Source organism: Nocardioides daphniae (assembly GCF_004777465.1).
Classification (GTDB): domain Bacteria; phylum Actinomycetota; class Actinomycetes; order Propionibacteriales; family Nocardioidaceae; genus Nocardioides; species Nocardioides daphniae.
Genome location: NZ_CP038462.1, coordinates 1,566,538 through 1,794,664 on the forward strand (window position 1 = coordinate 1,566,538; position 228,127 = coordinate 1,794,664).

General features: G+C 70.5%; 205 protein-coding genes, 1 tRNA gene, 3 rRNA genes, 40 pseudogenes and 1 riboswitch (2 of these 250 running past the window's edge). Of the genes and pseudogenes, 191 read left to right on the top strand and 58 right to left on the bottom strand.

All coding sequences use genetic code 11. The features are described 5' to 3' along the window. On the bottom strand, positions 1 to 707 hold the 5' portion of the coding sequence (locus tag E2C04_RS07685; protein ID WP_229721534.1) for an acetyl-CoA hydrolase/transferase family protein. It extends 508 nt beyond the left edge of the window; the window shows 707 of its 1,215 coding nt (coding positions 1-707); its start codon is at positions 705 to 707; its stop codon lies beyond the left edge, outside the window. Between the two features lie 207 nt (positions 708 to 914). Between E2C04_RS07685 and carA the strand changes: the two are divergent. The 27 genes and pseudogenes from carA to E2C04_RS07815 all read left to right on the top strand — a co-directional run bounded on the left by carA (position 915) and on the right by E2C04_RS07815 (position 26,291). Then, a pseudogene (carA, locus tag E2C04_RS07690) lies at positions 915 to 2,052 on the top strand (glutamine-hydrolyzing carbamoyl-phosphate synthase small subunit). A gap of 3 nt (positions 2,053 to 2,055) precedes the next feature. Then, positions 2,056 to 5,370, top strand: coding sequence for a carbamoyl-phosphate synthase large subunit (gene carB / locus E2C04_RS07695; RefSeq protein ID WP_135832170.1), 3,315 nt, complete (start codon positions 2,056 to 2,058; stop codon positions 5,368 to 5,370). Then, positions 5,334 to 6,455, top strand: coding sequence for a quinone-dependent dihydroorotate dehydrogenase (locus tag E2C04_RS07700; protein WP_229721507.1), 1,122 nt, complete (start codon positions 5,334 to 5,336; stop codon positions 6,453 to 6,455). Before carB ends, E2C04_RS07700 begins: the two co-directional genes overlap by 37 nt. Then, positions 6,452 to 6,883, top strand: a complete 432-nt coding sequence (locus E2C04_RS07705; RefSeq protein WP_135832171.1) for a ferredoxin reductase domain-containing protein — start codon at positions 6,452 to 6,454, stop codon at positions 6,881 to 6,883. Before E2C04_RS07700 ends, E2C04_RS07705 begins: the two co-directional genes overlap by 4 nt. Further along, positions 6,811 to 7,278 (top strand): iron-sulfur cluster-binding protein, encoded by a 468-nt coding sequence (locus E2C04_RS07710; RefSeq protein WP_135832172.1) that lies wholly within the window; start codon positions 6,811 to 6,813, stop codon positions 7,276 to 7,278. The genes E2C04_RS07705 and E2C04_RS07710 overlap by 73 nt, the downstream gene beginning before the upstream one ends. After that, positions 7,275 to 8,105 carry a tRNA-dihydrouridine synthase gene (locus E2C04_RS07715; protein ID WP_135832173.1) on the top strand — a complete coding sequence of 277 codons (831 nt, stop codon included), beginning with the start codon at positions 7,275 to 7,277 and terminating at the stop codon, positions 8,103 to 8,105. The genes E2C04_RS07710 and E2C04_RS07715 overlap by 4 nt, the downstream gene beginning before the upstream one ends. Continuing rightward, positions 8,102 to 8,950: an orotidine-5'-phosphate decarboxylase gene (gene pyrF, locus E2C04_RS07720; RefSeq protein WP_135832174.1), complete on the top strand. Its 849-nt coding sequence runs from the start codon at positions 8,102 to 8,104 to the stop codon at positions 8,948 to 8,950. The genes E2C04_RS07715 and pyrF overlap by 4 nt, the downstream gene beginning before the upstream one ends. Before the next feature lie 225 nt (positions 8,951 to 9,175). Further along, a pseudogene (gene mihF, locus E2C04_RS21345) lies at positions 9,176 to 9,414 on the top strand (integration host factor, actinobacterial type). Positions 9,415 to 9,419: 5 nt separating this feature from the next. Further along, a complete protein-coding gene (gene gmk, locus E2C04_RS07725) occupies positions 9,420 to 9,992 on the top strand; it encodes a guanylate kinase (protein ID WP_135832175.1) in 573 nt (190 codons plus the stop codon). Positions 9,993 to 10,068: 76 nt separating this feature from the next. Next, positions 10,069 to 10,398: a DNA-directed RNA polymerase subunit omega gene (gene rpoZ / locus E2C04_RS07730; protein ID WP_135832176.1), complete on the top strand. Its 330-nt coding sequence runs from the start codon at positions 10,069 to 10,071 to the stop codon at positions 10,396 to 10,398. Between the two features lie 19 nt (positions 10,399 to 10,417). After that, a pseudogene (gene coaBC, locus E2C04_RS07735) lies at positions 10,418 to 11,666 on the top strand (bifunctional phosphopantothenoylcysteine decarboxylase/phosphopantothenate--cysteine ligase CoaBC). A gap of 69 nt (positions 11,667 to 11,735) precedes the next feature. Beyond that, on the top strand, positions 11,736 to 12,929 hold the full coding sequence (gene metK / locus E2C04_RS07740; RefSeq protein ID WP_135832177.1) for a methionine adenosyltransferase: 1,194 nt from the start codon (positions 11,736 to 11,738) through the stop codon (positions 12,927 to 12,929). Positions 12,930 to 12,989: 60 nt separating this feature from the next. Then, complete coding sequence (locus tag E2C04_RS07745) at positions 12,990 to 15,047, top strand: primosomal protein N' (RefSeq protein WP_135832178.1); 2,058 nt, start codon at positions 12,990 to 12,992, stop codon at positions 15,045 to 15,047. Between the two features lie 106 nt (positions 15,048 to 15,153). Then, positions 15,154 to 15,699, top strand: a complete 546-nt coding sequence (gene def, locus E2C04_RS07750; protein ID WP_135832179.1) for a peptide deformylase — start codon at positions 15,154 to 15,156, stop codon at positions 15,697 to 15,699. Next, positions 15,699 to 16,631, top strand: coding sequence for a methionyl-tRNA formyltransferase (gene fmt / locus E2C04_RS07755; protein WP_135832180.1), 933 nt, complete (start codon positions 15,699 to 15,701; stop codon positions 16,629 to 16,631). The genes def and fmt overlap by 1 nt, the downstream gene beginning before the upstream one ends. 33 nt (positions 16,632 to 16,664) lie before the next feature. Continuing rightward, positions 16,665 to 17,081 carry an MmcQ/YjbR family DNA-binding protein gene (locus tag E2C04_RS07760; protein ID WP_135832181.1) on the top strand — a complete coding sequence of 139 codons (417 nt, stop codon included), beginning with the start codon at positions 16,665 to 16,667 and terminating at the stop codon, positions 17,079 to 17,081. Then, the gene (locus E2C04_RS07765; protein ID WP_135832182.1) at positions 17,074 to 18,456 is read left to right on the top strand and encodes an RsmB/NOP family class I SAM-dependent RNA methyltransferase; all 1,383 of its coding nucleotides are present in this window, start codon (positions 17,074 to 17,076) and stop codon (positions 18,454 to 18,456) included. Before E2C04_RS07760 ends, E2C04_RS07765 begins: the two co-directional genes overlap by 8 nt. A 64-nt stretch (positions 18,457 to 18,520) precedes the next feature. Further along, entirely contained in the window at positions 18,521 to 19,534 is a 1,014-nt protein-coding gene (ligD, locus tag E2C04_RS07770) for a non-homologous end-joining DNA ligase (protein ID WP_135832183.1), read from the top strand. A gap of 9 nt (positions 19,535 to 19,543) precedes the next feature. Further along, positions 19,544 to 20,210 (top strand): annotated as a pseudogene (gene rpe, locus E2C04_RS07775) (ribulose-phosphate 3-epimerase). 93 nt (positions 20,211 to 20,303) lie between these two features. Then, positions 20,304 to 20,430: riboswitch (FMN riboswitch) on the top strand. Positions 20,431 to 20,513: 83 nt separating this feature from the next. Then, complete coding sequence (gene ribD, locus E2C04_RS07780) at positions 20,514 to 21,602, top strand: bifunctional diaminohydroxyphosphoribosylaminopyrimidine deaminase/5-amino-6-(5-phosphoribosylamino)uracil reductase RibD (protein ID WP_238694477.1); 1,089 nt, start codon at positions 20,514 to 20,516, stop codon at positions 21,600 to 21,602. 1 nt (position 21,603) lies between these two features. After that, positions 21,604 to 22,250: pseudogene (locus E2C04_RS07785) on the top strand (riboflavin synthase). Continuing rightward, the gene (locus E2C04_RS07790; RefSeq protein WP_135832184.1) at positions 22,247 to 22,972 is read left to right on the top strand and encodes a nicotinamide mononucleotide transporter family protein; all 726 of its coding nucleotides are present in this window, start codon (positions 22,247 to 22,249) and stop codon (positions 22,970 to 22,972) included. The pseudogene E2C04_RS07785 and the gene E2C04_RS07790 overlap by 4 nt, the downstream one beginning before the upstream one ends. Beyond that, a complete protein-coding gene (locus E2C04_RS07795) occupies positions 22,969 to 24,195 on the top strand; it encodes a bifunctional 3,4-dihydroxy-2-butanone-4-phosphate synthase/GTP cyclohydrolase II (RefSeq protein ID WP_135832185.1) in 1,227 nt (408 codons plus the stop codon). The genes E2C04_RS07790 and E2C04_RS07795 overlap by 4 nt, the downstream gene beginning before the upstream one ends. Continuing rightward, a complete protein-coding gene (gene ribH / locus E2C04_RS07800) occupies positions 24,192 to 24,671 on the top strand; it encodes a 6,7-dimethyl-8-ribityllumazine synthase (protein WP_135832186.1) in 480 nt (159 codons plus the stop codon). The genes E2C04_RS07795 and ribH overlap by 4 nt, the downstream gene beginning before the upstream one ends. A gap of 48 nt (positions 24,672 to 24,719) precedes the next feature. Then, complete coding sequence (locus E2C04_RS07805; protein WP_135832187.1) at positions 24,720 to 24,983, top strand: phosphoribosyl-ATP diphosphatase; 264 nt, start codon at positions 24,720 to 24,722, stop codon at positions 24,981 to 24,983. A gap of 11 nt (positions 24,984 to 24,994) precedes the next feature. Continuing rightward, positions 24,995 to 25,864 carry an ATP phosphoribosyltransferase gene (gene hisG / locus E2C04_RS07810; RefSeq protein ID WP_135832188.1) on the top strand — a complete coding sequence of 290 codons (870 nt, stop codon included), beginning with the start codon at positions 24,995 to 24,997 and terminating at the stop codon, positions 25,862 to 25,864. A gap of 10 nt (positions 25,865 to 25,874) precedes the next feature. Beyond that, entirely contained in the window at positions 25,875 to 26,291 is a 417-nt protein-coding gene (locus E2C04_RS07815; protein WP_158630632.1) for a PH domain-containing protein, read from the top strand. Here the strand turns inward: E2C04_RS07815 and E2C04_RS07820 are convergent. Genes E2C04_RS07820 through E2C04_RS07840 form a run of 5 tightly spaced genes read right to left on the bottom strand, consistent with a single transcriptional unit; the run spans position 26,226 to position 31,403 of the window. Further along, positions 26,226 to 27,650 carry a DUF1501 domain-containing protein gene (locus E2C04_RS07820; RefSeq protein WP_135832190.1) on the bottom strand — a complete coding sequence of 475 codons (1,425 nt, stop codon included), beginning with the start codon at positions 27,648 to 27,650 and terminating at the stop codon, positions 26,226 to 26,228. The genes E2C04_RS07815 and E2C04_RS07820 overlap by 66 nt on opposite strands. Positions 27,651 to 27,655: 5 nt before the next feature. Beyond that, the gene (locus tag E2C04_RS07825) at positions 27,656 to 29,134 is read right to left on the bottom strand and encodes a DUF1800 domain-containing protein (RefSeq protein WP_135832191.1); all 1,479 of its coding nucleotides are present in this window, start codon (positions 29,132 to 29,134) and stop codon (positions 27,656 to 27,658) included. 42 nt (positions 29,135 to 29,176) lie between these two features. Then, positions 29,177 to 29,740 carry a hypothetical protein gene (locus E2C04_RS07830; RefSeq protein ID WP_188421559.1) on the bottom strand — a complete coding sequence of 188 codons (564 nt, stop codon included), beginning with the start codon at positions 29,738 to 29,740 and terminating at the stop codon, positions 29,177 to 29,179. Positions 29,741 to 29,742: 2 nt separating this feature from the next. Beyond that, positions 29,743 to 30,960, bottom strand: coding sequence for an amino acid deaminase/aldolase (locus E2C04_RS07835; protein ID WP_135832192.1), 1,218 nt, complete (start codon positions 30,958 to 30,960; stop codon positions 29,743 to 29,745). Further along, complete coding sequence (locus E2C04_RS07840; RefSeq protein ID WP_135832193.1) at positions 30,957 to 31,403, bottom strand: cellulose synthase; 447 nt, start codon at positions 31,401 to 31,403, stop codon at positions 30,957 to 30,959. Before E2C04_RS07840 ends, E2C04_RS07835 begins: the two co-directional genes overlap by 4 nt. A 41-nt stretch (positions 31,404 to 31,444) precedes the next feature. Here E2C04_RS07840 and E2C04_RS07845 point away from each other — a divergent pair, with 41 nt between their 5' ends. The 6 genes from E2C04_RS07845 (at position 31,445) to E2C04_RS07870 (ending at position 34,829) form a co-directional block, all read left to right on the top strand. Continuing rightward, complete coding sequence (locus E2C04_RS07845; RefSeq protein ID WP_135832194.1) at positions 31,445 to 31,963, top strand: SseB family protein; 519 nt, start codon at positions 31,445 to 31,447, stop codon at positions 31,961 to 31,963. 240 nt (positions 31,964 to 32,203) lie between these two features. After that, positions 32,204 to 32,965 carry a translation initiation factor IF-3 gene (gene infC, locus E2C04_RS07850; protein WP_170213496.1) on the top strand — a complete coding sequence of 254 codons (762 nt, stop codon included), beginning with the start codon at positions 32,204 to 32,206 and terminating at the stop codon, positions 32,963 to 32,965. Between the two features lie 67 nt (positions 32,966 to 33,032). Then, positions 33,033 to 33,227, top strand: a complete 195-nt coding sequence (rpmI, locus tag E2C04_RS07855; protein WP_135832196.1) for a 50S ribosomal protein L35 — start codon at positions 33,033 to 33,035, stop codon at positions 33,225 to 33,227. 82 nt (positions 33,228 to 33,309) lie between these two features. Further along, positions 33,310 to 33,693, top strand: coding sequence for a 50S ribosomal protein L20 (gene rplT / locus E2C04_RS07860; protein ID WP_135832197.1), 384 nt, complete (start codon positions 33,310 to 33,312; stop codon positions 33,691 to 33,693). Positions 33,694 to 33,702: 9 nt separating this feature from the next. Then, positions 33,703 to 34,482 (top strand): TrmH family RNA methyltransferase, encoded by a 780-nt coding sequence (locus E2C04_RS07865; RefSeq protein WP_188421561.1) that lies wholly within the window; start codon positions 33,703 to 33,705, stop codon positions 34,480 to 34,482. 83 nt (positions 34,483 to 34,565) lie between these two features. Further along, positions 34,566 to 34,829: a DUF4031 domain-containing protein gene (locus E2C04_RS07870; protein WP_135832198.1), complete on the top strand. Its 264-nt coding sequence runs from the start codon at positions 34,566 to 34,568 to the stop codon at positions 34,827 to 34,829. Here the strand turns inward: E2C04_RS07870 and E2C04_RS07875 are convergent. Further along, positions 34,777 to 35,454, bottom strand: coding sequence for an HD domain-containing protein (locus E2C04_RS07875; RefSeq protein WP_229721510.1), 678 nt, complete (start codon positions 35,452 to 35,454; stop codon positions 34,777 to 34,779). The genes E2C04_RS07870 and E2C04_RS07875 overlap by 53 nt on opposite strands. Before the next feature lie 29 nt (positions 35,455 to 35,483). Between E2C04_RS07875 and E2C04_RS07880 the strand changes: the two genes are divergently transcribed. From E2C04_RS07880 to rrf, 20 genes and pseudogenes are all read left to right on the top strand, one after another. Further along, positions 35,484 to 36,527: a sensor histidine kinase gene (locus E2C04_RS07880; RefSeq protein ID WP_238694478.1), complete on the top strand. Its 1,044-nt coding sequence runs from the start codon at positions 35,484 to 35,486 to the stop codon at positions 36,525 to 36,527. Positions 36,528 to 36,618: 91 nt separating this feature from the next. Then, positions 36,619 to 37,359 carry a response regulator transcription factor gene (locus E2C04_RS07885; protein ID WP_135832199.1) on the top strand — a complete coding sequence of 247 codons (741 nt, stop codon included), beginning with the start codon at positions 36,619 to 36,621 and terminating at the stop codon, positions 37,357 to 37,359. Next, a complete protein-coding gene (locus tag E2C04_RS18230) occupies positions 37,356 to 37,706 on the top strand; it encodes a HAMP domain-containing protein (protein ID WP_135832200.1) in 351 nt (116 codons plus the stop codon). The genes E2C04_RS07885 and E2C04_RS18230 overlap by 4 nt, the downstream gene beginning before the upstream one ends. Before the next feature lie 32 nt (positions 37,707 to 37,738). Beyond that, complete coding sequence (locus tag E2C04_RS18235; RefSeq protein ID WP_135832201.1) at positions 37,739 to 39,964, top strand: DUF4153 domain-containing protein; 2,226 nt, start codon at positions 37,739 to 37,741, stop codon at positions 39,962 to 39,964. A 210-nt stretch (positions 39,965 to 40,174) separates the two neighbouring features. Continuing rightward, a pseudogene (gene pheS, locus E2C04_RS07900) lies at positions 40,175 to 41,271 on the top strand (phenylalanine--tRNA ligase subunit alpha). Between the two features lie 10 nt (positions 41,272 to 41,281). Then, a complete protein-coding gene (gene pheT / locus E2C04_RS07905; RefSeq protein WP_135832202.1) occupies positions 41,282 to 43,774 on the top strand; it encodes a phenylalanine--tRNA ligase subunit beta in 2,493 nt (830 codons plus the stop codon). A gap of 91 nt (positions 43,775 to 43,865) precedes the next feature. Continuing rightward, entirely contained in the window at positions 43,866 to 45,212 is a 1,347-nt protein-coding gene (locus E2C04_RS07910; protein WP_158630633.1) for a GDSL-type esterase/lipase family protein, read from the top strand. Positions 45,213 to 45,275: 63 nt separating this feature from the next. Next, positions 45,276 to 46,316 (top strand): N-acetyl-gamma-glutamyl-phosphate reductase, encoded by a 1,041-nt coding sequence (argC, locus tag E2C04_RS07915; RefSeq protein WP_135832204.1) that lies wholly within the window; start codon positions 45,276 to 45,278, stop codon positions 46,314 to 46,316. Next, positions 46,313 to 46,543, top strand: a complete 231-nt coding sequence (locus E2C04_RS07920) for a hypothetical protein (RefSeq protein WP_135832205.1) — start codon at positions 46,313 to 46,315, stop codon at positions 46,541 to 46,543. The genes argC and E2C04_RS07920 overlap by 4 nt, the downstream gene beginning before the upstream one ends. After that, entirely contained in the window at positions 46,540 to 46,713 is a 174-nt protein-coding gene (locus E2C04_RS07925; RefSeq protein ID WP_135832206.1) for an ACT domain-containing protein, read from the top strand. Before E2C04_RS07920 ends, E2C04_RS07925 begins: the two co-directional genes overlap by 4 nt. Before the next feature lie 22 nt (positions 46,714 to 46,735). Then, on the top strand, positions 46,736 to 47,887 hold the full coding sequence (argJ, locus tag E2C04_RS07930) for a bifunctional glutamate N-acetyltransferase/amino-acid acetyltransferase ArgJ (RefSeq protein ID WP_135832207.1): 1,152 nt from the start codon (positions 46,736 to 46,738) through the stop codon (positions 47,885 to 47,887). Further along, complete coding sequence (argB, locus tag E2C04_RS07935; protein WP_202977933.1) at positions 47,884 to 48,819, top strand: acetylglutamate kinase; 936 nt, start codon at positions 47,884 to 47,886, stop codon at positions 48,817 to 48,819. Before argJ ends, argB begins: the two co-directional genes overlap by 4 nt. Continuing rightward, positions 48,816 to 50,006: an acetylornithine transaminase gene (locus tag E2C04_RS07940; RefSeq protein WP_229721512.1), complete on the top strand. Its 1,191-nt coding sequence runs from the start codon at positions 48,816 to 48,818 to the stop codon at positions 50,004 to 50,006. Before argB ends, E2C04_RS07940 begins: the two co-directional genes overlap by 4 nt. Beyond that, entirely contained in the window at positions 50,003 to 50,926 is a 924-nt protein-coding gene (gene argF, locus E2C04_RS07945) for an ornithine carbamoyltransferase (RefSeq protein WP_135832208.1), read from the top strand. The genes E2C04_RS07940 and argF overlap by 4 nt, the downstream gene beginning before the upstream one ends. Beyond that, a complete protein-coding gene (locus E2C04_RS07950; protein ID WP_135832209.1) occupies positions 50,923 to 51,501 on the top strand; it encodes an arginine repressor in 579 nt (192 codons plus the stop codon). The genes argF and E2C04_RS07950 overlap by 4 nt, the downstream gene beginning before the upstream one ends. Next, positions 51,498 to 52,931, top strand: a pseudogene (gene argG / locus E2C04_RS07955) (argininosuccinate synthase). Before E2C04_RS07950 ends, argG begins: the two are co-directional and overlap by 4 nt. 39 nt (positions 52,932 to 52,970) lie before the next feature. Next, positions 52,971 to 54,394, top strand: a pseudogene (argH, locus tag E2C04_RS07960) (argininosuccinate lyase). A 527-nt stretch (positions 54,395 to 54,921) separates the two neighbouring features. After that, a 16S ribosomal RNA gene (locus tag E2C04_RS07965) occupies positions 54,922 to 56,436 on the top strand. A gap of 478 nt (positions 56,437 to 56,914) precedes the next feature. Beyond that, positions 56,915 to 60,022 (top strand): 23S ribosomal RNA (locus tag E2C04_RS07970). 174 nt (positions 60,023 to 60,196) lie between these two features. Beyond that, positions 60,197 to 60,313: ribosomal RNA gene (rrf, locus tag E2C04_RS07975) — 5S ribosomal RNA — on the top strand. The 16S, 23S and 5S rRNA genes sit together here, the layout of an rRNA operon. Positions 60,314 to 60,449: 136 nt before the next feature. On the opposite strand, the gene E2C04_RS07980 is transcribed toward rrf, so the two are convergent. Beyond that, on the bottom strand, positions 60,450 to 60,716 hold the full coding sequence (locus tag E2C04_RS07980) for a DUF1015 family protein (protein ID WP_158630634.1): 267 nt from the start codon (positions 60,714 to 60,716) through the stop codon (positions 60,450 to 60,452). Positions 60,717 to 60,721: 5 nt separating this feature from the next. Then, entirely contained in the window at positions 60,722 to 61,432 is a 711-nt protein-coding gene (locus E2C04_RS07985) for a DUF1015 family protein (protein ID WP_135832211.1), read from the bottom strand. A gap of 224 nt (positions 61,433 to 61,656) precedes the next feature. Between E2C04_RS07985 and E2C04_RS07990 the strand changes: the two genes are divergently transcribed. From E2C04_RS07990 to E2C04_RS21365, 14 genes and pseudogenes are all read left to right on the top strand, one after another. After that, on the top strand, positions 61,657 to 62,688 hold the full coding sequence (locus E2C04_RS07990; protein WP_229721642.1) for an HAD-IIA family hydrolase: 1,032 nt from the start codon (positions 61,657 to 61,659) through the stop codon (positions 62,686 to 62,688). Positions 62,689 to 62,719: 31 nt separating this feature from the next. Then, on the top strand, positions 62,720 to 62,962 hold the full coding sequence (locus tag E2C04_RS07995; RefSeq protein WP_135832212.1) for a hypothetical protein: 243 nt from the start codon (positions 62,720 to 62,722) through the stop codon (positions 62,960 to 62,962). Positions 62,963 to 62,964: 2 nt separating this feature from the next. Next, a pseudogene (locus tag E2C04_RS08000) lies at positions 62,965 to 63,803 on the top strand (TlyA family RNA methyltransferase). 104 nt (positions 63,804 to 63,907) lie between these two features. Next, positions 63,908 to 64,063: pseudogene (gene ppnK, locus E2C04_RS21350) on the top strand (NAD kinase); the annotation flags it as partial. Positions 64,064 to 64,161: 98 nt separating this feature from the next. Further along, positions 64,162 to 64,785 (top strand): NAD kinase, encoded by a 624-nt coding sequence (locus E2C04_RS21355; RefSeq protein ID WP_338088835.1) that lies wholly within the window; start codon positions 64,162 to 64,164, stop codon positions 64,783 to 64,785. Continuing rightward, positions 64,778 to 66,523, top strand: a complete 1,746-nt coding sequence (gene recN, locus E2C04_RS08010) for a DNA repair protein RecN (protein WP_135832213.1) — start codon at positions 64,778 to 64,780, stop codon at positions 66,521 to 66,523. The genes E2C04_RS21355 and recN overlap by 8 nt, the downstream gene beginning before the upstream one ends. Positions 66,524 to 66,575: 52 nt before the next feature. Next, positions 66,576 to 67,874: a putative cytokinetic ring protein SteA gene (gene steA / locus E2C04_RS08015; protein ID WP_135832214.1), complete on the top strand. Its 1,299-nt coding sequence runs from the start codon at positions 66,576 to 66,578 to the stop codon at positions 67,872 to 67,874. Continuing rightward, positions 67,798 to 68,651 (top strand): annotated as a pseudogene (locus E2C04_RS08020) (copper transporter). The gene steA and the pseudogene E2C04_RS08020 overlap by 77 nt, the downstream one beginning before the upstream one ends. 11 nt (positions 68,652 to 68,662) lie before the next feature. Continuing rightward, a complete protein-coding gene (locus E2C04_RS08030) occupies positions 68,663 to 70,327 on the top strand; it encodes a CTP synthase (RefSeq protein ID WP_135832217.1) in 1,665 nt (554 codons plus the stop codon). A 34-nt stretch (positions 70,328 to 70,361) separates the two neighbouring features. After that, a complete protein-coding gene (locus E2C04_RS19555; protein WP_238694479.1) occupies positions 70,362 to 70,667 on the top strand; it encodes an NUDIX hydrolase in 306 nt (101 codons plus the stop codon). Positions 70,668 to 70,794: 127 nt separating this feature from the next. Continuing rightward, a complete protein-coding gene (locus tag E2C04_RS20815; protein ID WP_275106572.1) occupies positions 70,795 to 70,920 on the top strand; it encodes a hypothetical protein in 126 nt (41 codons plus the stop codon). Beyond that, complete coding sequence (gene xerD / locus E2C04_RS08040; protein WP_135832218.1) at positions 70,917 to 71,843, top strand: site-specific tyrosine recombinase XerD; 927 nt, start codon at positions 70,917 to 70,919, stop codon at positions 71,841 to 71,843. The genes E2C04_RS20815 and xerD overlap by 4 nt, the downstream gene beginning before the upstream one ends. After that, positions 71,843 to 72,100: a hypothetical protein gene (locus tag E2C04_RS21360; protein ID WP_338088825.1), complete on the top strand. Its 258-nt coding sequence runs from the start codon at positions 71,843 to 71,845 to the stop codon at positions 72,098 to 72,100. The genes xerD and E2C04_RS21360 overlap by 1 nt, the downstream gene beginning before the upstream one ends. Next, positions 72,028 to 72,318 (top strand): annotated as a pseudogene (locus E2C04_RS21365) (DUF3516 domain-containing protein); the annotation flags it as partial. The gene E2C04_RS21360 and the pseudogene E2C04_RS21365, both read left to right, overlap by 73 nt. A 206-nt stretch (positions 72,319 to 72,524) precedes the next feature. Here the strand turns inward: E2C04_RS21365 and E2C04_RS21370 are convergent. Then, positions 72,525 to 72,710 (bottom strand): hypothetical protein, encoded by a 186-nt coding sequence (locus E2C04_RS21370; protein ID WP_338088826.1) that lies wholly within the window; start codon positions 72,708 to 72,710, stop codon positions 72,525 to 72,527. A gap of 236 nt (positions 72,711 to 72,946) precedes the next feature. Between E2C04_RS21370 and E2C04_RS21375 the strand changes: the two are divergent. The 11 genes and pseudogenes from E2C04_RS21375 (at position 72,947) to E2C04_RS08095 (ending at position 82,464) form a co-directional block, all read left to right on the top strand. Next, a pseudogene (locus E2C04_RS21375) lies at positions 72,947 to 74,429 on the top strand (DUF3516 domain-containing protein). A 370-nt stretch (positions 74,430 to 74,799) separates the two neighbouring features. Then, a complete protein-coding gene (locus E2C04_RS08050) occupies positions 74,800 to 75,642 on the top strand; it encodes a ParA family protein (RefSeq protein WP_229721656.1) in 843 nt (280 codons plus the stop codon). Further along, complete coding sequence (locus E2C04_RS08055) at positions 75,627 to 76,007, top strand: hypothetical protein (protein WP_135832219.1); 381 nt, start codon at positions 75,627 to 75,629, stop codon at positions 76,005 to 76,007. The genes E2C04_RS08050 and E2C04_RS08055 overlap by 16 nt, the downstream gene beginning before the upstream one ends. Positions 76,008 to 76,014: 7 nt before the next feature. Further along, positions 76,015 to 76,890, top strand: a complete 876-nt coding sequence (locus E2C04_RS08060; RefSeq protein WP_135832220.1) for a segregation and condensation protein A — start codon at positions 76,015 to 76,017, stop codon at positions 76,888 to 76,890. Continuing rightward, positions 76,887 to 77,561: an SMC-Scp complex subunit ScpB gene (gene scpB, locus E2C04_RS08065; RefSeq protein ID WP_135832221.1), complete on the top strand. Its 675-nt coding sequence runs from the start codon at positions 76,887 to 76,889 to the stop codon at positions 77,559 to 77,561. The genes E2C04_RS08060 and scpB overlap by 4 nt, the downstream gene beginning before the upstream one ends. After that, positions 77,561 to 78,339, top strand: a pseudogene (locus E2C04_RS08070) (pseudouridine synthase). The gene scpB and the pseudogene E2C04_RS08070 overlap by 1 nt, the downstream one beginning before the upstream one ends. Beyond that, the gene (locus E2C04_RS08075; protein WP_135832222.1) at positions 78,336 to 79,439 is read left to right on the top strand and encodes a prephenate dehydrogenase; all 1,104 of its coding nucleotides are present in this window, start codon (positions 78,336 to 78,338) and stop codon (positions 79,437 to 79,439) included. The pseudogene E2C04_RS08070 and the gene E2C04_RS08075 overlap by 4 nt, the downstream one beginning before the upstream one ends. Before the next feature lie 11 nt (positions 79,440 to 79,450). Beyond that, positions 79,451 to 80,140 (top strand): (d)CMP kinase, encoded by a 690-nt coding sequence (gene cmk, locus E2C04_RS08080; protein WP_135832223.1) that lies wholly within the window; start codon positions 79,451 to 79,453, stop codon positions 80,138 to 80,140. Further along, positions 80,137 to 80,880 (top strand): lysophospholipid acyltransferase family protein, encoded by a 744-nt coding sequence (locus E2C04_RS08085; protein ID WP_135832224.1) that lies wholly within the window; start codon positions 80,137 to 80,139, stop codon positions 80,878 to 80,880. The genes cmk and E2C04_RS08085 overlap by 4 nt, the downstream gene beginning before the upstream one ends. A gap of 16 nt (positions 80,881 to 80,896) precedes the next feature. Further along, positions 80,897 to 82,228, top strand: a pseudogene (gene der, locus E2C04_RS08090) (ribosome biogenesis GTPase Der); the annotation flags it as partial. Between the two features lie 162 nt (positions 82,229 to 82,390). Beyond that, positions 82,391 to 82,464: transfer RNA gene (locus tag E2C04_RS08095), tRNA-Pro, on the top strand. 77 nt (positions 82,465 to 82,541) lie between these two features. On the opposite strand, the gene E2C04_RS19560 is transcribed toward E2C04_RS08095, so the two are convergent. From E2C04_RS19560 to E2C04_RS20820, 6 genes are all read right to left on the bottom strand, one after another. Continuing rightward, entirely contained in the window at positions 82,542 to 82,889 is a 348-nt protein-coding gene (locus E2C04_RS19560; protein WP_135832226.1) for a tyrosine-type recombinase/integrase, read from the bottom strand. Between the two features lie 745 nt (positions 82,890 to 83,634). Continuing rightward, positions 83,635 to 83,919 carry a helix-turn-helix transcriptional regulator gene (locus tag E2C04_RS08115; RefSeq protein WP_135832228.1) on the bottom strand — a complete coding sequence of 95 codons (285 nt, stop codon included), beginning with the start codon at positions 83,917 to 83,919 and terminating at the stop codon, positions 83,635 to 83,637. 190 nt (positions 83,920 to 84,109) lie between these two features. Then, a complete protein-coding gene (locus tag E2C04_RS17705; RefSeq protein ID WP_158630637.1) occupies positions 84,110 to 84,262 on the bottom strand; it encodes a hypothetical protein in 153 nt (50 codons plus the stop codon). Between the two features lie 8 nt (positions 84,263 to 84,270). Continuing rightward, positions 84,271 to 84,939, bottom strand: a complete 669-nt coding sequence (locus E2C04_RS08120; protein WP_158630638.1) for a DUF4192 family protein — start codon at positions 84,937 to 84,939, stop codon at positions 84,271 to 84,273. A gap of 156 nt (positions 84,940 to 85,095) precedes the next feature. After that, positions 85,096 to 85,269 carry a DUF4192 family protein gene (locus E2C04_RS21900; RefSeq protein ID WP_135832229.1) on the bottom strand — a complete coding sequence of 58 codons (174 nt, stop codon included), beginning with the start codon at positions 85,267 to 85,269 and terminating at the stop codon, positions 85,096 to 85,098. Positions 85,270 to 85,330: 61 nt separating this feature from the next. Beyond that, positions 85,331 to 85,522, bottom strand: a complete 192-nt coding sequence (locus E2C04_RS20820; protein ID WP_275106573.1) for a winged helix-turn-helix transcriptional regulator — start codon at positions 85,520 to 85,522, stop codon at positions 85,331 to 85,333. A gap of 381 nt (positions 85,523 to 85,903) precedes the next feature. Between E2C04_RS20820 and E2C04_RS18600 the strand changes: the two genes are divergently transcribed. The 3 genes from E2C04_RS18600 to E2C04_RS08140 all read left to right on the top strand — a co-directional run bounded on the left by E2C04_RS18600 (position 85,904) and on the right by E2C04_RS08140 (position 87,350). Next, entirely contained in the window at positions 85,904 to 86,149 is a 246-nt protein-coding gene (locus E2C04_RS18600) for an NAD(P)H-binding protein (RefSeq protein ID WP_202977934.1), read from the top strand. Next, complete coding sequence (locus E2C04_RS18605; RefSeq protein WP_202977935.1) at positions 86,146 to 86,679, top strand: Rossmann-fold NAD(P)-binding domain-containing protein; 534 nt, start codon at positions 86,146 to 86,148, stop codon at positions 86,677 to 86,679. Before E2C04_RS18600 ends, E2C04_RS18605 begins: the two co-directional genes overlap by 4 nt. A 194-nt stretch (positions 86,680 to 86,873) precedes the next feature. Then, on the top strand, positions 86,874 to 87,350 hold the full coding sequence (locus E2C04_RS08140) for a hypothetical protein (RefSeq protein WP_135832230.1): 477 nt from the start codon (positions 86,874 to 86,876) through the stop codon (positions 87,348 to 87,350). Between the two features lie 30 nt (positions 87,351 to 87,380). Here E2C04_RS08140 and E2C04_RS08145 read toward each other — a convergent pair whose 3' ends face one another. Continuing rightward, positions 87,381 to 88,256 carry an HpcH/HpaI aldolase/citrate lyase family protein gene (locus E2C04_RS08145; protein WP_238694480.1) on the bottom strand — a complete coding sequence of 292 codons (876 nt, stop codon included), beginning with the start codon at positions 88,254 to 88,256 and terminating at the stop codon, positions 87,381 to 87,383. 157 nt (positions 88,257 to 88,413) lie between these two features. Here E2C04_RS08145 and E2C04_RS18610 point away from each other — a divergent pair, with 157 nt between their 5' ends. The 7 genes and pseudogenes from E2C04_RS18610 to E2C04_RS21380 all read left to right on the top strand — a co-directional run bounded on the left by E2C04_RS18610 (position 88,414) and on the right by E2C04_RS21380 (position 91,326). After that, on the top strand, positions 88,414 to 88,704 hold the full coding sequence (locus E2C04_RS18610) for a hypothetical protein (protein ID WP_202978016.1): 291 nt from the start codon (positions 88,414 to 88,416) through the stop codon (positions 88,702 to 88,704). A gap of 72 nt (positions 88,705 to 88,776) precedes the next feature. Continuing rightward, positions 88,777 to 88,989 (top strand): hypothetical protein, encoded by a 213-nt coding sequence (locus E2C04_RS18615; protein WP_202977936.1) that lies wholly within the window; start codon positions 88,777 to 88,779, stop codon positions 88,987 to 88,989. 185 nt (positions 88,990 to 89,174) lie between these two features. After that, complete coding sequence (locus tag E2C04_RS20825) at positions 89,175 to 89,300, top strand: hypothetical protein (RefSeq protein WP_268234039.1); 126 nt, start codon at positions 89,175 to 89,177, stop codon at positions 89,298 to 89,300. Positions 89,301 to 89,378: 78 nt separating this feature from the next. After that, positions 89,379 to 89,912 (top strand): metallopeptidase domain-containing protein, encoded by a 534-nt coding sequence (locus tag E2C04_RS18620; RefSeq protein WP_202977937.1) that lies wholly within the window; start codon positions 89,379 to 89,381, stop codon positions 89,910 to 89,912. After that, positions 89,900 to 90,286 carry a proprotein convertase P-domain-containing protein gene (locus tag E2C04_RS17710; protein ID WP_158630639.1) on the top strand — a complete coding sequence of 129 codons (387 nt, stop codon included), beginning with the start codon at positions 89,900 to 89,902 and terminating at the stop codon, positions 90,284 to 90,286. Before E2C04_RS18620 ends, E2C04_RS17710 begins: the two co-directional genes overlap by 13 nt. Positions 90,287 to 90,527: 241 nt before the next feature. Beyond that, a pseudogene (locus tag E2C04_RS08160) lies at positions 90,528 to 91,210 on the top strand (CorA family divalent cation transporter). Further along, positions 91,207 to 91,326 (top strand): CorA family divalent cation transporter, encoded by a 120-nt coding sequence (locus E2C04_RS21380; RefSeq protein WP_308632347.1) that lies wholly within the window; start codon positions 91,207 to 91,209, stop codon positions 91,324 to 91,326. Before E2C04_RS08160 ends, E2C04_RS21380 begins: the two are co-directional and overlap by 4 nt. 29 nt (positions 91,327 to 91,355) lie before the next feature. Here the strand turns inward: E2C04_RS21380 and E2C04_RS08165 are convergent, their stop codons facing one another. Then, the gene (locus E2C04_RS08165; RefSeq protein WP_158630640.1) at positions 91,356 to 92,216 is read right to left on the bottom strand and encodes a DICT sensory domain-containing protein; all 861 of its coding nucleotides are present in this window, start codon (positions 92,214 to 92,216) and stop codon (positions 91,356 to 91,358) included. 115 nt (positions 92,217 to 92,331) lie between these two features. On the opposite strand from E2C04_RS08165, the gene E2C04_RS08170 reads away from it, so the two are divergent. Further along, a complete protein-coding gene (locus E2C04_RS08170) occupies positions 92,332 to 92,526 on the top strand; it encodes a hypothetical protein (protein ID WP_135832234.1) in 195 nt (64 codons plus the stop codon). Between the two features lie 23 nt (positions 92,527 to 92,549). On the opposite strand, the gene E2C04_RS20830 is transcribed toward E2C04_RS08170, so the two are convergent. Continuing rightward, positions 92,550 to 93,152 carry an IclR family transcriptional regulator domain-containing protein gene (locus tag E2C04_RS20830; protein ID WP_135832235.1) on the bottom strand — a complete coding sequence of 201 codons (603 nt, stop codon included), beginning with the start codon at positions 93,150 to 93,152 and terminating at the stop codon, positions 92,550 to 92,552. Between the two features lie 385 nt (positions 93,153 to 93,537). Here E2C04_RS20830 and E2C04_RS08180 point away from each other — a divergent pair, with 385 nt between their 5' ends. Next, entirely contained in the window at positions 93,538 to 95,169 is a 1,632-nt protein-coding gene (locus E2C04_RS08180; RefSeq protein ID WP_135832236.1) for a glycoside hydrolase family 16 protein, read from the top strand. A gap of 128 nt (positions 95,170 to 95,297) precedes the next feature. After that, a complete protein-coding gene (locus E2C04_RS08185; protein WP_135832237.1) occupies positions 95,298 to 96,125 on the top strand; it encodes a phosphatase PAP2 family protein in 828 nt (275 codons plus the stop codon). 56 nt (positions 96,126 to 96,181) lie between these two features. On the opposite strand, the gene dps is transcribed toward E2C04_RS08185, so the two are convergent. Further along, positions 96,182 to 96,706: a DNA starvation/stationary phase protection protein Dps gene (gene dps, locus E2C04_RS08190; RefSeq protein ID WP_135832238.1), complete on the bottom strand. Its 525-nt coding sequence runs from the start codon at positions 96,704 to 96,706 to the stop codon at positions 96,182 to 96,184. Positions 96,707 to 96,849: 143 nt separating this feature from the next. Here dps and E2C04_RS08195 point away from each other — a divergent pair, with 143 nt between their 5' ends. Further along, positions 96,850 to 98,199, top strand: a complete 1,350-nt coding sequence (locus E2C04_RS08195; RefSeq protein ID WP_229721655.1) for an acyltransferase family protein — start codon at positions 96,850 to 96,852, stop codon at positions 98,197 to 98,199. Here the strand turns inward: E2C04_RS08195 and E2C04_RS19570 are convergent. From E2C04_RS19570 to E2C04_RS21910, 3 genes and pseudogenes are all read right to left on the bottom strand, one after another. After that, positions 98,177 to 98,581, bottom strand: a complete 405-nt coding sequence (locus E2C04_RS19570; protein ID WP_238694481.1) for a zinc-binding dehydrogenase — start codon at positions 98,579 to 98,581, stop codon at positions 98,177 to 98,179. The two genes, E2C04_RS08195 and E2C04_RS19570, sit on opposite strands and share 23 nt — an antisense overlap. After that, positions 98,497 to 99,039, bottom strand: a complete 543-nt coding sequence (locus tag E2C04_RS21905) for an MDR/zinc-dependent alcohol dehydrogenase-like family protein (RefSeq protein ID WP_420873101.1) — start codon at positions 99,037 to 99,039, stop codon at positions 98,497 to 98,499. Before E2C04_RS21905 ends, E2C04_RS19570 begins: the two co-directional genes overlap by 85 nt. Next, positions 98,934 to 99,209 (bottom strand): annotated as a pseudogene (locus E2C04_RS21910) (hypothetical protein); the annotation flags it as partial. The gene E2C04_RS21905 and the pseudogene E2C04_RS21910, both read right to left, overlap by 106 nt. 428 nt (positions 99,210 to 99,637) lie before the next feature. On the opposite strand from E2C04_RS21910, the gene E2C04_RS18060 reads away from it, so the two are divergent. Then, on the top strand, positions 99,638 to 99,814 hold the full coding sequence (locus E2C04_RS18060) for a hypothetical protein (protein ID WP_170213498.1): 177 nt from the start codon (positions 99,638 to 99,640) through the stop codon (positions 99,812 to 99,814). A 491-nt stretch (positions 99,815 to 100,305) separates the two neighbouring features. Here E2C04_RS18060 and E2C04_RS17715 read toward each other — a convergent pair whose 3' ends face one another. Continuing rightward, a complete protein-coding gene (locus E2C04_RS17715; RefSeq protein WP_158630641.1) occupies positions 100,306 to 100,563 on the bottom strand; it encodes a hypothetical protein in 258 nt (85 codons plus the stop codon). A gap of 162 nt (positions 100,564 to 100,725) precedes the next feature. Here E2C04_RS17715 and E2C04_RS08210 point away from each other — a divergent pair, with 162 nt between their 5' ends. The 4 genes from E2C04_RS08210 (at position 100,726) to E2C04_RS08225 (ending at position 105,044) form a co-directional block, all read left to right on the top strand. After that, complete coding sequence (locus E2C04_RS08210; protein WP_135832240.1) at positions 100,726 to 101,592, top strand: universal stress protein; 867 nt, start codon at positions 100,726 to 100,728, stop codon at positions 101,590 to 101,592. A gap of 134 nt (positions 101,593 to 101,726) precedes the next feature. Then, complete coding sequence (locus tag E2C04_RS08215) at positions 101,727 to 103,451, top strand: sensor histidine kinase (protein ID WP_135832241.1); 1,725 nt, start codon at positions 101,727 to 101,729, stop codon at positions 103,449 to 103,451. Further along, a complete protein-coding gene (locus E2C04_RS08220; RefSeq protein ID WP_135832242.1) occupies positions 103,451 to 104,107 on the top strand; it encodes a response regulator in 657 nt (218 codons plus the stop codon). The genes E2C04_RS08215 and E2C04_RS08220 overlap by 1 nt, the downstream gene beginning before the upstream one ends. Positions 104,108 to 104,195: 88 nt before the next feature. Continuing rightward, positions 104,196 to 105,044, top strand: coding sequence for an alpha/beta fold hydrolase (locus tag E2C04_RS08225; protein WP_202977938.1), 849 nt, complete (start codon positions 104,196 to 104,198; stop codon positions 105,042 to 105,044). 29 nt (positions 105,045 to 105,073) lie between these two features. Here E2C04_RS08225 and E2C04_RS08230 read toward each other — a convergent pair whose 3' ends face one another. Beyond that, on the bottom strand, positions 105,074 to 105,355 hold the full coding sequence (locus E2C04_RS08230) for an excalibur calcium-binding domain-containing protein (RefSeq protein WP_170213499.1): 282 nt from the start codon (positions 105,353 to 105,355) through the stop codon (positions 105,074 to 105,076). A gap of 301 nt (positions 105,356 to 105,656) precedes the next feature. On the opposite strand from E2C04_RS08230, the pseudogene E2C04_RS08235 reads away from it, so the two are divergent. After that, a pseudogene (locus tag E2C04_RS08235) lies at positions 105,657 to 106,699 on the top strand (AMP-binding protein); the annotation flags it as partial. A 171-nt stretch (positions 106,700 to 106,870) separates the two neighbouring features. Beyond that, positions 106,871 to 107,188 carry an AMP-binding enzyme gene (locus tag E2C04_RS19580; protein WP_238694501.1) on the top strand — a complete coding sequence of 106 codons (318 nt, stop codon included), beginning with the start codon at positions 106,871 to 106,873 and terminating at the stop codon, positions 107,186 to 107,188. Here the strand turns inward: E2C04_RS19580 and E2C04_RS08240 are convergent. After that, complete coding sequence (locus tag E2C04_RS08240; protein ID WP_275106576.1) at positions 107,092 to 108,123, bottom strand: AMP-binding protein; 1,032 nt, start codon at positions 108,121 to 108,123, stop codon at positions 107,092 to 107,094. The two genes, E2C04_RS19580 and E2C04_RS08240, sit on opposite strands and share 97 nt — an antisense overlap. Here E2C04_RS08240 and E2C04_RS19585 point away from each other — a divergent pair. The 19 genes and pseudogenes from E2C04_RS19585 (at position 108,004) to pgsA (ending at position 128,606) form a co-directional block, all read left to right on the top strand. After that, positions 108,004 to 108,321: an acyl-CoA dehydrogenase family protein gene (locus tag E2C04_RS19585; RefSeq protein ID WP_275106577.1), complete on the top strand. Its 318-nt coding sequence runs from the start codon at positions 108,004 to 108,006 to the stop codon at positions 108,319 to 108,321. The two genes, E2C04_RS08240 and E2C04_RS19585, sit on opposite strands and share 120 nt — an antisense overlap. Before the next feature lie 460 nt (positions 108,322 to 108,781). After that, the gene (locus tag E2C04_RS08255) at positions 108,782 to 109,060 is read left to right on the top strand and encodes a DUF7218 family protein (protein ID WP_135832243.1); all 279 of its coding nucleotides are present in this window, start codon (positions 108,782 to 108,784) and stop codon (positions 109,058 to 109,060) included. Positions 109,061 to 109,132: 72 nt separating this feature from the next. Next, entirely contained in the window at positions 109,133 to 109,966 is an 834-nt protein-coding gene (locus E2C04_RS08260) for a tryptophan-rich sensory protein (RefSeq protein ID WP_135832244.1), read from the top strand. A 65-nt stretch (positions 109,967 to 110,031) separates the two neighbouring features. Then, positions 110,032 to 110,991: a TIGR03557 family F420-dependent LLM class oxidoreductase gene (locus E2C04_RS08265; RefSeq protein WP_135832245.1), complete on the top strand. Its 960-nt coding sequence runs from the start codon at positions 110,032 to 110,034 to the stop codon at positions 110,989 to 110,991. A 304-nt stretch (positions 110,992 to 111,295) separates the two neighbouring features. Beyond that, entirely contained in the window at positions 111,296 to 111,487 is a 192-nt protein-coding gene (locus E2C04_RS08270) for a CsbD family protein (protein WP_135832246.1), read from the top strand. A 29-nt stretch (positions 111,488 to 111,516) separates the two neighbouring features. Continuing rightward, positions 111,517 to 112,155, top strand: coding sequence for a trimeric intracellular cation channel family protein (locus tag E2C04_RS08275; protein WP_135832247.1), 639 nt, complete (start codon positions 111,517 to 111,519; stop codon positions 112,153 to 112,155). Positions 112,156 to 112,224: 69 nt separating this feature from the next. Then, positions 112,225 to 113,382: an exonuclease SbcCD subunit D gene (locus E2C04_RS08280; RefSeq protein WP_135832248.1), complete on the top strand. Its 1,158-nt coding sequence runs from the start codon at positions 112,225 to 112,227 to the stop codon at positions 113,380 to 113,382. Between the two features lie 75 nt (positions 113,383 to 113,457). Next, a pseudogene (locus E2C04_RS20835) lies at positions 113,458 to 113,934 on the top strand (AAA family ATPase); the annotation flags it as partial. A 473-nt stretch (positions 113,935 to 114,407) separates the two neighbouring features. Then, the gene (locus E2C04_RS20840; protein ID WP_135832250.1) at positions 114,408 to 116,267 is read left to right on the top strand and encodes an SbcC/MukB-like Walker B domain-containing protein; all 1,860 of its coding nucleotides are present in this window, start codon (positions 114,408 to 114,410) and stop codon (positions 116,265 to 116,267) included. A 262-nt stretch (positions 116,268 to 116,529) separates the two neighbouring features. Next, entirely contained in the window at positions 116,530 to 118,368 is a 1,839-nt protein-coding gene (locus E2C04_RS18630; protein ID WP_202977939.1) for a DUF8189 domain-containing protein, read from the top strand. Positions 118,369 to 118,544: 176 nt separating this feature from the next. Then, the gene (locus E2C04_RS08300; RefSeq protein WP_135832251.1) at positions 118,545 to 121,205 is read left to right on the top strand and encodes an ExeM/NucH family extracellular endonuclease; all 2,661 of its coding nucleotides are present in this window, start codon (positions 118,545 to 118,547) and stop codon (positions 121,203 to 121,205) included. Continuing rightward, positions 121,202 to 121,396 carry a hypothetical protein gene (locus E2C04_RS08305; protein ID WP_135832252.1) on the top strand — a complete coding sequence of 65 codons (195 nt, stop codon included), beginning with the start codon at positions 121,202 to 121,204 and terminating at the stop codon, positions 121,394 to 121,396. Before E2C04_RS08300 ends, E2C04_RS08305 begins: the two co-directional genes overlap by 4 nt. Positions 121,397 to 121,459: 63 nt before the next feature. Continuing rightward, positions 121,460 to 121,876 (top strand): Fur family transcriptional regulator, encoded by a 417-nt coding sequence (locus E2C04_RS08310; protein WP_229721635.1) that lies wholly within the window; start codon positions 121,460 to 121,462, stop codon positions 121,874 to 121,876. Positions 121,877 to 121,988: 112 nt separating this feature from the next. After that, a pseudogene (gene katG / locus E2C04_RS08315) lies at positions 121,989 to 124,117 on the top strand (catalase/peroxidase HPI). 182 nt (positions 124,118 to 124,299) lie between these two features. Continuing rightward, positions 124,300 to 124,512: a hotdog family protein gene (locus E2C04_RS18635; protein WP_202977940.1), complete on the top strand. Its 213-nt coding sequence runs from the start codon at positions 124,300 to 124,302 to the stop codon at positions 124,510 to 124,512. Between the two features lie 180 nt (positions 124,513 to 124,692). Continuing rightward, positions 124,693 to 126,672: a threonine--tRNA ligase gene (gene thrS / locus E2C04_RS08325; protein WP_135832253.1), complete on the top strand. Its 1,980-nt coding sequence runs from the start codon at positions 124,693 to 124,695 to the stop codon at positions 126,670 to 126,672. A 3-nt stretch (positions 126,673 to 126,675) separates the two neighbouring features. Next, complete coding sequence (locus E2C04_RS08330; RefSeq protein ID WP_229721633.1) at positions 126,676 to 127,200, top strand: HIT family protein; 525 nt, start codon at positions 126,676 to 126,678, stop codon at positions 127,198 to 127,200. Beyond that, complete coding sequence (locus E2C04_RS08335) at positions 127,197 to 127,979, top strand: inositol monophosphatase family protein (protein ID WP_135832254.1); 783 nt, start codon at positions 127,197 to 127,199, stop codon at positions 127,977 to 127,979. Before E2C04_RS08330 ends, E2C04_RS08335 begins: the two co-directional genes overlap by 4 nt. Before the next feature lie 9 nt (positions 127,980 to 127,988). Next, entirely contained in the window at positions 127,989 to 128,606 is a 618-nt protein-coding gene (gene pgsA / locus E2C04_RS08340) for a phosphatidylinositol phosphate synthase (protein ID WP_135832255.1), read from the top strand. 18 nt (positions 128,607 to 128,624) lie between these two features. Here the strand turns inward: pgsA and E2C04_RS08345 are convergent, their stop codons facing one another. Further along, positions 128,625 to 129,965: an aminotransferase class I/II-fold pyridoxal phosphate-dependent enzyme gene (locus tag E2C04_RS08345; RefSeq protein WP_135832256.1), complete on the bottom strand. Its 1,341-nt coding sequence runs from the start codon at positions 129,963 to 129,965 to the stop codon at positions 128,625 to 128,627. Positions 129,966 to 130,074: 109 nt separating this feature from the next. Between E2C04_RS08345 and pdxS the strand changes: the two genes are divergently transcribed. Then, positions 130,075 to 130,977 (top strand): pyridoxal 5'-phosphate synthase lyase subunit PdxS, encoded by a 903-nt coding sequence (pdxS, locus tag E2C04_RS08350; RefSeq protein WP_135832257.1) that lies wholly within the window; start codon positions 130,075 to 130,077, stop codon positions 130,975 to 130,977. Positions 130,978 to 131,002: 25 nt separating this feature from the next. Beyond that, positions 131,003 to 131,581 (top strand): DUF6891 domain-containing protein, encoded by a 579-nt coding sequence (locus E2C04_RS21920; protein ID WP_420873103.1) that lies wholly within the window; start codon positions 131,003 to 131,005, stop codon positions 131,579 to 131,581. Positions 131,582 to 131,777: 196 nt separating this feature from the next. On the opposite strand, the gene E2C04_RS08360 is transcribed toward E2C04_RS21920, so the two are convergent. Further along, positions 131,778 to 132,209 (bottom strand): NADPH-dependent FMN reductase, encoded by a 432-nt coding sequence (locus tag E2C04_RS08360; RefSeq protein ID WP_202977942.1) that lies wholly within the window; start codon positions 132,207 to 132,209, stop codon positions 131,778 to 131,780. 174 nt (positions 132,210 to 132,383) lie between these two features. Between E2C04_RS08360 and pdxT the strand changes: the two genes are divergently transcribed. Further along, the gene (pdxT, locus tag E2C04_RS08365) at positions 132,384 to 132,980 is read left to right on the top strand and encodes a pyridoxal 5'-phosphate synthase glutaminase subunit PdxT (RefSeq protein WP_135832259.1); all 597 of its coding nucleotides are present in this window, start codon (positions 132,384 to 132,386) and stop codon (positions 132,978 to 132,980) included. Positions 132,981 to 133,015: 35 nt separating this feature from the next. After that, positions 133,016 to 133,780 carry a YebC/PmpR family DNA-binding transcriptional regulator gene (locus tag E2C04_RS08370; RefSeq protein ID WP_135832260.1) on the top strand — a complete coding sequence of 255 codons (765 nt, stop codon included), beginning with the start codon at positions 133,016 to 133,018 and terminating at the stop codon, positions 133,778 to 133,780. A 62-nt stretch (positions 133,781 to 133,842) separates the two neighbouring features. Here E2C04_RS08370 and E2C04_RS19600 read toward each other — a convergent pair. Both E2C04_RS19600 and E2C04_RS21385 read right to left on the bottom strand, forming a co-directional pair. Continuing rightward, positions 133,843 to 134,835 (bottom strand): annotated as a pseudogene (locus tag E2C04_RS19600) (PhoX family protein); the annotation flags it as partial. A gap of 127 nt (positions 134,836 to 134,962) precedes the next feature. Continuing rightward, positions 134,963 to 136,258 (bottom strand): annotated as a pseudogene (locus E2C04_RS21385) (PhoX family protein); the annotation flags it as partial. Here E2C04_RS21385 and ruvC point away from each other — a divergent pair. From ruvC to E2C04_RS08405, 6 genes and pseudogenes are all read left to right on the top strand, one after another. After that, positions 136,167 to 136,738: pseudogene (gene ruvC, locus E2C04_RS08380) on the top strand (crossover junction endodeoxyribonuclease RuvC). The pseudogenes E2C04_RS21385 and ruvC overlap by 92 nt on opposite strands. After that, on the top strand, positions 136,735 to 137,331 hold the full coding sequence (gene ruvA / locus E2C04_RS08385; protein WP_135832261.1) for a Holliday junction branch migration protein RuvA: 597 nt from the start codon (positions 136,735 to 136,737) through the stop codon (positions 137,329 to 137,331). The pseudogene ruvC and the gene ruvA overlap by 4 nt, the downstream one beginning before the upstream one ends. Then, on the top strand, positions 137,331 to 138,422 hold the full coding sequence (ruvB, locus tag E2C04_RS08390; protein ID WP_135832262.1) for a Holliday junction branch migration DNA helicase RuvB: 1,092 nt from the start codon (positions 137,331 to 137,333) through the stop codon (positions 138,420 to 138,422). Before ruvA ends, ruvB begins: the two co-directional genes overlap by 1 nt. 51 nt (positions 138,423 to 138,473) lie before the next feature. Then, on the top strand, positions 138,474 to 138,770 hold the full coding sequence (yajC, locus tag E2C04_RS08395; protein WP_158630642.1) for a preprotein translocase subunit YajC: 297 nt from the start codon (positions 138,474 to 138,476) through the stop codon (positions 138,768 to 138,770). Positions 138,771 to 138,808: 38 nt separating this feature from the next. Beyond that, positions 138,809 to 139,326 (top strand): annotated as a pseudogene (locus E2C04_RS08400) (adenine phosphoribosyltransferase). A gap of 87 nt (positions 139,327 to 139,413) precedes the next feature. Continuing rightward, positions 139,414 to 141,644 (top strand): annotated as a pseudogene (locus E2C04_RS08405) (RelA/SpoT family protein). A gap of 82 nt (positions 141,645 to 141,726) precedes the next feature. Here the strand turns inward: E2C04_RS08405 and E2C04_RS08410 are convergent. Next, positions 141,727 to 142,965: a DUF349 domain-containing protein gene (locus E2C04_RS08410; RefSeq protein ID WP_135832264.1), complete on the bottom strand. Its 1,239-nt coding sequence runs from the start codon at positions 142,963 to 142,965 to the stop codon at positions 141,727 to 141,729. Between the two features lie 107 nt (positions 142,966 to 143,072). Between E2C04_RS08410 and E2C04_RS08415 the strand changes: the two genes are divergently transcribed. From E2C04_RS08415 to nusB, 23 genes and pseudogenes are all read left to right on the top strand, one after another. After that, positions 143,073 to 143,795, top strand: coding sequence for an MBL fold metallo-hydrolase (locus E2C04_RS08415; protein ID WP_135832265.1), 723 nt, complete (start codon positions 143,073 to 143,075; stop codon positions 143,793 to 143,795). Further along, positions 143,795 to 145,150 carry a histidine--tRNA ligase gene (gene hisS / locus E2C04_RS08420; RefSeq protein WP_135832266.1) on the top strand — a complete coding sequence of 452 codons (1,356 nt, stop codon included), beginning with the start codon at positions 143,795 to 143,797 and terminating at the stop codon, positions 145,148 to 145,150. The genes E2C04_RS08415 and hisS overlap by 1 nt, the downstream gene beginning before the upstream one ends. Next, positions 145,147 to 146,938, top strand: a pseudogene (gene aspS / locus E2C04_RS08425) (aspartate--tRNA ligase). Before hisS ends, aspS begins: the two are co-directional and overlap by 4 nt. A 232-nt stretch (positions 146,939 to 147,170) precedes the next feature. Then, the gene (locus E2C04_RS08430) at positions 147,171 to 148,100 is read left to right on the top strand and encodes an ABC transporter permease (RefSeq protein ID WP_229721629.1); all 930 of its coding nucleotides are present in this window, start codon (positions 147,171 to 147,173) and stop codon (positions 148,098 to 148,100) included. 77 nt (positions 148,101 to 148,177) lie between these two features. Then, positions 148,178 to 149,896 (top strand): ABC transporter substrate-binding protein, encoded by a 1,719-nt coding sequence (locus tag E2C04_RS08435; RefSeq protein WP_135832268.1) that lies wholly within the window; start codon positions 148,178 to 148,180, stop codon positions 149,894 to 149,896. A gap of 140 nt (positions 149,897 to 150,036) precedes the next feature. Further along, positions 150,037 to 151,053: an ABC transporter permease gene (locus E2C04_RS08440; protein WP_135832269.1), complete on the top strand. Its 1,017-nt coding sequence runs from the start codon at positions 150,037 to 150,039 to the stop codon at positions 151,051 to 151,053. An 11-nt stretch (positions 151,054 to 151,064) separates the two neighbouring features. Continuing rightward, complete coding sequence (locus E2C04_RS08445; protein WP_135832270.1) at positions 151,065 to 152,042, top strand: ABC transporter ATP-binding protein; 978 nt, start codon at positions 151,065 to 151,067, stop codon at positions 152,040 to 152,042. Between the two features lie 69 nt (positions 152,043 to 152,111). Then, a pseudogene (locus E2C04_RS08450) lies at positions 152,112 to 153,166 on the top strand (ABC transporter ATP-binding protein); the annotation flags it as partial. 42 nt (positions 153,167 to 153,208) lie between these two features. Further along, complete coding sequence (locus tag E2C04_RS20845) at positions 153,209 to 153,334, top strand: hypothetical protein (RefSeq protein WP_275106597.1); 126 nt, start codon at positions 153,209 to 153,211, stop codon at positions 153,332 to 153,334. A 12-nt stretch (positions 153,335 to 153,346) separates the two neighbouring features. Continuing rightward, complete coding sequence (locus E2C04_RS08455) at positions 153,347 to 154,726, top strand: replication-associated recombination protein A (RefSeq protein WP_229721627.1); 1,380 nt, start codon at positions 153,347 to 153,349, stop codon at positions 154,724 to 154,726. Positions 154,727 to 154,736: 10 nt separating this feature from the next. Next, positions 154,737 to 155,243 (top strand): hypothetical protein, encoded by a 507-nt coding sequence (locus E2C04_RS08460; RefSeq protein WP_135832271.1) that lies wholly within the window; start codon positions 154,737 to 154,739, stop codon positions 155,241 to 155,243. Beyond that, positions 155,240 to 155,557: a DUF6167 family protein gene (locus E2C04_RS08465; RefSeq protein WP_135832272.1), complete on the top strand. Its 318-nt coding sequence runs from the start codon at positions 155,240 to 155,242 to the stop codon at positions 155,555 to 155,557. Before E2C04_RS08460 ends, E2C04_RS08465 begins: the two co-directional genes overlap by 4 nt. After that, complete coding sequence (alaS, locus tag E2C04_RS08470) at positions 155,557 to 158,271, top strand: alanine--tRNA ligase (protein WP_135832273.1); 2,715 nt, start codon at positions 155,557 to 155,559, stop codon at positions 158,269 to 158,271. Before E2C04_RS08465 ends, alaS begins: the two co-directional genes overlap by 1 nt. Position 158,272: 1 nt before the next feature. Further along, positions 158,273 to 158,734 (top strand): Holliday junction resolvase RuvX, encoded by a 462-nt coding sequence (gene ruvX / locus E2C04_RS08475; RefSeq protein WP_135832274.1) that lies wholly within the window; start codon positions 158,273 to 158,275, stop codon positions 158,732 to 158,734. After that, positions 158,727 to 159,881 carry an endolytic transglycosylase MltG gene (gene mltG / locus E2C04_RS08480; RefSeq protein ID WP_158630644.1) on the top strand — a complete coding sequence of 385 codons (1,155 nt, stop codon included), beginning with the start codon at positions 158,727 to 158,729 and terminating at the stop codon, positions 159,879 to 159,881. The genes ruvX and mltG overlap by 8 nt, the downstream gene beginning before the upstream one ends. A gap of 3 nt (positions 159,882 to 159,884) precedes the next feature. Beyond that, positions 159,885 to 160,730, top strand: coding sequence for a shikimate dehydrogenase (locus E2C04_RS08485; protein ID WP_135832276.1), 846 nt, complete (start codon positions 159,885 to 159,887; stop codon positions 160,728 to 160,730). Continuing rightward, positions 160,727 to 161,566, top strand: a complete 840-nt coding sequence (locus E2C04_RS08490) for a prepilin peptidase (protein WP_135832277.1) — start codon at positions 160,727 to 160,729, stop codon at positions 161,564 to 161,566. Before E2C04_RS08485 ends, E2C04_RS08490 begins: the two co-directional genes overlap by 4 nt. Beyond that, complete coding sequence (gene aroC / locus E2C04_RS08495; protein ID WP_229721626.1) at positions 161,541 to 162,719, top strand: chorismate synthase; 1,179 nt, start codon at positions 161,541 to 161,543, stop codon at positions 162,717 to 162,719. Before E2C04_RS08490 ends, aroC begins: the two co-directional genes overlap by 26 nt. A 29-nt stretch (positions 162,720 to 162,748) precedes the next feature. After that, positions 162,749 to 163,219: a shikimate kinase gene (locus tag E2C04_RS08500; protein WP_135832279.1), complete on the top strand. Its 471-nt coding sequence runs from the start codon at positions 162,749 to 162,751 to the stop codon at positions 163,217 to 163,219. After that, positions 163,216 to 164,331, top strand: coding sequence for a 3-dehydroquinate synthase (gene aroB / locus E2C04_RS08505; RefSeq protein WP_135832280.1), 1,116 nt, complete (start codon positions 163,216 to 163,218; stop codon positions 164,329 to 164,331). The genes E2C04_RS08500 and aroB overlap by 4 nt, the downstream gene beginning before the upstream one ends. Further along, entirely contained in the window at positions 164,328 to 164,804 is a 477-nt protein-coding gene (locus E2C04_RS08510) for a type II 3-dehydroquinate dehydratase (protein WP_202977943.1), read from the top strand. The genes aroB and E2C04_RS08510 overlap by 4 nt, the downstream gene beginning before the upstream one ends. A gap of 92 nt (positions 164,805 to 164,896) precedes the next feature. Further along, positions 164,897 to 165,460 carry an elongation factor P gene (gene efp, locus E2C04_RS08515; protein ID WP_135832281.1) on the top strand — a complete coding sequence of 188 codons (564 nt, stop codon included), beginning with the start codon at positions 164,897 to 164,899 and terminating at the stop codon, positions 165,458 to 165,460. Positions 165,461 to 165,483: 23 nt separating this feature from the next. Continuing rightward, positions 165,484 to 165,891 carry a transcription antitermination factor NusB gene (gene nusB / locus E2C04_RS08520; protein WP_135832282.1) on the top strand — a complete coding sequence of 136 codons (408 nt, stop codon included), beginning with the start codon at positions 165,484 to 165,486 and terminating at the stop codon, positions 165,889 to 165,891. A gap of 63 nt (positions 165,892 to 165,954) precedes the next feature. Here nusB and E2C04_RS08525 read toward each other — a convergent pair whose 3' ends face one another. Beyond that, positions 165,955 to 166,671 carry a TetR/AcrR family transcriptional regulator gene (locus tag E2C04_RS08525; RefSeq protein WP_135832283.1) on the bottom strand — a complete coding sequence of 239 codons (717 nt, stop codon included), beginning with the start codon at positions 166,669 to 166,671 and terminating at the stop codon, positions 165,955 to 165,957. Between the two features lie 71 nt (positions 166,672 to 166,742). Here E2C04_RS08525 and E2C04_RS08530 point away from each other — a divergent pair, with 71 nt between their 5' ends. After that, positions 166,743 to 167,672, top strand: a complete 930-nt coding sequence (locus tag E2C04_RS08530; protein WP_229721624.1) for a DNA-3-methyladenine glycosylase family protein — start codon at positions 166,743 to 166,745, stop codon at positions 167,670 to 167,672. A 16-nt stretch (positions 167,673 to 167,688) separates the two neighbouring features. On the opposite strand, the gene E2C04_RS08535 is transcribed toward E2C04_RS08530, so the two are convergent. The 6 genes from E2C04_RS08535 to E2C04_RS08560 all read right to left on the bottom strand — a co-directional run bounded on the left by E2C04_RS08535 (position 167,689) and on the right by E2C04_RS08560 (position 174,103). Beyond that, entirely contained in the window at positions 167,689 to 168,942 is a 1,254-nt protein-coding gene (locus E2C04_RS08535; protein ID WP_229721623.1) for a phospholipase D-like domain-containing protein, read from the bottom strand. A 73-nt stretch (positions 168,943 to 169,015) separates the two neighbouring features. Beyond that, positions 169,016 to 169,393 (bottom strand): DUF742 domain-containing protein, encoded by a 378-nt coding sequence (locus tag E2C04_RS08540; protein ID WP_135832284.1) that lies wholly within the window; start codon positions 169,391 to 169,393, stop codon positions 169,016 to 169,018. A 147-nt stretch (positions 169,394 to 169,540) separates the two neighbouring features. Further along, a complete protein-coding gene (locus E2C04_RS22290) occupies positions 169,541 to 169,846 on the bottom strand; it encodes a GTP-binding protein (protein WP_238694483.1) in 306 nt (101 codons plus the stop codon). Between the two features lie 260 nt (positions 169,847 to 170,106). After that, a complete protein-coding gene (locus E2C04_RS08550) occupies positions 170,107 to 170,472 on the bottom strand; it encodes a DUF742 domain-containing protein (RefSeq protein ID WP_135832285.1) in 366 nt (121 codons plus the stop codon). Between the two features lie 11 nt (positions 170,473 to 170,483). Next, positions 170,484 to 170,903, bottom strand: a complete 420-nt coding sequence (locus tag E2C04_RS08555) for a roadblock/LC7 domain-containing protein (protein WP_135832286.1) — start codon at positions 170,901 to 170,903, stop codon at positions 170,484 to 170,486. Continuing rightward, positions 170,900 to 174,103, bottom strand: a complete 3,204-nt coding sequence (locus tag E2C04_RS08560) for an ATP-binding protein (protein ID WP_135832287.1) — start codon at positions 174,101 to 174,103, stop codon at positions 170,900 to 170,902. Before E2C04_RS08560 ends, E2C04_RS08555 begins: the two co-directional genes overlap by 4 nt. Positions 174,104 to 174,329: 226 nt before the next feature. On the opposite strand from E2C04_RS08560, the pseudogene uvrB reads away from it, so the two are divergent. From uvrB to E2C04_RS08585, 5 genes and pseudogenes are all read left to right on the top strand, one after another. Next, a pseudogene (gene uvrB / locus E2C04_RS08565) lies at positions 174,330 to 176,455 on the top strand (excinuclease ABC subunit UvrB). After that, positions 176,452 to 176,898, top strand: a complete 447-nt coding sequence (locus E2C04_RS08570) for a VOC family protein (RefSeq protein ID WP_135832288.1) — start codon at positions 176,452 to 176,454, stop codon at positions 176,896 to 176,898. The pseudogene uvrB and the gene E2C04_RS08570 overlap by 4 nt, the downstream one beginning before the upstream one ends. Before the next feature lie 81 nt (positions 176,899 to 176,979). Further along, positions 176,980 to 177,951, top strand: a complete 972-nt coding sequence (locus E2C04_RS08575) for an NAD(P)/FAD-dependent oxidoreductase (RefSeq protein ID WP_135832289.1) — start codon at positions 176,980 to 176,982, stop codon at positions 177,949 to 177,951. 129 nt (positions 177,952 to 178,080) lie between these two features. Next, positions 178,081 to 180,051: a glycosyltransferase gene (locus E2C04_RS19615; RefSeq protein ID WP_158630645.1), complete on the top strand. Its 1,971-nt coding sequence runs from the start codon at positions 178,081 to 178,083 to the stop codon at positions 180,049 to 180,051. After that, positions 180,051 to 181,151, top strand: a complete 1,101-nt coding sequence (locus E2C04_RS08585) for a prenyltransferase/squalene oxidase repeat-containing protein (RefSeq protein WP_135832290.1) — start codon at positions 180,051 to 180,053, stop codon at positions 181,149 to 181,151. Before E2C04_RS19615 ends, E2C04_RS08585 begins: the two co-directional genes overlap by 1 nt. Here E2C04_RS08585 and E2C04_RS08590 read toward each other — a convergent pair. From E2C04_RS08590 to trxA, 5 genes and pseudogenes are all read right to left on the bottom strand, one after another. Then, complete coding sequence (locus E2C04_RS08590) at positions 181,116 to 181,778, bottom strand: class I SAM-dependent methyltransferase (RefSeq protein ID WP_229721622.1); 663 nt, start codon at positions 181,776 to 181,778, stop codon at positions 181,116 to 181,118. The two genes, E2C04_RS08585 and E2C04_RS08590, sit on opposite strands and share 36 nt — an antisense overlap. Positions 181,779 to 181,848: 70 nt before the next feature. Then, positions 181,849 to 182,588 (bottom strand): annotated as a pseudogene (locus E2C04_RS19620) (alpha/beta hydrolase fold domain-containing protein). Further along, positions 182,474 to 183,019: a hypothetical protein gene (locus E2C04_RS19625; RefSeq protein ID WP_238694484.1), complete on the bottom strand. Its 546-nt coding sequence runs from the start codon at positions 183,017 to 183,019 to the stop codon at positions 182,474 to 182,476. Before E2C04_RS19625 ends, E2C04_RS19620 begins: the two are co-directional and overlap by 115 nt. A 33-nt stretch (positions 183,020 to 183,052) precedes the next feature. Continuing rightward, positions 183,053 to 183,310 carry a rhodanese-like domain-containing protein gene (locus tag E2C04_RS19630; RefSeq protein ID WP_229721651.1) on the bottom strand — a complete coding sequence of 86 codons (258 nt, stop codon included), beginning with the start codon at positions 183,308 to 183,310 and terminating at the stop codon, positions 183,053 to 183,055. Positions 183,311 to 183,349: 39 nt separating this feature from the next. Beyond that, a pseudogene (gene trxA / locus E2C04_RS19635) lies at positions 183,350 to 183,709 on the bottom strand (thioredoxin); the annotation flags it as partial. 300 nt (positions 183,710 to 184,009) lie between these two features. On the opposite strand from trxA, the gene E2C04_RS08605 reads away from it, so the two are divergent. Then, on the top strand, positions 184,010 to 184,846 hold the full coding sequence (locus E2C04_RS08605; protein ID WP_135832292.1) for a hypothetical protein: 837 nt from the start codon (positions 184,010 to 184,012) through the stop codon (positions 184,844 to 184,846). 3 nt (positions 184,847 to 184,849) lie between these two features. Here E2C04_RS08605 and E2C04_RS08610 read toward each other — a convergent pair whose 3' ends face one another. Further along, entirely contained in the window at positions 184,850 to 185,524 is a 675-nt protein-coding gene (locus tag E2C04_RS08610; protein WP_135832293.1) for an MBL fold metallo-hydrolase, read from the bottom strand. 135 nt (positions 185,525 to 185,659) lie between these two features. Here E2C04_RS08610 and uvrA point away from each other — a divergent pair. The 14 genes and pseudogenes from uvrA to E2C04_RS08670 form a co-directional block, all read left to right on the top strand. Continuing rightward, positions 185,660 to 188,476, top strand: a pseudogene (gene uvrA, locus E2C04_RS08615) (excinuclease ABC subunit UvrA); the annotation flags it as partial. Between the two features lie 93 nt (positions 188,477 to 188,569). Beyond that, positions 188,570 to 189,001, top strand: a complete 432-nt coding sequence (locus tag E2C04_RS08620; RefSeq protein WP_135833729.1) for a Rieske (2Fe-2S) protein — start codon at positions 188,570 to 188,572, stop codon at positions 188,999 to 189,001. Positions 189,002 to 189,073: 72 nt separating this feature from the next. Beyond that, the gene (locus E2C04_RS08625) at positions 189,074 to 189,490 is read left to right on the top strand and encodes a Rieske (2Fe-2S) protein (RefSeq protein WP_135832294.1); all 417 of its coding nucleotides are present in this window, start codon (positions 189,074 to 189,076) and stop codon (positions 189,488 to 189,490) included. 50 nt (positions 189,491 to 189,540) lie between these two features. Next, entirely contained in the window at positions 189,541 to 191,508 is a 1,968-nt protein-coding gene (uvrC, locus tag E2C04_RS08630; protein WP_135832295.1) for an excinuclease ABC subunit UvrC, read from the top strand. 38 nt (positions 191,509 to 191,546) lie between these two features. Further along, positions 191,547 to 191,759: pseudogene (locus tag E2C04_RS21390) on the top strand (RNase adapter RapZ); the annotation flags it as partial. A gap of 80 nt (positions 191,760 to 191,839) precedes the next feature. Further along, positions 191,840 to 191,926: pseudogene (locus E2C04_RS21930) on the top strand (RNase adapter RapZ); the annotation flags it as partial. Positions 191,927 to 192,007: 81 nt separating this feature from the next. Further along, entirely contained in the window at positions 192,008 to 192,373 is a 366-nt protein-coding gene (locus tag E2C04_RS21395; RefSeq protein ID WP_420873104.1) for a RapZ C-terminal domain-containing protein, read from the top strand. Between the two features lies 1 nt (position 192,374). Further along, positions 192,375 to 193,360: pseudogene (locus E2C04_RS08640) on the top strand (gluconeogenesis factor YvcK family protein). Between the two features lie 61 nt (positions 193,361 to 193,421). Continuing rightward, the gene (gene whiA, locus E2C04_RS08645) at positions 193,422 to 194,408 is read left to right on the top strand and encodes a DNA-binding protein WhiA (RefSeq protein WP_135832296.1); all 987 of its coding nucleotides are present in this window, start codon (positions 193,422 to 193,424) and stop codon (positions 194,406 to 194,408) included. Positions 194,409 to 194,512: 104 nt separating this feature from the next. Beyond that, positions 194,513 to 195,508: a type I glyceraldehyde-3-phosphate dehydrogenase gene (gene gap / locus E2C04_RS08650; protein ID WP_135832297.1), complete on the top strand. Its 996-nt coding sequence runs from the start codon at positions 194,513 to 194,515 to the stop codon at positions 195,506 to 195,508. A gap of 29 nt (positions 195,509 to 195,537) precedes the next feature. Further along, on the top strand, positions 195,538 to 196,737 hold the full coding sequence (locus tag E2C04_RS08655; protein WP_135832298.1) for a phosphoglycerate kinase: 1,200 nt from the start codon (positions 195,538 to 195,540) through the stop codon (positions 196,735 to 196,737). Between the two features lie 38 nt (positions 196,738 to 196,775). Then, entirely contained in the window at positions 196,776 to 197,567 is a 792-nt protein-coding gene (gene tpiA, locus E2C04_RS08660; protein WP_135832299.1) for a triose-phosphate isomerase, read from the top strand. Positions 197,568 to 197,596: 29 nt separating this feature from the next. Next, a complete protein-coding gene (gene secG / locus E2C04_RS08665) occupies positions 197,597 to 197,830 on the top strand; it encodes a preprotein translocase subunit SecG (RefSeq protein WP_202977944.1) in 234 nt (77 codons plus the stop codon). A gap of 37 nt (positions 197,831 to 197,867) precedes the next feature. Further along, the gene (locus E2C04_RS08670) at positions 197,868 to 198,227 is read left to right on the top strand and encodes an RNA polymerase-binding protein RbpA (RefSeq protein ID WP_135832301.1); all 360 of its coding nucleotides are present in this window, start codon (positions 197,868 to 197,870) and stop codon (positions 198,225 to 198,227) included. 70 nt (positions 198,228 to 198,297) lie between these two features. Here the strand turns inward: E2C04_RS08670 and pgl are convergent, their stop codons facing one another. The 7 genes and pseudogenes from pgl to tkt form a co-directional block, all read right to left on the bottom strand. Further along, complete coding sequence (gene pgl, locus E2C04_RS08675; RefSeq protein WP_135832302.1) at positions 198,298 to 199,017, bottom strand: 6-phosphogluconolactonase; 720 nt, start codon at positions 199,015 to 199,017, stop codon at positions 198,298 to 198,300. After that, positions 199,014 to 199,376: an OpcA/G6PD domain-containing protein gene (locus E2C04_RS19640; RefSeq protein WP_338088829.1), complete on the bottom strand. Its 363-nt coding sequence runs from the start codon at positions 199,374 to 199,376 to the stop codon at positions 199,014 to 199,016. The genes pgl and E2C04_RS19640 overlap by 4 nt, the downstream gene beginning before the upstream one ends. Beyond that, positions 199,334 to 199,927: a glucose-6-phosphate dehydrogenase assembly protein OpcA gene (locus E2C04_RS19645; RefSeq protein ID WP_338088830.1), complete on the bottom strand. Its 594-nt coding sequence runs from the start codon at positions 199,925 to 199,927 to the stop codon at positions 199,334 to 199,336. The genes E2C04_RS19640 and E2C04_RS19645 overlap by 43 nt, the downstream gene beginning before the upstream one ends. Continuing rightward, positions 199,924 to 201,463 (bottom strand): annotated as a pseudogene (gene zwf, locus E2C04_RS08685) (glucose-6-phosphate dehydrogenase). The gene E2C04_RS19645 and the pseudogene zwf overlap by 4 nt, the downstream one beginning before the upstream one ends. Continuing rightward, the gene (locus E2C04_RS08690) at positions 201,460 to 203,073 is read right to left on the bottom strand and encodes a glucose-6-phosphate isomerase (protein WP_135832303.1); all 1,614 of its coding nucleotides are present in this window, start codon (positions 203,071 to 203,073) and stop codon (positions 201,460 to 201,462) included. Before E2C04_RS08690 ends, zwf begins: the two are co-directional and overlap by 4 nt. Beyond that, positions 203,070 to 204,194 (bottom strand): transaldolase, encoded by a 1,125-nt coding sequence (tal, locus tag E2C04_RS08695; RefSeq protein ID WP_135832304.1) that lies wholly within the window; start codon positions 204,192 to 204,194, stop codon positions 203,070 to 203,072. The genes E2C04_RS08690 and tal overlap by 4 nt, the downstream gene beginning before the upstream one ends. A 59-nt stretch (positions 204,195 to 204,253) precedes the next feature. Next, positions 204,254 to 206,373: pseudogene (gene tkt, locus E2C04_RS08700) on the bottom strand (transketolase). Between the two features lie 106 nt (positions 206,374 to 206,479). Here tkt and E2C04_RS08705 point away from each other — a divergent pair. Further along, a complete protein-coding gene (locus tag E2C04_RS08705) occupies positions 206,480 to 207,442 on the top strand; it encodes a heme o synthase (protein ID WP_135832305.1) in 963 nt (320 codons plus the stop codon). A gap of 25 nt (positions 207,443 to 207,467) precedes the next feature. Here E2C04_RS08705 and E2C04_RS19650 read toward each other — a convergent pair whose 3' ends face one another. The 4 genes from E2C04_RS19650 to E2C04_RS08725 all read right to left on the bottom strand — a co-directional run bounded on the left by E2C04_RS19650 (position 207,468) and on the right by E2C04_RS08725 (position 211,345). After that, positions 207,468 to 208,652 (bottom strand): L,D-transpeptidase family protein, encoded by a 1,185-nt coding sequence (locus E2C04_RS19650; RefSeq protein WP_229721618.1) that lies wholly within the window; start codon positions 208,650 to 208,652, stop codon positions 207,468 to 207,470. Between the two features lie 74 nt (positions 208,653 to 208,726). Then, entirely contained in the window at positions 208,727 to 209,650 is a 924-nt protein-coding gene (locus tag E2C04_RS08715) for a COX15/CtaA family protein (RefSeq protein ID WP_135832306.1), read from the bottom strand. A 2-nt stretch (positions 209,651 to 209,652) separates the two neighbouring features. Next, positions 209,653 to 210,348 carry an ABC transporter permease gene (locus tag E2C04_RS08720; RefSeq protein WP_238694485.1) on the bottom strand — a complete coding sequence of 232 codons (696 nt, stop codon included), beginning with the start codon at positions 210,346 to 210,348 and terminating at the stop codon, positions 209,653 to 209,655. Beyond that, entirely contained in the window at positions 210,317 to 211,345 is a 1,029-nt protein-coding gene (locus E2C04_RS08725; RefSeq protein ID WP_238694486.1) for an ABC transporter ATP-binding protein, read from the bottom strand. Before E2C04_RS08725 ends, E2C04_RS08720 begins: the two co-directional genes overlap by 32 nt. Before the next feature lie 195 nt (positions 211,346 to 211,540). Between E2C04_RS08725 and E2C04_RS21400 the strand changes: the two are divergent. The 12 genes and pseudogenes from E2C04_RS21400 to E2C04_RS08775 form a co-directional block, all read left to right on the top strand. Further along, positions 211,541 to 211,612: pseudogene (locus E2C04_RS21400) on the top strand (transcriptional regulator); the annotation flags it as partial. Positions 211,613 to 211,822: 210 nt separating this feature from the next. Beyond that, positions 211,823 to 213,586, top strand: a complete 1,764-nt coding sequence (gene sufB, locus E2C04_RS08735) for a Fe-S cluster assembly protein SufB (protein ID WP_420873105.1) — start codon at positions 211,823 to 211,825, stop codon at positions 213,584 to 213,586. Between the two features lie 66 nt (positions 213,587 to 213,652). Next, entirely contained in the window at positions 213,653 to 214,849 is a 1,197-nt protein-coding gene (sufD, locus tag E2C04_RS08740; protein ID WP_135832308.1) for a Fe-S cluster assembly protein SufD, read from the top strand. After that, positions 214,849 to 215,184: a non-heme iron oxygenase ferredoxin subunit gene (locus E2C04_RS08745; RefSeq protein WP_135832309.1), complete on the top strand. Its 336-nt coding sequence runs from the start codon at positions 214,849 to 214,851 to the stop codon at positions 215,182 to 215,184. Before sufD ends, E2C04_RS08745 begins: the two co-directional genes overlap by 1 nt. Before the next feature lie 35 nt (positions 215,185 to 215,219). Then, on the top strand, positions 215,220 to 215,981 hold the full coding sequence (gene sufC, locus E2C04_RS08750; protein WP_135832310.1) for a Fe-S cluster assembly ATPase SufC: 762 nt from the start codon (positions 215,220 to 215,222) through the stop codon (positions 215,979 to 215,981). Between the two features lie 57 nt (positions 215,982 to 216,038). Further along, positions 216,039 to 216,590 (top strand): annotated as a pseudogene (locus E2C04_RS21935) (aminotransferase class V-fold PLP-dependent enzyme); the annotation flags it as partial. Positions 216,591 to 216,786: 196 nt separating this feature from the next. After that, positions 216,787 to 216,834: pseudogene (locus E2C04_RS22295) on the top strand (hypothetical protein); the annotation flags it as partial. A 65-nt stretch (positions 216,835 to 216,899) separates the two neighbouring features. After that, positions 216,900 to 217,292 carry an aminotransferase class V-fold PLP-dependent enzyme gene (locus E2C04_RS21945; RefSeq protein ID WP_477529302.1) on the top strand — a complete coding sequence of 131 codons (393 nt, stop codon included), beginning with the start codon at positions 216,900 to 216,902 and terminating at the stop codon, positions 217,290 to 217,292. A gap of 99 nt (positions 217,293 to 217,391) precedes the next feature. Further along, positions 217,392 to 217,760: a Fe-S cluster assembly sulfur transfer protein SufU gene (gene sufU / locus E2C04_RS08760; RefSeq protein ID WP_477529284.1), complete on the top strand. Its 369-nt coding sequence runs from the start codon at positions 217,392 to 217,394 to the stop codon at positions 217,758 to 217,760. A gap of 188 nt (positions 217,761 to 217,948) precedes the next feature. Next, positions 217,949 to 218,284, top strand: coding sequence for a metal-sulfur cluster assembly factor (locus E2C04_RS19655; RefSeq protein ID WP_135833731.1), 336 nt, complete (start codon positions 217,949 to 217,951; stop codon positions 218,282 to 218,284). A gap of 9 nt (positions 218,285 to 218,293) precedes the next feature. Further along, complete coding sequence (locus E2C04_RS08770; protein WP_202977719.1) at positions 218,294 to 218,854, top strand: NYN domain-containing protein; 561 nt, start codon at positions 218,294 to 218,296, stop codon at positions 218,852 to 218,854. Between the two features lie 14 nt (positions 218,855 to 218,868). Next, entirely contained in the window at positions 218,869 to 219,465 is a 597-nt protein-coding gene (locus tag E2C04_RS08775; RefSeq protein WP_229721615.1) for an acVLRF1 family peptidyl-tRNA hydrolase, read from the top strand. Positions 219,466 to 219,486: 21 nt separating this feature from the next. On the opposite strand, the gene E2C04_RS08780 is transcribed toward E2C04_RS08775, so the two are convergent. Beyond that, positions 219,487 to 220,125, bottom strand: coding sequence for a GNAT family N-acetyltransferase (locus tag E2C04_RS08780; RefSeq protein ID WP_158630646.1), 639 nt, complete (start codon positions 220,123 to 220,125; stop codon positions 219,487 to 219,489). A gap of 81 nt (positions 220,126 to 220,206) precedes the next feature. Here E2C04_RS08780 and E2C04_RS08785 point away from each other — a divergent pair, with 81 nt between their 5' ends. Further along, positions 220,207 to 221,121: a phosphotransferase gene (locus tag E2C04_RS08785; protein ID WP_135832312.1), complete on the top strand. Its 915-nt coding sequence runs from the start codon at positions 220,207 to 220,209 to the stop codon at positions 221,119 to 221,121. Positions 221,122 to 221,146: 25 nt separating this feature from the next. Here E2C04_RS08785 and ypfJ read toward each other — a convergent pair whose 3' ends face one another. Next, positions 221,147 to 222,079 (bottom strand): KPN_02809 family neutral zinc metallopeptidase, encoded by a 933-nt coding sequence (gene ypfJ / locus E2C04_RS22300; RefSeq protein WP_135832313.1) that lies wholly within the window; start codon positions 222,077 to 222,079, stop codon positions 221,147 to 221,149. A gap of 67 nt (positions 222,080 to 222,146) precedes the next feature. Between ypfJ and E2C04_RS08795 the strand changes: the two are divergent. The 4 genes and pseudogenes from E2C04_RS08795 (at position 222,147) to E2C04_RS08810 (ending at position 227,302) form a co-directional block, all read left to right on the top strand. Next, positions 222,147 to 223,744 (top strand): annotated as a pseudogene (locus tag E2C04_RS08795) (ABC-F family ATP-binding cassette domain-containing protein). A 44-nt stretch (positions 223,745 to 223,788) separates the two neighbouring features. Beyond that, on the top strand, positions 223,789 to 224,577 hold the full coding sequence (locus tag E2C04_RS08800; RefSeq protein WP_135832314.1) for an enoyl-CoA hydratase/isomerase family protein: 789 nt from the start codon (positions 223,789 to 223,791) through the stop codon (positions 224,575 to 224,577). A gap of 12 nt (positions 224,578 to 224,589) precedes the next feature. Continuing rightward, a complete protein-coding gene (locus E2C04_RS08805) occupies positions 224,590 to 226,491 on the top strand; it encodes an ABC transporter ATP-binding protein (RefSeq protein WP_308632344.1) in 1,902 nt (633 codons plus the stop codon). Between the two features lie 52 nt (positions 226,492 to 226,543). Next, positions 226,544 to 227,302: an SDR family oxidoreductase gene (locus tag E2C04_RS08810; RefSeq protein WP_135832315.1), complete on the top strand. Its 759-nt coding sequence runs from the start codon at positions 226,544 to 226,546 to the stop codon at positions 227,300 to 227,302. On the opposite strand, the gene E2C04_RS08815 is transcribed toward E2C04_RS08810, so the two are convergent. Further along, complete coding sequence (locus E2C04_RS08815) at positions 227,246 to 228,034, bottom strand: SURF1 family cytochrome oxidase biogenesis protein (RefSeq protein WP_135832316.1); 789 nt, start codon at positions 228,032 to 228,034, stop codon at positions 227,246 to 227,248. The two genes, E2C04_RS08810 and E2C04_RS08815, sit on opposite strands and share 57 nt — an antisense overlap. Positions 228,035 to 228,089: 55 nt before the next feature. On the opposite strand from E2C04_RS08815, the gene moaA reads away from it, so the two are divergent. Beyond that, positions 228,090 to 228,127: the 5' portion of a GTP 3',8-cyclase MoaA gene (gene moaA, locus E2C04_RS08820; RefSeq protein WP_135832317.1), read on the top strand. It continues 949 nt past the right edge of the window; 38 of the gene's 987 nt are visible here — the first part of the coding sequence; the start codon lies at positions 228,090 to 228,092; the stop codon falls past the right edge of the window.

The following is a 228,127-nucleotide window of genomic DNA, read 5'->3' on the forward strand; positions in this document are numbered from 1 at the left end:
TCGAGCACGCCGCGGCGCTCCAGCGCCAGCACGCCGTCGGAGAACATCTCCGTCCAGATCCGCAGGTCCCGGCGGTCGGTCAGCCGGGCCACCGTCGCGTCGGGCACCTCGCCGATCCCGGCCTGCAACGTCGAGCCGTCGCGCACCTCGTGCGCCACCCGGGCGCCGATCTCGGCCGCGTCCTCGCCGGGCTCCGCCGCCGCGTGCGAGGCGAGCGGCTCGTCCACCTCGACGCCGAGGTCGACGGCGTCGAGGTCGATCTCGGCGTCGCCGAAGGTCCACGGCATGCGCGGGTTCATCTGGGCGACCACCAGGGCACCCCGGGCCCGTGCCGCCTCGATGGCGGCCGGCAGCACGTTGACCTCCAGGCCCAGGGACACCTTCCCGTCACGCGGCAGCGTGGTGTGCACGACCACCACGTCGGGCGCGAGGGAGGAGGAGTAGAGCGTCGGCACCGTCGAGAGCCGGGCCGGCACGTAGACCAGCCGCGGGTGACGTCGTACGCCCGGACCCACGAAGCAGGTCTCTGGCATGACGCCGTCGTGGAGGTCGAGCCCGGGCTGCAGGTTGAGGCCGTGGAGCCGGACCCGTTCGAGGGCGCCGAGCACCGGGGCGAGGACGGTGTGCGGCGTGGCGAAGTTGCCGCTGCACACGACCCGGACCTCCTCGGAGCCCAGCGGCGCGACGTGACGGGTGAGCTCCTCCAGCGTGACGGTCAGCACGGGTCCACCTTGGCACGTCGGGCCGCTCGCCGCTGGCGCTTCGCGACGCGCGAGGTGTGGTCGAGCCCACGCGCCGGCACCGCGGTCCACCCGCGGTGGCGGCGTCGGGGGAGCGGCCCGGCGCTGGTAGGGTTCGAGGCGCTCACACATCCTTTAACGATCCGTCCTGTGAGGCGGAGAAGGAGGTCAGGCGTGCCGCTGCATGCCCCCAAGCCCGCGCTCCTCGTGCTCGAGGACGGACGCGTCTTCCACGGTGAGTCCTTCGGTGCCGAAGGTGAGACCTTCGGCGAAGCAGTCTTCTCGACCGGCATGACCGGCTACCAGGAGACCCTGACGGACCCGTCCTACCACCGCCAGGTCGTCGTCATGACGGCCCCGCACGTCGGCAACACCGGCATGAACGACGAGGACCCGGAGTCCTCGCGCATCTGGGTGGCCGGCTACGTCGTCCGCGACCCTGCCCGCGTGCCCTCCAACTGGCGCTCCCGGCGCACCCTCGACGACGAGCTGCGCGCGCAGGGCGTCGTCGGCATCTCCGGCGTCGACACCCGCGCCCTCACCCGCCACCTGCGTGAGCGTGGCGCGATGCGCGTCGGCATCTCCACCGTCGAGAGCGACCCCGAGGCGCTGCTGGCCAAGGTGACCGCGGCCGCCGAGATGACCGGCGCCAACCTCTCCGCGGCCGTCTCGACCTCCGAGGCGTACGTCGTCCCGGCCGTCGGCGACAAGAAGTTCACCGTCGCCGCCGTCGACCTGGGCCTCAAGGCCAACACCCGCGGATGATGGCCGAGCGCGGCATCGAGGTGCACGTGCTGCCGCCACCGCGACGATCGAGGAGGTGGAGGCGGTCGAGCCCGACGGCCTCTTCTTCTCCAACGGACCGGGTGACCGGCGGCGCCACACCGCGCAGGTCGAGCTGCTCAAGAGCGCCCTGGCCGACGGCATCCCCTACTTCGGGATCTGCTTCGGCAACCAGCTCTTCGGCCGCGCGCTCGGCTTCGGCACCTACAAGCTGAAGTACGGCCACCGCGGCATCAATCAGCCGGTGATGGACCGCACCACCGGCAAGGTCGAGGTCACCGCGCACAACCACGGATTCGCCGTCGACGCCCCGCTGGAGGGCTCCACCGAGACACCGTTCGGCACCGCGACCGTCTCCCACGTCTGCCTCAACGACGACGTGGTCGAGGGCCTCGAGCTGCGCGACGCGGAGGGCAACCTCACGTCGTTCTCCGTCCAGTACCACCCCGAGGCCGCGGCCGGGCCGCACGACGCCGCATACCTGTTCGACCGTTTCTGCCAGCTGATGGCCAGCAACAAGGAGGCCTGAGAAGTGCCGAAGCGTGAAGACATCAAGTCCGTCCTGGTGATCGGCTCCGGCCCGATCGTCATCGGCCAGGCCTGCGAGTTCGACTACTCCGGGACCCAGGCCTGCCGCATCCTCAAGGAGGAGGGCCTCCGCGTCATCCTCGTGAACTCCAACCCGGCCACGATCATGACCGACCCGGAGTTCGCCGACGCCACCTACGTCGAGCCGATCACCCCCGAGTTCGTCGAGAAGGTCATCGCGAAGGAGCGCCCCGACGCGATCCTGCCGACGCTGGGTGGCCAGACCGCGCTCAACACCGCGACCGCGCTCCACGACAACGGCGTCCTGGAGAAGTACGGCGTCGAGATGATCGGCGCCTCCTTCGAGGCGATCCACCGTGGCGAGAACCGCGAGCTGTTCAACGACATCGTCCGCAAGGTCGGCGGCGAGGTCTGCCGCTCCTTCGTGTGCCACTCGATGGACGAGGTCGAGAAGGCGACCGAGGAGCTCGGCTTCCCGGTCGTCATCCGCCCCTCCTTCACCATGGGCGGCCTCGGGTCGGGCATCGCGTTCAACGCCGAGGACCTGCACCGCATCGCCGGCGCCGGCCTCTCTGCCTCGCCCACCACCGAGGTCCTGATCGAGGAGTCGATCCTCGGGTGGAAGGAGTACGAGCTGGAGGTGATGCGCGACAAGAACGACAACGTCGTCATCATCTGCTCGATCGAGAACTTCGACCCGGTCGGCGTGCACACCGGCGACTCGATCACCGTCGCCCCGGCGATGACCCTCACCGACCGCGAGTACCAGCACCTGCGCAACCTGGCGATCGGCGTCATCCGCGAGGTCGGCGTCGACACCGGCGGCTGCAACATCCAGTACGCGGTCAACCCGGAGAACGGCCGCGTCATCGTCATCGAGATGAACCCGCGCGTCTCCCGGTCCTCGGCGCTCGCGTCGAAGGCCACCGGCTACCCGATCGCCAAGATCGCCGCCAAGGTCGCCATCGGCTACACGCTGGACGAGATCGAGAACGACATCACGTCGGGCCCGCAGGGCTCCACCGCCGCCTCGTTCGAGCCGACCCTCGACTACGTCGTGGTCAAGGTGCCCCGCTTCGCGTTCGAGAAGTTCCCGACCGCCGACTCCACCCTCACCACCCACATGAAGTCGGTCGGCGAGGCGATGGCGATCGGTCGCAACTTCTCCGAGGCGCTCAACAAGGCGCTGCGTTCGATGGAGTCGAAGGGGTCGCAGTTCACCTGGACCGGTGAGGTCGGCGACAAGAAGGAGATCCTCGCCGACGTCGCCCGTCCGCACGACGGCCGCATCCAGAAGCTGATGCTGGCCATCCGCGCCGGCGCCACGCCGGAGGAGATCTTCGACGCCACCAAGATCGACCCCTGGTACGTCGACCAGCTCTTCCTGGTCAACGAGGTCGCCGAGGCCGTCGCCGGCGCCGCCGACCTCGACGCCGCCACGCTCCGCCTGGCCAAGCGTCACGGCTTCTCGGACGTCCAGGTCGCCGGGCTGCGCGGCCTCACCGAGGCCGAGGTGCGCGCGGCGCGCCACGACCTGGGGATCCGCCCGGTCTACAAGACGGTCGACACCTGTGCGGCCGAGTTCGAGGCCCGTACGCCGTACTACTACTCCTCGTACGACGAGGAGACCGAGGTCGTGCCGCGCGAGCGCGAGGCCGTGATCATCCTGGGCTCCGGCCCGAACCGGATCGGCCAGGGCATCGAGTTCGACTACTCCTGCGTGCACGCCGCGCAGGAGCTGTCGAAGGCCGGCTACGAGACGATCATGGTCAACTGCAACCCCGAGACCGTCTCCACCGACTACGACACCTCCGACCGGCTCTACTTCGAGCCGCTCACGCTGGAGGACGTGCTGGAGATCGTCGAGGCCGAGCGCGCTGCCGGCCCGATCGCCGGCGTGGTCGCCACCCTCGGTGGCCAGACCCCGCTCGGCCTGGCCCAGGGTCTGCAGGACGCCGGTGTCCCGATCGTCGGCACCAGCCCCGAGGCCATCGACCTGGCCGAGGAGCGCGGCGCCTTCGGCCGCATCCTCGCCGAGGCCGGACTGACCTCGCCGAAGCACGGCACCGCGGTCTCCTTCGAGGACGCGCGCGCCATCGCCCACGAGATCGGCTACCCGGTGCTCGTGCGCCCGTCGTACGTCCTGGGTGGCCGCGGCATGCAGATCGTCTACTCCGACGACACGCTGGAGACCTACCTCGAGGCCGCGACCGAGCTGATCAGCGCCGAGCGCCCGGTCCTCATCGACCGGTTCATCGACGACGCGGTCGAGATCGACGTCGACGCCCTGTACGACGGCCACGAGCTCTTCCTGGGCGGCGTCATGGAGCACATCGAGGAGGCCGGCATCCACTCCGGTGACTCCTCCTGCGCGCTCCCGCCGATCACCCTGGGCCGCAGCGAGATCGAGCGGATCCGCACCGCCACCGAGGCGATCGCCTCCGGCGTGGGCGTCCGCGGCCTGATCAACATCCAGTTCGCCATCGGTGCCGACGTGCTCTACGTCATCGAGGCCAACCCGCGCGCCTCGCGCACGGTGCCCTTCGTCTCGAAGGCCACCGGTACGTCGCTGGCCAAGGCGGCCTCCCGGGTGATGCTCGGCGCCACGATCGCCGAGCTGCGCGCCGAGGGCCTGCTGCCGGCGACCGGTGACGGTGGCCTGCTGCCGGCCGACGCGCCGATCGCGGTCAAGGAGGCAGTGCTGCCGTTCAACCGCTTCCGCACCCACGAGGGTCAGTTCGTCGACACCGTGCTCGGCCCGGAGATGAAGTCGACCGGCGAGGTCATGGGCTTCGACGCCGACTTCGGCAAGGCCTTCGCGAAGGCCCAGGCCGGCTCGTTCGGCCCGCTGCCGGTCGGCGGCAAGGTCTTCATCTCGATCGCCAACCGCGACAAGCGCACGATGATCTTCCCGGCGCGCGTCCTGGCCGACTACGGCTTCGAGCTGCTCGCCACCGAGGGCACCGCCGAGGTGCTGCGGCGCAACGGCATCCCGTCGACCGTGGTGCGCAAGCACTCGTCCGGCACGGGGCCCAACGGCGAGCCGACCATCGTGGGGATGATCCAGGCCGGGGAGGTCGACCTGATCGTCAACACCCCGAACGGCTCGGCCTCGGGGGCGCGCTACGACGGCTACGACATCCGTGCCGCGGCCGTCCTGACGGGCACGCCGTGCATCACCACCGTGCAGGGTGCCGCTGCGGCGGTCCAGGGCATCGCCGCCCTGCGCTCCGGCGGGATCGGCGTACGTTCGCTGCAGGAGTGGGCAGCCCTCACCAGCGCCGCCACGGCTCGATGAGCTCCACCGGGAGTCTCGCGGGGCTGGGGCAGAAGGCGTACGACCAGCTCTTCAAGCAGGTCCTGACCCGCACCGACCCCGAGTGGATCCACCACCGGGCCTTCTCGGCAATCCGTGCCGCCCGCCCGCTCACCGAGCGGGTGGTCGGCGCGGGTGCTGCGCGCGTCGGCCAGCCGGTCGAGGCGATGGGGATCCGCTTCCCGCACGCGCTCGGCCTGGCGGCAGGCTTCGACAAGAACGCGGTCGGCATCGACGCGTTGGCCGGCCTCGGCTTCGGCCACGTGGAGATCGGCACCGTCACGGGGGAGCCGCAGCCCGGCAACCCCACGCCCCGGCTCTTCCGGCTGCCCGAGGACCGGGCGATCGTCAACCGGATGGGGTTCAACAACGACGGCGCCGAGGCAGTCGCCCGTCGGCTCGCCGCGCGCGCCGCCTCAGGCCGGGCCTCCGACGTGGTGCTCGGCGTCAACATCGGCAAGACGAAGGTCGTTCCGGAGTCCGAGGCGGTCGCCGACTACGAGAAGTCGACCGGCCTGCTCGCCCCGCACGCCGACTACCTGGTCGTCAACGTCTCCTCGCCCAACACCCCGGGCCTGCGTGACCTCCAGGCCGTGGAGAAGCTCGAGCCGCTGCTGCGCGCCGTACGTCGTCGTGCTGACGAGGTCACCGAGCCGCTCGGGCGCAGTCGCGTCCCGCTGCTGGTCAAGATCGCCCCCGACCTCAGTGACGAGGACGTCCTGGCGGTGGCCGACATGGCCATGGCCGTGGGGCTCGACGGGATCATCGCGACCAACACGACGATCAACCGCGAAGGGCTGCGCTCCGACGCCGCCAGGGTGGCCGAGATCGGTGCGGGCGGTCTGTCCGGGTGTCCGCTCACCGAGCGGTCGACGGCCGTCATGCGGCTGCTGCGCGACCGGGTCGGCCCCGACATGACCCTGGTCGGCGTCGGCGGCATCACCACCGTGGCCGACGCCCTCGACCGGATCGACGCCGGCGCCACCCTGCTCCAGGGCTACACCGCGTTCATCTACGAGGGTCCGCTGTGGCCCCGCCGGATCGTGAGCGGTCTGGCCCGCGGGTGACGACGACCACCAGCTCCGCCCCGGGCCCCCTGCGTGTCCGGGGCGAGGTGCTGGCCGTCCGTCGCGCGGGGGCGTTCCGCGTCCTCACCCTGTCGGCGCCCGGTGTCCCGGCGGCGTTCCGTCCGGGCACGTTCGTGGTCGTCTCGCCCGGTGACGACCGGTTGACGGCCCGTGCCTGGTGGATCCACCGGGTGGAGGCTGCCGGCGCCTTCGGGCCGACCATCGAGGTGGTCATCGACCCGGCCACGGCGTCGGGTGCCTGGTTCGCGGGCCTGCCCGTCGGCACCCGCCTGGGCCTCACCGGGCCGTTGGGCCGCCCCTTCACCCTGCCCGGCAGCCGGTCTCCGCGCTGCTGGTGGGGGAGGGCCACGCGGTCGCGCCTCTGCTGGCGCTCGCCGAGCGGCTCCGCTCCCGCGAGTGCCGGGTGACGCTGCTGGTGGGGGCGCCCGACGAGCAGCACCTGCTGGCCGTGCGCGAGGCCCGTCGCCTGGTGCGCCAGGTCGTGGTGGTGACCGAGGACGGCTCCGTCGGTCAGCGCGGCGTGGTCACCGACCACCTGCCCGGGCTGCTCAGGTCGTCGGAGGCCGCGGTGGTCTACACCGCCGGCCGCCCCGACGCGGTGCGCCTCGTGGCGCAGGCGGCCGACGACGCCGGCGTGCCCAGCCAGGTCGGCCTCGAGTCGCCGATGCCCTGCGGCACCGGCCTCTGCCACGGGTGCGTCGTCCCGGTGGTCGGTGACGACGCGGTGCCGCGCCAGGTACGTGCCTGCGTCGAGGGTCCCGTCCTGCCCGGCCACCGCGTCGACTGGGAGGCCTTGGCATGAGCGACGTCCTGGCCGGCCTCCGGCTCGCCCACCCGGTGATGGTGGCATCAGGCTGCGGCGGCACCGGTCGCGAGCTGGCGCCGTACGTCGACCTCGACGGCCTCGCCTTCGTCACCCGCACCCTGACCCGCGAGCCGCACCCCGGGTCGGCGATGCCGCGGGTGCTGGAGTCGCCGAGCGGGCTGCTGCACGCCGTCGGCCTGCACAACCCCGGCATCGAGGTCTTCCTCTCCGACGAGCTGCCGTGGCTGGTCCGGGCCGGCGCCAGGGTGCTGGTCTCCTTCTGCGCCACCTCGCTGGGGGAGTACGCCGAGCTCACCCGCCTGCTCGCCGGCGCGCCCGGGCTCGGTGGGGTGGAGGTCAACCTGGCCTCGCCCGACGCCGACGCCGTGGGTGCCTTCGACGCGCGCGAACCCTTCCACGCCGCCTCCGCCGTGGCGGCCGTACGCCGCGAGCTCCCCGCCGACCTGGCCCTGCTCGTGAAGGTGCGGCCCGACCCGGTCCGGGTCGTCGAGACGGCCCGGGCGGTGCGCGACGCAGGCGCCGGCGCCGTGGTCGTCGGGGGAGCCCTGGCGGCTGCGATGCCCGACGGGCGTCCGGCTGGCCTGAGCGGACCCGCGATCCGTCCCGTCACGCTGGCCGCGACCCGCGCCGTACGCCGCGCTGCCCCCGAGGTCCCGGTCGTCGCCTGCGGCGGCGTCACCGCGCCGGAGCACGTGCGCGCCTACCTGGACGCGGGTGCGGTGGCGGTCCAGGTCGGCACCGGCCTGCTGCACGACCCGACGTTGATCACCCGACTCGCCCACGACCTTGAGGAGACCCCGTGACCACACCTGACTCCACCCTCGCGCCCTTCGGCGCCCGGCTCCATCGCGCCATCGGCGAGCGGGGCCGGCTCTGCGTCGGCATCGACCCGCACGCCTCGCTGCTCAAGGCCTGGGGCCTCGACGACGACGTCGCCGGACTCGAGCGCTTCGCCCTGACCGTCGCCGAGGCGCTGGCGCCCGAGGTCTCGGTGCTCAAGCCGCAGAGCGCGTTCTACGAGCGGTTCGGCAGCCGCGGGGTCGCCGTGCTGGAGCGCGTGGTCGAGATCTCCCGCCAGGCCGGCGCGCTGGTCTGCATGGACGTGAAGCGCGGCGACATCGGGTCGACGACCCAGGCCTACGCCGACGCCTACCTCGACCCGCGCTCGCCGCTCTTCTCCGACGCCGTCACCGCCAGCCCGTTCCTCGGCTTCGGCTCGCTCACGCCGATGGTCGAGACCGCGCGTCGTCACGGCGCCGGTCTCTTCGTCCTCGCCCTGACCTCCAACCCCGAGGGCCACGAGGTGCAGCGCGCCCGGGCCGCCGACGGTCGTACGGTCGCCGCCACCGTCCTGGACTCGCTGCGCGAGCTGAACGCCGGCGCCACGCCCCTGGGCAGCTTCGGCCCGGTCGTCGGCGCCACCGTCTCCGACCCGGAGACCGAGCTCGACGTCAACGGCCCGATCCTGGTGCCCGGCTACGGTGCGCAGGGCGGCACCGTCGAGGACATGCGCCGCATCTTCGGGGCCGCGGCCCACGCGGTCCTGCCCAGCACCAGCCGCGGGGTCCTGGCCGCCGGCCCGGACCCGGCCGCCCTGGTCGCCGCCGCCCGTCGGGCCAACGAGGACGTGGCCGCTCTCGACGCCTGATCGGGCGTGGCCCACAATGGGGAGCTGACCGGGAAGTCGCGTGCGCCCCTGACTCGGGGGTGCGCACACGGCAACCAGGACGGGTGACTAGATTGACCCAGCCGCCCAGCGCGGACCCACCGACGAAATGACGAGGAACACCGACGTGGCACTGCCCCAGCTCACCCCGAACAGCGCCAGGCGGCGCTCGACAAGGCGGCGGCGTCCCGTCGGGAGCGTGCCGAGGTGAAGAACCGCCTCAAGAACTCGGGGGCCTCGATCATCGACGTGATCCACGAGGGCCAGGAGAACGAGGTCATCGGCAAGATGCGGGTCATCGACCTGCTGCAGTCGATGCCGGGCTGGGCAAGGTGCGTGCCACCGCGCTCATGGAGCGTCTCGCGATCGCCGAGAGCCGTCGGGTGCGTGGTCTGGGCGTCAAGCAGATCGCCGCGCTCGAGCGCGAGTTCTCCACCGGCGCGTGAACGGCGTGAGCGAAGCTCCGAAGCCGTCGCGACTCGTCGTGCTGGCCGGTCCGACCGCCGTCGGCAAGGGCACGGTCGCCGCGCAGATGCGCGCGGCCAACCCTGACGTCTGGATCTCCGTCAGCGCCACCACCCGGCCGCCGCGCCCCGGCGAGGTCGACGGCGTGCACTACCTCTTCGTCTCCGACGAGGAGTTCGACCGCATGGTCGAGCAGGCCGAGCTGCTGGAGTGGGCCGTGGTCCACAAGGCCGCCCGCTACGGCACGCCGCGCCGCCCCGTCGAGGAGGCGCTGGCCGCCGGGCGGCCCGCGATGCTTGAGATCGACCTGCAGGGCGCCCGCCAGGTGCGTCGCACCATGCCCGAGGCGCTCTTCGTCTTCCTGGCGCCCCCGTCGTTCGAGGAGCTGGAGCGCCGACTCGTCGGCCGCGGCACCGAGACCGAGGAGGAGCGCACCCGTCGGCTGGAGACGGCGCGCGAGGAGCTGGCCGCCGAGAGCGAGTTCGACGTCACCATCGTCAACCACGAAGTTCCCGCCGCCGTGGATGAATTGGTAACCTTGATCAGGTCCGGGTCCTGAGACCCGCCCGACGACGTGCACGACCGCCGTACGCCGCACCGCGTACGGCCCACTACGAACACCTGCGAGGCCACGCGTGTCTGCTCCCCTGATCGCCGCCGAGGGCGTCACCAACCCCTCGATCGACGACCTGCTCACCAAGACCGACAGCAAGTACAAGCTGGTCCTGTACAGCGCCAAGCGCGCCCGCCAGATCAATGCCTACTACTCGCAGCTCGGCGAGGGCCTGCTCGAGTACGTCGGCCCCCTCGTGGACACCCACGTCCAGGAGAAGCCCCTCAGCATCGCGCTGCGCGAGATCAACGACGACCTGCTGACCTGTGAGGACGTCGACCCGGCCGAGCTCGCTGCCGAGGCTGCGGCCCAGGCTGCCGCTCAGGCTGAGGCCGTCTCCGACTCCGAGTGACCTCCGCGTGACCTCACCGGTGTCCAGCACCGCGCCGGCCGCGTCCCCCTCCGGGACGCGGCCGCGTGTCGTCCTCGGGGTCAGTGGCGGCATTGCCGCCTACAAGGCCTGCGAGCTGCTCCGTCGCTTCACCGAGTCGGGTCACGACGTCACCGTCGTCCCGACCGCCTCGGCGCTGGAGTTCGTCGGCGCGCCCACGTGGGCGGCCCTGTCGGGCAAGCCCGTCGCCGCCGACGTCTGGAGCGGCGTCCACGAGGTGCCGCACGTGCGGATCGGCCAGCAGGCCGACCTGGTCGTGGTGGCCCCGGCGACCGCCGACGTGATGGCCAAGGCCGCCCACGGCCTGGCCGACGACCTGCTCACCAACACCCTGCTCACCGCGCGCTGCCCCGTGGTCTTCGCCCCGGCGATGCACACCGAGATGTGGGAGCACCCCGCCACCCGCGCCAACGTGGCCACGCTGCGTGAACGCGGCGCCGTCGTCATCGAGCCCGCGGAGGGGCGCCTGACCGGCAAGGACACCGGCAAGGGCCGCCTGCCCGAGCCCGGCGAGATCTTCGAGACTGCGCTCCAGGTGATGACCCGTGGCGCGGGCGCCCTGGACCTGGTTGGCCGCCACGTCGTGGTCTCGGCCGGCGGCACGCGCGAGTACCTCGACCCCGTGCGCTTCCTCGGCAACCGGTCCTCCGGCCTGCAGGGGTACGCCCTCGCCCGGTCCGCCGCCGCCCGGCGCGCACGTGACGCTGGTCGCCGCCAACGTGACGCTGCCCGACCCGGCCGGTGTCACCGTCGTACGCGTGGAGACGACCAGTGAGCTGCGTGAGGCCATGCTGGCGGCTGCCGGCGAGGCCGACGCCGTCGTGATGGCGGCCGCGCCGGCCGACTTCCGCCCCACCTCGACCAGCGAGGCCAAGATCAAGAAGGCGGCCGACGGCTCGGCGCCGGCGGTCCACCTCGAGCAGAACCCCGACATCCTGGCCGAGCTCTCTCGCGAGCGTCGCCGCGCGAAGCAGGTCGTGGTCGGCTTCGCCGCCGAGACCGGTGACGAGACCGGCAGCGTCCTGGAGCTCGGCCGCGCCAAGCTGGCCCGCAAGGGTTGCGACCTGCTGGTGGTCAACGACGTCAGCGGGGGAGCGGTCTTCGGGGCCGCGGACAACGCGGTCGTGATCCTGTCGACCGACGGCGAGGCCACCGAGGTGGCGCGGGCGTCCAAGTCGGACGTCTCGCACGCGATCTGGGACCAGGTGGCCCGTCGATTCGTGATGTGAGACGCCTTTCTTGCATGCTGACACCCCTTTAGGCTTGAACATCCACCTATCACCTGGGGAGAGTCAGCTGTGGCAGGACGCCTTTTCACCTCCGAGTCCGTGACCGAGGGTCACCCGGACAAGATCGCTGACCAGATCAGCGACACCATCCTCGACTACCTGCTCGAGCACGACCCGCGCAGCCGCGTCGCGGTCGAGACCCTCCTGACCACCGGTCTGGTGGTCGTCGCGGGCGAGGTGACCACGGAGGCCTACGCCCCCGTCGCGCAGCTCGTGCGCGACAAGATCCTCGAGATCGGCTACGACTCCTCCGAAAAGGGCTTCGACGGCAGCTCCTGCGGCGTCAGCGTCGCCATCGGTGCGCAGTCGCCCGACATCGCGCAGGGCGTCGACGACGCCTACGAGGAGCGTGTCGAGACCTCCGACGACGAGCTCGACAAGCAGGGTGCCGGCGACCAGGGCCTGATGTTCGGCTACGCCTGCGACGACACCCCCGAGCTCATGCCGCTGCCGATCACGATCGCCCAGCGTCTCTCGCAGCGTCTCTCCGAGGTGCGCAAGGACGGCACCATGCCGAACCTGCGTCCCGACGGCAAGACCCAAGTCACCATCGAGTACGACGCCGACAACCGTCCCGTCCGCGTCGACACGGTCGTCCTCTCCACGCAGCACTCCGAGGAGACCGACCTGGAGAAGCTCGAGGTCGAGATCAAGCAGCACGTGATCGACCCCGTGCTCGCCGGCTTCGACATCCCCGCCGAGGGCTACCGCCTGCTGGTCAACCCGACCGGTCGCTTCGTCGTGGGCGGTCCCATGGGTGACGCCGGCCTGACCGGCCGCAAGATCATCATCGACACCTACGGCGGCATGGCCCGTCACGGCGGAGGCGCCTTCTCCGGCAAGGACCCGTCGAAGGTCGACCGTTCGGCTGCGTACGCCATGCGCTGGGTCGCCAAGAACGTCGTCGCAGCGGGCCTCGCGCGTCGCTGCGAGGCCCAGGTCGCCTACGCGATCGGGAAGGCCGCTCCCGTCGGCGTCTTCATCGAGACCTTCGGCACCGGTGTCGTCGCGGACGAGAAGATCCAGGAGGCCGTGCTCGAGGTCTTCGACCTGCGTCCGGCCGCGATCATCCGCGACCTCGACCTGCTGAAGCCCAAGTACGCCCAGACCGCGGCGTACGGGCACTTCGGTCGCGAGCTCCCGGGCTTCACTTGGGAGGTCACCGACCGCGCCGACGCACTGCGGGCGGCCGCCGGCATCTGACCCACGGGTCACCTTGCGCCGACGGTCGAGGTGTCGGCGCGGGCTGGTATCAATGCGCACATGAGTGAGACGCACGAGGCCGGGCAGCTGGACATGCTGCCCGGCCTCCGTGCGTCCGTGGCCGGTGGCCGCGCCCGCCGTGGCGAGGCCGAGATGCGCCGCCGCCACGAGGAGGAGCCGGCCGAGGTCGACCCGGTGGCCCGGGTGCTGGTCGACGTGCCGCTGGCCCACCTGGACCGGCCCTTCGACTACCTGGTGCCCCAGAGCATGGACGACGCCGTGCAGCCCGGGATCCGCGTCAAGGTGCGCTTCGCCGGGCAGGACGTCGACGGCTACGTCGTCGAGCGCGCCCCCGGCACCGACCACGACGGCCGCCTCACGCCGTTGCGGCGCGTGGTCAGCCCCGAGCGCGTCCTCACCCCGGAGGTGGAGCAGCTGACCGCCGCGGTGGCGGCCCGGTACGCCGGTGCCCGCGCCGACGTCCTGCGCCTTGCCGTCCCGCCCCGGCACGCGACCACCGAGAAGGCGGACCGCGAGCCGCGACCGGCTGGCCTCACCAGCACGCTGGCCCAGGCGCAGGCGGCGTGGAGCGGGCACCCGGCTGCCGACTCCTTCCTCGCGCGTCTGGAGGAGGGCGCCGCGCCGCGTGCGGTGTGGCAGGCCCTGCCCGGCGCCGACTGGACGGTGCTCGTGGCGCACGCCGTCGCCCGGACCCGCGCTGCCGGCAAGGGGGCGCTGGTCTGCGTGCCCGACCACCGTGACGTGACCCGGATGGCCGCGGCGCTCGACCAGGTCCTGGGGGAGGGGCAGCACGCGGTGCTGACCGCCGACCAGGGGCCGGCCAAGCGGTACGCCGCCTTTCTCGCGGCGCTGCGCGGGGACGTCCACGTCGTCATCGGCACCCGCTCGGCGACCTTCGCGCCGGTGCGGGACCTCGGCCTGGTGGTGATGTGGGACGACGGCGACGACCTGCACAGCGAGCCCCGCGCGCCCTACCCCCACGCCCGGGAGGTGCTGCTCACCCGCGCCGACCAGCAGGGGTGCGCGGTCCTGCTCGGCGGGGTGACGCGCACCGTGGAGGCGGAGTACCTGGTCCGGACCGGCTGGGCCCACCCGATCGCCCCGTCCCGGACGGTGCTGCGTGAGCGGGTCCGGGTCGACGTGGTGGCCAACGACGAGCGCAACCGGGGGGCGCGGGTGCCCGGCCCGGCGATGGGTCTGGTGCGTCGGGCGCTGGCCGAAGGGCCGGTGCTGGTCCAGACACCGCGGTCGGGCTACGTGCCGCACCTGGCCTGCGAGCGATGCCGTACACCCGCCCGGTGCGGTGCCTGCCGGGGACCACTGCGGCTGACCGACCCTGCCTCGCCGCCCTCGTGCGGCTGGTGCGGCGTCGTCGACCACCGGTGGCGCTGCGGCACCTGCGGCGCCCAGGGGCTGCGCGCCCCGGTCCTGGGGCGCGACCGGACGGCCGAGGAGATGGGGCGGATGTTCCCCGGCCACGCCGTCCGCAGCTCGGGCGGTGACCGGGTGATCGCCGCGGTGGGGGAGGATGCCGACGTCGTCGTCGCCACTCCGGGTGCCGAGCCCCCGGCAGCGCGTGGCTACGCGGCCGTCCTCCTGCTCGACACCTGGCTCGGGCTCGGTCGCCCCGACCTGCGCAGCGACGAGGAGGCCGTACGCCGCTGGTTCAACGCCGCCGCCCTCGTACGCCCCCAGGGGCGCGTCGTGGTGGTCGGCGACCCCGGGTCCCCGCTGCTCCAGTCACTCGTGCGGTGGGACCCGGCCGGCTTCGCCGAGCGGGAGCTGGAGGAGCGGCTCTCCGCCCACCTCCCGCCCGCCGTCCGGATGGCGACCGTGACCGGGGAGCCGGAGGCGGTCGAGGAGGCGCTGGCGCTGGTCACCCTTCCTGACGTCGTCGAGGTGCTGGGGCCGGTCCCGGTCGAGCGGCGCCAGGACCGGCCCGAGGCGGCTACCGAGGTCGAGGAGATTCGCATGGTGCTGCGGGTGCCGCGCAGCCAGGGCACGGCCCTGAGCGAGGCGCTCCTGGCGATGCAGCGGCTGCGCTCGGCCCGGCGGCTGGCAGCGGTGCGCGTGCAGGTGGATCCGCACACGCTGTGACGGGCCGTCTGGCCGGCCGACGTCGGTCCTGGCCGTGGCGGTCTCGGCCTCCCCGCACGGCTCCGTAGACTGAGCGGTTGCACCGACCTGACGAGGAGCCTCCCGCGTGGCAGTCCAGCCCATCCGCCTGTTCGGCGACCCGATCCTGCGCAAGCCCGCGCTCGAGGTCGTCACGTTCGACAAGGAACTGCGCACCCTCGTGCAGGACCTCACCGACACGATGCTCGAGGCGTCAGGTGCCGGTCTCGCGGCGCCCCAGGTCGGGGTCGGCCTGCGTGTCTTCACCTGGAACATCGACGGGGAGCTCGGCCACCTCGTCAACCCTGTGCTCGACCTCTCCGACGAGATCCAGGACGGCCCCGAGGGGTGCCTCTCGCTGCCGCACCTGACCTACGACTGCCAGCGCGCGCTGCGGGTGGTCGCCAAGGGCTTCTCCATGCACGGTGAGCCGGTGACCATCGAGGGCTCCGACCTGCTCGCCCGCTGCATCCAGCACGAGACCGACCACCTCAACGGCGTGCTCTTCATCGACCGCCTCGACGCCGAGGCGCGGCGCGCCGCCATGCGTGAGATCCGCGAGTCGGAGTGGTTCGGGCTGGAGAAGCCCGTCGTCAAGGTCTCGCCCCACGCCACCAACGGATTCGGATTCTGATGCGCATCGTCTTCGCCGGCACCCCCGAGGTCGCCGTCCCGTCCCTCAACGCCTTCATCGACTCCGACCACGAGGTCGTCGCCGTCGTGACGCGTCCCGACGCCCCCTCCGGCCGCGGCCGCAAGCTCGTGGCGAGCCCGGTGGCGCAGCGCGCCGAGGAGCTGGGCATCCCGGTGCTGAAGCCGGAGCACCCGCGCGACGAGGAGTTCCAGGCGCAGCTGCGCGAGCTGGCCCCGGACGCCTGCCCGGTGGTCGCCTACGGCGCGCTGCTGCCGCAGTCCGCCCTCGACATCCCCACCCACGGCTGGATCAACCTGCACTTCTCGCTGCTCCCCGCCTGGCGTGGCGCTGCCCCCGTGCAGCACTCCGTATGGGCCGGCGACGAGTTCACCGGTGCCACCACCTTCCGGATCGTCAAGGCGCTCGACGCCGGTCCGACCTTCGGCGTGATGACGGAGCGGATCCGGCCCGACGACACCTCCGGTGACCTGCTGGGCCGCCTGGCCGAGGCCGGCGCCCACCTGCTGGTGCAAACGATCTCCGGCATCGAGTCCGGCCAGATCGAGGCGCGCGAGCAGCCCGCGGACGGGATCTCGATCGCACCCAAGATCCTGGTCGAGCACGCCAAGATCGACTGGAGCGCCCCCGCAGTCGCCGTCGACCGCCAGATCCGGGCCTGCACCCCCGCGCCGGGCGCCTGGAGCACCCACGAGGGCGAGCGGATCAAGATCGGTCCGGTCACCCTGGCCGAGCGCGAGCCGCTCGAGCCCGGCGTCCTCGAGGTCACCAAGAACGCGGTGTTCATCGGCACCGGCACGGTGCCCGTGCAGCTCGGTGAGGTCAAGGCGTTCGGCAAGAAGCAGATGCAGGCGGCCGACTGGGCCCGCGGCGTGCGCCTTGAGTCGGGCGTCCGGTTCGGCGCCGAGGACTGACGTACGTCCTTGCGCGTGCGTACGCTCGCAGGCATGAGCCGTGCCGCACGCCCCGACGACGTGGACGCCATCTGTGCCGCGCTGCCCCAGACCGAGCTCGACACCACGTGGGGTGACGTCCCCACGTGGAAGGTGCCGCGCGGCGACAAGGGGCGGGGCTTCCTGCTCTACCGCCACCCCCACTCGTCGGCGATCAACCCCGAGACGGGCGACCTCTACGACGACCTGCTCGTCATCGTGACCGTAGGCCCGGCGGAGAAGGCCGAGCTGGTCGACGACCCGGACACCCCGTTCTTCACGATCGACCACTTCCGTCACACCAACGCCGTGCTCGTCCAGCAGTCCCGCCTCGGGGAGCTCACCGAGGACGAGCTGCGCGAGATCATCACCGACGCCTGGGCCGCCCGGGCCCCCAAGAGACTGGTCAAGGAGTTCTTCGCCCATGGGTGAGCCCACGCGACGCCGCCACGGCGCCCGCCGCCAGAGTCGTCCCGGCCCCGGCACCGCCCCGCCGTCGCGCCCCCGTGTGGACCCGTCCCGCCGGGCCGCGTGGGAGGTGCTGAAGGCGGTCCGCGTCGACGACGCCTACGCCAACCTGGTGCTGCCCCAGGTCCTGGAGAAGTACCGGCTGACCGGTCGCGACGCCGCCTTCACGACCGAGCTCGCCGCGGGCGCGATCCGCGGCCAGGGCACGTACGACGCGATCATCGACGTCTGCCTCACCAAGCCGAAGCTGGAGGGCAAGGTCCGCGACGTGCTGCGCCTCGGCGCCCACCAGCTGCTGGCGATGCGGGTGCCCGACCACGCCGCGATCGCGACCAGCGTCGAGCTGACCCGCGACCGCGTCGGCCAGGGGCCCACCGGACTCGTCAACGCGGTGCTCCGCAAGGTGGCCGCCCAGGACCTGGCTGCGTGGGTCGACCAGGTGGCGCCCGGCGCGCCCGGCTCCACCGCGCGCCTGGCCGTCGCCACCTCCCACCCGGCCTGGGTGGTCGACGCGCTCGCCGAGGCACTCGACGGCCACGGCCGTGACGTCTCCGAGCTTCCGGCGCTCCTCGAGGCCGACAACGCTGCCCCGCAGGTCACCCTCGTCGCCCGCCCCGGGCTGGTGGACGACGACGAGATGCGGGCCGCCGGCGCCGAGCCCACCGGCCGGTCGCCGTACGCCTGGACCTGGGGTGGCGGCGACCTGACCGCCGTCCCTGCGATCGTGCAGGGGCGCGCCGGCGTCCAGGACGAGGGCTCCCAGCGGGTGGCCCTGGCGCTGGCCGACGCGACGGTCGAGGGCCGTGACGAGCGCTGGCTCGACCTGTGCGCGGGCCCGGGTGGCAAGAGCGCCCTGCTCGCCGCCCTGGCCGCGCAGCGGGGGGGCAAGGTGCTGGCCAACGAGGCGCAGCACCACCGTGCCCAGCTCGTGTCGCGCGGCGTGCGCTCGGTGCAGGACGGGATGCTCGGGGTGGTCACCGGCGACGGCACCCGTCCCGCCTGGCGCCCCGACACCTTCGACCGGGCGCTCGTCGACGCCCCGTGCTCGGGCCTCGGCGCGCTGCGCCGACGCCCTGAGTCGCGCTGGCGACGCAGGCCCAGCGACGTCGACACCCTGGTGCGGCTGCAGCGAGCCCTCCTGGTCACCGCCCTGGACGCCGTACGTCCCGGCGGCGTCGTCGTCTACGCGACCTGCTCACCGGTGGTCGCGGAGACCGTCGGTGTGGTGTCGGCGGTGCTCCGGGCCCGCGACGACGCCCACCTGGAGACGTCGTGGCAGCTGTGGCCGCACCTGGACGGCTGCGACGCGATGTACGCCGCCACCCTGCGCCGCACCTGACGACCCGTGCCGGTCGAGCCCCGGTGGCAGCGCCGGCGACCGTCCATCCCCTAGGTTGGCAGCCATGGGGAGCTCACCGTTCGTCGAGATCGAGGTCGAGGACCGCGTCGTCAAGGTGACCAACCCCGAACGGGTCTACTTCCCGGAGATCGGGGCCACCAAGCTCGACCTGCTGGAGTACTACCTCAGCGTCGGCGACGGCATCGTCAACGCGCTCTTCGAGCGCCCGTGCATGCTGCACCGCTTCCCGAAGGGGCTGGCGGGGGAGAAGGTGCACCAGAAGCGGATCCCGAAGGGCGCCCCCGACTGGGTGGAGACCGTCGAGCTCTACTTCCCGCGCTACGGCCGCACCGCCGACGAGCTCTGCGTGACCTCGCTGGCCAGCGTCGCCTGGGCGGTGCAGATGTCGACCGTCGAGTTCCACCCGTGGAACAGCCGACGCGCCGACACCGAGAAGCCCGACGAGTGGCGGATCGACCTCGACCCCGGTCCCGAGTGTGACTGGGCGCGGGTGCAGCGTGTCGCCGGGGTGGTCCACGAGGTGCTCGACGAGCTCGGCGCCGTGGGCTTCCCCAAGACCAGCGGTGGCAGCGGGCTGCACGTCTACGTGCGGATCCCGCCCGACCACGGCTTCGCCGACGTACGCCGTGCGGCCCACGCCTTCGCCCGCGAGGTCGAGCGCCGCGCCCCCGACGACGTGACGACCGCCTGGTGGCGCAAGGACCGCGACCCCGCGCAGCTCTTCGTCGACTACAACCAGAACACCCGCGACCACACGATCGCCTCGGCCTACTCCGTACGCGGCGTGCCCAACGCCCAGGTCAGCGCCCCGGTCGCGTGGGACGAGGTCGACGACTGCGAGCCAGCCGACTTCACGATCGCCACGGTGCCCGCGCGCTACGCCCGACTCGGCGACCTGCACGCCGAGATCGACGACCATCCCTTCGACATCGGCCCGCTGCTGGAGTGGGCGCAGCGGGACGAGGCGCAGTCGGACGACGAGCAGGGGGACGAGGAGCAGGGGGACGAGGAGCAGGGGGACGGACCGGCGGACGAGGACGCCGCTCCCGGCGCCTAGAATCGCTGCGTGGGTATCCAGATCACGCCGTCCATCCTCAACACCGACTTCTCCCGCCTGGGCGAGGAGATCAGCCGCATCTCCAGCGCCGACATGGTGCACGTGGACGTCATGGACAACCACTTCGTGCCGAACCTGACCTTCGGGCCGTCGATGGTCGAGGCGCTCAGCCGGGCCACCGACATCCCGCTCGACGCGCACCTGATGATCGAGGACGCCGACCGCAACGCCCCGGCGTACGCGGAGGCCGGCGCGAGCAGCGTGACCTTCCACGTCGAGGCCGCCAAGGCTCCGATCCGCCTGGCCCGCGAGATCCGCGCCCTGGGCGCCCGCGCCTCGATGGCGCTGAAGCCCGCGACGCCGATCGAGCCCTACGAAGACCTCCTGCCGGAGCTCGACATGCTCCTGGTCATGACGGTCGAGCCCGGCTTCGGCGGCCAGAAGTTCCTCGACCTGTGCCTGCCCAAGATCCGCCGCGCCCGCGCCCTGATGGAGAAGCACGGCGTCGAGACCTGGCTCCAGGTCGACGGGGGTCAGCCTCGAGACCATCGAGCGGTGCGCCGAGGCCGGCGCCGACGTCTTCGTGGCCGGTTCCGCGGTCTACTCGGCCGCCGACCCCGACGCGATGGTCCGCCAGCTCAAGGCCACCGCCGAGGCGGCCAGCCCGCTGGTCTGAGGCCCCTGCGGGGGCAGCGTGGTCTCACTCACTGCGACGACCGTTCCGGTCCGACCGGGGGTGGGTTATGGTTCAACCACGAGTTGACAAGCTCGCGTGCTCTGGGGCGGTGAAATTCCGCACCGGCGGTGAAAGTCCGCGACCCGACCACCACCAGTGGCCGGTTGAGCAGGTGAAATTCCTGCACCGACGGTTAAAGTCCGGATGAGAAGCGCACGCAGGTGAGTCCGTGCAGCCGTGCTGTCTGCCCAGACCACCCAGCCACCCTCCAGGTCCCGCGAGAGCGGACAGGAGAGCGTGGCCATGACGGACAGCACCGCCGAGCGGGCAGCCATGCAGCGCGCCCTCGCGCTGGCTGCCACCGCTGGCGTGCCACTGGGCCCGAACCCGCGCGTCGGCTGCGTCCTGCTCACCCCCGGCGACGTGGTCGCCGAGGGCTTCCACCGGGGAGCCGGTACGCCGCACGCCGAGGCCGACGCCCTGGCCCGCGCCGGCACCGCCGCCCGCGGCACGACCGCCGTGGTCACTCTCGAGCCGTGCAACCACACCGGGCGGACCGGTCCCTGCGCCCAGGCGCTGCTCGCCGCCGGCGTGGCCCGCGTCGTCTTCGCCCAGGCAGACCCCACCCCGGTCGCGGCCGGGGGAGCCGACACCCTGCGCGCCGCCGGCGTCGACGTGAAGGGCGGCCTGCTGGCCGAGGAGTCCGCCCACCTCAACCGGGCCTGGACCTTCGGCGTGGCCCACGACCGCCCGCTCGTCACCTGGAAGTTCGCGACCACGCTCGACGGCCGTAGCGCCGCCGCCGACGGCACCAGCCGGTGGGTCAGCGGTCCCGCCTCGCGCCTCGACACCCACCGCCTGCGCGGCGAGTGCGACACGATGCTGGTCGGCACGAGCACCGCCGTGATCGACGACCCGCAGCTCACCGTCCGCGGCGCCGACGACCAGCCGCTCGCACACCAGCCGCTGCGCGCCGTGATGGGCCTGCGTGACCTGCCGGCCGACCTGCGCGTGCTCGACGACAGCGCACCGTCGCTGCGGCTGCTCACCCGCGACCCCGCCGCCGCGCTGGCCGAGCTCTTCGCCCTCGGGCGGCGCCACGTCTTCCTGGAGGGCGGACCGCGCCTGGCCGCCGCCTTCCTGCGCGCCGGCCTCGTCGACGAGGTCGTCACCTACGTCGCCCCGATGCTCCTGGGGGCGGGCCGCTCGTCGGTCGCCGACCTCGGCATCACCACCATCGCCGGCGCCCTCCACCTGGAGCCCACCGACGTCACCGTGCTCGGCAGCGGCGCCGAGACCAACGTACGCCTGACCATGACCCCGCGGTACGACGCCGTCGTCACCGCGCACCCCGGAGACGCCGCGCGCGTCGCCCTGCGAGAGGACCACTGAGATGTTCACCGGCATCGTCGAGGAGCTGGGCACCGTCCACGCCGTGGAGGACCAGTCCGACGCCATCCGCCTCACCGTCCGGGCCGAGACCGTGCTCGACGACGTCCACCTGGGCGACTCGATCGCGGTCAACGGCTGCTGCCTCACCGTGAGCGCCGTCGGCGCGAGCGCTGACGGGGGAGCGGTCGACCTGTGGACCGCCGACCTCATGCAGGAGACGTTGGACCGCACCAGCCTGGCCGGGGTGAAGCCCGGCGACCGGGTCAACCTGGAGCGCGCCGTCACCGCCGACAAGCGGCTCGGAGGCCACATCGTCCAGGGCCACGTCGACGGCGTCGGCGAGGTGGTGCGTCGTCTCCCCAGCGAGCACTGGGAGGTCGTCGAGCTCACGCTCCCGGCCGAGCTCGCCCCCTACCTGGTGGAGAGGGCTCCATCACCGTCGACGGGGTCAGCCTGACCGTCGTCGACGTCACCGACACGACCTTCACGGTCAGCCTGATCCCCGAGACGCTCGCCCGCACCACGCTGGGCTTCCGCGAGGTCGGCGACCGGGTCAACCTGGAGACGGACGTGATCGCCAAGCACGTCGCCAAGCTGGTCAAGGCCTACCTGCCGTCCGGCACGCAGCACGAGGAGAAGAACGCATGAGCATCCTGCAGTGGCTCTTCGACGGGACCATCCCCGTCGGGAACAGCTTCCTGAGCGTGCCGGAGGTGCTGGGCAACGTCTTCGGGCTCGCCAGCGCCATCCTCGGCATGAAGCGCTGGATGCTCGCCTGGCCGATCGGCCTGGTCGGCAACGTCCTGCTCTTCTTCGTCTTCACCACCGGCTCGATCGCCGAGATCGGCGACCAGCCGCTGTGGGGCCAGGCCGGCCGGCAGATCTTCTTCGCCGCCGTCAGCCTCTACGGCTGGTGGCGCTGGAGCCAGGAGAAGCGCAACGGTGCGGGGGCGGGTGCCGCGGCGATCACGCCGCGCTGGGCCACCTGGTCCGAGCGCGGGGTCCTGGTCGGGGCCGGCCTGGTCGTCTGGCTCGCCACCTGGGCCGTCTTCACCCAGATCGGTTCCTGGAACCCGCCCACCGAGGCATGGATCGTCGCCGGCTCCATGCTCGCGACCTGGGGCATGGCGCGTGGCTGGGTCGAGTTCTGGCTGGTGTGGATCGCGGTCGACGTGGTCGGCGTCTGGAGCCTCGCCACCTCCCACTACCCGGCGCACGCCACGATCGGCATGTACCTCTTCTACGCCTTTTTCGTGGTGCTCGGCTTCTTCACCTGGTGGCGTGCCGCGAGCGAGGACGACGGTGAGCCGCCACTGGTGCACGACTGGGGCACCGGTGAGGCTGCGGAGACCGGGCAGGTGACGGCATGAGCACGCTGCGGCTTGACCCCGTGGAGCAGGCGATCGCCGACATCGCCGCCGGCAAGGCCGTCGTGGTCGTCGACGACGAGGACCGCGAGAACGAGGGCGACATCATCTTCGCCGCCGAGAAGGCGACCACCGAGCTGATGGCCTTCACCATCCGGCACTCCAGCGGCGTGATCTGCGTGCCGATGCCGGCCGCCGAGCTCGCCCACCTCGACATCGGGCTGATGACCCCGCACAACCAGGACCCCCTCAGGACGGCCTACACGGTGTCGGTCGACGCCCGCGACGGCGTCTCCACCGGCATCTCGGCGGCCGACCGGGCCCGCACCGCGCGGCTGCTCGCCGACCCCGAGACGCAGCCCTTCGAGCTCACCCGCCCGGGCCACGTCTTCCCGCTGCGCTACCGCGAGGGCGGGGTGCTCGTACGCCGTGGGCACACCGAGGCGGCCGTCGACCTGGCCCGGCTCGCCGGTCTGGCCCCGGTCGGCGTCCTGGTCGAGATCGTCAACGACGACGGCACCATGAAGCGGGCCCCCGAGCTGCGGGAGTTCGCCGACGAGCACGGCCTGTCGATGATTTCCATCGAGGACTTGGTGCGCTTCCGTCGCCGCCACGAGATCAACGTCGAGCGGGCCGCCGTCACGGCGCTCCCCACCCCCTACGGGACCTTCACGGCCTACGGCTACCGCAACCCCGTGGAGGACTCCGAGCACGTGGCGCTGGTGCTCGGCGACGTCGGCACCGACGAACCGGTGCTGGCGCGGGTGCACTCGGAGTGCCTCACCGGTGACGTCTTCGGCTCCTACCGCTGTGACTGCGGACCCCAGCTGGAGGAGGCGCTCGAGCGGATCGCCGCGGAGGGGCGCGGCGTCGTCGTCTACCTGCGCGGCCACGAGGGGCGCGGCATCGGCCTGGTCTCCAAGCTCCAGGCGTACGCGCTCCAGGACGAGGGGCACGACACCGTCGACGCCAACCTCGAGCTGGGGCTGCCCGCCGACGCCCGCAACTACGGCGCCGCCACCCAGGTCCTCCGCGACCTGGGCGTGCAGTCGGTGCGGCTGCTGACCAACAACCCGGTCAAGTCGCAGCACCTCGGTGACTTCGGGGTGCCGGTGGTCGAGACGGTGGCGCTGACCATCCTCCCGACCGAGCACAACGTGCGCTACCTGCGCACCAAGCGTGACCGCATGGGTCACACCATCGACAACCTGGAGGACGAGCAGTGAGTGGAGCAGGAGCACCCCAGAGCAAGCCCGTCGACTGCAGCGACCTCCGGGTCGCGGTGGTGGCCGCGAGCTGGCACACCGAGGTGATGGACGGGCTGCTGGCCGGGGCCCGTCGCGCCCTCGAGGCGTACGGTGCGACGGCCACGGAGCTGCGGGTGCCCGGCACCTTCGAGCTCCCGGTGGTCGCCCAGGCGCTCGGCGCCGAGGGCTACGACGCCGTGGTGGCGCTCGGCGTCGTGATCCGTGGCGGCACCCCGCACTTCGAGTACGTCTGCTCCGCGGCGACCGACGGCCTGACCAGGGTCGCGCTCGACCACCGCGTCGCGATCGGTTTCGGCGTGCTCACCTGCGACACCGACGCCCAGGCCCTCGACCGGGCCGGCCTGCCCGGCTCCTCGGAGGACAAGGGGTGGGAGGCCACCTCGGCCGCACTGGAGACGGCGCGGCTGCTGCGCGACATCCGCTCCGACAGGTGAGTGGACCGAGGTGCGGCCCGCGCGCGGCGACCGCTTAGGCTGGGGCCCGTGAAGACGTTCGAAGGTCTGTGGGACGAGCTCAACGAGATCGCCCGGACCCGCCCCGAGGGATCCGGCACGGTGCGCGCACTGGACGCCGGCGTCCATACGATCGGCAAGAAGCTGGTCGAGGAGGCTGCGGAGTCCTGGATGGCCGCCCGTTTCGAGGGCAAGGACGCCGCCGCCGAGGAGATCAGCCAGCTGCTCTACCACGCCCAGGTGCTGATGATCGCCAGCGGCCTGACCCTCGACGACGTCTACGCCCACCTCTGAGGACCCACCCCATGACGCAGACCCCGACCGGCACGCTCCTGCGTGTCGCCGTCCCCAACAAGGGCGCCCTCTCCGTGGCGGCCTCCGAGATCCTCAAGGAGTCGGGCTACCGCCAGCGCCGCGACTCCAAGGAGCTCGCGCTCACCGACGCCGAGAACGGCGTCGAGTTCTTCTACCTCCGGCCGCGTGACATCGCGCTGTACGTCGGCTCCGGCACGCTGGACATCGGGATCACCGGCCGCGATCTGCTGCTCGACTCGGGCGCCAGCGCCAAGGAGATCCGGGACCTCGGCTTCGGCCAGTCCCGCTTCCACTTCGCCGGCCCGGCAGGGCGCTACTCCTCGCTCGACGACCTGGCGGGCAAGCGCATCGCCACCTCGTACACCGGCGTGGTGGAGAGCTTCCTCGCCGAGCGCGGCATCGAGGCCGAGGTCATCCGCCTCGACGGTGCCGTCGAGACGAGCATCCAGCTCGGTGTCGCCGACGTGATCGCCGACGTCGTCGAGACCGGCTCCACGCTCCGAGCCGCCGGCCTCGCCACCTTCGGGGAGGAGATCCTCCGCTCGTCGGCCGTCATGGTCACCCGTGACGGCGCCGAGTCGCACCCCGGCTTCGAGATCTTTCGTCGTCGCGTCGAGGGCGTCCTGGTGGCGCGCAGCTACGTGATGATGGACTACGACATCCGCTCCGAGCAGGTCCAGGCGGCCGTGTCGCTGACCCCGGGCATCGAGAGCCCGACGGTCTCCCCGCTGCACCGCGAGGGGTGGGTCGCCGTCCGGGCGATGGTGCCCCGCGCCGGCTCGCAGCGTCTGATGGACGAGCTCTTCGACCTGGGTGCCCGCGGCATCCTGCTGACCGAGATCAATGCCTGCCGACTCTGAGGACCGTCCCGTGACCGTCGACCTCCCGCACACCTGGCGTCCGCTGGGGGTGCGACTGGCCGTCGTCTTCTTCGGCGCCGTCCTCGCCGTCGTCTTCCTCTTCGCCTGGTTCGCCTTCGACCAGGAGGTGCGTGACACCTACACGCCCTTCCAGCTCGGCACACTGACCTTCATGATCATCGGCGGTGCGGCGGTCGGCTACGGCGTCGCACGGGCCCGGATCGATGCCACCGCGCAGGGCCTGGTCATCGTCAACGGCTTCCGCAGGTACGAGGTGCCCTGGGAGCAGGCCGAGGTCATCCGGCTGCCCTCGGGTGCCCCGTGGGCCCGGCTCCGCTCACCGACGGCACGGTGCACTCCGTCACCGCCCTGCAGGGCTCCGACGGCGCCCGGGCCACGCGGGGCGTCGCCGAGATCCAGGGCTTGATCGAGCAGCACCGAGCCTCGGGCGCAGAGCTGTACTGAGCCTCTGGCCCGGAGCTGTACTGAGCTGCTGGCTCGCCCCTACTGGCCGACCATCGCCCCGACGCGGCTCGGCGTGAAGCCGGGGAAGACCGCGGCCGTGCTCGTGCCGAACCGGGCTTTCACCACCTCGGCCAGGACGCTGCGGTAGTCGGTGGTCACCAGCAGGTCGCTGTCGTGGCTGTTGGTCAGGCCCGGCCAACGGCCGTGGTAGCCACCTCGTACGCCGGCGCCCAGCAGCAGCATCACGGTGCCGTAGCCGTGGGAGGCCCCAGTTCGCGTTCTCCGCGACGCGGCGGCCGAACTCGCTCAGGCAGACCACGGTGACGTGGTCGCCGAGCGCGCCCAGGTCGGCGAAGAAGGCGGCCAGCGCCTCGGCCAGCTCGGTCGCGTTGCGCTTCATCATGCCCCAGTCGAGGTTGCCCACGTCGGTGTGCATGTCCCAGTCCCCGTGGTCGACGGTGACGACCTCCGTGCCGACGCCGGAGCGTACGACGCGTGCGACCTGCGCGAGCGCACGTCCCAGGCTGTTGCCGGGGTAGGTGGCACCGTTGTGCGGCTCCTTGGGGCTGGTGCGGGCCGGCTGGAAGGTGTCGACGGCGGTGAAGGCGGCCTGCATGGCCGAGCCGAGCGCGTCCTTCTGGCCGCTCCACAGCGTCCGCAGCGAGCGGGGCCGCCCCCTGTGGGTGTCCCACTGGTCGGCGCCGGCGAGCTGCACGTTCTCGATGTTGCCGGCGCTGAGGAAGGGCTGCGAGCCGTAGAGCGCGGCGGGCGGCGTGCCCTCGCCGACCTGCATGGCCTGGAGCGGCGACGGGTTGGCGTCGACGCCGATCAGGCGGTTGAGCCACCCGCTGCGGATGCTGGAGCCGGGGGCCGCTGCCTCGAGCTCCTCCATGGCGGAGAAGTGCGAGCGGTTGGGGGCGGGCAGCCCGGCCGCGTGGACGGCCGCCATCCGGCCGCCGTTCCACAGGGGGAGCAGGGGCGAGAGCGCCGGGTGCAGGCCGAAGAAGGCGTCCTTGGCGACGAGCCGGTCAGCCGGGACGGCGATCCGCGGTCGTGCCTGGGCGTAGACGGGGTCGCCGTGCGGCACGACGAGCGAGAGCCCGTCGGCGGCACCGCGCAGCGAGAGCACGACCATCACGGCACGTGCCCCGGCCGGAGCGGCGTCGGCCTGAGGGGCGCTGGCGACCTGCACGACCGTCGAGCCGAACGTGGTGGCCACGCCGGTGGCCAGGGCGCCGCCGAGGAAGCCGCGACGCGACAGGCCGACCTGGGCGAACTCCTCGCAGCACGAGCGCCCGGGAGTGGTGGTCTGGGGGTCCATGGAGGTCACCGCCGGAAGAAGTCGGGGGAGTCGAGCACGGTGGTCAGCAGGCGGGGCATGCCCCACCTCACCAGTGCGTGGTCGTGGCCGATGCGCTCGTGGGGCTTGAGGGCGGTGGCCTCGCAGCAGGCCTGCAGGAGCCGGGAGGTCGAGGGCCGGTGCAGGATGCTGCGCGAGAGGTGGTCGACGAGCTCGTCGAGACGCATCCCCGACTTCGGCACCCACGACTTCGGCGTGCGGTGGGTGGCGCGCTCCTTGGGCCACCACCCGCCCGACATCGAGTAGTGCATGCTCAGCGAGGCGATGACGCGCGACGTCGACGACCACGAGGTGTTGTCGATCGGTGTGCCGTCGGGGCGGGGCCAGCCGAAAGGGGTGGCGCCGACCGACTGGGCCTGCCAGAGCACGGCGTTGGCGGCCGAGTTCGCGGTCGTGGGCCGGGCGACCTTCACCCCGAGGGCACGGTAGGTGGCCACCACGTCCTCGATCGGGTCGCGCACCTTCTTGCCGGCGGCCGCCTTGAACTGCTTCGACGCGACCAGAGCCTGCAGCACCGGTGCGATGGCGGTGTTGTTCTTGAGGTAGACCTTCGCGAGCTTGTCGACCAGCGCCGGCTGCGGGGTGTCGCCGACGAACTTGGTGACCAACTTCGTGGCGATCCGTCGAGCGGTGTCGGGGTGGCGGGCCAGGTAGCGCAGGTAGAGCCGGGTGACCTCGCGCCCGTCGGCGGAGCGGTTGGCGTGGCTGAAACCCTTGACCTTCACCGGGCCGGTCGCGTGCATGTCGGGGCGGTAGGACGGCTTCCAGGTCTTCCACATGTCGACGTACCAGCCGGTGAGGATCCGGGCCGAGCTCTTCACGTCGGCCTCGGTGAAGCGGCCGCGCCCCACCGTGTGGAGCTCCAGCAGCTCGCGACCGAGGTTCTCGTTGGGCCGCGCTGCGGTCGAGGTGGCGTTGTCGAGGTAGAGCAGCATCGCCGGGTGGGTGATCGTCGCGTGAAGCAGGTTCTCGAAGCGGCCGAGCGCGTGCTTGCGGATCGTCTCGCCGTAGGAGACCCGGTGCACGAACCACTGCTCACCGTTGGTCGGCACGTAGAGGTGGTTCTCCCAGAACTGCGTCATCGTCTCGAGCACCTGCTGCTGGGACTGGTGGCGCCGCGCGATCACCCAGCGCTGGTAGTCGGCCATCACCTCCCACCCACCGCGGACCCCGTCGACGTTGCGCTTCCACAGCGACTCGGGGCTGCGCGTGAGGTCGGGCCACCACGCCTTCGTGGTGGCGTACGTGGAGTCCTTGACCGCGGTGCCCCTGAGCTGCCACGTGAACCACTTGGCTGCGCCACCGCGCTTGCGGACCTGGGCAGCCAGCGCGGGCGTCGTGCCGTAGGAGAAGCGCCCCACCAGGTGGCCCTGGGCTGCGGGCAGCACCTTGACGGCCGCGTACGAGCGCGGCTTGTAGGAGGTGGCGGCAGCCCGGTCAGCCATGGCGACGACTGTAGGGAGCGGTCACGGCCCTGTCAGACGAACTCACAGGTCGGTGGTGATCCTGAGGTCAGCGGTCGCCCTCGTGCGTTCAGCGGTGAAGAGGCGCGCCTCCTGCTCCGCCCAGGCGTCCCAGTGCGGTGCGAAGTCGTCGCCGTCGCGGGCCAGGGCGCGGCGGCGGCGCAGCGGCGTCGACGCCTCGACCCAGACGCTGGCGGCCCGGTAGGGGGCCGTGGCCCGGGACCCGGCGCCCACCCCCTCCACGACGAGCAGCTGGGTCGCCGGCACCGGCACCCGCTCGGCGAACCGCCGGGCGTGCCAGTCGTAGCGGCGGTACGCAGCCCGCTCGCCCCGCGCCAGAGGCTCCAGGACGTCGGCGACCAACGTGGCGGCGACGTCGGCGAGGCCGTCCCAGCCGTCCAGCAGCAGGTCCAGGTGGAGGAGATGCGCCTCAGGCGCTGCGGCGACCACGGCGCGCGCCAGGGTGGTCTTGCCCGAGCCGGCCGGGCCGTCGACGCAGAGCAGCCGTCCCCGTGGCTCGCCGGTGCCCAGGCGCGCCGGACCCGCGGCGACGAGGTCGAGCATGCGGCGTACGTCGTCGGTCGTCACGCTCAGAAGGCCTGGCCCCGGCCGCGGTAGCTCGGGACGGAGTCGACGATCCGGTCGCCACGCACCAGGTGGGCCGTGGTGACGTGCTCGAAGAGCTCACCCGACTTGGCGTGGCGGAACCAGACCAGGTCGCCGATGGCCAGGCCCGAGGCGGGGTGGCCCGTCAACGGGGTCTGCACCTCGCTGGCGCCCTCCAGCGTGGTGAGGGAGAGGCCGGGCGGTGCCCAGGGCCGCGGCTCCCGGTCGGGGCCCGGCACGCCGGAGGCGATCAGGCCACCGCCGTGCACGGTGGCGATGGTGGGGGAGGGACGGCGCGTCACCGGCAGGCCGAAGAAGGCAGCCGGCCGCGGGGCGAACGCCTTGTAGTGGTCGAAGAGGCCGGGCACCAGCAGGCCCGACCCGGCGGTCAGCTCGGTGACGGCGGCGTCCGCACCGCTCGACTCGAGCGACCCAGACCCGCCGGCGTTCCAGAACTCCAGCGGTGCGACCTCGGCCAGGGCGGCGGCCAGGTGCTGGCGACGCTCCCGCAACTGGTGCAGCGAGACCTGCTTGAGCCGGCGCACGACTGCCGACCGGGCGCGCTGCCCCGGGACGTCGTCGGGCAGCCCGGCCACCTGACCCTCGTAGGTCATCACGCCGACGAGCCGGAAGCCCGGCCGGTCGGCGACCTCGCGGGCGAGGGCCAGGACGTCGTCCGCGTCGTGCAGCGGCGAGCGCTTGGGGCCGACGTGCCGCCCGGCCATCCGCAGGCCGGCGTCGATGTCGACGGCGACCCGGACCTCCGCGTCGCCCCGGCGGCTGGCGTGGATCACGTCCAGGTGGGCGGGGTCGTCGACCATCACGGTGACGGCGGCCGCGGCCGGCTCCGACGCGGTGAGACGTCCGAGGGCGCCGCGGTCGACGCTGGGGTAGGCGACGAGCAGGTCGTCACTGACGCCCTCCTCGTGCAACCACAGCGCCTCGGCGACGGTGTAGGAGAGGACTCCGGCGAAACCGGGCTCGGCGAGGGCACGGCTGATCAGGGCGGGCACGCGCAACGACTTGGAGGCGACTCTGATCGGGACTCCGGCCGCCCGGCGTACGAGGTCGGCGGCGTTGGCGTCGAAGGCGTCGAGGTCCACGACGGCGAGGGGAGTCGGGAGGGGCTCGGGGTGCTGCTCGACGGCGCGCCGCAGGCGGGTCCAGAGCTGGTTGCGCTCGACCCAGGACGTTTCGGTCACTCGATCCCTCTCCGTCGCAGCAGCTCCTCGATCTCGTCGAGCTCGTCGTCGTGCGACTCCTTCGACCGCGGTCGCCGCTCCCGGGCAGTGACCTGCGCGGAGCCAGTGTGCCCGAGGGAGTCCTGCCGGCGGCGCTCGACACCCGGACGCCTGCGGTCGAGCAGCCGTGCGACGACCAGCAGCAGGCCCGAGGTGCCGGCCGCGCCGATCCCGACCCAGACGGCGGGGGAGAGGACGAGGTTGGTGGCCCACCACGACACGGCCGTGGCGATCCGGGTGAACAGCCCGAGCGTGCCCGTCAGCCAGGCCGCCACCACGAGCAGCGTGAGCGCGACCCCGCGCAAGCCGGGCGCGAGGCCACGGTGCCGGAAGGCCCACCACGAGTAGAGGGAGCCCAGCACCGTGAGGCTCAGGGCCAGCGCTGCCCACGTCACGTCGTCCACCACGTCACCCTAGCGGCCGGTGGGACTAGGCTGACCCCACCATGGTCGACCCCAACCGCTTCGCGGGTGCCGAGATCCTCCAGTCGTCCTTCCCTGACGACGACGGCGGCATCTCGCCCGCCCTTGCCTCCGCACTCGAGGCGTACGCCGTCGACCCCGGCGGCTTCGCCGAGGTCGTGAACGCGCTCGCCCCGAGCCGACTCCTGGTGCCGGTGGTCGCGGTGCTGGGCGAGGTGGAGTACGACGAGAGGGGCCTGGCCCACGACAAGTCGAGCGACATGGCCACGGTGCTGGTCACCGGCGGCGACGGTCGCCAGGCGCTCCTCGCCTTCACCTCGACCGAGTCGTTGCACCGGTGGAACCCCGAGGCCCGTCCGGTGCCGGTCCCGGCGCCGGTCGCTGCCCAGAGCGCAGTCCAGGAGAAGGCGGCCGCGCTGGTCGTCGACATCGCAGGCCCGGTCACGTTCGTGCTCGAGGAGAGCGACCTCGACGCCTTCGCCGCGGGCTGGACGCTGGCCCGGATCGGTGACCGGACCGGCTGGATCCGTCCCGGCGAGTGACCGGGCGAGTGATCGGGCAGGGAGCCTGCCGGTGACCTCGGCAGCACCGATTGGGCAGGACGGGAATGCTCGGCTATTGTTGCTGCGTTGACCGATCAGTCCGGCCTCGTCGGACCGATCACCAAGCGGAGGCAAGCACCACGTCTCCCACCCGCACCGGCCGCCACAGGTCGTCGGGTCCGGTCAGGGCATGGCTCCCCGCGAGGGGTCTCGTGCCCAGGACGCGTCCGGAGGACGTGTGTGACTGGCTTCCGCTTTCGACAAGCGGGAGCCTTTCGTCATTTGAGGCGGACGACCTCGCACACAACCACTGGAGGACACATCAGTACTGAGTTGCGCATCAACGACCGGATCCGAGTTCCCGAGGTCCGGCTCGTGGGTCCCAACGGCGAGACGGTCGGCATCGTTCCGACCGATCAGGCACTGAAGCTTGCCCAGGAAGCAGACCTCGACCTGGTCGAGATCGCGCCCCAGGGTCGGCCGCCCGTCTGCAAGCTCATGGACTACGGGAAGTTCAAGTACGAGAACGCCCAGAAGGCCCGTGACGCACGACGGAACCAGACGAACGTCATCATCAAGGAGATGAAGCTTCGTCCGAAGATCGACCAGCACGACTACGAGACGAAGAAGGGCCACGTGGTCCGCTTCCTCAAGGCTGGCGACAAGGTCAAGATCACGATCATGTTCCGCGGCCGTGAGCAGCACCGCCCCGAGCTCGGCTTCCGCCTGCTGCAGAAGCTGGCCGAGGACGTGCAGGAGCTCGGCTTCGTCGAGTCGTCGCCGAAGCAGGACGGCCGCAACATGATCATGGTCCTCGGCCCGCACAAGAAGAAGGCCGACGCCAAGGTCGACGTGCAGGCAGAGAAGGACGCCAAGGTCGCCGAGCGCGCCGCCGCCGCCGAGGAGGAGCGCGCAGGTCGTGCCCCCAAGGAGGGCCAGGCCGTCGCGCAGAAGAAGGAGCGCAAGCGCTCCGACAACGTCGACGCCGACGTCGACATCTGAGCATTCCCCCGTACTGACGACGGCCGATGAGGCTGTCGCACGCACCACGACAAGAGAGAGCATCCTGATGCCGAAGAACAAGAGCCACTCCGGTGCCGGCAAGCGCTTCCGCGTGACCGGCTCCGGCAAGATCCTTCGCGAGAAGGCCGGCAAGCGCCACAACCTCGAGAAGAAGGCTTCGAAGGTCACCCGTCGCCTCACCGGCACGGTCGAGGTCGCCACGGCCGACGTGCCGCGCGCCAAGAAGCTGCTCGGTCGCTGACCCTGCTCGAAGCCCCAACCCCGAACTTTCGGCGACCGACCTGAGTCAGGTCGCTGGTCTCTCAAGCAACAAGGAGTAAGAAATGGCACGCGTCAAGCGGGCAGTCAACGCCCAGAAGAAGCGCCGGGTCGTCCTCGAGCGCGCCTCGGGCTACCGCGGTCAGCGTTCGCGCCTCTACCGCAAGGCCAAGGAGCAGGTCACCCACTCCCTGGTCTACAACTACAACGACCGCCGCAAGAACAAGGGCAACTTCCGCAAGCTGTGGATCCAGCGCATCAACGCTGCCGCTCGCGCCAACGGCATGACCTACAACCGCTTCATCCAGGGCCTGAACCTGGCTGGCATCGAGGTCGACCGCAAGATCCTGGCCGACCTGGCCGTCAACGACGCGCCGGCCTTCGCCACGCTGGTCGAGGCCGCCAAGGCTGCCCTCCCCGAGGACGTCAACGCCCCCAAGGCCTCCTGACCCACTGACGTGAACACTCCTCTGTCGCACGCGAACAGCCGCGTCAAGGAGGCACGGAAGCTCAGCCGCCGCTCGGTGAGAACCGAGCGGCGGCTTTTCCTTGCCGACGGCCCGAAGGCCGTCGAGGGCGCCCTCACGGTGCCCGACTGCGTGGTCGAGGTCTTCGCGACCGTCACGGCCGCCGAGCAGTACGCCGACCTGCTGGACGCCGCTCCGCAGGTCTGGCTCGTCGAGGACCGGGCGATGGAGCTGCTCTCCGACTCCGTGACGCCGGCCGGCGTCGTCGCCGTCTGCCGCTTCCTCGACGTCACCCTGGACGAGGTCCTGGCGACCTCGCCGCAGCTGGTCACCGTCTGCGCCGACGTCCGCGACCCCGGCAATGCCGGCACGGTGATCCGTACCAGCGACGCCGCCGGTGCGGGCGCCGTCGTGCTCGCCGGCCACAGCGTCGACCCCTACAACCCCAAGACCGTGCGCGCCAGCGTCGGCAGCCTCTTCCACCTCCCGGTGATCCTGGCCGACGACCCGGCCGCCGCCGTGCAGGCCCTGCAGGCAGCCGGGCTCACCGTGCTGGCCGCCGACGGTGCCGGCGAGGTCGACCTCTTCGACGCCGAGCTGGCCCCGGCCACCGCGTGGCTCTTCGGCAACGAGGCCTGGGGCCTGCCCGACGAGCTGGCCGCCCTGGCCGACCACCGGGTCTCCATCCCGATCCACGGCTGCGCCGAGAGCCTCAACCTGGCCACCGCCGCCGCGATCTGCCTCTACGCCAGCGCCCGCGCCCACCGCTGACGAGCCCCTGCCCGAGCCCCGCTCGTCCCACGGTCGGGCACTCCGGCGTCGCCGGCGCGACCCGGCTGGGGCAAGGTGGTGCCGTGATCGTCATCGACCCGCCCGCCGTGCACCGCTACGGGCGCACCTGGTCACACCTGGCCAGTGACACCTCGCTGGGGGAGCTGCACGCCTTCGCGCTCGCCCACGGCGTGCCCGAGCGAGGCTTCGACCGTGACCACTACGACGTACCGGCCGCGTACTACGACGCCATGGTGGCCGCCGGGGCGGTCGAGGTCTCCTCCCGCGAGCTGGTCATCCTGCTGCGTCGGGCGGGCCTGCGTCGTCCGAAGCCGATGGCGCCGTGAGGCGCTCCAGCTCGCCCTGCACGTTGGCGCGGGCCCGGGCCTCCCAGGCCTCGCGGGCGTACGCGGTGCGGAAGAGCGTGGGGTGCGCGAGCAGCGTACGCAGCACCTCGGCGCGCCCGAGCCGGAACAGGCCGTCGGGCACCGACGCGTAGTCGCGGCGCACGCCCGCGACGTACTCCTGGTAGCGCGCGGCCGGTGCGGCCAGGATCGCCAGGTCCGCGTCGCAGAGCGCCTCGGCCTCGGCGTCCCCCGGCGCAGGGTCGTGGTCACGGGTCATCAGCACCAGCCGTACGACCTCCGCGCGCCGCGGGTGAGCGGTCAGCGCCCGGTCCGCCCAGTCGGCCGAGCGACCTTCGGGATCAGGGTCGGCGTCGTGCACGGCGTCGTGGAACCACGCGGCCAGCTGGACGGTGGCCAGGTCGAAGGCAGCGTGCGACGCCAGCTCGTCCAACCGTTCCAGCACCTCACGCAGGTGCTGAAGGTCGTGGTATCCGCGTCGCGGCTCCCCGTAGGCGCGGAGCAGCGCGTCGCGCAGGTCGGTGCGCTCCGGCCAGGGCCAGCGGGCGTCGAGGACGGGGTCGCGGCTGGGGTCGTCGGTGTGGTCGGGGGTGGGGTCGGGGGACACGTGTCCATTCAACTCGCTACATTCGGCGGGTGACTCACCTGTGGCTCGACCAGCTCCCCGACGGGGTGGTGATCGCCGACCAGCACCAGCGCGTCGAGGTCGTCAACGCCGCCGCACGCGCCATGCTCGGCGAGGGGGCCGTTCCGGGGCAGCCGCTGGAGGAGGTGCTGGCGCTCGTCGACCAGCACGGCGCCACGTGGTGGGAGCAGAACGAGCCCTACGGCGGCCTCGGGATCCGCTCGGGGGTGCCGGAGCAGTCATGGCTGCTGCCCGACGGCTCGGAGGTGCTGGTGCTCGCGCGGCTGCACCGCGCCGGTCCCGGCGCGCCCGTCGAGCAGGTCGCCCTGACGCTGCGAAGCGGTCGTGGTCGGGCCCGGCTCGACCGTGAGCGCTCCGACCTGGTGGCGACCGTCGCCCACGAGCTGCGCTCCCCGCTGACCGGGGTCAAGGGGTTCGTCCAGGCGATGCTGAACCGTTGGGACGTGCTCAACGACGAGCAGAAGAAGCTGATGCTCGCCACCGTCAACGCCGATGCCGACCGGCTCTCGCGGCTGATCGCGGAGCTCCTGGACGTGGCCCGCCTCGACACCGGCCGGCTGAGCATCTATCCGCGTGAGGTCGACGCGCAGGTGCTCGCCGGACGCGTCGTCGACTCGGTGGCCTCCGCCACCGCCCGTACGGTGCGACTCGACGTCGACGAGCCCGAGCTGGAGATCTTCGCCGACCCCGACAAGTTCACCCAGGTGGTCACCAACCTCGTCGAGAACGCGGTGCGCCACGGCGACGGCGAGGTGGTCGTGACGCTGCGCCGGCTGGGGGAGGGGGCCGAGTTCCCCGGCGTCAGCCTCGAGGTCAGCGACGTGGGGGAGGGCATTCCCGAGGCGCTGCGTCGCCGCGTGCTCACGAAGTTCTGGACGCAGGGCTCCAGCGGAGGCAGCGGTCTGGGGATGTACATCGCCCACGGCCTGACCCGCGCCCACGGTGGCGACCTGCGGATCGGCGACCGCGAGGGCGGTGGGGCGCTGGTGACCGTGCGGTGGCCGTCGGTCGACTGGCGCGACCACGTGCGATGAGCGCGTCGGTGGTGGATCCGCGCCGGACCTGCACAGAACCTTCACGATTCGCAGGGACTTCCTGCACCGCCGTCTTCCTAGGGTCGGTGGCATGACCAGAACTGCACCCCCGCACCCCTCCTCCGGCCCGGCGACGAGCCGCGGCAGCGTGCTGCTCGTCGAGGACGAGCGCACCATCAGCGACGCGCTCGCCGACCGATTCCGCGCCGAGGGGTACGAGGTGAGCCAGGCCTTCGACGGCCCGTCGGCCGTGGCTGCGGCCGAGGTCCTCCGCCCTGACGCGGTGGTGCTCGACGTGATGCTGCCGGGCTTCGACGGCCACGAGGTCTGCCGTCGGATCCAGGCGCACCGCCCGGTGCCGGTGCTCATGCTCACGGCGCGCGACGAGGAGTCCGACGTGCTCGTCGGCCTCGGGGTCGGGGCCGACGACTACCTGACCAAGCCCTTCCGGATCCGTGAGGTCGTGGCCCGGGTGGCGGCCCTGCTGCGGCGCGTGGAGCGCGCGGCGGCGCTGAGCGCCGGAGACGTCGCTGCTCCCGAGGAGACGCTGCGGGTGGGCGACCTCGAGGTCGACCTCGCCGAGCGGCGGGTCCGGGTCGCGGGGGAGGAGATCCACCTGACCCGCACCGAGTTCGACCTGCTGGCCGTCCTGGGCCACGAGCCCGGCCGGGTCCAGAGCCGCGAGCGCCTGCTGGCCGAGGTCTGGGACTGGGCCGACGCGGCGGGCACGCGCACGGTCGACAGCCACGTCAAGGCACTGCGCCAGAAGATCGGCGCCGCCCGCATCCGCACCGTGCACGGGGTCGGCTACGCGCTGGAGGCGCTGCGATGAGCGCCCTCACCCGGATCAACTCGATCAAGGTCAAGCTGGGCCTGCTGGTCGTCGCCGCCTCGCTGGTGACCGCGCTGGTGGCGACCGTCGGCAGCGCCGCCGGGGTCTCCGCCTGGTTGTCCCTCCCGGTGACCCTCCTCCTCGCGCTGGTGGTCACGCAGCTGCTGGCGGCCGGCATGGTGGCGCCGCTGGTCCAGATGACCGAGGCGGCCCGGGCGATGGCGCGCGGCGCCTACGACGCCCGGGTCCTCACCCCCAACACCGACGAGGTGGGCCAGCTGGCCCGCTCGTTCAACGTGATGGCCCGACCGACCTGCAGCGTGTCGACGCCGAGCGGCGCGACCTGATCGCCACGGTCTCGCACGAGCTGCGTACGCCGGTGGCAGCGCTCTGCGCCCAGCTGGAGAACCTCGCCGACGGCGTCGTCGAGGCAACGCCCGAGCGGCTCGGCGCCACCCTCGGCAGCGCCGAGCGGTTGGGTGACCTGCTCGCCGACCTGCTGGCGCTCTCCCGGCTCGAGGCCGGCGTGGTCGAGCTGGACCCCGTCGCCGTCGACCTGGCCGAGCTGGTCACCGGGTGCGCGGAGGAGGTCCGGGCCGCCGGCCGCGACACCCGCATCGAGGTCGACGTCCCTGCCGGGATGAAGGTCTGGGCCGACCCGGTGCGCCTGCGCCAGCTGGTGATCAACGGGCTGGACAACGCCGCCCGGCACGCTCCCGAGGACACGGCCGTCGAGGTCACTGCGCAGGGCACGGACGACGGCGCCTGGTGGCTCGAGGTCGTCGACGCCGGGCCGGGCGTCGACCCGTTGGAACGCGAGCGGGTCTTCGAGCGCTTCGGCACCGATGCGCAGGGAGGCGGCACCGGGTTGGGGCTCGCCGTCTCCCGCTGGGTCGCCCGCCTGCACGGCGGCTCCCTGGCCTTCGTCGACCCCGAGCCGGGGCGTCCCGGCGCCAGGCTGCGCCTCGACGTGCCCGGTCCGGCGCCCACGTCGGCCACGCCAGTCACAGTGAGCCCGCCGGCCGCTGCAGCCAGCGCAGCCGCCTCGGTCCCGGCAGTCACGCTCCCGCCGCTGGCTGTCGAGCCCGTCGACCCCAGCACCGACTCGGTCGGCTTCCTCTTCGGCGGGCGCTGGCCGGAGCGCCGCGGTGCGGGGGCGCCCTGGATCGTGGTCGCCGCGACCCTGCTCGGAGTCCTCGCTGCCCTGCTCGTGGTCGGCTCCGAGCCCGGGGTCGCCTGGGCGATGGTCCTGGTCGGTGCGGGCGGGGTGGCGCTGGCCGCCTCCGGACGCGGAGCCGACCGTTTCACGCAGCTCTGCGCCGCGCTGGCGGTCGCCGCCGTGGGGATGGTCGTACGCGGCCACCTCGGCGTCGTGGCGCTGGGCGTCTTCGCCGCCGCCGGCACGTTCCTGGCCGGCATCACCCATGCCCGGACCTTCCGCGGCATGGTCGCCGCAGGCCTGGCCTGGCCGCTCTCCGGCCTCCGCGGCCTGCCCTGGCTGGGTCGCTCGCTGCAGCTCGCCGGGAGCGCCTCCGACCGGGCCGCGGTGGCCAGGACCGTCCTGCTCTCCCTGCTGGGCCTGGCCGTCTTCGGGGTCCTGCTGGTCTCCGCCGACGCGCTTCTCCAGGACTGGGTCGCCCGCCTCGTGCCCGACTTCCGCGTCGACGAGCTCGTCGGACGTACGTTCGTGGCCGTCGCGATGGCGGGGATGACCCTCGCTGCGGCCTACCTGGCCCGCAACCCTGCCGAGGTCGACCCCCGCCCGGGTCACGGGCTGACGGCCGCCAACCGCTGGGAGTGGGTCGTCCCGGTGCTCGCCGTGGTCGCCGTCTTCGCGGCGTTCGTGGTCACCCAGGTCGTGGTGGTGCTCGGCGGCGACGCCTACGTGCAGCGCACCGTGGGGCTGACGTACGCCGAGTACGCCCGTCAGGGCTTCTTCCAGATGGTGCTCGCCACCGCGCTCGCGCTGGTCGTGGTGTGGGCGGCGTCGCGACGGGCCGGGCGTACGCCGCTCGACCGCCGCTGGCTGCGGGGCACCACGGGTGTGCTCTGCCTCCTCGTCCTGGGCGTGGTCGCCACCGCCCTGGGCCGCCTCAGCGTCTATCAGGACGCCTACGGCTACACCGTGCCGCGCGTCCTGGCCTACTCGGTCGAGGGGTGGCTCGGCCTCGTCGTCCTCTCCGTCGTCGTGCTGGGACTCCTTGGCCGCACCGCCTGGGTGCCACGGGTGGCGCTGGTGACCGGAGCCGCGATCGTGGTCGGCCTCGGGTGGTTCGACACCTCCGGCTGGGTGGCCGGTCGCAACATCGACCGTTACGAGGCCACCGGCAAGCTCGACCTCGAGTACCTCGGTGCGCTCGGCGACGGTGCCCTGCCCGTGGTCGTCGACCGACTCCCGGCCGAGCTCGCGGCCTGCGTGATTCACCTCGGCCCCCGCGGGGACTACCAGCAGCCCGGTGTCTGGATCGACGAGACCGACTGGCGCAGCTGGACCTGGGACCTGGCCCGCGCGCGAGAGGCGGTCTCCGAGCTCGGGGACGACGTGGCTGTCCCGAAGGACGGCTGTCCCTACGACACCGACCTCTACGGAGGCAGCGGCTCCTGACGGTGCGCCGCCAGGTCCCGGTGGCGTACTCTGGCCGAGTGAGGTGGACGCAGCGATTTACCTGCCCCGGGCCCGTCGCGGTTCCGGGGGTCTGAGCGCGCGCCAGCCCGAGGCGTACGCCTCACCTCCGTCTCCGGGTCCGGGGAGAGAGCCCACCCCGTCCGACCCCTAGAATTCGCTGCGTCCGTGCACGCAGCTGGAAAGGGAGCCATGTCCGGCCCCAACAACGACTACGACCCTGTCGAAGTGACCCCCCTCAAGGCGGAGGAGGTCGACGCCCAGCGCGAGGCCGCCCTCGCCGCGATCGCCGCCGCCGGCGACCTCGAGGAGCTCAAGCAGGCTCGCCTCGACCACGCCGGTGACCGCTCGCCGTTGGCCCTGGCGAACCGTGAGATCGGCGCCCTGCCCCCGCAGGCCCGGAAGGAGGCCGGCCAGCGCATCGGCCAGGCCCGCGGTGCGGTCAACAAGGCGCTCGCCGAGCGGCTCGCGGTGCTCGAGGCCGAGCACGAGGAGCGGATGCTGGTCACCGAGACGGTCGACGTCACGCTGCCCACGACGCGTCGTCGTCGGGGCTCGCGCCATCCGATCACCATGCAGTCCGAGACCATCGCGGACATCTTTGTCGCGATGGGCTGGGAGATCGCCGAGGGCCGATGGTCGAGGCCGAGTGGCTCAACTTCGACGCCCTCAACCTCGGACCCGACCACCCGGCGCGCACCATGCAGGACACCTTCTGGACCGAGCCGGCCGAGCACCACGTCGTGCTGCGCACCCACACCTCCCCGGTGCAGGCGCGCACGATGCTGACGCGCAGGCCGCCGATCTACGTGGCCTGCCCCGGCCGGGTCTTCCGCACCGACGAGTACGACGCCACGCACAGCCCGATGTTCCACCAGGTCGAGGGCCTCGTCGTCGACGAGGGCATCACCATGGCACACCTCAAGGGTTCGCTCGACCACCTCGCCGCGCAGCTCTACGGCGACGGCGTCACGACGCGCTTCCGTCCGTCGTACTTCCCCTTCACCGAGCCGAGCGCCGAGGTCGACCTGCGCTGCTTCGTCTGCCTGGGCAGCAACTCCGAGGAGTGCCGCACCTGCAAGGGCGAGGGCTGGATCGAGTGGGGCGGCTGCGGCGTGGTCAACCCGCGCGTGCTGGTCGCCTGCGGCATCGACCCCGAGGTCTACTCCGGCTTCGCGTTCGGCTTCGGCATCGACCGCACGTTCATGTTCCGCCACAACCTGACCGACCTGCGCCCGCTCTTCGAGGGCGACGTGCGCTTCGCGTCCGCGTTCGGCACCGAGATCTGAGGACCAGACCATGAAGGCACCCGTCTCCTGGATCAAGGAGTACGTCGACGTCCCCGAGGACGTCACCACCGACGAGCTCACCCGTCGGCTCACCATGACCGGCCTCAAGCTCGAGGCGATCGACAGCCCCGGCGCCCAGATCACCGGCCCGCTCGTCATCGGCAAGGTGCTCACCAAGGAGCCCGAGCCGCAGAAGAACGGCAAGGTCATCAACTGGTGCACCGTCGACGTCGGCGACGCCAACGAGACCGGCCTGCCGCAGGGCATCGTCTGCGGCGCGCACAACTTCGAGCCCGGTGACCTGGTCGTGGTGATCCTGCCCGGCGGCGTGCTGCCCGGGAACTTCGCGATCTCCGCGCGCAAGACCTACGGCCACCTCTCCGCCGGCATGATCTGCTCGGCCACCGAGCTCGGGCTGCCCGAGGGTGCGTTCAACTCGGGCGACGGCATCATCGTGCTCCCCGCCGACGCCGGCCAGCCCGGTGACGACGTGCGCTCGGCCCTGGGGCTCGACGAGGAGGTCATCGAGTTCGAGGTCAATCCTGACCGTGCCTACGGCCTCAGCCTGCGCGGCATCGCCCGCGAGGTCCTCGTGTCGGTGGAGGGCGCCAGCAACTTCCGTGACCCCGCGCTGCGCGAGACGCCGGCCGCCAACGACGCCGGCCACCCGGTGGTGCTCGAGGACACCGTCGGCTGCCCGGTCTTCGTGGCCCGCAAGGTCACCGGCTTCGACCCGGCCGCGCCGACCCCGAAGTTCATGGCGGACCGCCTCGTCGCGGCCGGCATGCGCTCCATCTCGTTGGCCGTCGACGTCACCAACTACGTGATGCTCGAGACCGGTCGCCCGATCCACGGCTACGACGCCGACAAGCTGCAGGGGCCGATCGTCGTACGCCGCGCGAAGGCGGGGGAGACCCTCACCACCCTCGACGGCACCGCGCGTGACCTGCACCCCGAGGATCTGGTCGTCACCGACGACTCCGGCATCATCGGCTTGGGCGGCGTCATGGGTGGCGAGACCACCGAGATCTCCGACTCGACCACCTCGATCGTCGTCGAGTCGGCGCACTGGGACGCCGTCTCGATGTTCCGCACCGGCAAGCGCCACAAGATCTCCTCCGAGGCCGGCAAGCGCAACGAGCGTGGCGTCGACCCGACGATCTGCGAGGCGGCTGCCGACCGCGTGGTCGAGCTGCTCGTCACTTACGGCGGTGCCACCGCCGACCCGGGCGTCACCGTGGTCGGCACCCCGCCGGAGGTCCCCGCGATCACCGTCGCCGGCGACAAGGCCGCCCGCGTCTCCGGGATGGAGATCTCCGAGGAGACGGCCGTCGAGGCGTTGCGCGCCGTGGGCTGCGAGGTCTCCGGCACCGGCACCCTCACGGTGGTCCCGCCGCCGTGGCGACCTGACATGACCGACCCGCAGGACACCACCGAGGAGGTCATCCGCCTCGTCGGCTACGACAAGGTGCCCTCCGTGCTCCCGATTCCGCCGGCCGGTCGCGGCCTGACCCGCGCCCAGCAGCTGCGCCGTCGCTTCGGTCGTGCCGCTGCGGCCGAGGGCTACAGCGAGGTGCTCACCTTCCCGTTCGTCGGGGAGGCCGACTTCGACGCCCTCGGCATCCCGGCCGACGACGCCCGGCGTCACGCGCTGCGCCTGGTCAACCCGCTGAGCAGCGAGCAGCCGTTCATGACCACCACGGTCCTGCCGGGCCTGCTGCGCACCGCCGCCCGCAACGTCGGGCACGGCGCCGGCTCCTTCGCGCTCTTCGAGACCGCCACGGTGACCGTGCCGCGCGACGTGGCTGCGCCGATCCTTCCGGTCGACCGCGGGCCGGACGCCGACGAGCTCGCGGCCCTCGACGCCGCCGTGCCAGAGCAGCCGCTGCACCTGGCGCTGGTCGCCGTCGGTGAGGCAGATGGCTCGGGCTGGTGGGGCGAGGGTCGCCCGGTCAGCTGGGCCGACGCCGTCGAGGCCGTGCGGGCCGTCGCCGACTCCGTCGGCCTCGAGGTGGGCGCCCGCGGCGTGGAGCACGCACCCTGGCACCCGGGCCGCTGCGCCGAGCTGTCGGTCGACGGCGAGGTCATCGGCCACGCCGGCGAGCTGCACCCCAAGGTCTGCACGACCCTGGGCCTGCCCCGCGGCACGGTGGCGGCCGAGGTCGACCTCGACGTGCTGATCGAGCGCTCGGTCCACCTGCGTCCGGCCTCGGTCTTCTCCACCCAGCCGTTGGCGAAGGAGGACGTGGCGCTCGCGGTCGACGCCGACGTCCCTGCCGCGGACGTGGAGGCTGCCCTGCGTGAGGGAGCAGGTGACCTGCTCGAGTCGATCCGCCTCTTCGACGTCTACACCGGCGAGCAGGTCGGCGAGGGCCGAAAGTCGCTGGCGTACGCCCTGCGCTTCCGCGCCGAGGACCGCACCCTGACCGAGAAGGAGACCGCCGCGTTCCGCGAGGCCGCGGTCGCCTCCGCGGTCGAGAAGGTCGGCGCCGTCCAGCGCTGACCCCTGCTCCGCCACGGCCCACTTTACGGAACTGACCGAGGGGTGGGCCGTTCGGCTGTCGCGAGGGCTGCGGTCTGCTTGCATGACCCTCATGAAGACCACCAGGTGGCGCTCGGCGCTGGCGGGCACGATGGCGACGGCGCTGCTGTCCGTGTGGGCGCCGGCATCCGCACCGGCGAGCGCCGCGGACGAGGCGTCCGCCGCTCCCACCCGCGTGATGGTGGTCGGCGACTCGATCTCGCACGCGTCGGTCGGCGACTACTCGTGGCGCTACTTCGCCTGGAAGCACCTGGCCGCGGCGGGCGCCGGCGTCGACTTCGTCGGTCCCCGCAGGGCGCCCTTCGTGGGCGAGGGCGCGACCTGGCCCGCCGTCTACGCCGACGCGGCGTTCGACCAGGACCACGCCGCCATGTGGGGCGACCAGCTCTTCAGGCCGCGCCACGACCGCGACGCCCTCATGACCACGTACGCCCCCGACGTCGTGGTCGTCGAGCTCGGGGTCAACGACATGCTGTGGGTGCAGGCGACTGCAGAGCAGACCCAGTCGATGATGCGTACGTGGGTGACCGCGGCCCGCGCGCGGGTGCCGGGCGCCGACTTCGTCCTGGTCGAGGCGCCGTGGACCAACAGCCCGGTGGCCGCCGACTACAACCAGCGCCTCGCGGCCCTGGCGTGGGAGATGACCACCTCCGCCTCGCGCGTCGTGGTGGCACGCACCACTCCGGGCTACGTGATGGGGACAGGTCTCGACGTGAAGGGCGACACCTACGACCCGCTCCACCCCAACACCAGCGGCCAGATCAAGATCGCCGCGGCCGTCACCGACGCGCTCGCGACCCTCGGTGTCGGCAAGGCCTACCCGAGGCCGTTGCGGATCCCCGCGGAGGGGCCGCGCGTCGTCCCGGTGCTCAAGGGCTCCTCCACCGACACCGCGGCCCGCTGGACCTGGTCGGTCCCGCCGGGTGCCACCTCGTACGACGTGTGGGTGCGGCGCCCGGGGAGGAAGTGGGTGCGCGAGGTGCGTGCCCTCGAGGGCACCTCGCACCAGGTCGCCGGACTGAGGAAGTGCAAGCCGTACGACGTGCGCGTGCTCGCCCGCAAGGGGTGGACGTTGGCCGGTCAGGACGTGCGCTCGCCCGTGGTGACGGCCCAGGCGGGCCCGAAGGTCGCAGGGCGTGCCACCGTCCGGGCCACGGCCCGCGGACGGACGGTGCGCACCAGCTGGAGTGCCGTGAAGGGCGCGTGCGCCCACCGGGTGAAGGTCACCGTCAAGGCACCCGGGGCCAGGGCCACCACCCGCTTCCTCGACGTGAAGGGGACGAGCACGGTGCTCCGCCGACTGACACGTGGATCGGTCGTGAAGGTGAGCGTGCGCGGCGTCGGGGCCCGCAACCTGACCCGGTGGTCGGAGGTTCGCACCGTGCTCCTGCAGCGGTAGGGTCTCGTCCAAGGGGCGACACCCGGACCCGGATGTGATGATCATGCGAGGTCATGTATATTCATGCACATGAGCCAGGTCAGTGTCGCCATCGCAGGTGCGAGCGGGTACGCCGGGGGTGAGGTCGCCCGGTTGCTGCTCGGCCACCCCGGAGTCACCATCGGGGCCCTCACCGGTGCCAGCAACGCGGGGGAGTCCTTCGGACGCCTCCAGCCCCACCTGGTGCCGCTGGCCGACCGCGTGCTCGAGCCCACGACCCTCGAGGTCCTGTCCGGCCACGACGTCGTCTTCCTCGGGCTGCCGCACGGCCAGTCCGCCGAGATCGCGAAGGCGCTGCCCGACAGCACCGTGGTCATCGACTGCGGTGCCGACTTCCGGCTCACCGACGCAGCGGTGTGGGAGAAGTTCTACGGCTCGCCCCACGCCGGATCCTGGCCCTACGGACTCCCGGAGCTGCCCGGTCAGCGCGAGGCGCTCGCCGGCGCCACCCGGATCGCCGTCCCCGGCTGCTACCCGACCATCTCCAGCCTCACCATCGCCCCGGCCCTCGGCGCCGGGCTGGTCACGCCCGACGTCACCGTGGTCGCCGCCTCCGGCACCTCCGGCGCGGGCAAGGCCGCGAAGACCAACCTCCTCGGCTCCGAGGTGATGGGCAACGTCAGCGCCTACGGCGTCGGCGGCGTCCACCGGCACACGCCCGAGATCGCCCAGAACCTCCGCGGCGTCGCCGGCACCGACGTGGTGGTCTCCTTCACGCCGCTGCTCGTGCCGATGCCGCGCGGCATCCTGGCCACGGTCTCCGCGCCGCTGGTCGACGCCGGCACCACGGCGGCACAGGCCCGCGAGGCGTACGCCGCCGCGTACGCGGACGAGCAGTTCGTCCACCTGCTGCCCGAGGGCATCTGGCCCCAGACCCAGTCCGTGCTCGGCTCCAACGCCGTGCACCTCCAGGTGACCGTCGACGAAGCGGCCGGTCGCCTGGTCGCCGTCGGAGTCGTCGACAACCTGGCGAAGGGCACCGCCGGCGCCGCCGTGCAGTGCATGAACATCGCCCTCGGACTCCCCGAGGCGACCGGACTCACCACCGTGGGGTTGGCACCGTGACCGAGCAGACGTACACCCTCGAGCAGTACCCCGAGCAGCTGGCCGTGGTGCGCTTCGGCCCCGGTGCCGCGATCCCGCCCTGGGCCGAGTCCTCCTCCATCTTCTCGGTGACCGCCACCGCGACCGAGACCTCCGTGGTCTGCGCCGCGCGCAACGTCCCGACCAAGGCCCGCCACGAGCGCTCCTTCACGGCCTTCGCGGTCAAGGGCCCCTCGACTTCGGCATGACCGGGGTGCTGGTCGCCCTGCTGACGCCGATGGCCGAGGCGGAGATCAGCGTCTTCACGCTGTCGACCTTCGACACGGACTGGATCCTGGTGCCCAAGCAGCACGCCGAGAAGGCCGCTGAGGAGTGGCGACGGCGGGGGCACACCGTTGCCCCCGCCGTCCCTGCCTGACCTCTCCTCGAAAGGCTCCTCCATGAGCGTCACCACCCCCGCCGGCTTCCTCGCCTCGGGCGTCCCCGCCGGACTCAAGTCCACCGGCGCCAAGGACCTCGCCCTGGTCGTCAACACCGGGCCCACCTTCGACTCCGCCACCGTCTTCACCTCCAACCGCTGCAAGGCCAACCCGGTCCTGTGGAGCCAGGAGGTCGTCAAGGACGGCATCGTGAAGGCGGTCGTCCTCAACTCCGGCGGTGCCAACTGCTACACCGGCGCCGAGGGCTTCCAGACCACCCACGCGGTCGCCGAGAAGGTGGCCGAGAAGGTCGGCATCGGCGCGATCGACGTCGTCGTCTGCTCCACCGGCCTCATCGGCCTGGCCAACCCGCGCCAGAACCTGCTCGACGGTGTCGAGGCAGCCCATGCGGTCCTCTCCGCCGAGGGCGGCGCCGACGCGGCCACGGCGATCATGACCACCGACTCGGTCTCCAAGCAGGCCGTCGTCGAGGGCCCGGGATGGAGCATCGGCGGCATGGCGAAGGGCGCCGGCATGCTGGCCCCCGCCCTGGCCACGATGCTCGTGGTCATCACCACCGACGCCGTCGTCCCGGCCGCCGACCTGGATGCCGCCCTGCGCGCCGCGACCCGGGTCTCCTTCGACCGGCTCGACTCCGACGGCTGCCAGTCGACCAACGACACCGTGACGCTGATGGCCTCGGGTGCCTCCGGCATCACCCCGCCGCTGGAGGACTTCACAGCCGCCCTGACGCAGCTGTGCACCGACCTGGCGATGCAGCTGCTCAAGGACGCCGAGGGTGCCGACCACGAGATCGCGATCACCGTGGTCAACGCCGCCAGCGAGGAGGACGCCGTCGACGTGGGCCGCTCCATCGCCCGGTCCAACCTCTTCAAGGCCGCCGTCTTCGGCAACGACCCCAACTGGGGCCGGGTCCTGGCCTCGGTCGGCACCACGCAGGCCGCCTTCGACCCGGCGGACCTCGACGTGGCGATGAACGGCGTGTGGGTGTGCCGCAACTCCACCCCGCACGAGGACCCGGCGACCGTCGACCTGACCGGCCGGGAGGTCACCGTGACCGTCGATCTCAAGTCCGGTGACGCGCGCGCCACGATCTGGACCAACGACCTGACGCACGCCTACGTCCACGAGAACAGCGCCTACAGCTCATGAGCGAGAAGATGTCGAACCGCCCCGACCCGAAGAAGGCCGCCACCCTGGCGGCCGCCCTGCCGTGGCTGAAGAAGTACCACGGCCAGACCATCGTGGTGAAGTACGGCGGCAACGCCATGACCGACGACGCCCTCAAGGTCGCCTTCGCCGAGGACATCGCCTTCCTGCGCTTCGCGGGGTTCAAGCCCGTCGTCGTGCACGGCGGCGGCCCCCAGATCAACCGGATGCTCGGCAAGCTCGGCATTGAGTCGGAGTTCCGCGGCGGCCTGCGCGTCACCACGCCCGAGGCGATGGACGTCGTACGCATGGTCCTGGTCGGCCAGGTGCAGCGTGAGCTCGTCGGCCTGATCAACTCGCACGGACCGCTGGCCGTGGGCCTGTCCGGCGAGGACGCCGGGCTCTTCACCGCCGTCCCGGCCACCACCGTCGTCGACGGTGAGGAGATCGACCTCGGCCTGGTCGGCGAGGTCTCCCAGGTGCGTCCCGAGGCCGTACTCGACCTCGTCGAGGCCGGCCGCATCCCCGTCATCTCGTCGGTCGCCCCCGACGTCGACGGCCAGGTCCACAACGTCAACGCCGACACCGCGGCGGCTGCACTGGCGGTCGCCCTGGGCGCGGAGAAGCTGCTAGTGCTCACCGACGTCGAGGGCCTCTACCGCGACTACGGACACTCCGACGACGTGATCCAGGAGATCAGCCCCGAGTCGCTCGCCGAGATGCTCCCGACGCTCGACTCCGGCATGGTCCCCAAGATGCGTGCCTGCTACGACGCCGTCACCGGGGGAGTGGCCCGTGCGACCGTCGTCGACGGCCGTGAGCCGCACTCCGTGCTTCTCGAGATCTTCACCGACGAGGGCGTCGGCACCCAGGTGCTCCCCGGCGTCGAGACGAAGATCCGCAACGCCTACGCCGCTGAGGAGATCGACCAGTGACCACCCCCTGGCAGGACCGCTACACCGGTGCGGTCATGAACACCTTCGGCACGCCGAAGCTGATGCTCGAGCGCGGCGCCGGCGCCCACGTGTGGGACGTCGACGGCAACGAGTACATCGACATGCTGGCCGGCATCGCCGTCAACTCCCTCGGCCACGCCCACCCGGCGATCGTCGAGGCCGTCTCCACGCAGCTCGGCACGCTCGGCCACATCTCCAACCTCTTCGCCTCCGAGCCGCAGCTGCGACTCGCCGAGCGCCTGGTCGCGATGGCCGGCGGTGACGCCCGGGTCTTCTTGTCCAACTCCGGCACCGAGGCCAACGAGGCCGCCCTCAAGGTCACCCGCCGCACCGGTCGTACGAAGGTCGTCGCCACCGAGGACTCCTTCCACGGCCGCACGATGGGCGCGCTCGCGCTCACCGCGACGGAGGCCTACCGGACCCCGTTCGAGCCGCTGCCCGGCGACGTCGTCTGGGTGCCCTTCGGCGACGCCGACGCGCTCGCCGCGGCGGTCGACGACACGACCGCTGCCGTCGTCGTGGAGCCCCTCCAGGGGGAGGCTGGCGTCAACGTGCCGCCGCGCGACTACCTGCTCAAGGTCCGCGAGGTCACGGCCGCGCACGGCGCGCTGATGTGGGTCGACGAGATCCAGACCGGCATCGGCCGCACCGGCACGATGCTGGCGCACCAGAACCCCGAGCTCTTCGACGGCGAGGTCGTGCCCGACCTGCTGACGCTGGCCAAGGGCCTCGGGGGTGGGGTGCCGATCGGCGCGACCCTGGCCTACGGGAAGGCCGCCGAGCTGCTCGTGCCCGGCAACCATGGCACGACCTTCGGTGGCAACCCGATCGCGACCGCGGCCGCCAACGCCGTGCTCGACACGATCGAGGCCGACGACCTGCTGACCCACGTCGAGGGCGTCGGGGAGATCCTGCGTCAGGGCCTTGCGGCCGACGCGCGGGTCACCGAGGTCCGTGGCGCCGGGCTGATGCTCGGGTTGACGCTGGACGACACCGTCGACACCGGACGACTGGTGGAGGCGGGCCTGGCCCAGGGGCTGATCCTCAACGTCCCGCGCCCCGGCCGGGTGCGCCTGGTGCCGCCGCTGGTGCTCACCGTCGACGACGCCGAGCAGTTCCTGGCGTCGTTCGCCAAGGTGCTCGACGTCGTGGGAGCCGCAGCATGACCCGCCACCTCCTCGCCGACGACGACCTCACCCCGGCCGAGCAGGCCGAGGTGCTGGCCCTGGCCGCCGAGCTCAAGGCCGCGCCGTACGACCACAAGCCGCTCGCCGGACCGGTCACCGTCGCCATGGTCTTCGACAAGCCGACCCTGCGGACGCAGGCCTCCTTCGCCGCCGGCATCGCCGAGCTCGGCGGGCACCCGATGCTCGTCGACGGTGCGCTGGCCGGCATCGGCGTGCGCGAGTCGGTGCCCGACGTGGCTCGGGTGCTGGGGCGTCAGGCCGGGCAGATCGTGTGGCGGACCTACGCGCAGAGCGCGCTGGAGAAGATGGCGTCCTACTCGGGCGTGCCGGTCATCAACGCGCTCACCGACGACTTCCACCCCTGCCAGCTGCTGGCCGACCTGCTCACCATCTCCGAGCACAAGGGTCGCCTCGCCGGGCTCCGGGTGGTCTTCCTGGGCGACGCCGCCTGCAACATGGGCAACTCGTGGGCGCTCGCCGGCGCCACCGCCGGGATGCACGTGGTGCTGAGCGGTCCTCGTGGCTACCAGCCGACCGACGAGATGGTGGAGCGCGCCCGCGCGATCGCCGCCACCACCGGTGGATCGGTCACCGTCGAGCTCGACCCGTCGACCGCAGTCGCCGGCGCCGACGTGGTCGTCACCGACACCTGGGTCTCGATGGGCAAGGAGGAGGAGGCGGCCACCCGGCTCGCCGACCTGGCTCCCTACCGACTCGACCAGGCGCTGCTCGACCAGGCGGCGCCCGACGCCATCGTCATGCACTGCCTCCCGGCCTACCGTGGCAAGGAGATCACCGCCGAGGTCCTCGACGGTCCGGCCAGCGTCATCTGGGACGAGGCGGAGAACCGCCGCCACGCCCAGAAGGCCGTGATGACCTGGTTGCAGGCACGCCGATGACCGCCGTCAGCCCGCTCACGAAGGGTGCGCGCCACTCGCGCATCATCGACCTGGTGACCCACCACGCGGTGCGGTCCCAGGCAGAGCTGGCTGCCCTCCTCAGCGCCCAGGGCGTCACCGTCACCCAGGCCACGCTGAGCCGCGACCTCGTCGAGCTCGACGCGGTCAAGGTCCGCAGCCCCGAGGGGGTCCTCGTGTACGCGGTCCCCGGCGAGGGTGGCGACCGGTCGCCGGCCGCGCCGCGCGAGACGGCCGCCGCGCTCGAGCGCGTCGCCAAGCTCTGCAACGAGCTGCTGGTGAGCGCCGAGGCGAGCGCCAACCTGGTGGTGCTGCGTACGCCGCCGGGGGCCGCCCAGTTCCTGGCGAGCGCCTTCGACCGGGCAGAGTTCCACGACGTGCTCGGCACCATCGCGGGCGACGACACCGTCATGGTGATCGCCCGTGATCCGCAGGGCGGAGCTGCGTTGGCCGCGCGGTTCCTCGAGCTGGCGGAGTCCTCCGCCCCGGCCACCAGCACCACCCCGCACAATTCTTCCCAGATCCCACACAGCAGCACAGCAAAGGACGACCAGTGAGCAAGGTCCTCACCTCCCTCCCCGTCGGCGAGCGCGTCGGCATCGCCTTCTCCGGTGGTCTCGACACCTCGGTGGCCGTGGCCTGGATGCGCGCCAAGGGCGCCATCCCGTGCACCTACACGGCTGACATCGGCCAGGCGGACGAGCCCGACATCTCCGGCGTCCCCGACCGGGCGAAGCTGTACGGCGCCGAGATCGCTCGCGCCGTCGACATCAAGCCCCAGCTGGTCGAGGAGGGCCTCGCCGCGCTGGCGTGCGGCGCCTTCCACATCCGCTCGGCGGTCGCGCCTACTTCAACACCACGCCGCTGGGCCGCGCCGTCACCGGCACCCAGCTGGTGCGGGCGATGATGGAGGACGGCGTCAACATCTGGGGCGACGGCTCCACCTACAAGGGCAACGACATCGAGCGGTTCTACCGCTACGGCCTGATGGCCAACCCGGCCCTGCAGATCTACAAGCCGTGGCTCGACAACGACTTCGTCACCGAGCTCGGTGGGCGTGCCGAGATGAGCCAGTTCCTGCTCGACAACAAGCTGCCCTACCGCGACTCCGTCGAGAAGGCCTACTCCACGGACGCCAACATCTGGGGCGCCACCCACGAGGCCAAGACCCTCGAGCACCTCGACGTCTCGCTGGAGGTCGTGGAGCCGATCATGGGAGTCAAGTTCTGGACCCGTCGGTCCAGATCGAGACCGAGGACGTGACGATCCAGTTCGTCGCCGGCCGCCCGGTCGCCCTCAACGGTCGGGAGTTCTCCGACCCCGTCGCCCTGGTCCTCGAGGCCAACGCGATCGGTGGACGCCACGGCCTGGGCATGAGTGACCAGATCGAGAACCGGATCATCGAGGCCAAGTCGCGCGGCATCTACGAGGCGCCGGGCATGGCGCTGCTCTGGATCGCCTACGAGCGCCTGGTCAACGCGATCCACAACGAGGACACGGTCGCGCAGTACCACAACGAGGGCCGCAAGCTCGGTCGTCTGCTGTACGAGGGCCGCTGGCTCGACCCGCAGGCCCTGATGATCCGTGAGTCGATCCAGCGTTGGATCGCTTCGCTGGTCACCGGTGAGGTCACCCTGCGCCTGCGTCGGGGTGAGACTACACCGTCCTGCGCACCGACGGCCCGGCCTTCTCCTACCACCCGGAGAAGCTGTCGATGGAGCGCACCGACAACGCGGCGTTCGGCCCGCTCGACCGCATCGGTCAGCTGACCATGCGCAACCTCGACATCGCCGACTCCCGCGCCAAGCTGGAGCAGTACGCCAACCAGCCGCTCGACCAGGGTCAGGTGCTCGTCGAGCACGGGACGCTGTTCGGTGAGCTGCCCGCCGGCGGCGCCGACGTGATCACCGCCAACCCCGACGTGGCCGACGAGGCCGACGTCGACGCGGCGAACGACCACGCGGCGTTCGAGTTCGGCGCCGACTGAGCTCGGTCCGCCGACCGTTCGAGATCTACGAGGAGCACTGTGAGCAGCAACGAGGGCACCACCAACGAGGGCAAGCTCTGGGGTGGTCGTTTCGCCGGCGGCCCGTCGCCGGAGCTGGAGGCGCTGTCGCGCTCGACCCACTTCGACTGGCGCCTGACGCCGTACGACCTGGCTGGCTCCCGTGCGCACGCCAACGCCCTGCACCGGGCCGGGCTGCTCACCGACGCCGACCACGCCGATGCTGCGCGGCATCGAGGTGCTGGGGGAGCGGTACGCCGCTGGCTCCCTGCTGCCGGACGTGTCGGACGAGGACGTGCACGGTGCGCTCGAGCGGTTGCTGATCGAGGAGGTCGGCACCGACGTGGGCGGCCGTCTCCGGGCGGGCCGCAGCCGCAACGACCAGGTGGCGACGCTCTTCAAGATGTTCCTGCGTGACCACGCCCGGGTGATCACTGCCCAGGTGCTCGACCTGGTCGACGCCCTGACCGAGCAGGCTGCTGCTGCCGGTAGCGCCGTGATGCCGGGTCGTACGCACCTCCAGCACGCACAGCCGGTGCTGCTCGCGCACCACCTGCTGGCCCACGTCTGGCCGCTGCTGCGGGACGTCGACCGACTGGCCGACTGGGACGCGCGCGTCGCCGCGGACTCTCCGTACGGCTCAGGCGCCCTGGCGGGCCAGACCCTGGGCCTCGACCCGGTGGCGGTCGCCTCGGAGCTGGGCTTCTCGGGGTCATCCGCCAACTCGATCGACGGCACCGCTGCCCGTGACTTCGTCGCCGAGTTCGGATTCGTCACCGCCATGGTCGGCGTCGACGTGAGCCGGCTGGCAGAGGAGGTCATCCTCTGGTCGACCCGTGAGTTCGACTTCGTGACGCTCCACGACTCCTGGTCGACGGGGTCGAGCATCATGCCGCAGAAGAAGAACCCCGACATCGCCGAGCTCGCGCGCGGCAAGGCCGGTCGTCTGATCGGCAACGTGTCGGGTCTGCTGGCCACGCTCAAGGCGCTGCCACTGGCCTACAACCGTGACCTCCAGGAGGACAAGGAGCCGGTCTTCGACTCCGTCGACACCCTCGAGGTGCTCCTGCCCGCCTTCACCGGGATGGTCGCGACGCTCACCTTCAACACCGAGCGGATGGCCGAGCTCGCTCCCCAGGGCTTCTCGCTGGCGACCGACATCGCCGAGTGGCTCGTGCGTGAGGGCACGCCCTTCCGGATCGCCCACGAGGTCGCGGGGGCCTGCGTCCGGGTGTGCGAGGAGAACGGCATCGAGCTCCACGAGCTCACCGACGAGCAGTTCGCCGAGATCAACCCCGCCCTGACGCCCGCGGTCCGTGAGGTCCTCACCGTCGAGGGCTCCGTCGGTGCCCGCACCGGTGGGAGGAACGGCTCCGGTCCGGGTGGCCGAGCAGCTCGACGAGGTACGCAGTGCGGTCGCCGCCCGTCGTGAGCGCCTGGCCTGAGGTTGCCTGGCCCAGAGCCTCGCGTTTCACCGCTCCCACAGCCCCGTCGGTCCGAGGACCGACGGGGCTGTGTGCGTCCCGGACGAGGACCACCCGGGGCATCCTGACGCTCGAATGTGGCTGTGACCTGCGGGTATGCGTGGGGTGGGGGTCGATTTGCGTGGTGTCGGGGGAGTGGTGCTAAGGTTCACCTGTCGCCGCAAGGGACGTCCTCCCGGGCCAGAAGGTCCGGATCTGAGGGTGACTTGTGCGGGGGCCAAACAAGTGAGTCCGGTCAGTTTGACGGAGTCGGTTCGGCCGAGTAAGTTTGGCCGGGTTGTCTCAGCAAGAAGTCCTCGAGGTTTCGGGGTGGAAGCTGGGTGCGTTTGATCCTTGAGAACTCAACAGTGTGTCATAGTCGACGAATTAGTTTGATATGCCCCGTCGGCACTTCTTTGGGAGTGTCTACGGATTTCTTTGACAATGAATTCTGACAACGTAAGTTAGTCAGGGTTTGTTCTTGTCGGGGATGGCTTTTCTTGAAATTTTCAATGGAGAGTTTGATCCTGGCTCAGGACGAACGCTGGCGGCGTGCTTAACACATGCAAGTCGAGCGGTAAGGCCCTTCGGGGTACACGAGCGGCGAACGGGTGAGTAACACGTGAGTAATCTGCCCTTCACTTCGGGATAAGCACCGGAAACGGTGTCTAATACCGGATATGAACCTCCTTCGCATGTTGGGGGTTGGAAAGTTCTGGCGGTGGAGGATGTGCTCGCGGCCTATCAGCTTGTTGGTGAGGTAATGGCTCACCAAGGCTTCGACGGGTAGCCGGCCTGAGAGGGTGACCGGCCACACTGGGACTGAGACACGGCCCAGACTCCTACGGGAGGCAGCAGTGGGGAATATTGGACAATGGGCGAAAGCCTGATCCAGCAACGCCGCGTGAGGGATGACTGCCTTCGGGTTGTAAACCTCTTTCAGTAGGGACGAAGCGCAAGTGACGGTACCTACAGAAGAAGCACCGGCCAACTACGTGCCAGCAGCCGCGGTAATACGTAGGGTGCGAGCGTTGTCCGGAATTATTGGGCGTAAAGGGCTCGTAGGCGGTTTGTCGCGTCGGGAGTGAAAACTCAGGGCTTAACTCTGAGCTTGCTTCCGATACGGGCAGACTAGAGGTATGCAGGGGAGAACGGAATTCCTGGTGTAGCGGTGAAATGCGCAGATATCAGGAGGAACACCGGTGGCGAAGGCGGTTCTCTGGGCATTACCTGACGCTGAGGAGCGAAAGTGTGGGGAGCGAACAGGATTAGATACCCTGGTAGTCCACACCGTAAACGTTGGGCGCTAGGTGTGGGGCCTATTCCATGGGTTCCGTGCCGCAGCTAACGCATTAAGCGCCCCGCCTGGGGAGTACGGCCGCAAGGCTAAAACTCAAAGGAATTGACGGGGGCCCGCACAAGCGGCGGAGCATGCGGATTAATTCGATGCAACGCGAAGAACCTTACCTGGGTTTGACATACACCGGAAACACCTAGAGATAGGTGCCCTTTTAGTCGGTGTACAGGTGGTGCATGGCTGTCGTCAGCTCGTGTCGTGAGATGTTGGGTTAAGTCCCGCAACGAGCGCAACCCTCGTCCTATGTTGCCAGCACGTCGTGGTGGGGACTCATAGGAGACTGCCGGGGTCAACTCGGAGGAAGGTGGGGATGACGTCAAGTCATCATGCCCCTTATGTCCAGGGCTTCACGCATGCTACAATGGCCGGTACAAAGGGCTGCGATCCCGTGAGGGGGAGCGAATCCCAAAAAGCCGGTCTCAGTTCGGATTGGGGTCTGCAACTCGACCCCATGAAGTCGGAGTCGCTAGTAATCGCAGATCAGCAACGCTGCGGTGAATACGTTCCCGGGCCTTGTACACACCGCCCGTCACGTCACGAAAGTCGGCAACACCCGAAGCCGGTGGCCCAACCCTTGTGGAGGGAGCCGTCGAAGGTGGGGCTGGCGATTGGGACGAAGTCGTAACAAGGTAGCCGTACCGGAAGGTGCGGCTGGATCACCTCCTTTCTAAGGAGCACACACCCCGACAGCAGACGCCTGTTCTGCTGCGTATGGTGGTGTCTCACTAGTGGAATCGTCGATGAATGGCTTGAACCTGGCTGGTTCGTGCACCTCAGTACTGCCCTGTCTCTTCGGAGGCTGGGCGTGGAACCTGGTGGATGGCTGGTAGGGGGAGGGTCGTGACACGCTGTTGGGTCCTGAAGGATCGAACACTGCCTGAGTAGTCGGGTGGGGTTGGTTCTTCTGGCCTCCTTCGCTTGAAGCCTGGTTGATCTGGGCCGATGGGGTTGGTGGGGTTGTTGTTTGAGATCTGGATAGTGGACGCGAGCATCAGCACGCACGTTCAACGGTTCTTCGGGACTGGTTGGGGTTGTGTGTTGTGCAATTAAGCAAATGAGCCATCACGCCTGATTGTGGTGTGGTGGTTGGTCTTTGTAGCAAGTAAGAATCTGTGTTGACGCGTTGAGTTGTTTTGACGTTGTTGAGACAAGCTACTAAGGGCACATGGTGGATGCCTTGGCACCAAGAGCCGATGAAGGACGTAGGAGCCTGCGATAAGCCCCGGGGAGTTGGCAACCGAGCTGTGATCCGGGGGTGTCCGAATGGGGAAACCCAGCTGGAGTCATGTCCAGTTACCCTCACCTGAACACATAGGGTGAGTGGAGGGAACGTGGGGAAGTGAAACATCTCAGTACCCACAGGAAGAGAAAACAACAGTGATTCCGAGAGTAGTGGCGAGCGAAATCGGATGAGGCCAAACCTACTTCGTGTGATACCCGGCAGGGGTTGCGGAGTGGGGGTTGTGGGGCCGCTCGATCAGTGCTGCCGTGCTGGTACAGAGTAAGAAAACACAGATGAAGCCGAAGCAGGTTGGAAAGCCTGGCCGTAGAGGGTGATAGCCCCGTACGTGTAAGTCTGTGTCTCTGGAGCGTCACCCCAAGTAACACGGAACCCCTGAAATTCCGTGTGAATCTGGCGGGACCACCCGTTAAGCCTAAATACTCCTTGGTGACCGATAGCGGACAAGTACCGTGAGGGAAAGGTGAAAAGTACCCCTGGCGGGGAGTGAAATAGTACCTGAAACCGTGTGCCTACAATCCGTCGGAGCGAGAACTTGTTCTTGTGACGGCGTGCCTTTTGAAGAATGAGCCTGCGAGTTAGCGGTGTGTAGCGAGGTTAACCCGTGTGGGGAAGCCGTAGCGAAAGCGAGTCCGAACAGGGCGACACAGTTGCACGCTCTAGACCCGAAGCGAAGTGATCTATCCATGGGCAGGTTGAAGCGCGGGTAAGACCGCGTGGAGGACCGAACCCACTTAGGTTGAAAACTGAGGGGATGACCTGTGGATAGGGGTGAAAGGCCAATCAAACTTCGTGATAGCTGGTTCTCCCCGAAATGCATTTAGGTGCAGCGTTGTGTGTTTCTTGCCGGAGGTAGAGCACTGGATAGCCGATGGGCCCTACCAGGTTACTGACGTTAGCCAAACTCCGAATGCCGGTAAGTGAGAGCGCAGCAGTGAGACTGCGGGGGATAAGCTCCGTAGTCGAGAGGGAAACAGCCCAGACCATCAGCTAAGGCCCCTAAGCGGTGACTAAGTGGAAAAGGATGTGGAGTCGCATTGACAACCAGGAGGTTGGCTTGGAAGCAGCCACCCTTGAAAGAGTGCGTAATAGCTCACTGGTCAAGTGATTCCGCGCCGACAATGTAGCGGGGCTCAAGTCATCCGCCGAAGCTATGGCATTCACATATTGAGCTAGGCCTTCGTGGTCCAGGTGTGTGGATGGGTAGGGGAGCGTCGTGTGGGCAGTGAAGCGGCAGAGTGATCTAGCCGTGGAGGCCACACGAGTGAGAATGCAGGCATGAGTAGCGAATGAAATGTGAGAAACATTTCCGCCGAATGATCAAGGGTTCCAGGGTCAAGCTAATCTGCCCTGGGTAAGTCGGACCTAAGGCGAGGCCGACAGGCGTAGTCGATGGACAACGGGTTGATATTCCCGTACCGGCGAAGTAGCGCCCATGACGAGGCTGGTGATGCTGACCGTCCGAAGCGCCGTGATCTGATCCCTTCGGGGTGAGGACGTGTGCGTGGAGCACGGGACCCAATCCAGTAGTAGTCAAGCGATGGGGTGACGCAGGAAGGTAGTCCAACCGTGGCGATGGTAGACCACGGCTAAGGGTGTAGGACTGAGGGTAGGCAAATCCGCCCTCTGGATGTCTGAGACCTGATGGGGAGCCAATTGTGGTGAAGTGGATGATCCTATGCTGTCGAGAAAAACCTCTAGCGAGCTATGAGCCGCCCGTACCCCAAACCGACTCAGGTGATCAGGTAGAGAATACTAAGGCGATCGAGTGAACCATGGTTAAGGAACTCGGCAAAATGCCCCCGTAACTTCGGGAGAAGGGGGGCCGGATCCGTGAAACTCTTTTCGAGTGGCAGCGGTGATGGCCGCAGAGACCAGGCCCAAGCGACTGTTTACTAAAAACACAGGTCCGTGCGAAGTTGTAAGACGATGTATACGGACTGACTCCTGCCCGGTGCTGGAAGGTTAAGGGGACCGGTTAGACGCAAGTCGAAGCTGAGAACTTAAGCCCCAGTAAACGGCGGTGGTAACTATAACCATCCTAAGGTAGCGAAATTCCTTGTCGGGTAAGTTCCGACCTGCACGAATGGAGTAACGACTTGGGCGCTGTCTCAACCATGGACTCGGCGAAATTGCACTACGAGTAAAGATGCTCGTTACGCGCGGCAGGACGGAAAGACCCCGGGACCTTTACTATAGTTTGGTATTGGTGTTTGGTTCGGCTTGTGTAGGATAGGTGGGAGACTGTGAAACCTCGACGCCAGTTGGGGTGGAGTCATCGTTGAAATACCACTCTGGTCGTACTAGATGTCTAACCTAGGTCCGTAATCCGGATCAGGGACAGTGCCTGATGGGTAGTTTAACTGGGGCGGTTGCCTCCTAAAATGTAACGGAGGCGCTCAAAGGTTCCCTCAGCCTGGTTGGCAATCAGGTGGCGAGTGTAAGTGCACAAGGGAGCTTGACTGTGAGACAGACATGTCGAGCAGGGACGAAAGTCGGAACTAGTGATCCGGCGTCGGCATGTGGAAGCGGCGTCGCTCAACGGATAAAAGGTACCCCGGGGATAACAGGCTGATCTTCCCCAAGAGTCCATATCGACGGGATGGTTTGGCACCTCGATGTCGGCTCGTCGCATCCTGGGGCTGGAGTAGGTCCCAAGGGTTGGGCTGTTCGCCCATTAAAGCGGCACGCGAGCTGGGTTTAGAACGTCGTGAGACAGTTCGGTCCCTATCCGCCGCGCGCGTTGGAAACTTGAGAAAGGCTGCCCCTAGTACGAGAGGACCGGGGTGGACGAACCTCTGGTGTGCCAGTTGTCCCGCCAGGGGCACGGCTGGTTGGCTACGTTCGGAAGTGATAACCGCTGAATGCATCTAAGCGGGAAGCATGTTTCAAGATGAGGTTTCCCACCACCTTGAGTGGTTAAGGCCCCCAGCAGAACACTGGGTTGATAGGCCGGAGGTGTACAGCAGTAATGCCCAGCCGACCGGTACTAATAGGCCGAGGGCTTGTCCCAACACCGTACAAAACCACTCAACACAACACATCTTGTTGTGAAGACCCGCTACGCGTCCACTAACCAGTTCCCAGACAACAACTCGTTGCCTGAGAATGATGATTCACAACTGAATCCCATATGGCTTGGCAGCACCTGGCCCCACGCGAGTGGGTGCGGTGTTGTCGCAAGAGTTACGGCGGCCATAGCGAAAGGGAAACACCCGGTCCCATCCCGAACCCGGAAGTTAAGCCTTTCAGCGCCGATGGTACTGCGATCGAGAGGTCGTGGGAGAGTAGGACGCCGCCGGACATACCCTTCAGGAGAGGGAGCACCCCACGTGAGAGTGCTCCCTCTTCTGCCATTTCACGGCCCTTTGTCTGTCGCTCGAGGCAGCACCAACCCCACACGGTCGCCGGGTGGGGTTTTGGCGTTCCTGGGCTGGCGCTCAGGAAGCCGCGGGCGGGGCCATGAGCTCGGAGTCGACCGATCGCATCAGGACACCCAGGCTCGGCTTGGGCTGGAACGACGTGGCCTTCTCGGGAAGGAGCTCCCCGAGGTCCATGGCGCGGTCCAGGAGCGAGTAGTCAGGAGCGGGGAGCAGCACGCTGCTGTACGACGCGGTCGCAGCGTTGATCGCCTCCTCCACCGTGTGGTGGAAGAAGACGTCGTCGGAGCCGGCCGAGGGGAGGAGCTGCTGGTGCAGGAACTCCACCGCGCTCAGGTCAGGGTCCTGGGCAGGTCGAGCACCATCCAACGGTGTCCGTCAGTGGCGACCATGGCCCGTGGGCCCAGCTGGCGCAGTGCGTCGGCCTCGGGCATCTCCCGCGCGGTGGTGCCGATCGCCTCGGCGGCCGTCTTGAGCGCCTGCAGGCTGCGGCGCTTGAAGGTGCGGTGGATCGGCCCGAGAAAGAAGGGGGTGTCGTCCTGGTCGACGACCATGGTGAGGCCGCGGTCCCACGGCGTACCGGGGTGACGTTCCTGGAGGCGCAGGTACGCGGCGTACCTGTGGTGCCCGTCGGCGATCATGAAGCGTCCGCCCGCGAGTCCCTCGGCGATCACCGTCAGGTGGTCCGGGGAGGTGATCCGCCAGAGCCGGTGGTCCTGGCCGCTGCGATCGGTGTACGCGTGGTCCGGCGTCTGTGCCATGACCTGGCGCTGCACCTCGCGGACCGACTCGGGGCCGCGGTGCACGAGCAGGATGGGGGCGGGGTTGATGCCCATCTCGTGCATGCGCGCGGCCAGCTCGTCGGCCTGTTCGGGATGGATCGCCTCGTGCGCGAATACAGAACGCTCTCCTCCTCTGACGCGGCGCGCGTGGAGAGCTGCAGGCCGCCGACCAGGCCCCGGATCGTCATGCCGTGCACCGAGTACTCGTGCAGGTACAGCGCAGGCTCGTGGTCGATCTCCACGAAGCCCTCGTCCTGCCAGCGTGACAGTCGGCCGGCGACGTCGCGATAAGGTCGGGCAAAGGCACGAGCGGTGGCGGGGTTCGCCACCTTCTGCGGCGACAGGCGTACGCCTCGGAACGGGCGCAGCTCGACCGGGTGCGCCGGGGACGTAGGAATCTCGACCGCCAGCGTGGGAGCTTCACCGTTCTCGTGCATCGAAGCATCGTAGGGCTCGCCGGGCAGGCAGGGCCAAGGAGGTTCAGCGTGTTGCAGGAATCCACGACCGGGCTCGTTCACGCCTACGACCTGGTGATGCTGGATCTCGACGGCGTCGTCTACATCAGTGGGGCCGCCGTGCCCGGCGTGCCGGAGGCTCTGGGGCGCCTGCGTGACGAAAGGGTGCACGTCGCCTTCGTCACCAACAACGCGTCGCGCACCGCACGGACGGTGGCCGACCACCTCACCGAGCTGGGAGTGCCGGCGTCCGAGCACGACGTGGTGACCTCCGCGCAGGCCGCCGCCGGCCTCCTGCTCGACCGGCACGGCGCCGGGGCTCGGTTGCTGACGATGGGGGCGGACGGACTGGTGGGGGCGCTCAAGGACGTGGGCCTCGTGCCCGTGCTGGACCCTGCCGACCCCGACGTGGTCGGTGTGGTCACCGGCTACGGACCCGACGTCGTCTGGAAGGACCTGATGAAGGTGGCGGTCCGCATCCGCGACGGACTGCCCTGGGTGGCCACGAACACCGACCTCACCATCCCCACCGCCTTCGGCGTCGCGCCCGGCCACGGGGCCCAGGTCGAGATGCTGGAGCGCTTCGCCGAGCAGACGCCGCTGGTGGCCGGCAAGCCCGCTCGGCCCCTGCTGGACGAGACGGTCAAGCGGGTCGGGGGAGAGCACCCGCTGATGGTCGGCGACCGCCTGGACACGGACATCGAGGGCGGCGCCAACGCCGGCGTCGACACGCTGCTGGTGCTGACCGGGGTGAGCGGTCTGTCCGAGGTCGTCGCGGCGGGGGTGCACGAGCGACCGTCGTACATCGCCCGCACGCTCGAGGGCCTCTTCACCCCCCATCCCGTGCCGGAGGTGCTGGAAACGTCGCAGCTCCCCGAGGGCGGGGTCGCCGGCGCCCGGTGCGGCGGTTGGAGTGCCGTCGTCGGCCAGGACGGCAAGCTCGCGGTGGAGGGCACCGGGGGCGCCGACGACTGGTGGCGCACGGTCGCCGTGGCCGGGTGGACGTACGCGGACGCCGCCGGGCACCCGCCACTCGTCAACAGGCTCGTGCCGCCGACGTGAACTGTCCCTGCTGGCCGGTAACCTCGTCCGCATGAACGAAGAGTGGTCGTCCGCCGAGTCGGCGGAGCCTGCGGTGGATGGGGGCGCGGTCGGGGAGAGCCCGGCCGCCGCGTCGGAGCGTACGGGGGTCCCTGCGGTCGACCGTGTGCTCGCGGAGGTGGAGTCGGTCGGCACCCTGCCGATCGCCGAGCGCGTCCGCGTCTTCGAGCGGGTCCACGAAGAGCTGCGTCGCTCGCTGGACGCCAACCCCACGCGCGACGTCGCGGGGCGCTGAGCGTGCCTCCCCGTCGCCTACGCCTCGACCAGGAGCTGGTACGACGCGGACTCGCCCGTTCCCGCGAGCAGGCCAGCACGCTGGTCTCCGAGGGGGGGTGAAGGTCTCCGGCGTCGTGGCCAACAAGCCGGCGACCGGCGTCACCACCGACGCGGCGATCGTCGTGGCCGATGACCCGGACCGCCCTGACTACGCCTCGCGCGGCGCGCACAAGCTGCTGGGTGCGCTGGAGGCGTTCGCGGCGCACGGACTCACCGTCGAGGGCAAGCGCTGCCTGGACGCCGGAGCGTCGACCGGTGGCTTCACCGACGTCCTGCTCCGCGCTGGCGCGCGTCAGGTCGTGGCCGTCGACGTGGGCTACGGCCAGCTCATCTGGCGGCTGCAGAACGACGACCGCGTGGTCGTCCACGACCGCACCAACATCCGTGACCTGGCTCCCGAGCTGGTGGGGGAGCCCGTCGACCTGGTGGTCGGCGACCTCTCCTTCATCTCCCTCACGCTGGTGCTCGACGCCCTTCTCTCGGTGATGGCTCCTGACGGTGAGCTGGCATTGATGGTGAAGCCGCAGTTCGAGGTCGGCAAGGACCGCGTGGGCAAGGGCGGGGTCGTGCGCGACCTCGAGCTCCGCGCCGAGGCCGTCCGCGACGTCGCCGAGGCGTCGGCCCAGCGCGGGTGGGGCGCTGTCGCCGTCACGACGAGTCCGCTGCCCGGACCGTCGGGCAACGTCGAGTTCTTCCTGCTGCTGCGCCGGGGTGAGGCCACCATCGGCGCGGACGAGATCCGCGCCGAGGTGGAACGCTCCGGGTCGTGGGGCACCTCGGGTGAGAAGGTGGAGACGTGACCCACGAGAGCGTGCCGCGGCGAGTGCTGCTGCTGGCCCACACCGGACGTGACGCTGCCCGTGAGGTGGCCCTGGAGTTCGTCGTCGCCCTGACCGGCCACGGCATGGTCGTGCGCCTGATCGACACCCAGGCCCACGAGCTCGGACTGGTCGCCTCCGACTACGACCCGCTGCTCGAGTTCGTCCCCGAGGGGGAGGACGTCGGCCACGACTGCGAGGTCGCCCTCGTCGTGGGTGGCGACGGCACGATCCTGCGTGCCGCCGAGTACACCCACCGCAGCGGGACCCCGCTCCTCGGGTCAACCTGGGGCACGTCGGCTTCCTGGCCGAGGCGGAGGTCGACGACGTCGAGACCACCATCGAGGCGCTGGCCCACCGTCGTTACACGATCGAGGACCGCCTCACGATCGACGTCGACGTCTACCAGGGCAAGGACCTGGTCACCAGCACCTTCGCGCTCAACGAGGCCAGCGTCGAGAAGGCTGCCCGCGAGCGGATGCTGGAGGTCGTCGTCGGCATCGACGGACGCCCCCTGTCGCGGTGGGGCTGCGACGGCGTCGTCTGCGCCACGCCGACGGGGTCGACCGCGTACAACTTCAGCGCCGGCGGGCCGGTCGTGTGGCCGGGCGTCGAGGCGCTCCTCATGGTGCCCATCAGTGCCCACGCCCTCTTCGCCCGCCCCATGGTGGTGGCCCCCACCTCCGTGATGGTGGTCGAGGTCCTGGCCGGCAACGAGAGCTCCGGCGTCCTGTGGTGCGACGGTCGTCGCGCCGTCGACCTTCCGCCCGGCGCGCGGATCGAGGTGCGCCGCGGCAGCAGCCCGGTACGCCTCGTACGTCTGCACGAAGCCCCCTTCACCGACCGCCTGGTCGCCAAGTTCGGTCTCTCCGCGGAGGGCTGGCGAGGCTCGGCCGAGCGCAGGCGCCGAGCGGCCGAGGACGCGCAGGGCGCCACGACTCCGACGGAGGACGCCGTTGTTTGAGGAGATCCGCATCAGCCAGCTCGGGGTGATCGACTCCTCGACGCTCGAGCTGGGTCCCGGCTTCACCGTCATCACCGGTGAGACGGGCGCAGGAAAGACCATGGTCGTGACCGCTCTCGGCCTGCTGCTGGGCGGTCGTGCCGACAGCGGCGCCGTGCGCCGAGGTGCCACCTCCGCACGGGTCGAGGGAGTCGTGGTCGCCGACGGGCTGACCGACTTCGTCGAGCAGGTCGAGGAGCACGGCGGTGAGCCCGAGGACGGGCGCGTCGTCCTGGCGCGCAACATCTCCGCCGAGGGGCGCTCGCGCGCGTGGGTCGGTGGCGCCGGGGTGCCTGCCGCCAAGCTGGCCCAGGTGGCGGAGCCCCTCGTCGCGGTGCACGGCCAGTCCGACCAGCACCGTCTCCTCAAGCCGGCCGCCCAGCGCGAGGCCCTCGACCGGTTCGCCGGTGAGGAGGTCGCCCGGCTGGGCGTCGAGTTCGCCGACGCCTGGCGTCACCTGGCCGGCGTCGAGCGCGAGCTCCACGACGTGGTCAGCAGCGCCCGCGAGCGGGCGCGCGAGGCCGACCAGCTGCGCTTCGCCCTCGAGGAGATCGAGAAGGTCTCGCCCGAGCCCGGGGAGGACACGGTGCTCGCTGCCGAGGAGACCCGGCTGGGCTTCGCCGACACCTTGCGCGTGGCGGCCGAGACCGCCCGTGAGGCGCTCTCCTCCGAGCACGGCACCCCCGACGCCCTCGGGGCCACCGCAGCTGCACGGGGCGCCCTGGAGGGCGTACGTGAGCACGACCCGGAGGCCGCCGGCCTCGCCGACCGCCTCGCCGAGCTGACCTACCTGCTTTCCGACCTCGCGGCCGACGTGGCGTCGTACGCGTCGAACCTGGACACCGACCCGCTGCGCCTGGCTGCCGTCAGTGAACGGCGGGCGGCGCTGATCGCCCTCACCCGCAAGTACGGCGAGACGATCGACGAGGTGCTCGAGTGGAGCGGGACCGCTGCCCAGCGGCTCACCGAGCTCGACGACACCGACGGACGGATCGAGGAGCTGAAGGCCGCGCGCGCCGAGGCACGCGCCACGGTCGCCCGGCTGGGGGCCGAGCTCAGCAGGCAGCGCACCGCAGCGGCAGTCCGGCTGGGGCAGGCCGTCAGCGACGAGCTCACCCTGCTGGCCATGCCGCACGCCACCCTCGAGGTGACGGTGACCCAGCAGGAGGCGGCGCCGCCGACCGGTGAGCCCAGCGGCCCGGTGATCGAGGTCGACGGCCGCCACCTGCGCGGCACGGTCCACGGGTTCGACGACGTGGAGCTCCTGCTGGCCGCCAACGCCGGCATGAACCCGCGTCCGCTCGACAAGGGCGCCTCCGGCGGTGAGCTGTCACGGGTGATGCTCGCGGTCGAGGTGGTCCTCGCGGCCACGACCACGGTTCCCACCTTCGTCTTCGACGAGGTCGACGCCGGTGTCGGCGGCAAGGCAGCCATCGAGATCGGCCGCCGGCTGGCCACCCTGGCCCGCAACGCGCAGGTCCTCGTGGTCACCCACCTGCCCCAGGTGGCCGCGTTCGCGGACCGCCACATCGTCGTGGCCAAGTCGAGCGACGGCAGCGTCACCACCTCCGGCCTGCACACGCTGGCCGAGGAGGAGCGCGAGCGTGAGCTCAGCCGCATGCTGGCCGGCCTGGAGGACTCCGACACCGCCCTGGCGCACGCTCGGGAGCTCATCGAGGCCGCTCGCGCGACGCGCTGAACCCCGGCAGGTGCGGCGCAGGCGGCCTGCTGTTTGGAACCATGGTCAGGCCATGAAGTTTGCCTCGAGAACCCGCCAGACCCCCGACCTGCCCGGTACGAGCGGCACGGCCCGAGTCGACCGACGCGCCCGCGCCCTGCTCGCACGCCTGGCGCCCGGGGACGTCGCCGTCATCGACCTCCTGGACCTGGACCGCGCCACGGCGCAGGCCCTCGTCGACTCCCGGGTCGTGGCGGTGCTCAACGCCTCGTCCATGATCTCCGGTCGCTACCCCAACCTCGGACCACAGGTGCTCGCCGACGCGGGCGTGCTGATGGTCGACCAGCTCGGACCGACGCTCTTCACCAGCGTCAAGGACGGCGAGAAGGTGCGGGTCGACGGCGAGACCGTCCACGCCGGTGAGGGGCGCGTCCTCTCCGGTCGCCTGCTCGGCGCCGACCGCGTGCGCGAGCTCACCGACGACGCCCGCTCCGGCCTGAGCCACCAGCTCGAGAGCTTCACGCACAACAGCACCGAGTTCCTCCGTCGCGAGCAGGACCTGCTGCTGCACGGCCAGGGCGTCCCGGTGCCGCGCACCAAGATCGCCGACCGGCCCGTGGTCGTGGTGGTCCCCGGCCGCGACTACGTCGAGGAGCTCGCCGCCGTACGCCGCTTCGTCGCCGAGCAGCGGCCCGTGCTGGTGGGCGTCGACCGCGGCGCGGACGCGATCCGCTCTGCCCGGCTGCGCCCCGACATCGTCGTCGTCTCCGCCAACGCCGGCGACGACGAGCTGCCCGAGCCGAAGACCCTGAAGTCCGCCCGCGACGTCATCCTGCGCGTCGACCGTGGCGCCAACCGCAACGCGGGGGAGCGGTTCACCAAGCTCGGGGTGACCCCGCTGCTCTTCGAGTCGACGGCCACCACCGAGGACGCGGCGCTGATCCTCGCCGACGCCCAGCACGCCAGCGTCATCGTGGGGGTCGGCATGCACGCCACCCTCGACGAGTTCCTCGACCGCCAGCGTGCGGGGCTGGCCTCGACCTACCTCACCCGCCTCAAGGTGGGCCCGAGGCTCGTCGACGCGACCGCCGTGCCCACGCTCTACTCCGGGCGGGTGCGCCCGCGCCACCTGCTCGCCGTCGTCGTCGCCGGTGCCGTGGCGCTCGCTGCGGCGATCGGCACCACGCCCGTCGGCCAGGAATGGGCCGACGCCCTGACCGCCAGCTCTCCGACCTTCTCGACCAGCTCCAGGGGATGTTCCAGTGATCTCGTTCCGTACCCATGTCGTCACCCTCGTGGCCGTCTTCCTGGCGCTCGCCATCGGCGTCGTGCTCGGTGGGGGTCCGCTCAGCGAGCTGGGCCGCGGCAGTGAGGACGCCGACGCCCTGCGCGACGACGTCGCCCAGGCCCGGAGCGAGGCGCAGTTCGGCGAGTCCTTCGCCGACGACGTCTCCTCCACGCTGCTGGGCAAGCGCCTCGACGGCCGCGAGGTCGCCGTGGTGACCCTCCCGGGCGCCGACTCCGAGGTGCTCGACGGCCTCACCGAGCGCATCAAGGCCGCCGGTGGGGAGGTCACGGTCACCCAGGCGCTCGGCTCCAGCCTGGTCAACGCAGGGGAGAAGTCGCTGGTCGACACCCTCGGCAGCCAGCTGATGGCCCAGCTCCCCGACGACACCGTCACCGCCGGGGCCAGCACCTACGAGCGCGCCGGTGAGCTCATCGGCCTCAGCCTGGCGACGTCGGGGGAGAAGTCCGTCGAGGCCACGCCCCAGAGCACCGCAGTGGCCGAGGGCCTGCGCGCGCCAACCTCCTTGACGCGGCCGACGACCCGAGCGGCCGCGCGCCACTCGTGCTCGTCCTGCTCGGCGACGAGGTGACCGGCGACGGCGCCGACGCGATCCTGGGCGGCCTGCTCAGCGGCATGGCCTCCCAGGCACGTGGTCTGGTCGTCGCGGCGCCCACGGCCGACGAGGGCTCCCAGCTGGACCGGCTGCGTGAGGGCGACGCGCTGGGTGACGCCACCAGCGTCGACGGCGCCGAGACCGCGGCTGGCCAGGTGGCCGCGATCGCGGCGCTGGCACGGTCGTACGACACGCAGGGCGGGAGCTTCGGCGCCGGAGGTGCGGACGGAACCGTACCTCTCGGGTAGCATTGAAGCCCGTGAAGAGTCGTAACGCCACCAAGCACGTATTCGTCACCGGAGGCGTCGTCTCCTCCCTCGGGAAGGGACTCACGGCCTCGAGCCTGGGAAGCCTGCTGAAGGCGCGCGGCATGACCGTGACCATGCAGAAGCTGGACCCCTACCTCAACGTCGACCCGGGCACCATGAACCCGTTCGAGCACGGCGAGGTCTTCGTGACCAACGACGGCGCCGAGACCGACCTGGACGTGGGTCACTACGAGCGCTTCCTGGACACCGACCTCAACGCGATCGCCAACGTCACGACCGGTCAGGTCTACTCGACGGTGATCGCCAAGGAGCGTCGCGGCGACTACCTCGGCGACACCGTCCAGGTGATCCCGCACATCACCAACGAGATCAAGGACCGCATCCTCGCCATGGGTGGCGAGGGCATCGATCTGGTGATCACCGAGATCGGTGGCACCGTCGGTGACATCGAGTCGCTCCCGTTCCTGGAGGCCGCCCGTCAGGTCCGCCACCAGATCGGCCGCGAGAACTGCTTCTTCATCCACGTCTCGCTGGTCCCCTTCATCGGCCCGTCGGGCGAGCTGAAGACCAAGCCGACCCAGCACTCCGTGGCCGCGCTGCGCAACATCGGCATCCAGCCCGACGCCATCGTCTGCCGTGCCGACCGCGACCTGCCTGCCGGCATCAAGCGCAAGATCGCGCTCATGTGCGACGTCGACGACGAGGCCGTCATCACCTGCCCCGACGCTCCGTCGATCTACGACATCCCCAAGGTCCTGCACCGTGAAGGCCTCGACGCCTACGTCGTGCGCCGTCTCGACCTGCCCTTCCGCGACGTCGACTGGACGAGCTGGGACGACCTGCTCCGCCGGGTGCACCACCCGAAGGAGGAGGTCACCATCGCGATCGTCGGCAAGTACATCGACCTCCCCGACGCCTACCTGTCGGTGGCCGAGGCGCTGCGTGCCGGCGGCTTCGCCCACGAGGCCAAGGTGAAGCTGCGCTGGGTCGCCAGCGACGACTGCCAGACCCCCGAGGGCGCCCGCAAGCACCTCGGTGACGTCGACGGCATCTGCGTGCCCGGCGGCTTCGGCATCCGTGGCCTGGAGGGCAAGCTCGGCGCGCTGACTTTCGCCCGCACCCACGGCGTACCGGCCCTGGGCCTGTGCCTGGGCCTGCAGAGCATGGTCATCGAGTACGCCCGCAACGTGCTGGGCCTCGAGGGCGCCGACTCGACCGAGTTCGACCCCGACAGCCCCGTCCCGGTGATCGTGACGATGGAGGAGCAGAAGTCCTTCGTCGAGGGCGCCGGCAACCTCGGCGGCACGATGCGCCTGGGCGCCTACCCGGCCAAGCTCGGCGCCGGCACGCTGGCGCGCGACCTCTACGGCACCGAGATGGTCGAGGAGCGCCACCGTCACCGCTACGAGGTCAACAACACCTACCGCGACCAGCTCAACGAGGCCGGCCTCGTCATCTCCGGCGTCAACCCCGACCTCGACCTGGTCGAGTTCGTCGAGCTGTCGCGCGACGTGCACCCCTTCTACATCGGCACCCAGGCCCACCCGGAGCTCAAGTCGCGCCCGACCCGCCCGCACCCGCTCTTCGCCGGCCTGGTCGGCGCCGCGCTCGCCCGCCAGAAGGAACTGCGCATCCCTGTCGACCAGGACGCCTGAGCGTGACCGAGGAACTGGCGGACCGGCCCGCTTCGTGGCCGGTGCACAGTTCCCGGTGCTCCACGCCGACGCGTGGGTCGTGGAGGTCGTCGAGGACCAGATCAGCCGCCCGGGCCATCCTGAGCAGCAGTTCGGGCGCATCGCGGTGCGCCACCCCGGGGCCGTGATGGTGCTCGCCGTCGACGACGACGAGCAGGTCTTCCTCCTCAAGCAGTACCGCCACACCTCGCAGCACGTGTTCGTCGAGATCCCCGCCGGGGTCCGCGACAGCGAGGGCGAGCCGCCGTTGGAGACGGCGCGGCGGAGAGCTGCAGGAGGAGGCCGAGCTCGCCGCCCGTGACTGGCGGCTGCTGCTCAGCACCTACCCGTCGGCGGGGATCCTCAGCGAGACCCACGACATCTTCCTGGCTCGTGGCCTCAGCCACTCCCCGCGGGGCGACTTCGAGCTCGCCCACGAGGAGGCGGAGATGGAGACCTTCTGGGTCCCCTTCGACGACCTGCTCGCCGCGGTGCTGCGGGGCGACGTACGCGAGGGGCCGCTCGTCCAGGCCGTGCTGGCGTACGAGGTGCTTCGCGCGCGAGGAGAGCTGTGACGGCCGACGTCACGCGGGCGGTGCGCACCTACCTCGACCACCTCAGCGTCGAGCGCGGACTGGCCGACAACACGTTGACGTCGTACCGCCGTGACCTGAAGCGCTACCTCGACTTCCTCGCCACGCAGCAGGTCGACGACCTCGGCAGCGTCACCGAGCAGGTCGTCACCGCCTTCCTGTCCTACCTGCGCGACGGCGACGCAGACCACCCGCCGCTGGGGGCCAGCTCGGCTGCCCGCACGGTGGTGGCGGTGCGTGGCTTCCACAAGTTCGCGCTGCGCGACGGACTCACCACCACCGACCCGGCCGCGGCGGTGCGTCCACCGAGCCAGACCAAGCGGCTGCCCAAGGCGCTGCCGCTCTCCGACGTCGAGGCGATCCTGGAGGCCGCCGGGGCCCCGGGCACCGTGCTCGCGCTGCGCGACCGCGCGCTGCTCGAGGTGCTCTACGGCACCGGTGCCCGGATCTCCGAGGCCGTCGGCCTCGACGTCGACGACCTCGACCTCATCGACCGGACCGTGCTGCTGCGCGGCAAGGGAAGCAAGGAGCGACTGGTGCCCGTGGGCTCGTACGCCTGTGAAGCCGTGGAGGTCTACCTCACCCGAGGCAGGCCCGAGCTGGTCAGCCAGGGCAAGGGCACCCCGGCGCTCTTCCTCAACGCCCGTGGCGGGCGTCTGTCGCGCCAGAGTGCCTGGTCGGTCCTGGTGAAGGCCGCCGATCGCGCCGGCGTCAGCCAGGACGTCTCGCCGCACACCCTGCGCCACTCGTTCGCCACCCACCTGCTCGACGGTGGGGCGGACGTACGTGTCGTGCAGGAGCTGCTCGGTCACGCCTCGGTCACCACCACGCAGGTCTACACCCTCGTCACCGTCGACAGCCTGCGCGAGGTCTTCGCGACGGCCCACCCCAGGGCGCGTGGCTGATGGCGGGCAAGAACTGGTGGGAGGGCACGAGCGACCCGGACGGCCTCCTCGACGCCTTCACCGCGTGGGCGGACGAGCAGCAGCTGTCGCTCTACCCCCACCAGGAAGAGGCGGTGATGGAGCTGCTCGCGGGCAGCAACGTCGTCCTGGCCACCCCACCGGGTCGGGCAAGTCGCTCGTCGCGCTGGCGGCGCACGGCGCCGCGCTCGCGACCGACCGCGTCTCCTTCTACACCGCGCCGATCAAGGCGCTGGTGAGCGAGAAGTTCTTCAGCCTCTGCGAGACCTTCGGAGCCGACAACGTCGGAATGCTGACCGGGGACGCGTCGGTCAACGCCGACGCCCCGGTGATTTGCTGCACCGCGGAGGTGCTGGCCAACATCGCCCTGCGCGAGGGGGCCGACGCCGACGTCGGCCTGGTGGTGATGGACGAGTTCCACTACTACGGCGAGCCCGACCGCGGCTGGGCGTGGCAGGTGCCGCTGCTGGAGCTGCCGCAGGCCCAGTTCGTGCTGATGTCGGCCACCCTGGGCGACACCACGGCCCTGCGTGAGGACCTCACCCGGCGCAACGGCCGGGAGACTGCCCTCGTCGACGACGCCGAGCGTCCCGTGCCCCTCGACTTCAGCTGGTCGGTCGAGCACCTCGACGACACCCTCCTCGAGCTGGTGCAGACAACCAGTCACCCGTCTACGTCGTGCACTTCACCCAGGCCGCCGCGGTCGAGCACGCCACCTCCCTGCTCAAGCCGCTGGGCAAGTCGCCGCAGGCCGACGAGCTCAACGAGCGCCTCCGCGGCTTCCGGTTCGGGGCGGGCTTCGGCAAGACCCTGTCGAAGCTGCTCAAGGCCGGGATCGGCGTGCACCACGCCGGCATGCTGCCCAAGTACCGTCGCCTCGTGGAGCAGCTCGCGCAGGCGGGCTGCTGCGGGTCATCTGCGGCACCGACACGCTCGGCGTCGGCATCAACGTCCCGATCCGGACCGTGCTCTTCACGGGCCTGGCGAAGTTCGACGGCAACCGACAGCGGATCCTGCGCAGCCGCGAGTTCCTCCAGATCGCCGGACGTGCGGGGCGAGCGGGCTACGACACGGCCGGCTACGTCGTGGTCCAGGCGCCCGAGCACGTCATCGACAACGAGAAGGCGAAGGCGAAGGCCGAGGCCAAGAACGCCGCCAACCCGAAGAAGAAGTCGAAGGCCCAGCTCAAGAAGGCGCCCGAGGGCACCGTCGTGTGGACCGAGCAGACCTTCACCAAGCTCGTCGAGGGGAGGCCCGAGCCGCTGCAGAGCCGGATGAAGGTCGACAACTCGATGATCCTCAACGTGGTCGCCGCGAGGAGGACGCCTTCGGCGTGCTGCGCGGCTGCTCAACGACAACCACGAGGACCGCCGCAACCAGCTCAAGTTGTCGCGCCGTGCGCTGCGCCTGGCGCGCAGCCTCGTGCGTACGGGCGTGCTCACCCGCCTCGACGAGGTCGACGAGTTCGGTCGCCGCTACGTGCTGACCACGACGCTGCCGTCGGACTTCGCGCTCAACCAGCCGCTCAGCCACTTCGCGCTCGCCGCGCTCGAGGTCCTGGACGAGGAGTCGGAGAACTACACCCTCGATCTGGTCTCGGTGATGGAGTCGGTGCTCGAGGCGCCCCGCCAGATCCTCTTCGCCCAGCAGTTCGCCGCGCGCGGCGAGGCCGTGCAGGAGATGAAGGCCGACGGGATCGAGTACGAGGAGCGGATGGCGCTCCTGGAGGAGATCACCTGGCCGCAGCCGCTCGCCCCGCTGCTCGGCGCCCTCTACGAGACCTACCGCCAGACCCACCCGTGGCTGCCCGAGGACGGTCTGACGCCGAAGTCGATCGTGCGTGAGATGTACGAGCAGGGCATGGGGTTCACCGACTTCGTCGGTCGCTACCAGCTCGCGCGCTCCGAGGGGCTGCTGCTGCGCTACCTCACCGACGCCTACCGGGCGCTGCGGCACTCGGTGCCCGAGCGCCACCACACCGAGGAGTTCGAGGGCCTGGTGGAGTGGCTGGGCGAGGTCGTCCGGCAGACCGACTCCTCGCTCATCGACGAGTGGGAGGCGCTCTCGGACCCCGCCCACGTGCCGGGGGCCGTGGCCCACCACGAGCCGCCGAGCAGCCCGCGGCCGCTCAGCCTGCGCGAGCGGGCCTTCGCGGTGATGGTCCGCAACGCCATGTGGGCCCGGGTCCAGGGCGTGGCCCGCGACGACCTCGACGCGTTGATGCGTCTGGAGCGTGACGCGGCGGACCGGTTCGAGCCGGCGCGTGAGGTGGTGATGACACGCTCGGCCTGGGACGAGGCGATCGAGGCCTACTACGACGAGCACGAACGGGTCGGCACCGACGCCGACGCGCGGGGACCGTCGTACCTGCAGCTGGGGCCCGAGGAGACCGGCGAGCCGGTCGGTGCCGAGGAAGGCGTGCGGGCGCGCGTACGACGCGTGGTGCAGACGCTGGCCGACCCCGAGGGGCACCGCGACTGGGTGATCGAGGGGGTCGTCGACTGCGACGCCACCGACGAGGCCGGCGAGCTGGTCCTGGCGACCAGTGCCATGCGCCGGATGGACTGACGCACCGCCGACGGGGCTCCACAGGCTTCTCCACAGGCGGAGATCGGCTGTGGACGTGGCGGGGGAGCGGTGCACAGATTCGCGGGCTGGCTTGGGGGTTTCGGTGGTCGGGTTGTGACGCCGGAATCGGGGGGCCTAGAGTCGCGCCACAGGGCGAGAAGTCGCCGTGTCGACAAAACGGCGCAGCAGAGACGTGGTGAGGTGACGAGTGGACGGATCGATCCCGGGGTTCCCCGGCAGCAACGCCATGGAGATGCCCCCGTCGGTCGCCCCGACGCGAGCCACTGCCTCGCCCACCACCCGACCTGATTCCGGAGACGAGACCCTCGTGAGTGACCCCATCGCCTTTCCCATCCCCGTGACCCGGGAGATGGAGATCGGGCCGACCGGGCGTCCGCTCCCGGTCTTCCCGGAGCCGCAGCCGGTCGCCGAGCACGGGCCCGCCCGCGTGGTGGCGATGTGCAACCAGAAGGGTGGGGTCGGCAAGACCACGACCACCATCAATCTGGGCGCCTCGCTTGCCGAGTTCGGCCGCAAGGTCCTGCTCGTCGACTTCGACCCGCAGGGCTCCCTCTCGGTCGGCCTGGGCCTCAACCCGCACGAGATGGACTACACGATCTACAACCTGCTGATGCAGCGTGACGTGGAGTTCGACGAGGTCGTGGTGCCCTCCGGCGTCCCCGGGATGGACCTGCTGCCCTCCAACATCGACCTGTCGGCCGCCGAGGTGCAGCTGGTGCACGAGGTCGCCCGCGAGCAGACCCTGCAGCGGGTGCTCGCGCCGGTGCTCGACCGCTACGACGTCATCCTCATCGACTGCCAGCCCTCGCTCGGCCTGCTCACGGTCAACGCCCTGACCGCTTCCGACGGCGTGCTGATCCCGCTCGAGTGCGAGTACTTCGCGCTGCGCGGCGTCGCGCTGCTCAAGACCACGATCGACAAGGTCCAGGAGCGCCTGAACCCCAAGCTCGAGGTCGACGGAGTCCTGGGCACCATGTTCGACGGCCGCACGCTGCACAGCCGGGAGGTCATGGAGCGCCTGGTCCAGGCGTGGGGCGACAAGGTCTTCCACACCGTCATCCGCCGCACCGTGAAGTTCTCCGACTCCACGGTCGCCGGTGAGCCGATCACCACCTACGCGTCGACGTCGCCCGGCGCCGACTCCTACCGCCAGCTCGCGAAGGAGGTGCTCGCCCGGTGGCTCGACGGGTGAGTGTTCCCTCCGCGGACGAGCTCTTCCGGCCCACGACCGACGCTCCCGAGGAGCCGGTCGTACGCGCCGTCCCCGATGTTGGCAGCGCCCCTCGCGCCGCCAAGCCGGTGAAGAAGGCTGCCCCGGCCAAGAAGGCGGCGTCGCGCCGGACCAGCGGCCGGGTGCGCCATGACGAGAAGATGACGGTCTACGTCACCTCCGACGAGCTGCTCGAGCTGGAGCACGCCCGGCTCGCCCTGCGCAGCGCGCACGGCCTGGCCGTGGACCGTGGCCGGATCGTGCGCGAGGCCGTGGCCCTGGTGCTCGCGGACCTCGAGGCCCACGGCGAGGAGAGCGCCCTGGTCCGTCGACTCACCGAGGAGTGAGCCGCGGATGACGCCGGTCGTCCGGGAGGTCGACCCCGTCGGCGTGAAGGAGGGCGAGGCTCCCGAGCAGCATGGTTTTGCCGTGCGCCTCGACAACTTCGAGGGTCCCTTCGACCTGCTGCTGCAGCTCATCGCCAAGCACAAGCTGGACGTCACCGAGGTGGCCCTGTCGAAGGTCACCGACGAGTTCATCGCCCACGTGAAGGCCGCCGGTCCGGTCTGGGACCTCGAGCAGACGACGTCGTTCCTCCTCGTGGCCTCGACGCTGCTCGACCTCAAGGCCGCGCGACTGCTGCCCCAGGGCGACGTCGAGGACGAGGAGGACCTGGCGCTGCTGGAGGCGCGCGACCTGCTCTTCGCGCGGCTGCTGCAGTACAAGGCGTTCAAGCAGGTGGCCGCCGTCCTGGAGACGCGCCTGGCCGGTGAGTCGCTGCGCCACCCCCGCTCGGTCGCGATGGAGGAGTGCTTCGCCTCCCTGCTGCCCGAGGTGCTGATCGGCGTGGGGCTGGAGCAGTTCGCCCAGCTCGCCGCCAAGGCGATGTCGCCCAAGCCGGTCGTCGAGGTCTCGCTCCAGCACATCCACTCCGCCAAGGTCAGCGTGCGCGAGCAGGCCCACCTGGTGGTCGACCGGCTCCGGCGCCACGGCACGCTGACCTTCCGCGCGCTCTGCGGTGACTCGCCCGACAAGCTGACCACCGTGGCGCGCTTCCTGGCGCTGCTGGAGCTCTTCCGGGAGTCGGTGATCTCGTTCGAGCAGGTCACCCCGCTGGGGGAGCTCACGGTGCGCTGGACGGGCAGTGAGGACGCCGACGTGGAGATCACCGACGAGTTCGACGGCACGGCGCCCGACGACGTACGACCCGAGCAGGAGGAGCAGGCATGACGCAGGAGACGGAGGCCGCCGTGGCTGAGGAGAGCGTGCCGGTCCTGCCGTTGCGGCCCGCCCTCGAGGCGGTGCTGATGGTCGCCGACGAGCCCCAGGACGCCATGGCGCTGGCCTCGGTCGTCGGTCACCCGGTGGCCGACGTGGAGGAGGCGCTGGTCGCGCTGTCGCAGGAGTACACGGCACAGGACCGTGGCTTCGACCTGCGCAACGTCGCCGGGGGGTGGCGCTACTACACCCGGGAGGCGTACGCCGGCGCCGTCGAGGCCTTCGTGCTCGACGGCCAGCAGGCGCGGCTCACGCAGGCGGCCCTGGAGACCCTGGCCGTGGTGGCCTACAAGCAGCCGGTGTCGCGGGCCCGCGTCTCCGCGATCCGCGGCGTCAACGTCGACGGCGTCATGCGTACGCTCGTCTCGCGCGGCCTGGTCGCACCGTCGGGCACCGACGAGACGTCGGGCGCCCACCTCTACCGCACCACGAGATACTTCCTGGAGCGCATCGGCGTCACCAGCCTCGACGAGTTGCCGGAGCTGGCGCCCTACCTGCCGGACATGGACGACCTCGAGGACGAGCTCAGCGCCCTGGCCGGTCCCGGTGTGGAGGAGAAGGCCCGCGCGGCGGAGAATGGACCGTCCAGCCCGACCGAGCCCGACAGCGAGCCTGCGCACTGATGAACACTCCCGAGGAACGCCGCCACATCAGCACCGACGAGGACGGCATGATCCGTCTGCAGAAGCTGCTGGCGCAGTCGGGCGTCGCCTCGCGCCGCAAGTGTGAGGAGCTGATGCTCGACGGTCTCGTGGAGGTCAACGGTGAGGTGGTCACCCGGCTCGGCACCAAGGTCGACCCCGCCACCGCGGTGATCCGCGTCGACGGCGAGCGGCTGCCGCCGATCACCGCCCACGTCTACCTGGTGCTCAACAAGCCCCGGGGCGTGGTCTCCACGATGTCCGACCCCGAGGGCGACGCTGCCTCGGTGACCTGGTCGCCGACCGGCCCGAGCGTCTCTTCCACGTAGGGCGGCTCGACACCGACACCACCGGGCTGATCCTGCTCACCAACGACGGCGACTTCGCCCACCGGATGGCGCACCCCTCGTTCGAGGTCGAGAAGACCTACGTCGCCGAGGTCGAGGGCGAGGTCTACCCCTCCACGCTCAAGCAGCTCAAGGCAGGCGTCGTGCTCGACGACGGGCCCGTCGCCGTGACCCGGATCAAGGTCGTGGAGGCCGGTCGCGGCAACGCGCAGGGCCGCACGATCGTCCAGCTGGTGATCCACGAGGGCCGCAACCGCATCGTCCGTCGGATGCTTGACCACGTCGGTCACCCGGTCCGGCGCCTCACGCGCACCAAGTTCGGGCCGGTCGACCTGGGTCGTCTGCCGTCGGGGCAGATGCGTGAACTCACCACGAAGGAGCTGGGCGTGCTTCTGGACAGCGTGAAGCTGTGAGCGAAGGGACCCCTGCCGCGCCGACGTCGACGCCGCGACTCGTCGGACCTGTCGAGGTCATCGGCACCGGCCTGCTGGGCACCTCCATCGGCCTGGCCTGCCGTCGCGCCGGCCTGGAGGTGCTGCTCACCGACGTGCTGCCCGAGCACGTGCGTACGGCCTCGGGCCTCGGCGCCGGCCGCCCGAAGCAGCCCGGTGACCAGCCGCAGGTCGTCGTGGTGGCCGTGCCGCCCGACCACCTGGGCCAGGTGATCGGTGACGTGCTGACCGCCACCGCCGGCACCGACACCGTGGTCACCGACATCGGCTCGGTGAAGTCGGGGCCGCTGACTGCCGTCGCCTCCCACCCCGAGGTTGCGCGCTACGTCGGGAGCCACCCGATGGCCGGGAGCGAGCGCTCGGGTCCGTTGGCCGGGCACGAGGCGCTCTTCGAGGGCCGGCCGTGGGCGATCACGCCCCACCTGGACGCCGACGTGGAGGCGGTCGAGACCGTCGAGGAGCTGGTCAAGGCGACCGGTGCCGTGCCGGTCTGGCTCACGCCGCACGAGCACGACCGGGCCGTGGCCCGGACCTCCCACGTCCCGCACCTGATGGCTGCGCTCACCGCCGGGCGCCTGGCCACCGCGCCCCCCAACCACCTGGCCCTCTCCGGACAGGGTGTCCGCGACGTCACCCGGGTGGCCGAGGGGGAGCCGACGCTCTACGGCCAGATCGTCTCGGCCAACTCCGAGGCCGTCCTCGACCTGCTGGGCGAGGTGCGCCACCAGCTCGACCAGGTGATCGCCGCCATCCGCACCGGCGACCGCGCCACCCTCGAGGGCGTGCTCGCGCTCGGGGCCGCCGGCACGCGGGCGATCCCGGGCAAGCACGGCCGTCCGGCGCGCCCCATGCAGTCGGTCTGGGTGTCGGTGCCCGACACCGCCGGCCAGCTGGCCAAGCTCTTCGCCGACGCTGTGGAGAGCTCGGTCAACGTCGAGGACATCCGCATCGACCACGACCCGACCCGCCCGGTCGGCCTGGTGGAGCTGGTGGTCGACGCCGAACAGGCCGACCACCTGCTCGACTCTCTCGAATCCCGCGGCTGGACCACGCACCGGTAGGCTCAGCGCCCGTGACCAGCGCTCAGTCCTCGCCCCGCACCGGAATCGTCATCGCCCTCGACGGGCCGTCGGGCTCCGGCAAGTCCAGCACCTCGCGAGGAGTGGCGACCCGTCTCGGCCTGCGCTACCTCGACACCGGGGCGATGTTCCGGGCGATGACGTGGGCGATGCTCGAGGCCGGCATCGACGTGCACGACGCGGCGGCCGTGGCGGCGTACGCGACGACGCCGCAGCTCGTCTCGGGCACCGACCCCCAGGCGCCCACCATCCACGTCGACGGCGTCGACGTCGGCGAGGCGATCCGTGGTGAGGCTGTGACCGGCGCGGTCAGCCCGGTCAGCACCGTGCCCGAGGTCCGTACCCGCCTGCTGGAGCTGCAGCGCGAGATCATCGGTGACGGCGACATCGTCGTCGAGGGCCGTGACATCGGTTCCGTGGTCGCCCCTGACGCAGAGGTGAAGCTCTACCTCACCGCCGACGCCGCGGCCCGTGCCGCCCGTCGCGCCCTGGAGGAGGGCGGCTCCGACGTGGCCGCCACCGAGGCCTCGCTGCTGGCCCGTGACGCCATCGACTCCACCCGCAAGGCCGCGCCGCTCACCATGCCCGACGGCGCGACCCACATCGACACGACCGCGTACACGCTCGACCAGGTCATCGACCAGGTGATCGCGCTGGTGCAGGCGGTCCAGGGTTCCGAGTGAGCTCGGGCGGCCTGCCCCGCAGCAGCACGGAGCCGCTGGACCCGACCTGGCTCGCCCGGCAGTCGCCGCGCGCGGCGGCGCTGGTACGACGCTGGTGGGACGTGCGCGTCTCCGGGCTGGAGGCCGTGCCCGGGACGGGGCCGGTGATCCTGGCCGCGAACCACATCGGCTTCCTCGACGGGCCGTTGCTGGTGACCTTCGCCCCGCGCCCGGTGCATGCTCTGACGAAGGTCGAGATGTTCAGCGGCAGGGCTGGTCGGTTGCTGACCCGTGCTGCCCAGATCCCGCTCGACCGTGGAGCTGTCGACATGGCCGCGATCCGCAGCAGCCTGCGGGTGCTGCGCGACGGCGGCGTGCTCGGCGTCTTCCCGGAGGGCCACCGCGGGGCGGGGGAGTACGAGGTCGTCCGCGGCGGCGCTGCGTACCTCGCCCTGGTCACCGGGGCGCCCGTGGTTCCCGTCACGTTCTTCGGCACGCGTGAGCCGGGCGGGGGCCGCAACTCGGTCCCGAAGCGTGGTGGATGCATCGACATCGTCTACGGTGAGGCGTGGCGCACGCCTCAGCAGGAGTGGCCCCGGACCCGGGAACAAGTGCGCACCACCACGACGTTGCTCAAGCAGCACCTGCTCGGTGAACTTGAGCGTGCCCGTGCCCTGACCGGGCGGGAGCTGCCGGGACCTCTCCCGGCGCCCCAGACCGACAACAAGCCCCGAGCGGGTCTGAAGCGAGGAACAGAATGACCGACTTCCCGACGGCGACGACGCCGTCACCGGCCCCACGCCGATCCTGGCCGTCGTCGGCCGGCCCAACGTGGGCAAGTCGACCCTCGTCAACCGCATCATCGGGCGCCGCGAGGCCGTCGTCGAGGACCGCCCCGGCGTGACCCGCGACCGTGTCTCGTACGACGCGACCTGGAACGGACGCGCCTTCACCGTGGTCGACACCGGTGGCTGGGACCCGGACGCCGAGGGCCTGGCGGAGGCGATCTCGGGCCAGGCCGAGGTGGCCGTGACGCTGGCCGACGCCGTGCTCTTCGTGGTGGACGCCACTGTCGGGATCACCGACACCGATGCCGCCGTGGTCAAGGTGCTCCGCAAGTCGGGCAAGCCGGTCGTGCTCGCCGCCAACAAGGTCGACGACCTGCGGGCGGAGGCCCAGGCGTACGAGCTGTGGAACCTCGGCCTGGGTGAGCCCTTCCCCGTGTCGGCGCTCCACGGGCGAGGCTCGGGCGACATGCTGGACGCCTGCCTGGAGGCCCTGCCCGAGCTGCCGGAGCAGTCGTTCGACGAGGTGGGTGGCCCGCGCCGCATCGCCATCGTCGGCAAGCCGAACGTCGGCAAGTCCTCGCTGCTCAACAAGCTGGCCGGTGAGAACCGTGTGGTCGTCGACAACGCGGCGGGCACCACCGTCGACCCGGTGGACGAGCTGATCGAGCTCGGCGGCGAGACCTGGCGCTTCATCGACACCGCGGGCATCCGCAAGCGCGTGAAGACCGCCTCGGGCCACGAGTACTACGCCTCCCTGCGCACGAACACCGCGATCGACCGCGCCGAGGTCGCCGTGCTGGTGCTCGACGGCAGCCAGTCGGTCTCCGAGCAGGACATGCGCATCATCCAGACGATCCGGGACGCGGGTCGGGCCATGGTCATCGCCTTCAACAAGTGGGACCTGGTCGACGACGAGCGCCGCTACTACCTGGAGCGCGAGATCGAGCGCGACCTCGTCCAGGTGCAGTGGGCTCCCCGGATCAACATCACGGCGAAGACCGGGTGGCACATCGACCGCCTCCTCCCGGCGCTGCAGAAGGCGCTCGAGGGCTGGGAGACGCGTATCGGCACCGGCGCCCTGAACACCTTCCTAGGGCGTCTGGTCGCCGAGCACCCGCACCCCGTGCGCGGCGGCAAGCAGGCCAAGATCCTCTTCGGCACCCAGGCGTCCACCGCGCCGCCGACCTTCATCCTCTTCACCTCGGGCAAGCTCGACGCGTCGTACGAGCGCTTCATCGAGCGGCGTCTGCGTGAGGAGTTCGGCTTCGTCGGCACGCCGATCGTGCTGCAGCAGCGGGTGCGCGAGAAGCGCAAGCGCTGACCTGCTACTGACCTCGCACTGACACGAGCGCCCCGGACCGTTGGTCCGGGGCGCTCGTGCGTGTGGGGTCCCGACGCGCACGGCGCACCCCGAATGCGCGTTCGCGCACCGCCTGCGCTATGGTTTTCCTCGCTTGACCACGGCTCGTTCGCGGCAAGTGTTCGGGCTGTAGCGCAGCTTGGTAGCGCACCTGACTGGGGGTCAGGGGGTCGCAGGTTCAAATCCTGTCAGCCCGACCGAAAACCGCCTCTGACCAGCGGAAACGCTGGTCGGAGGCGGTTCGTCATTTGACACTAAACGGCCTGTTCCCCACTTATTCCCCTTTTATTCGGTCGTCGGCGCCCTCCTGCGGGGGTCTGCCGTCGTCCGTCCCGACCGCTCCAGGAGCCTTCCCGAGCCGTTCCAGGAGGGCTGAGGCGTCCGCTGCCAGGTCCGGTTTGGAGATGTAGAACCGGCGCGTGATCTCGGACGAGGTGTGCCCCAGTTGCTGGGCGGCGACCTCTGGGTTCAGCTCCTGGGCGATCAAGGTCGCGACCGTCTTGCGGAACGTGTGGGGAGTGACCCAGTCCAGGCCAAAGTCGGAACGGATCGCACGCCAGCGCCGCTGGACGTTGGAGACCTGTTGCCACGTGTCGTTGCGGGTCGGGAAGACGGCGTCGATCCCCGACGGTGCCGCATGGGTGCGGCGTCGACGTAGCGCCTCAGGGCCAGCACCTCACCGATGCGGGCGCCCGATCCCAGCATGACGTCGATGATGTCGGCCATGTCGCTCGTGGCCCGCGGACCAGGACGATGCTCCTCCTCCCACGCCCTGAGCGCACGGCGCACCATCTCCAGGTCCTCCACCGTCAGGGTGCGCACCTCTTGGCGTTCGCGATGAACCTTGGAGGTCTGGTGGACGGGGTTGACCACGAGCGCGTCGTGGCGCACCGCCAGGCCGAACATCGCTCCCAGGACGACCTTGGTCTTGCGTTGGCGGTTCACGCTGACCTGCCGCAAGCGCAGGATGAATGAATCCAGGCGGCCGGTGGTGACCTCGCTGAGCTTCAGTCCTCCGATCTCGGGCACGACGATGTTGTCGAGGACTCGCTGGTACTCGTTGATCGTCGTGTTCTCGAGGCGGCGCTCGTCGTGAAGATGCTGGATCCACGTCTGGGCCAGCTTGGCGAGGGTCGTGCTGGGGGTGATCGCGCTCTCGCGAGGGGTGGACCTCTCAGCCAGCTTGACGCGCAGCGCCCGGTCCGCCGCTGCGCGGGTGGTGCCCGTGGCCGTGACCTCCCGCACCACCGTCGAGGTCACGGATGCGCGTACGGGCACGCCACGCGGTCTTGCGCGGCTGGGTGAAGGTGAAGTCGCCCCACGTACCCACCGGCAGGCTCGGCCGGCCGACTGACATGGCTGCCTCCTCAGCGAGGGTGACTGCGGCGGGAGAGGGAGGACCCGTCCCGGGGTGCGGGAACCGGCAAGCCTCCGTCGTCGTCGGTGAAGTTCTCGGCGTGCTCCTCGATCCAGGCATCGAGGTCGGCGAGACGGTACCTCAGGTTCCCTCCCATCTTGACCGCCCGCGGTCCGTAGCCGACCCGTCGGGTCCGCCACGTGTACAGGGTGGCCTTCGGGATGGACAGGTAGGCCGCTGCTTGGTCGATCGTCAGGATCGTGCACACCGGCGAGGTGTCAGACGTCGTGCTCATGGTGCTCTCCTTCGTTGTCGTGGGGACAGGTTTGTCCCTGCGCTACTCAGGTGCACGTCGGTCGCCGAACCTGTGGATGAGGCCTTTGCTGGCGGCCGGAGGCCGTGCCGTGGCCGTAGGCATGACCCACGGGCGGCCTGCGTGGTGGATAGGTCTGGCGGGTGCCGAGGGACGCTTGTGTGAGGGAGCGTCAGGCGTCGGGCTCGATGACGACCTGGACGTCCGGGAAGACGTCGACCCGAGCCTGCGTCTCGTGGTGTGGCGCCGAGGCCTCGGTGGCTCGAGCGAGCAGTCGCTCAACCTGGCTTCGTGGCGTGCAGCGACGGCGGTATCCGTTGCGCATGGCGGTCCTTAGATCGTCGGCGGTTGCTTGGCAGGCCGAGTGGTGGGTCGTTCGGTCGGTTGGTCAAGACCGCTGGGTCGGGCCGTGGCGATCTCCGCCTTGATGGAGTCCCACGTGCTGGGGTGCAGGCCGTTCTGTACGAGTGTGGTGACGAGCTCGGCAGCGCAGTAGCGCTGGTCGTGGGGGACTTGGTCCAGCGCGCACCACGCTAGGGCGCCGTTGCCGTGGAGCCAGCTCGCGAACGCGAGCATCGTGGCTGGGGCTGCCTTGACGTCGGCTGGGGCACGTCGGGTGAGGTCGCTCCACAACGCGATGTGCGACGTCGCGTTCGCCCCTGGTGGACATGTCCTGCCAGACCTCGTCGCGGATCGAGAGTCTCTGCATGGCGACGAGAAGCCGCGCAGCGTCGTGGTCGGTTGAGTCGGTTGCCATCGTCGTGGAAGGCGTTCACCCGGTCCAGCGCGAAGTCTGCTTCGACGCCGTGGGTACTGGATCGGATGGCGTCGCGTGCCACGGGGAGGAGGGCTGCGACGGGTACAGGGTCGCCGGTCAGGGAGTCGGCCAGCGATTCGCGGGGAGCGGGTTGGGCCAGGCCACCGAGCACGGTGCGGGCGGCGACGCTGTCGCGCACCGCTGTGGTGAGCGAGCCGTTGGCGCCGGTGTCGAGGTCGCTCCACTGGGTGGAGCTGGCCCAGAGGCGGAGCGGGGTGCTGATGCCGAAGGTGGCGAACCGGAGGGTGAAGTCCTGGCCGAGCCTGGCAGCGTGGTCGCGGTCGGCGGTGAATGCGACGAGCCCGACCGTGGAGCCGGGTTGGGCGTGACGGGCGTAGACGTCATGGATCGCGTCCATGCGTGTTCGCGTTCGCGCGCAGTCGTGGGGATGTCGAGGCGGGCGACGGGAGTTCGGGGGTGAAGGGGACGACGACGAGGGATTCGTGCGGGGTGAATCCCAGGAGGTGGGGGATGGCGGCGACGAGTTCTTCGGGGGAGCGGACGGAGAGCTTCATGCCCTGTAGGTGCGCTCCCGACGACCTGTCGCGCGTGGGGCGCTGCCTGGAGGTGCTCTGATCAGGGTGCTGCGTGGCCGCGGACGATGCTCGCTGAGTTCTGAATGGCCCATTCGGCGAGCGGGATGAGGAGTGCGCTGACCTCGTGTCCGCGCTTTGTCAGGCTGTAGTCCACCCTCGGCGGAATCACTGCTTGCGCGTCGCGCCGGACGAGTCCGTCGTGTTCCAGGGTCTTGAGGGTTTGGGCCAGCATCTTTTCGCTGATCCCGTCTGCGCGCTGCCGCAGCTCGCTCCACCGTTGTTTCGCCCTCGGAGAGGGCGATGAGGAGGAGTAGCCCCCACTTGCTGGTGACGTGTTCCAACACGATGCGGCTGGGGCATCCCGCCTGAAGGACCCCGTCGGTGGCGAGCGCGGACAGGCTCGCAGCAGCATCACTTTCGGTCATGTGGGTACCTTACTTCAAAGTGCGTACTCTCACCTGGAAGTACCCCCCGGGCTGGGTCGTTGAGCCTCATGACAACCCATCAACACGAAGGACACTCATGAGCATCGTCATCACCGGAGCCACCGGCAAGCTGGGCCGACTCGTCGTCCAGGCCCTCCTGGAGCGCAACGTCCCTGCCGGCGCGAGTCGTGGCCGCCGGCCGCGCCATCGAGAAGCTGGACGACTTCGCCGCCCAGGGCGTGCAGGTCGTCGCAATGGACTACACCGACGCCTCGTCGGTCGCCGCGGCCCTCGCCGGCGCCACCAAGGTCCTGCTGATCGCCAGCTCCGAGATCGGCAACGACCGCCCCGGACAGCACCGCACCGTCATCGAGGCCGCCAAGGCCGAGGCGTCGAACTGCTCGCCTACACCAGCGCCGCCAACGTGGAGGTGAACGCCACCATCCTGGCCGCCGACCACAAGACCACCGAAGCGATCCTCGCCGACGCAGGAGTTCCGTACGTCCTGCTGCGCAACGGCTACTACTTCGAGAACTGGACCGACCAGATCGAAGGCACCCTCGTCCAGGGCGCCATGGCCGGAAGCGCCGGTGACGGTCAGGTCAACGCCGCCACCCGCGCCGACCTCGCCGAGGCGGCAGCCATCGTCCTGCTGGCCGAGGACCAAGCAGGCAAGGTGTACGAGCTCGGTGGTGACGAGGCCTTCACGCTCACCGACCTGGCTGCAGAGATCAGTGCCGCGTCGGGCAAGACCATCGTCTACACCGACCTCCCGGCTGCGGCCTACGTCGGCATGCTCGCCAGCGTCGGTGTGCCGGAGGCCTTCGCGCAGATCCTTGCTGACTCCGATGGGGGAATCGCCCGCGGCGAGCTGCTGGTGAAGGGTAACGACCTCAGCACCCTCATCGGTCGTCCGACGACCACACTGGCCGAAGCGGTCCGGATCGCCCTCAACCAAGCCTGAGCCAAGGACGCCCGTGGCCGGTACCTGCCCCAGCCACGGGCAGCACAAGGGCGGAAGATCGAGATCGTCGTCGGGTGTGATGTCGGGGCCGGCAAGGGGGTGGTGCCGAGGTTGCCACCGATGTCGCGAAGCAGGCGCTTGAGGTCGCGGTACGTGGCTGCACGGGTGGTCCATCTTGCTGTGAGCACAGGGGAGTGACGGTCGGCCAGGCGGGCGAGCGTGGTCGAGAGTTGGTGTTGGCCGTCGGCGATGAGCTGCAGGTTGATGGCGGTGGGGATCTGGTTGAGCCGCACGAGCAGGTTGTGTTGGGCGTGGATCACTCCGGGGAGTCCGGACCGTGGGACACGGCGCCCGTCGCGGAGGCGCTCGAGCGCGGTGTCGACGCACTCGTGGCGAGGGGCTACGCCGCCACGACGTGCCTGTTGGCGCTCGACGGGAACGACGACGCCGAGGGACGGGTGACCACTGCCCTCGGTGCCGGGACCTGGGACTGCGTGCTCATCGTTGGCGGCCTGCGTAAGGAGGACGAACAGGTCGCGCTCTTCGAGCGCGTGGTCAACCTCGTCAAGGACCAGGCACCCGCGGCACGTCTCGCCTTCAACAGCACTCCGCACGACCTCGTGGACGCCGTCGCCCGGGCCCTCGGCGCCGGTCAGGGACGCGAGCGCTGACTGCGTAGGACAGCCAGTGGGGCGGCGGCCTCAGAGCTCCTCGTGGAGCGGACGTACACGGAAGTAGGCGGCCCGCCGAGTGATCAGCTCGGCACGTGCCAACCGCGGCTTGTCGGAGCCGTCGCGGATCACACGCCCGCCGGCCTCGAACTCCTCGAGGAACTCCACCGCCCAGGCGACGTCGGCCGGGGAGGGGCTGAACTCCTCGTTGATCACTCCCGGCTGCTCGGGGTCCAGGCAGAGCTTGCCGGTCATGCCCAGGGTGACGGCGTCCTGCGACTGCTCGCGCAGGAGCGCGTGGGTGGTGCCGACCGTCGGACCGTCGATCGGGCCGGTGAGGCCACCGATGCGGGAGGCGAGCACGAGCCGGGTGCGCGGGCAGGCCATCTCGACCGGCTCGTTGGCGGCGCCGGTGTCCTTGCGGTAGTCGCCGGACCCGAAGGCCAGCCGGTGGCCCCCGGTCGCCCGGGCGATCGAGACCGCCTCCTCGATGCCCAGCGCCGACTCGACGAGCGGGATCACGGGGTGCCGGGCGCCGAGCCGCTGGTAGGTCACGGTGACCTGCTCGGCCGACTCCACCTTCGCCAGCATCACGCCGTGCAGCCCTCGCGCATCGGAGAGCGCGAGCAGGTCGTCGGACCAGAACCGAGTGGTGACGTCGTTGATCCGGACCCACGCCCGTCCGCCTCCCTCGAACCAGGCCAGGACGTTGTCGCGCGCCTGCTGCTTGAGCGAGTCGTCGATCGCGTCCTCCATGTCGAGGATGACCTGGTCGGTCCGCCCGAGCTGGGCGGCGTCGAACTCCTCGACCCGCAGGGCCGACACCAGCTGCCACGAACGGGCGTGGGCGCTGACGACCCGGTTGGCCTCGCGGTGGGTGCGGCGTTCTGCGAGCTCCGGTTCCACGCGTCCTCCGTCGGTCGATGGTCCAGCGGGCGGGGGCCGGCTGGGGATGAGTTCAGCGTCCTCCAGCGGTGGGATCGACGCAACCCGCCCGCCTCGTTGCGCCGCACCGACGGGCAGGGCCACGCTGGAGGTCCCTGTTGGACAAGAGGCGATGCAGATGAGCGCGATTTTCGGGGAGACGCTCTCCTTTATGCAGGACACGGGCGAGCCGATCGACCTGGTGGTCTTCGGCGACGACATGTTCGCCCGGTACGAGACCCTCGACGGCTACACGGTCGTGTACGACGAGGAGGTCGGTCGGTACTGCTACGCCGAGGTCCGGGGGCCCACGCTCGAGTCCACCGGCGTCCCGGCCGACGAGCGGGCACCGGCCGGCCTCAACCGTCACCTGCACGCCTCCAAGGAGGTCCGCAACCAGCGGGTGCGCAGCCACCTCGACGGGATGTAGCCCCTGGACTCCTCGCCACGCGAGCTCGAGTCGCTGCTCACCTTCGGTCCCTCTGGCGGCCTGCTGCCCGGGGTGGTGCTCAACAACGGTGCCGTCCGCGGGCTGACGATCCTGGTGACCTTCCCGGACACGCCGTCCACCGTCACCCAGGCTGACGTGACCGCGATGCTCAACGGCCCGTCCTACCGGGCCAACGGCAACGCCAGCTCGGTCTTCGAGTACTTCCAGACGATGTCGACGGGGCGACTCGGCTTCACCAACGACGTGGTCGGTCCCTTCCGCTGAGCCGCCCCAAGCTCGCGTACGCCAACACCGACGGGCTCCTGGTGCCCGAGGCGCTCGACCTCGCGCTGGCCGCGGGCGTGGACTTCGCCGCCTACGACTCCCTCGGTCGCCACGTGGTGGACGCCGTCTGCATCATGTAAGCCGGGCGCACGGAGTACCGGGGTGACCTGTGGCCGCACAACTGGGTGCACCGCAGGACCAGCAACGGGGTCAGCACCGAGCTGTACGTCGTCACCAGCATGGGCCGCCGGACGGAGGACCTGTCGATCGGCACCTTCTGCCACGAGACCGGACACCTGCTCTTCCGCTGACCCGACCTCTACGACTACGGCCTGGCCGAGCGCGAGGGCGACGACTTCAAGAGCGCCGGGATCGGGACGTACTGCGTCATGGGGGCGGGCAACCACCTCCACCGCGGACGTACGCCGGCGCCCGTCTCGGTCTACCTGCGCGACCTCGTGGACTGGTGCGGGACCGAGGTCGACCTCAACGCCGGGGGTGTCTTCGAGGCCGGGCACGCCGACTACGACAGCGTCCTGCGCTACTCGACCGACCGGGAGAACGAGTACTTCCTGGTGGAGAACCGCAGCGCCCTCGGCTTCGACACCCACTCCACGTCGAGCGGCCTGGCCGTCTACCACTGCGACACGCGTGGCTCCAACGAGTTCCAGCAGGGCACCCGCGAGCGCCACTACCAGTGCGCCCTGCTGCAGGCCGACGGGCACCTGGACCTCGAGCAGGCGCTCAACCAGGGCGACGTCGGGGACCTCTGCACCGCGACAGCCGGGACGGCGCTGTCCCACACCACCGTCCCCGCCTCCCGCGCCTGGGACGGCTCGGCCTCGGGGCTGACGATCTCGGAGATCGGGGCGCCCGGCGAGGTCATCACCTTCCGCGCGGGGGAGGTGGGGTGCAGAACCTAGTCGTGCGTGGTGCCTCGTCCCCGGCGGTGGCGATCCCCGAGGACCGCCCCGAGGGCGTGGGTGACGTCATCACCCTCGAGGGCGCCGGCACCGTGAGCACGCTGCGGGTCACCGTGTCGATCACCCACACGTACGCCGGCGACCTGCGCGTCGCGCTTCTCTCGCCGACCGGCAAGCGCGCGGTGCTGCACAACCGGTCCGGGGGAGAGGCCGACGACCTGCACCTCGACCTCACCTCCGAGCCGCCCTCCTTGCTCGCGCCGTTGGTCGGCCAGCCGGTCGCCGGTCTCTGGCGACTGACGGTCTCCGACAACGCTGCCCGCGACACCGGGACCCTCGACAGCTGGGCGATCGAGATCCAGACGGCGACCTGAGGGTGGGGCACGCGCACGGGGGCTCCGTGACCGTCGTGGACAACGCCGTCTACGTGGACGGGCGCCGCCACGCAGAGCCTGCGTCGCTCGAGACGACGTACGAGGTGCTGCGGGCGCAGCAGGGCATGGCGTGGATCGGCCTGTACCGTCCTGACGCTGCTGGGATGCGGTCGGTCGCGGCCGAGTTCGGATCCACGACCTGGCCGTCGAGGACACCGTCTCCGCCCACCAGCGGCCGAAGATCGAGCGCTACGGCGACGTGCTCTTCACCGTGCTGCGCCCTGCCCGCTACCTGGAGCGGGAGGAACGGGTGGAGTTCGGCGAGGTGCACGTCTTCACCGGCGCCGACTTCGTCGTCACCGTGCGGCACGCCGAGTCGCCCGACCTCGGGCGCGTCCGCGAACGGATGGAGTCCGACCCTCAGCTGCTGCGGCTCGGTCCCGAAGCAGTCCTCTACGCGATCTCGACCAGGTCGTGGACGAGTACGAGCCGGTCGTCCTCGGGCTGGAGAACGACATCGACGAGATCGATGACCAGGTCTTCGATGGCGACCCGACCGTCTCGCGCCGCATCTACGAGCTCACCCGTGAGGTGATCGAGTTCCAGAGGGCCACGAAGCCGTTGCTCGCCATCCTCGGCGGGTTGAGCGAGGGGTTCGAGAAGTACGGCGTCGACGGTGAGCTGCAACGCCACCTGCGCGACGTGAACGACCACACCATCCGGGTCGTCGAGCGGGTGGACGGCTTCCGGGCGCTCCTGCAGAACATCCTCACCGTCAACGCCACGCTGGTGGCCCAGCGTCAGAACGAGGAGACGCAAAGGCTGACGGAGACCAGCCTGAACCAGGGAAGGAGGTCAAGAGGATCTCCTCTTAGGCGGCGATCCTCTTCGCGCCGACGCTGGTGGGGACGATCTACGGGATGAACTTCACCCACATCCCCGAGCTCGACTGGCGGCTCGGGTATCCGATGGCCGTCCTCCTCATGGTCTGCCTGGGCGCCGGGCTCTACCTCGTCTTCCGGCGGCGAGGGTGGTTGTGAGCCAGTCCTGACGCCGCCCTGGTCGGAGCTCAGCGCTCCCGGGCCGCGTTGTCGCTGCCCCGCCGGACGTCGTCCACTCGCCCGAGCACACGCAGCAGCACCCGGTCGGCGTCGGTCGCTGCGGTGTCCGCGACCACGTACGTACCGAGCAGCTCGTCGACCTCGGGCGGCGGCGTGGCCCCCGCCGCTCGTGCGCTCGCCGTGATCGCCTCGGCGGCTGCCAGTGCGGGCGCCCGGCGCAGGCTGACGACCGACTCGTAGACGGGTGGACCGGAGCGCGCGGGGACCTCCCACGCCGTCAGGACGGCGGAGAAGGAGGCGCTGAGGGTGACCACGGTCCACTCGCGTCGCAGCGGTGACTCCTTGGGGAGGTGGCAGCGGGCCGGACGTGCCTGCGGGGCGGCCGGGATCCCCTCGGAGAAGTCAGCGAGCACCGCGGACCACAACGACGTACGTCCGAGCTCCTCCCACCGACCGCGCGACCTGCTGAACTCGTGGCCGTGCTGGAAGGTGCCCAGGACCAACGGACGGTCGGCCCGGGCCAGGGACTCGTCCTCGAGCGCGTGGGAGGCGGCGATCAGGGTCGCCCTGCTGAGGCGCTGCGGGCGCAGCTCAGGGAACTCCCGGACCAGCATCGCGTGCACCGACTCCTCGGCGCGGCGCCGGGAACGCTGGACCACCGACTCGATGGCGAGGTGCAGCGGGACGCCGCTCTCCTTCGCCCCGAGCACCTCGTGGACGGCGGCCACGTCTGCGTCAGTGAAACGCCGGTGCCCCGACGGGGCCCTGCTGCCGGCCGGGAAGCCATAGCGGTTCTCCCACGTGCGCAGGACGTTGGCCGTGAGGCCGGTCCGCTCAGCGAGGGTCCCGATGCTGAAGGTGTCGGTCACGGGAGCTCCAGAAATAGAGGTGGCAAGGTCTGGCAATTACTTCTACGGAGAGTTATACATGATCGTAGAAGTAATTCCCATCACACCCCCGACCCTTCACACCCAGGAGAGCGTCATGGTCACCATGGTCTTCATCAGCTCGGTCGCCCTGCTCGTCGGCATCGTCGGCAGCATCGTCATCTGGCGCTTCGACGCCCAGCGCGCGGAGGAGATCGCGCACACCCCGGCGATGCCTCGGGCGGCCAGCCTGGCGGCTGGCACCGTCCCCGCCCAGCGCGCACTGCAGGAGGGCGTCCGGACGCGGGAGTGACGTTGGGCCCGCGACGCCACCCGTCAGGGCGGGGACGCGTGGCGGCTCAGGACGCTCCCGAGTCCGGCCCCCGCCGCCCGCACGGCAGCGACGTACGCGTCGGGCCGGAAGCGACCCACCGGGCCGGTCACGCTGATGGCCAGCGAGACCGGCGCACCGCTCACCGTGACGGGGGCGGCCACGCAGGTCAGCCCCACGGTCGACTCCTCGCGCTCGAAGGCGACCCCGTTCTCCAGGACGCCGAGCAGCTGCCGGCGGAGCAGGCCCGGTGCCACGATCGTGTGCAGGGTGCGGCGCTCGAGTGGGCCCGACAGCACCTCCTGCACCAGTGCAGGCTCGGAGTGGGCGAGCAGCACCTTGCCGATCGCCGTGCAGCGCATCGGCATCCTTCCGCCCGTGCGGGAGGGTGACTTCCGTGCTGCTGACCGGCCACGGCGACGGCCCGGGCACGCGGGAGAAGCCAGTCGGTCGCTCGCTCGACCGCCGTCAGCCACGCGCGTGGGTCCACCTCCGTGCTGGGGGGGGTGGGGTGCCGTGCGCGTCGCGACCACCTCGCCGCTGTCGGAGTCGACGAGGCGTGCCTTGGTGGACTGGGTGGAGGGGTCGATCCCCAGCACGAGCGCCATCCATCCAATAAGTACGAGACCTGAACTAATGTCAACGGTCTCCTCGGGGCTGCGCTCGGGCGCCGGGCTGGGGCCACCGTTCGCCCGTCGCAAGAAGTGGACGTGCGGGCTTCCCGGATCCCCTAATTGGGGTACTCTCGATTAGGCGCCGACTGGACACGGAAAGTAAAGTCGGCCTCAGCGACCGAGCTTGAGCTGTGGCAACTGACCACGCCAGGGACATCTGGTCGCACTTCCACACACAACGTCGGGGCCACTCCATGATGGCCCGGGGAACTCCGCGCGGACCTGTGTTCGGCGTGCTCCTCGTCGCGGCTGCCCGCTGCGCGCCGGACGACGACACAACGCCCACATCGACCCTCGGGGGAACTCAATGGGAGTGAACATGTTCAAGCGTGCACGCGTCGGCTCGGTCGCCGCAGCGCTCGGTGTCAGCACGGTCCTCGTCGCCACCCAGGGCGCCGTCCCGGAGCCGGCGGCCGCCGCTGCTGCCAAGGCCACCGTCGAGCGCACCCTGACCGGCAAGGCCATCACGGAGTCGAGCGGCCTGGCCCGCTCCACGTACCGCCGCCCGGTGCTCTTCACCCACAACGACAGCGGCGACGGGCCGCGCGTCTTCGCCGTCGACGCGGCCGGCAAGACCCGGGGCAAGCTGCGCCTCAAGGGCGCCAGCGCCGTCGACTGGGAGGACATCGCCTCCGGCCCTCGGCACAGCATCTGGGTCGGTGACATCGGCGACAACCAGCGCACCCGCAAGACCGTCGCGGTCTACCGCTTCACCGAGCCCAAGCGGCTCCCGAGCAAGGGGCGCACCGTCAAGGTCGCCGCCAAGAAGTTCCGTTTCGCCTACCCCGACCGCCCGCGCGACGCCGAGGCCCTGCTCGTCCACCCGAAGAACGGTCGCGTCTTCATCGTGACCAAGTCGACGAGCGGCAGCGCCGGGGTCTACCGCGCGCCGGCGAAGCTGTCGACCAAGCGTGTCAACAAGCTCACCCGCGTCGCCAAGGCCCCGGAGAACATCACCGCCGGCTCCTTCTCGCCCGACGGCAAGACCCGCGTCCTGGGCAGCTACACGAAGGCGTACACGTACAAGCAGTTCATCTCCCGGCCCGCCGAGGTCACCCTGCCCGAGCGTCCGCAGGGGGAGTCCCTCGAGGTCAACCGCCGCGGCACGAAGATTCTGCTGGGCAGTGAGGGTGTGCGCAGCCGTGTCCTGCAGATCGCGATGACGAAGCCGGTCAAGGCCTCCTCGTCGTCGCCCGCGCCCGCGCCGACGACGCCGGCGTCCTGCGCCACCTCGAACCAGTGGAAGCCGGAGCTGGACGACGACTTCAACGCCCTCGACCCGAAGGTGTGGAACGTCAAGAACAACACCTACGCGTCCAACGAGGACTCCTACCTGCGTGCCCAGAACGTGAGCGTCAAGAACGGCGTCCTTCGTCTGCAGGCGAAGAAGGAGGCCTACCGCGGGCGCAACTACACCTCCGGCTACGTCGAGAGCATCGGCAAGTACACGCTGCCCTCGACCTTCCGGGCCGAGGTCCGCGCCAAGGTGCCGCTCGAGCAGGGCATGTGGGCCGCTCCGCTGTGGTTCCGTCCGACCGACGGCCAGGCCGGCGAGATCGACCTGGTCGAGACCTACGGCAACGAGCACAAAGCCGGCCGCGCCGCTGCCCACCACACGATCCACACCGAGTACGGCTCGACCCACAAGCAGTCCGTGCGCTCCAAGAAGTTCTCCGAGCTCTCCGGTTCCGTCACGGGGTGGCACACCTACACGATCGAGAAGACCCCCGGAAAGATCACCATGTGGGTCGACTGCGTGAAGACCGCTGAGTTCACCCACGCCAACCCGTCCTGGTACAAGTCCTACTACGACGTCGGCGACCGGTGGAACCTGCGCATCAACCTCCAGGTCGGTGGCATCTGGGGCGGTCTGCCCGACGGCTCGACGGACTGGTCACCCGACAAGACCGCGATGCAGCTGGACTACCTCAAGACGTGGGTCCACAAGTGACGATGACGCCGTCGTCCTGACCGGGAGAGGCGCGCCGACCCCGCGACTCCCGCGGAATGTGCGTGCCAACCGGAGGCAAGACATGCAAACCTGTGGCCTTCACGTGGGCGACGGGGGAGCAGAAAGTCATGGAGGACGAGCAGGGCGACGGCGTTAACCTGAGACCCGTGGAGCCAAGAACGCCTGGTCAGGGTGTCGGCGCATCCTCGGGGTGGAGGTCGCGCCCCCTCTACGTGCGCGCTGCGCTCGAGGTCGGGCTGGTGCTGGTGCTCTTCGGCATCTACAAGATCGGCCGCCAGCTCGTGGCCGACCAAGTGCCGGAGGCCATGCGCCACGCCGACATGGTGCGGTCGGTCCAGGCCAACCTGTGGCTGCCGTCCGAGGCCGCCATCCAGGCCAGCGTGCACGTCGAGCTCCTGATGAGGGCCGCCAACGTCTACTACACCAGCGTCCACTTCCCGCTGATGGTGGTGTTCCTGGCCTGGGGGTTCCTGAGGCGCACCCCTGCTGAGTACCGATGGGCCCGTAACCTCGTCGTGATCCAGACGGGCGCAGCCCTGGCGATCCACGTCTTCTTCCCGTTGGCGCCGCCGCGGATGTTCCCGGAGTGGGGCTTCGTCGACACGATGGAGCGCTACGGACCTTCGCCCTACGAGGGGGTGAGCGGTGACGTCGCGAACCAGTTCGCGGCGATGCCGAGCCTGCACGTCGGATGGGCCGTGCTGATCGCCTACGTGGTCTACCGCACCGGGCCCCGCTGGTGGGCCTACGTGGCGGCGACGCACGCCTTGCTCACGGCCGTGATCGTGGTGATCACCGCCAACCACTGGTGGCTGGACGGCTTCGTCGGGATCGCCCTGCTGGTCGTCGCCGTCCTGGTGCTGCCCAGCCCCCATGCCGAGGTGGCGGATTCGGCCCCCGCCAGCGAGCCCGTCGAGGAGGCCGCAGCAGCCTGAAGGTCCGGGCACGGCACGTCGCCCGCTCCCGGAGGAACGGGCGACGCGGGCATGGGTCAGTCGTTCGAGTGCTGCAGCGTCCCGCCCTGGTCCTCCAGGTGCGCCCGGACGAACCAGTGGAACTGCTCCAGCTGCGACGCCTGGCTGATGAGCATGTCCTCGGTGATGGGGTCGAGGTCACCGGCCACCTCGACCGCGTCGCGCTGCGAAGTGATCACGCCCTCGTAGACGGCGTCGAGGGCGGAGAGGTGCTCCTGGGTGCCGGCGCGGCCGACCGCGTAGTCCTCCCAGTCGCGCTCCTTGACGAGGGCACCGGGGGTGCCGACCGGCGTACCGCCGAGCGCAGCGATGCGCTCCGCGGTCTCGTCGGCCATCGCGCGCACCTCGACGACCTGGGGGTCGATCATCTCGTGCACCGCGATGAAGTGCGGGCCGACGACGTTCCAGTGAGCGTGCTTCAGCGTGAGGTGGAGGTCGTTGAAGGCGTGGAGACGAGCCTGAAGGACCTCGATGAGTCGCTTCGCGTCCGCGTCGTCCAGCCCGGGGATCGTGTACGGAAGTGCCTTCTTGTTCTGGGTCATGCAACTCCACTACCCATGGCCCCTCGGCGGCTAACCCAAGAATTTCCGGCAACCGTGGGCGCGCTGCCGGGACCTGGGGCACTGTTCAGGCAGGGCTCAGGGTGGTTGGCTGAGAAGGCGTGGGTCAGGACGGGGAGGTGAGCATGCAGCCCGGTCACTTCGTCGGTCCGTCCCTCTCTGCCCTGGGCAAGGAGGTCGTCGCGCGGACCCCGTCGGACCGTGATCGCGTCGTCGACCTGGTGCGCGCCTGCGCGCTCCTCCTCGTCGTCCTGGGGCACTGGCTCAAGCAGGGGTTGTACGTCGACGACGTCGGCGAGCTGCGACGCGCCGGCCTGCTCGGCCAGGCCGAGTGGACCCACCCCCTCACCTGGGTCTTCCAGGTGATGCCGCTCGTCTTCGCGGTCGGGGGCTTCGTCAACGGCCTGTCCTGGCGCCGGGAGAGCGCGCGGGGCACCTCGTACGGCGCGTGGTTGCGCCACCGCGTCCGGCGCCTGACCGCTCCCTTGGTGCCGCTCATGCTGCTGTGGGCGGCTGCGCCGCTCGTCGCTCCCGCGGTCGGGCTGGGGCCCGACTGGCTGCACGTCGCCTCGAAGACGTCGTTGGTGGCGACCTGGTTCCTGGCGGCCTACTTGGTCGTGGTGGCGCTGGTCCCCGCCACGTACGCCCTCTGGCAGCGCTGGCGCTGGGCGTCGATCATCGCCGGCGTGGTGGTGGCCGTCGACGTCGCCTCACTGGGGATGGACCTGCCCTGGGTCGGGGGGCTCAACGCGCTGGTGGTGTGGGGGACGCTGCACCAGTGCGGGTACGCCTGGCTCGAGTGCCGTCGGAGGGCGTCCCCGCTCCTGATGGCCGGGGTGGCGGGGAGCCTGCTGGTCGCACTGACGGCGTTGGTCGTCGTCGGCCCGTACGGCGTCTCGATGGTCGGCGTGGACGGCTACGGCGTCAACAACACCGCGCCGCCGCGACTCACGATCCTGGTCCTGGGGTGCGCCCAGGTGGCGGGTGTCATGGCCCTCGAGCCGCTGCTGCGCCGACTCGCGGCGGTGCCGGCGATCTGGGTGGCCGTGGTGCTGGTGGACCGCAGGGCGATGACCCTCTACCTGTGGCACCTCACCTGCCTGTCGCTGCTGGCCGCCGTCTCCCTGTCACTCGGGGGACTGGGCCTGCGCGCCATCCCCGCGAGCGAGGAGTGGTGGTGGGGCCGTCCGGCGTGGTTGCTGCTCCTCCTGGTCGCCACTGTCGTCGCCGTGGCTCTGCTCGGTCGCTGGGAGGAGTCCTCGCCGGCGACCGACACGCCGGGCAGCACGGCCCGCGCCGTGGCGGAGGTGGTGGCGGTGGTGACCTGTGTCGCCTACCTGGCCAGCTACGGCGTGGGCCGGCAGAGCGACGGGGCGGGCGGCCTCGTCGCCCTGCTGTGCGCCGTGAGCGTGCTCGCGGCCCGGCGGTGGGACGCGACGGCGCGGAGGTCGGTCACCGGAACATCGCGACCTTGAGCGCGCCACTGTCCTGGGGTCGCTCGAAGACGTCGTACGCGTCCTGGATCTCGTCGAGCCCGAAGCGGTGCGTGACGAGGCCGTCGACCGGCAGCCGCTCCTCGGCGAGCAGCCGCAGCAGCGTGGGCGTGGACGAGGTGTCCACCAGTCCGGTCGTGATGGTGACGTCCTTGGTCCACAGCTGCTCGAGGTGGAGCGTGACCGGAGCACCGTGCACGCCCACGTTGGCCACCGTGCCTCCGGGCCGCACCAGTTCGGCGCAGAGCTCGAATGTCTCGGGGATGCCGACGGCCTCGATCACGGTGTCGTAGCCCAGTCCGTCGGTGTGCGTCCCCACCGACGCCAGCGCGGCGTCGCGGCCGTCGAGGCGACGCGTCGGCACCGAGCTGCTCCCCCGCCGTGCGTCGGGCCTCGGCGGGGTCGACGACCACGATCCGCGAAGGTGTGAGCAGCCGTGCGGTGGCGATGCAGGCCAGACCGATCGGGCCGGCGCCGACGATGGCGACCGTCGAGCCCGGGGCCACGGCGCCGTTGCACACCGACCTCGTACGCCGTGGGGAGGATGTCGGCGAGCAGCACGGCCTGCTCGTCCGTGACCGTGTCCGGCAGTACGTGCAACGCACGGTCGGCGAAGGGCACCCTGACGAGCTCGGCCTGGGTCCGTCGACGAGGTGTCCCAGGGTCCAGCCGCCACCGTTCAGGCACTGGCCGTCGCGGTTCTGGCGACAGTACGAGCAGCGCCCGCACCCTGCGACGCAGGAGACGAGGCCGGTCCCCGGCGCTGACCCCGGTGACGCCGTCGCCCACCTCGAGGACGGTGCCGACCGCCTCGTGGCCCAGGACCCGCCCGGCAGTGACCTCCGGACGTCGCCCTTCAGGATGTGCAGGTCGGTCCCGCAGATGGTCACTGCGTCGACCCGCACGAGCGCATCCGTCGGGGCCTGCAGCTCGGGGTCCGGGACGGACGTCCAGACACGTCGTCCGGGACCCTGGAACGTCATCGCCTTCATGGGCTTCTCCTCACCCGACGGCGGCCGTGTGCCGCGCCGTCGGTAGCTCGGCTGGTGGCTCGCGGGGCGGGTCCGTGGCGCTTCTGTCCGCGTCGCGGGCCTGCGGGAGCTCCATCTCGTCCAGGTCCACCCGGATGACGAAGCTGCGCCAGGACTGGGTGGTGACCGGTCGGCGTGACCGCTGTCGCGGCCAGGTCCCGTGGCGTGTCGACTGCATGACTCCTCCTGGCCCTGGCTCGGCGCACTGCCCCTCGCTCCGAGCGTCCTCCCGGCCCGCCCGTCGAGCCACGGTCGGGGGTCCCGGGTGGCTGGGACGAAGGGCCCCGACTGCCCTGCCCACCGCACGCCGGGCAGGTTCGGGACCAATGGCCCGGGCCCGGGGCCTGCTCGACGGCTAGCGTCGGCATGGAGCCAAGGAGGAGGCGGACGTGGCTGACAACGCAGCGGGCGCGGGCGGAGGAGCGATCTACGCCCTCGGCATCCTCGGGGCCTGGGTCCACTTCTGGCGCATCGCCGACGGGTTCTGGGAGCACGCGTACGCCGTGCTGCAGGGGCTGCTCTGGCCCGCCTACATGGTGTACGAGGCGTTCGGTGCGCTGGGCTGAGGGCCGGGGCCGCGCGCAGCGTTGCGCTCCGCGCGCTCCTTGATGCCCAGCAGCATCCGGCGCTCCATGACGGCGTGCGGAAGCTCGACGAAGGCGACGTACGCCAGTCCGCCGACGTTGCGCTCGGCATGGCTGCGGGCGATGAGTCGACAGGTGTGCGGGCCCGTGGGCGCACGACGTAGGCACCCCAGTTGTCGATCAGCAGGGACCGTGGAGGGTCGACCGCACCGATGGTCGTCGCGTAGCCGGGGAAGACCGTCAGCGGGTCGCCGACCTCGCGGTGCTGCCACTCGGGGTGGATGCGGTCGGCGCTGTGCAGCCGGCAGCCGGCCAGGTTCTCAAGCCAGTCGTAGGAGTAGAACCCACCGCGGTCCTGCCCGACCTGCACCAACCACCGCCACACCTCGGACGGCGGAGCGCGGACCGTGACGGCCCTGGTGGTGGTGAACCACGGCCGTTCGACGTCACCAGGGTAAGCGGTCGCCTGCTCCTCAGCGGTGGAGCCCCAGGTGAGGAGGCGTGGTCGCACGAGCGCGACGTGGAGCCACGGGGCCAGGGCCGGCCCACGCAGTGGCGCTGACCGCGCGTCGCGCCGTGGACCCGCGCCGTGGCCATCCGCGCAGGAGCGCCTCCGGTCCGACCACGCCACCCAGCCACAGGGCGAGCGGGCCACCGGAGACCACGGCCACGGCCCGGACGACCGCGGCGGGTCGCGGGCCCGGCCCCCTCGGCGTCTCGTCCGAGCTCATGGGTCCTCCTCGTCCGGCTGGCGACGTCCCACCTCCAGCGTCCGGGGAGGCCGGGGCCGTCGAACAGGGACTGCTGGCCCCCGGACCGGGGCCGAAGTCCTCCTGTCGTCCGGCAGCGCCCTGCGCAAGGGTTGAGCTGGAGCCGACCCCCAGGGAGGACCTATGTCGGAGCAGCAGAGCGGGGCCGTGGTCGTGGCGGTGGGCCGGGACCCGATGGATGCCGCGTTGAAGTACGCCGTCGACGAAGCGACCCGCCACCGTGCCCCGCTGCGTCTCGTGCACGTCGTACAGCGTCTCGAGCAGGGTTCGGAGACCCTGCCGCCCCCGGTCGACCTCGAGCAGGCAGCGCGAGAGCTGCTCGAGGCGGCCACCACCCAGGCGAGACGTCTCGAGGCGTCGCTCGACGTCACCACCGACCTGGTCGACGGTGCCGTCGTGCCGACCCTTGTCCGCTGCACGCAGGACGCGAGGGTGGTGGTGCTGCAGCGTCGCCAGCTCTCGCGGGCCAGACGGATGGTGACCCGGTCGGTCTCCAGCGGCGTCGCGGCGCGCGCCAGGGTGCCCGTGGTGTCGGTGCCGGCCCGGTGGTCCCCGGTCCGCTCGACCGAGGACACCCCCGTGGTCACCGTCGGCATCGACGACCCGGGGCACGCGCGCACCGTGCTCGAGGCCGCGGTGGAGGCTGCCAGGGTCAGGGGAGCCCAGCTGCACGTGGTGCACGCGTGGGTCCTGCCGGGCGGGTACGAGGGCTACGCCATGTCGCCCCACGAGGAGGAGACCTGGGCCCGTCGGTCGGAGAAGGAGCTGACCGGCCTGCTGGGCGAGGTGGAGACGACCGGGCTCGAGGTGCAGACCGACGTGGTCCACGGGCACGCGAGCGAGGTGCTGCGCGAGCAGGCGCGTGAGTCCGACCTGTTGGTGCTGGGACGCCACGACCCGCTCCTGCCGCTCTTCTCCCACCTCGGGCCGGTGGCACGGGCGATGCTGCGTGAGGTCTCCTGCCCGGTGCTCCTGGTCGATCCTTCGTGACGGCGGCTGGGCGGGGCGGCACGACGGACGCCCGGCCCGTGGTCCGAGGGGGTCATGGTGCGGACCCCCCTCGAAGTCCTATCGTCGGGGCATGGGCCGTCTCCCTGCAGGTGGGCGCTCGCCGAGGGCACGCGATGGTGTCCCGCCCGGGTGAGGGGGTGCAGCACGCCCTCCCGCACACGACGACGAGGGCGCTGCTCCGTGCCAACCGGACGATCATCGCGGACCTGTCGCTGGAGTCGGTGCTCAAGCGGATCGTCGAGGTCGCGTGCGAGCTGGTCGGTGCGGCGTACGGGGCGTTGGGCGTCATCGGGCCCGACGGCACCGGACTGCAGGAGTTCATCCACGTCGGCATGGACGCCGAGACGGTGGACCGCATCGGTGACCTCCCGCGGGGTCGGGGGCTCCTGGGTGCGCTGATCGAGGATCCGTGCCCGATCCGGCTGCCGCACATCGGGGAGGACCCGCGGTCGGCCGGGTTCCCGGCGGGCCACCCCGAGATGAAGGGGTTCCTCGGGGTGCCGATCCGGGTGCGCGACGAGGTCTTCGGCAACCTCTACCTCGCCTCGCCCGACCGACGCGAGTTCACCGCGGAGGACGAGGAGCTGGTGGCGGCGCTGGCGGCCACGGCAGGGATCGCGATCGACAACGCGCGGCTGTACGAGGAGTCGGTCCAGCGCCAGGAGTGGCTCGAGGCGACCACGGACACCACGCGCAAGGTGCTCCTCGCGCACGGGGACCAGGCGCTGCGGGCCATCGGCCAGCGGGTCGCCGAGCTCGCGGAGGCCGACGTCGTCGCGGTGGTGCTTCCGGCCGACGAGGAGACGCTGCACGTCGTCGTGGCGGTCGGGCTCGACGCCGACCGGCTGCTCGACCTCGAGTACCCGATGGCCGGTTCGGTCGTGGAGAGCGTCATGACCTCGGGCCGGCCACAGGTGTTCGTGGACGTCGTGGACCCCGAGAACCCGGGCGTGCCCCGGATCGTCATCTCGGAGATCGTGCAGCTCGGCCCGGCGATGGCGCTGCCGCTGGCCGGCAGCGAGGCGGTCAGGGGAGTGCTCATGGTGGGCCGTCGTCCTGGCGGCGCACCGTTCACGGACGCGGAGGTGGCGATGGCGACCGACTTCGCGCACCACGCGGCGGTGGCGCTGGAGCTCGCCGAGGCGCGGCGGGAGGCCCAGCGGGCGCTCATCATGGAGGACCGTTCCCGGATCGCCCGCGACCTCCACGACCACGTGATCCAGCAGCTCTTCGCGGCAGGGATGACGTTGCAGGGCGCGGCGCTTCGTTCCGACGACGAGGCCGTGGCAGAGCTGGTGGGCGGGGTGGTCGACCAGATCGACGACGCCATCCGCCAGATCCGGACGTACATCTTCCACCTGCGTACGCCCGAGGGACCCGGCGCCGGCCTGCGGGCCTGGGTCCTCGGCCTGTGCAGCGAGGCCGTCCCTGCCCTCGGCTTCACGCCTCGCGTGCAGTTCCGGGGACCGGTCGGCACGGTGACAGACGAGGAGCTGGCCGACGACGTGTGCGCAGTGGTGCGTGAGTCGCTGAGCAATGCGGCGCGCCACTCCGGCGCCAGCCGGGTCTCGGTCGTCGCGGAGGTCAAGGACGGACGGTTGGCGGTGGTCGTGGAGGACGACGGCCGCGGCATCGCGCACTCCGCACGTCGCAGCGGGTTGCGCAACCTCGCGCAGCGGGCTGCCGCGCGAGGAGGAAGGTACGACGTGGGGCCGGGGCCGCAGGGACGTGGCACCCGGGTGTGGTGGGCGGTGCCCCTGCGTCGGGGTGAGCCGGCCGAGGGGGCCGTGCCGACTCCTCGCGGTCGCGCCGTGAACGGATCGGCGAAGGAGGAGTGATGGCTGGGGAGTCCAAGATCCGGGTCTACGTGCTCGACGACCACGACGTGGTGAGGAGAGGGTTGCGGACCTTGCTGGAGGCCGCCGGTGACATCGAGGTGGTGGGGGAGTCCGGGTCGGCGGTGACCGCCACGGACCGGATCCCCGCGCTGAGGCCTGACGTCGCCATCCTGGACGGCCGGTTGCCCGACGGCTCGGGCATCGAGGTCTGTCGGTCGGTGCGCTCCGTCGACCCCTCGATCAGGGCGCTGATCCTGACGTCCTACGACGATGACGACGCGCTCTTCGCCGCCATCATGGCGGGCGCCTCGGGCTACGTCCTCAAGGAGGTGAAGTCGGGGGACCTCGTGACGGCGGTGCGGCAGGTGGCTGCGGGGCTGTCGTTGATCGACCCGCAGCTCACCCATGCCGTACTGGAGCGGATCAGGCACCCGGCGCCGACGGTGCCGGAGCTGCAGGCGCTCACCGACCAGGAGCTGCGCCTGCTCAAGCTGGTCGCCGAGGGCCTCACCAACCGCCAGATCGGCGAGCGGATGTTCCTGGCGGAGAAGACCGTCAAGAACTACGTCTCGAGCATCCTCGCCAAGCTCGGGCTGGAGCGGCGTACGCAGGCAGCGGTGCTGGCGACCAAGCTCCTCGGCCCGCCTGAGAGGTGAGGCTTCTCGGGGAGACCCACGTCACGCCACCCGGCCGGTCCTTGCCGTTAGGTTGAGGAGTGCCACCACGCGAGCCCGAGGAGACGGCATGCACATGACCCCCGCGACCATGCGGCTGCACGGTCAGGACCTGTCCTACGTCGACAGCGGTGACGGTCCGGTCGTCCTCTTCATCCACGGGATCCTCGGATCTCAGCACCACTGGAGCCACCTGGTGGAGCAGCTCGACGACACCTTCCGTGTGGTGGTGCCGGACCTCTTCGGGCACGGCGCGTCAGCGAAGCCGATGGGCGACTACTCGCTCAGCGCGCACGCCGCCACATTGCGCGACCTGCTGGACCGCCTCGAGATCGACACGGTCACCCTGGTCGGCCACTCGCTGGGCGGCGGCATCGCCATGCAGTTCTTCTACCTGTTCCCGGAGCGGGTCGAACGACTGGTGCTGGTGGCCAGCGGAGGGCTGGGCCGGGAGGTCAGCCCGTGGCTCCGCTCGGCCACCCTGCCAGGGGCCGAGCAGGTGCTCGGCGTGGTTGCCTCGGACTGGCTGACGAGCCGGTTGCAGGGGCTCGCCGTCAAGGCCTCGGACTGGGGATGGAGGCCGGGAGCCGACGTCCGAGCCATGTGGCGGGGGTTCCGGTCGCTGGGCGACCGGGAGAGCCGTCGAGCCTTCCTGGCCACGACGCGTGCCGTGGTCGACGTCGGCGGCCAGACGGTCAGCGCCCACGGCCACCTGGAGGAGGTGGAGGCGCCGCCGACCCTGCTCGTCTGGGGCTCCAAGGACAGGGTGATCCCTGCGTGGCACGCGCTCAAGGCCCGTGAGTCCGTGCCCGGGATCCAAGTCGAGCTCTTCGAGGGAGCCGGCCACTTCCCGCACCTCGACGACCCCGAGCGTTTCACGGAGCTGTTGCGGTCGTTCGTGGCGTCGACGCCCGAGTGACACCTCGCCGGACCCGCACGGTCACGGTGTCACCGCTTCTCGCAGGCGATCCCGTCCTTGTCGCGGTCGGACTTGGTGTTCTTGTTGTACCAGGCCTTGGACTTGTGGAAGTTGCGCACCGGGGTGCCGCTGGTCTTGTCCTTGGCGTTGGGTCGACCCACGCCGTGGGGGAACTTCTTGTTGAGGGCCGTGCAGTTCTTGAAGGTGTACGGCCCGGCAGCGGCCTCCGCCGAGGAGACGACAGCCATCGTCGGGAGCCCCACCAGCGCAGCGGTGGCGAGCGAGGCGACGGTCGTGCGGAACCTGGTCATGGCAATCTCCCTGTCGAGTGGTGGGGCGTCAATCTAGGTCGCGCCCGTCGGGTCCCGCAGGCGAACCGTTCAACGCGCGCGTCTGCCGTTCGGCGTACGCCGTCACGCGCCCACTGGCGGGAAGCTGACGGATGTCGGAAGGTGGTGACCGCGGTCACATGCAGCGGCCGCGACGACCCCGCGCCCCGAGGAGCCACCCGTGACTGACTCGACGACCGTCCCCAGTGCCCTGCCCAGCCACGACGCCGGTCCGACGGACACGCCGCTGCTGGAGTCGACGATCGGTGACAACTTCGACGAGGTGGCGGCGCGCTTCCCGACCCGCGAAGCACTGGTCGACGTCGCCCAGGGTCGGCGCTGGACCTACGCGGAGCTGCGCGAGGACGTCGACCGGTTGGCGCGTGCGTTCCTCGTGTCCGGCGTACGCACCGGTGACCGGGTCGGGATCTGGGCCCCGAACTGTGCTGAGTGGACGTTGACCCAGTTCGCGACCGCGAAGATCGGGGCCATCCTGGTCACGATCAACCCGTCCTACCGGGCGCACGAGCTCGCCTACGTGCTCAACCAGGCCGGCGTCTCGACCCTGGTGGCGGTGCCTTCCTTCAGGAGCAGCGACTACGCCGCGATGATCGAGGAGGTCCGTCACGACGCGCGGGCCCTCGAGGGTGCACCTCATCGGCACCGGCTCCTGGGACGACCTGCTCGCCGGAGCCGACGACCTCTCCGCCGAGCAGCTGTCGGTGGTGCAGATGAGCCTCGAGCCGAACGACCCGATCAACATCCAGTACACCTCCGGGCACCACGGGCTTCCCCAAGGGCGCCACCCTTAGCCACCGCAACATCCTCAACAACGGGTTCTTCGTCGGTGAGCTGTGCGACTACACCGAGGAGGACCGGGTCTGCATCCCGGTGCCCTTCTACCACTGCTTCGGCATGGTGATGGGCAACCTCGCGTGCACCACGCACGGTGCCTGCATGGTCATCCCGGCGCCGGGCTTCGACGCCGAGACGACCCTGCGGGCGGTGCAGGACGAGCGCTGCACCAGCCTCTACGGCGTGCCGACGATGTTCATCGCCGAGTGGAACCTGCCCAACTTCGAGGAGTTCGACCTCTCCACGGTCCGCACCGGCATCATGGCGGGCTCGCCGTGCCCCGCCGAGCTGATGAAGAAGCTCATCGCCTCGGGGATCGAGGAGATGACGATCGCCTACGGCATGACCGAGACCTCGCCGGTCTCCACCCAGAACCGCACCGACGACACCTTCGAGCAGAAGACCGGCACCGTCGGACGCGTCGGTCCGCACCTGGAGATCAAGATCGTCGACCCGACGGGTGAGACCGTGCCGCGCGGAGTGGCGGGGGAGTTCCTGACCAAGGGCTACTCGGTGATGCTCGGCTACTGGGACGAGCCGGAAAAGACGGCCGAGGCCGTCGAGGACGGATGGATGCACACCGGCGACATCGGGGTGATGGACGACGACGGCTTCGTGCGCATCACCGGCAGGATCAAGGACATGGTGATCCGCGGCGGCGAGAACGTCTACCCGCGCGAGATCGAGGAGTTCCTCTACACGCACCCCGACATCGTGGACGCCCAGGTGATCGGGGTGCCCGACGAGCGCTACGGCGAGGAGCTCTGCGCCTGGGTCCAGCTCAGGGAGGGCGCGGAGCCCCTCGACGCCGACCGGCTGCGTGAGTTCTGCACGGGCCAGCTCGCGCACTACAAGATTCCTCGCTACGTCGAGGTCGTCGAGGAGTTCCCGATGACCGTGACCGCAAGGTGCGGAAGGTGGAGATGCGCCAGACGATGGCCCGCAAGCTCGGGCTGGTGAACTGAGCGCGCCGGGCGCCTTCTCCTCCCTCTGCTCCCGGGCATCAGCCCTGGGGCACCAGGTCGGCGTCCTGCGTGCGCAGGGTGCCCTTGACGATCTTGCCGCCGGCGTTGCGGGGCAGCTCCGGCAGGACGACGAGGTCCTTCGGGGTCTTGTACGACGCCAGCCGGCCCTGCAGGAACTCGGTGAGCGCGTCCAGGGTGAGCTCCCGGTCGGGGACCGTCGAGACGACGGCGACGGGCACCTGGCCCCCACCGGTCGTCGGCCCGCCCGATCACGGCCACCTCGCGCACGGCCGGGTGGTTGGCGATGGCGTTCTCGACCTCGGCGCAGTAGATGTTCTCGCCACCCGAGACGATCATGTCCTTCATCCGGTCGACGACCCAGACGAACCCCTCGGCGTCCTGCCTCACCAGGTCGCCCGAGTGGAACCAGCCCCCGGCGAAGGCCTCCGCCGTGGCCTCCGGCTTGTTCCAGTACCCCTTCATCACCGTGGGGCCGCGGTAGACGATCTCGCCCACCTCGCCAGGGACGACGTCGTTCATCAACGGGTCGACCAGCCGGTACTGGATGGTCGGGATCGGCTGGCCGACCGACCCGAGCTTGCGCAACGAGTCCTCGCCGCGTAGACCGCAGGTGATGGGTGAGGTCTCGGTCTGGCCGAAGACCGCGACGTTGAGCGCGTCGGGGAACTTCTCCGCCATCGCCCGCAGCGTCGCGTCCGAGGCGGGTGCTGCACCCCAGCTGATGATGCGCAGCTTGAGGTCGCGCCGGTCGATGTCCGGCTGGGCGCAGATCAGGACACACGCGGTGACCTGACTGCTGCGGCCGCGGCGGCGAAGTTTTGGTGCTCGGAGCAGTACGTCGACGTGGTGAACCGATGCGTCCAGCTGCACGGCGGCTACGGCTACATGCTCGAGTACCGCATCGCCCACGACTACCTGGACTCGCGCATCTCGACGATCTACGGCGGGGACGACCGAGATCATGAAGGAGATCGTGGGGCGCGACCTGGGGCTCTGAGCCCGTCCGAGACCCGGCGGATCAGCCCGCGTCGTGGTCCTTGCGGCGCAGCCAGCCGCCGGCGTAGAGAGCCCAGAGCACGAGCAGCGGCTGGAAGAAGAGGCGGGTGAGGCGCTTCTGGTCGGTGTCGAGGCCGAAGGCGTCCGTCCCTCCACGTACTGAGCGATGTTGCCCGGGAAGATGGCGACGAAGAAGGCCGCCAGGAGGCCGCCGAAGAGGCGCTTGTGCTTCGGGAGGGCGACGAGCCCCGCACCCAGCGCGACCTCGACGACGCCGGAGCCGACGACGGTGAGGTCGTCGTCGATCGGGAACCACTCGGGCACCTGTGCCTGGAACTCCTGACGCTGCGCGGTCAGGTGGAGAACACCGGCGGTCACCATGGCAGACCCAAGGAGGACCCGGGCGACGGTGCGGGGGAGTGAAGTCATGGAGCGAGCGTACGGAGCCCGACAAGGCAGTGGTCAGCGTTTGTCCCGAGCGGGAGCGGGTACCCGAGTCGCGAGCACCTGTGGAGCGCAGCCCGCCTGCACGAGCGGCGAGGTCCGGGCGCCCGATCGAGGAGGAGACCTGATGGCCGCGAAGAATCAGAAGGGTCCGGGGCCCAGCGTCAAGGACGCGGACCTCTACGAGGAGCTGCGTGACGACGGCGCCAGCAAGGAGAAGGCGGCGAGGATCGCCAATGCCGCGGCCAACACGTCCCGCTCCGAGGTGGGGCGCAAGGGTGGGGAGTCCGGGTCGTACGAGGACTGGACGGTTCCGGAGCTGCGCAAGCGGGCCGCCGAGATCGGCGTCGAGGGCCGTTCGTCGATGCGCAAGGCAGAGCTCGTCAAGGCCCTGCGCGACCACTGACCATCGCGCCGGTGCCGCGGGCACCGGTCGCACCGACCGCGCGACGCACCGACCGCCACGAGGGAGAGCGCGATGACGACGTACGAGGACCAGACGGCCCGCAGCGACCGGAGCACGGGCGTCACCAGCCGTGACCGCCTGCGACAGGCGGTGGTGGTGGTCAGCGCCGTGCTGGGCATCATCGGCGCCGTGATCGGCTCCGGGGCCTGGGGCGGTGAACCGGTGGCCGAGGCGGCCGGGGGCGCCCTCTCCGCCGACGCGACCTTCCTGGCGCCGGCAGGCCCGGCGTTCTCGATCTGGTCCGTGATCTACACGGCCCTGGTGGTGTGGACGGTCTGGCACACGCTGCCCGGACGCGCCTCGTCGTCGCTGGCCCGGGCCACCGGCTGGTGGGGGGCCGCCTCGCTTCTGCTCAACGCGTCGTGGCTCCTCACGGTGCAGGTGGAGCTGCTGTGGCTGAGCGTCGTGATCATCGTGGTGCTGGCACTCGTCCTGGGGCGCCTGCTGACCGCTCCCGGGGCCACCGACGACCGCGCCGGGGAGGTGATCACCCGGGTGACGTTCGGCCTCTACCTGGGCTGGGTCAGCGTGGCGACCTGCGCCAACCTGGCTGCCGTCCTCGTCGACGCGGGCGTCGACTCCGGACGACGTGTGGGTGAGGAGATCGCGCTGGTGGTGCTGGCGGCCGTCTGCGGACTGGTCCTTCTCTACGCCCTGCGGGTCGGCATCGCACGCTGGGCCGTCACCGCGGCGGCCGTGTGGGGGCTGTCGTGGATCGCGGTCGGGCGTCTCACCGACCAGCCCGACTCCACGGTGGTGGGGATCGGTGCGCTCGTCGCGGCGGTGGTCTCGGTCGGACTCACCGCCCTGGGTGCCCGGCGGGGGCGCAGCCGACGTGGAGCCTGACCGCGTGTGATCCCCGGGGCGCGGGGTACAGGAAGGTCTTCCGCAGCCCCATCAAGGAGGACGACGTGACGCGTTTCGGCTACTTCCTCACCTGTGAGGAGTACAGCCCTGCAGAGCTGGTCGAGCAGGCCGTGCTCGCTGAGCAGGCCGGCTTCGAGGCACTGTGGATCAGTGACCACTACCACCCGTGGAACGACGAGCAGGGCGAGAGCGCCTTCGTGTGGACCGTGATCGGCGCCCTGGCCCAGGCCACGAACCTGCCGGTGACCACTGCCGTCACCTGCCCCACGGTGAGGATTCACCCAGCGATCATCGCCCAGGCGGCCGCCACCTGCGCCGCCATGATGCCGGGCCGCTTCATCCTCGGGGTAGGCAGCGGCGAGGCCCTCAACGAGCACGTGCTGGGGGACGTCTGGCCCTCGGCAGACGTGCGCCTCGAGATGCTCGAGGAAGCGGTCGAGCTGATCCGCGAGCTGTGGAAGGGCGACTTCGTGACCCACCGTGGGCGCCACTACAAGACCGACACCGCCCGCATCTACACCCTGCCCGAGCAGCCGCCGGAGATCTGGGTCTCAGGCTTCGGGCCGAAGGCCACCGAGCTGGCGGCTCGGATCGGGGACGGCTACATCACCACGACGCCGGACGAGGAGCTGCTGCAGCGGTTCCGGGAGGGCTCCGGAGGCAAGCCCGCCCAGATCGGCATCAAGGTGAGCTGGGCCCCCACGGCCGAGGAGGGCGTGGACCACGCGCACCGGCTGTGGGGCACCAGCGGCCTGCCCGGGGAGCTGGCCCAGGTCCTGCCCTCACCGCGACACTTCGAGCAGGGGGCCGAGCTGGTGACGAAGGAGCAGACGGCCTCGACCGTCACCTGCGGGCCCGACCTCGATGCGCACGTCGCCGCCATGAAGGAGTGCGTCGACGCCGGCTTCGAGGAGGTCTACGTCGCCAACATGGGACCGCACTGGCGCGAGATGATCGCTGCCTACGGCGACCAGGTCCTGCCGCGGCTCAGGTCGACCAGCTGACGTCGTCGGCCGGCGGGTGGGTCAGTTGTCTCCCCGCCGGCGGCGGCTGCCGCGAGTGGGGTCGGGGGTGACGTCCTGGCGCTCGGGGTCGTGGGCCTGGCGCTCGGCCCGGCGGGCGTCCAGCCGCCACACCAGGAGGAACAGCAGGCCAGCACGACGACAGGGATCAGGAACGTCAGCAGTGTCGTTGTCATGGGGTCGCTCTACCCGCTCGCACGCCATTCCATGCCCGATTCGTGGCTCATGGTTGGAACGCCGACGACGGGGTACACGGAGGGCTCACCCACACCTGAAGGAGGTCCTCATGGGACTGGATGACAAGGCCAAGCACAAGGCTGAGGAAACCATCGGTCGGGGCAAGGAGGCGGCCGGTGCCGCCACTGACGACGACTCGCTGCGCGCCGAGGGCAAGACCGACCAGAACAAGGCGAAGGTGAAGGACAAGGTCACCGACGTCAAGGACAAGATCGAGAAGAAGATCGACGACCTGGGGTGACCACGCCCCTGCCGTGCTAGACACGTCGCGTGGAGACCACGACGTCGTTGTTCCTCGCGCTCGACCTGACCGGCGTCTTCGCCTTCGCCCTCAACGGGGCGTTGACGGCGCTGCGGGTCACGCGGATCGACATCGTCGGGGTCGTGACGCTTGCGATGTTCACGGCGCTGGGCGGGGGCATGGTGCGCGACATCCTGTTGGGCGCCGTGCCCCCGGCCACCTTCGTCGACTGGAGATACCTGGCAGTCGCCGCCCTCGGCGGGCTGGTGGCCTTCGTCTTCGGTCGGCACCTGCAGCAGCTCTCCCGCCCCATACTCGCGCTGGACGCCGCCGGCCTGAGCCTCTTCGCCGTCACCGGCGCGCTCAAGGGGCTCGACTTCGGGATGGGGGTCGTCCAGGCCACCATCCTGGGCGCTGTCACCGCGGTCGGCGGGGGCACGTTGCGCGACGTCCTCGTCCGAGAGGTGCCCGCCGTCCTCTCGAGCGGCCTGTACGCCGTCCCCGCGCTGCTCGGAGGCCTCCTGGTGGCGGGTCTCGTCGAGGGCGGTCTCGCGGTGCTGCCAGCGGCCCTGGCCGGCGCGGTCGCCTGCTTCACCCTACGGATGGTCGGGGTGCGTTTCGACCTGCACGCCCCGGTGCCGCGCTCGGTGCTGCGCCCGCGGCCGTGACGGCGGGCACCCGCCGACGCGCCAGCACCGTCCCCGAAACTGTCGGTGGTCGTCCTTAGCCTTGGTCGCGTGAAGATCCTGCACACGTCGGACTGGCACATCGGCCGGACGTTCCACCAGCACTCGACCGCTGACGCGCTCGCGTCCGTGCTCGACGCCCTGGTGGTGGCGGTGGCCGAGCACGCCGTCGACGTGGTCGTGGTCGCCGGCGACGTCTTCGACTCCTCGATGCCGTCGGCGCAGTCGGTGCGGGAGCTCGACCGGGTCCTGGTCGCCCTCAGCCGTGCGGGGGCCACGGTCGTCGTGACGGCCGGCAACCACGACTCACCGGCCAGGCTCGGAGCCCGAGCTGTCTTCACCGCCGAGGTGGGCGTCCACGTGCTGACCCGGCCCGAGCGGCTCGCCGACCCCGTCGTCGTCGCCGACGAGCACGGTCCGGTGCACATCTACGGCATCCCCTTCCTGGAGCCCACCCTCGTGCGACACCTCTGGCCCGAGGCTCCCCGCACCCAGGCGGGCGTCATGCAGGCGGCGCTCGGCATGGTCCGCGCCGACGCCGAGGGGCGCGGGGCACGGCGTACGGTCGTCGCTGCCCACACCTTCGTCTTCGGCGCCGACGGTGAGTCCTGCGAGTCCGAGCGCGGCATCACCTCCGGCGGTGTCGACCGGGTTCCCGTCCCCAGCTTCGACGGGTTCGACTACGTGGCGCTGGGCCACATCCACGGGCGCAGCACGCTCGCGCCCGCCGTGCGCTACTCGGGCGCACCGCTGCACCTCTCCTTCTCCGAGCAGGACAAGCCCCGAGGCGCCTGGCTGGTCCACCTCGACGCGTCCGGCCTCGAGCGGGTCGAGTGGCTCGACCTCCCCGTCCCGCGCCCCTTGGTGACCCTGGAGGGCACGTTGGACGAGCTCCTGGGCGACGCCGGGCTCATGCACCACGAGGGCGCGTGGGTGCGCGCCCGGCTCACCGACGTCGAGCGGCCCATGGACCCGATGCGACGCCTGCAGAAGAGGTTCCCGCACTGCGCGGTCCTGGAGTTCGCCCCGTCCGCGGTGCGCCCGGTGCCCGCGCGCCTCGACCGTGAGCGGTTCGCCCAGCTCAGCGACGAGGACGTGGTGGCCCAGTTCCTGGCTCACGTGCGAGGCGGCGAGGAGCCCAGTCCCGCCGAGCGTGGGCTCATCGACGAGGTGCTCGGCGAGCTGCGTGGGCAGGAGGCCACCCGGTGAGGATCCACAGCGTGGAGATGGCCGGCTTCGGTCCTTTCCTGTCTCCGCAGCGCGTGGACTTCGACGCCCTTCGCCGACGACGGGATCTTCCTCGTCCAGGGCAGGACCGGGGCGGGAAAGTCCAGCATCCTCGACGCCGTCGTCTACGCCTTGTTCAACAACGCCCCACGCTACCGGTCGGCCGCGCCCCTGCAGCTGCGGAGCCACCACTGCTCCACCGACGACCCGACGTGGGTCGAGCTGGAGTTCAGCTCCGACGGTCGGCGCTACCGCGTGCGGCGCACCCCTGAGTACGAGCGCCCCAAGAGTCGCGGCGAGGGGCTCACCACCGAACGTCCCACCGCCCACCTGTGGCGCCTCGACGCCAGCGGGTGGACGGCTCTCGAGGCCAGCGTGCGTACGGTCGCCCAGGCGCTCGACGAGATCCTTCCGTTGTCCTGCCAGCAGTTCCTCCAGGTGGTCCTGCTGGCCCAGGGTGAGTTCGCCCGGTTCCTCGTCGCCGACAGCGCCGAGCGCAAGACCCTGCTCGGCGCCCTCTTCGACACGAGTCGGTTCGAGAGCTTCGACCGGCTGCTCCAGGCCCGGGTCGCGAGTCGCCGCGGCGAGATCGAGCGAGCGGCCTCCGCGACCGACGTGGTGGTGGAGCAGCTCGTGCTCCACCTCGCCACCGATCGTCCTGAGGAGCCCGACGAGGAGTGGTTGGCCCTCCTTCACGGCACGACTGCCCAGGCGGTCGCCGAGGCCGAGGAGGCCCGTGCCGCGGCCCGCCGCCTGCTTGACGAGCGGCGGAGCGAGTGGGAGGGAGCCCGCGCCCTGCTCGCCCTGCAGCAGCGCCGCGACTCCCTGCTCGCCACGTTGGCCCGGCTCGACGAGCAGGCGAGCCGGGTGGGGGAGGCACGCCGGGTGGTGGCGCGCGCCGAGGCCAGCGAAGCCGTCCGACCGGCCGCGAGACGTGCGTCCGGCTCGACGTGCGCCTGCGCCACGAACGTGATGCGCTGGCCAAGGCCGAGGCGACCTACGAGGAGGTGCACGGCCTCCCGGTCCCGTCGGTCCTCGCCGACGAGCGTGACGACCTGGTGGAGCGGGTCGCCGCCGCCCGACAGGCCCTCGAGCTGGAGTCCCGCCTCGCCACGGTCCGGGCGGAGCAGGACCAGGTCGCGCGCAGGATCGAGGAGCTCCGCCACCAGCTCGGGCAGGTCGAGCACCGACTGGCCGAGCACCGCCAGGTCCTCGAGCGCGAGGCCACGACCAGCGTGGACAAGGCCAGCTCGGTGGTGCTGGAGCTGATCGACGAGCAGGCGCGGTCCAGGCGCCACGTCGCCGCAGTGGCAGAGCGTGCCCGGGCCGAGCAGGAGCTCCTGGTGGCGGGGGAGACGCGTACGCGCGCGTCGGCCGCCCTGGACGCGCTGCGTCGTCGCAGCCTCGACCAGTACGCCGGCCGCCTTGCGCAAGGGCTGGTGGAGGGTGAGGCGTGCCCGGTGTGTGGTGGTGTCGAGCACCCTGCCCCGGCGGAGGTCACCGGGGTGCCGGTGCGCGAGGAGGACGTGGAGGCAGCGGAGCGCGAGTTCACGGCCGCCCAGGCTGCGTGCACGGCTGCCGAGGCCACGGTGGCGGCCGCACGGGCGCGCGAGTCGGCCCACGCCGGCGCCCGGTCGCCGGAGCTGCTGGCTGAGCTGGTGCACGAGGCGGGGCTGGTGGTCCGTGACGCCGAGCGTCAGGCCGCCGAGCGGGCGGAGGCAGCCACGGCCCACGCGGAGCTGGACCACCGTCGGCAGCGCATGTCGGAGGAGGTCGCCGGCCTGGTGGTGCGGGCTGAGGCACTGGAGGAGAGCGCGGACGAGCTGCTGCGACGGGTCGAGGCAGCCTCCGGCACCTCGGAGTCGGTGGCCGATCGGTTGGACGGGCTCCAGGCACAGCTGGCTGCCCTCGATGGGGTGCTCTCGTGCCGTCGCTCCGAGGAGAAGCTCCGGGCCGAGCACGCGACTGCCCGGGCCCACCTCGTCGAGATGCTGGATCGGCACGGCTTCGACGACGAGGCGGCCTGCGTCGCGGCCCAGCGTCCCGCCGTGGAGGTTGAGCAGCTGCGCCGCGACGTGCGGCGTCACGACGAGCTGTTGACCGTCACCACCAGCGGGTTGGCCGACCCCGCCCTGCACGAGCTGCCCGAGGATCCCTGCGACCCCGCTCCGCTGGAGCGCCTCGTGCACGAGGCGGCGACCGCGCACGACCTCGCCGCCGAGGCAGCCGGGGTCGCCACCCAGCGGCACGGGACCACGACCGACCTGGTCCGGCGCCTTCGCATCGCCTGGGCCCGCGACGCCGACGTACGACGCGAGTTCGAGGTCCTGCGACGCCTGGCCGCCACCGTGCACGGTGAGCCGCCCAACACACGGCGCCTGCGCCTGGAGAGCTACGTCCTGTCGGTGGAGCTGGACCAGATCGTGCAGGCGGCCAACCGTCGGCTGCACGTCATGTCAGCCGGGCGGTACGCCCTGCTGCTCGACGACCGGGTGGCGACCAGGGGCAACAACGCGGGCCTCGAGGTGCGGGTGCTCGACCACCACACCCAGGAGACGCGGGCCCCCGAGTCCCTCTCCGGCGGGGAGAAGTTCCTGGCGTCGCTCTCGCTCGCGCTCGGACTCTCCGAGGTGGTGAGCAACCGGGCCGGGGGCGTCAGCCTCGACACGCTCTTCATCGACGAGGGGTTCGGCTCACTCGACGCCGAGACCCTGGACCTGGCGATGCACACCCTGGACTCCCTGCGCGAGCACGGTCGGACGGTGGGGGTGATCAGTCACGTCGAGGCGATGAAGGAGCGCATCCCGGCGCAGCTGCTCGTCGAGCACGCTCCAGGCGGTTGGAGCATGATCCGCACCCTCGGCTGAGCCGCGGGGCCGACCCGATCGGGTGCGCAGGCCTGAGTCGCTGACCCCGAAATTCGGTAGATCGTGGGTTCGGTAGTCCTACGGATTCCACAGGTCCGAAGGTGGATCTAGCGTGGAGAACGATCGAGGCGACTGACATACCGCCGTCTTGAACCGGGCGCCGCGGACCCAGCCGCAGGCCGGGCGTCCCACGGCGGATCGGGCCATGGGGGCCGAGCGGCTGATCGCCCGCTGCGCCGGGCCCTTCTCGGGGAGACTCACGATGAACGACACCACCCACGAGCACGACGACACGGCCATGCCGCGTCCCAGCTCCTTCGCGCCGGCCGAGACCTCACGTGCCGGTGACCAGGGCACGGCCGTCCGGTCCGCGCAGGCGTACCTGCGCCGGTTCGGCTACCTGCCCAACGAGGACCTGTCCGAGCAGTACGCCCAGTGGCGCCCTGCGGTGGGCAGGTCGCCGCGGGCCGAGGACGAGTTCGACGACTCGATGGAGGAGGCGGTGCGCCTCTTCCAGAAGATGTACGGCCTCGACGAGACCGGTGAGGTCGACGAGGCCACGCTCGAGCTGATGTCGAAGCCGCGCTGTGGCTTCCCCGACATCGTCACGAGCGACGGGCTGGCCCCCTTCGTGGCCCAGGGCAACCGGTGGCCCGGGCCCAACGTGACCTACCGCCACGTCAACTTCACGCCCGACCTCCCGCAGGCCGACGTCCGAGCCGCGATCCGGGGTGCGTTCGACCGCTGGTCGGCGGTGACGCCGCTGAGCTTCACCGAGGCCGCGACGGCGGACATGGAGATCGGCTTCTTCGCCGGCAACCACGGTGACGGTGCGGGCAACGCCTTCGACGGGCCGAGCGGCGTGCTGGCGCACTGCTACTACCCGCCGCCCAACGGCGGGGGGATCGCCGGAGACTGCCACTTCGACGAGGCGGAGACCTGGAGCGTCAACACGCCGCCGTCCGGCATCGACCTGCCCACGGTCACCCTGCACGAGCTCGGGCACGGCCTCGGCCTTGCGCACTCCGAGGACCCCAACGCGGTGATGTACGCCTACTACGGCGGCCCCCGGCGCGAGCTCACCGGGGACGACGTCGCAGGCATCCAGTCGATCTACGGGCAGCGTTTCCGCTGGGCCTCCCTGGGCGGGGTCATCAACAACCAGGTGGCCGGCAACAACAAGGACGGCCGGATCGAGGTGTTCGCGCAGGGGACCGACGGCGCCCTGTGGCACATCTGGCAGACCGCCCCCAACAACGGGTGGAGTGGCTGGAGCTCGCTCGGTGGCTGGCTCAGCAACCCCACGGTCGGTCGCAACAAGGACGGCCGTCTGGAGGTCTTCGGGCGCGGTGCCGACGGGGCGCTCTGGCACAAGTGGCAGCTGACGCCCGGTGGGGCGTGGAGCGACTGGAACTCGCTGGGCGGCGTGATCAGCCAACCCGTCGTCGCGAGCAACGCCGACGGCCGGCTGGAGGTCTTCGGCCAGGGGACCGACGGCGCCCTGTGGCACATCTGGCAGACCGCGCCCAACGGTGGCTGGAGCGGCTGGAGCTCGCTCGGCGGGTGGATCACCACGCCTGCGGTCGGTCGCAACCAGGACGGTCGCCTGGAGGTCTTCGTGCAGGGCTCGGACAACGCCCTGTGGCAGATCTGGCAGACCGCGCCCAACGGCGGCTGGAGCGGGTGGAGCTCGCTGGGTGGCTGGATCCGCGACCCTGCGGTCGGTCGCAACCAGGACGGTCGCCTGGAGGTCTTCGTGCAGGGCTCGGACAACGCCCTGTGGCAGATCTGGCAGACCGCGCCGAACAACGGCTGGAGCGGGTGGAGCTCGCTGGGTGGCTGGATCCGCAAGCCGTCGGTGCGCAACAACGCCGATGGCCGTCTGGAGGTCTTCGTCCGTGGTGCGGACACGGCTCTCTGGCACATCTGGCAGACCGCGCCGAACAACGGCTGGAGCGGGTGGAGCGGACTGGGAGGACTGATGATCGGCGGCCCGGTCGCCACGAACAACCAGGACGGGCGGCTCGAGGTCTTCGTCAAGGGCACCGACGGAGCCCTCTGGCAGACGTGGCAGAGCACGCCGAACGGGGGCTGGAACTGATCAGCCTGGTCTGATCGGTCCCAGGGCGCGCGACGCCGACGGTGCTCCGTCGGCGTCGTTGCCCAGCCTCGTGTGGCCATCGGAGTTCGCCGGTCGTTCACCGCTGACCCCTTCCCGTCAGCCAGCAGCCCACCTAGGGTCCTTCCCAGAAGACATCGGGGTCTGAGGAGAGTGGCATGCGCGCTGTACCTGTTCATCGTTCGAGGTGGCGCGCCGCGGCGCTCGCCGTGTCCACCGCACTCGCCACGGGAGCGGCGCTCCTGGTACCGACCGGGGCAGGAGCGGCAGAGGCTGGTGACGTGCTGCTCAGCGAGTACGTCGAGGGCAGCAGCAACAACAAGGCGCTGGAGCTGCACAACAGCGCCGACACCGCCGTCGACCTTGCCGCGGAGGGCTACGACGTCCAGATCTTCTCCAACGGGGCCGCCACCCCCGGGCTGACCGTCGCCCTCACCGGCTCGGTCGCGCCCGGTGGCGTGCACGTCCTGGCGCACGCCAGCGCAGCAGCCGCCGTGCTGGCGCAGGCCGACCAGACCGTCTCGGCAGGCGTCTTCAACGGCGACGACGCCATCGTGGTGCGTCGTGCCGGCGTCGTCGTCGACTCGCTCGGCCAGGTGGGCGTTGACCCCGGCACGGAGTGGGGCAGCGGACTCGCCTCGACCGCGGACAACACCCTGCGTCGCCTTCCCGGCGTGACCACGGGTGACACCGACCCGACTGACGCCTACGACCCGGCCACCGGGTGGCAGGGCTACGCGGTCGACACCTTCGACGGTCTGGGTGCCCCCGGCCTCGGTTCGGCACCCGACCCCGATCCGGAGCCCGACCCGGACCCTGAGCCCGGGGCACCCGACCCCTCCTGCGGCGCGCCCGCCTCGGTCGTCGGGGCCGTGCAGGGACCTGGTGCGGCCACTCCCGCCACCGGTCCGGTGGCTGTCGAGGGCGTCGTGGTCGGTGACCACGAGGGAGCCCAGCCCTCCCTCCGCGGCTTCTACCTCCAGGACGCCGGCGACGGTGACGCCGCGACCTCGGACGGCATCTTCGTCTTCAACAACTCCGACGCCGACCGCGTCGCCCTCGGCGACCGCGTACGCGTGGTGGGCACCCCGGCCGAGTTCCAGGGCCAGACCCAGGTCGGCGCCCTGGCCTCCGTGCAGGTCTGCGGCACCGGGCAGCAGGTGGCGCCGACGGCGATCGAGTTCCCGACGACGCAGGACGCCCTCGAGTCCGTCGAGGGCATGCTGGTCCGGGTGCCGGAGAAGATGACCGTCACCGAGCACTTCCAGCTGGGACGCTTCGGCCAGGTGGTCGTCTCGTCCGAGGGTCGTCTGCAGCAGCCCACCGACGTGGTCGCGCCCGGCCCGGACGCCGTCGCGCTCCAGGCCGCCAACAACGCCCGTCGCCTCGTCATCGACGACCCCTCGCAGGGCCAGAACCCCGACCCCGTGCCGTGGGGCCGCGGGGGCGCCCCGCTCACCGCCAGCAACACCCTGCGCGGCGGTGACACCGTCACCGGTGCCGTCGGGGTGATGACCTACACGTGGGGCGGCAACAGCGCCAGCCCCAACACGTTCCGGCTGCGGCCGATCAACGCGCTCGGGGGTCAGGCCGTCTTCGAGGCCGGCAACCCGCGCCCGGCCTCCGCGCCCGACGTCGGCGGTCGCCTCCAGGTCGCCGGGATGAACGTCCTCAACTACTTCAACACCTTCACCGGCTGCACGCTCGGCGTCGACGGTGAGCCCGACGACTGTCGCGGGGCCGACAACGCCACGGAGTTCGAGCGACAGGCCGCCAAGACGGTCACTGCCCTCGACCGGATGGAGGCCGAGGTGGTCGGCCTGGTCGAGATCGAGAACGACGGCTACGCCCCGGACAGCGCCATCGGGGACCTGACGGGGCGCCTCGACGCCTCGGGAGACGCGGGGGAGTGGGCCTGGATCGACGCCGACGCCCGGACGGGTGAGGTCAACGCCCTGGGCACCGACGCGATCAAGGTCGGGATGATCTACCGCTCCGGAGCGGTGACGCCCGTGGGAGAGACCGCGGTCCTCAACACCGAGTCCTTCGTGATCGGCGGCGACGCCGAGGAGCGCAACCGGCCAGCTCTCATGCAGTCGTTCCGTGAGGACGCGACCGGGGCCGTCTTCTCGGTCGTCGTTAACCACCTCAAGAGCAAGGGGTCGGCCTGCGCCGCGCCCGACGCGGGCGACGGGCAGGGCAACTGCAACGAGGTCCGCGTCAACGCGGCCCGTGAGCTGGCGCAGTGGATCGCCAGCGACCCCACGGGCGTCGACGACGACGACGTCCTGATCGTCGGCGACCTCAACTCCTACGCCCAGGAGGACCCGGTGCGGCTCCTCGAGGAGGCCGGTTACAGCAACCTCGTCGACGAGCGGCTCGGTGACGACTCCTACAGCTACGTCTTCGACGGCCAGTGGGGCTCGCTCGACCACGCCCTCGGCACCCCCAGCCTGGACGCCCAGGTCACCGGCGCGGCCCCGTGGTGGGTCAACGCCGACGAGCCGTCGGTCCTGGACTACAACACCGAGTTCAAGACCCCTGGCCTGGTGGAGGCGCTCTACGCGCCGGACGAGTTCCGCAACTCCGACCACGACCCTGTCCTGGTCGGACTGTCCCTGGACGCTCCGCCGTCGGGCTCGGCGTTCGGCGCCGGCTGGGTGGCGTCCGCTCCCGGCGGGCACGGCAAGGACAAGGCATTCTTCGGCCTGGCAGCCCTCGCTCCCGAGGGCGGTGCCGACGCCAGCGTCCTGCTGACCTACCGTGACGCCAGGGCAGGCATCGACCTCCTGGCCGCCGGTTCTGCCCGTCTCGCGTGAGTGCTGACGGAGCGGCCTTCACCGGTACGGCTCGCGTGAACGACGTGGCTGGCCACCGCTACGAGCTGACCGTGGTGGACGACGGACGACGTGACACCCTGCGCCTGCGGGTGTGGGCCCCGTCCGGAGCGTCGCTGTACGACAGCGGCGTGCAGGCTGTCCACGGTGCGCTCAGGGTGGACCTCGACTGAGCGACGACACGCCCCGCGTGTCTTAACTTGAATGATTCCAGATTGAGCGGTTGAATCTGGTTCATGCTGACCGCCCCCGCCGACATGCTCCGTGAGGCGTCGCTGCGTGTGACCAAGCCTCGCGTCGCTGTCCTGGAGGCGCTCGCGCAGCGACCGCACGCTGACGTCGACGAGATCGCACACGCCGTACGCCGTGACCTGGGCTCCGTCTCGACCCAGGCGGTGTACGACGTGCTGCGCGCCCTCACCGACGCGCGCCTGGTGCGCAAGATCGAGCCGCAGGGCTCGCCCGTGCGCTTCGAGACCCGCGTCGGTGACAACCATCACCACGTGGTCTGTCGAGCGTGCGGACGCATCGGCGACGTCGACTGCGCCGTGGGCCACACCCCGTGCCTGACGGCGTCGGACGACCACGGCTTCACGATCGACGAGGCCGAGGTCCTCTACTGGGGCACCTGCCCCGACTGCGCGACCAGCTGAGCCACACCCCCCACCTTTCCCGCATTCCAGCAACCGGAGGAACCGAGTGTCCGACAAGCCTGACGCCGTGGTCGGCGAGATCAACGAGCCCGAGGTCGGCAAGTGCCCCGTCATGCACGGGCAGCCGCACCCGGGTCAGGGTGACGCCAACAAGACCTGGTGGCCCAACACCCTGAACCTGAAGGTCCTCGCCAAGCACGCCGACGTCGCCAACCCCCACGACGCCGACTTCGACTACAAGGCCGCGTTCGAGTCGCTCGACCTCGCCGCCGTGAAGGCCGACCTCAAGGCCGTCATGACCGACTCGCAGGACTGGTGGCCGGCCGACTTCGGTCACTACGGCGGCCTGATGGTGCGCATGGCGTGGCACTCCGCGGGCACCTACCGCTCGGGCGACGGTCGCGGCGGCGCGGGCCACGGTCAGCACCGTTTCGCCCCGCAGAACTCTTGGCCCGACAACGGCAACCTGGACAAGGCCCGTCGTCTCCTGTGGCCGGTCAAGAAGAAGTACGGCCAGAAGATCTCCTGGGCCGACCTGATGATCCTCGCCGGCAACGTCGCGCTCGAGGACATGGGCTTCCCGACCTTCGGCTTCGGTGGTGGCCGCCCCGACGTCTACGAGCCCGACGCCGACGTCTACTGGGGTCCGGAGACCGAGTGGCTCGGCGACGAGCGCTACTCGGGTGACCGCGACCTGATGGACCCGCTCGCCGCGGTGCAGATGGGTCTGATCTACGTCAACCCCGAGGGCCCCAACGGCAACCCGGACCCGCTGGCCTCCGCGAAGGACATCCGCGAGACCTTCAAGCGGATGGGCATGAACGACGAGGAGACGGTCGCCCTCATCGCCGGCGGCCACACCTTCGGCAAGACCCACGGCGCGGGCGACGCTGCCCTCGTGGGCCCGGAGCCCGAGGCTGCCCCGATCGAGGAGCAGGGCCTGGGATGGAAGTCGTCCCACGCCTCCGGCAAGGGCATCGACGCCATCACGTCCGGCCTCGAGGTCACCTGGACCTACCACCCGACCCGCTGGGACAACGAGTTCTTCCACATCCTCTACGGCTACGAGTGGGAGCTCTTCACCTCGCCCGCCGGCGCGAAGCAGTGGCGTCCGGTCAACGGCGGCGGCTCCGACATGGTGCCCGAGTCTTTCGGCGACGCGAAGCGCGAGCCCCGCATGCTCACCTCGGACCTCGCCCTGCGCTTCGACCCGGCGTACGACGCCATCTCGCGCCGCTTCAAGGACGACCAGGAGGCCTTCACCGAGGCCTTCGGCCGCGCGTGGTTCAAGCTGACCCACCGCGACATGGGCCCCAAGGCCCGTTACCTCGGCCCCGAGGTGCCCGCCGAGGACCTGCTCTGGCAGGACCCGCTGCCGGCGTACGAGGGTGAGCCTCTCACCGACGCCGACGTCGCCGTCCTCAAGCAGAAGATCGCAGCCACCGGCCTGACGGTCTCCGAGCTCGTCTCCACCGCGTGGGCGTCGGCCGCGAGCTTCCGCTCCTCCGACAAGCGGGGTGGCGCCAACGGTGCGCGCATCCGCCTCGAGCCGCAGTCCGGCTGGGCCGTGAACAACCCGGGCCGCACCGCCAAGGTGCTGGCGGTCCTGGAGAAGGTCAAGGCTGACTTCGACACCCGGCGAAGCCCGTCTCGATGGCCGACCTGATCGTCCTCGCCGGTGGCGTGGGCATCGAGCTGGCCGCCCAGGCTGCCGGTACCGAGGTCGTCGTCCCCTTCACCCCGGGTCGCACCGACGCCACCCAGGAGCAGACCGACGCCGAGAACTTCGCCTGGCTGGAGCCGCGCTACGACGGCTTCCGCAACTACCTGGAGAAGAAGTCGAAGGCGGCCACCGAGTACCTGCTGCTCGACCGTGCCAACCTGCTGAGCGTCTCCGCCCCCGAGATGACGGTCCTGGTGGCCGGCCTGCGCGTCCTCGACACCAACTGGGACGGCTCCAGCACGGGCGTGCTCACCCAGCGCCCGGGCCAGCTGACCCAGGACTTCCTGGTCAACCTGCTCGAGCCGCAGACGTGGACCGCCACGGACGAGAGCGAGGAGCTCTTCACCTCCTCGAACGGATGGACCGGGTCGCGCTACGACCTGATCTTCGGCTCGAACTCCGAGCTGCGCGCGCTGGCGGAGGTGTACGCCGCTGACGACGCTCGCGAGAAGTTCGTCCGCGACTTCGTCGCCGCCTGGGTCAAGGTCATGGAGAACGACCGCTTCGACCTGCGCTGAGGCGCGCTGCTCCGTCGCTGACGGCACGCCCGATGGGCTCACCGCTGACGCGGTGGGCCCATCGGCCGTTGTGGGCCGAGTGACGGGTGGGAAAATATAGGCAAAGCGTAGAGCTGCTTGACCCAATACGTCTGACATTTACGATGAGTGGGTCGTTGAGCATCACACGTGAGGAGTGCGCCATGGGCGTCAAGGCTGGTTGGCAGGGTCGTTTCTTCGAGGACTTCGAAGTGGGTGACATCTACCAGCACCCGCTCGGTCGCACCGTGACCGAGTACGACAACACGCAGTTCACGTTGATGACGATGAACACCAACCAGATGCAACTACGCGGGCGCCAAGGCGTTCAAGAAGTCGGCCGCCAAGAAGGTCACCTTCCGCGTCAAGTGAGCTGACCTGAACTCTCCGGACGCCACCGCCCACGCGGTGAGCTGACACTGCGGACGGGCCCTCGGAGCACCGCTCCGGGGGCCCGTTCTGCGCCCCAGGCCGTCACGCCGGAGTCGGGGGAAAACCCGGTGCGTCTGCCCGATAGCATTGACCAGACGTCGTCCCTTCTCTCCACAGGAGTCCCCGTGTCCGACATCAAGGTCGTCCGAGTCCACGCCGACGAGCGCGAGGACAGGACCACCGCCACGGGCACCAAGGCCTGGGAGCTCTTCGCCGACGCAGGTGACGTCGTCGCCGCGCGGGTCAACGGCGAGCTGAAGGACCTGTCGTACGTCCTCGTCGACGGTGACGTCGTCGAGGCCGTCGAGATGGCGTCGGCCGACGGGCGCGACATCCTGCGCCACTCCACCGCCCACGTCCTCGCCCAGGCGGTGCAGCAGCTGTGGCCCGAGGCCAAGCTCGGCATCGGGCCGCCGATCAAGGACGGCTTCTACTACGACTTCGACGTCGAGACCCCCTTCGTGCCCGAGGACCTGGTCAAGCTCGAGTCCGCGATGCGCAAGATCATCAAGGAGAACCAGCGCTTCGAGCGTCGTGTCACCACCGACGCCGACGCGCTGGCCGAGCTCGCGCACGAGCCCTACAAGGTCGAGCTGATCGGACTGAAGGGCAACTCGGCCGAGGCGGCCGAAGGCGCCTCCGCGGAGGTCGGCGCCGGCGAGCTCACCATCTACGACAACGTCAACCGCAAGGGCGAGGTCGCCTGGTCGGACCTCTGCCGTGGCCCGCACCTGCCGACCACCAAGCGGATCCCCGCCTTCAAGCTGATGCGCACCGCCTCGGCGTACTGGCGTGGCGACGAGAAGAACAAGCAGCTGCAGCGCGTCTACGGCACCGCCTGGGAGAGCAAGGAGGCGCTCGAGGAGCACCTCCACCGCCTCGAGGAGGCGGAGCGTCGCGACCACCGCAAGCTGGGCCGCGAGCTGGACCTCTTCTCCTTCCCCGACGAGCTCGGCTCGGGCCTCCCGGTCTTCCACCCGAAGGGCGGCGTGCTCAAGCGCGTCATGGAGGACTACGTCCGCCAGCGCCACATCGAGGAGGGGTTCGAGTACGTCGGCACCCCGCACATCTCGAAGGACGGCCTCTTCCACACCTCGGGGCACCTGCCGCACTACGCCGAGACCATGTTCCCGCCGATGGAGTTCGAGGGGTCGAACTACCAGCTGAAGGCGATGAACTGCCCGATGCACAACCTCATCTACCGCAGCCGTGGTCGCTCCTACCGTGAGCTCCCGCTGCGCCTCTTCGAGTTCGGCTCGGTGTACCGCTACGAGAAGTCCGGCGTGATCCACGGCCTGACCCGCGTCCGCGGCTTCGCCCAGGACGACTCCCACTCCTACTGCACCCCCGAGCAGGCGCCGGAGGAGGTCAAGCACCTCCTCGACTTCATGCTCAGCGTGCTGCGCGACTTCGGCCTCGACGACTTCTACCTCGAGCTCTCGACCCGCGACCCCGAGAGCGACAAGTTCATCGGCTCCGACGAGCAGTGGGCCGTCGCTACGAAGGTCCTCGAGGACGTCGCCACCGCCTCCGGGCTCGAGCTCGTCCCGGACCCGGGCGGCGCCGCCTTCTACGGCCCCAAGATCTCGGTCCAGGCGAAGGACGCCATCGGCCGCACCTGGCAGATGGGCACCGTGCAGTACGACTTCAACCAGCCGGCGCGCTTCGAGCTGGCCTACCAGGCCGCGGACGGCTCGCGCCAGGAGCCGGTGATGATCCACTCGGCGAAGTTCGGCTCGATCGAGCGCTTCATCGGCGTCCTGGTGGAGCACTACGCCGGCATCTTCCCGCCGTGGCTCGCCCCGGTCCAGGTCATGGGCATACCGATCGCCGAGCGCCACGACGACTACCTCAAGGACATCGTCTCCCAGCTCAAGGCGGCCGGGCTGCGTGCCGAGGTCGACCTCTCCGACGACCGGATGCAGAAGAAGATCCGCAACGCGCAGCTCCAGAAGGTGCCCTTCATGGTCATCGCGGGCGACGCCGACGTGGAGGCGGGCGCGGTCTCGTTCCGCTACCGCGACGGCCGGCAGGACAACGGAGTGCCGGTGGCCGAGGCCATCGAGCGGATCAAGGCAGCCGTCGACAGCCGCGAGCAGGTCTGAGCCGTGGAGCAGCAGGGCATCGGGGAGGTCGACGGCCTCCAGCGGCTGTGGACCCCCTACCGAATGGCCTACATCCGCAAGGAGGCGGCCGCCAAGGCCGACGGCACGCAGGAGTGCCCCTTCTGCTCGATCCCGGCCGGTGACGACCGGGAGGGGCTGGTCATCGCCCGCGGGGAGCACTGCTACGCGGTGCTCAACCTGCACCCCTACAACCCGGGCCACCTCATGGTCATCCCCTTCCGGCACGTCGCCGAGCTGGAGGACCTGACGCCGGAGGAGTCCGGCGAGCTGATGACCATGACCCAGTCGGCCGTGCGGGCGCTCAAGACGGTGAGCCAGCCCCGCGGCCTCAACATCGGCCTCAACCTCGGCTCGGCGGCGGGCGGCTCGCTCGCCTCCCACCTGCACCAGCACGTCGTGCCGCGCTGGGTCGGTGACGCCAACTTCATCACCGTCACCGGCAACACCAAGGTGATCCCGGCGCTGCTGGGTGACACCCGTGACCTGCTGGCCGAGGCCTGGCAGTGACCGGTGGCCGGAACGCCGACGCCGTCCTGGCGAAGGAGCTGGTGGAGGGCGCTGCGCGCGTCGCGACGGCGTACTTCCGCACACCGGTCGAGGCGCGGGCCAAGTCCAACCCCACCGACCTGGTGACGGTCGCCGACGCCGAGGCGGAGGCGTACGTCGTCTCCCGCCTGGCCGAGGCTCGTCCCGGTGACGGGGTGCTGGGGGAGGAGGGAGCGGTGCGCCCCGGGTCGTCGGGGCGTCGCTGGGTCATCGACCCGGTCGACGGCACCTACAACTTCGTGCGGGGCACCGACTGGTGGTGCTCGGCGCTCGCCCTGACCGAGGGCGAGGCGCTGGTCCTCGGGGCGGTGCATGATGCCGTACGAGGTCGCACCTACGTCGGCGGTCCCGGCCTGGGCGTCCGTGTGTCGGCGTCCGGGGACGAGGACGCGGTCGCGCCGCTCGTCGACCGTCCGTTGGACCGGGCCTGTGCGGCGACGTACCTGCACCCGCCGCACTTCGGCACCGAGGTGGGCACCGCGTGGCAGCGCGTCGTCCAGGGGCTGGGGACCTACCGCCTCTTCGGCTCCGGGACGCTCGAGCTGGCCGCGATCGCCGAGGGCCGGCTCGACCTCTTCCTGCACCACAGCGTGCCGGCCTGGGACGAGCTTCCCGGTCGGGCGCTGGTCGCGGCCGTCGGTGGCGTGGCGCGCCACGTCGAGGCCGGGGGAGTGACGTGGTTCGTGGCCGGCGTGCCCTCAGCCGTGGCCGAGGCGTGCGACCGGCTCGCGGACCGGTAGCCTGCGAGCGTGCTCGACAGGTTCAAAGACTTCTGGCAGGGCGTCGTACTGGCGCCGATCGTCCGGCTTCTCCTCCGTCTCGGGGTGAGTCCTGACGTGGTGACGCTCGTCGGCACCCTCGGGGTGGTCGGTGGGGCCTTGGCGTTCTTCCCGCGGGGAGAGCTCCTGACCGGGGTGCTGGTGATCACCGCCTTCGTCTTCTCCGACCTCGTCGACGGGGCGATGGCGCGGGCCTCGGGCCGCACGTCGCTCTTCGGTGCGTTCTGGGACTCGACCCTGGACCGTTTCGGCGACGCGGCCATCTTCGCCGGCCTGGCCCTCTGGTTCGCCGGTGGCGGTGACTCCGACGTCCTGCTGTGGCTCTCCCTCTACTGCCTCGTGACCGGTTCGGTGACCTCGTACGTCCGTGCACGTGCCGAGTCGCTGGGCATGGACGCGAAGGGCGGCCTGGCCGAGCGCGCCGACCGACTCGTCCTGATCCTGGTGGCCACCGGCCTCTCCGAGCTCCTGGACCTGCCATGGCTGCTCAGCGGTGCGCTGGTGGTGCTGGCCCTCGCGAGCACCTACACCGTCGGCTTCCGGGTGCTCAAGGTGCACCGACAGGCCAAGGTGCTCGACGCGCACTGACCGGTCGTGGCCCGGTCGTCACGAGGAGCGGCGGGCCTCTGCTGCGGCGGCGACGACGTCCCGGGCGAGGGCGGCCTGGCTGTCGTCGTCCAGCTGGTGCACGGTGAGGCGGACGTGGCGCGAGGCCACCTCGGGCGCAGCCGTCAGGGCGAACTCGTCTCCTGCCCGAGCCAGCCAGCCGCGCCGCATCAGACGTGCGACGGTGAGGGCTGCGGGCGCCCGGCAGTCCACCCACAGGCTGAGTCCCTCACCGGGGTGGGTCTCCAGGCCGTTCGCGGTGAGCAGCTGGGCGAAGGCGGCGTTGCGCTCCGCGTAGTGCTGACCGGCCTGCCGGATGCCGGCGAGCACGTCGGGGTCGGCGAGCTGCGCGTGGGCCAGCCGCTGGAGCAGGTGGCTGACCCAGGTGGTGCCGGGCCGGAGCCTGAGCGCGAGCCGCTCCGCGGTGTCCCGGTCGGAGGCGACCAAGGCGACGCAGGAGTCGGGGCCGAGGAACTTGGAGACCGAACGGACCAGCGCCCAGCGACGGTGCTCGGGGCCGACCAGGCTGCGGTAGGGCTGCTGGGAGAGGAGGGAGAAGTGGTCGTCCTCGATCACCAGGACGTAGGGGTGCTCAGCCAGCACCTCGCGCAGCTGGGCGCTGCGTCGCTGGCTCAGCCCGACCCCGGTCGGGTTCTGGGCGCGCGGCGTGGTGACCACGGCACGTACGCCCTGGTCGAGGGCCGCGCGCAGCCCGTCGGGGGTCATCCCCTCGGAGTCGACGGGCACACCGACGGCCCGATAGCCGCCCAGGCGCACGGTCTGGATGCTGGCCAGGAAGCAGGGGACCTCCAGGGCGACGGCGTCGTCCCGCGTCAGCGACTGCGACAGGAGCCGTTCGACCGCGTCGACGGCTCCCGAGGTCACGCTCAACCTGAAGTCGGCAGGTCCACCCGCGGTGCGCAGGTCGTCGGCGAACCACTCCGAGGCCCACTCGCCGAGGTCGCGGTCGACGACGGGCTCGCCGTAGAGAACGGGTCGGCGTGTCAGCGTGGCCAGGGCCGAGGTGAGGTCGGGCAGGCGCGCAGGGTCGGGGTTGTTGCTGGCGACGTCGCGCAGGGCACTGTCACTGGCGAAGCCCTCCTCAGGGGCCGGGCGCAGGTCGGCGACCCGAGTTCCGGCACGTCCCTGGGTCACGACGACGCCCGCCTGGGCCAGTTGGCGGTATCCCGCGACCACCGTGTTGCGGTTGACGCCGAGGTGGTCGGCGAGGGCGCGGACCGGGGGGAGTGCGTCGCCGGCGCTCAGCTCTCCGCGGTCGAGCAGGTCCCGGACGCTCTCGGCGAGCTCGGCCGCCGTGGAACCCGTGATTGCTGTCTGCATGCCACCTCCGGCGCAGATCCTAGGCGACAGGGTGCAGGGCCGGGACATGCTAGCGTTTTGGCCTAGGACAATCGTGTCTCCTGAACCGGACAACGTTGGAGGAATGAGCATGAGCACCACCCAGGCCACGTCGGTCGGCACGTCGCGCGTGAAGCGCGGCATGGCCGAGATGCTCAAGGGCGGAGTGATCATGGACGTGGTCACCCCTGAGCAGGCGAAGATCGCCGAGGATGCGGGCGCCGTGGCCGTCATGGCCCTCGAGCGGGTCCCGGCCGACATCCGCGCCCAGGGCGGCGTCTCGCGGATGAGCGACCCCGACATGATCGACGGCATCATCGAGGCCGTCTCCATCCCGGTGATGGCCAAGGCGCGGATCGGCCACTTCGTCGAGGCGCAGGTCCTCCAGAGCCTCGGCGTCGACTACATCGACGAGTCCGAGGTGTCACGCACGCCCGCCGACTACGCCCACCACATCGACAAGTGGGAGTTCACCGTCCCGTTCGTGTGCGGCGCGACCAACCTCGGTGAAGCACTGCGCCGGATCACCGAGGGCGCGGCGATGATCCGCTCCAAGGGTGAGGCGGGCACCGGCGACGTCTCCAACGCCGTCACCCACATGCGGACGATCCGCGGCGAGATCCGTCGGCTGTCCGGTCTCTCGAAGGACGAGCTCTACGTGGCCGCCAAGGAGCTCCAGGCGCCCTACGAGCTGGTGGCCGAGGTCGCCGAGCGCGGCGAGCTGCCGGTGGTGCTCTTCACCGCGGGCGGCATTGCGACCCCGGCCGACGCGGCGATGATGATGCAGCTCGGGGCGGACGGTGTCTTCGTCGGCTCCGGCATCTTCAAGTCCGGCAACCCGGCCGAGCGCGCCGCGGCGATCGTCAAGGCCACTGCCTTCTTCGACGACCCTGACGTGCTGGCCAAGGTCTCGCGCGGACTGGGCGAGGCCATGGTGGGGATCAACGTGGACGAGCTGCCCGTCGGTCACCGGTTGGCCGAGCGCGGCTGGTGAGCGCCGCCGTCCTAGGATCGTCGCGCTGACAGCGGGCGATCCAGGACGGAGCAGGCGTGGCCGAGGAGCGGGACGAGAAGGAGCTGCGCGAGACCGCGCGGCTCCTCGTCAGGTCAGGACTGGTGGAGGGGCCCGACCTCGAGGAGACCTTCACCGAGATGGTCCGTCTCCAGATGCCCGGCACCGACGCCGTCATCATGTCGCGCGCCTGGCTGCACGCCGCTCGCGTGAGTGGCAGCGCGAGGTTCAGGGCTGGACCGTCCCCACTGACCACGACCGTCTGCAGTCGGCCTTCGAGGAGTGCCGCAGCCATGCCGTGGCGGTGCTGGAGGGCGTGGGCGACCTGGCCGACGTACGTCGTGTGGTCGAGGCCAGCACTCCGCCCCTGCGCGGCGTGGTCTGGTTCGGTCGCGACGAGGTGTTCGCCGCCCTGGACCGTGGCGTCCTGACGATGGGTCTGCGGCACGGCAACGGTGCCCCGGCCGCTGTGGCGGGTGACGGCCTCACCACGGCCGTCACCGGGTGCCTCGCCCGCCACGGCCTCGAGTCGCGTCCGGTGTCCGGCGGCGTGGAGGTGGCAACGTGGTGGCAGCGCCGCCCTTGATCAGTGGCAGCGCCGCCCTTGACCAGCGATGGCGGCCGGAATGACTGAAGGGCCCCGAGGGGCCCTTCAGCGTGGTTCCTGAGCGGGGGTCAGACCGCGGCGTTGCCGGCGAGGGCGGCGATGAACGCCTTGGCCTCGGCCCGGACCTCGTCGTCGGCGAAGTCGCCGTCAGGGGTGAAAGTCGTCTCGGTGACGTTCAGGTTGAAGGGGTCTCGAGGACCTTCGCCTCGCCGAAGGCGAGCACGGCAGCCATGGCCGTGGTGCCGGGCGTGCCGCCGTGCGGGGCGATGGAGGAGCCGGCGACCGCGACGGGCTTGCCGTTGAAGGAGTGCTGGCCCCAGGGGCGCGACGCCCAGTCGATGGCGTTCTTGGCGACGCCGGAGAAGGAGTCGTTGAAGGTCGGCGTGGCGACGACGACGGCGTCAGCCGCCTCGATGGCGGACTTGAGCTGGCGGGCGACCTCGGGGAAGTCGTGGTCGTGGTCCTGCGAGTAGAGCGGCAGGTCGGCGATGGAGATCTCGGTGATCTCGACACCCTCGGGGGCGTTCTTGCGGACGGCCTCGAAGGTGGCGCGGTTGATCGAGATCGAGGAGAGGGAACCGACGAGGTAGCCGATCTTCACGGTCACGAATGACTCCTTGCTGTAGGTGCGAGCACCACGGTAGTTGACCAATCAACAATAGAACGGATGGCCAGCGGTGACCATTCCCCCGCCAGTCCCAACCGTGCACGTGAGCCGTGTCACCGCGTCCCGTCCGAGCGGCGTGCCGCACGCCCGCAAGGCCGGTCTAGGCTCCGCCCCATGACGACCAGGATCGGTGTGCTGGCCCTCCAGGGCGACGTGCGTGAGCACCGCGAGACGCTCGAGGGACTCGGGGCACAGGTGGTGGCGGTCCGCCGTGCACGCGAGCTCGCACAGCTCGACGGTCTGGTGCTCCCGGGCGGGGAGTCCACCGCGATCGTCAACCTCGCCCGCGTCTTCGGGATGCTCGAGCCGCTGCGTACGGCGGTGGCCGGTGGTCTGCCGTGCTTCGGGACGTGTGCGGGGATGGTGCTGCTCGCCGACCGCCTGGTCGACGCCATGGAGGGCCAGGAGACGATCGGTGGCCTCGACGTCACGGTCCGGCGCAACGGTTTCGGACGGCAGGTCGACTCCTTCGAGCAGGACCTGCCGATGGTCGGGGTCGAGGGTTCGGTCCGTGCCGTCTTCATCCGGGCGCCTTGGGTGGAGGAGGCCGGTGCCGAGGTCGAGGTGTTGGCACGGGTCAGCGAGGGACCGGCCAGCGGTAGGATCGTTGCCGTCCGCCAGGGCAACCTCATGGCCACCTCCTTCCACCCGGAGGTCGGCGGTGACCCACGGGTCCACAGGTCGTTCCTCGACCTGGTGCGTGGAGCCTGAGCGGCGCTAGACCAACGGACACGGAAGAGGGACGTATGTCAGGCCACTCCAAGTGGGCGACCACCAAGCACAAGAAGGCCGCGATCGACGCCAAGCGCGGCAAGCTCTTCGCCAAGCTGATCAAGAACATCGAGATCGCGGCGAAGATGGGAGGCCCCGACCCCTCCGGCAACCCGACCCTCTTCGACGCCATCCAGAAGGCCAAGAAGCAGTCGGTCCCCAACAAGAACATCGACTCCGCGGTCAAGCGCGGCGGCGGCATCGACGGTGGCGGCGTCAACTACGAGTCGATCATGTACGAGGTCTACGGCGCCGGCGGTGTCGGCCTGCTGGTCGAGTGCCTCACGGACAACAAGAACCGTGCCGCCATGGAGACCCGCACCGCGGTGACCCGCAACGGCGGCACGATGGCCGACCCCGGTTCGGTCTCGCGCCTGTACGACCGCAAGGGCGTCGTCGTGGTGGCCAAGTCGCAGGACGGCAAGGAGGTCACCGAGGACGACGTCCTCGAGGCCACCCTCGACGCCGGGGCCGACGAGGTGAAGGACGCCGGCGAGAACCTGACGATCATCTCCGACCCCAACGACGTGGTCGCCGTGCGCTCCGCGCTCCAGGAGGCCGGCATTGACTACGAGTCGGCGGAGGTCGAGTTCGTGGCGAGCCTGGACATCCCCGTCGACGCCGACGCCGCGGCGAAGGTCTTCAAGCTGATCGACGCCCTCGAGGACCTCGACGACGTGCAGAACGTCTTCGCGAACGTCGACGTCTCCGACGAGGTCATGGCCGAGCTCGACGCCTGACCCGGCACGCGCAGGGGCCCGGGAGCGAGCTGCTCCCGGGCCCCTCGTGCGTCCACGTCAGGTCAGGTGCGGCGTACGACCACCACGCCCGGGCGCGGGAACGCGTGCGTGTGCGGCCAGGTGCTGGCCGGGGTCTCGAAGGTCGCCCCGTCGATCTCGCCGGGGTGCTGCACCGCGACCAGGACCGACTGCTGGTCCGGGGAGATGAAGGGGCCACACGTCTCGGCGCCCAGCGGCACGGTGAGGAACTGCTCGACGAGCCCGCGCCGCGGACCTTCCACCGGCACCCGGAAGAGCCCGTCGTTGGAGCCCAGCGCATTGCCGTCGGTGGAGATCCACAGGTTGCCGGTGCGGTCGAAGGCCACGTTGTCGGGGCAGCTGATCGGGCTCACCAGCTGCTTGGGGAAGCCGGCGAACCACGTCTCGGGGGCCTGGGGGTCACCGCAGACGAGCATCAGGTTCCAGGTGAAGGAGGTGCCGGTGTGCCCGCCGCGACCGGGCTCGATCTCGAGCACGTAGCCGTTGCGGTTGCCCGACGCCGGCTTCAACGGGGCGTCGAGGGAGGACCGCACGTACGAGGTGGTCACCGGGTTCGGCTCGTCGGCGGGGAACCTGCTGCCGCGGTTGGAGTTGTTGGTCAGCGCGGCGTAGACGCGACCGTTCACCGGGTTGACCTCGACGTCCTCGGGGCGGTCCATGCGGGTCGGTGAGACGGCGTCGGCGGCGAGGCGGGTGTCGATGAGCACGTCGGCCAGCGACATGCCCGGGACGTACGAGCGCCGCTCGTCGGCCAGCTTGATCCACTCCCCGGTGCCGTCGTGCACGCCGTCGGCGGTGCCGTCACCGGTCAGGCGCGCCACCCAGAGCGTGCCCTCGCTGAGCAGGGACATGTTGTGGCGCCGCGCGCGGGCAGAGGGCCGCGGGTCGTAGGTGTGGCGCGAGGTGAAGCGGTAGAGGTAGTCGCCGCGCTCGTCGTCGCCCATGTAGGCCACGACGTGCCCGCTCCTCGCGACGGTGACGTTGGCGCCCTCGTGCTTGAAGCGGCCCAGCATCGTGTGCTTGCGCGGACGCGAGTGCGGGTCCGTCGGGTCGACCTCGACGACCCAGCCGAAGCGGAACGGTTCGGGGCTCGGCGGTGAGGTCGAAGCGGGCGTCCACCTGGCTCCACCCGCGCCCGGAGCCGCTGATGCCGTAACGGGCGTACGAGGCCGCGTAGCGCGGGTCGAGGTCGCCGCTCGCGTCGAAGTACTGGTTGAAGTTCTCCTCGCCGCTCAGCACCGTGCCCCAGGGCGTGGTGCCGCCGGCGCAGTTGTTGAAGGTGCCGAGCACCCGGCGTCCGGACGGGTCCGCCTGCGTGCGCAGTCGCGGGTCGCCGGCCGCCGGGCCCGTGACGTCGAAGACCGTGCGGTCGTGCAGGCGTCGGTTGTACCGGGTCGAGCGGGGGTTGACGACGCTCCACTGCCCCGGCGAGCGGCCCTGCTGGACCTCCACCACGGACATGCCGTGGTTGGCGATCGCCACCTCGAGCACCTGCTCGGGGGTGTGGGTGCCGGCCGGGAACATCAGGGGCTCGTCGGTGTACTCGTGGTTGACCACCAGCAGGGCGCGGTCCTTGCGGGCCGGGTGCGGCACGAGCCCGACGTAGTCGTTGTTGTAGCCGAACTGGGACCGGGCAGCGGCGGCGCTCTGGCGTCGTACGTCGAAGGCAGGGGCGTGGCGGGTCACCGGGTCCCCCCAGGCGATGAGCAGCTCGGCCGTGAAGCCGTCGGGCACGGTCACCTCGTCCGCCCGGTTGGGCGCCACCGGGGTGAAGGGCCAGGTGCCCGCGCCGGAGCCACCGGGTCGGGGGCGCGGGCCCCGGTGCGGCGCGGCCGCCGCAGGAGTGCCGTGGGCCAGCGCCAGGGCGCCGACGGCAGCCGCCGCGACGCCGCCCTGCAGGACCTGGCGACGCGCCATCGCCCGCCCGACGACGTCGTGGAACTCCTCGTTGCCCGAGACGTTGGGGATCGGCATGTCGCAGGCGTTGCCGCACCGGAAGGCGCAGGTCATGGCGCTGCGGGAGCCGTGCGGTCCGCGGCGCGGCAGCCCGAGCAGTTGGGCGCCAGGAGCTGCGGTGTCGTTCGTCGCGGTGCCTGCAGCGCAGGGTGAGGGGGTCATCGATCCTCCGTGATCGGGGTACGACGGCGTCGCCACGGCAACGCCCGAGATGGTGCGGTTCACGGCGACCCTGACGGGGCTGGCCGACGAGGGGGTGGGCCGGCGGTGAACGGACGACGAACAGTGGCCGGACGCGTGTCGTCCCCGCCCCGGCCTGCTCCACGGGATAGCGTGCTCATGCGAACATGTGTTCGGACATGCGTACGACGAGGAGGCTGCCATGCGGGTGCTGGGTGTTGACCCGGGACTGACCCGGTGCGGCATCGGCGTCGTCGAGGGAGAGATCGGCCGGCCGCTGTCGATGCTCGACGTGGGGGTCATCCGCACGAGCTCGCACCTGCACGTCGCCGAGCGCCTGGTGACGGTCGAGAAGGGCATCGACGCCTGGATCGACGAGTACCGCCCCGACGCCGTGGCCGTCGAGCGCATCTTCGCCCGCTCCGACTCGAGCACCATCATGGGCACCGCGCAGGCCAGCGGCATCGCCCTGGTGGCAGCCGCCCGACGCGGCCTGCCCGTCGCCCTGCACACCCCGAGCGAGGTCAAGGCGGCCGTCTCCGGGAGTGGGCGTGCCGACAAGGCGCAGGTCACCGCCATGGTCACGCGCATCCTGCGGCTGGAGGCCCTCCCAAGCCGGCCGACGCCGCCGACGCGCTGGCCCTGGCCATCACCCACATCTGGCGCGGGGGAGCGGCCGACCGTCTGCGGGCTGCCGCCGAGACCCAGCGTGCCGCCTCGGCACCCACCACCCGTACCTCGCACCTCGTCACCACCAGCCGCATCCCGAGGAGTCGCCCGTGATCTCGTACGTCCGTGGCACCGTCACCGGTGTCAACCTCACCTCCGCCGTCGTCGAGGTGGGAGGCGTCGGCCTGCAGGTGCTCTGCTCGCCCGGGACGCTCGCGTCGCTGCGCCACGGCCAGGAGGCGCAGCTGGCGACGAGCTTCGTGGTGCGCGAGGACTCGATGACGCTCTTCGGCTTCCTCGACGAGGACGAGAAGGCGTGCTTCGAGCTCGTCCAGACTGCCACCGGCGTCGGCCCCAAGCTCGCCCAGGCGGTGATGGCGGTGATGACCCCGGACACGCTGCGGCGCGCGATCGCCGACGACGACGTGAAGGCGTTGACCCGGGTCCCCGGGATCGGGCAGAAGGGCGCCCAGCGGATCATCCTGGAGCTACGGGACCGGATCGGTGCGCCCAGCGGTGCTGCCGGTGCGGCCGCCCCGTCGGCCTCCGACGCAGGGCGCGAGCAGGTCCTGCAGGGGCTCATCGGCCTGGGCTGGTCGGCCAAGGAGGCCGACAAGGCGGTCGACGCCGTGGTCAGCGAGGCGAGCGACCCCACCGACGTCGGGGCCCTGCTGCGCGCGGCCCTCCAGAAGCTGGGCAAGGCCTGATGGCCTTCTCCGACGAGTGGTCGGCCACGGACCCGCTGGAGGCCGCCGAGCAGGAGTACCTGCGTACGCTCGTGCAGGCCGAGGCCGACGGTGACGACCGGGCGGTCGAGGCGGCGCTGCGGCCCCGGACGCTCGACGAGGTGGTCGGCCAGCAGCGCGTGCGTGACCAGCTCGGGCTCGTGCTGGAGGCGGCCCGCCAGCGCGGTCGCGCCCCCGACCACGTGCTCCTCTCCGGTCCCCCCGGACTGGGCAAGACGACCCTGGCCATGATCGTGGCGGCGGAGATGCAGACCGCGCTGCGCCTGACCAGCGGCCCTGCCATCACGCACGCCGGCGACCTGGCCGCGATCCTCAGTGGCGTCAACGAGGGCGACGTCCTCTTCGTTGACGAGATCCACCGGATGTCGCGTCCCGCCGAGGAGATGCTCTACATGGCGATGGAGGACTTCCGGGTCGACGTGGTCATCGGCAAGGGACCCGGCGCCACCGCGATCCCGCTCGACATCCCGCCCTTCACCCTGGTCGGGGCGACCACCCGGGCGGGCCTCCTGCCGGGACCGCTGCGGGACCGCTTCGGCTTCACCGCGCACCTCGAGTACTACGAGCCCAGCGAGCTGGACCGGATCGTGCGCCGCTCGGCCGGCCTGCTCGGGGTGGAGCTCACCGGGGAGGGGGCGGCCGAGATCGCGTCGCGCTCGCGCGGCACGCCCCGCATCGCCAACCGCCTGCTGCGTCGCGTGCGCGACTACGCGCAGGTCCGGGCCGACGGGGTCCTCGACCGCAAGGTGGCGCGCGCTGCCCTGGAGCTGTACGAGGTCGACGAGCTCGGGCTGGACCGGCTCGACCTCGCGGTCCTCGACGTCCTGTGCCGCCGCTTCGGCGGGGGACCGGTCGGGGTGTCGACGCTGGCCGTGGCCGTGGGGGAGGAGCGCGAGACCGTCGAGGAGGTTGCCGAGCCCTTCCTGGTCCGCAACGGCATGCTGGCCCGCACGCCCCGCGGTCGGGTCGCGATGCCCGCTGCCTGGCAGCACCTGGGACTCACGCCGCCGGTCGAGTCGTTCGGGGCGCAGCAGGCTCTCTTCGAGGAGTGAATGCCCCGTAGACTCGGGGAGTTGTCTTCATCCACTCACAGAGGATTACTCGTGGAGTTCCTTCCCCTCGTCGCCATCGCACTCCTGTTCTGGCTGCTGATCGTCCGCCCCGCGTCGAAGCGCCAGAAGGAGGTCCAGAAGCTCCAGGCTGGCCTCGCAGTGGGCAACAAGGTCGTGCTGACCTCCGGCATCTTCGCCGTGATCACCGAGCTGGGTGACGACCGTGTCCACGTGCGCGTCGCAGACGGCGTCGTCCTCGAGGTGGCCCGAGGCGCCATCGCAGCCGTCGAGGCGCCCGATCAGCCCGGCCCCGAGCAGCCCGGCCCCGACACCCACGAGGAGCTGTGATCCGCGTGGCTGACCACCTGGGCATCGCCCGTGAGGCGATGGACCGACTGATCCTCGACGTCCCCGACTACCCCGAGCCGGGGTCGTCTTCAAGGACATCACTCCGCTGCTCGCCGACCACGACGGCTTCCACGCGGCGATCGTCGCGCTGGCCGACGCCGGCCGTGACGAGTCGGGCGCCGTCGTCGTCGACAAGGTGCTCGGCATGGAGGCCCGCGGCTTCATCCTGGCCGCGCCCGTCGCCCTCAACCTGGAGGCCGGCTTCGTGCCCGTGCGCAAGGCCGGCAAGCTGCCCCGCGAGTGCCTGAGCGAGTCGTACTCGTTGGAGTACGGCGAGGCCACCCTGGAGATGCACGCCGACGCCGTGTCGCCCGGCGACCGGGTGCTGCTCGTCGACGACGTGCTCGCCACCGGCGGGACCATCGCCGCCACCCGCCGCCTGGTCGAGTCGGCCGGTGGTGTGGTCGTCGGGGCCGCCGTGCTGATGGAGCTGGGCTTCCTCAGCGGGCGTGACGCCTTCGACGACGTGGCCTGCACCGCCCTGGCCGTGATCTGACCCGACTAGACTGACGCAATGGTCGAGGACAACCGCGCAGCAGTCGAACGGCCCCGCCCCGCCGACAACGGGACGACCGGTCGTTCCATGCGTGCGCGCCTGGCCCGGATCGGCAACCGCAGCCAGTCCGGCAACCCGGTCCTCGAGCCGTTGTTCAGGGCGGTGCGGACCAACCACCCCAAGGCCGACCTGGCCCTGCTGGAGCGGGCGTACCGCACCGCCGAGCGGCTGCACGCGCCGCAGAAGCGCAAGAGCGGCGACCCCTACATCACCCACCCGCTGGCGGTCACGACCATCCTGGCGGAGATCGGCATGACCGAGCCGGTGCTCGTCGCGGCCCTGCTGCACGACACCGTCGAGGACACGCCGTACACGCTCGAGGAGCTCACCGCCGAGTTCGGCGAGGAGGTCGCCGCCCTCGTCGACGGCGTCACCAAGCTCGACAAGGTCCAGTACGGCGCGGCGGCGCAGTCCGAGACGATCCGCAAGATGATCGTGGCGATGTCCAAGGACATCCGCGTGCTCGTGATCAAGCTGGCCGACCGCCTGCACAACATGCGCACGCTGCGCTACGTGCCCCAGGCGAGCCAGGAGCGCACGTCGCGCGAGACGCTCGACATCTACGCGCCGCTGGCCCACCGGCTCGGCATGAACACTCTCAAGTGGGAGCTGGAGGACCTCGCGTTCGCCACGCTGCACCCGAAGATCTACGACGAGATCGTGCGGCTGGTCGCCGAGCGTGCGCCGTCGCGCGACCAGTTCCTGGCCCAGGTGATCGCCCAGGTCGAGCAGGACCTGCGCGACGCCAAGATCAAGGCGAAGGTCACGGGTCGGCCGAAGCACTACTACTCGATCTACCAGAAGATGATCGTCGGAGGTCGTGACTTCTCCGAGATCTACGACCTGGTGGGCATCCGCGTCCTCGTCGACGACGACCGTGACTGCTACGCGGTGATGGGCGTCCTGCACGGCCGCTGGAACCCGGTCCTCGGCCGCTTCAAGGACTACGTCGCGATGCCGAAGTTCAACATGTACCAGTCGCTGCACACGACGGTGATCGGCCCGACCGGCAAGCCGGTGGAGATCCAGATCCGCACCTTCGCGATGCACCGCCGCGCCGAGTACGGCGTCGCCGCGCACTGGAAGTACAAGGAGGACTCGCGCACCGGCGTCGACACCGACCGCCAGGCCGACAAGGACGACATGGCCTGGCTGCGCCAGCTCATGGACTGGCAGAGCGACGTCGAGGACCCGGGCGAGTTCCTGGACTCGCTGCGCTTCGAGATCAACCGCGCCGAGGTCTACGTCTTCACGCCCCGCGGTGACGTGATCGCGCTGCCCACGGGTGCCACGCCGATCGACTTCGCCTACGCCGTGCACACCGACGTCGGGCACCACACGATCGGTGCCCGGGTCAACGGACGCCTGGTGCCGCTCGAGTCGACCCTCGACAACGGTGACGTGGTGGAGGTCTTCACCTCCAAGGCGTCGACCGCCGGGCCCTCGCGCGACTGGCTCAACTTCGTCAAGTCGCAGCGCGCCCGCTCCAAGATCCGTCAGTGGTTCACCAAGGAGCGCCGCGAGGAGGCGATCGAGCGCGGCAAGGACGCCATCGCCAAGATGATGCGCAAGAGGGCCTGCCGCTCAAGCGCCTGCTCTCGCACGACTCCCTGACCCAGGTCGCCGAGCACTTCAAGCTCGCCGACGTCACCGCGCTTTACGCGGCGGTGGGGGAGCACAACCTGTCCGCCCAGGCCGTGGTCCAGCGCGTCCTCCAGCTCCACGGTGGCACCGAGGGCGCCGCCGAGGACATGGCCGAGGCCGTCACCATCACCGGCCGCCGCAACCGGCCGAAGCAGCCGTCGCCCACCGAGAGCGGCGTAGTCGTCCAGGGCAGCAGCGACGTGTGGGTCAAGCTGGCCAAGTGCTGTACCCCGGTGCCGCCGGACGAGATCCTCGGCTTCGTGACCAAGGGCGGTGGCGTCTCGGTCCACCGCAAGGACTGCACCAACGCGGGCGACCTCGAGGCGCAGTCGGAGCGGCTCATCGACGTGGAGTGGGAGCCCAACTCCCAGAGCACCTTCCTGGTCAACATCCAGGTCGAGGCGCTGGACCGGGCCCGGCTGCTCTCCGACATCACGATGGCGCTGGCCGACACGCACGTCAACATCCTCAGCGCGACGCTGCAGACGACGCGCGACCGGGTCGCGAAGAGCCGCTTCACCTTCGAGATGGCCGACGCCACGCACCTCGACAACGTGCTGCGTGCCGTACGAGGCGTGCCCGGCGTCTTCGACGCCTACCGCGTCACGCAGTAACCGCCCCGCCCGCGTCGCCAGCACGACGAAGCCGCCGCTCCCCGAGGGGGAACGGCGGCTTCGTGCGTACGAGGACCGGGGATCAGCCCGAGAACTCCTCCGAGGCCTTGCGGGCCATGTCGAGGAAGGCCTGGCGCGAGGCCAGGTTCTCCTCCAGCTCCTTGACCTTGCGGTCGTCGCCGGCGGCCCTCGCCTTGTCGAGCTTCGCCTGCAGGTCGTCGATGGCGGCCTGCAGCTTGCCGATCATGTCGTCGGCGCGGGCCGACTTCTCCGGGTCGGTACGACGCCACTGCTCGTCCTCGACGCCCCGGATGGCCTGCTCGACCTTGCGCAGGCGTCCCTCGAGGTCCTTGATCCGGTCGCGGGGGACCTTGCCGGCCTCGTCCCAGCGGTCCGCGATGTCGCGGAAGGCGGCCTTGGCAGCCTCGACGTCGGTCACGGGCAGCAGGGCCTCGGCCTCGGCCAGCAGGCCCTCCTTCACGACCGCGTTGTCGGCGAACTCGGCGTCGAGCGCCGCGTTGGCCGCGTCACGGGCACCGAAGAAGGCGTCCTGCGCGCCGCGGAACCGCTTCCACAGCTTCTCCTCGTGCTCACGCGGGGCGGGGCCGGCGGCCTTCCACTCGCGCATCAGGTCACGGAAACGGCCCGAGGTCGGGCCCCAGTCCGTGTTGTCGGCGAGTGCCTCGGCCTCCTGGGCCAGGCGCTCCTTCACGGCGCGGGCGGCGTCGCGCTTCTCGTGCTGCTCGGCGAAGTGCGCCTTGCGGTGGCGGGTGTACGTGGTGCGCGCGCCGGAGAAGCGGCGCCACAGCTGGTCGTCGGCGGCCTTGTCGAGACGGGGGAGTGCCTTCCACTCCTCGAGGAGGTCGCGCAGCCGGTTGGCGCCGTCGCGCCAGTTGCTGCTCTCGGCGAGGGCCTCGGCCTCGGCGACGATCCGCTCCTTCGCGACCTTCGACTCCGCGGTGCGCGCCGCACGCTCGGCACGGCGTGCCTCACGCTGCGTGGCGATGACCGGGCCGAGGGCGTCCAGCCGGGCGATCAGCCCGTCGAGGTCACCGACGGCGTTGGCCCCGGTCACCTGCTCGCGCACGGTCTTGACGGCCGCGACGGCCTCCTCGGGCGACATCTTCGCCGCGTTCACGCGCTGGACCAGCAGCTGCACCTCGAACTCGAGGCTGGCGAAGCGCTCCACGAAAAACGCCAACGCCTCCTCGTGGGTCTTGTCGGGGTAGGAGCCGACGGCCCGTTCCCCGGTGCTGGTCTTCACGAAAACGGTGCCGTCCTCGGCCACGCGGCCCCACTCGGACTGCTTCTCAGCGCTCATGGTCGCCCATGCTAGTCACTCGGGGTGGAAGGCTCGGTAGGCTGACTGCCTGCCAGCCCCGATCCGGGGCTCCAGACGCCCGATCCGACGAACTGAAGGTCACCCACGTGTTCATCGCCGGCTTCCCCGCAGGTCCTTGGGGAACCAACTGCTACGTCATCTCCACCGGCCCCGGCAACGAGTGCGTGGTGGTCGATCCGGGGAAGGACGCGGCCGCCGGAGTGACCGACGTCGTGCGCGAGCACAAGCTCAAGCCGGTGTCGGTGCTCGTGACGCACGGCCACATCGACCACATGTGGTGCGTGGCCCCGGTGGCCGGCACCTACGACGCGACGGCGTGGATCCACCCCAGTGACCGCCACCTGCTCAGCGACCCGATGGCCGGCATGTCGCGGGAGACCACCCAGATGCTGCTCGGCGGCAACTACGAGTGGGCCGAGCCCGACGACGTGCGCGAGCTCGCCGACGCGCAGACCCTGGAGCTGGCCGGCCTGGAGTTCGTCGTGGACCACACGCCGGGCCACACCCAGGGGTCGGTCACCTTCCGCACGCCCTACGGCGCGAGTGGGGGCAACGCTGACATCTCCCAGGTGATGTTCTCCGGCGACCTGCTCTTCGCCGGCTCCATCGGTCGCACGGACCTGCCCGGTGGCGACCACCCCACGATCCTGCGCAGCCTGCGCGACAAGGTGCTGACCCTCGACGACGACGTCGTCGTGCTGCCCGGCCACGGCGAGCAGACGTCCATCGGTCGCGAGCGCGTCACCAACCCGTACCTGCTGGACCTGATGGACTCCGGCGACACCGACCGAGTCACCCGAGGACTGTGATGAGCAAGCCCCGCCCGCTGAGCGGGTTCCCCGAGTTCCTGCCTGCCCAGCGCAGCGTCGAGGTGGAGGTCCTCCGGACGCTGTCGCGCACCTTCGAGCTGCACGGTTTCACGGGCATCGAGACCCGCGCCGTCGAGCCGATGGATCAGCTGCTGCGCAAGGGGGACACCTCCAAGGAGGTCTACGTCCTCAAGCGCCTGCAGGACACCGAGGCGGGCAAGGACGCCGGGATGGGTCTGCACTTCGACCTGACCGTCCCGTTCGCCCGCTACGTCCTGGAGAACGCCGGCAAGCTCGAGTTCCCCTTCCGGCGCTACCAGATCCAGAAGGTCTGGCGGGGCGAGCGTCCGCAGGAGGGCCGTTTCCGCGAGTTCACCCAGGCCGACATCGACATCGTCGGCCAGGGCGAGCTGCCGTTCCACCACGACGTCGAGGTCACCCGGGTGATGCTCGAGGCCTTGTCGCAGCTGACCTTCCTGCCCGGCTTCCGGCTCCAGGTCAACAACCGCAAGCTCCTCCAGGGCTTCTACGTCGGGCTCGAGCTGGCCGACACCGACGAGGCGATGCGCCTGGTCGACAAGCTCGACAAGCTGCCCGAGGAGAAGGTCCGCGAGATGCTCGTGGCCGAGGCCGGCCTGAGCGACGAGCAGGCCGACAAGGTGCTCGGACTGGCGCGGATCTGCACGCCCGACGACTCCTTCGTCGAGCAGGTGCGCGCCCTCGGCGTCGAGCACGAGCTCCTGACCCAGGGGCTCGACGAGCTCGCCGCCCTGATGCGCGCCTGCCAGGACATCGTGACTGACACCGTGCGCATCGAGGCCGACCTCAAGATCGCCCGAGGCCTGGACTACTACACCGGCACGGTCTTCGAGACCCGCCTCGACGGCTACGAGTCGCTCGGCTCGATCTGCTCCGGTGGGCGCTACGACGCCCTGGCCACCGACGGCCGTACGACGTACCCCGGCGTCGGCATCTCGCTCGGCGTCAGCCGCGTCCTGGTGCCGCTGCTCAGCAAGGGCCACCTGGTCGCCGACCGCCAGGTGCCCAGCGCCGTCCTGGTCGCCCTGACCGACGAGGAGTCGCGGGCCGGGTCGACCGCCGTCGCCACGGCCCTGCGTACTCGCGGCGTGCCGTGCGAGGTCGCGGCCACGGCGAGCAAGTTCGGCAAGCAGATCAGGTTTGCGGAACGCCGCGGAATCCCGTACGTCTGGTTCACCCAGGCCGACGGTTCGCACCAGGTCAAGGACATCCGCTCGGGAGACCAGGTCGCTGCCGATCCGGCGACCTGGACCCCACCCACCGAGGACCTGCGCCCGCAGGTCGTCACGCACATCCCCCAGAAGGAGATCCAGTGATCCGCACCCATGACGCCGGCGCCCTGCGCGTCGAGCACGTCGGCCAGACCGTCACCCTCGCCGGGTGGGTGGCCCGTCGTCGCGATCACGGAGGCGTGGCCTTCCTGGATCTGCGTGAGGCCAGCGGGGTTGTCCAGGTCGTCGTCCGCGACGAGGCCGTGGCGCACAGCCTGCGCAACGAGTTCTGCCTGAAGGTCACCGGCGAGGTGGTCGCCCGCACGGCCGACAACGTCAACCCCAACCTGGCCACCGGTGAGGTCGAGGTCGTTGCTGCCGACATCGAGGTGCTCAACACCTCCGCGCCGCTGCCGTTCCCGATCGACGACGCTGCTGCCTCGAAGGGCGGTGAGGTGGGGGAGGAGACGCGTCTGAAGTACCGCTACCTCGACCTGCGACGCTCGGAGCCCCAGCGCCTGCTGCGCCTGCGCAGCAAGGTCAACAAGGCGATGCGCGACGTGCTCGACCGCCACGACTTCGTCGAGGTCGAGACGCCCACGCTGACCCGCTCCACGCCCGAGGGCGCCCGCGACTTCCTGGTGCCTGCGCGCCTCCACCCCGGCAGCTGGTACGCCCTGCCGCAGAGCCCCCAGCTCTTCAAGCAGCTCCTGATGGTCGGCGGCCTGGAGCGCTACTACCAGATCGCGCGGTGCTACCGCGACGAGGACTTCCGTGCCGACCGGCAGCCGGAGTTCACCCAGCTCGACATCGAGATGTCCTTCGTCGACCAGGACGACGTCATCGCGCTGATGGAGGAGATCCTCGTCCAGGTCTGGGCCCAGGCGGGTCACGAGATCTCGACGCCGCTGCCGCGGATCACCTACGCGGACGCGATGGCACGGTTCGGCTCCGACAAGCCCGACCTCCGCATGGGCCAGGAGCTCGTCGACTGCACCGCGTACTTCGCCGACACCACCTTCCGCGTCTTCCAGGCTCCCTACGTCGGTGCCGTGGTCATGCCGGGTGGCGCCTCGCAGCCGCGTCGTCAGTTCGACGCGTGGCAGGAGTGGGCCAAGCAGCGTGGCGCCAAGGGCCTGGCCTACGTCACCGTCTCGGCCGAGGGTGAGCTCGGCGGCCCCGTCGCCAAGAACCTCTCCGACGTCGAGAAGGCGGGGCTCGCAGCCCACACGGGGCGCTGAGCCGGGCGACTGCATCTTCTTCGCCGCCGGCGGCGCCAAGGCCAGCCGCGCGCTGCTCGGTGCCGCCCGCCTGGAGATCGGTCGTCGCTGTGGCCTGATCGACGAGTCGACCTTCGCCTTCACCTGGGTCGTCGACGCACCGCTCTTCGAGCCGGCCGACGACGCGGTCGCCTCGGGTGACGTGGCCGTGGGTGCAGGTGCCTGGACCGCCGTCCACCACGCCTTCACCTCGCCGAAGCCGGAGTTCATGGACTCCCTCGAGCAGGACCCGGGCGCGGCCCTGGCCTACGCGTACGACATCGTCTGCAACGGCTCCGAGCTGGGTGGCGGGTCGATCCGTATCCACCGCGAGGACCTGCAGAAGCGCGTCTTCGACATCATGGGCATCACGCCGGAGGAGGCCGACGAGAAGTTCGGCTTCCTGCTCGACGCCTTCAAGTTCGGCGCGCCACCGCACGGCGGCATCGCGCTGGGCCTCGACCGCGTGGTCGCGATCCTGGGCGGTGCCGACTCGATCCGCGACGTGATCGCGTTCCCGAAGTCGGGCGGCGGCTTCGACCCGCTCACCGCGGCACCGGCCCCGATCACCGAGCAGCAGCGCGCCGAGGCGGGCGTGGACGCCACCCCGGAGGAGATCGTGTCCGAAGCGTGATCTTATCGAGATCTAGAGGCTGATTCGTGCTAGGCCGAGACCGGATCGTTACTCGCCGCTAGTGCTCAACGCTGTCATTCCCACCTAGAGTTTTGGCTTGTGACTCGGGCTGTTCGCCCTGGTCGTTGTGTGTCACAAACAAGGCTCAGAGGTGGGAATGACAGCGCCAAGCAGTGAACTCGAGAGCCACCTTCCTCGCGCGTCGGAGGGGTCGCTTCTCGAGGTGCAGTCGGTGGAGAGCAAGTCGCCGATGCAGTTGGCCAAGGCTCGCTTCCTGAAGGACAAGCTCTCGATGGCGGCCCTGGCCGTGGTGACGTTCTTCGTCGTCGCCGCGATCCTCGCGCCGCTCTTCGTCTGGCTCGACTGGATCGACCCCTACTCGTCGAACCAGCAGCTGCTCGACGAGTTCGGCCTGCCAAAGGGCGCCTGGGGCGGCATCACCTCTGAACACTGGCTCGGCGTCGAGCCGGGTCTGGGCCGCGACTCGCTCGCCCGCATGTGGTACGGCGTGACCTTCTCGCTGGGCATCGCCCTCTCGGCCACCATCATCGCCGTCCTGCTGGGCGTCGTGGTCGGTATCGTCTCCGGTGTGGCAGGTGGCTGGGTCGACGCCATCCTGGGTCGCATCATCGACCTGACCCTGGCCTTCCCGCAGACCCTCATGCTGCTGGCGCTCAACGTTGTGGCCATCGCCTTCATCGTGGAGGTGGTGGGGGTCCCCAAGGGCAACGCCGCGCAGTCGGTCTACGTGATCACGGTCCTCGGCGCCTTCGGCTGGACCGGCATCGCCCGCATCGTGCGCGGTCAGGTCCTCTCCCTGCGCGAGCGGGAGTTCGTGCACGCAGCGACGCTCTTGGGCGCCTCCCGCAGCCGCATCTACTTCCGCGAGATCCTGCCCAACCTGTGGGCGCCGATCCTCGTGCAGTTCACGCTGATCATGCCGGCGTTCGTCTCGGCCGAGGCCGCGCTGAGCTACCTGCAGGTCAGCATCAAGCCGCCGACCCCGACGCTGGGCAACGTCCTCTTCGACGCCCTGCGCAACGCGGAGACGGCGCCGGTCTACTTCTTCGCCCCCGCCATCCTGATCGCTGCGCTGGTCGTGTCGTTCAACCTTCTCGGTGACGGACTGCGAGACGCGCTCGACCCGAAGTCGGACCGCTGAGGCCCGGCCCCACAGACCTCGCCGGTGCCCACCGGTGACAGTGGCGCAGTCCCTGCGCCGCCCCCAAGGAGGAATCAATGGTTAGCAAGTTCAGGAGAGCACTCTCCGTCGGCGCCGCCGGCGTGCTCGGTCTGACCCTGGCCGCGTGCGGCGGTGGGGACAGCTCCGACGCGGGCGACAACACCTTGACGGTGCTCCACCACACCCCGTACGAGAGCGCTGACCCGCAGCGCATCTACTACGGCGTGCAGATCGCCCACTACCGCCGCCTCTTCTACCGCGGCCTGCTGGCGTTCCCGATGTCCGAGGACGAGAAGGAAGGCTCCACCCCGGTGCCCGACCTCGCCACCGACACCGGCACGTCCAGCGAGGGCGGCAAGGTCTGGAAGTTCACGCTGAAGGAAGGCGTGAAGTGGGAGGACGGCTCGGACATCACGTGTGAGGACGTCAAGTACGGCACCTCGCGCGTGTTCGCCAACGACGTCATCACCGGTGGACCGAACTACACCCTGAGCTACCTGGACATCCCCACCGACAAGAAGGGTCAGCCCGTTTACAAGGGCCCCTACTCGGGCAAGGGCCAGGAGTTCTTCGACAAGGCCGTCACCTGCGACGACCGCACCGTCACCTTCCGGTTCAACAAGCCGTGGGCCGACTTCCCGCTGGCCATCGCCGGCATGATGATGGCGGACCCCTACAAGGAGGCCTTCGACGAGGGCGCCAAGTCCCAGTGGAAGGTCCTCTCCAACGGTCCTTACAAGGTCGAGGGCGGCACCTGGTCGAAGAACAAGGGTGCGACCCTCGTTCGCAACGAGGAGTACGACGCCTCGACCGACGAGCCGGACAAGCTCCGCAAGGCGCTCCCGGACAAGATCGAGATGGTCGTCGACCCGTCCGACACCGCGGGTGAGCTCTTCAACGACCGCCTGATCAAGGACTCGCCGAAGGACCAGCGCTCGATCACGATCGCCCGCGTGGCCCCGAACCAGTTCCCGAAGATCAAGGGTGACGTCGAGGACCGCTACGTCAACACCCTCTCGCCGTACACCAGCTACCTGGTGCCGAACGCCAAGCGCCTGACGGACGTCAACGTCCGCCGTGCCCTGGCCGCCGCGCTCGACGCCGAGGGCTACGTCACCGCTCTGGGTGGCGAGCGTGCCGCCGAGACGTCGTCGAACATCATCAACCCGACCGTTCCCGGCTGGGCCGAGCTCGACGCCTTCAGCACCGACAAGGCCGGCGACCCCGCCGCTGCCAAGAAGCTGCTGCAGCAGGCCGGCGTGAAGACGCCGTACCCGATCACCCTCGGCTACATGGCCAGCCCCACCAATGACAAGGCCATGGCCGTCATCAAGGAGGGCTGGGACAAGGCTGGCTTCAAGACCACGCTGGAGCCCCTGGGCGACACGTACTACGACGTCATCTCCAAGCCGGACGACGAGTACGACGTCACCTGGGCCGGCTGGGGTGCTGACTGGCCGTCGGCCATGACCGTCCTCCCGCCGCTGTTCGACAGCCGCCCGAACTTCTCGCCCACCACGTGTGGTCAGGACTACGGCTGCTACCAGAGCAACGAGTTCGAGAAGCTGGTCGACGAGGCGGCGAACGCGTCCGACCTCGAGAGCCAGGTCTCGTCCCTGCAGGCTGCCAACGAGGTCCTCGCGAAGGACGTCGCCTACATCCCGCTGGACGTCACCAAGTTCAACTGGCTCTACGGATCCAAGGTGACCGGCTTCACCACCACGCCGGCTTCGAGCTCGTACCCCGAGATCGGCCTGATCGGCGTCGAGGACTGAGCCACCGGCTCATGAAGTAGTTCTCACCCGGGTGCCGGGCGACCGCGTGGTCGTCCGGCACCCACCCGGGTCCGGCTCCCCGGACCACACGGCCGTCCTCCGACGAGCCGCTCCAGTTCCCCCAGGAGGTGCCCCAATCCATGTGGGCCTACATTGTTCGACGCGTGGCGATCGGCCTCGCGTTGCTGATGGCGCTGACGCTCGTCACGTTCGCCCTCTTCTTCGCCTCGCCGGTCGACCCCGCGCGCTTCGCATGCGGCAAGAACTGCAACGAGGCGCAGCGCGACGTCGCGCGCAAGGCGCTCGGCTACGACCTTCCGGTCCACGAGCAGTGGACGCAGTTCATGAAGGGCGTCGTCGTCGGTCGTGACTACCCCGCCGACCCCGAGCTCCGCGCCGCCAACCCGTCGATCGTGACGCACTGCGAGGCACCCTGCCTGGGTTACTCCCACCTCAACGCCGCGACGGTGAACGACCTCGTCGGCGAGGCCGCCCCGGTCACCGTCTCCCTGGCGCTGGTCGCGCTGGTGATGTGGCTGGTGGGCGGAGTCCTCTTCGGCATCCTGGCCGCCGTCTTCAAGGGCTCGATCATCGACCGAGGAATCGTGGGCCTCACGCTGGTGGCCTACGCGTTCCCCACCTTCTTCATCGGCGTCTTCCTGCTGAAGTTCGTCGTCATCAAGTGGGAGATCCTCCCGTACCCGGAGTACTACTCGATCGCCGACGCGGGCGTGGGGACCTGGCTGGCCGGCGTCCTGCTGCCCGCGGCGGTCCTGGCCCTGGTCTTCACCGCCGGCTACGTCCGGATGACCCGTGCCTTCGTGATCGAGTCGATGAGCGAGGACTACATCCGCACGGCCCGGGCGAAGGGCCTCAACGGCCGCAGCGTCCTCTTCAAGCACGGCATCCGTGCGGCGCTCACGCCGCTGGTGACCATGGCCGGCCTCGACTTCGCGACTCTGCTGGGTGGCGCGATCATCACCGAGTCCGTCTTCTCGTACGAGGGCCTGGGGCTGCTGACGCTGCAGGCGAGCGAGGCCTACGACCTGCCCACCATCATCGGCGTCGTCGTCCTGGCCGGAACCTTCGTGATCGTCGCCAACATCATCGTCGACATCCTGTACGCCGTCATCGACCCCCGCGTCCGGCTGGGCTGAGAGAGACAGAGATGAACCAGTTCCTCGTGGTGGACGACCTCAAGGTCCACTTCCCGACCGCCGACGGCCTCGTCAAGGCGACCGACGGTCTCTCCTTCACGCTCGAGCGCGGCAAGACGCTGGGGATCGTGGGGGAGTCCGGCTCCGGCAAGTCCGTGTCGAGCTCCGCGATCCTCGGTCTGCACCGAGGCACGCCGGCGCAGGTCTCGGGCTCGATCCAGCTCGACGGCGTCGACCTCCTGACGCTCTCCGACGAGGAGATGCGCCGCAAGCGTGGTCAGGAGGTCTCGATGATCTTCCAGGACCCGCTCTCCGCGATGCACCCGTACTTCACCGTCGGGCGACAGCTCGCCGAGGCGTACCGCGTGCACAACAAGGTGTCGCGCAAGCAGGCCAAGGTCCGCGTCATCGAGATGCTCGACCGCGTGGGCATCCCCAGCCCCGATCGCCGCTACCACGACTACCCGCACCAGTTCTCGGGCGGCATGCGCCAGCGCGCGATGATCGCGATGGCCCTGATCAACGACCCTACGCTGGTCATCGCTGACGAGCCGACGACCGCGCTCGACGTCACCGTCCAGGCCCAGATCCTCGACCTGCTGCGCGACCTGCAGCGCGAGTTCGACACGGCGATCATCATGATCACCCACGACCTCGGCGTCGTCGCCGAGATGGTCGACGACGTCCTGGTGATGTACGGCGGCAAGGCGGTCGAGTACGGCCCGGTCAAGGACGTCATGACGCACCCGGAGATGCCCTACACCTGGGGCCTGCTCTCGAGCGTCCCGGACATCTCCGCCGACCCGAACGCGCGCATGGTGCCGATCCCCGGCAACCCGCCGAGCCTGCTCAACCCGCCGTCGGGATGCGCGTTCCACCCGCGCTGTGCCTTCCGCGAGTACGTCGACGGTGACCGTTGCCGCACCGAGGTGCCCCTGCTGCTCCCCGGTGGCCAGGGCATGAACCACCTCAAGCGCTGCCACCCCTGACCCCGACGCGATCTACGAGCGCCAGGTGCTGCCCGAGATCGCTCCCGACCGTGCAGAGGAACTCTGACCATGGCTGAGTCCACCGAGGTCCCCACCCCCGGGACCGCGTTCGACGAGCTCGGCCACGCGGCCACCCAGCTCGACCCCGAGGCCCCGCCGATCCTGACGGTGCGCCACCTCAAGCAGTACTTCCCGGTGAAGTCGTCCGGCCTCATCCGTCGCAAGGTGGGCGACGTCAAGGCCGTCGACGACATCTCCTTCCAGGTGCCGCAGGGCGGTTCGTTGGGCCTCGTCGGCGAGTCCGGCTGCGGCAAGTCGACGACGGGTCGCGCGATCACGCGCCTCTACACGCCGACCGAGGGGTCGGTGGAGTTCGACGGCAACGACATCGCGAACTACTCGGCGCGCCAGCTCAAGCCGCTGCGCAGCGAGATCCAGATGATCTTCCAGGACCCGTACAGCTCGCTGAACCCGCGGCACACGGTCGGCTCGATCATCGCGGCCCCCCTGCGGATCCACGACATGGTCCCGAAGGACCAGACGCTGAAGCGGGTCCAGGAGCTGCTGGAGATCGTCGGCCTCAACCCGGAGCACTACAACCGCTACCCCAACGAGTTCTCCGGCGGCCAGCGACAGCGCATCGGCATCGCCAGGGCCCTGGCCCTCCAGCCGAAGCTGATCGTGGCCGACGAACCGGTCTCGGCGCTCGACGTCTCGATCCAGGCCCAGGTCGTCAACCTGCTCCAGGACATCCAGCGGGACTTCGGCGTCGCCTTCCTCTTCATCGCCCACGACCTTGCCGTGGTTCGCCACTTCTGCCCCGAGGTCGCGGTCATGTACCTCGGCAAGATCGTGGAGATCGGCGACCGGGAGAGCATCTACGAGAACGCCCACCACCCCTACACCCAGGCGCTGCTCTCCGCGGTGCCCGAGGTGAAGTCGGCCGTGACGGGTGAGCCCGACGCCGGGCGCATCCGGCTCGAGGGCGACGTGCCCAGCCCGATCGACCCGCCGTCCGGCTGCCGCTTCCGCACCCGCTGCCCGATCGCGCAGGAGATCTGCGCGACGCAGGAGCCCCGCTGCTCCAGATCGGCCAGCGCCACAAGGTCGCCTGCCACTTCCCGGGGCGCCGCGGCGACGTGCCGACCCGTCCGGTCACCACGCGGATGCTCGGTGTCGACGACACCGGCGCTCCGGACCCCGGCATGAGCGGCGCGGAGAAGATGGTGGACGAGCCGGGCTACGCCGACACCTGGCTGGACCTGGACCGCAACACCGTGGGTCGTGCCTGACACACTGCTGACGTGGCGGAGTCCGAGAGTCTGTTCGACGTACCGGGGCGTTCCGGTGGCGGGTCGCTGAGCGACCAGAGCCACCGGGGCGCCCCGCTGGCGGTCCGCATGCGACCGCGTGACCTGGACGACCTCGTCGGCCAGTCCCACCTGAGGGCCGACGGTTCGCCCCTGCGCCGGCTGGTCGAGGGCGACCAGTCGATGTCGCTGGTGCTGTGGGGCCCTCCGGGCACCGGGAAGACGACGATCGCGGGCATCGTCAGCCGCCAGACCGACCGGCGGTTCGTGGAGGTCTCGGCTGTCTCGGCCGGGGTCAAGGAGGTACGCGCGGCGATCGACGCCGCACGTGCGCAGCTGGCCGCGGGCGGCGCCGAGACGGTTCTCTTCGTCGACGAGGTCCACCGCTTCACCAAGGCGCAGCAGGACGCCCTGCTCCCCGGGGTGGAGAACCGTTGGGTGACGCTGGTGGCCGCCACCACCGAGAACCCGTTCTTCTCGGTGATCTCGCCGCTGCTCTCGCGCAGCCTGCTGCTCAAGCTCGAGTCGTTGACCGACGACGACATCGACGAGGTGGTGACGCGGGCGCTGCGGGACGAGCGCGGCCTGGCGGGTGCCGTCGACCTCGACGACGCTGCCCGCGACCACCTCGTACGCCTGGCCGGCGGTGACGCCCGGCGTGCCCTGACCTACCTCGAGGCCTCGGCCGCTGCGGCCGTCGCGGTCCGGAGCACCGAGGAGGACCGGCCGCTGATCACGCTCGAGGTCGCCGAGACCGCGGTCGACCAGGCCGCCGTGCGCTACGACCGTCAGGGTGACCAGCACTACGACGTCACCAGCGCCTTCATCAAGTCGATCCGTGGCTCCGACGTGGACGCCTCGCTGCACTGGTTGGCCCGGATGGTCGAGGCGGGTGAGGACCCGCGCTTCATCGCCCGGCGCCTGGTCATCCTGGCGAGCGAGGACATCGGGCTCGCCGACCCGACGGCGCTGACCACCGCCGTCGCGGCGGCCCAGGCCGTCCAGCTGATCGGCATGCCGGAGGCCAGGCTCAACCTGGCCCAGGCGGTGGCCGCGCTCGCCTCCGCGCCGAAGTCCAACGCCGTCTACATGGCGTACGAGGCCGCGGCTGCTGACGTCCGTGCCGGCAAGGTCGGGGCGGTGCCTGCCCACCTGCGGGACGCGCACTACGGGGGAGCGAAGAAGCTCGGCCACGGGGAGGCGTACGTCTACCCGCACGACGTGAAGCACGGTGTCGCGCAGCAGCAGTACCTCCCCGAGCCCGTCCGGGACGCCGTCTACTACCGACCGACGACCCACGGTGCCGAAGCGGGTGTGAAGGACCGCTGGGAGCGGATCCGGAGCATCGTTCGCGGTGTCCGTGGCGGCAGGTAGGGTTTCGCCTGTGAATCAGTGGAGCACGACGGTCGTCGCAGGCGTTGCCGCCCTCGCCGTCGCCCTGCTTCTGGTCGCTCTGGTCCTGCTGCTGCGTTCGCAGCGACGGACCCGTGGTGAGCTCGCGCAGACACGGGCGGCGCAGGCCGAGCTGCTGGCGCGCCTCGACGCGCTCGACCGCCCGGCAGCAGGCGTGCACGCCGACCCGCGAGTGGCCGAGTTCGTCATCACCGAGCTCGGTGAGGAGGACGCGGGGCCGGGCACCGGTGCCGAGCAGCCGGCACCCGTGGCGGGGCGCATAGACGGCCGGCTCTTCGTCGACATCGTCGCGCGCGAGAGCCTGGTCAAGGCAGCGTCGTGGACCTATGGCGTACGTCGTGCGCTCTCCGCCGAGAACCGCAACCGCGTGAGGTTCGAGGTGCGACGGGAGACACGTCGCGCCGCCCGCCAGCGCAAGGCCGACGTCAAGGAAGCCCTGCGCCAGTACTACGCCAAGGAGAGGGGTGACGTGGCATGAGCCGCGGTCTCTGGTTCGTCGCCGGTGCGAGTGCCGGCGTCTACGTCGTGACGAAGGCCAGGCGCCTCGCCGACTCCGTCACCACCGAGGGGCTCCGGGCCCGTTGGCAGGGCCTCACCCACGGCGCCCGGCTCCTCACCGAGGACGTCCGCACCGCCCAGGCCGAGCGCGAGGTCGAGCTGCGTGAGTCACTCGGCCTGCCTGCCTCGCCACCTGCCGGCCGGCAGCTCACCGGCCCCTCCGCTCCGCCCGGACCCGCTCCCGTAGCCTCCTTGGTTCCCCCGATCGAAGAAGACAGGAAGAACGACCACTGATGGACACCTCCGAGATCCGCCGCCGGTTCCTCGCGCACTTCGAGGCTGGTGGCGCATGGGGCGCCCACACGCCGGTCCCCTCGGCCTCGCTGCTGCTGGACGACCCGAACCTGCTCTTCGTCAACGCGGGCATGGTGCCGTTCAAGCCGTTCTTCCTGGGCCAGGAGACGCCGCCCTACGCCCGCGCGACGAGCGTGCAGAAGTGCGTGCGCACCCCCGACATCGAGGACGTCGGCAAGACCACGCGCCACGGCACCTTCTTCGAGATGTGCGGCAACTTCTCCTTCGGCGACTACTTCAAGCAGGGCGCGATCGAGCTCGCGTGGGAGCTGCTGACCAAGTCGGTCGCCGACGGCGGCTTCGGCCTTGACGAGAGCCGGCTCTACCCTTCCGTGCTCGCCGGTGACGACGAGGCCGTGGAGCTGTGGATGAAGGCCACCGGCCTGCCGCGGCACCGGATCGTCGGTCTCGGTCGCAAGGAGAACTACTGGTCGATGGGCATCCCCGGCCCGGGCGGCCCGTGCTCCGAGATCCTGTACGACCGTGGCCCCGAGTTCGGCCCCGAGTTCGACCCCGCGACCCTCGGCCCCGACATGCCGGTGGCGCTGGAGGACCGTCTCCTCGAGATCTGGAACCTCGTCTTCATGCAGGACGAGCTCAGCGCCGTGCGGTCGAAGGAGGACTTCGACATCGCCGGCTCCCTGCCGAAGAAGAACATCGACACCGGCATGGGCCTGGAGCGCGTCGCGTTCCTCATGCAGGGCAAGAACAACATGTACGAGATCGACGTGATGTACCCCGTGATCGCCCGTGCGGAGGAGCTCTCCGGGCGACGCTACGGTGCCGACCCGGTCGACGACGTGCGGCTGCGCGTGGTCGCCGACCACGTGCGCTCGTCGATGATGCTGATCGGCGACGGCGTGACCCCGGGCAACGACGGCCGCGGCTACGTGCTGCGTCGCCTGCTGCGTCGTGCGGTCCGTTCGATGCGCCTGCTCGGCTACGAGGACCCGGCGCTGCCGGAGCTGATGCCGATCAGCCGCGACAAGATGGGGGAGACCTACACCGACCTCGTCACCGACTGGGACCGGATCGCCCGCGTGGCGTTCGCCGAGGAGGAGGCCTTCCGCAAGACCCTCCAGGCCGGCACGCAGATCTTCGACCTGGCCGCCACCGACGTGAAGTCCTCGGGCTCCACCGTGCTGACGGGCGACAAGGCGTTCGCCCTGCACGACACCTACGGCTTCCCGATCGACCTCACCCTCGAGATGGCGGCCGAGGCCGGTCTCACCGTCGACGAGGAGGGCTTCCGTGGGCTGATGACCGAGCAGCGTCAGCGCGCCAAGGCCGACGCCCGGGCCAAGAAGGGGCAGCACGCCGACACCTCGGTCTACCGCGGCATCCTCGACGCCAACGGACCGACCGAGTGGCTGGCGTACGAGACCCTCAGCACGGAGTCGAAGCCGCTCGCGCTGCTGCGCGAGGGCGCCCCCGTGCCCGTGCTGGGCAGCGGCGAGGTCGGTGAGGTCGTCCTCGACCGGACCCCCTTCTACGCCGAGTCCGGTGGCCAGGCCGCAGACGCCGGCCGCATCGAGTTCGACGGCGGCGTGCTCGAGGTCCTCGACGTCCAGCGGCCCGTGCGCGGGCTGGTCGTCCACCAGGTCCGTGTGCTCGAGGGCGAGCTGCCCGCCGACGTGTCCCAGCTGCACGCCCAGGTCGACCCTGAGTGGCGGCTCGGCGCGCGTCAGGCCCACTCCGGCACCCACGTCGTCCACGCGGCGCTGCGCGAGGTGCTCGGTCCCACGGCTCTCCAGTCAGGCTCGTACAACCGTCCCGGCTACCTCCGTCTCGACTTCGGATGGACCACCTCGCTCACCTCGGCCCAGGTCAAGGACATCGAGACCGTCTCCAACGAGGCGCTGCGGGCCGACCTGCCGGTCGGCTGGCAGTACATGACGCTGGCCGAGGCCAAGGACTGGGGCGCCATCGCCCTCTTCGGCGAGACGTACGACAACTCCCAGGTCCGGGTCGTCGAGATCGGTGGCCCGTGGTCGCGCGAGCTCTGCGGTGGCACGCACGTCGAGCACTCCTCCCAGATCGGCACGCTGGTCGTCACCGGCGAGGCGTCGGTCGGCTCGGGCAACCGTCGCATCGAGGCCTTCACGGGCGTCGAGGGCTTCAAGTACCTCGCCCGCGAGCGCGACGTCGTCGCCCAGCTCACCGGCATGCTCAAGGCCCAGCCCGACGACCTCGTCGGTCGCGTGTCCGACATGGTGGAGAAGCTGAAGTCCACCGAGAAGGAGCTCGAGAAGGTCCGCCTGGCCCAGCTGCTCGCAGCCGGTGGCCTGATGGCCGCCGGTGCCCGGGACGTCGGCGGGGTCGCGGTCGTCGCCCAGCGCCTCGAGGGCGCCGGGGGTGGCGACGTGCGTACGCTCGCCACCGACGTGCGCGCACGTCTCGACGCGGCCCGCCCCGGCGTGGTGGTCCTGCTCGGCGTCAACGACGGCAAGGTGGCCGTCGTGGCCGCCGTCAACGACGCAGCGCGGAAGGTGGGCCTCTCGGCCAACGACCTGGTGCGCGCCACTGCACCGCACGTCGACGGCAAGGGTGGCGGCAAGCCGGACATGGCGCAGGGCGGTGGCACCAACCCCGCCGGTGTCGACGCCGCCATCGAGGCGGTCGTGGCCGACGTCGCACGGGTGCGAGGCGCCTGAGGTGCGCTCGGGTGTGCGCGTGGGCGTCGATCCGGGTGATGCCCGCATCGGCGTCGCGCGCAGCGACCCCACCGGCTTCCTCGCCACACCGGTGGAGACCGTCCCCCGGGGCAAGGGCGACGTCCGTCGCATCGCTCGGATCGTGCGCGACGAGGAAGCGGTCGAGGTCGTCGTCGGGCTCCCGCGATCGTTGAAGGGCACCGAGGGGCCGGCGGCCGCCAAGGTGCGCGACTTCGCCGCTGCCCTGGCCGCCAAGGTGGCCCCCGTGCCGGTCCGCCTGTGTGACGAGCGCTTGACCACGGTCACCGCGGAGGCCATGCTTCGCGACCAGGGGCGCAAAGGCAGCAAGCGACGAGCAGTGGTCGACCAGGCCGCAGCCGTCGTCATCCTCCAACATGCGTTGGACACGGAGCGGACCAGTGGTTCCGCCCCGGGAGAGATCATCGAGGTCGACCATGCTTGACGACGAAGGCACGACGCAGACACCCGAGCGCACCTACGCGCCCGAGGGTGGGGCGCGCAAGGCCAGGAAGCGCCGCAGCCCCCTGGGGGTGATCGTGGTGCTGACCGTGATCGTGCTGGTCTGTGCCGGCCTCTACGTCGGAGTCAGCAAGGGCGTCGACTGGGTCCAGGACCAGTTCGGTGCGGCGGACGACTTCTCGGGCCCCGGGACGGGCGAGGTCATCTTCGAGGTCCGGGAGGGCGACACCGCCGCGGCGATCGGCCGCAGCCTGAAGGAGGCCGGCGTGGTCGCCTCGGTGGAGGCCTTCATCTCGGTGGCCACCGCCGACAGCCGTTCCTCGAAGATCCAGGTCGGCTACTACCCCCTGCGCAAGGAGATGAGTGCGGCCGAGGCCCTCGAGGTCCTGGTCGATCCCTCCAAGCAGGTCAAGAACCTGGTCACCGTGCCCGAGGGGTTGCGCGTGGTCGACATCGTCGACGTGCTCGTGGAGAAGACCGACTTCAAGCGTGGGCAGTACGAGGCCGCGCTGAAGGACCCTGCCGCCCTGGGCCTGCCCGACTACGCGAACGGCAACCCGGAGGGCTACCTCTTTCCGGCGACGTACGACATCGGCCCCAAGGACAAGCCCAAGGACATCCTCGCCAAGATGGTGGCCCGCTGGCGTCAGGCCGCCGACGAGGTGCAGCTCGAGAGCCGCGCCGCTGCCCTGGGCTACACCCCGGCCGAGCTGATGACCGTCGCCTCGCTGGTCGAGGCCGAGGGGCGCGGCGACGACATGGGCAAGATCGCCACGGTCATCTACAACCGCATCGAGAACCCCGGTGCCGGGACGGGCGGCAAGCTGCAGATCGACGCCACCGTCAACTACGCCCTCGGTCGGACGGGCACGATCGCCGTCACCACCGAGGAGACCCGCACCGAGCACCCCTACAACACCTACGTGGTGCAGGGGCTCCCGCCCGGCCCGATCGAGGCGCCCGGCGAGGAGGCCATGGCTGCGGCCGGCAACCCCGTGGACGGTCCCTGGATCTACTACGTCACCGTCGACCTCAAGACGGGCGAGACCAAGTTCACCGACAGCTACGACGAGTTCCTCGGATTCAAGGCGGAGTACAAGAGCTACTGCACGACGTCGGACGCCTGCTGACGGATGGAGCGCACTGTCTGCGGAGTGCTGGGCGACCCGATCTCCCACTCGCTCTCACCGGTCCTGCACCGCGCCGGGTACGCCGCCCTCGGGCTGCCCTGGACGTACGACGCCCACCGCGTCCCGTCCGGCTCCCTGCCGCAGTTCCTGGCCGGGCTGGACGGCACCTGGCGCGGCCTGTCGCTCACCATGCCGTTGAAGCGTGAGGCGGTCGCCCTGGTCGCTGACCTGAGCGAGCGCGCCCGCCGGTCGGGGGCGGTGAACACGGTCGTCCTCGACGGACACGAGGGGTCACCCACCCTCTGGGGCGACAACACCGACATCCCGGGGGCCGTGGCCGCGATCCGCGAGCGCAGTGCGGGTGTGCTGCGCACCGCCACCATCCTGGGGGGCGGCGCCACCGCCACCTCGGTCGGGCTGGCCCTGGTCGAGATGGGCGTCGAGCAGATTGCGCTCCTGGTCCGGACCCCCGAGCGTGCCCGGGAGACGGTGGAGGTCCTGACCGCCGGTTCTGACGCACCCGCGGTCGACGTACGGCTGCTCTCCGACCCGGTCGCGCCCTCGGACGTCGTGGTCTCCACCGTGCCGGCGTCGGCCCAGCACGATGACCTCGTCCGTTCCCTGGCTGAGAGTCCGGTCCTCTTCGACGTCGTCTACGACCCGTGGCCGACCCCGTTGGCCGCTGCTGCGACGGGGGTCGTCGTCTCTGGGCTCGACCTCCTGGTCCACCAAGCCGCCGTGCAGTTCACCCACTTCACCGGGCAGCCGGCTCCCCTCGAGGCGATGCGTGCTGCCGGAGAGTCCGCGCTGGCCGCGCGCACCGAGCAGTCCCGGGGAGACCAGCCGTGACGTCCGTGGTGGCCGGGCTGCTGTGCGGAGCCCTGGCGCTGCTGGTGCCGGCGTTGGTCCGTCGGGTGCCCGAGCCCGCCCCCGCGGTGGAGCCGGCGCTCGAGGAGCTGCCGGAGACCGTCCCGGAGAGCGCCGCCGGCAGCAGCTCGGACGAGGCGCCGGCTCCGGGTCCGGAGCCGGTGGAGAAGGAGCTGTACGCCGACATCGCCCGCCGTCGCGGGGTCGCGGTCGGTTCGGTGGCCGCGAGCGCCGCTGCAGGTGCCGTACTGGGCTGGTCGCTCGGGTGGTCCTGGTCGCTGCTCTTCCTCGTTCCGCTGGTGCCGGTGCTCGTCGCCCTGGCCGTCGTCGACTGGCGCACCCAGCTCCTGCCCACGTGGGTGATCGCCCGGACCTACGCCGTGCTGGTGCCGCTCGTGCTCGTCGTCGGTCTCCTGACGGGGGAGTGGGACGACGTGCTGCGGGCCTTCTGGGGCTGGCTGATCACCGGTGGCCTGTACTTCCTGCTCTGGTTCATCCACTCCGCCGGTCTGGGCTACGGCGACGTGCGCCTCTCCGGGATCATCGGCATCGTCCTGGGCCACCTCGGCTGGGGCACGCTCTTCGCAGGGGTCTACTCGGCCTTCATCCTGGGCGGGGTCGTCGGGGGAGTCCTGGCGCTCCTCAAGGTCGTGGACCGGCGCGGCGTGCCCTTCGGCCCGTTCATGGTGGCCGGTGCGCTCCTCGGTGTCGTGCTGGTCCCTGGACCGCCGCGCATCTCGGTTGAGGCAGAGGCTGCTCGGCGGCTGAAGCGGGCATGGAAGAATGCGGCGCATGCTGCGTTGGCTCACCGCTGGTGAATCCCATGGCCCCTCCCTCGTCGCCATCCTCGAAGGACTTCCGGCCCACGTCCTCGTCAACACCGACGACATCAACGACTCGCTCGCCCGTCGTCGCCTCGGTTACGGCCGCGGCGCGCGGATGAAGTTCGAGCAGGACGTCGTCCGTTTCATCGGTGGCGTGCGCCACGGTGAGTCGCAGGGGGGCCCCGTCGCCATCGAGGTCGGCAACAGCGAGTGGCCCAAGTGGGAGAAGGTCATGTCCGCCGACCCGGTGGACGCCGAGGAGCTCGCGAGCTCGGCGCGCAACGCGCCGCTCACCCGCCCGCGTCCCGGTCACGCCGACCTCGTCGGCATGCAGAAGTACGACTTCGACGAGTCGCGTCCGATCCTCGAGCGCGCCTCCGCCCGTGAGACCGCGGCCCGGGTCGCCCTGGGCCGCGTCGCCTCCAACTTCCTCGAGCAGGCCGTCGGCGCCCGCATCGTCTCGCACGTGGTCGAGCTCGGGGGCGTCCCCGCGCCCGCCGGGTCGGTCCCCGGGGCCGACGACGTCGCCCGCCTCGACGCCGACCCGGTGCGTTGCCTCGACCCCGAGGCGTCGCGTGCGATGGTCGAGCGCATCGACCAGGCCCACAAGGACGGTGACACCCTCGGTGGCGTGGTCGAGGTCGTCGTCCACGACCTGCCGCCGGGCCTCGGCTCGCACGTCCACTGGGACCGTCGCCTCGACGCCCGACTGGCCGGCGCCCTGATGGGCATTCAGGCGATCAAGGGCGTCGAGGTGGGTGACGGCTTCGAGCTGGCCGCCACCCCGGGCTCCCTCGCCCACGACGAGATCGTGTCCACCGACGACGGCCTCCGTCGCACCTCCGGTCGCTCCGGCGGCACCGAGGGCGGCATGAGCACCGGTGAGGTGCTGCGCGTGCGCGCCGCGATGAAGCCGATCGCGACGGTGCCGCGTGCGCTGCGTACGGTCGACGTCGCCACCGGCGAGGCCGCCGTGGCCCACCACCAGCGCTCGGACGTCTGTGCCGTGCCGGCTGCCGGCATCGTGGCCGAAGCCATGGTCGCCCTCGTGCTGGCCGACGCGGTCGTCGAGAAGTTCGGCGGCGACTCGGTGGCGGAGACGCGGCGCAACTTCGAGTCGTACGTCGAGAACCTGAAGTTCCGGTGACCGGTCCGCGGGCCGTCCTCGTCGGTCCCATGGGGGCCGGCAAGACCACGGTGGCCGAGGTGCTCGGCGAGCGGTGGGGCGTCGAGGTGCGCGACACCGACGCCGACATCGTCGCTGCCGAGGGGCGCCCGGTGCAGGACATCTTCGTCGACGACGGCGAGGCGCACTTCCGCGAGCTCGAGGTCGACGCCGTGGCCAGGGCGCTCGCCGAGCACGACGGCGTCCTCGCCCTCGGAGGTGGCGCGGTGCTCGACGCCCGCACCCGTGAGCGCCTGGCCGGCCACCGGGTCGTCTTCCTCGACGTCGGCCTCTCCGAGGCGGTGAAGCGTGTCGGACTCGGAGCCGGACGCCCGCTGCTGCTCGGCAACGTACGTGCCCGCGTCAAGGCGCTGCTCGACGAGCGCACCCCTGTCTACGAGTCCGTCGCGACCATCCGGGTCGAGACCGACGGACGTACCCCGCAGGACATCGCTGCGGAGATCATGGAGGCCCTCTCATGACGATCGGCGCACCCCACGACGTCTCGACCCTGCATGTCGGTGGAGCGAACCCGTACGACGTCGTCGTCGGCCGTGACCTGTCCTCGATGGTGCCCGGAGTCCTCGGCGACTCCGTGCAGCGGGTGGCCCTGCTGTACGCCGGTGAGCTCGGCGCCCTGGCCCAGCCCGTCGCCGACGCGCTCTCGGAGCACTACGACGTCCTGGCCCTGGGCCTGCCCGACGGCGAGCAGGCGAAGACCGCCTCGGTGGCGAACGACTGCTGGGAGGCGCTGGGCGCCGCCGGCTTCACCCGCTCCGACGCGGTCGTCACGCTGGGCGGGGGAGCGACCACCGACCTGGGTGGCTTCGTGGCTGCCTCGTGGCTGCGCGGCGTCCGGGTCGTGCACGTCCCGACCACGGTGCTCGCCATGGTCGACGCCGCCGTCGGCGGCAAGACCGGGATCAACACCGGCGCCGGCAAGAACCTGGTCGGCGCCTTCCACGAGCCGGCCGGCGTGCTGTGCGACCTGGCCCTGCTGGAGACGCTGCCGCGCGACGAGCTGGTGGCCGGCCTCGGTGAGGTCGTGAAGTGCGGCTTCATCGCCGACCCAGAGATCCTGGCCATCGTGGAGTCGACCGAGCCCGAGGCGCTCACGCCGCGCTCTCCCGAGCTCCGCGAGCTCGTGGAGCGCGCGATCCGGGTCAAGATCGACGTCGTGGTCGACGACCTCAAGGAGACCGGCGGCCAGGACGGCACACCGGGCCGCGAGGTCCTGAACTACGGCCACACCATGGCCCACGCCATCGAGCGTGCGACCGACTACCGGGTCCGCCACGGCGAGGCCGTGGCCATCGGCTGCGTCTTCGTGGCGGAGCTGACCCGACTCGCCCAAGGGCTGGAAGACGCGCTCGTCGAGCGGCACGCCAGCGCCTTCAGCCGGGTCGGACTGCCGGTTGGCTTCGCGGGTGCGACCTTCGACGAGCTGCGAGAGGCGATGGCCGTCGACAAGAAGACCCGCGGCTCCCAGCTGCGCTTCCTGGTGCTTGAGGAGCTCGCCGTGCCGCGGGTGCTCGCCGGACCGTCGGAGGAGCACCTGAAGGCCGCGTACGAGGCGATGGTGGCGCGCGCATGAGCATGTCCGTCCTCGTCCTCAACGGTCCCAACCTCGGACGGCTCGGCCGGCGTCAGCCCGAGATCTACGGGACGACCACGCACGCCGAGCTCGCAGCGCAGTGCATGGCGTGGGGCCATGAGCTGGGCCTGCGGGTCGAGGTGCGCCAGACCAACCACGAGGGCGAGCTGCTGGACTGGCTCAACGCGGCGGCTGACGAGGGCACCCCCGTGGTCCTGAACGCGGGCGCGTGGACGCACTACTCGTTGGCGTTGTACGACGCCTGCGCCCAGCTCGAGGCCCCGCTGGTGGAGGTGCACATCTCCGACCCGAAGGCACGACCCGAGGTCTTCCGGCACACGTCGTACGTCGAGCCGCACGCCGCCGCGACCTTCGCCGGCCACGGCGTGGAGGGCTACCGGATGGCCCTCGAGCACGTGGCCGCGAACAGCGCCGACCACACCGGTGAGTCCGGCGACCAGCCCCACCCCTGAGGCCCGTTGGGGCACCGGTTTTCCGGTGCGCGGGGCACGCCACTAGAATCGCCAGTCGGCCCTGCACCCGAGACGAAGGCGGAACACCGCTCATGGCAAGCACCAATGACCTCAAGAACGGCATGGTTCTCAACCTGGAGGGCCAGCTCTGGGCCGTGGTGGAGTTCCAGCACGTCAAGCCGGGCAAGGGTCCCGCGTTCGTCCGCACCAAGCTGAAGAACGTCGAGTCGGGCAAGACCGTCGACAAGACCTTCAACGCCGGCACCAAGGTCGAGACGGCCAACGTCGACAAGCGCACCATGCAGTACCTCTACAACGACGGCAACTCCTACGTCTTCATGGACGTGCAGACCTACGACCAGATCGAGGTCTCCCCGGAGTCGGTCGGCGACGCCAAGAACTTCCTCCTGGAGAACCAGGAGGCGATCATCGCCACCAACGAGGGCCGCGTCCTCTACGTCGAGCTCCCCGCCTCGGTCGAGCTGCTGATCGCCGAGACCGAGCCGGGCCTGCAGGGCGACCGCTCGACCGGCGGCACCAAGCCCGCGACCCTGGAGACGGGTCACGTCATCCAGGTTCCCCTCTTCCTGACCACCGGCGAGAAGGTCAAGGTCGACACGCGCGACTCGTCCTACCTCGGCCGCGTCAAGAACTGACGGACCGGCAGGCTCTCGACTCCATGGCTGCCCGCAGCAAGGCCCGCAAGCGCGCCCTCGACATCCTCTTCGCCTCCGAGCTCCGCTCCCAGGACCCGGTGGAGGCCCTGGAGGGGGCCGTCGCCGACGGTGAGGGGCCGACCAACGCCTACACCGGCGAGCTGGTGCGGGGGGTGCAGTCGCACCGACGCAGGATCGACGAGGTGCTCGGGCAGTACGCCCAGGGGTGGACCCTCGACCGCATGCCGGCGGTGGACCGCAACGTCCTCCGCATCGGTGTCTACGAGCTGCTCTACTCCGAGGACGTGCCCGGGGCCGTCGCCGTCAGCGAGGCGCTCGCGCTGGTACGTGACCTCTCGACCGACGAGTCGCCCACCTTCGTCAACGGCGTGCTGGGCGCCGTGATGCGCGACAAGGCCGACCTGGTCTGACTGACGTGCGAGAGCCCCGACGAGCGGGCCACGGCCCTCGTTGGGGCTCTGTCGTCCTACCGGTCAGCCCTTGAGCTGGGCCGTGACCGGAGCGGTGGCCAGCGCCACGGCCGAGCGGACCAGGTAGTCCTTCGCCGTGGCGCCCTCGATGGTGTGGATCTGTGGGGCGCCCGAGGCACCCTCCTCGACGAGGAGCCCGACGCGGGCCAGCTGGAGCGTCCCCAGACCGGTGGCGTAGAGCAGGTTGGCCAGGGCGCCGGGGTTGCTCACGTGGAAGTCACCGGCGTCGGCGCCGGCGACGAGCACCTTGGTGAGGATGCCCAGGCAGGAGGCCATCGCCCGCCCCAGCCGCAGGGCCGCGTCCTCACTGACCTCGTCGAGGAGCTCCGGCCCGGTGCGGCGCATCAAGGTCTGGGCACAGTCGACGAAGGCAGGGTGGGCCAGGCCGTAGTCCGCGAACGCCTCGACCAGGCGTTCGAGCCGGTCGGCCGGGGCGGCAGCGCGGTCGTCGGCCGCCGCGAGCGAGTCGTGCAGCTCGTCGAGGTAGCCCACCAGCGTCAGCGCGAAGAGCTCCTCCTTGCCGCTGAAGTGGCGGTACACGATCGCGCGGTTGATCCCGACTGCGCGCGCGATGTCCTCGACCTGGGCGTCGCCCAGCCCGCGCTCGTCAAAGACGGCACGGGTGGCGGCCAGGATCTCCTGGGTGCGCTGACGCCGTCTCGACGCGGCCGGGGTGCGGCCACCCCGCGACGGTGAGGACGAGGGACTGCTCTGCTCCATGGGGGGAGTGTAAGTCCTTGTGCAACTGCGTGTGACAGTCGGTTGTCGGTGGCGCCACGTACCGTGGCACCGTGGTGGACGACGGCATCGAGAGGACCTGGCGACCGGCATGGCCGTGCCCGGTGGGCTCGCTCCTGCGGCAGCAGCGACGAGGCCCGGGTGACCCGACCCAGCGCGCGGACGGAGCCCGCACCTGGCGGGGCGTCCGTACTCCCGAGGGGCCCGCCACGCTGTGCGTGGAGCCGTTGGCCCACGACGGCACGGTCCATGCCCGTGCCTGGGGTGCGGGCGCCGCGTGGGCGCTCGAGCAGCTCCCGGCGCTGCTGGGGGCCGAGGACGACGTGTCGTCCTTCGAGCCGCGTACGCCCCTGGTCGCCGATGCCTGGCTCCGCACCCCGCACTGGCGCCTGGGCCGGACGGGCCTGGTCCACGAGTCGTTGCTGCCGTCGATCCTCGAGCAGAAGGTGACGGGCCAGGAGGCGTTCGCCTCCTTCCGGCGTCTGGTGCGACGGTTCGGGGAGCCTGCCCCGGGTCCGGGAGCCGACGTGGGCCTGCTCGTCCAGCCAGCCGCCGAGACCGTGGCGCGCATCCCGTCATGGGAGTGGCTGCAGCTCGGCGTCGACGGCGCCCGCTCGACAGCAGCCGTACGCTGCGCCCGCGTCGCCGACTCGCTGCAGCGAGTCGTGGACCGCGACCCCGGACGTACGGACGCCGCCCTCCAGTCCGTGCCCGGGATCGGGGTCTGGACGAGTGCCGAGGTCAGGATGCGCGTGCTGGGCGACGCCGACGCCGTCTCCTACGGCGACTACCACCTGGCCACCCAGGTGGGCTGGGCCCTGGGCCACGCTGCCTTCACCGATCAGCAGATGGCCGACTACCTGGCGCCGTGGGAGCCCCAGCGCGGCCGGGTCGCCCACCTGTTGCGCGGCGTGGGCATGTCGCGGCCCCGCCGTGGACCTCGGATGGCGCCCCGGACGCACCTCCCCGTCAGGAGACGTTGACGCCCTGCAGGAGGCCTCAGAGCAGGGGGCCGAGTGGACCGAGGACGAACTCGGTGAACTTGCGGTGCCACTCGCGGGCCTCCCACTCCTCGCGGGTGAGCTCGACCGCGTTGGTGAGGTCGACCCGATAGATCTCCTCCATCGCCTCGGCGACGTTGGCGTCGATGATCTCGACGTTGATCTCGTAGTTGCCCGTGAGGCTGAGGCGGTCGATGTTCGCGGTGCCCACCGTCGTCCACCTGCCGTCGATGGTGGAGGTCTTGGCGTGCACCATCGCGCCCTGGTAGCGGAAGATCCTGATCCCGGCCTCGAGGAACTGCGCGTAGAGGCCGCGCGAGATCCAGTCGGCCACGATGTGGTTGGAGCGGTGGGGGAGCAGGATGCGCACGTCCACGCCGCGGGCGACCGCGTTGGCCAGCGCCTCCACGAAGTCCTGGTCGGGGATGAAGTACGCGTGCGTCATCCAGATGTGGTCGGCTGCGCGGTCGATCGCGTCCAGGTACATCGAGCGGATCGGGAACATCATCAGGCGCGGGTTGTTGCGCGACAGGCGGATGTGCGCCTCCCAGCCGGGAGGTGCCTCCAGGAGAAGCGGGTGCTCACTGGGGCGCAGCCGGTTGCGACGGTGGAGGTTCCAGAAGTCGGCGAACGATCGCTTGAGGTCCCACACGGCGGGGCCGGTGAGGGCGATGTGCGTGTCACGCCACTCCGTGGCGTAGGGAGCACCGATGTTGTAGCCCCCGACGAAGGCGACGGTGTCGTCGACGACGAGCACCTTGCGGTGGTCGCGCCCGTAGTGCCGGAAGTCCCAGAAACGGAAGCCGGCGTTGTAGATCGGGAAGCGCAGCACCGAGATGTTGGCGGGGAAGCGCTTGAAACGTGGAGGCACGACGAGGTTCGCGAAGGCGTCGTAGATGCAGTAGACCTGCACCCCGCGGTCGGCCGCGGAAGCCAGGGCCCGCTTGAACGCCTCGCCGATCTCGTCGGCCTTCCAGATGTAGGTCTCGAAGAAGATCTGGTGCTGGGCGCCGTCGATGGCGGCGAGCATCGCGTCGTAGAGGTCCTGGCCGTAGGTGTAGACCGTGACGGAGCCGTCCTCCACCTGGACGTCGGTGGGGGCGCTGCGTGGGAAGGGCGTCGTGCTGTTGTTGCGACGGCGGTACTTGTCGACCACCGTGAGGCCGATGGCCAGCGCGAACGGCGTGACGAAGAGCGCCACGAGGACGCGACGTACGACTCGCATGACGCGTTCGGAGGGGTGACGGCTCACGCGGCCACCCTACTTGTGGGAGACGCTCCGCACGGCGGCGGCACTCGGTGTCGCCGGGTCGAGGTCGGAGGTGTCAGCTGACCTTGAGACCGGCGAGGGTGCGCTGCAGCAGGTCGCGTCGCTCGTCGAAGCTGGAGCGCTCGGTGAGCGTACGCCGCACGGCGACGTGGCCGTCGGCCACGAGGTCGCCGACCAGCACGCGGACGACGCCGATCGGGAGCTTCATCGCGGCCGCCACCTCGGCGACGGAGCGACCGTCGCAGAGCGCCAGGGCGCGTGCGTGCTCACCGAGGACGCGGGCATGGCTCTGCGGGGTCGTGACCAGCGTGGCCTCGAAGGGAAGGTCCACACGCGGGACCGTGCGACCACGGGTCAGCGTGAACGGACGGACGAAGGCCGGGCGTGCCGGTTCGTCGGCGTGCTTGCCGAACGGGACGTCGGGGGTGGGCATGGGCCCATGATCTCCCACACCACCAAACCTTCACCAATCCTTCGGCCACGATGTGAACGGGGCCGCGTCGCGAGCACGCGGACCGGCCCCCGGGGAGGGGACCGGTCGACGTGTCGGTGCTGTGCCGGAGGGTGCAGGAGGGGGTGGTCAGCCGACGGGGATCTGGCTCGCCATCCGCTCGAGCGCGTACTCGGTGACGCGGATCAGGGCACCCTTGGCGGACTCGCGGTCGCGGGCGTCGATCCGGATCATCGGCACGTGGGCCGGGAGCGCGAGAGCCTCGCGGACCTGCTCGAGCTCGAACTGCGGGCCCTGGTCGAACTGGTTGAGGGCCACGATGAAGGGCAGGCCCTTCTCCTCGAAGTAGTCGAGGGGGGAGAACGCCTCGTCGAGGCGGTTGGTGTCCACCAGCACGATGGCGCCGATGGCGCCCAGGCACAGGTCGTCCCACATGAACCAGAAGCGCTTCTGGCCGGGGTGCCGAAGAGGTAGAGGATCAGGTCCTCACCGAGGGTGATGCGGCCGAAGTCCATGGCCACCGTGGTGGTGTGCTTCGTGGGGACCTGCGAGATGTCGTCGACGCCCTCCGACTCGTCGGTGACGAGGGCCTCGGTCCGCAGGGGTCGATCTCGGAGACGGAGCCGACCAGGGTCGTCTTGCCGACGCCGAAGCCTCCGGCAATCACGATCTTGGTGGAGGCGGCGCCACGGGAGTCAGAAGGCTCGAAGTCCACGGAGGGTCCTTTCGATCAGGTCGCGACGCTGGTCACTGGAGGAGTTGGAGGTGATGGTTGCCTGGACGGCCACGTGACCGGCCTCGATGAGGTCGGCCAGGAGCACCCGCACCACGCCGATCGGCATGGAGACGAGGGCCGAGACCTCGGCAACGGAACGGAGGTGGCACACGTCCACGACGTGGGCGATCGAGGCGTTGGGCCACGACCGACCGTGGGCGTGCTCCTGGAGGCGGAGGGTCGCCTCGACCGGCAGGTCCACCTTGGGCTTGGTGCGCCCCGCCGTGATGGTGAAGGGTCTGACGATCCGCGGTGCGGGGGCGTCGTCCCAGTCCTGGTCAGCCATGTGGTCTCACCTCACGCAGTCGGCTGGGGCACCCGCGCCTGCGCCTGGACCATGCGGCCCACGCGCTCGACGAGGAGCGCCATCTCGTAGCCGACCTGGCCGATGTCGGCGGAGTCCTGGGTCAGGACGGCGAGGTTGGAGCCGTCGCCGACCGCCATGAGGAGCAGGTAGCCCAGCTCCATCTCGATGACCGTCTGGAGCACCGGTCCACCCTCGAAGAGGCGGGAGGCACCCACGGCCAGCGAGGCGAGGCCGGAGGAGACCGCCGCGACCTGCTCGGCACGGTCGGCCGGGAGGCGGTCGCTCGCGGCCATGAGCAGGCCGTCCGCGGACACCAGCACGGCGTGGGCGGTGCCGGGGACCTCCTGGATGAACTTGGTGACGATCCAGTTCAGTCCGGTGTCCTGGGCGGATGCGCTTTCGTTGGTCATGCCGGACCTTCCTTCTGGGTGTTGGTGGTGGTGGCTGATGCGGAGCGTCCGCGGGAGACGCCCGCCGCGTGGGCCGCGAGGCGCTTGCGGATGGCCTCCGGGTCGCGCGCGGGAGCGGTACGCGTCGGGGCGACGCTTCCGGGGACCAGACGTCGGCCGGGCTGACGCTGGGGGAGGCCGGAGGTGGCGGTGGGAACCGCCTCCGACTCGTTGGCGCGGTGGGCGGCCTGCCAGCCGGCGTCGGCGCTGGTGCCCCACGACGTCTGCGGACCGTTGCCCAGCCAGCCCGAGGCCGGGGCCTGGGTGGCGGGCGGGACGATGCCGTTGGTTCCGGGGGTACGCGTGGGAAGGGCGCCGTTGGTGCCGTTCGCTGCAGCCGGCTCGGCGGCGGGAGCCTCGGGCTCGGACGCCTCGTCGACGACGAGCTCGGCGGACTCCGCGGGCAGCGCCTGCGGAGCGGACGCCGCCTGAGTCTCGGTCTGCGTCTCGGCGTGCACCTCCGGCTGGCTGGCCTCGACGACCGGGGCGGCCTTCGGGGCGTCCAGACCGAGCGGGTCCTCGGGCGAGATCGCCGGGGCGGCCGGAGCGACGGCGGCGGGCGCCTCGTCCTGCGTCGGGGTCTTCTCCTCCGCGACCGGGTCGGCGTGCTTGCCAGCAGCGGCCGCACGGGCGGCACGGGCCTCGCGCAGGGAGAACATGCCCAGGGCCCCGCTCTCGGCCTTGCCGCCGCTCGCACCGTCGTCACCGGCGGTCCGGGCGAACATGCTCACGTTCGGGTCCGGCTCGGGGGCCACCTCGGGGGCCGGGGCCGGGGCCTCGACCAGGGCGACGGGCTCGGGTACGACCTCCTCGACCGGAGCCGGCTCCTCGACTGCCTCAGGGGCTTCGGCGGCACCGCCGAAGAGGCTTCCGCCTGCCGGGGCGACCGCTGCCTGACGGCCGGGCACGGTGGCGCCGGGGCGGCGCTTCGGCAGACCGGTCACGGCGCTGATTGCCGCGTTGATCTGCTCGACCTGACGGTCCTCCTCGGGCTCCACCACGACCTCGGGTGCCACGATCTCGGGTGCCTTGGCGACAGGAGCCGGGGTGGGCTCGGGTGCGCTCGGCGTACGCTGCGGCAGCGGGTCGGTCAGGGGGTCGCCCAACGGAGCGGGGAGCGGGTCGTTGAGCGGGTCGGGCGTGGAGGCCTTCGCCGCGGGGGCGGCGGGCTCCTCGAGGACGGGCTCGACGACCGGCTCGATGACGGGGGCGACGGTCGGGGTGATCACCGGTGCGGAGGCCTGTGCCGGCACGTCGATCGTCGACGGCACGTCGATCGGCGGGGGTGCCGTCACTACGGTCTCCGGCTTGGAGCCGCCGACCAGGAGCGAGTCCGGGATGCCGACCGTGGCGGTCACGCCGCCGCGTCCGTTCTTGCTGAGCTTCACGTCGAGATCGTGGCGGTGGGCCAGGCGGCTGACCACGAAGAGACCCATGCGGCGTGCGGCGTCAGGGGTGATGCCGACGTCTGAGCGCAACATGCCGTTGAGCTGCTGCAGGACGTCCTCGGGCAGTCCGAGACCACCGTCGGAGACGGAGATGACGGTCTGGCCCACGGCGCTCGTCGTGCTGACGTGCACCGGCTCGGTGGGCGGCGAGAACGACAGCGCGTTGTCGATGAGCTCGGTCAGCAGGTGGACCACGTCGTTGGCGACGGCTCCGACGAGCTGCTCGCTCGAGGCGCCGCGCATCTCCACCCGCTGGTATTCCTGCACACCGGCGGTGGCGGCCTGGAGCGCGTCGTTGAGCGACAGGCTATGGGCGTCGCGCTGGCGCACGGGGGCGTCGGAGAGGATCACGAGGCTCTCCGCGGTGCGGCGCTGGCGGGCGGCCAGGTGGTCGAGGCGGAAGAGGCTTTCCAGGCGGCGGGGGTCCTGCTCGTCGCGCTCCAGCTCCTCGATGAGGCCGAGCTGCTGGTTGATCAGCGAGGTGTTGCGGCGCGAGAGCGTCACGAACATCTCACCGACCTGCGTACGCAGCTGGGCCTCGCCCTGGGCCAGGTCGACCGCGGTCTGGTGGAGCTCGTCCACCGCGCGGGCCAGCTGACCCATCTCCTCGTTGGTGTGCACGGGGATCCGGTCGATCGCGCCCGGGTCGCCGCCGGCGCGGATCGTGGCCACGGCCTGCGGCAGCTTGGTGCTCGCGACCTCGCGGGCGCTGTCACGCACCGTGAGCACGGGGCGCGTCATCAGGCGCGCGATGATCCAGGCCAGCAGGAGGGTGGCGAGCAGCGAGGCCGCCAGGATGACGATGTTGAGCACGGCCTGGGAGCCGGCCTCGGCGGCGTTCTCGTCGAGCGCCTCCTCCGACTCGGTCAGCACCTGCTCGGACAGGCTGTCGTAGACCTCGAGGGCCTCCTCGTAGGCCAGCTCGCCGGTGCCCTTCTCGACCGTGTCGAAGCGGGAGGCGTTGAGCGAGCGGAGGTCGAGCACGTCGGGGGCGTCGTTGCGGGCGCGGGCCAGCTGCGAGATCGCGGCGTCCTCGACGCCGAGCGCGGAGAAGACGTCGGACGAGTTGGTGATGCGGTTGCCCTGGTAGGCGACCTGGAGCTGCTGCATGGTGAAGGCCAGACGACCCTCCATCACGTAGCCGATCTGCTGGAGCACCGGCTCCGGGGCGTTCTGTCCGTTGACGATGGACTGGTAGAAGTCGCTCACGCCGTTGTGGAGCTGGCGGACCTGCGACAGCGACTGCAGCAGCGTCACGTAGGCACGGCCGTCGCGGAGCTGGTCGCTCAACGCCACCAGGCCCTCGAGCTGCGCCTTCTGGTTCTGGGTGAGGGCCTCGTCGTCGATCTGCGCCTCGAGCTTCTCTGCGGCCTGACGGACCTTCTCCACGGCCTCGGTGCGGGCGGGGGAGTTCGACGCGGACTCGGAGCGCGCGACCACGGTCGCCGACTCGGCGGCGTACAGGTAGTCGATCGTCGGGCCGAGCACGCGGATCTGGCCCGCGGTGGCTCGGTACTCCTCGGCGACGATCCAGGCCTCCACCGACTTGTCGACCGCGAACCACGAGGCGGCCACCATGGGGAAGGCGAGCGCCAGGGCGATCTTGTTGCGCAGCTTCCACCCGGAGACGCGCCAACCGGCACGCGACTTCACGTCCTCCACGTCGGAGGTTTCCGACGAGGACGACGACACGCCGTTCTTGTTCGTTGCCATGAGCTCCCCGGTTGGTGCGTCTGGTGGTTCGTCCGTGGACGGGTGGACCGCGGATCGGGCCCGGACGACAACATAAGGACGAAACCGCGCCCGTGTTCGTGGAATGGCAGGACTCGTGTGACGAAAGTTGCTGGTTGGGGCGGGGTGCATCGGGTCCCCGCGCCCGCGCCCGCGTGCGGGAGCCTGGGACGAGCGTGTTGTCGGACCCTCCGCGTACGCTCGAACCATGCGGCCAGTGAGCGACCTGGAGCGCCGGGTGGCGCCCTTCACCGTCAAGTCCGACTACCAGCCGTCGGGCGACCAACCGACGGCGATCAAGGAGATCTCCGAGCGCATCCGTGCGGGGGAGAAGGACGTCGTCCTTCTCGGCGCCACCGGTACCGGCAAGACCGCGACGGTGGCCTGGGTGACCGAGCAGCTGCAGCGTCCGGTGCTGGTGCTCCAGCCCAACAAGACGCTCGCCGCCCAGTTCGCCAACGAGCTGCGTCAGCTCTTCCCCGACAACGCGGTCGAGTACTTCGTCTCGTACTACGACTACTACCAGCCCGAGGCGTACGTCCCGCAGACCGACACCTACATCGAGAAGGACTCCTCCATCAACGAGGAGGTGGAGCGGCTGCGCCACTCCGCGACCAACTCGTTGCTGACCCGGCGTGACGTCATCGTGGTCTCGACGGTGTCGTGCATCTACGGCCTGGGCACCCCGCAGGAGTACGTCGACCGGATGGTGCGCCTCAAGCGCGGCGAGGAGCGCGACCGCGACAAGCTGCTCCGCCAGCTCGTCGACAACCAGTACACCCGCAACGACCTGAGCTTCACGCGTGGCACGTTCCGGGTCCGCGGCGACACGGTCGAGGTCTTCCCGGTCTACGAGGAGATGGCGATCCGGATCGAGTTCTTCGGTGACGAGGTGGAGCGGCTGATGACCCTCCACCCGGTGACCGGCGAGGTGCTCACCGAGGACGACGAGATCCACGTGTTCCCGGCGACCCACTACGTCGCGGGCCCCGAGCGCATGGAGCGGGCGATCAAGGGCATCGAGGCCGAGCTGGTCGAGCAGCTCGCCACCTTCGAGCGGCAGGGCAAGCTGCTGGAGGCGCAGCGACTGCGCATGCGCACCACGTACGACGTCGAGATGATGCGCCAGGTCGGCTCCTGCTCCGGCATCGAGAACTACTCGATGCACATGGACGGCCGCAACCGGAGCGCGCCCAACACCCTGCTCGATTACTTCCCCGAGGACTTCGTCCTGGTCATCGACGAGTCCCACGTGGCCGTGCCGCAGATCGGCGGCATGTACGAGGGCGACATGTCGCGCAAGCGCAACCTGGTGGAGCACGGCTTCCGGCTGCCGTCGGCGATGGACAACCGCCCGCTGCGCTGGGAGGAGTTCCTCGACCGGATCGGGCAGACGATCTACCTCTCGGCGACGCCGGGCGACTACGAGCTCGACCGCGTCGGCGGACCGCAGAACGCGGTGCAGCAGATCATCCGTCCGACCGGCCTGGTCGACCCGGAGGTGATCGTCAAGCCGACGAAGGGTCAGATCGACGACCTGATCCACGAGATCCGGGAGCGCGTGGAGAAGGACGAGCGCGTCCTGGTGACCACCCTGACCAAGAAGATGTCCGAGGACCTCACCGACTACCTGCTCGAGGCCGGCATCCGCACCCGCTACCTGCACTCCGAGGTCGACACCCTCAAGCGCATCGAGCTGCTCCGTGACCTCCGCCTGGGGGAGTACGACGTGCTCGTCGGCATCAACCTGCTGCGCGAGGGCCTGGACCTCCCCGAGGTGTCGCTTGTCGCCATCCTCGATGCCGACAAGGAGGGCTTCCTGCGCTCCGACAAGTCCCTCATCCAGACGATCGGACGTGCGGCCCGCAACGTCTCCGGCCAGGTCCACATGTATGCGGACCGGATCACCCGGTCGATGGAGGCGGCGATCGACGAGACCAACCGCCGTCGCGCCATCCAGGTCGCCTACAACGCCGAGCACGGGATCGACCCGCAGCCGCTGCGCAAGAAGATCGCCGACATCACCGAGATGCTCGCCCGCGAGGACGAGACGACCCAGGAGCTGTTGCAGACCTGGGCCGACGTGGGTCAGAAGGGCCGCGCCGGCGGCGTGAAGCCCAAGGGCTCGCCGACGCCGATGCTCTCAAGCTGCACAAGGACCTGCCCGACACGGCCGGCATCCCCAGCTCCGACCTGGCCGAACTCATCCAGCAGCTCACCGACCAGATGAAGACCGCGGCCGCTGAGCTCCAGTTCGAGGTTGCCGCGCGGCTGCGCGACGAGATCAGCGAGCTCAAGAAGGAGCTGCGCCAGATGATGGAGGCCACGAAGTGACAGCGATCGAGTTCCAGGTGACGTTCGACGCCCACGACCCCGGTCGGCAGGCCCTCTTCTGGGCCGAGGCCCTCGGCTACCGGCTCCAGCCGCCGCCCGGCGACTTCACCTCGTGGGACGACGCGCTCGATGCCTGGGGCGTCCCGCCCGAGGCGCGCAACTCCCGCTCCGCCATCGTGCCTGAGGAGGGGGAGAGCGGCCCGCGGGTCTTCTTCCAGCAGGTCCCGGAGGAGAAGTCGGTGAAGAACAGGGTCCACCTCGACCTGCGGGTGGCGCCCGGACTCTCCGGGGACGACCGGGCTGCTGCCCACGAGGAGGCTGCGGAGAGGCTGGTCGCGGCTGGTGCCACCGTCGTACGCCGGGTGCCGCCCTCCCAGGAGATGGGCGACGGGAGCTTCATCGTCATGGCCGACCCCGAGGGCAACGAGTTCTGCCTGGACTGACGGCTCGTCGCGAGGGGCTGGGGCTCGGCGGGTCCGTGATCTAGGGTGACCTGCATCACAGCCGAGCCTGCGGGGTGCACGTTGGACGTTGTCGAGACGGACCTGTTGATCATCGGCGCGGGGCCGACCGGGCTCTTCGCGACCTACTACGCGGGGTTCCGCGGGCTGCGGGTCGTGCTGGTCGACTCCCTTCCGGAGCTGGGCGGTCAGATCACCGCCATGTACCCGGAGAAGCGGATCGCCGACGTGGCCGGCTTCCCGGCGGTGAAGGGCCGCGACCTGGTGGAGGGCCTGGTTGCCCAGGCCAGCACGGCCGGTGCCACCCACCTCCTGGAGCGCACCGCGTTGTCGCTCACCCAGGAGGCCGACTCCGTCTCCGTGGGGCTCGACGACGGCACCACGGTGCGGGCCGCAGCCGTCCTGGTGACCGCCGGCATCGGCACCTTCACCCCGCGGCCGCTGCCGGTCGGCCCGGAGTGGGTGGGCCGGGGCGTCGAGTACTTCGTGCCGGACTTCGAGCCGTACCGGAGCAAGGACGTCGTGGTCGTCGGGGGAGGCGACAGTGCCTTCGACTGGGCCGAGCACCTCGAGCCGCTGGCATCCTCGGTGACCCTCGTGCACCGACGGGACGCGTTCCGCGCCCACGAGCGTACGGTCGCGGCCGTGCGGGCCTCGTCGGTGCGGATCCTGACGAAGGCCCAGGTGGTCGAGATCAGCGGCGGCGACGCGGTCAAGGCCGTGGTGGTGCGCACCGACGACGGCGTCGAGGAGGTCCTTCCGTGCCAGGCCGTCGTCGCCGCGCTCGGCTTCGTGGCTGACCTGGGGCCCATCCAGACCTGGGGGCTGGAGACGGCCAAGCGGCACGTGGTCGTCGACAGCTCCATGCGGACCTCCCTCGAGCGGGTCTTCGCCGCCGGTGACATCACCGACTACCCGGGCAAGGTGCGCCTCATCGCCGTGGGCTTCGGGGAGGCAGCAACCGCGGTCAACAACGCCGCCGTCGTGATCGACCCGTCGGCCCACGTCTTCCCCGGTCACTCCAGCGAGGCATGACGCCCTGTGAGTCTCCCCACGCGTGCCGCGTGGAACAGTACGCGGGTCAGGTCCGTTCACTGGCGACAGAGAAGTTACCGAGGTGACGCGTGGTACAAACGCGGGTCACCAATCAGGAAGGCCGAGACCTTGCGCGTTGCACTGCTCTCCTACCGCAGCAAGCCCCACGTCGGCGGCCAGGGCATCTACCTGCGCCACCTGAGCCGTGAGCTCGTGGCGCTGGGGCACGAGGTCGAGGTCTTCTCGGGCCAGCCGTACCCGATCCTCGACGAGGGTGTGAAGCTCACCAAGGTGCCTTCGCTCGACCTCTACCGCGAGCCCGACCCGTTCCGGGTCCCCAAGCTCAAGGAGTTCCGCGACCTGATCGACGTCGAGGAGTTCCTGACCATGTGCACCGCCGGCTTCCCCGAGCCGAGGACCTTCAGCAAGCGCGTGGCGCGCCTCCTCAAGGACCGCGTCGACGACTTCGACGTCGTCCACGACAACCAGGTGCTGGGTGACGGGATGCTCGCCATCGAGAAGATGGGGCTGCCACTCGTCACGACGCTGCACCACCCGATCACGTTCGACCGCCGGGTCGAGCTCGCGACCGCGCCGACGCTGCGCAAGAAGCTCTCGTTGCGCCGCTGGTACGGCTTCCTGCGGATGCAGGGCCGCGTGGCCCGCCAGGCGCGCAAGATCCTCACCCCGTCGGAGTCCTCGAAGCGCGACATCGCCACTGACTTCGGCGTCGACCCCGCCCGGATGCAGGTGATCCTGCTCGGCGTCGAGGACTCGTTCGTCCCCCCGACGACTCCACGGGTCCCCGGGCGGATCCTGGCCATGGCCAGCGCCGACGCCCCGATGAAGGGGATCTCCACGCTCCTCGAGGCGTTCGCGAAGCTGCGCACGGAGCGGGACCTGTCCCTGGTCCTGGTCACCAAGCCCGCCCCGGGCGGCCGCACGGAGCAGCTGATCGAGACCCTCGGCATCGGTGAGCACGTGAGCTTCGTCAGCGGCGTCTCCGACGCCGAGCTCGTGGAGCTCATGGGCTCTGCCGAGCTGGCCTGCGTCCCCTCCCTGTACGAGGGCTTCTCGCTCCCCACCGCCGAGCTCATGGCCTGCGCCACCCCGCTCGTCGTCTCCCGCGCTGGCGCCATCCCCGAGGTCGTCGGCGAGGACGGAGAGTGTGCCGACCTGGTCACCCCCGGTGACGTCGGCGAGCTGACCCACGCCATCGCCGCCCTGCTGGACGACCCCGAGCGGCGGGCCCGGATGGGCGCTGCCGGACGCCAGCGGGTGCTCGACATGTTCAGCTGGCGCGCGGTCGCGCAGAAGACCGCCGCTGCCTACGAAGAAGTGATCAACGACTACCGGGCCGAGAAGGCCCAGGGGGGTGACGTGCTGACCGTTGACTTCGACCGACTCGGTCTCAAGGCGGGCGACCGCGTGCTCGACATGGGCTGTGGCGCCGGTCGCCACGCCTTCGAGATGTACCGCCGCGGCGGCGACGTGATCGCTTTCGACCAGGACGCCGCAGAGCTGGAGAACGTCCGCAACCTCTTCGTCGCGATGAAGGAGGCGGGCGAGGTCCCCGAGGGCGCCGAGGCTGACGTCAAGGAGGGCGACGCGCTCGCGCTGCCCTTCGCCGACGGTGAGTTCGACCGCGTCGTCGCGGCCGAGGTGCTGGAGCACATCCCCGCCGACATCCAGGCGATCCAGGAGCTCGTACGCGTGCTCCGGCCCGGCGGCACCCTGGCGGTCTCGGTGCCCCGCTGGCTGCCCGAGGTGATCAACTGGAAGCTCTCCGACGACTACCACAACGTCGAGGGCGGCCACATCCGCATCTACACGGACAAGGAGCTCATCGACAAGATCTCCAAGGCCGGCCTCAACTTCACGGGCAAGGACTACGCCCACGGCCTGCACGCGCCGTACTGGTGGATCAAGTGCGCGGTCGGCGTCAACAACGACGACCACCCGCTCGCCAAGGCCTACCACAAGCTCCTGGTCTGGGAGATCATGAAGCAGCCGAAGGTGCTGCAGCTGGCCGGCAAGGTCCTGGACCCGATGATCGGCAAGAGCATGGTCCTCTACTTCACGAAGCCGCTCAGCGCCTGATGGCCCACCTCATCCCCGAGGTACCAGGCGTCCTGACGGCCGACCAGGTCGCGCAGACCGCGGCCTCGATCGCCGCCATGCAGGAGCCTTCGGGCGCCGTGCCGTGGACGCCGGGTGACAAGGTCGACGTGTGGAACCACGTCGAGGCCGCCATGGCCATGCTCGTCGGTGGGCAGGTCGAGGCCGCGGAACGCGCGTACGAGTGGGTGCTCCGTACCCAGCGGGCAGACGGCTCCTGGCCGATGAAGATCGTCGCTGGCACCGTCGAGGACCACAGTGGCGAGACGAACATGTCCGCCTACCTCGCCGTCGGCGTCTGGCACCACTGGCTGGTACGCCGTGACCGCGCCTTCGTCGACCGCTTCTGGCCGGCCGTGCGCGCCGGCCTGGACTGGGTCGTCTCCCTGCAGCTTCCGTCGGGCGGCATCGCCTGGTCGCAGGAGTGGGCGGAGGGCCGCCCGGCCCGCATCAACACCGACGCGCTGCTCGCCGGCTCGTCGTCGATCCACCACGCCCTGGCTGCCGGCTGCGCGTTGGCAGACCTCCTCGAGGACCCGCAGCCCGAGTGGGAGTTCGCCGGTGCCCGTCTGGCGCACGCCCTGCGCGACCACCGTGACCTCTTCCTGGACAAGTCCGAGTTCTCGATGGACTGGTACTACCCGGTGCTCGGCGGTGCCGTGCGGGGCGAGGCGGCCGAGGCCCTCCTGAAGGAGCGGTGGGACGTGTTCGTCGAGGAGGGGCTCGGCATCCGGTGCGTCCGGGAGAACCCCTGGGTCACCGGGGCCGAGACCTGTGAGCTGGTGATGGCCTTGGAGGCCAACGGCGACCGGGACCGCGCCCTGCAGCTCTTCGCCGACATGCAGCACCTGCGCCACGAGAACGGCAGCTACTGGACCGGCTGGGTCTTCCCCGACCAGGTCAACTGGCCGGGCGAGCAGACCACGTACACGGCTGCGGCCGTGATCCTGGCGGCCGACCAGCTGTCCCGGACGACGCCGGGCTCGGACATCATGCGCGGTGAGACGCTCGTGACGTTCGGGGACCTGGGTGCCCGGTGCTGTGGATCAGCCGACGCCCGCAGTGTCGCCGGCGTCTCCTGACGTCCGTCGCAGCACCCGCATCGACCCCAGGCGCTCGTCCTCGGTGAAGCAGCCGCCCTCCAGCGCGCGCAGGAACACGTGGTACGGCGGCTGGCCCCCGTCGGCGGGGTCGGCGAAGACGTCGTGGATGACGAGCAGTCCTCCGGCCATCACCCAGTTGGCCCAGCCGGTGTAGTCGTTCTGCGCGTGCTCCTCGGAGTGGCCGCCGTCGATGAAGAGCAGGGAGAGCGGGGTGCGCCAGTGGCGTGCGACGGTGGTCGACTGCCCCACCACGGCGACGACGTGGTCCTCGAGTCCTGCGTCCTCGATCGTGCGGCGGAAGAACGGCAGGGTGTCCATGCGGCCGGTCCGTGGGTCGACCACCTCGGTGTCGTGGTGCTCCCAGCCCGCCTGGTTCTCCTCGCTGCCGTGGTGGTGGTCGACGGTGAAGACCGTCCCACCGACCTGCGCGGCAGCCGCCCCGAGGTAGACGGCCGACTTGCCGCAGTAGGTGCCGACCTCCAGCGCGGGACCCAGCGGCAGCTGCTCCAGGGCACGTCGGTGCAGGAGCAGCCCTTCGTCCTCGGGCATGAAGCCCTTGGCAGCGAGCGCGTGGTCGAGCAGGGCGGGCGGCATCGTCGAGGTCACTGCGCCATTGTTCCCAACGGCTCGTCGGGCACGGAGTCGGGTCCCGCCACGTGCCGACGCCGGTGCCAGGTCAGGTAGTTGGCGAGGGCCCGCACCATGTGCGACGTGCGGGTGGTGTTGAAGAGGTCGAAGGCGTGCTGGCGCCCGCCTCGGCGTACACGACGTGGGCCCTGGACCGTCGCTTCAGCGCCTCGACGAAGAGCCGCGCCTGACCCACGTCGACCAGTGAGTCGGCGGCGCCGTGGACCACGAAGAAGTCGGGGGCACAGTCGTTGATCCGCAGGATGGGGGAGCCTGCCTCGAAGAGCTCAGGCTCGGCGTCGTAGGAGCGCAGAAGGACCCGTGGCCCGAGGAACCGGTCACGCATCGCGATCGCACTGCGCAACCCGGTGGCGCCGGCGAAGTCGTAGACGCCGTAGATCGGTGCCGCCGCCTGGACGCTCGTGTCCGCGTCCTCGAAGCCGGGCTGGAACTCGGGAGCGTTGGGCGTGAGCGCAGCGAGGGAGGCGAGGTGTCCGCCCGCGGAGCCGCCGGTCACGACGACGTAGTCGGGGTCGCCGCCGTACTCCGCGACGTGCTCCTTGATCCAGGCGATCGCCCTCTTGACGTCGATGATCTGGGCCGGGAAGGGGGCGCGGGGGCGAGGCGGTAGTTGATCGCCACGCAGACCCAGCCGAGGGAGGCCATGTGCTGCATCAGCGGCACCCCTTGGTTCTCCTTCGCGCCGATGGTCCACCCGCCACCGTGGACCTGGAGCAGGACCGGGGCATGAGACGCAGGAGGATCGGTCGGCAGGTAGAGGTCGAGCAGGCCTCGCCGCCCGGCGGGGAGTAGCGGACGTCGCGCACCACCCGGACCCGCGGGTCGCGGCGCGGGAGCGGGTTGACCCGACGGGCGAGCGTACGCTCGGCGTCGCGCGCCGCGATCGGCTCGAGGCCCTCCAGCTCACCGAGGGTGCCCACGGCGGTGTTCAGTCCCTGCGGACTGCTGCGGCTCAGGGCGATCTCCCGGGCCAGGCCAGCCGTCGAGAACGCCGCCAGGGCGAGGCCGGGCCACGACCGACGGCGCCGCAGCAGATGGACTGCGGTGTCGACCGAGTTGGCCGCAAGGATCTGCGGCGCCAGCTCCACGGTCAGGAAGCCGGCGAGGAAGGACAACGCCCCTCCACGAAAGGACCGGGAGGGGCGAAGAGCGTTGGCGGTGAGCGCGGCGACGAGCGTCTGGCGTACGAGGTAACCCACGGCGCCGATGCTAGCCAACCGTCACCAGACGGGTCAGGACTCCAGCGGCCAGCCGCGGTCGGCCCATCCCATGGTGCCGTCGGAAACGTTGATCGCCTGACGACCCTGCGAGCGCAGGAACTCGCAGACCTGGCGGCTGCGGTTGCCACTGCGGCAGATCACCAGGAGCGGGCCCTCGGGCAGCTCGTCGATGCGCTCGCCGACCTGACCCATCGGGATGTGCACGGCTCCGGGGACGTGCCCGGCCGCGTACTCGTCGTCCTCCCGGACGTCGAGGACGAAGGCACCCATCGCGTGCTCGGCCGCGAAGGCGTCGAGGTCGATCTCGCCGGACTCGGCGGCGGCGATCTGGCGGCGGGCCTCGTCCATGTCGATGGCGCGTACGCCAGCGATCAGCTCGTCGAGCGCGGCGGCGGGCAGGGCGCCCGGCTGGGAGAAGACGAGGATGCCGTCACGGAAGGCCATGATCGTGGGGATCGAGGAGATCTGCGCCATGGCCGCCAGCTCACGCTCGGCCTCGGTGTCGACCTTGCCGAAGACGATGTCGGGGTGCTGCTCCGAGGCCGCCTCGAAGACCGGGGCGAACTGCTTGCACGGACCGCACCAGTCTGCCCAGAAGTCGACGAGCACGATGCCCTCGCCGGTGACGGTCGATTCGAAGGTGGAAGCGGTGAGCGCCTTGGTCGTCATGCACCGCACGTTACAAGGTGCTCCCGGCTGCCGTTCAAACGGAACCGGCCCGGCGCCAGTCGCCACGCCGACGAACGGCTGAGTAGGCTATATCACATGGTCTAGTGATGGTCTACCCCGTTCATACTCCGAATTGGGGAACGGCCCGGAAATCAGAATCTGCGGTCGCCGCGATGCCTTTACATCTATGCAGCGACCACAGTCGCTGGCCCGCGGCTTCAGCACCCGGGGGCAGTTTCTTCATCTCGCACCTGTGTGCGCACTGCGCGCTGCCGTCGTGCGCCCACTCGAGGGTCAAGCATGTCCATCACCACGTCTCGTCGCGGTCTCCTGACCGCATCCGCCTGGGCCGTCCCCGCCATCATGGTCAGCTCCGCGTCCCCCGCCTTCGCCGGCTCCGGCGTCGTCCCCCCGCCAACCTCGAGCTGCCGGGAGATCGACTACACGTTCTCCTGGCAGGCCAGCGGCTACTCCTTCGTGCCGACGTCCTCCAGCTCCCTGTACGGCGTGGGCAAGGGCTCGGCCCCGGCCACCCGCGTGCCCAACCAGTCGCTGACGCCGGCGGAGGTCGCCGCCATCACGCCGCTGACGGTCACCGCCTCGAACAGCTTCACCGGCAACCGCATGCGCGGCAGGTTGGCGAGCGACGGGGCCGCGAACATGCGCGTGTCACCGTTCAACGTCGGTGGGCTGCAGGCCCGTGGCCTCACGCTGCTGCAGGACCTGACCACCAACAACAGCCTCGGCAACAACGCGGCCACCCGCGCCGGTCACGCCCAGGTCCTCAAGCTGGAGTTCAGCCGCCCGGTCAAGAACCTCCGGTTCACGATCACTGACATCGACAGCACCTCGGGGCAGTACCGGGACCGCGTCAGCGTGAGTGGAGGCGCCAGCGGCGTCCGCGCCACGGCCCTCCGGGGCGCCGGCACCGCGTCAGACCCGTGGCGCAACAACTCCGACAACACCGGGTACGACCCCGGTGTGGGTTCCGGCAACGTGGCGGTCGACTACTCGGGCCTCGCCCCGGTCAGCACGGTCCTCGTCACCTTCTGGAACGACCAGAGCGGCTCGCTGAGCAGCTACGGCCTCCAGGGCATCTTCATCTCCAACCTGACCTTCAGGGCGATGAGCTGCTGAGGTTCACCACTTGCGGGCGCGCCACTCGGGCAGGTGCTCACGCTCCTGCCCGAGCACGCCGTCCTTCCCGTGCCCCGGGTGGAACCGTGTCTCGTCGGGCAGCGTGCCGAAGATGCGCTCCTCGACCTGGTCGATGAGCTGCTCGAAGGCCTCCTCGTTGCCGAAGGTGGCTCCCACACCACCGGGGAAGAGGGTGTCCCCGGTGAAGACGTGAGGGGAGCCCCCGGGGTCGTGGTGCACCAGGCACACCGACCCCGGGGTGTGGCCGGCGACGGCGATGACGTCCAGGTCGACACGTCCCACCCGGACCACGTCGCCGTGCTCCAGGCGACGCGCCACGGCGACCCCCGTCTGCTCGGTGATGGCGTCGGCGTCCGGGGCGCCCGCGAAGACCTCGGCACCGGTCGCCTCGACCACGGCGGCGAGGGCGCGGTGGTGGTCCCAGTGCTGGTGCGTGGTCACGACGGCAGCGAGGCCGGCGTCCCCGATTAGGGGGAGCAGGACCTCCGGCGCGTCGGCGGCGTCGACGAGCAGCTGCTCGCCCGTCTCGTTGCAGCGCAGCACGTAGCAGTTGTTCGACATCTTGTCGTCCACCGCCACCTTGGTGACGGTCAAGGTCGACAGCGTGAGGGTCTGGGGGTCTCCGCCGGGGGAGACGTCTCCGGTGTAGGACGTCATGGGCCCATCCTGCCCGACACGCTGCCATGGGTCGGTGTGGAAGAGTGGGAGTGCCACCGTCCGGGGTTGTCCGAGCCTCTAGGATGGCGAACATGCGTTCGAACGAACGTCGCGACCCACACCTCAAGGACGCTCGTGACTGACCAACTCATCATCCGCGGTGCCCGGGAGCACAACCTCAAGGACGTCTCGCTCGACCTCCCTCGGGACTCCCTCATCGTCTTCACGGGCATGTCCGGGTCGGGCAAGTCCTCGCTCGCGTTCGACACGATCTTCGCCGAGGGCCAGCGACGCTACGTGGAGTCGCTCTCGGCCTACGCGCGCCAGTTCCTGGGGCAGATGGACAAACCTGACGTCGACTTCATCGAGGGGCTGTCGCCCGCGGTCTCGATCGACCAGAAGTCCACCTCCAAGAACCCCCGCTCCACCGTGGGTACGATCACCGAGGTCTACGACTACCTCCGCCTGCTGTACGCCCGTGCGGGGCGTCCGCACTGCCCGACCTGCGGTGCCCCGATCGAGCGGCAGACGCCGCAGCAGATCGTCGACCGGATCCTGGCACTGGAGGAAGGTCGACGCTTCCAGGTGCTCGCCCCCGTCATCCGGGGACGCAAGGGGGAGTACGTCGAGCTCTTCTCGTCCTTGCAGACGCAGGGCTTCAGCCGTGCGCGGGTCGACGGGGAGACGTACAGCCTCGACCGCCGCCCACGCTCAACAAGCAGAAGAAGCACACCATCGAGGTCGTCGTCGACCGTCTGGCGGTGAAGCCCTCCTCGAAGCAGCGGCTGACCGACTCGGTCGAGACTGCCCTCGGGCTGGCCGACGGCCTGGTGGTCTTCGACTTCGTCGACCTGGAGGCCGGGGCCGAGGGGCGTGAGCTCACCTTCTCGGAGCGGATGGCCTGCCCCAACGAGCACCCCATCGAGTCCGACGACCTCCAGCCTCGCTCGTTCTCGTTCAACTCGCCCTTCGGCGCCTGCACCACCTGCCACGGCATCGGCACCCGGATGGAGATGGACCCCGAGCTGGTCGTCCCCAACCCCGAGGCGACGCTGGGCGAGGGTGCGGTCCAGCCGTGGAGCGGCGCGCACGTCGCCGACTACTTCCTGCGGCTCATGGGCGCGCTGGGGGAGGAGCTCGGGTTCGACCTGAACACCCCCTGGGAGAAGCTGCCGGTCAAGGCCCGCAAGGCGATCCTCGACGGCCACGCCACCAAGGTGCACGTGGTCACGCGCAACCGCTACGGGCGTCAGCGCTCCTACTACGCCGAGTTCGAGGGCGTCAGCCAGTACATCGAGCGGCGACACAACGACGCCGAGTCCGACACCACGCGCGAGCGGTTCGAGGGCTTCATGCGCGAGGTGCCCTGCCCCGCCTGCCAGGGCAGCCGGCTCAAGCCGATCTCCATGTCGGTGACCCTCGGCGGGATCTCCATCGCCGAGCTCTGCGCCAAGCCGCTCAACGAGACCGCTGACTTCCTCGCCCAGCTCGAGCTCTCGCCGCGCGAGAAGCAGATCGCCGAGCGCGTCCTCAAGGAGATCCAGGAGCGCCTGCGCTTCCTCCTCGACGTCGGCCTCGACTACCTGTCGCTCGACCGGCCCAGCGGCTCGCTGTCGGGCGGCGAGGCGCAGCGCATCCGGCTGGCCACCCAGATCGGCGCCGGGCTCGTGGGCGTCCTGTACGTCCTCGACGAGCCCTCCATCGGCCTGCACCAGCGCGACAACGCACGCCTGATCGAGACGCTCGTCCGGCTCAAGGAGCTCGGCAACACCCTGATCGTCGTCGAGCACGACGAGGACACGATCCGCACCGCCGACTGGGTCGTCGACATCGGCCCCGCGGCGGGCGAGCACGGCGGCCAGGTCGTGCACTCCGGGACCGTCGACGACCTCCTGTCGCACCCCGACTCCATGACCGGGCAGTACCTCTCCGGTCGCCGCGAGATCCCGGTGCCGGAGCTGCGCCGCCCGAGGACCCCGGGCCGCGAGCTGGTGGTGAAGGGCGCCAAGGAGAACAACCTCCGCAACGTCGACGTCACCTTCCCGCTGGGGATGTTCGTGGCCGTCACGGGCGTCTCGGGATCGGGCAAGTCGACCCTGGTCAACGACATCCTCTACACGTCTCTGGCGAAGCAGATTTACAACGCCCGTACCGTCCCCGGACGGCACCGGACGATCACGGGCGTCGACGAGGTCGACAAGGTCATCCACGTCGACCAGTCGCCCATCGGTCGTACCCCGCGCAGCAACCCGGCGACGTACACCGGCGTCTTCGACCACGTGCGCAAGCTGTTCGCCCAGACGCCCGAGGCCAAGGTCCGTGGCTACATGCCGGGTCGCTTCTCCTTCAACGTCAAGGGCGGGCGCTGCGAGGCGTGCCACGGCGACGGCACGATCAAGATCGAGATGAACTTCCTGCCGGACGTCTACGTCCCGTGCGAGGTATGCCGCGGCGCGCGCTACAACCGCGAGACGCTCGAGGTGCACTACAAGGGCAAGACCATCGCCGAGGTCCTCGACATGCCGATCGAGGAGGCGGCGGAGTTCTTCGCCGCCGTCCCGGCGATCTCCCGGCACATGAAGACGCTCACCGAGGTCGGTCTCGGCTACGTCCGTCTGGGACAGCCGGCGACGACGCTGTCGGGTGGTGAGGCGCAGCGCGTCAAGCTCGCCAGCGAGCTGCAGAAACGCTCGACCGGGCGCACCCTCTACGTGCTCGACGAGCCCACCACGGGCTGCACTTCGAGGACATCCGCAAGCTTCTCCTGGTGCTGGCCGCTCGTCGACCAGGCAACACGGTGCTGGTGATCGAGCACAACCTCGACGTCATCAAGACGGCCGACTGGCTCGTCGACATGGGGCCCGAGGGTGGCTCGCGCGGTGGCCTGTGGTCGCCGAGGGCACGCCAGAGGAGGTCGCGAGCAACCCGGAGAGCCACACGGGCCGTTTCCTCCGCCGCTGCTCGAGGGTCGGGCTGCCCAGGTGGCGGCCCGGCCGAAGAGGAAGAAGTCGACCGCCAGCGCGAAGAAGTGAACCCGGAGGCACCATGAGCAACAACCGTCCCTCTTCCCACCTCCTGTCGCGTCGCAGCGTCCTGGCGTCGGGCGCCACGGCCGCGGCGGTCCCGATGGTCGCCGGTTGCGGCGAGGACGAGCCGGTGACGGCGCCCGAGCCGCCGAAGGCCGACACCGAGCTGCTGAAGACGTCCGACGTGCCCGTGGGCGGCTGCGCGGTCGTCTCGGCGCTGAAGCTGGTCGTCACCCAGCCCAGCGAGGGTCAGTTCAAGGCGTTCAGCTCACTGTGCACCCACCAGGGGTGCGAGGTCTCGTCGTCCAGCGACGGCGAGATCCCGTGCACCTGCCACGGCAGCCGCTTCTCGTTGACCGACGGATCGGTGATCAAGGGTCCGGCGGAGGTCCCGCTCGAGGAGGTCGCCGTCGAGGTCAAGGACGGTGTGGTCACCACCACGAACGCCTGACCGGCCGGCTGGGCCCGACCGCTGCGCCGACCACTGCCTCCCTATGCTGGAGACAGTTAGTCAGGAGGATGCGTGACCCAGCCCCCCACTCGTCGTCGTGTGCTCGCCGCAGGTGCCGGCGTCGCGATGGCCCCCGTCGTTGCCTCGTGTGCCGACCCGTCGGCCGACCCCCAGCTCCACCAGCAGGACCCGCCCCGGCCGGGCACCGACGTGGCCCCCACCACCGACGTCCCCGTCGGGGGCTGCCAGGTCTTCGCGCGCTTCGGCACGGTGGTCTCCCAGCCCGTCGAGGGTGAGTTCAAGGCGTTCAACGCCGAGTGCTCCCACAAGGGCTGCTTCGTCGGCTCGTCCGACGAGGGACACATCCCGTGCCGCTGCCACGGCAGCAAGTTCGACCTCGCCACCGGGGCCCGTCTCGCCGGCCCGGCCAAGGCTCCGCTCGACCCCGTGGCGATCAAGGTCGAGAACGGCCGGATCGTCACCGCGTGATGCCGGCGGGTGCTCCGTCCCGGCTCGTCCGCACTCCGTAGGCTGGAGGCGTGCCGAGCCCCGCGTCGTACCGTCCCGCTCCCGGGTCGATCCCGACCCAGCCAGGGGTCTACCGCTTCCGTGACGTCCACGGACGGGTGATCTACGTCGGCAAGGCGAAGAACCTGCGTTCACGCCTGTCGTCGTACTTCCAGGACATCTCCGGGCTGCACCCTCGCACGGCGTCGATGGTGACCACCGGCGCCAGCGTCGAGTGGACCGTGGTCCGCACCGAGGTGGAGGCGCTCCAGCTCGAGTACTCCTGGATCAAGGAGTTCGACCCCCGCTTCAACGTCAAGTACCGCGACGACAAGTCCTACCCGTGGCTGGCCGTCACGGTCGGGGAGGAGTTCCCCCGCGTCATGGTCGGGCGCGGCGCGAAGAAGAAGGGCACCCGCTACTTCGGTCCCTACGGCCACGCGTGGGCGATCCGCGAGACCGTCGACCAGCTGCTGCGGGTCTTCCCGATGCGCTCCTGCACCAAGGGTGTCTTCAACCGTTCGGCCCAGATCGGTCGTCCGTGCCTGCTCGGCTACATCGACAAGTGCGCCGCGCCCTGCGTGGGCAAGATCAGCGCCGAGGACCACCGCGCCATCGTCAACGACCTCTGCGACTTCATGGCCGGCAACACCGACGCCTTCGTGAAGCGCGTCGAGAAGGAGATGTACGCCGCCTCCGAGGCCATGGAGTTCGAGAAGGCCGCCCGCCTGCGCGACGACCTCGGTGCCCTGCGCCGGGCCCTGGAGAAGCAGGTGGTCGTGCTGGCCGACGGCACCGACGCCGACGTGGTGGCGCTGGCGGAGGATCCGCTGGAGGTCGCGGTCCAGGTCTTCCACGTGCGCGGGGGTCGCATCCGAGGCCAGCGCGGCTGGGTGGCCGACCGCATGGACGAGGGCGGCACCCCCGAGCTCGTCGAGGAGTTCCTGCTCCAGCTGTACGCCGACGACCCCGACGCCATCCCGCGCGAGGTGCTGGTGCCCGAGCTGCCCGCCGACGTGGCGACGCTCGAGGACCTGCTCTCCTCGCTGCGCGGCTCCAAGGTCCGGATCCGGGTGCCGCAACGAGGCGACAAGAAGGTGCTGCAGGAGACGGTGGCCCGCAACGCCGTCCAGGGCCTGGCCCTGCACAAGACGAAGCGCGCCAGCGACCTGACGACGCGCAACCGCGCCCTGGAGGAGATCCAGGAGGCCCTCGACCTGGGCGAGGTGCCGCTGCGCATCGAGTGCTTCGACGTCTCCAACCTCCAGGGGACCGAGGTCGTCGCCTCCATGGTCGTCTTCGAGGACGGGCTGGCCCGCAAGGGCGAGTACCGCCGGTTCGTGATCAAGGACGTGGAGGGACAGAACGACGTCGCCTCGATGCACGAGGTCATCACCCGACGCTTCCGACGACTGCTCGAGGAGCGCTCGAAGTCGGCCGAGGTCTCCACGGACGCCGGCCCGATGCTGGTCGACCCGGACACCGGTCGACCGCGCAAGTTCGCCTACACCCCGGCCCTGGTGGTCGTCGACGGTGGCCCGCCCCAGGTCGCGGCGGCAGCCGACGCGCTGGAGCAGCTGGGCCTGGGCGACATCCCGGTCTGCGGCCTGGCCAAGCGGCTCGAGGAGGTGTGGCTCCCCGGCGACGAGGACCCGGTCATCCTGCCCCGCACCAGCGAGGGGCTCTACCTGCTCCAGCGGATCCGCGACGAGGCCCACCGCTTCGCGATCGCGCACCACCGGGGACGCCGCTCGCGCACGATGGTCGAGAGCCTGCTCGACGACGTACCGGGCCTGGGGGAGATCCGGCGCAAGGCCCTGCTCCGGCACTTCGGCTCGCTCAAGAAGCTGCGTCTCGCGGCCGTCGAGGAGATCGCGATGGTGCCCGGCATCGGCCCGCAGACGGCCGCCGCCATCAAGGAAGCACTCACGCAGCAGGACGGCGCACGACAGACTGGGCCGCGCATCAACACGGCCACCGGAGAGATCGAGGAGCACTGATGAGCATCGAACCGGGTGAGCTGGTCATCATCACGGGCATGACCGGCGCCGGACGCAGCACCGCCGCCAAGGAGCTCGAGGACCTGGGCTACTTCGTGGTCGACAACCTGCCGCCCACGCTGGTGCCCGACGTGGTCAGCATGGTCGACGCCGAGCGGGGGACCTCCCAGCCGATCGCGATCGTGGTCGACGTGCGCTCCGGCGCCTTCTTCGACACCCTCGCGACCCAGCGCTACGAGCGGAGCACCGGCCGACCCACGACGCTGCTCTACCTCGACGCCTCCGACGACGCCCTCGTACGCCGTCAGGAGCCGCCCGCCGCCCGCACCCGTTGCAGGGCTCCGGGCGTCTGCTCGACGGGCTGGCACGGGAGCGGAAGGTGCTGGAGACGACGCGTGGCCGTGCCGACCTCCTCATCGACACCACGGGCCTCAACGTCCACCAGCTCACCAAGCGGATCGCGAACCACTTCGGGTCGGCGGAGTCGCTGCAGCTCAAGGTGACCGTGATCAGCTTCGGCTTCAAGTACGGCATCCCCGTGGACGCCGACTTCGTGGCGGACATGCGCTTCCTGCCCAACCCGCACTGGGTGCCCGAGCTGCGTGCCCGAACGGGCCAGGACGTCGACGTCGCCGACTACGTCAAGGCACAGCCGGGCGCCGGCGCGTTCCTCGAGGGGTACATCCCCGTGCTGCAGCTTGTGGCACGCGGCTACCTCGAGGAGGGCAAGCGCTTCATGACGGTGGCCGTCGGGTGCACCGGGGGCAAGCACCGCAGCGTGGCCATGTCCGAGGCCATCGCCCAGCGCCTCTCCGAGGGCGGGCTCGACGTCCGCACCACCCACCGCGACCTCGGACGGGAGTGAGATGGGCGTCCCACCCCTGACCTCCCAGCCCCGCTCCGTCCACTCCCAGTCCGTCGTGGCGCTCGGGGGAGGCCACGGCCTGCACGCGTCGTTGAGCGCGCTGCGGATGCTGCACGACTCCCTGGACGTCGACCGGATCACCGCCGTGGTGACGGTGGCCGACAACGGAGGTTCGTCGGGCCGGCTGCGCCAGGAGTTCGGCGTCCTGCCCCCCGGTGACCTCCGGATGGCGCTGTCGGCGCTGTGCGGCGAGGACGAGTGGGGCCGCACCTGGGCCGAGCTCTTCCAGCACCGTTTCGGTGGCGAGGGCGAGATGCAGGGGCACGCCATCGGCAACCTCGTCCTGGTCGGTCTGTGGGAGCTGATGGGCGACCACGTCCGGGCGCTCGACTGGGCCGGGACGCTGCTCGGGGCGCGCGGTCGCGTGCTGCCCATGGCGACCACCCCGATGGACATCACGGCGGAGGTCCGCGACCCGCACTCCTCCGACGGCGTCACCACCACGGTGCGTGGCCAGAAGGAGGTCGCGACCACGCCAGGGGAGATCGTCCAGGTCGCTCTCGACCCCGAGGGCCGGACGCCTGCAGCGAGGCCGTGCAGGCCATCGAGGAGGCGGAGTGGGTCCTGCTCGGGCCGGGCTCGTGGTTCACCTCGGTGATCCCGCACCTGATGGTGCCGGGCCTGCGCGAGGCCCTGACCCGCACCCCGGCCAAGGTGGTGCTGCTGCTCAACCTGGTGGCCCAGGAGGGCGAGACCGCCGGCTACGGCCCCGTCGAGCACCTGGCCGCCCTGATGCGCCACGCCCCCGACCTGGCGCTGCACGCCGTCGTCGCGGACCGCGGCAGCGTGCCCGACACCGACGCACTGGCCGGCGCCGTCGGTGCCGTGGGAGCCCAGCTGGTGCTGGCCGACGTCGCCAGCCCCGGTGAGGCGCACCACGATCCCTCCCGGTTGGCCGCGACGCTGCGCGCGCTGATGTCGGCATGAGCTCCGCCGTGGCTTCGCACGAACTCCACGCCCTCGGGCGATGCGTGGCAGGATGCCGCCCATGGCAATGACGGCACAGGTCAAGGCAGAGCTCGCCAACACCCAGATCACCAAGACCTGTTGCCGCAAGGCCGAGGTGGCCACGCTGCTGCGCTTCGCCGGCGGGCTCCACATCGTCTCCGGCCGCATCGTGGTGGAGGCCGAGGTCGACACCGGTGCCGCCGCCCGCCGCCTGCGGAAGGACATCGCCGAGATCTACGGCCACCAGTCCGAGGTGGCGATGGTGCAGGGCAACGGCATCCGCAAGGGCACCCGCTACATCGTCCGCGTCGTACGCGACGGTGAGGCACTGGCGCGCCAGACCGGCCTGCTCGACGGCCGCGGTCGTCCCGTACGCGGCCTGCCCCCGGCTGTCGTCTCCGGCGGCGGCTGCGACGCGGTCGCGGCCTGGCGTGGCGCGTTCCTCGCCCACGGCTCGCTCACCGAGCCCGGCCGGTCGTCCGCCCTCGAGGTCACCTGCCCCGGCCCGGAGGCAGCGCTGGCCCTGGTCGGCGTGGCCCGTCGTCTCGGCATCCAGTCCAAGGCACGTGAGGTGCGCGGCGTCGACCGCGTGGTGATCCGCGACGGCGACGCGATCGGCGCGCTGCTCACCCGGCTGGGGGCCCACGAGACCCTGCTGGCCTGGGAGGAGCGACGGATGCGCCGCGAGGTGCGCGCGACCGCCAACCGCCTGGCCAACTTCGACGACGCCAACCTGCGTCGCTCCGCCCGTGCCGCGGTGGCCGCAGGCGCGCGCGTCGAGCGGGCCCTGGAGATCCTCGCCGACGAGGTCCCCGACCACCTCAAACTGGCCGGCGCCCTGCGGCTCGAGCACAAGCAGGCCTCCCTGGAGGAGCTGGGCCAGCTCCACGACCCGGTCCTGACCAAGGACGCGATCGCCGGCCGCATCCGTCGTCTGCTCGCGATGGCCGACAAGCGTGCCGAGGAGCTCGGGATTCCCGACACCGAGGCGTCGCTCACGCCCGACATGTTGGCCGAGGACGGCTGAGCCACCCCCACGGTCGCGGTCCAAACAGGGCCGCGGGTGCGGGCACGTCGCCGAGGCGCGATAAAGTCGGACTGCTGTTCGATCATCGCCAATCAGGAGTGACTGTGACTGTTCGTGTGGGAATCAACGGCTTCGGCCGTATCGGCCGTAACTTCTTCCGTGCCGTCCAGGCCTCGGGTGCCGACATCGAGATCGTTGGTGTCAACGACCTGACGGACAACAAGGTGCTCGCGCACCTTCTCAAGTACGACTCGATCCTCGGTCGCCTCGACGCCGACGTGTCGGCGACCGACACCCACATCATCGTGGGTGAGCAGAAGATCGCTGCCTTCGCCGAGCGCAACCCGGCCGACCTCACGTGGGGCGACCTGGGCGTCGACGTCGTCGTCGAGTCCACCGGCTTCTTCACCGACGCGACCAAGGCCAAGGCCCACATCGACGCCGGCGCCAAGAAGGTCATCATCTCCGCTCCCGCCTCCAACGAGGACATCACCATCGTGATGGGCGTGAACCACGAGCTGTACGAGGCCGACAAGCACCACGTCATCTCCAACGCCTCCTGCACCACCAACTGCCTCGGCCCGATGGCGAAGGCGCTCAACGACGCCCTCGGCATCGAGAAGGGTCTGATGACGACGGTGCACGCCTACACCGCCGACCAGAACCTCCAGGACAACATCCACAAGGACATGCGTCGCGCCCGCGCCGCCGCCCTGAACATCGTCCCGACATCCACCGGAGCCGCCAAGGCCATCGGCCTCGTGCTTCCGGAGCTCAAGGGCAAGCTCGACGGCTACGCCCTGCGCGTCCCGACCCCGACCGGCTCGCTCACCGACCTCTCCTTCGAGGCGTCGCGCGAGACCACCGTCGAGGAGGTCAACGAGATCATCAAGAACGCGGCCGACGGCAAGATCCTCAAGTACTCGACGGACCCGATCGTCTCCTCGGACATCGTCACGGACTCGGCGTCCTGCATCTTCGACGCTCCGCTGACCAAGGTCATCGGCAACCAGGTGAAGGTGGCCGGCTGGTACGACAACGAGTGGGGCTACTCCAACCGCCTGGTCGACCTGATCGACTACGTCGGCGCCTCGCTCTGACGACCGACCGACACGGAGATCACTGACACATGAGCAGCATCGAGTCGCTCGGCGACCTGCGAGGCAAGCGCGTCCTGGTCCGCTCCGACCTGAACGTGCCCCTGGACGGCACCACCATCACCGACGACGGCCGGATCCGCGCGAGCGTCCCGACCATCAAGGGCCTGGCCGAGGCGGGGGCGCGGGTCATCGTGACCGCCCACCTCGGTCGCCCGAAGGGTGAGCCGGACCCCAAGTACAGCCTCGCTCCCGTCGCCGGGCGCCTCGGTGAGCTCCTCGGTCACCCTGTGGCGTTCGCCACCGACACGGTGGGGGAGTCGGCCCAGCAGGTCGTCTCCGGCCTCGGTGACGGTGACGTCGCGCTGCTGGAGAACGTCCGCTTCAACGAGGGCGAGACGAGCAAGGACGACGCCGTGCGCGGCTCCTTCGCCGACCAGCTCGCCCAGCTCGCCGACGCCTTCGTCTCCGACGGCTTCGGCGTCGTCCACCGCAAGCAGGCCAGCGTCTACGACGTGGCCCTGCGCCTGCCCAGCGCGATGGGTGGTCTCGTCAAGACGGAGATCGACGTCCTGCGCCGCCTCACCGTCGACCCCGAGCGTCCGTACGTCGTCGTCCTCGGCGGCTCGAAGGTGTCGGACAAGCTCGCGGTGATCGACAACCTGCTCTCCAAGGCGGACAAGCTGCTGATCGGCGGTGGCATGGTCTTCACCTTCCTCGCCGCCCAGGGCCACGAGGTCGGCAAGAGCCTGCTCGAGACCGACCAGCTCGACACCTGTCGTGCCTACCTGCAGGCAGCGGCCGACAAGGGGGTCGAGATCGTCCTGCCCACCGACATCGTGGTGGACACCCAGTTCCCGGCCGGCGGCGTCGTCCCCTCGCCGCAGGTGGTGCCGGCCTCGGAGATTCCCGCTGACGCGCTCGGCCTGGACATCGGCCCCGAGTCGGGGGCCGCCTTCGCCGCGGCGCTCGCCGACGCGCGTACGGTCTTCTGGAACGGCCCGATGGGCGTCTTCGAGGTCCCCGCCTTCGCCGAGGGCACACGAGCGGTCGCCGCCGCGCTGACCGCAGTCCCGGGCCTCTCGGTCGTCGGCGGTGGCGACTCGGCCGCCGCGGTCCGCGCCCTGGGCTTCGACGAGTCGGCCTTCGGCCACATCTCCACCGGCGGCGGCGCCAGCCTCGAGTACCTCGAGGGCAAGGAACTGCCCGGCATCGCCGTCCTCGAGCGCTGACGCGCTCCCACCCACCACTTCGCAGAGGTAGACACCCCATGGCTTCGCGCACGCCCCTGATGGCCGGCAACTGGAAGATGAACCTGAACCACCAGGAGGCGGTGGTCCTGGTCCAGAAGCTCGCCTGGACGCTCGACGACAAGAAGCACGACCACGCCAAGGCCGAGGTGGTGGTGATCCCGCCCTTCACCGACCTGCGCTCGGTCCAGACGCTCGTCGACGGTGACCGTCTCAAGGTCAAGTACGGCGCGCAGGACGTCTCGGTCCACGACTCGGGCGCCTACACCGGTGAGGTCTCCGCGTCGATGCTGGCCAAGCTGGGCTGCTCCTACGTCGTGGTCGGGCACTCCGAGCGGCGCGAGTACCACGCCGAGACCGACGCGGTGGTCAACGCCAAGGCGCACAAGGCCGTCGAGCACGGCATGGTCCCGATCGTCTGCGTCGGGGAGGGCCTCGACGTCCGCAGGGCGGGCGAGCAGGTGGCCTACACCCTGGCCCAGGTCGAGGGATCCCTGGCTGGCTTCACCGCCGAGCAGGTCGCCGACCTGGTCGTGGCCTACGAGCCCGTCTGGGCGATCGGTACCGGCGAGGTGGCCACCCCCGACGACGCGCAGGAGGTCTGCGGTGCCATCCGCGCGCGCATCCGTGAGCTGCACGGTGACGCGGCGGCCGACGGCGTACGCGTGCTGTACGGCGGCTCGGTCAAGGCGTCGAACGTGGCCGGCATCATGGACAAGGCCGACGTGGACGGAGCCCTCGTGGGCGGCGCCAGCCTGCAGGCTGACGAATTTGGGGGAATCTGCCGCTTCTACGACATGCCGGTGCTCTGACCTCCCCCTTTTGACGTAAGGTTCCTGCCGTGGAAATCGTTCTTCAAGTTCTGCTCGTTCTCACGAGCCTGATGCTGATCATGCTGGTGCTGCTCCACAAGGGACGTGGCGGCGGTCTGTCCGACATGTTCGGTGGCGGCACGTCGAGCTCCCTGGGGGGTTCGTCGGTCGCGGAGAAGAACCTCGACCGCTTCACGGTCGCCATGGGCGTGCTCTGGTTCGCCACCGTCATCGGCCTGGGGTTGCTGACGGCGTACAGCTGAGTTTCACAGTCGCATTTCACTCTGGGGAGGGTCTGAAGTGGCAGGTGCAGGAAACGCGATTCGAGGCAGCAGGGTAGGCGCTGGGCCGATGGGAGAGGCCGAGCGTGGGGAGGCAGCGCCGCGCAAGCAGGTGACCTTCCACTGCTCACAGCAACACCAGTCGGTCCTGGCCTTCGCCAGGGAGGCGGTCGTCCCGGAGTCATGGGACTGCCCCAAGTGCGGGCTCCCGGCCAGCATGGACGAGCTCAACCCGCCGCCGGCGCCGCGGATCGAGCCGTACAAGACGCACCTCGCCTACGTGAAGGAGCGTCGTTCCGACACCGAGGCCGAGGACATCCTGCAGGAGGCGATCCAGCTCCTGCGCTCCCGCCGCAAGTCCGGCGAGATCATCTTCTGAGCAACGACAAGGGCCGCGTCGGAGTCTCTGACTCCGCTCGCGGCCCGTGGTCGTCCACCGGCTGCCCGCCCTACTGCAGGGCGCTGGCAGCTGCCGCGTCGAGAAACCACACGGTCTCGTCCTGACCTCGTACGCCGCGGGCCGGGCACTCCTCCCACGTTCCCTCGCCGTGGGCCGCGGCCACGGCTTCGGCCTTGCCCTCTCCAGCAGCGAGGAAGGCGACGGCCCGGGTGGCGGCGAAGGCCTCGTAGGTGAGGCTCACGCGCTGGGGCGGCGGCTTGGGGGAGTCGTGCACCGGAACCACCAGGGCGTCGCGGATCGCCGCGGCCGGGTGGTGCGGGAAGAGGCTGGCGACGTGCCCGTCAGGGCCCAGCCCGAAGAGGGCCACCTCGAACTCGCGCACGCCCGAGGCCCTCAGCTGTTGCTGGTAGCGCCGTGCGGACTCCTCCACCGTCTCGACCGCGTCACTGGCGGCTGCGACGTGCACCCGCTCGGCCGGGGCCCCCACGACGTGGAGCAGGTCGTCGAGCCCGGAGCGGCAGTTGCGTTCGGGGGAGTCGGCTGGCACGAAGCGCTCGTCGCCCCACCACCACTCCACGCGGGTGAGGTCGACCCCGCTGCCGGCGGCCGCGCGGGCCACCTCACGATGGAAGGGCGCGGCGATGCTGCCGCCCGTGAGCACGACGTGCGGGACCCGGCCAGCAGCCTGGGCGGCCGCGAGACGGCCCAGGAACCAGGAGGCGGCGTCGGCCACCAGGGCGTCGACGTCTGCGTGGATGCGGTCGGTCATGAGGCCCCCTCCAGGTCGAGCAGCTTCTGGATCGTCAGCTCGTAGATCTCGTCGGCGTCCAGGTGCTGCAGCTCCTCGGAGAGCAGCTCGGGCAGCTCACGGATGCGCAAGGAGACGGGCCGCTCGGGCCGGCCCGGCGTGGCCAGGCTGGCCTCACGGCCGTCCGGGCGGGAGATGGTGATCGGTCCCTGCACGGTCTCGAGCATCACCTCGGTGACGGCCGGCCCCTCGCTGGCGACGAGCTCGACGTCGAGCTTGAGGCAGTGCGAGAGCCACGCCCGCAGCAGGGCCGCACTGGGATGACCGCGCTCCGAGCTCACCCGGACGGCGGTGACCTTGGCGGGATGCTGGTCGAGCACCGCTGCCAGCGTGGCCCGCCAGAGCGTGAGTCGGGTCCAGGCGAAGTCCGTGTCACCCGGGGCGTAGTGCGCGTAGCGGCGCTGTGCAGCCTTCGACCGGGGCTGGCCTCCGTGCCGAGGTCGGTGATCCGCCGGGTCGCCAGGCGGCCGAGTGGGTCGGACGACGGGTCGTCGGGGCCGACGTCACCCCACCACCACACGACGACCGGTGAGTCCGGCAGCAGCAGGGGCAGGACCACCGACTCGGCGTGCTTGACCACGGCGCCGCGCAGGCGGATCAGGGCGGTCTCGCCCGGGTGGCCCGCGCCGGTGCCCACCTCAGCCTCGATGTGCGCCCGTCCGCGGCCGTCCCCCAGGACCACCCCGAGGATGCGCGCCGGGTGGTCGTGCGCCGCGGCACGCGCCACGTCCATGGCCTCCTCGGCCTCGTCCTCGGGGGCCACCACGACGAGCGTGAGCACCATGCCCATGGCGGGGCTCCCCGCCTTGCGACGGGCCCGCAGGAACTCGGCGGCGATCGCGGCCGCGTTGGTCTCCTCGAGCTTCTTCACGGTCGCCTCCAGGTGTGCCCGTTGCGTGCCAGGACCTCGTCGGAGGAGGTCGGCCCCCACGTCCCGGCCTCGTACTCGTCCGGATGCCCGCTGGCCTCCCAGTGCTCCAGCACCGGGTCGAGGATCTGCCAGGAGAGCTCGACCTCCTCGTGGCGCGGGAAGAGCGGGGGGTCACCGAGCAGGACGTCGAGAATGAGGCGTTCGTACGCCTCGGGGGGACTCGGTGAAGGACTCGCCGTAGGCGAAGTCCATCGAGACGTCCCGGATCTCCATCGCGGTGCCGGGGACCTTGGACCCGAAGCGCACCGTCATGCCCTCGTCGGGCTGGACGCGGATCACCAGGGCGTTCTGGGTGAAGTCCTCGGTGGCGTGGTCGCTGAAGGGCAGGTGGGCGCCACGCTTGAAGACGACGGCGACCTCGGTGACGCGACGCCCCAGCCGCTTCCCGGTGCGCAGGTAGAACGGCACGCCCGCCCACCGCCGGTTGGCGACGTTCAGGGTGATGGCCGCGTAGGTCTCGGTGCGGGAGTCCGGGCCGATCCCCTCCTCCTCCAGGAATCCCTCGACCTCGACGCCGCCCGCCCAGCCACGGACGTACTGACCGCGCGCCGTGGTGCGGGAGAGGGGCGTGGCGAGGGTGGCTGAGGCGAGGAGCTTCAGCTTCTCGCGGTGCAGCGCCCCCGCCTCGAAGGTGGTGGGCTCCTCCATGGCCACCAGGGCCATCAGCTGGAGCAGGTGGTTCTGGATGACGTCGCGGGCGGCACCGATGCCGTCGTAGTAGCCGGCGCGTCCGCCGATGCCGATGTCCTCGGCCATGGTGATCTGGACGTGGTCGACGTAGAGGGCGTTCCACAGCGGTTCGAAGAGGGCGTTGGCGAAGCGCAGCGCCATGATGTTCTGCACCGTCTCCTTGCCCAGGTAGTGGTCGATGCGGAAGACCGACCCCGACGGGAACACGTCGGCCAGCACCTGGTTGAGGGCCCGGGCCGACTCCTGGTCGTGGCCGAAGGGCTTCTCCACGACGACCCGCCGCCAGGCGTCGTCGCCGCCGTTGACCAGGCCGTGCTCCTTGAGCTGGTTCACGACGTTGCCGAAGAGGCCCGGTGGGATCGCCAGGTAGAAGGCGTGGTTGCCGCCGGTGCCGCGCTCGTCGTCGAGGTCCGACAGCGTCGTCCGCAGCAGGTCGAAGGCCTCGTCGTCGTCGAAGTCGCCCGAGACGAAACGGAAGCCGGCGCTGAGCTGGTCCCACACCTCGTCGTGGAACTCGGTGCGTGAGTACTGCTTCACCGCGTCGCGCACGATCGAGGCGAAGTCCTGGTCCTCCCAGTCGCGGCGGGCGAAGCCCACCAGGCTGAAGCCGGGCGGGAGCAGGCCACGGTTGGCCAGGTCGTAGATGGCCGGCATGACCTTCTTGCGCGAGAGGTCCCCGGTGACGCCGAAGATGACCATGCTGCACGGCCCCGCGATCCGAGGCAGTCGACGGTCGCGCAGATCGCGCAGCGGATTCGTGTAGGGGCGACTGCCTCGGGCGCTCATCCCACGTCCTCCCGCAGGGCCGCGAGCGCCTCCGGCCGTCCGACGTGCAGCCGCAGCACCGGACGTCCGCGTGAGCCCAGCACGTGGGCGTCGCCCGCCGCCTGGGCCTCGATGAACTCACCGAAGGTGAAGGGCCGGTCGGGCACTGCAAGGTCCTGGGTCTGGGCGCCGGTGACCTGGAGGAAGACCCCCTGGGCCGGTCCACCCTTGTGGTACTGCCCGGTGGAGTGCAGGAAGCGCGGTGCCCAGCCGAAGCTGACCGGGCGTGAAGTGCGCTCGGCCAGCGCCGTACGCAGTCCCGTCACCACCTCGTCGCGGTCACGGTCGAGGTAGGCCTGGACCGCCAGGTAGCCGCTCTTCTGGTCGAGGCGAGCGAGCAGCGCCCGGACCGCCTCCGCCACCGTGGAGATGCCGTCGGGGAGCCAGTCGCCGGCGGTGAAGACCTGGACGTCACCGTCGACGAAGTCCGGCGCCCAGGTCTCGGTGCTGCCGTCGAGCATCTCGCGGGCAGCCGCCTTGGCGCTCTCGACGTCGGGCTGGTCGAAGGGGTTGATGCCGAGCAGTCGACCGGCCACGGCGGTGGCCACCTCCCACACCAGCATCTGGGCGCCCATCGCTGCGTCGACGTGGGCCGACCACCCGGACGGCGCGTCGGGCAGGTCGCTCGCCGGGCCACAGCTCACCAGGACCGTGTCCTGGCTGGCGGGGGTGAAGTTGGGTGCGGTGGTCGAGCCCACGTCGATCGGAAGGATGCCGGTGCCGTTCTTGCCGGTGGACTCCGCCACCAGTTGCTCGACCCATGCCGCGAAGCCCACCGAGGGCTCACGCGTGTCGCCCAGCACCATCTTGTCGACGCCCTGACGCGCAGCGACCGCCATCACGGCGCCCAGCTGGAGAGCCGGGTTGGCGGGGGAGTCCTCCTGGAGCGCAGGGACGAGCGCGCTCGCGTCGTCCAGCAACGTCTGTAGCTCCACCCCGGCCAGGCCGGAGGGCACCAGGCCGAAGGCGGAGAGCGCCGAGTAGCGCCCGCCGACCTCGGGGTCCGCCCGGAAGACGGTCCAGCCTCGCCCGGTGGCGAACTCGTCGAGGGGCGAGTCGGGATCCGTGACCACCACCATCCGGGAGGCCGGGTCGATGTCGGCCTCGACGAAGGCCTGCTCGTAGGCGCGGCGCTGGCTGTCGGTCTCCACGGTGCCACCGGACTTCGAGGCGATCACCACGGCAGTGCGCGCGAGGTCGGTGTCGATGACGTCGCGCACCGCGTCGGGGTGCGACGAGTCCAGCACCACGAGCTCGACGCCGGCGTCGGCGCAGATGACCTCGGGGGCCAGCGACGAACCGCCCATCCCGCACAGGACGATGCGGTCGACGCCCTCGGCACGAAGAGTGTCGCGGCGCTCGATGATCGACTCCAGGAGCGCGCGCGAGGTGCGCGGGAGGTCGATCCAGCCGAGTCGCTGGGCCGCCTCCGACTCCGCTGCCGCACCCCACAGCGTGTGGTCCCGGGCGAAGAGGCGGCTGGCGACCTTGTCCTGGACGAGGTCGTGCATGGCGGCGTCATACGCGGCGCTGTCGCCCGCGACGACCTGGACCGGCCCGGCCGGGCTCATGCGCCCTCGGTCTTCGCGGCCCGGCCAGCCTTGGTGAGCTGCTCTCCCACGGTGTCGAGTAGTTCGTTCCACGACGCCACGAACTTGTCGACCCCCTCCCTCTCGAGCGTGGCGATGACGTCGTCGACGTCGACCCCGGCGGCGCGGACCTCGGTCATCACGACCGCGGCGTCGTCATAGTTTCCGGTGACCTGGTCACCGGCGACCTCGCCGTGGTCGGCGAACGCCTCCATCGTCGCCTCCGGCATCGTGTTGACGGTGCCCGGGACGGCGAGGTCGGTGACGTACATGGTGTCGCGGTAGTCCGGGTTCTTCACGCCGGTCGACGCCCACAGCGGACGCTGTCGACGGGCGCCCAGCGCCGCCAAACGCTCCCACCGCTCGCCGGTGAAGAAGCGCTCGAACTCCTGGTACGCCAGCCGGGCATTCGCGACGCCGGCGCGGCCCTTGAGCGCCGGGTCGGCGCCGAGGTCGTCGAGGCGCTTGTCGATCTCGGTGTCCACGCGGGAGACGAAGAACGAAGCCACGGAGTGCAGCGTCGACAGGTCGTGGCCGTTGCGCTCGGCGAGCTCGAGCCCGGCGACGTAGGCCTCCATCACCTGGCGGTAGCGGGGGATGCCGAAGATCAACGTGACGTTGACGCTGATGCCGGCGCCGAGGGTTTCGGTGATCGCCGGCAGGCCCGCCTCGGTGCCGGGGATCTTCACCAGCAGGTTGGGGCGGTCGACCGACCTCCACAGCTCCTGGGCCTCGGCGACCGTGCCCTCGGTGTCGTGGGCGATCGTGGGCGAGACCTCGATGGAGACGCGGCCGTCGACGCCGTCCGTCGCCTTCCAGGTGGCCTCGAAGAGGTCGCAGGCGTCGCGGACGTCGGAGGTGGTGAGCGCGTGCACGGCGGCCTCCACGTCGGCCCCCGACGCGGCGAGCTCGGCGACGTGGTCGTCGTAGCCGTGCCCCTTGGCCAGGGCGTTGGCGAAGATCGACGGGTTGGTGGTCACGCCGACCACGGACTTCTCCGAGATCAGCCCGGCCAGCGTCCCGCTGGTGAGCCGTTCGCGTGACAGGTCGTCGAGCCAGATCGACACTCCGGCCTCGGCCAGCGACTTCAGACGTTCGGACATGGTGTTCCTCCCAAGAGTGTTGGTGGCCGGGGCCGGAGTGTGCGCTGCGGGTGTGCCGGTCAGGCTCCCGCGGCGGCGATGCTGTCGAGGGCGGCCGTGACGACCGCCTCCGTCGTGATGCCGTACTCCGTGAAGATGCGGGCGTAGTCCGCACTTGCACCGTACTGCTCGACCGAAACGATGCGCCCGGCGTCGCCGACGACCTCGCGCCATCCCTGGGCGATGCCGGCCTCGACGGAGACCCGCGCCTTGACGTACGGCGGGATGACCTCGTCGCGGTAGGCCTGGGGCTGCTCGTCGAACCACTCGCGGCAGGGCAGGGAGACGACGCGGGCCTGGATGCCCTGCTCGGCGAGGACGGAGCGGGCCTCGACGGCCAGCTGCACCTCGGAGCCGGTGCCGATCAGCACGACGTCGGGCTCGCCGCCCTCGGCCTCGAGCAGGACGTACCCGCCCTTGGCGACGCCGTCGGCCGACGCGAAGCCGTCCTCGCCACGCGGGAAGGTCGGCACGTTCTGGCGGGTGAGGCACAGGCCGGTGGGGCGGTGGTGGCGCTCGAGCAGCGACTTCCACGCGGCGGCGGTCTCGTTGCCGTCGGCGGGGCGTACGACGTCGAGGCCCGGGATCGCACGCAGCGCGGCCAGGTGCTCGATCGGCTGGTGCGTCGGTCCGTCCTCGCCCAGTCCGATCGAGTCGTGGGTCCACACGTAGGTGACCGGGACCTCCATCAGCGCGGCGAGGCGGACCGAGGGACGCATGTAGTCGGCGAACTGCAGGAACGTGCCACCGAAGATGCGGGAGTTCCCGTAGAGGGCGATGCCGTTCATGATCGCGCCCATGGCGTGCTCACGGATGCCGAAGTGGAGGACGCGGCCGTAGGGCGAGCCCTTCCAGTGGTCGGTGGAGTGCTCGGCGGGGATGAACGAGTCGGCACCCTTGATCGTGGTGTTTTCGACTCGGCCAGGTCGGCGGAGCCGCCCCACAGCTCGGGCAGCGGCCCGGCCAGCGCGTTGATGACCTCGCCGGAGGCCTTGCGGGTGGCGACACCCTTCGGGTCGGCGGCGTAGACGGGGAGGTCGGCGTCCCAGCCCTCGGGCAGCGCTCCGGCACGCAGCCGCTTGAGCAGCGCCGCACGCTCGGGGTTCTTCTCGGCCCACTCCTCGTACGCCGTGTCCCAGGCCGCACCGGCCTCCTTGCCCCGGGCCAGGGCCTGGCGGGTGTGCGCGAGGACGTCCTCGGGGACCTCGAAGGTCCGCTCCGGGTCGAAGCCCAGCAGCTCCTTGGTGGCGCGCACCTCGTCGACGCCGAGCGCCGAGCCGTGGGCGGCGCCGGTGCCCTGCGCGTTGGGCGTGGGCCAGGCGATGATCGTCTTGAGCACGATCAGGGTGGGCTTGTCGGTGACGGCCTTGCCGGCCTGGATCGTGGCGTAGAGCTCGTCGACGTCCTCGACGTAGGCGTCGCCGCCCTTGCGGTCACCGGCCCAGTCGACGATGCGGACGTCCCAGCCGTAGGCCTCGTAGCGCTTGGCCACGTCCTCGGTGAAGGCGACGTCGGTGTTCTCCTCGATGGAGATCTTGTTGTCGTCGTAGATCAGCGTCAGGTTGCCCAGCTGCTGGTGCCCGGCGATCGACGAGGCCTCGGAGGAGACGCCCTCCTGCAGGTCGCCGTCGGAGGCGATGCAGTAGACGTGGTGGTCGAAGAGGGACTCGCCCACAGGGGCGTCGGGGTCGAGCAGTCCGCGCTGGTGGCGCGCCGCCATCGCCATGCCGACCGCGTTGGCGACACCCTGGCCGAGCGGGCCGGTGGTGGTCTCGACGCCGGTGGTGTGGCGGAACTCCGGGTGGCCGGGGGTCTTGGAGCCCCACGTGCGCAGCGCCTTGATGTCGTCGAGCTCGAGGCCGAAGCCGGCCAGGTAGAGCTGGGCGTAGAGCGTCATGCTCGTGTGGCCGCAGGAAAGGACGAAGCGGTCGCGGGCGATCCAGTGCGGGTCGGCCGGGTCGTGCTTCATGACCTTCTGGAAGAGCAGGTAGGCGACCGGGGCGAGGCTCGAGGCGGTGCCGGGGTGGCCGTTGCCGACCTTCTGCACGGCGTCCAGCGCCAGGAGGCGAGTGGTGTCCACAGCGCGGCGATCAAGGTCCGTCCACTCAAGAACGGGGGACGACTTGCTGGGAGTGGTCACGTGCTTCCTCTCGGAGGTGGGGGCGCAGAACAGGCGAGTCCGAGCCTATCCGGAGCAGCGGCTAGACTCGACCCCGCACCACTTCCCAAGCTCTGAGGTTCAGCCCGTGACGTACGTCGGCCACTCGGCATCTGCTGCCGAGCCGTCCACCACCTCCGGCGAGGAGGGCGACACCGGCAGGGCGACCTTCAAGGACGTGGTCGCCGCCTACGTCGGCCTCACCAAGCCGCGTGTCATCGAGCTGCTGCTGCTCACCACCGTGCCGGTGATGTTCTTCGCCGCGCGGGGCATCCCCGAGCTCGACAAGGTCCTGTGGACCGTCCTCGGTGGGGCGCTCAGTGCAGGCGCGGCGTCGGCGTACAACTGCGTCTACGACCGCGACATCGACGAGCAGATGCGTCGTACGAAGCGCCGCGCACTCCCTCGTCACGTGGTGACGCCCCGCTCGGCCCTGGTCTTCGCCACGGTGCTCGCGGTGCTGTCGACCGCGGTGCTGTGGACACAGGTCAACTGGCTCTCGGCCGTGCTGTCGGTGAGCGCCATCGCGTTCTACGTCTTCATCTACACGATGCTGCTCAAGCGTCGCACCACGCAGAACATCGTCTGGGGCGGCATCGCCGGCTGCTTCCCGACCCTGATCGGTTGGACCGCGGTCACCGAGCAGCTGGCGTGGGAGCCCGTGGTGCTGTTCATGGTCGTCTTCTTCTGGACGCCGCCGCACACCTGGGCGCTCGCGCTGCGCTACCGCGAGGACTACGCGAACGTCGACGTGCCGATGCTGCCCGTGGTCGCTCCGGCCGCCGTGGTCGGCCGCCAGATCGTCATCTACAGCTGGGTCATGGTCGCCACCTCGCTGCTGCTGTGGCCCGTGGCCGACACCGGATGGTTCTACCCGGTTGTCGCCGTGGTGCTCGGCGCTGTCTTCCTCGTCGAGGCGCACCGCATGTGGGGCCGTACGAAGCGGTCGAACGAGCTGGTCGACATCGCGCCGATGCGGCTCTTCCACAACTCGAACCTCTACCTGTCGCTGCTCTTCGTCGCCGTCGCGATCGACCCGCTGCTGCGCTGAGCCGCCGCGTACGACGCGTCGGGCGTCAAGAGCGGTGCACGACGACCTTCGTGCCGATCCTGACCTGGTCGAAGAGTCGCGCGATCGCCTTGCGGTCGCGAATGTTGACGCAGCCGTGCGAGTTGCCGTCGTAACCGTTGCGGGCGAAGTCGGGGGAGTAGTGCACGGCCTGCCCGCCGGAGAAGAACATCGCGAACGGCATCGGTGAGTGGTAGATGCTCGAGACGTGGTCGCGTGACTTCCGGAAGACCTTGAACGAGCCTTCCCGGGTCGGGTAGTACGGGTCGCCGAAGCGTGCGTCGAGGCGCACCTTCACGTCACCGTTGACGACCCACTTGAGCGCGCGCGTCGTCTTGTCGATGCAGAGCACCCTGCCCTTGAGGCAGCGCCTGTCGAGGTCGAAGCCCCAGTTGCGCAGCTCCGATCTCGTCGGCTTGCGGGTGGCGGCGCGCAGGCGCTGCAGCGTCCGGGCATCGACCTCACCGGTCACCGGGATCCTCACGGCCTTCTGGAAGGCGCGCACCGCCTTCACGGTCCGACGGTCGTACGTCGTGCCCACTCGCCCGCTGAAGTGCTTGCGCTGCGCCAGGCGCGCCTCGAGGTCGCGGACCTTGCCCGACTTCGCCCCGCGCTTCAGGATCGCCGGACCGGGCGTGTAGACGTTGTTGAGCTCGTCGGCCGTGGGCTCGCGGGTGAGGCTGAGGAGCTTCGTCCAGGCAGCCTCGTTCACGACCCCGCGGTGGCCGGGGAGGTCGTACTTCGTCTTGAAGGCGACGACCGCGCGTCGGGTCTCCTCCTCGAAGTACGACGTGATGACCTCGGAGTGCAGCTTGAGCTGGTGCAGGCGGCTCTCCAGCACCCGGACGCGCTGGGAGCGCTCGCCCTTCTTGATCGGGACGAACGGCTCCGGCTCGGGCTCAGGCGTCGGCTCGGGGCTGGGCGAGTGCGTCGGGTCGGCCTGCGGCGCCGTGGGAGCAGCAGCACTGGTGGCAGGCGCCGGCGCCGGGGTGGGCGTGGAGCTGGCGCTGGGCCCGGGAGTCGGGGCCGGACTGGGAGCCGGGCTGGGGGTGGGCGTGACGCTTGCCTCGGCCGGACTGGGCGTCGGCGTGAGCTCGGCCGCTCCGCTGGGCGCGGCCAGCACTCCGCAGGCGAGGACACTGACGGCCGCGGCCGCCAGGGCCCGACGTGGATGGATGGTCGTCTGGTGCATCGTGTTCCCCCGAACGTCACGAGCCGATGTGGCGGCGGCCTGGCCCACGATCGTACGCAGTCACGGCCTCGAGGTCACCGAGGCGCGTCGCCGCTGGCCCAGGCGAGGAGGCGACCGGTCGGCTGCTCCCCGGCACGGTGAGGCCGGGTGGCGAGCCACACGCGGGCGAAACCCGCCGCCAGCAGACCGGCGCCGAGCATGTGCAGCGCGACCTGCAGCTCGTTGAGGTCGAGCAGGTACTGGCTCCAGCCGATGACGCCCTGCAGCAGCTCGAGACCGAGCAGGGCCGTGGTCACCACCACGAGCCAACGGTCGCCCGAGCGCCGGGCCAGGACGAGAAGCGTGAGGGTGAGAGCCACCAGCACGTAGACCACGGTGGCGTGCACCTGCGACACCAGGGCCGGGTCGAGCCCGTTGCGGCGCGCATCGGCGTCGCCGGCGTGCGGGCCGGCACCGGTGACGACGGTGCCGAGGTAGAGCACCACCCATCCGACGACCATGATCGCCCAGGCCACGGTGCGCTGAGGCGCGGGCGCAGCGTCACGCTGGGGACTGCGCAGGTGGTCGAGGAGGGCCAGGCAGACCATCACCATGAGCATGGAGGCCATGAAGTGCAGGGAGACGACCCAGGGGTTGAGGTCGGTGAGCACGGTGAAGCCGCCGATCACCGCCTGCAACGGGACGCCCAGGGCGACGACCAGCGAGTGACGCAGCGCCACGCGGTCACGCGATCCGACGGCCGCCAGGAAGCACGAGATGGCGATCACCACGAGCACGAAGGTCAGCATCCGGTTGCCGAACTCGATGGCGCCGTGGATGCCCATGCTGGGGTGGGTGACGTAGGAGTCGTCCGTGCAGCGCGGCCACGTGGGGCAGCCGAGTCCGGAGCCGGTGAGCCGCACTGCAGCGCCGGTGACCACGATCCCGATGTTCGCCAGCAGGTTGGCCACGGCCAACGGCCAGAGCCACGTCGACAGTCGCTCGAGGAACTTGACCATGGTCACTCCCAACGGAAGGTGCGGGCGGTGAGGACGGAGGCGACCACGGCCCAGACGGCCAGGACGCCGAGGGCGGTCCAGTCGGTGTGGCCGTGCAGGAGCGCCGAGCGGAACGACTCCCCGAGCGCGCCGCTGGGCAGCACCTGCACGAAGCCGCTGGCCGGCCCGTACTGGGCCGCCGGGATGACGACGCCGCCGCCCGCCATCAGCAGCAGGTAGACGAGGTTGGCCAACGCGAGGGTGGCCTCCGCCCTGAGCACCCCGGCGATCAGGAGCCCGAGGGCGCCGAACGCAGCCGTCCCGAGGACCGCGGTGAGGACAACCCCGACCGCAGCCACGTCGGGCGACCAGCCGAGGGCCAGGGCGGCCCCACCGATCACCACGACCTGGACCGCCTCGACGACCAGGAGGGCCCCGACCTTCCCGAGCAGCAGGCCGTGGCGCGGCAGGGGAGAGGAGCCAAGACGCTTGATCACGCCGTAACGGCGCTCGAAGCCGGTGGCGATCGCGACGGCGGTGAAGGCCGTGCTCATGACGGCCAGCGCCAGGACCCCGGGAGCCAGGAGGTCGATCGGCTCGGAGTCGATGCCCAGGTCGACGCGGTCAGCTGCGTAGAGCCCACCCACCAGGACGAGCAGCGGGATGACCAGCGCGAGCAGAAGCTGCTCACCGTTGCGCATCATCAGGCGCGCCTCCATGCGCGCCTGGGCTCGCACCTGCTGGCTGAGCGGCGCCGAGCCCGGCGCGGGGGAGAAGGTGCCGTTCACGCCTCGATCTCCCGTCCGGTGAGCTCGAGGAAGACGTCCTCGAGGGTGCGCTGCCCAGGGTCAGCGAGACCGGCAGCACCTCGTGGTGCTCGTACCAGCGCGCCACGGCGGCAAGGGTCGACCCGTCGGCCGGGCCGGAGATCTGCACGGCTTCGTCGAGCGCGGTGATCTCCACGTCGTCGCCGAGGATCTGGGCGAGCTCGGTGCGGGCGTCCCCCGACAGCGTCGGGACGACCATGCGCAGCGTCGCCTCCTTGTGCGAGCTCGTGAGCTCGCGAGGTGTCCCGGAGGCGATGACACGCCCGCGGTCGATGATGTGCACGAGATCACTCAGGCGCTCGGCCTCGTCCATGTGGTGCGTGGTGAGCACCACCGTGACGCCGTCGCCGCGCAGCTCCTCCAGGAGCTCCCACGTCGTACGCCGCGCCATCGGGTCCATGCCGGCCGTCGGCTCGTCGACGAAGACGAGCTCCGGGCGGCCCACCAGCGCCATCGCCAGGCCGAGGCGCTGCTGCTGGCCCCCCGACAGCCGTCGGTAGGGCGTCCGGCCGCAGTCCGCCAGGCCCAGGCGCTCGTAGAGCATCCCGGTGTCGAGCGGGTGCGCGTGCAGCCGGGCGACGTGGTCGAGCATCTCCATCGCCTTGACGCCGCTCCAGGCACCGCCCGACTGCAGCATCACGCCGATCCGGGGGAGCAGGGCACGCCGGTCGCGCTGCGGGTCGAGGCCCAGCACCCGCACGGTCCCACCCTGCGGCTTGCGGTAGCCCTCGCAGGTCTCCAGCGTGGTGGTCTTGCCGGCGCCGTTGGGGCCGAGCACGGCGGTGATGGTGCCCCGGTCGACCTGGAAGGAGAGGTGGTCCACGGCGACCTTGTCGCCGTACCTCATGACGAGCCGGTCGACGACGACCGCGGGTTCTGCTGGGGGCACCGCCTCAGTCTAGGGAGCGATCACACCCTCGATCGCCCAGGGTCACGACCGAGACGCTGGTCACACGGCCCGCCCCGGGGGAGCGAACTAAGGTTCGCCTTACTTGAAGCGCCCCAGCAATAAGATCACAATTGCGTTGTGGAATTCGACCGGACGACCGTCGCGCCTGTTGGCGACGCGTCCACCCGTGGGCGCGTGACCCGCTCCATCCTGGAGAACGGGCCGTCGACCGCTGCCGCCCTGGCCGAGCGTCTCCAGCTCACTCCGGCCGCCGTACGCCGGCACCTGGACCACCTCGTCGGCGAAGGTGTCGTCGAGGGGCGCGAGCAGAAGGTCTACGGCCACCGTGGCCGTGGCCGCCCGGCCAAGGTCTTCGCCCTCACCGACTCCGGGCGTGACCACTTCGACCAGGGCTACGACGACCTGGCAGCCCAGGCGCTGCGTTTCCTCAAGGAGACCGCCGGCGACGACGCCGTCATGGAATTCGCCAGGCAGCGCGCGGCGTTCATCGAGCGTGACTTCGCCACCGTCATCGAGAACGAGCCCGACCTGAGCTCGGCCGAGGCCCTCGCCAAGGTCTTCTCCGACGAGGGCTACGCCGCGAGCGTGCGGGCCCTGCCCGGCGTCGGCGTGGTCGAGCAGCTCTGCCAGCACAGCCTGCCCGGTGTCCCACGTGGCGAACGAGTTCCCCCAACTGTGCGAGGCCGAGACGGAGGCGATCAGCCGGGTCGTCGGCACGCACGTCCAGAGGCTGGCCACCATCGCCCACGGCGACGGCGTCTGCACCACCTGCATCCCGAAGAACAAGGAAGGCTGAACCATGACCTCCATCGAGGAGCTGAACCCCGAGCTGAAGGGCATCGGCCGCTACGACTTCGGCTGGGCCGACAAGGACGATGCCGGTGCCACCGCCGCACGTGGCCTCAACGAGGACGTCGTCCGCGACATCTCGAGCAAGAAGTCCGAGCCGCAGTGGATGCTGGACATGCGCCTCAAGGGCCTGAAGCTCTTCCAGCGCAAGCCCATGCCGACAAAGCCCAATCCGACCTCGACGGCATCGACTTCGACAACATCAAGTACTTCGTGCGTTCGTCGGAGAAGCAGGCCCAGTCGTGGGAGGACCTCCCCGAGGACATCAAGAACACCTACGACAAGCTCGGCATCCCCGAGGCGGAGAAGCAGCGCCTCGTCGCCGGCGTGGCCGCCCAGTACGAGTCCGAGGTCGTCTACCACTCGATCCGTGAGGACCTCGAGGAGAAGGGCGTCATCTTCGTCGACACCGACACGGCGCTGAAGGAACACGAGGAGCTCTTCAAGGAGTACTTCGGCACCGTCATCCCGACCGGTGACAACAAGTTCTCCGCGCTCAACACCTCGGTGTGGTCCGGTGGCTCGTTCATCTACGTGCCCAAGGGCGTCCACGTGGACATCCCGCTCCAGGCCTACTTCCGGATCAACACCGAGAACATGGGCCAGTTCGAGCGCACGCTGATCATCGTCGACGAGGATGCCTACGTGCACTACGTCGAGGGCTGCACCGCGCCGATCTACTCGTCGGACTCGCTGCACTCCGCCGTCGTCGAGATCATCGTCAAGAAGGGTGGTCGCTGCCGCTACACGACCATCCAGAACTGGTCGAACAACGTCTACAACCTCGTCACCAAGCGCGCGGTCTGCGAGGCCGGCGCGACGATGGAGTGGGTCGACGGCAACATCGGTTCCAAGGTCACCATGAAGTACCCGGCCGTCTACCTGATGGGTGAGCACGCCAAGGGTGAGACGCTCTCCATCGCCTTCGCCGGCGAGGGCCAGCACCAGGACGCCGGCGCCAAGATGGTGCACGCTGCTCCGAACACCTCGTCCTCGATCCTGTCGAAGTCGGTGGCCCGTGGTGGCGGCCGCACCTCCTACCGTGGCCTGATCCAGGTCAACGAGGGTGCCCACGGCTCCAAGTCCAACGTGCTGTGCGACGCGCTGCTCGTGGATCAGATCAGCCGCTCCGACACCTACCCCTACGTCGACATCCGCGAGGACGACGTCTCGATGGGCCACGAGGCCAGCGTCTCGAAGGTCAGCGACGACCAGCTCTTCTACCTGATGTCGCGCGGCATGGAGCAGGACGAGGCGATGGCGATGATCGTGCGCGGCTTCGTCGAGCCGATCGCGAAGGAGCTCCCGATGGAGTACGCCCTCGAGCTCAACCGCCTGATCGAGCTGCAGATGGAGGGTGCGGTCGGCTGACGCCGGCCCCCACCCGCAGCCTCCGGGGCACGCGCCCTGCACCACTTCTAGACGGAAAGAACTGACGTGACTGTTACTGACACTGCCCGCGACTCGGTCGCAGCGGCGCTCGAGCAGGGCAAGGTGGAGTCGCACCTCCACCCGACCGGCTCGTACGACGTCGCCGACCACGCCGCCGCTCCCACGGGCCGTGAGGAGATCTGGCGCTTCACGCCGCTCAAGCGCCTCAAGGGCCTGGCCGCCGACGCGGTCTTCCAGTTCCCCCGCACCGAGGTCACCTTCAACACGCCCGAGGGCGTGCGGGTGGAGACGGTGTCGGGCGAGGAGGCCCGGGCGCTGCGCGGCATCTCCGGCTACAAGCCGGCGACGCTCTTCGGCGCCCGTGTCCTGAGCGAGGTGCCCGAGACGCTGCTCGTCGACGTGCCGGCCGAGGCCGAGGTCGCCGAGCCGGTCATCGTCAACCTGGTCGGGAACGACGCCGACCACACCGAGGCCGGCCACGTCGTCCTGCGCTTCGGCAACTTCTCCAAGGCCGTCGTCGTGCTGCGCCACACCGGCTCCGCCGCCCTGGCCCAGGTCGTCGAGATCCGCGTGGGCGACTCCGCGCAGGTCCAGGTGGTCTCGCTGCAGGACTGGGCGGACGACGCCACCCATCTGACCCACACCGAGGCGCTCGTCGGTCGCGACGCGTCGTACAAGCACACGGCCATCTCCTTCGGTGGTGACCTCGTACGCATGGACGCCAACGTCCGCTACTCCGGCCCCGGTGGCTCCGCGGAGATGCTCGGCCTCTACTTCGCCGACGCGGGTCAGCACATCGAGCACCGACTCTTCGCCGACCACAACCAGCCGCGCACCTCCTCGAACGTCATCTACAAGGGCGCACTCCAGGGCGAGGGCGCGCACACCGTGTGGATCGGCAACGTCCTCATCCGCCAGGCGGCCGAGGGCATCGAGACGTACGAGGAGAACCGCAACCTGATCCTCACCGACGGCACGCTGTGCGACTCGGTCCCCAACCTGGAGATCGAGACCGGTGAGATCGAGGGAGCCGGCCACGCGTCGGCGACCGCGCGGTTCGACGACGAGCAGCTCTTCTACCTGCGCTCGCGCGGGATCGACGAGAAGGAGGCGCAGCGCCTCGTCGTGCACGGCTTCTTCAACGACCTGATCCGCAAGATCGACGTGCCGGCGCTTGAGGAGCAGCTGATCAGCACGGTCGAGGGCGAGCTCGCCAAGAACGTGACCGGAAAGCACCTCTGATGGCTTTCCAGCGCGCCTGCGCGGTCAACGAGTTCCGCGAGGGCGAGGCGGTCGCCGTCACCCTCGACGGGATCGACGTCGCCGTCGCCCACGCCGAGGGGGAGTACTTCGCGCTCCAGGACCTCTGCTCGCACGCGCACGTCGCGCTCTCCGAGGGTGAGGTCGAGGACTGTGCGATCGAGTGCTGGATGCACGGGACCACCTTCGACCTGCGCACCGGCAAGCCCCAGACGCCGCCGGCCACCGAGCCCGTGGCCACCTTCCCGGTCGAGCTGCACGGCGACGAGATCCACGTCGACGTGAGCACGACCCTCAACGGCGTCACGCCGTCCTGAACGACACAGACTTCGAGAAGAAGAGAGACACACAGATGAGCACTCTGGAGATCAAGGACCTCCACGTCACGGTCGAGACCGAGGACGCCACCAAGGAGATCCTCAAGGGCGTCACGCTGACCATCAAGGACGGCGAGACCCACGCGATCATGGGCCCCAACGGCTCGGGCAAGTCGACGCTGGCCTACACCATCGCCGGCCACCCGAAGTACACGGTGACCAGCGGCACCATCACGCTCGACGGCGAGGACGTCCTGGCGATGTCCGTCGACGAGCGGGCCCGCGCCGGCCTCTTCCTGGCCATGCAGTACCCCGTCGAGATCCCCGGCGTCTCGGTCAGCAACTTCCTGCGCACCGCCAAGACCGCCATCGACGGCGAGGCCCCCAAGCTGCGTACGTGGGTCAAGGACGTCAACGCCGCGCTCGCGTCCAACAACCTGGACTCCTCCTTCGCCCAGCGCTCGGTCAACGAGGGCTTCTCCGGCGGTGAGAAGAAGCGCCACGAGATCGCCCAGCTCGAGCTCTTGGCCCCGAAGGTCGCCGTGCTCGACGAGACCGACTCCGGCCTCGACATCGACGCCCTCAAGGTCGTCTCCGACGGCGTCAACCGCTTCACCGCCAACGGCGACAAGGGCGTCCTGCTGATCACGCACTACACGCGCATCCTGCGCTACATCAAGCCGGACTTCGTGCACGTCTTCGTCAACGGCCGGATCGCCGAGCAGGGCGGCCCGGAGCTGGCCGACCAGCTCGAGGCCACCGGGTACGACAAGTACCTCACCGCTGCTGCGGGCTGACCTTTTCCGCACTGCCCCGCACCACTCCTCCCACCGCAGAAGGTGAATGAGAGCACCATGAGTCTCGAAGGACTGCTCCCCGATCTGGACGTCATCCGCAAGGACTTCCCGATCCTCGAGCGCACCGTCTCCGGCGGGAAGAACCTGGTCTACCTCGACAGCGCCAACACCTCGCAGAAGCCCCAGATCGTGATCGACACGATGGTCGACCACCTGGAGCGTCACAACGCCAACATCGCGCGCGCCATGCACGCGCTGGGGGCGGAGTCGACGGAGGCGTTCGAGCACGGACGCGACCGGGTGGCCGCCTTCCTGAACGCGCCCTCGCGTGACGAGGTCATCTTCACGAAGAACGCCTCCGAGGCGCTCAACCTGGTGGCCAACACGCTGGCGCTGCGGGGCCCGCTCCAGGTCGGTGAGGGCGACGAGATCCTCATCACCGAGATGGAGCACCACTCCAACATCGTGCCGTGGCAGATGCTGGCGGAGCGGACCGGCGCAACCCTGCGCTGGTTCGGCCTCACCGACGACGGCCGGCTCGACCTGTCGAACGTCGACGAGCTGGTCAACGAGCGTACGAAGGTCGTCTCCTTCACCTGGGTGTCGAACATGCTCGGCCGATCAACCCGGTCGCCGAGCTCGCGGCGAAGGCGAAGGCCGTCGGTGCCCTCGTCGTCGTCGACGCCTCCCAGGCTGCTCCGCAGCTCGCGGTCGACGTGCAGGCGTGCGGTGCCGACCTCGTGGCCTTCACCGGCCACAAGGTCGTCGGCCCGACGGGCATCGGGTGCTGTGGGGTCGGCGCGAGGTGCTCGACGCCCTGCCGCCCTTCCTGGGTGGTGGCGAGATGATCGCGACGGTCTCGATGGCCAGGTCGACCTACGCCCCGATCCCGCACAAGTTCGAGGCCGGTACGCCGCCATCGTCGAGGCCGTGGGCCTCGGCGCAGCGGTGGACTACCTCGCCGCGGTCGGGATGGAGGCGATCCACCGCCACGAGCAGGCCATCACGCGCTACGCGCTGGAGGGTCTGGCGACGGTGCCCGGCCTCACGGTGCTGGGCCCGCTGGACGCGGAGTCCCGGAGGCGCGATCTCGTTCGAGATCGACGGCGTCCACCCGCACGACGTGGCCAGGTGCTGGACACGCGCGGCATCGCCGTGCGCGCCGGTCACCACTGCGCCAAGCCTGCACACGCCCGGTTCGGGGTCCAGAGCTCGACACGGATGTCGTCGTACCTCTACACGACCCCGGCGGAGATCGACGCGCTCGTCGAGGGCCTGAACTACACCCGTTCCTACTTCAAGGTGGGCTGAGGATGTCTGCAGAGCTCGACACCCTGTACCAGGAGATCATCCTACACCAACTACAAGAACCCGCTGAACGCAGGGCTGCGCGAGCCCTTCGGCAGCGAGGTGCACCACGTCAACCCCACCTGCGGTGACGAGATCACCCTGCGCGTGCAGCTCGACGGCGACCGCATCGCCGACGTGTCCTACCACGCCGAGGGGTGCTCCATCTCGCAGGCGTCCACCTCCGTCATGACCGACCTCGTCATCGGCAAGACGGTCGCGGAGGCCATCGCACTGCACACCGAGTTCCTGACCCTGATGCAGGGCAAGGGGCAGGTCGAGCCGGACGAGGAGGTGCTGGAGGACGGCATCGCCTTCGCCGGCGTCGCCAAGTTCCCCGCGCGCGTCAAGTGCGCCCTGCTGTCGTGGATGGCGTGGAAGGACGCCACCGCGCAGGTGCTCGGCACCGATTTCACCGAGGAGAAGGCATGAGCGAGCAGACCCACGCCCACGACCACAGTGGTCACGACCACGCTGGTCACGACCACGCTGGTCACGACCACGCTGGTCACGACCACGCTGGTCACGACCACGCTGGTCACGACCACAGCGGCCATGACCACGTCGGGCACGACCACGGCCACGGTCACGGCCGGCACGACGACCTCCCGAAGGTCGACCTGGCCGCCGCGTCGTCCAGCGCCTCCTCGGTCGCCGTCGAGGACGTCACCGAGGCGATGAAGGACGTCGTCGACCCCGAGCTCGGCATCAACGTCGTCGACCTCGGCCTGGTCTACGGCATCCACATCGACGAGGGCTCCAACGCCGTCATCGACATGACCCTGACCTCGGCTGCCTGCCCGCTGACCGACGTCATCCAGGACCAGACCGAGATGGCGCTCGAGGGCCTCGTCAACGACGTCGCGATCAACTGGGTCTGGATGCCGCCGTGGGGCCCTGACAAGATCACCGATGACGGTCGCGAGCAGCTGCGCGCGCTCGGCTTCAACGTCTGAGGAGTGTCCGTGGTCGATGTGAGCGCCGACGAGCGAGTCACCTACGTCCTGGTCGACGGCGAGAACATCGACGCCACGCTCGGCAACTCGATCCTGGGGCGCCGGCCCCGGCCCGACGAGCGTCCCCGCTGGGACCGTCTGCTCGAGTGGGCGGAGGACGCCTTCGAGCAGCCGGCCCGCGGCCTCTTCTTCCTGGCGGTCAACGACGAGCTGCCGATGCCGTTCATCCAGGCACTCACCGCGATCGGCTTCCGGCCCGTGCCGCTGCGCGGCGAGGGCAAGGTCGTCGACATCGCCATCCAGAAGATGGCCGAGGCGATCGCCCAGCGCGAGGCCGACGTCGCCCTGGTCAGCCACGACGGCGACTTCGTGCCGCAGGTGCGTCGCCTCTGCGACGGCACCCGCCACGTGGCGCTGGTCGGCTTCTCCGAGTTCATGAACTCCGCCTTTCGCGGCCTCCCGGGTCTGCGCCTGGTCGACATGGAGCACGACGTACGCGCCTTCAACTCGCGTCTGCCGCGCATCCGGATCATCGCCATCGACGACTTCGACCCGATGGAGTTCCTCTGACCACCACGGTCCTCGTGCCCGCCGGCCGCTTCGTCCGGTGGGTGGAGAACTTCGCCTCCCGTCACGGGGCCGCCGCGGTGAGCACCGTCGACGGCGCCCTACGGGGTGAGGCTGAGGACACGTCGTACTTCGAGGCACGGCTGCCCTTCTGGGTCCCGTACGCCGGTGGTCCCGAACCCGACGAGCTGGTCGCCGCCCTCGAGCCGCCCGACGACTGGGGCGTCCTGATCGCCCGTCGCGGCGGCTTCGCCGTGGCGAGGATGGCGGGGGAGCGGATGGTCTCCTCGAAGGTCGGTCAGCGCCACGTCCAGGGCCGCACCAAGGCCGGGGGACAGAGCCAGCAGCGCTTCGCCCGACGACGCGACAACCAGGCCCGCGAGGCCTGGGCAGCCGCTGCTGGCCACGCCAGCACCCACCTCCGCGGGCTACGCGGCCCACTGGTCCTGGCCGGCGACCGTGAGGGCCTGGCCGCGGTGGTCGAGGGCGCCGGGCTGGGGGAGCTGCCGACCCACCACCTGCCGGACACCGTCGGGGAGCCGCGGCGCGAGGCACTGCTCAAGGCGGTCCAGGACGCACTCAGCGTGCGCGTCACGGTGCACAACGCCGACTGAGCCCCGGCGTCCCACGGGGTGTCACCACCCGACGAGGGTCAGCACCGACGAGTCAGGCGTCGGGGCGTCGAAGTGACGCCGTACGAGCAGCGCCCGGACGTCAGCCGCGCCTGGAGTCGGATCGAGCTCGGCGCGCACCCGCCCGTCGTGGTCGACCGCCAGCTGGTGCAGCACGGCAGAGCCCACCCCTCGCCCACGCCACGACTCCTCGAGGACCAGCGAGTGCAGCACCAGGGCGTCCTCCGCCGAGGTGCTCAGCGTCCCGACGGGCTCCCCGTCGACCAGCACCTGGCCCTGCCCGTCGAGCGCACTGAGCGTGAGGCGTCCTTCCCACAGGGGGTCGTGGCCCCAGTTGCGCAGCGCGTGGCGCCAACGACGCTCCCGCACGTCACCGCGGGGCCACTGGGCACGGTGCCGACGTACGAAGCCGGCGACACGGCGTACGTGGGCATGGTCGGCAGCCGTCCACTCCGCGACCGGCACCGCCAGCAGCTCGGCCGTGCGGATGCCTGCCAGCTGCCCGACGCTCCACCGGGCCCCCGGAGCGCGGGTGCCGACCGAGCTCGAGGCGGGCGTGGTGTGCCACTCCTCGATCTCCTCGACCCGGCAGTTGACCACGCGGCGCCACAGCTCGAGGACGTCGTCGTTAGGGGCTGGCACGCAGTGATGGTAGGCGGGTTGCCACGCAATGCCGGACTTCGGGTGGGCGCTCTGTCACGATGTCGACATGAGGGCGCCGCGATGAGGGCCGACACCTGGCAGCCGCAGCCGGGGTGGCAACGCCTCCCCGGTGGGCCCGCCTCCACTGGTCTCTGGTTGGTGCCGGGTCCTGACCGACCGATCGTGGTGAAGCGGATCTCCGCCCCCGGGCCGTACGACCCGCCCGAGACGGGCCAGCCGCACCACCCGGCGTACTGGCGTCGGGCCGCGGACGTTGCCGCGTCCGGGGTCGTCGACACGACGCCGGGGCTGCGCTCCGTGCCCGCGCTGCGCATCGACGAGGACGAGGCTGGCATCACGCTGCTCCACCCGTGGGTGGAGCCGGAGGAGCACAACGGACTCTTCCTCGCCCGCAGCCTCGGCCGATTCGCGGCCACGCCCCTCGTCGAGGCCCCGTGGACGGCGCGCGACCAGCTCGCCACCCGTCTGGGCCACGTGGCTCGGCGCGGTGGGTGGACCACCCTGGCCCGTACGCCGGTGGCCGACGTCGCCGACCTGCTGTGGCGTCGGCGTGAGGTGCACCTCGGTCGTCTGTCCGACCACCGGCACGTGATGCAGCACGGTGACCCCGTGCCGGCCAACCTGCGGGGCCGCGACGGGGACGACGTCGTCGCCATCGACTGGTCAGGCCTGGGCACCGCACCCGCCGGCGCCGACCTGGGCTACCTGACGCTGAGCGTCCGTGAGGAGTTCGACCCGCTGCTCGTGGCCTACCTCGGCGGCCTCGGCACCGACGTCGACCGTGACGAGGTGCGGTACGCCGCGCAGGTCACGGCCGTCTACACCGTGCTCACCCGCACCGACTGGGCGCTGGCCAGGGTGGCCGGCGGCGAGGGTGCCCTGGCCGGGAAGTTCCGGCACCCGAGCGTGGCGCCCTACATCAGGGCGATGCAGCGTCAGTTCCCGCAGATCGAGGCGCTGACCGCTCGGACCTGAGAGAGGCGGCCGCCGGTGTCCTGGGTCAGAGGCTGCTGGCCGAGAAGGTGTCGCACGCCTCGAGGTCGCCGGTCTCGTAGCCGGTGCTGAACCACCGCATCCGCTGCTCCGACGAGCCGTGGGTCCAGCCCTCCTTGTCGACACGCCCCCCGGAGCGCTTCTGGATCCGGTCGTCACCCACGGCCTTCGCCGAGTCGAGCGCCTCGGTGATGTCGCCCTCGTCGAGGTCCTCGATGATGGCGACCCCCTCACCGGTGCCCTCGGCGGCACGGGTCCACATGCCGGCGTAGCAGTCGGCCTGGAGCTCGAGGCGCACGGCGTCGCTGTCGGCGCCGCGCTGGGTGCGGACCTTGCCCATGGTGCCGAGGAGGTTCTGGACGTGGTGGCCGTACTCGTGGGCCAGGACGTAGGGCTCCACGAAGTCGCCGCCCTGGCCACCGAGCTGGCCCTCGAGAACCTCGGCGAAGAAGGTGGTGTCGAGGTAGATGCCCTGGTCGGCGGGGCAGTAGAACGGGCCGACCTGGCTCGAGGCCTGGCCGCAGCCCGTGCTGGTGGCTCCCGAGAACGTCGACATCGTGCCGGACGGAAGGTGCCACCGCCCCGCTCGAAGAGGTCGCTCCAGTAGTGTAGAGGGAGTTCTCCACCGCCACCCGGGCGCAGTCGACGTCCTCGTTGGCGTCGGCGCCGGTCTGGCAGTTGGCGTAGCGCTCGCTGTCGCCCATCCGTGTCGTGTCCGTGCCCACGCCCTGACCGAGCATCCCGCCCGGCAACCCGAGCCACCGTTGCCGCCCAGGCAGCTGGCCGCCAGCACGATGATGAGGACGATCAGCATGCCCGCCCCACCACCGGCCTTGACGCCACCGGGGATCGGGATCCCGTTGCTTCCCCCGCCGAGTCCGGAACCGCCCCGGTCGGAGACCCGACCGGTGTCGAGGCTGGCCTTGGGGTTGAAGCGCATGTGGACAGTCCTTCCGCGTCGGCGCCAACGGGCTTCTGGAGCCTGATCTCCGTAGACTAGTCACGAGATGATCACTGCCCAACAGCTTGAGGTCCGCGCCGGCGCGCGTCTCCTCATGGAAAACGTCAGCTTCCGTGTCGCAGCCGGGGACAAGGTCGGGCTCGTCGGTCGCAACGGTGCCGGCAAGACCACCATGACCAAGGTCCTGGCAGGGGAGGCCCAGCCCGCGTCGGGCGAGGTGGTCCGCGGCGGCCAGGTGGGCTACCTCCCGCAGGACCCGCGCACCGGCGACCCCGAGGTGATCGCGAGCGACCGCATCCTCTCCGCCCGCGGCCTCGACGACGTCGTACGACGGATGCGTCGCGCCGAGGAGGAGATGGGGAGCGACGACCCGGCCGTGCGCGAGAAGGCGATGCGCCGCTACGCCCGCGCCGACGACGACCTCCACGCCAACGGTGGCTACTCCGCGCAGTCGGAGGCCGCCACGATCGCCAGCAGCCTCGGCATCGAGGAGCGCATCCTCAGCCAGCCGCTGAAGACCCTCTCCGGTGGTCAGCGCCGTCGCATCGAGCTGGCCCGCATCCTCTTCTCCGGGCCGAGACCCTGATCCTGGACGAGCCGACCAACCACCTGGACGCCGACTCGATCGTCTGGCTGCGTGAGTTCCTGAAGAACCACAAGGGCGGCTTCATCGTGATCAGCCACGACAACGCCCTCATGGAGCAGGTGGTCAACAAGGTCCTGCACCTCGACGCCAACCGCGCCACCATCGACGTCTACAACATGGGCTGGAAGCAGTACCTGACGCAGCGCGAGACCGACGAGCGTCGCCGCCGTCGGGAGCGCCAGAACGCCGAGTCCAAGGCCAAGGTCCTTACCGACCAGGCCAACAAGATGCGCGCCAAGGCCTCGAAGGCCTCAGCCGCGCAGTCGATGCTCAAGCGCGCCGAGAAGATGGTCTCGGGGCTTGAGGGCGAGCGCCAGCAGGACAAGGTGGCCGCGATCAAGTTCCCGGCTCCTGCCGCCTGCGGCAAGACGCCCCTGATGGCGGAGGGGCTCTCCCGCTCCTACGGTGCCCTGGAGATCTTCACCGGCGTCGACCTCGCCATCGACCGCGGTTCCCGGGTCGTCATCCTGGGCCTGAACGGTGCCGGCAAGACGACGATGCTGCGGCTCCTGGCCGGGGTCGACGAGCCCAACAGCGGCACCGTCGTGCCGGGCCACGGGCTCAAGGTGGGCTACTACGCGCAGGAGCACGAGACCCTGGACACGAGGCGCACCGTCCTGGAGAACATGCAGTCGGCCGCGCCCCAGCTCACCGACACCGAGGCGCGCTCCGTGCTCGGTTCGTTCCTCTTCAGCGGCGACGACGCCCACAAGCCGGCGGGCGTGCTCTCCGGTGGCGAGAAGACCCGCCTGGCCCTGGCCAGCCTGGTCGTGTCGAGCGCCAACGTGCTGCTGCTCGACGAGCCGACCAACAACCTCGACCCCGCGTCGCGCGAGGAGGTCCTGGCCGCGATCCGCTCGTACGAGGGGGCGATCGTGCTGGTGACCCACGACGAGGGCGCCGTGCGTGCCCTGGAGCCCGACCGCGTCCTCCTGCTGCCCGACGGCGACGAGGACCTCTGGAACGACGACTACGCCGACCTCGTGTCGCTGGCCTGACGGTGTTGCTACCCGTGGGTAGCAAGTGCCTCTAGGATGCGTCCATGACTCCTGAGGACCTTGCTGCCGTCGGACTTCGTTACCAGGTCGACGGCGCCGTCGCGACGATCACCATCGACCGCCCCGAGGTGCGCAACGCCCAGACCCCCGCGATGTGGCGCGCCCTCGCCGCGATCGGCCGGTCGATCGGCGACGACGTACGCGTCGTCGTCGTCGAGGGCGAGGCCGAGCACTTCTCCAGCGGCCTCGACCGCAGCGTGCTCGACCCCCGGGGCACCGCAGGCGGCGAGTCGATCCTGCACCTCCTCGCCGGCAGCGACGAGGCGATGGCGGACACGATCGGCGAGTACCAGGAGGGGTTCACCTTCCTGCGCGACCCGCGCTTCGTGAGCATCGCGAAGGTGCGCGGCTACGCCGTGGGTGCCGGCTTCCAACTGGCCCTCTCCTGCGACATCCGCCTGGTCTCGAGCGACGCCAAGTTCTCCATGAAGGAGTCCGCGCTCGGACTGGTGCCCGACCTCACGGGAACAAAGCCGCTGGTCGAGGCTGTTGGCTACAGCAGGGCCCTGGAGATCTGCGCCACCGCACGCGTGGTGGAGGCAGAGGAGGCCGTGAGGATCGGGTTGGCGCTCTCGGCGCACCCCGCTGACGAGCTGGACGAGGCGGTGAACACCTTGGCGAGGACGCTGGTGAGCACCATGCCCGACGTCGTCACCGAGACCAAGGCCCTGCTCCGGGGGGCCGACCAGCGCAACCTCGACGAGCAGCGCGAACTCGAGCGGACGTCGCAGGTGCGACGCTTCCGTGCCGTGGCAGCCGCGATGAGCGGCTGAGAAGGAGATGCCATGTCGATGATGGGAATGGGCGGGGGACGGCCCGCCATGCGCCACATGAGGGCCGACAGGTCCGTCGTCGACACGCACCTCGAACGTCGCACGTTGCGGCGTGTGCTGGGGTTCGCCCGTCCGCACCGTCGCATCATCGCCTGGTTCCTGGGCCTGACGGTCCTGGACGCGGCCCTGGTGGCCGTGCCGCCGCTGCTGCTGCAGCGGATCATCGACGACGGCGTCGTCGCCGGTGACGTCTCCCTGGTGGCCTGGCTGGCGGCCGGCGTGGCCGCGGTGGCCCTGCTCGGCGCCGTCTTCACGGTGGTCAACGGCTGGTTCTCCAGCCGGATCGGCGAGGGTCTCATCTTCGACCTGCGCACGCAGGTCTTCGCCCACGTGCAGCGCCAGTCGCTCGCCTTCTTCACCCGCACCCAGACCGGGGCCCTGGTCAGCCGGCTCAACAACGACGTGATCGGCGCCCAGCGTGCCTTCACGTCGACGCTGCAGAGCACCGTGTCCAACGTGGTCTCCGCGCTCGTCGTGGGCGTCACGATGCTCTTCCTGAGCTGGCAGGTGACGCTGCTCTGCCTGCTGCTCTTCCCGTTCCTGCTGCTCGCCTCGCGCATGGTCGGCGCCAGGTTGGCCGGACTCACGCGTGCACAGATGGACGGCAACGCCGACCTCGGCAACGCGATGACCGAGCGGTTCAACGTCGGCGGCGCCATGCTCCTGAAGCTCTTCGGGCGACGCGCGGACGAGGACGCGTTCTACGCCTCCAAGGCGGCGGTCGTGCGCGACCTGGGGATCCGGATCTCGCTGCTCACCCGCTTCTTCATGGCCGCGATGAGCCTGGTCCCTGCGCTGGCGACCGCGCTGGTCTACGGGCTCGGCGGCTACCTCGCGATCCGTGGCGACCTCTCCGTCGGAACCGTGGTGGCCCTCGGCATCCTGCTGACCCGCCTCCTCGGGCCCCTGCAGGCCCTCTCGAACGTGCGGATCGACGTCATGACCGCGCTGGTCTCCTTCGACCGCGTCTTCGAGATCCTCGACCTGCCCTCCCTGATCCAGGAGCGTCCCGACGCCGTCCGTCTGGAGGCCGGTCCCACCAGCCTCGAGTTCCGCGACGTGCACTTCAGCTACCCGCGTGCGGAGGACGTCTCGCTGGCCTCCTTGGAGGGCGTGGCCCGCAAGGAGAGCCGCGACTCCGGCGAGGTGCTCCACGGCGTCTCGTTCACCGCCGCCCCCGGCCAGGTGGTGGCCCTGGTCGGTCCCTCCGGCGCGGGGAAGTCCACCATGACCCACCTCGTCGCCCGGCTGTACGACGTCGACAGCGGGAGCGTGCTCGTCGGCGGGCACGACGTACGAGACGTCGAGCTGGAGTCGTTGGAGTCCGTGGTGGGCTACGTGACCCAGGACGCGCACATGTTCCACGACACGATCCGTGCCAACCTGCTGTACGCGCGCCCCGGTGCCACCGAGGACGAGATCTGGGCCGCCCTGGAGTCCGCCCACGTGGCCCAGCTGGTCCGCTCGCTGCCCGACGGCCTGGACACCGTCGTGGGCGACCGCGGCTACCGCCTCTCCGGTGGCGAGCGGCAGCGACTGGCGATCGCCCGACTCCTGCTCAAGGCACCGGCCGTCGTGGTCCTCGACGAGGCCACCGCCCACCTCGACAGCGAGTCTGAGGCTGCGGTGCAGCGCGCGCTGGACAACGCCCTCGCCGGACGTACCTCGCTCGTCATCGCGCACCGTCTGTCGACCGTGCGCGGCGCCGACCAGATCCTCGTCCTCGACCAGGGACGCGTGGTCGAGCGCGGCACGCACGCCGAGCTGCTGGCACACGGCGGTCTCTATGCCGACCTGCACCGCACCCAGTTCTTCGACGGCGACGCCGCCGCGCAGTCCGTCGCGACCCTCTGACGGGCAGAACCGGACCGGTGCCGCTCCTGCGTCGCTGGGATAGGTTCAGGTCATGGACCTTGACGTCGCTGACCACGTGTACCTGCTCACCGGCGCCAGCAAGGGGCTGGGCCGGGCCACGGCCGAGGCGCTGCTCGCCGACGGGGCGCGCGTGGTGGTCTCGGGCCGCGACCCGGACGCTCTGGCCGCCTTCGCCGCGGAGCACCCCCACGCCCAGGTGGAGACCGTCGTCGCCGACAACAGCGACCCCGACACGGCCGAGCTCCTGGTCGACCGGGCCAAGCTGCGCTGGGGGCGGGTCGACGGGCTGCTGGTCAGCGTCGGCGGACCGCCGGCCGGACCGGCGCACGCGATGTCGGACGAGCAGTGGCGTGGTGCCTTCGAGTCGGTCTTCCTGGGCGCCGTACGACTGGCTCGCACCGTCGCGGCCGAGCTGCCCGAGGGAGGCTCGATCGCCTTCGTGCTCTCCACCAGCGCCAAGTCCCCGGTCAGCGGGCTGGGCATCTCCAACGGCCTGCGCCCCGGCCTGGCCGCAGTGGCCAAGGAGATGGCCGACGAGTTCGGGCCGAAGGGCATCCGCGTCAACACCCTGCTGCCCGGCCGCATCGACACCGACCGCGTCCGTGAGCTCGACGCGGGGTCGGACGACCCCGACGCCACCCGCACCCTGTGGGAGGAGCGGATCCCGCTGCGACGCTACGGACGCCCCGAGGAGTTCGGTGCGGTGGCAGCCTTCGTGCTGTCACGCCGCGCGTCATTCCTGACCGGTGTCGCCGTCCCCGTCGACGGGGGCCTGCTGCGCACCTACTGACGCCTTGCGACGGTCGCGCCACTCGTCGTACAGCAGGTAGAAGAAGCCGAAGATGGCCATGGCGCCGAAGAACCACCACTGGAGGCCGTAGAAGAAGTGCGGCCCCTCGTCGAGCTCGGGCTCGGCGGGCAGGGTGAGGGCCTCCTCGGGCTCGGGCGACTCGCTCACGAGCTGGACGAAGCCGCCCAGGGTCTCGTGGTCGATCGCCTCGGCGATGGCCTTGCTGGAGATGGCGCGGGTGCTCTTGTCGGTCACCTTGGTGGCGTCGCCGGTGGCGTCGGCGCGCACCCGGCCGACCACGTCGACGGTGCCGTCGGGCGGAGCCGGGACGTCGGTGGGTACCTCGCCGCGGTTCTGCGTGGGCCACCAGCCGCGGTCGACCAGGAGGGTCGCGCCGTCCTCGAGTCGCAACGGGACGACCACCTGGACCCCGGAGCGCTCACGGTTGGTGCGGTAGCGCACGAAGACGGTGTCCTCCTCGTCGTACTCGCCGCGGGCGCGCACGGTGGCCCACTCGTCCTGGGCGGAGACCTTGCCGCCGGGCTCCAGGACCTCCTCGACCGGCACCGGGTCACGGGCCTCGTTGCGCTCGATGATGGCGTTGCGCTCACGACGGTCCTCGAGGCGGTCGAACTGCCACTGCCCCAGCTCCCACGCCAGCCAAGAGAGAAGGGCCACGGCGACGAGGAAGAGTCCCCATCGCCTGCTGATGAGGAAGCCAAGACGCTGCACGCCACGAGGTTATCCGCCGCGGCCAACGCCACCGCGCCGCCCCTATGCTGGGCCCATGGGAGAACTCCGGGACCGCCACGGACGTGTGGCCAC

Coding starts and splice junctions, on each gene's coding strand:
- E2C04_RS07715 (WP_135832173.1), top strand. CDS start 7,275: ATGAGCGACGTCCTGGCCGGCCTCCGGCTCGCCCACCCGGTGATGGTG.
- E2C04_RS07745 (WP_135832178.1), top strand. CDS start 12,990: ATGAGTGAGACGCACGAGGCCGGGCAGCTGGACATGCTGCCCGGCCTC.
- fmt (WP_135832180.1), top strand. CDS start 15,699: ATGCGCATCGTCTTCGCCGGCACCCCCGAGGTCGCCGTCCCGTCCCTC.
- E2C04_RS07760 (WP_135832181.1), top strand. CDS start 16,665: ATGAGCCGTGCCGCACGCCCCGACGACGTGGACGCCATCTGTGCCGCG.
- E2C04_RS07765 (WP_135832182.1), top strand. CDS start 17,074: ATGGGTGAGCCCACGCGACGCCGCCACGGCGCCCGCCGCCAGAGTCGT.
- ligD (WP_135832183.1), top strand. CDS start 18,521: ATGGGGAGCTCACCGTTCGTCGAGATCGAGGTCGAGGACCGCGTCGTC.
- ribD (WP_238694477.1), top strand. CDS start 20,514: ATGACGGACAGCACCGCCGAGCGGGCAGCCATGCAGCGCGCCCTCGCG.
- E2C04_RS07790 (WP_135832184.1), top strand. CDS start 22,247: ATGAGCATCCTGCAGTGGCTCTTCGACGGGACCATCCCCGTCGGGAAC.
- E2C04_RS07795 (WP_135832185.1), top strand. CDS start 22,969: ATGAGCACGCTGCGGCTTGACCCCGTGGAGCAGGCGATCGCCGACATC.
- hisG (WP_135832188.1), top strand. CDS start 24,995: ATGACGCAGACCCCGACCGGCACGCTCCTGCGTGTCGCCGTCCCCAAC.
- E2C04_RS07820 (WP_135832190.1), bottom strand. CDS start 27,650: ATGGACCCCCAGACCACCACTCCCGGGCGCTCGTGCTGCGAGGAGTTC.
- E2C04_RS07825 (WP_135832191.1), bottom strand. CDS start 29,134: ATGGCTGACCGGGCTGCCGCCACCTCCTACAAGCCGCGCTCGTACGCG.
- E2C04_RS07845 (WP_135832194.1), top strand. CDS start 31,445: ATGGTCGACCCCAACCGCTTCGCGGGTGCCGAGATCCTCCAGTCGTCC.
- rpmI (WP_135832196.1), top strand. CDS start 33,033: ATGCCGAAGAACAAGAGCCACTCCGGTGCCGGCAAGCGCTTCCGCGTG.
- rplT (WP_135832197.1), top strand. CDS start 33,310: ATGGCACGCGTCAAGCGGGCAGTCAACGCCCAGAAGAAGCGCCGGGTC.
- E2C04_RS07885 (WP_135832199.1), top strand. CDS start 36,619: ATGACCAGAACTGCACCCCCGCACCCCTCCTCCGGCCCGGCGACGAGC.
- E2C04_RS18230 (WP_135832200.1), top strand. CDS start 37,356: ATGAGCGCCCTCACCCGGATCAACTCGATCAAGGTCAAGCTGGGCCTG.
- pheT (WP_135832202.1), top strand. CDS start 41,282: ATGAAGGCACCCGTCTCCTGGATCAAGGAGTACGTCGACGTCCCCGAG.
- E2C04_RS07910 (WP_158630633.1), top strand. CDS start 43,866: ATGAAGACCACCAGGTGGCGCTCGGCGCTGGCGGGCACGATGGCGACG.
- argC (WP_135832204.1), top strand. CDS start 45,276: ATGCACATGAGCCAGGTCAGTGTCGCCATCGCAGGTGCGAGCGGGTAC.
- E2C04_RS07925 (WP_135832206.1), top strand. CDS start 46,540: ATGACCGGGGTGCTGGTCGCCCTGCTGACGCCGATGGCCGAGGCGGAG.
- argJ (WP_135832207.1), top strand. CDS start 46,736: ATGAGCGTCACCACCCCCGCCGGCTTCCTCGCCTCGGGCGTCCCCGCC.
- argB (WP_202977933.1), top strand. CDS start 47,884: ATGAGCGAGAAGATGTCGAACCGCCCCGACCCGAAGAAGGCCGCCACC.
- argF (WP_135832208.1), top strand. CDS start 50,003: ATGACCCGCCACCTCCTCGCCGACGACGACCTCACCCCGGCCGAGCAG.
- E2C04_RS07950 (WP_135832209.1), top strand. CDS start 50,923: ATGACCGCCGTCAGCCCGCTCACGAAGGGTGCGCGCCACTCGCGCATC.
- E2C04_RS07995 (WP_135832212.1), top strand. CDS start 62,720: ATGAACGAAGAGTGGTCGTCCGCCGAGTCGGCGGAGCCTGCGGTGGAT.
- steA (WP_135832214.1), top strand. CDS start 66,576: ATGAAGTTTGCCTCGAGAACCCGCCAGACCCCCGACCTGCCCGGTACG.
- E2C04_RS20815 (WP_275106572.1), top strand. CDS start 70,795: ATGGAGACCTTCTGGGTCCCCTTCGACGACCTGCTCGCCGCGGTGCTG.
- E2C04_RS21360 (WP_338088825.1), top strand. CDS start 71,843: ATGGCGGGCAAGAACTGGTGGGAGGGCACGAGCGACCCGGACGGCCTC.
- E2C04_RS08050 (WP_229721656.1), top strand. CDS start 74,800: ATGGAGATCGGGCCGACCGGGCGTCCGCTCCCGGTCTTCCCGGAGCCG.
- E2C04_RS08060 (WP_135832220.1), top strand. CDS start 76,015: ATGACGCCGGTCGTCCGGGAGGTCGACCCCGTCGGCGTGAAGGAGGGC.
- scpB (WP_135832221.1), top strand. CDS start 76,887: ATGACGCAGGAGACGGAGGCCGCCGTGGCTGAGGAGAGCGTGCCGGTC.
- E2C04_RS08115 (WP_135832228.1), bottom strand. CDS start 83,919: ATGAGCACGACGTCTGACACCTCGCCGGTGTGCACGATCCTGACGATC.
- E2C04_RS17705 (WP_158630637.1), bottom strand. CDS start 84,262: ATGCGCAACGGATACCGCCGTCGCTGCACGCCACGAAGCCAGGTTGAG.
- E2C04_RS21900 (WP_135832229.1), bottom strand. CDS start 85,269: ATGAAGCTCTCCGTCCGCTCCCCCGAAGAACTCGTCGCCGCCATCCCC.
- E2C04_RS20820 (WP_275106573.1), bottom strand. CDS start 85,522: ATGCTGGCCCAAACCCTCAAGACCCTGGAACACGACGGACTCGTCCGG.
- E2C04_RS18610 (WP_202978016.1), top strand. CDS start 88,414: ATGAGCGCGATTTTCGGGGAGACGCTCTCCTTTATGCAGGACACGGGC.
- E2C04_RS18620 (WP_202977937.1), top strand. CDS start 89,379: ATGGGGGCGGGCAACCACCTCCACCGCGGACGTACGCCGGCGCCCGTC.
- E2C04_RS21380 (WP_308632347.1), top strand. CDS start 91,207: ATGAACTTCACCCACATCCCCGAGCTCGACTGGCGGCTCGGGTATCCG.
- E2C04_RS08170 (WP_135832234.1), top strand. CDS start 92,332: ATGGTCACCATGGTCTTCATCAGCTCGGTCGCCCTGCTCGTCGGCATC.
- E2C04_RS20830 (WP_135832235.1), bottom strand. CDS start 93,152: ATGGCGCTCGTGCTGGGGATCGACCCCTCCACCCAGTCCACCAAGGCA.
- E2C04_RS08180 (WP_135832236.1), top strand. CDS start 93,538: ATGTTCAAGCGTGCACGCGTCGGCTCGGTCGCCGCAGCGCTCGGTGTC.
- E2C04_RS08185 (WP_135832237.1), top strand. CDS start 95,298: ATGGAGGACGAGCAGGGCGACGGCGTTAACCTGAGACCCGTGGAGCCA.
- dps (WP_135832238.1), bottom strand. CDS start 96,706: ATGACCCAGAACAAGAAGGCACTTCCGTACACGATCCCCGGGCTGGAC.
- E2C04_RS08195 (WP_229721655.1), top strand. CDS start 96,850: ATGCAGCCCGGTCACTTCGTCGGTCCGTCCCTCTCTGCCCTGGGCAAG.
- E2C04_RS17715 (WP_158630641.1), bottom strand. CDS start 100,563: ATGAGCTCGGACGAGACGCCGAGGGGGCCGGGCCCGCGACCCGCCGCG.
- E2C04_RS08210 (WP_135832240.1), top strand. CDS start 100,726: ATGTCGGAGCAGCAGAGCGGGGCCGTGGTCGTGGCGGTGGGCCGGGAC.
- E2C04_RS08215 (WP_135832241.1), top strand. CDS start 101,727: ATGGTGTCCCGCCCGGGTGAGGGGGTGCAGCACGCCCTCCCGCACACG.
- E2C04_RS08220 (WP_135832242.1), top strand. CDS start 103,451: ATGGCTGGGGAGTCCAAGATCCGGGTCTACGTGCTCGACGACCACGAC.
- E2C04_RS08225 (WP_202977938.1), top strand. CDS start 104,196: ATGCACATGACCCCCGCGACCATGCGGCTGCACGGTCAGGACCTGTCC.
- E2C04_RS08230 (WP_170213499.1), bottom strand. CDS start 105,355: ATGACCAGGTTCCGCACGACCGTCGCCTCGCTCGCCACCGCTGCGCTG.
- E2C04_RS19580 (WP_238694501.1), top strand. CDS start 106,871: ATGGTGATCCGCGGCGGCGAGAACGTCTACCCGCGCGAGATCGAGGAG.
- E2C04_RS08255 (WP_135832243.1), top strand. CDS start 108,782: ATGGCCGCGAAGAATCAGAAGGGTCCGGGGCCCAGCGTCAAGGACGCG.
- E2C04_RS08260 (WP_135832244.1), top strand. CDS start 109,133: ATGACGACGTACGAGGACCAGACGGCCCGCAGCGACCGGAGCACGGGC.
- E2C04_RS08270 (WP_135832246.1), top strand. CDS start 111,296: ATGGGACTGGATGACAAGGCCAAGCACAAGGCTGAGGAAACCATCGGT.
- E2C04_RS18630 (WP_202977939.1), top strand. CDS start 116,530: ATGAACGACACCACCCACGAGCACGACGACACGGCCATGCCGCGTCCC.
- E2C04_RS08300 (WP_135832251.1), top strand. CDS start 118,545: ATGCGCGCTGTACCTGTTCATCGTTCGAGGTGGCGCGCCGCGGCGCTC.
- E2C04_RS08310 (WP_229721635.1), top strand. CDS start 121,460: ATGCTGACCGCCCCCGCCGACATGCTCCGTGAGGCGTCGCTGCGTGTG.
- E2C04_RS18635 (WP_202977940.1), top strand. CDS start 124,300: ATGGGCGTCAAGGCTGGTTGGCAGGGTCGTTTCTTCGAGGACTTCGAA.
- E2C04_RS08345 (WP_135832256.1), bottom strand. CDS start 129,965: ATGCAGACAGCAATCACGGGTTCCACGGCGGCCGAGCTCGCCGAGAGC.
- pdxS (WP_135832257.1), top strand. CDS start 130,075: ATGAGCACCACCCAGGCCACGTCGGTCGGCACGTCGCGCGTGAAGCGC.
- pdxT (WP_135832259.1), top strand. CDS start 132,384: ATGACGACCAGGATCGGTGTGCTGGCCCTCCAGGGCGACGTGCGTGAG.
- E2C04_RS08370 (WP_135832260.1), top strand. CDS start 133,016: ATGTCAGGCCACTCCAAGTGGGCGACCACCAAGCACAAGAAGGCCGCG.
- ruvB (WP_135832262.1), top strand. CDS start 137,331: ATGGCCTTCTCCGACGAGTGGTCGGCCACGGACCCGCTGGAGGCCGCC.
- E2C04_RS08410 (WP_135832264.1), bottom strand. CDS start 142,965: ATGAGCGCTGAGAAGCAGTCCGAGTGGGGCCGCGTGGCCGAGGACGGC.
- hisS (WP_135832266.1), top strand. CDS start 143,795: ATGAGCAAGCCCCGCCCGCTGAGCGGGTTCCCCGAGTTCCTGCCTGCC.
- E2C04_RS08435 (WP_135832268.1), top strand. CDS start 148,178: ATGGTTAGCAAGTTCAGGAGAGCACTCTCCGTCGGCGCCGCCGGCGTG.
- E2C04_RS08440 (WP_135832269.1), top strand. CDS start 150,037: ATGTGGGCCTACATTGTTCGACGCGTGGCGATCGGCCTCGCGTTGCTG.
- E2C04_RS08445 (WP_135832270.1), top strand. CDS start 151,065: ATGAACCAGTTCCTCGTGGTGGACGACCTCAAGGTCCACTTCCCGACC.
- E2C04_RS20845 (WP_275106597.1), top strand. CDS start 153,209: ATGCTCGGTGTCGACGACACCGGCGCTCCGGACCCCGGCATGAGCGGC.
- E2C04_RS08465 (WP_135832272.1), top strand. CDS start 155,240: ATGAGCCGCGGTCTCTGGTTCGTCGCCGGTGCGAGTGCCGGCGTCTAC.
- alaS (WP_135832273.1), top strand. CDS start 155,557: ATGGACACCTCCGAGATCCGCCGCCGGTTCCTCGCGCACTTCGAGGCT.
- mltG (WP_158630644.1), top strand. CDS start 158,727: ATGCTTGACGACGAAGGCACGACGCAGACACCCGAGCGCACCTACGCG.
- E2C04_RS08485 (WP_135832276.1), top strand. CDS start 159,885: ATGGAGCGCACTGTCTGCGGAGTGCTGGGCGACCCGATCTCCCACTCG.
- aroC (WP_229721626.1), top strand. CDS start 161,541: ATGCTGCGTTGGCTCACCGCTGGTGAATCCCATGGCCCCTCCCTCGTC.
- E2C04_RS08500 (WP_135832279.1), top strand. CDS start 162,749: ATGGGGGCCGGCAAGACCACGGTGGCCGAGGTGCTCGGCGAGCGGTGG.
- aroB (WP_135832280.1), top strand. CDS start 163,216: ATGACGATCGGCGCACCCCACGACGTCTCGACCCTGCATGTCGGTGGA.
- E2C04_RS08510 (WP_202977943.1), top strand. CDS start 164,328: ATGAGCATGTCCGTCCTCGTCCTCAACGGTCCCAACCTCGGACGGCTC.
- efp (WP_135832281.1), top strand. CDS start 164,897: ATGGCAAGCACCAATGACCTCAAGAACGGCATGGTTCTCAACCTGGAG.
- nusB (WP_135832282.1), top strand. CDS start 165,484: ATGGCTGCCCGCAGCAAGGCCCGCAAGCGCGCCCTCGACATCCTCTTC.
- E2C04_RS08525 (WP_135832283.1), bottom strand. CDS start 166,671: ATGGAGCAGAGCAGTCCCTCGTCCTCACCGTCGCGGGGTGGCCGCACC.
- E2C04_RS08540 (WP_135832284.1), bottom strand. CDS start 169,393: ATGCCCACCCCCGACGTCCCGTTCGGCAAGCACGCCGACGAACCGGCA.
- E2C04_RS22290 (WP_238694483.1), bottom strand. CDS start 169,846: ATGTGGGACGACCTGTGCCTGGGCGCCATCGGCGCCATCGTGCTGGTG.
- E2C04_RS08550 (WP_135832285.1), bottom strand. CDS start 170,472: ATGGCTGACCAGGACTGGGACGACGCCCCCGCACCGCGGATCGTCAGA.
- E2C04_RS08555 (WP_135832286.1), bottom strand. CDS start 170,903: ATGACCAACGAAAGCGCATCCGCCCAGGACACCGGACTGAACTGGATC.
- E2C04_RS08560 (WP_135832287.1), bottom strand. CDS start 174,103: ATGGCAACGAACAAGAACGGCGTGTCGTCGTCCTCGTCGGAAACCTCC.
- E2C04_RS08585 (WP_135832290.1), top strand. CDS start 180,051: ATGGCCCACCTCATCCCCGAGGTACCAGGCGTCCTGACGGCCGACCAG.
- E2C04_RS19630 (WP_229721651.1), bottom strand. CDS start 183,310: ATGGGTGCCTTCGTCCTCGACGTCCGGGAGGACGACGAGTACGCGGCC.
- E2C04_RS08605 (WP_135832292.1), top strand. CDS start 184,010: ATGTCCATCACCACGTCTCGTCGCGGTCTCCTGACCGCATCCGCCTGG.
- E2C04_RS08610 (WP_135832293.1), bottom strand. CDS start 185,524: ATGACGTCCTACACCGGAGACGTCTCCCCCGGCGGAGACCCCCAGACC.
- E2C04_RS08620 (WP_135833729.1), top strand. CDS start 188,570: ATGAGCAACAACCGTCCCTCTTCCCACCTCCTGTCGCGTCGCAGCGTC.
- whiA (WP_135832296.1), top strand. CDS start 193,422: ATGGCAATGACGGCACAGGTCAAGGCAGAGCTCGCCAACACCCAGATC.
- E2C04_RS08655 (WP_135832298.1), top strand. CDS start 195,538: ATGAGCAGCATCGAGTCGCTCGGCGACCTGCGAGGCAAGCGCGTCCTG.
- tpiA (WP_135832299.1), top strand. CDS start 196,776: ATGGCTTCGCGCACGCCCCTGATGGCCGGCAACTGGAAGATGAACCTG.
- pgl (WP_135832302.1), bottom strand. CDS start 199,017: ATGACCGACCGCATCCACGCAGACGTCGACGCCCTGGTGGCCGACGCC.
- E2C04_RS08690 (WP_135832303.1), bottom strand. CDS start 203,073: ATGAGCCCGGCCGGGCCGGTCCAGGTCGTCGCGGGCGACAGCGCCGCG.
- tal (WP_135832304.1), bottom strand. CDS start 204,194: ATGTCCGAACGTCTGAAGTCGCTGGCCGAGGCCGGAGTGTCGATCTGG.
- E2C04_RS19650 (WP_229721618.1), bottom strand. CDS start 208,652: ATGCACCAGACGACCATCCATCCACGTCGGGCCCTGGCGGCCGCGGCC.
- E2C04_RS08715 (WP_135832306.1), bottom strand. CDS start 209,650: ATGGTCAAGTTCCTCGAGCGACTGTCGACGTGGCTCTGGCCGTTGGCC.
- E2C04_RS08720 (WP_238694485.1), bottom strand. CDS start 210,348: ATGGAGGCGCGCCTGATGATGCGCAACGGTGAGCAGCTTCTGCTCGCG.
- sufB (WP_420873105.1), top strand. CDS start 211,823: ATGGAATTCGCCAGGCAGCGCGCGGCGTTCATCGAGCGTGACTTCGCC.
- E2C04_RS08745 (WP_135832309.1), top strand. CDS start 214,849: ATGGCTTTCCAGCGCGCCTGCGCGGTCAACGAGTTCCGCGAGGGCGAG.
- sufC (WP_135832310.1), top strand. CDS start 215,220: ATGAGCACTCTGGAGATCAAGGACCTCCACGTCACGGTCGAGACCGAG.
- E2C04_RS08785 (WP_135832312.1), top strand. CDS start 220,207: ATGAGGGCCGACACCTGGCAGCCGCAGCCGGGGTGGCAACGCCTCCCC.
- ypfJ (WP_135832313.1), bottom strand. CDS start 222,079: ATGCGCTTCAACCCCAAGGCCAGCCTCGACACCGGTCGGGTCTCCGAC.
- E2C04_RS08800 (WP_135832314.1), top strand. CDS start 223,789: ATGACTCCTGAGGACCTTGCTGCCGTCGGACTTCGTTACCAGGTCGAC.
- E2C04_RS08805 (WP_308632344.1), top strand. CDS start 224,590: ATGTCGATGATGGGAATGGGCGGGGGACGGCCCGCCATGCGCCACATG.
- E2C04_RS08810 (WP_135832315.1), top strand. CDS start 226,544: ATGGACCTTGACGTCGCTGACCACGTGTACCTGCTCACCGGCGCCAGC.